This is a genomic window from Streptomyces sp. NBC_01176, assembly GCF_045039825.1.
In the GTDB taxonomy this organism is placed as follows: Bacteria; Actinomycetota; Actinomycetes; order Streptomycetales; family Streptomycetaceae; genus Streptomyces.
This window is the reverse complement of the sequence record NZ_CP108600.1, coordinates 6662834-6892648: the sequence shown is the minus strand read 5'-3', so window position 1 is coordinate 6892648 and position 229815 is coordinate 6662834. Positions and strand designations below refer to the sequence as shown.

Below are 229815 nucleotides of genomic sequence, written 5' to 3'. Positions count from 1 at the left end.
GTTGTCGACGAGGAAGGACAGGGAGACCGTGTGCAGCTGGTCCGCGACCAGCTGGTCGGCGAAACGGCCGGGGAAGGTCATGAGGTGGTCGGTGGCGATGGAGCCGGTGACTGCGATACGCACGGCGAGGACACGCTCCTGCGAAGGGAGAGGGTTGACAGTTCACGCTACCCGGTCGGCGCCTGACCTCAGAAGCGGTCAAAACTACCCGATAGTAGGTCTTTCTTCGTAACGCTCCCGGTGCATACGGTTCCGTTATGACGAACCTCAAGGTCCACGGCTCCGCTCCGCTCGACCTGGAAGGCGACCTGGCCTCGCTGCGCGACGACTGCGCCCGGACCGCCAGGCACTGGGCGGCGCCGGCCCCGGTCACCGTCCCGCCCGTGTCCCCGTCCCGTATCCACGGGGTGCGCGTGCCCCCCGCCTCGGCCCGCCTGCTGGACGCGATGTCCGACTACGGCGACTGACCCCGCGGCCCGTGCGGCGTCCGCGCGGGCGCCGTGAGCGGGCGGCCGGGCGGCGCCCGCAGGGAACCGTGCGCTCCCCCGCTGCGTCCCATCGCCGTCCCCCGTAAAGGGGAGGCGGCGTACGACCCTTCAGCGCCCGCTCCGGGAGTCCCCGGCCGGGCCGGGTCGTCGCGGACAGCAGTGGAGCCGAAGGAGCGATGCGGTGAGCACCGAGCGACCCGACCACGAAGCGACCGACCCCGCCGAGGACGGTGCCGGGACGGCGAAGCCACGCCGTCGGCATTCCCCGGTGGCCGTCGCCTCGGTCGCGGCCGCCGTTCTGCTCGTCGGGGGCGGCGGGGCGTACATGGCCACGACCGCCTTCGACGGCGGCGGACACAGCGGCGCCGAGTCCCCGGGCGGCGACGGCACTCCCCCGCCGCTCGCCCTCGACGGGACCACCGGAGGCGGTGGCACGGGTGGTGTCGCGCCGGGTGAGCCGGACCCCTACGGCACGGTCTACCGCGCGGACGGCAAGCTGCCCGACGGCCCGGACTTCGCGCCCGTCTACGCGGCGAAGGGCTCGGTGACCGCGGCCGAGGTGACCCGCCTCGCCAAGGCCCTGGGGCTCACCGGCACCCCGCGGCTCGTCGGCGACACCTGGCAGGCCGGTGGGGGCCAGGACGGCTCCGGCCCGAGTCTCCAGGTGAACCGGCGGGCCCCCGGCACCTGGACGTTCAGCCGTTACGCACCCGGCACCGACAACTGCAAGGGTGCCGTGTGCACCAGCGACCCCGGCTCGCCGAGCAGTCACGCGGTGAGCGAGGCCGCCGCGAAGAAGGCCGCCGCCCCCGTGCTGAAGGCGCTCGGCGAGGACGACGCGAAGCTCGACGCGAGCGCGCTCATGGGCGCCGTGCGGGTGGTGAACGCGGATCCCGAGGTCGGCGGCCTGCCCACCCACGGCTGGACCACCGGCGTCCAGGTCGACAAGGAAGGCCAGGTGGTGGGCGGCAACGGCCTGCTGAAGACGCCGGAGCGCGGGGACACGTACCCCGTCATCAGCGCGCGCGGGACGCTGGACCTGATGAACGGTCCGGGATCGGCCCCGGCGCCGGGCGGTGCCCGCAACGGGCCCGGCGGCTGCGCGAGCGCCGTGCCGCTCAAGGACCGGGACGAGAAGCCGTGCGCCGCGTCGACCGCGCTGCCGCGGCGCGAGTCGGTGACCGTCGAGAAGGCCACGTTCGGGCTGGCGTCGCACTTCGTGGACGGACACCAGACACTGGTGCCGTCCTGGCTGTTCGAGGTACGGCCGAAGGGGGCGACCGCCCGCGTCACCGTGACGCATCCGGCCGTCGACCCGAAGTACCTGGCCACGCCGGAGACTCCCGGGGCGCCGAGCCCTCGGCCGACCGGGGAGCCGGCGTCCCGTGACGTCACGGTGCAGGGGTACACGGCCGACGGCAAGGACCTGACGGTGAGCTTCACCGGCGGGGTGTGCGCCGACTACGCCGTCTCGGCGAGCGAGAGCGCGGACAAGGTGACGGTCGAGGTCACCGAGACCCCGTGGCAGGGCAAGGTCTGCATCCTGATCGCGAAGGTCTACGAGAAGACGGTGCGGCTGGACGAGCCGCTCGGCGGCCGGAAGGTCGTGGGGTCGGACGGCGGGGCGATCCGGGAGGGGAAGACACCGGGCGCTTCGACGATGACGCCGACGAAACCGACGGCACCCAGGGCGCCGAGGGTGCCGCACACCCCGGAGCCGCTGGCGCGGTAGGGCGAACGGCCCGCGCGGACGCGGGTACGGATGCGCGAAGGCGGCGTCCCCGTCGGAGGGGGACGCCGCCTTCGTCCGTGTCCAGCAGTCGGCCGGGGCCCGGCGAAGGGGCCGGGAGGCCTAGCTGAAGGAGTCGCCGCAGGCGCAGGAGCCGGTCGCGTTCGGGTTGTCGATCGTGAAGCCCTGCTTCTCGATGGTGTCCACGAAGTCGATGGAGGCGCCGCCCAGGTACGGGGCGCTCATGCGGTCGGTGACGACCTTGACGCCGCCGAAGTCCTTGACGACATCGCCGTCGAGGGAGCGCTCGTCGAAGAAGAGCTGGTAGCGCAGGCCGGAGCAGCCGCCGGGCTGAACGGCGACACGCAGTGCCAGATCGTCGCGGCCTTCCTGGTCGAGCAGGGCCTTGACCTTGCCCGCGGCGGCGTCGGACAGGATGATGCCGTCGCTCACGGTGGTGGTCTCGTCCGATACGGACATCTGCTTCTCTCCCGGGTTGTTCGGAGACTGCTTGCCGACGATTGCAACCGCCGGGGCCGCGGATTCATTCCGGGCCGAGAGTCTGTCTTCTGGGTTCTCTCTGTTCCCTCCTCATGCTCGCACACACGCAAGAACGCGCACAGCGGCCTGGGGAGAACCTCAGGGATTCACGTCACATGGACACGACGGGCATCGTCAACATGACGTGAAGCGGTTATGATAGATAGCGTCATTTAGACGAAAAGGCTTGTCCCGCATGTCCCGCCGGGTCGTTCGTGAACCGGCGAGCCGCAGAACAGAAAGGGTGCGTGTCGTGACCACCGCCCAGACCCAGGAGCTCGACGTACAGCCGACGCCCCTCGCCCTGCTGTTGCTCGGCCGCGAGGCCGACCCGAGGAGCGAGCGCGGCGTCGAGTGCCCCGGCGACCTGCCCTCGCCGTCCGACCCGGACCTGGTGGAACGCGCACGAGCGGCCAAGGAGAAGCTCGGGGACAAGGTCTTCGTGCTCGGCCACCACTACCAGCGCGACGAGGTCATCCAGTTCGCGGACGTCACGGGCGACTCCTTCAAGCTGGCCCGGGACGCGGCCGCGCGCCCCGAGGCCGAGTACATCGTCTTCTGCGGTGTGCACTTCATGGCGGAGTCCGCGGACATCCTCACCTCCGACGACCAGAAGGTGGTCCTGCCGGACCTCGCCGCCGGCTGCTCCATGGCCGACATGGCCACGGCCGAACAGGTCGCCGAGTGCTGGGACGTGCTGACCGAGGCCGGGGTGGCCGAACAGGTCGTACCCGTCTCGTACATGAACTCGTCCGCCGACATCAAGGCGTTCACCGGCAGGCACGGCGGCACGATCTGCACGTCGTCCAACGCCCAGCGGGCCCTGGAGTGGGCCTTCGAGCAGGGCGAGAAGGTCCTCTTCCTCCCCGACCAGCACCTCGGCCGGAACACCGCCGTCCGTGACATGGGGATGTCCCTGGAGGACTGCGTCCTCTACAACCCGCACAAGCCGAACGGCGGCCTGACCGCCCAGCAGCTGCGCGACGCGAAGATGATCCTGTGGCGCGGCCACTGCTCGGTGCACGGCCGGTTCAGCCTGGACTCGGTGAACGACGTGCGCGAGCGCATCCCCGGCGTGAACGTGCTCGTCCACCCGGAGTGCAAGCACGAGGTCGTCGAGGCGGCGGACTACGTCGGCTCCACGGAGTACATCATCAAGGCCCTGGAGGCGGCCCCGGCCGGCTCGAAGTGGGCGATCGGCACGGAGCTGAATCTCGTACGCCGGCTCGCGAACCGATTCGCCCCCGAGGGCAAGGAGATCGTCTTCCTCGACAAGACGGTCTGCTTCTGCTCGACGATGAACCGAATCGACCTGCCCCACCTGGTGTGGACCCTGGAGTCGCTGGCCGAGGGCAACCTGGTCAACCGCATCGAGGTGGACCGGGAGACGGAACGGTTCGCCAAGCTGGCGCTGGAGCGGATGCTGGCGCTGCCGTAACCGGGCCCGGCCGCCCGTACGGCCCGGTGAACGGCCAGGGCCCGCCCGGACACCATCGGTGTCGGGCGGGCCCTGGTCGTTTCCGGTCCCCGAGGACCCCCGAGGGCCCCCAGAAAACCGGGTGCCCCTTGGGACCCTTGGGACCCTTGGGACCCTTGGGACCCTCGGGACCCTCGGGACCCTTGGGACCCTCGGGCCGAGAGGCGTCAGCCCCTCGGCCCCTCAGGCCCTCAGACCTGCGCCGGTTCCGGCTCGTCGTCCGGGACGGACGGCGCCTGCGGCGGGGTACCGGCCTTCTTCAGCCGCTTCTGCGCCTTCTTCCCCGCCCGCCGTTCCTTGCGGAGTTCGAGCATCGCGTAGAGCGTCGGGACCAGCAGGAGCGTCAGCACGGTCGAGCTGATCAGGCCGCCGATGACGACCACGGCCAGCGGCTGGGCGATGAAGCCGCCCTCACCCGTGACACCGAGCGCCATCGGGAGCAGGGCGAAGATCGTCGCCAGGGCGGTCATGAGGATCGGGCGGAGACGGTGACGGCCACCCTCCACCACGGCCTCGACCACTCCGTAGCCCTGTCCGCGGTACTGGTTGATCAGGTCGATCAGCACGATCGCGTTCGTCACCACGATGCCGATGAGCATCAGCATGCCGATCATCGCCGGGACACCCATCGGGGTGCCGGTGACGACCAGCAGGCCGATCGCGCCCGTCGCCGCGAACGGGATCGAGACGAGCAGGATCAGCGGCTGCACCAGGGAGCGGAAGGTCGCGACCAGCAGCATGAAGACGATCGCGATCGCCGCCAGCATCGCCAGGCCGAGGTTCTTGAACGCGTCGTCCTGGTTCTGCGAGACCCCGCCGATCTCGGCGGTCGCCCCGGCCGGCAGCTTGAGCGCGTTCAGCTTCGTGGTGAGGGCCGAGCTGACCGCGCCCGTGTTGTCCCCGGTCGGCTTCGCCGTGATCGTGGCGGCCCGCTGACCGTCGATCCGGGTCATCGAGACCGGGCCGTCCACCAGCTTCACGTCCGCGATGTCACCGAGCTTCACCGCGCCGAGACGCAGGTCCCTGAGCCCGGCCAGCGACTCGGCCGGCTCGGCCGACCTGATGACGACGTCCCGCTCGCTGTCGTCCAGGATCGCCTTGCCGCTGGTGGTGCCGCGCACCGCCTCGGTGACGGCGGCACCGAGCGTGCTGTCGTCGAACCCGGCCGCCGCGGCCTTGGAGTTGGCCTTGACCGAGATGCGCGGCACGCTCTGCGCCAGGTCGCTGGTCACGTCCGTGACGTCGTCGAGCTTGGCGACCTCGGCGCGCACCTGCTCCGCCGCCTTGCGCAGGACGTCCGCGTCGGCCGCCTTCACGACCACGCTGAGGTCCTGGTTGCCGAAGCCGTCGCCGGCCGCGACCGTCGTGGTACCGATGCCGGAGAGCTTGCCGAGTCCGTCCTCGATGCGGTTCTGGACATCGGTGGCGGACGCCGAGTCCTCCAGCATGACCTGGTACGAGGCCTGGTTGGTGTCCGTGCCGCCACCGAACGCGGCGAGGAACCCGGACGAGCCGACCGTGACCTGGTAGTCCTTGACGCCCTTGACGCCGCCGAGCATCCGCTCGACCTTCTTCGCCTGCGCGTCGGTCGCCGCCAGGCTGGTGCCCGGCTTCAGCTCCTGCTTGAGGGTGAGGACCTTCTGCTCGCCCTGGTCGAAGAAGTTCGTCTTCAGCAGCGGCGCCATGCCGAAGGTGCCGACCAGGACGACCGCCGCGATCACCAGGCTGGTCAGCCGGCGGCGGGTGGCGAAGCGCAGGACGGGGACGTAGAAGCGCTGCAGACGGCTGCGCGCCTCCTTCTCCTCGGCCGTGCGGCGTGCCTCGTCGGCGTCGGCCGGCATGTCCTTCGGGGGGCGCAGGAACCAGTACGACAGGACCGGGACGACCGTCAGGGAGACGATCAGGGACGCCAGCAGCGCCGCCGTGACCGTCAGGCTGAAGGAGCCGAACAGCTCTCCCACCATGCCGCCGGTGAGACCGATGGGCAGGAAGACGGCGACCGTGGTGAGGGTCGAGGACGTGACCGCGCCCGCCACCTCGCGCACCGCCTTGAGGATGGCCTCCTCGCGCTCCTCGCCGTAGCCGAGGTGCCGCTTGATGTTCTCCAGGACGACGATCGAGTCGTCGACGACCCGTCCGATCGCGATGGTGAGCGCGCCGAGCGTGAGCATGTTGAGCGACAGGTCACGGGTCCAGAGCACGATCAGCGCCAGCACCACCGACAGCGGGATGGACACCGCGGTGACGAGCGTCGAACGGATGGACGCCAGGAAGACCAGGATGACCAGGACCGCGAAGAGCAGGCCCAGCCCGCCCTCGGTGGTCAGGCCCTTGATCGACTTCGACACGGCCGGACCCTGGTCGCTGACGACGGTGATCGTCGACCCGGTGCCCAGGTCCTTGCGCATGCCGGGCAGCTTGTCCTTGACGGCGTCGGAGATGGCTACCGCGCTGCCGTCGTGGTCCATGGTGACGTTCACGGCGAGGCTCGGCTTGCCGTCCGTGCGGGTGAGGGAGTCGGCCTTCGACGGCTCCTGCTCGACCTTCGCGACGGAGGAGAGCCGTACCGGCTTCCTGCCCTGGCCGCCGGTGACCATCAGGTCCTGGATCTGCCGCAGCGAGGTGAAGCCGCCGCCGACCTGGACGGTCCGGTTGTTGCCGCCCTCGTCGAAGGAGCCGGCCGGGACGGTCGCGCCGCCCGCCTGCAGGGCCTGGCCGAGAGCGGCCGGGGTGAGCCCCGCAGCCGCCATCTTTCCGTCGTCCGGCACCACGGTGACCTGGAGGTCCCGTACGCCGTCCACCGTCACCTGGCCGACGCCGCCGATGCTCTTGAGGTCCGGCACGACCGTGCGGTCGAGCTGGTCGGACAGGGCCTGCTGGTCCTTGTCGGACGTGACGGCGAGCACCACGGTCGGGATGTCGTCCGTCGAACCGGCGATGACCTGCGGGTCGACGGAGTCCGGGAGCTGGACGCGGGCACGGTTGACGGCCTGCTGGACATCGGCGACGAGCTGCTTGGTGTCGTTGCCGTAATCGAAGGACGCCCTGATCACGGCGTTGCCCTCGCTGGCGGTGGAGGTGACACCGGTGATGCCGTCGACGCCTTCGAGGGTGTCCTCGATGGGCTCGACGACCTGCTTCTCGACCACGTCGGGGGACGCACCCTGGTACGGCGCGAGCACGGACACCATGGGCAGTTCGATGGTGGGCAGCAGCTGCTGCTTGAGCTGGGGGATCGCGATCGCTCCGAACGCGAGCGCGACGATCGACATCAGCCCGATGAGGGCCCGTTGCGCGAGGCTGAATCTGGACAGCCAGGACATGGGTGGGGGATCTCTTTTCCGTGGCGTGAGCGGGTGGCGTGGTCGGCTTGGACGGCAGGGGTGACGACGGGTGTGACGACGGGTGTGACGGCAGAGCGGCGGGAGAGCGCGTACGCGCCCCTGACGGGCCGGTACGGCGGCTGCGCCGCACAGGCACAGGTGAGCGCTCTCCTGCCACCATGAGCCATCGGCCGGTGCCGAACCGTCGCCCCTGGGTCTATTTCCTTATGGGGAACCTACTGCGGGCGCAGTACGACCCGGTGAAGTTCACTCCACCCTTGGACGTACCAGTCCCGACTCGTACGCGATGACGACGAGCTGCGCCCGGTCGCGGGCGCCGAGTTTCGCCATCGCCCGGTTGACATGCGTCTTCACCGTCAGCGGGCTGACCTCCAGCCGCTCGGCGATCTCGTCGTTGGAGTGGCCCCCCGCGACCTGGACGAGCACCTCGCGCTCGCGCCCGGTGAGCGCGTTCAGCCGCTCGGCGCGGCGCGGGTCGCGCTCGTCGTCCGCGCCGTCGCCCTGCGCGAGGAACTTGGCGATCAGGCCCTTGGTGGCCGCCGGGGACAGCAGCGCCTCGCCGCCCGCCGCGATCCGGATGGCGTTCAGCAGCTCGTCCGGTTCGGCGCCCTTGCCGAGGAACCCGGAGGCCCCGGCCCGCAGCGACTGGACCACGTACTCGTCGACCTCGAAGGTCGTCAGCATGACCACCCGTACCTGCGCGAGCCCGGGATCCGCGCTGATCAGCCGGGTGGCGGCGAGCCCGTCGGTCCCCGGCATCCGGATGTCCATCAGCACCACGTCGGCGCGCGCCTCCCTGGCGAGCCGCACCGCCTCGGCGCCGTCGGACGCCTCCCCCACGACCTCCATGTCGGGCTCCGAGTCGACGAGGACGCGGAACGCGCTGCGCAGCAGCGCCTGGTCGTCGGCGAGCAGGACACGGATGGTCACGCGGGGTCCCCCAGGGCAGGTGTGCGGGTCTTGACCGGAAGGATCGCATGGACGCGGAAGCCGCCTCCGTACCGGGGACCGGCCGAGCAGGTACCGCCGAGCGCGCCGACCCGCTCACGCATCCCGAGCAGCCCGTGCCCGCCGCCCTCCTCCGGGCCGTCGCCCTGCCCGGGCCCGTTGTCGAGCACGGTCACTTCCACGTTCGGGCCGACGCGTACGACGCTGACCTCGGCCTTCGCCTCGGGGCCCGCGTGCTTCTGCACATTGGTGAGGGCTTCCTGGATGACCCGGTAGGCGGCGAGGTCGACCGCCGCGGGGAGGGTGGTGCCGTGGTCGGCGCGGGCCACCTCGACGGGGAGCCCCGCGTTGCGGAAGGTGTCGGCGAGCTCGTCGAGGCGGGCGAGGCCCGGGGCGGGTTCGGTGGGGGCCTCGGGGTCGCCGGACTGCCGCAGCAGGCCCACGGTGGCGCGCAGCTCGTTGAGGGCCGAGCGGCTGGCCTCCCGTACGTGCGCCAGCGCCTCCTTGGCCTGGTCCGGGCGCTTGTCCATCACGTGGGCGGCGACTCCGGCCTGCACGTTGACGAGGGCGATGTGGTGGGCGACGACGTCGTGCAGATCACGGGCGATGCGCAGCCGCTCCTCGGCGACGCGGCGCCTGGCCTCCTCCTCGCGGGTGCGTTCCGCGCGCTCGGCGCGTTCGCGGATGGCGTGGACGAAGGCGCGGCGGCTGCGGACGGCGTCGCCCGCGGCGGCGGCCATGCCCGTCCAGGCGAAGATGCCGAGGTTCTCCTGCGCGTACCAGGGCAGGGGGCCGGCGAGCATCGCACAGGCGGTCAGCACGGTCATCGTGAGCAGGCCGACCCGCCAGGTGGTGGGGCGGTCGGTGGTCGACGCGACGGTGTAGAGGGCGACGACGGCGGACATCACCACCGGGGTACGGGGGTCGCTCGCGACCAGTTCCACGACGGAGAGCGCGCCGGTGGCGGCGAGGACCGGGAGGGGGGCGCGCCGGCGGAACACCAGGACCGCCGCGCCGAGCACCATCAGGGTGAGGCTCAGGGCGCTGGGGGTACGGGCGCCCCAGCTCGCTCCGTGGCCGCCGTGCGGGTCCACGAAGGAGCTGGCCATCATGGTCACGAGTACGCCGGTCGCCAGGGCGGCGTCCAGGGCCATGGGGTGCGCGCGGAGTCTGCACCTCGTGCGCTCTAGGGTGCTCACTTCGATTACGGTACGGGGCCCTTGCGGGGGGCGGAACGGTTGTCACGCCGCCCTGGGTTGTCGGGGCCCGGCGCCGCCCGTGTACCTGGGGGCTGCCGCCCCCGGGCCCCCGCATCGCCCGAAGCCCGAAGGGCTCGTCCTCGAACGCCGGACGGGCTGAAATACAGACCCCGGGCGTCAGCCTTTGAGGGAAACCCATCAGCGCGGGCTCGCACTCCAGCCCGTCGCCCCCGCTCAGCCGGGGATCAGGCCGTCTCCGTCGAGCATCTCGCGGACCTCCGCGAGCGTGGCGTCCGGGGACGGAAGGATCAGTCCCGAGGGTTCCAGCGCGTCGTCGGGGAGCGGAGCGCCCAGACGGTGGACCGCGTCGAGGAGGGCGGTCAGGGTGCGCCGGAAGCCGGCCTCGTCACCGCCCTCCACCTCGGCGAGCAGCTCGTCGTCCAGCTTGTTCAGCTCGGTGAGGTGGCTGTCGTCCAGCCTCACCTGCCCCTCCCCCATGATCCGCACGATCATGTCGCCCTCCTAAGGCGTGGGACCCGGTCGGTCGCCGCTGCTGCTACTGCTTGTCGAAGCGGGGGGTGTCCTGCGGCTGGGACCGGTTCTGGCCCTGGTCCGTGGTGCCGCCCTCGATCGCCTGCTGCGAGGAACCGCCGGCCAGCTCGGCCTTCATGCGCTGCAGCTCCAGCTCCACATCCGTACCACCGGAGAGCCGGTCCAGCTCGCTCTGGATGTCGTCCTTGGCGAGCCCGGACTGGTCGTCGAGGGCGCCGGAGGCGAGCAGCTCGTCGATGGCACCCGCGCGGGCCTGCAGCTGCGCGGTCTTGTCCTCGGCGCGCTGGATGGCCATCCCGACGTCGCCCATCTCCTCGGAGATGCCGGAGAAGGCCTCGCCGATCCGGGTCTGCGCCTGGGCCGCGGTGTACGTGGCCTTGATGGTCTCCTTCTTGGTGCGGAAGGCGTCGACCTTGGCCTGCAGACGCTGCGCCGCGAGGGTGAGCTTCTCCTCCTCGCCCTGGAGGGTCTGGTGCTGGGTCTCCAGGTCCGTCACCTGCTGCTGGAGCGCGGCGCGGCGGGAGAGCGCCTCGCGGGCCAGGTCCTCCCGGCCGAGCGCGAGCGCCTTGCGGCCCTGGTCCTCCAGCTTGGTGGACTGGCTCTGGAGCTGGTTGAGCTGCAGTTCCAGACGCTTGCGGGAGGTCGCGACGTCGGCGACGCCGCGGCGCACCTTCTGGAGCAGCTCCAGCTGCTTCTGGTACGAGTAATCGAGGGTTTCGCGCGGGTCCTCGGCCCGGTCAAGGGCCTTGTTCGCCTTCGCGCGGAAGATCATCCCCATACGCTTCATGACACCGCTCATGGGCTTCGCGCGCCCCCTTCTGACGGACTCCAGCTCCAGGTACTGCAACAGAACCCACAGTACGGGCCCTGCATCCATTACCGCACTGTTCGGGGACGGATGCGCTCATCCCCAAGGACGACTGCGTACGGTGCCGCTCCGGCGTAGGGAGTAGGTGGAACCCGGGGTGACCCCCCGCGTCCCCTTCGCGTCCCCCCGCGAACAACGTCCCCTGTGTCCCCTTACAGACGCACGGCGTTGCCGGATCGTTCCCCACTCGATCGACGTCCATGCCGCCGCACCCCGTACCCTTGGGTTTTGTGTTCCGTAGCCGTGCCAAGGAAGAGAAGGTCCCCGCCGACAAGGCGCAGGTGACCGACTCCAAGCAGACCCGTCACCCGCAGGCCCCCAAGGGCCGCCCCACGCCGAAGCGCAGTGAGGCCCAGACCCAGCGTCGCAGCGTCGCCCAGACGCCGTCGACGCGCAAGGAGGCCGCCAAGCGTCAGCGTGACGATCGCCGTGTCCAGATGGAGAAGCAGCGCCAGGCGCTGGCCAGCGGGGACGAGCGCTATCTGCCCGCCCGTGACAAGGGGCAGGTGCGGAAGTTCGCGCGCGACTTCGTGGACTCGCGTTTCTGCGTCGCGGAGTTCTTCCTGCCGATGGCCGTGGTCATCCTCGTCCTGAGCATGGTGCGGGTGGGCTCGCTGCAGAACATCGCGCTGCTGCTGTGGCTGGTCGTGATCGTCATGATCGTGGTCGACTCGATCGGCATCGCGATCCGTCTGAAGAAGCAGCTCGCCACGCGCTTCCCGGACCTGCCCAAGAAGGGCGCGGTTCCCTACGCGCTGATGCGCACCCTCCAGATGCGTCGACTCCGGCTGCCGAAGCCGCAGGTCAAGCGCGGAGAGCGGCCCTGAGCGCGACATCCTTCTCCGGAGACGCGGCGAACGCCTGGCTGAGCAAGCTGGGCGGCCTGCGTGATGTCGTACGGCAGGAACTGGTGGCCCGGCAGCTCGACGAGCAGATAGCCGGGCGGTTCCCGGTCGGACAGCGGCTGCGGGTGCTCGACGTCGGGATGGGCCAGGGCACGCAGGCGCTGCGGCTGGCCCGCGCCGGGCATCAGGTGACCGGCCTGGAGCAGGATGCCCGGATGCTCTCCGTGGCCCGCCAGGCGCTGGCCGCCGAGCCCGAGGGCATCCAGGGCCGGGTCCGGCTGATCGAGGGCGACGGCCGGGACACGGGGGTCCACTTCCTGCCCGGCAGTTTCGACGTGGTGCTGTGTCACGGCGTGCTGATGTACGTCGAGGAGCCGGACCCGCTGGTCGCGGGGCTGGCGCGGATGCTGGCCCCGGGCGGGCTGCTCTCACTGCTGGTGCGCAATGCCGACGCGCTGGCCCTGCGGCCGGGACTGGCCGGGGACTGGACGTCGGCGCTGGCCGCGTTCGAATCCGACGCGTACGTCAACCGGCTCGGGCTCGCCGTCCGCGCCGACCGGCTGGCCACGCTGACGTCGACGCTGGCGGGGATCGGGGCGCCGCTGCACGCCTGGTACGGCGTGCGGGTGTTCACCGACGGCGCGCCGGACGGGGCACCCGTCCCCGAGGACGTGGAGAGTCTGCTGGCCGCGGAGGAGCGGGCCGGGCGGACCGATCCCTACCGACAGGTGGCGGCGCTGCTGCACCTGTGCGGGGTACGGGGCTGAGGGCACGGGTGGGTCGCCGGAGCCGGTTCCGGTGGCCCCGGCGACCCCTACCGGCCTACTCGGGCTCGGCGTGCAGGCTCATCGGCCCGTAGATCTGCGTGCTGTCCTCGAAGAGGAACACCTGGTCGGCGCCGCCCGCCAGGAGGTCCTTCCACACCTCGCCGATCCAGGACTCCGCGTCCCCCTGCGTGGTGAACTCCTCGGGCTCCACCGCGGGTTGGACCTCTGTCCCGTCGGACTTCTCGAACCGCCACGTCCATGCCGCCATGTACGCCTCCCAGGTATGAGCACACTGCACAGCGGGAGCCCGACAAGATCCGGCTCCCGTCCGAAGCCTAGCCGGGCGCGCAAGACCTGCGGGGACACGGAAAAATCATCCCCGTGGAACTGACTCTGCTCGGCACCGGCGCCCCTGAGGGCCTGCCCCGCCCCGACTGCCCCTGCTCCTCCTGCGCGACCGCGCTCGGCGAGGACGCGCGGGCGGCCACCGCGCTGCTCGTGGACGGCACGCTGCTGCTCGACCTGACGCCCGGCGCGGCGTTCGCGGCCGCGCGCGCCGGGCACACGCTCGGCGGCGTACGGCAGGTGCTGCTCTCGCATCCGCACGACGGGCCCGCCGTCGAGGTGCCCGCGGGACTGCCGCAGCCCGTGCGGGTTCCGGACGGCAGCGAGTTGACCCTGCTGACCGGGCACCGGGTGCGGGCGGTGCCGATGGACGCGCCGGGCACCGGGTACGCGGTGACCGGCCCGGACGGGCAGCGGCTGCTCTACCTGCCGCCGGGCGCGGCCCCCGCCGGACTCGACGACGACGGCGGCTCGTACGCCATGGTGGCGGCCGACGTGGTGGGCCGGCCGGACGCGCTGGCGAGGCTGCGGGCGGTGGGCGCCGTCGGACCCACCACGGACGTGATCGCGGTGCACCTCGACCACGAGGTGCCCCCGGGCCCCGAACTGCGGCGACGGCTCGCGGCGGCGGGCGCCCGCGCGGTGCCGGACGGGACGACGCTGGACGTGGGCGTGTACGAGGACGTACCGGACGTGCCGCGGCGCACCCTGGTGCTCGGCGGCGCGCGCTCCGGCAAGTCCGTCGAGGCCGAACGGCGGCTGGAGTCCTTCCCGAACGTGCTCTACGTCGCGACGGGCGGCACCCGGGGCGGGGACAACGAGTGGGCGTCCCGGGTGAGCGCGCACCGCGAGCGGCGCCCCGCCTCCTGGCGCACCACGGAGACCTGCGACCTGGTGCCGCTGCTGGCGGAGGAGGGCCCGCCGCTCCTCGTCGACTGTCTCTCGCTGTGGCTGACGGACGCGATGGACTCCGTGAACGCCTGGGACGACGCGGAGTGGGCCGGCGGCGGCGAACGCGCGCTGCGCGCCCGGGTCGAGGAGCTCACCGCCGCCGTCCGCGACACCCGCCGCACCCTGGTGGCCGTCTCCAACGAGGTCGGCTCCGGCATCGTCCCGGCCACCGCCTCCGGGCGCCGCTACCGCGACGAACTCGGGCGTCTGAACGCGGGGTTCGGGGCGGAGTGCGAGCACCTGCTGCTGGTGGTGGCGGGGCAGGCGCTGGTCCTGCGGGGCTGATCGCGGTTCCGGTCCCGATCCCGGCTCATGCCGCTCTGCGGGCGATGATCCGGTACGCGTTCGAGAAGCGGGTGCGCCTCAGGAGGGGGGCGAAGGCGTGGTCCAGGGCGGAGGCCGAGGCGAGCAACGGGACGGACGCCCCGGTCAGGACGGTGTGCAGACGGCGCTGCAGCGAGGTCGGCGGCGCCGGGCGCCAGGGGGCGTCGAGGTCGGGCAGGACCCGCCCGAGGGCGAGCGCGAGGGCGCCCGCGAGGTCGTACGGGATGTGCGGTTCGCGGCGGTCCGTCGTGACGATCTCGCAGCCCAGGGACTCCAGTTCGCCCAGCAGGTTGGGCAGCGGCATGAGGTGGAGATGGCGCGGCTGGCCGTAGGACACCCACCACTTGCCCAGCAGCGCGCCGAACGCGCAGTCGGGGTCGGGGACTTCGACGAGGAGGTGTCCGCCGGGCCGCAGGGCCACCAGGGCGGCGCGCAGTTCCTCGCGCGGGTCGGGGGTGTGCTCCAGATGGTGGAACATGCTGACGACGTCGTAGCGGGCGCGCAGCCGGCCGGTGATCCGCGGGTCACCGAGCCGGCCGCGATGGGCCTCCTCGACCCGTCCGGCCGCCCGCGCCTTCTCGACGCGGCGGGTGGGGTCGAGTCCGTCGAAGGAGGTGTACGGGTGCACCTCCTTGGCGGCGGCCGGGAAGTACCCGTGCCCGGTGCCGACGTCGAGCCAGCTCTCCGGTTCGGCGTACGGCAGCAGCGCGCGGGCGGCGGCCCGGTGCCTGCCGCTGTTGCCGCGGGCGCCGAGGAGCCGGTCGGTGAGGCTGTCGAGCGTCTCGTGGAAGTCCCGGTGGTAGAAGGCCAGGCCCTCCGCGGTGAGCCGGGGGTTCTGGAAGGCGTGGGCGCAGTCCCCGCACTCGTCGACGACGAACGTGCCGGGCTTGCGCTGGACGAGGTCCGGCGTGCGCAGCCGGGTGCACAGCCGGTTCGAACCGCACCAGGGGCAGTCCTCCCGGCGCGGCTCGTGGAACCGGTCGGTGCCCCGGGCGAGTTCGGCCGCGTAGGCGGCGCGGTGGTCGTCGGTCGGGGGCGGTGTGGGGGGCATGGGCGCTCCTGGGAGGGGCGGCGGGGCGACTGACCGGGCATACGACAATCCGACACAAACGGTACGTATCGGATGGCGTTCCGGGGCGCAACGACGTGGCGCGGACGTGTCCGATCGCTGCCGGTACTGTTCGGCGAATGAGCTCGCTTAATCTCGACGACTTCACCGATCTGATCGAGCGCCCCGACGGAGGGGTGCGCCGCGACGCCGAGGCGCGCCGGGAGCGCCAGATCGTGCCGCCCGGGGCCTTGGGCCGCCTCGACGACCTGGGTGAGTGGCTGGCGGCGGCGCAGGGCTCGGTGCCCGTGCGGCCGATCGAGCGTCCGCGCGTGGTGCTGTTCGCGGGCGACCACGGGATCGCCGGACTCGGTGTGTCCGCGCGGCCCGCGGGCACCGCCGACCAGTTGGTGCGGGCGGTCCTGGAGGGCGCGAGCCCGGCCGCGGTGCTGGCGCGCCGGCTCGGTGTCCCCGTCCGCGTGGTCGACATGGCGCTGGACTGCGACCCCGCGGAGCTGCCCGCCGAGGTCGTACGGCACCGGGTACGGCGTGGTTCGGGACGCATCGACGTCGAGGACGCGCTGACCGCGGAGGAGGCCGAGGCCGCGTTCCGGGCCGGGGTCGCCGTCGCGGACGAGGAGGCGGACTCGGGTACCGACCTGGTGGTGCTCGGGGATGTGAGCGTCGGCGGGACCACCGCGGCGGCCGTGCTGGTCGCGGCGCTGTGCGGGACCGACGCGTCCGTGGTCACCGGGCGGGGCGGGCGGCCCATCGACGACCTCGCGTGGATGCGCAAGTGCGCGGCCGTGCGGGACGCGTTGCGGCGGGCGCGGCCGGTGCTCGGGGATCAGCTGCAACTGCTCGCGGTGGTCGGCGGGGCGGACCTCGCCGCGATGACCGGGTTCCTGCTGCAGAGCGCGGTGCGGAAGATGCCGGTCGTGCTCGACGGGGTGGTCTCGGCGGCGTGCGCCCTCGTCGGGCAGCGGGTCGCCTTCCGGGCGCCGGACTGGTGGCTGGCCGGGCAGAAGAGCGGGGAGCCGGCCCAGGCGAAGGCGCTGGACCGGATGGCGCTCGAACCGCTGCTGGACCACGGGGTCACGGTCGGCGAGGGCGCGGGAGCGCTGCTGGCCCTCCCCCTCGTCCAGTCCGCGGCCGCGCTCGCCGCGGAGCTTCCCGTGACGCCCGAGCCCGTTCCCGTCCCGGAGGCCGGGCCCGAGCCCTCTGACGAGGAGTGACCACCGAGGGCCCGCACACCGACATGAGCGCCCCTCCAGGGGCGCGACGAACGACGCGACCGACCCCTACCGAACCCGCCCCTCCAGGGGCGCGGGGAACCGCGCGGCCGGCCCTCACCGACCTCCGACCGGACAACTCCGCCCCCCAGCACCCCTTCAGGGGCGCGGGGAACCGCACGACCAGCCCCCACCACCCGCGGCAAGGCCCCGCCCCGCACCACCCGCACCGCCCTTCCCCCGCGCGGAGCACACCGCCCCATATCATCGCGCATTATGGGAGATGCCCGAATTGCCGCCGAGCAGGAGCGGCCCCCGGCCCGTCAGGGCGAAGGGGACCGCAGGTCCACCGGGGCCTCACGCAGAGCCGCCGGTTTCACCGTCTGGTACCTGCGAGCGGTCACGTTCATCAACTTCCTGAGCGCCGCATGGCTGACGCTCGGCCAGGACGTGCGGCGCCACAACACCGAGAACCTCTTCACCCCGTACCTGCTGACGGCAGGATTCGCCTCGGGCGTGTTCACGATGTTCCTCGCCATCACCATGCGCCGGCGCAAACGGGCCGCGTGGATCCTGAACTTCGTCCTCGGCGGGCTCTTCCTGCTGCTGTTCGCCGTCGCGATGGCGTTCCCGGAGATCCGCCAGTACCCCCAGAACTGGATCTCGCTCGCGCTGACCGCGGTGTTCGTCGCGTCCCTCGTCGTGGGCCGCCGCGAGTTCTACGCGAAGGGCGACCGCTCGAACCCGAAGCTCGCCGCGGCCGTCGCCACCGGCGGCCTGCTCGTCTGCTCGCTGCTCGCCGCACTGCTGGTGACGGTCACCAACAGCGCGCACGACGCGTCCCGTTCCACGTTCTCGGAACGCTGGCGCTACGGCACCCTGCGGCTGGTCTCGGTCGCCGCCAACGACTCCCGCTTCCACGGCCTGGAGATCGCCAACTGGGTCAACGTCGCCATCAACGTGCTCAGCACCCTCCTGGTCCTCGCCGTCTTCTACGCGGCCTTCCGGTCCCGCCGCGCCGTCGACCCGCTCACCGAGGACGACGAGAAGCGGCTGCGGGTCCTGCTCGAGAAGAACGGCGACCGGGACTCGCTCGGTTACTTCGCGCTGCGCCGGGAGAAGAGCGTGGTCTGGTCGCCGACCGGCAAGGCCGCGGTGGCGTACCGGGTCGTCGGCGGCGTCTCGCTGGCCTCGGGCGACCCCCTGGGCGACCCGGAGGCGTGGCCCGGCGCCATCGATCCCTGGCTCGCCGAGGCCCGCGCGCACGGCTGGATCCCGGCGGTGATGGGCGCGAGCGAGGAGGCCGGGACCATCTACTCCCGGCACGGCCTCGACGCCCTGGAGCTGGGCGACGAAGCCATCGTGGAGACCGCCGAGTTCACGCTCGAGGGACGGGCCATGCGCACCGTCCGGCAGGCCTACAACCGGGTGAAGCGAGCCGGGTACCGGGTACGCATCCGACGCCACGACGACATCCCGGCCGACGAGATGGCGTACCTCCTGGAGCGTGCCGACGACTGGCGCGACGGGGCCACCGAACGCGGGTTCAGCATGGCCCTGGGACGGCTCGGCGACCCCGACGACGGACAGTGCGTGATGCTCGAATGCACGGACGGGGAGGGCGAGTTGAGGGCGCTGCTGTCCTTCGTGCCCTGGGGCCCGCGAGGGCTCTCGCTCGACCTCATGCGGCGTGACCGCGACTCCGAGAACGGGCTGATGGAGTTCATGGTGATCGAACTCCTGCGCCGCGCCCGGGACATCGGGATCACCCAGGTCTCGCTCAACTTCGCCATGTTCCGTTCCGTCTTCGAGCGTGGCGCGCGGCTGGGCGCGGGCCCGGTGCTGCGGCTGTGGCGCTCCCTGCTCAGTTTCTTCTCGCGCTGGTGGCAGATCGAGTCGCTCTACCGTGCCAACGCCAAGTACCGGCCGATCTGGGAGCCCCGGTTCCTGCTCTTCGAGAAGAGCGCGGACCTGCTGCGCATCGGTGTCGCGTCCGCCCGCGCGGAAGGGTTCCTGGAGGCTCCGGGACTGCCGAAGTGGCTGCACCGCAAGCACCTCGAGTCGCATAGATGAACACACTCGCGCGCCTGGCCCGCGCGGAATGGGGACTGCTGTTCGTCACCGTGCGCAGGGACCTGGAGGCAAGGCGCCTGCGAGCGATCCCCGTGACCCTCGGAGCCGTCCTCCTCACGGCTCTCCTGCAGTTCGCGCAGAACCAGTCCTGGGGCTACCGGTTCGTCCAGGACATCGGCTCCGTACGGGCCGACGAACCACTCGGGCTCGCTCTGCTGCGCACCCCGCTCTCACTCTTCGTACCGGCCCTTGACCTGCCGGTGTGGGGGGCGCTGATCCAGATCCTCGTGGTGTTCGGGATCGCCGAGATCTGCCTGGGCTGGTGGCGGATGCTCGTCATCGCGTACGCGGCCACCCTGGCCGGCACGCTCTACGCGCGTATCGCGGTCCTGCTCGGCCCGGACCACCCCCTGGGGCTGCCCGCGGCGGACGCGCGGATCGTGGACACCGGACCCTCCGCGGCCGTGGTCGGTCTCGCCGTCTTCGTGGCCTGGCGCTTTCGCGCGTACGCGACGGCGGGGGTGGTGATCGCGTCGATGGCCGTCGAGGTGACGGTCAAGGGGAACCTCGCGGGCCGGGAGCACATCGCGGCGCTCGCCGCGGCCCTCGTGCTCTGCGGGATCTCCGCGCTGCGCCGCCGGCGCCGGCGGCGTCACCGGCGCCCGGGCGGCAGCCGGGCGGGCAACGGATCCGGTTTCCCGCCGATCAGGTCCTGAAGTCTGCGCCGCGGGCCCGCCCAGCGGCGGTCGTGGTGGTAGGCGCGCAGCATCGACCTCGCCCGGGCGCGCGGCCGTCGGCGGTAGAAGCGCCTGGCCCACGGTGAGGCGGGCCGGGCCAGCCGGAGCGCTCCGATCAGGGCGAGGAACGGCACGATCACGCCGAAGATCGCCATCCGGGCCTTGCCCTTGCCGAGGGCGAGCAGGGCGAAGAGGAAGTTCACCGCGACGCTGAGGATGACACCGCCGCGGTCCTGCACCTCCTGCTGGCTCAGGTCGTTGACGCCGAACGGCAGGAACCCGCCGAGCACGAGCCCGACCAGGGCCGCCGTGATCAGCACGACCTCGACGCTCTTGCGGCCCTCGTCCGTCCAGTACACGTCGTCCAGGTGCAGGATCAGCGCGAACTCGTCCAGCACGAGCCCCGCGCCCATCCCGAACACCACGGCGAACGCGGAGGCACCGAAGCCCGGCCGGGCGCTGGCCACCGCGCCGAAGCCGCCGACCACGGTCAGGACGACACCGGGGACCACGTGATGGATGTGCAGTCCGCCCGCCTTCACGTTGCCGAACGGCCCCTTGCCCGCGCGGATGAGCCGGACGATGACACGGGTGATCACAAAGGTCAGCACGAAGGAGCCGAGCGCCAGCAACAGCGGCAGTTTTCCCGGCTCGATGATGTTCCGGTGCAACCAATGACCCATATCCGGCACTTTATCCATGTCTTTGTTCCCGGCCGCCGCACCCGCCCGCCGCCCTCCCGGGTAACCTGCGCCGGTGTCCCCGACCCCTGTCTCCCACGGCCTGCGCTTCGCCTTCGGCACCCTGACCGTGCTCCCCGTCGAGGTGACCCGCTGGGACCGCGAAACGGCGCGCGCCGGAATGCTGTGCGCCCCCGTGGCCGGACTGGTCGTCGGGGCGGGCGCCGCCCTGGTGGGCGTGGCGCTGCTCGCGATGGGCGCGGGCCCACTGCTCGCCGCCGTCGCCACCGCCGCCGTACCGGCGGCGCTCACCCGCGGCCTCCACCTCGACGGGCTCGCCGACACGGCGGACGGCCTCGGCAGCGGCAGGCCCGCGCAGGACGCCCTGCGCGTCATGAAGCAGTCCGACATCGGCCCGTTCGGCGTGATCACCCTGCTCTTCGTGCTGCTCGCCCAGGTGGCCGCGCTCTTCCAGGCCTACGCGTCCTCGTGGGACCGGGGCGTGCTCGCGGCCGTTGTCTCAGCGACCGCGGCCCGGCTCGCCCTCACCCTGGCCGCGCGCACCGGGGTGCCCCCGGCCCGCCCCGAGGGGCTGGGCGCGGCGGTCGCGGGGACGGTACCGGTGCGCGGCGCCCTGCTGGTGGCGCTCGCGGTCGTCGCCGCGGCGGCCGGCGCGGGCGCGCTGCTGGGGACGTACGACCTGGTCCGCGCCGCGGTCGCGGTGGCGGGCGCCTGCGCGGCGGCCGAACTGCTGCTGCGTCACTGCACGCGCCGCTTCGGCGGCATCACGGGCGACGTCTTCGGCGGCCTCGCCGAGACGGCGGCGACCACGGCCCTGGTCGTGTTCTGCCTCGGCTGACCGGCGGTCACGGGGCCGCTCCCGGCCCGCCTTCACCGGCCCCGAAGCCCAAGTCACGGTCCCGCCGGGGGATTTGACCGGGGTCGTCAGGTGCCGCTCACGGGGGCGGCAGGAGGGCGGGGACTCTTGCGCCGGGCGGCCCCCGGGCCGCGCGCGAGGTGCCCGTGGACGATCCCCCACCGCTGTCGGCGCCGCACGACGCGGGCGTCCGCCGTCGGCTCGCGGCACCCCTCCACCCCGACCGCGTCCGTCGACATCGGGTGGACGACCGGTGAAGTTAGTGTGGAGCCGCACGCGGGGCATGGGCCAAAAGCCTCCTCCTGCGCACCGGATCACCGGGACCGAGGAGCGGCGGGCGGCCACCGCGCCACGGAAGGGTGAACACCCCACGACGCAGGTGCGGTCTCCCCCGCGTAGGCTCTTGTCGATTGCCCTCCCGGCCCCACCGCAGGCACCTCTCCGCTGCCAGATCAAGGATCGATGCCGGGCCCGGTCGACCCACCCAGATCGGCCACTGAACTCAATGGAAGCGAGAATTCACAACCGTGACTGCTCTGACTCTCAGCACCGCCGCAGCGTCCGGCCTGCGGGCCGACGCGATCGTCGTCGGTGTAGCCAAGGGCGCCAAGGGCCCGGTCCTCGCACCGGGCGCCGAGGCCGTGGACAAGGGGTATGACGGCGCGCTCGCCGGCATCCTGGAGACCCTCGGCGCGTCCGGCGGCGAGGGCGAGGTGACGAAGCTGCCCGCGCCGTCCGGCTTCAAGGCACCCGTCGTGGTGGCCGTCGGCCTCGGAGCGGTCCCGGACAAGGACGAGGCGTTCGGCGCCGAGGCACTGCGCCGCGCCGCCGGTGTCGCCGCCCGCGCGCTCGCCGGTGCCAAGAAGGCCGTCCTCGCCCTGCCGATCACGGACGCCGCCGACGTGGGCGCCCTCGCGGAGGGCGCGGTGCTCGGCGCGTACGCCTTCGACGCGTACAAGGAGACCGGCAGGTCCGGCAGCGCCGCCAAGAACGGCAAGGCCCCGCTCGTCGAGGTCGCGCTGCTCGGCGGCAAGCCCCGTGACGCGGCGCACAAGGCGGCGCTCGCGCGCGCCACCGCCGTGACCGAGGAGCTGAACCGCGCCCGCGACCTCGTCAACACCCCGCCGAACGACCTCACCCCCGAGGCCTTCGCCGCCGTCGCCACCGCCGCCGGCAAGGAGCACGGCATCAAGGTGCAGGTGCTCGACGAGAAGGCCCTCGAAAAGGGCGGCTACGGCGGCATCCTGGGCGTCGGCGCGGGCTCGGCCGCCGCTCCCCGCCTGGTGAAGCTCTCGTACACCAGCCCCAAGGCGGCCAAGCACCTCGCCTTCGTCGGCAAGGGCATCACCTACGACTCGGGCGGCATCTCCCTCAAGCCCGCCGGGCACAACGAGACGATGAAGTGCGACATGAGCGGCGCGGCGGCGGTCTTCGCCGCCGTGGTCGCCGCCGCGCGTCTGGGCCTGCAGGTCAACGTCACCGGCTGGCTGGCGCTCGCCGAGAACATGCCGTCCGGTTCCGCCACCCGCCCCGGTGACGTGCTGCGCATGTACAGCGGCAAGACCGTGGAGGTCCTCAACACGGACGCCGAGGGCCGGCTCGTCCTCGCCGACGCGCTGTGGAAGGCGTCCGAGGAGAAGCCCGACGCGATCATCGACGTGGCGACACTGACCGGCGCGATGGTGCTGGCCCTCGGCAACCGCACCTTCGGTGTCATGGCCAACGACGACGCGTTCCGTGCCTCGGTCGTGGAGGCCGCGGAGGAGGTCGGCGAGGAGTCCTGGCCGATGCCGCTGCCGGAGCACCTGCGCAAGGGCATGGACTCCCCCACCGCGGACATCGCGAACATGGGCGAGCGGATGGGCGGCGGCCTGGTCGCCGGTCTGTTCCTGAAGGAGTTCGTCGGCGAGGGCATCACCTGGGCGCACCTGGACATCGCCGGGCCCGCGTTCAACGAGTCGGGACCGTTCGGCTACACGCCGAAGGGCGGTACGGGGTCGGCGGTGCGGACGCTGGTGCGTCTCGCCGAGCTGACCGCGGCGGGCGACCTCGGTTAGGTCCGCTCCGCGGCCACGGGTGATCCGTGGCCGCCGGCGCGGGGCCCCGCGCCCCTGCCGGGTGCTCCACGGCCCCGGGCGACGAGTCGCCCGGGGCCGTTTTGTCCGCGGGAAACAGGACAGTGGGACGTCTCACACACCGGCCCGGCGTCTCGAACGCCCCCGACAAGTGCGAAGATGGGTTCTCGGCAGGACAGGGCCCGAACCACAGGGCCGAAGAAGAGCGGCCGGACACCAGCCGCCGACCGGTCACTGGAGACCGGCGTGGCGCACATGCATGGAGGACGTGACGTGGCGAACGACGCCAGCACCGTTTTCGACCTAGTGATCCTCGGCGGTGGTAGCGGTGGTTACGCCGCGGCCCTGCGCGGAGCGCAGCTGGGCCTGGACGTCGCCCTGATCGAGAAGGACAAGGTCGGCGGTACCTGCCTGCACCGGGGGTGCATCCCCACCAAGGCTCTGCTGCACGCGGGCGAGATCGCCGACCAGGCCCGCGAGAGCGAGCAGTTCGGTGTGAAGGCCACCTTCGAGGGCATCGACGTCCCGGCCGTCCACAAGTACAAGGACGAGGTCATCACCGGCCTGTACAAGGGCCTGCAGGGACTCATCGCCTCCCGCAAGGTGACGTACATCGAGGGAGAGGGCCGCCTGTCCTCCCCCACCTCCGTCGACGTCAACGGCCGGCGTGTCCAGGGCCGTCACGTCCTGTTGGCGACCGGCTCCGTGCCGAAGTCGCTGCCGGGTCTGGAGATCGACGGCGACCGCATCATCTCGTCCGACCACGCGCTGGTCCTGGACCGTGTCCCGCAGTCCGCGATCGTGCTCGGCGGCGGCGTCATCGGCGTCGAGTTCGCCTCCGCGTGGAAGTCCTTCGGTACGGACATCACGATCATCGAGGGCCTGAAGCACCTCGCCCCTCTCGAGGACGAGAACTCCTCCAAGCTTCTTGAGCGCGCGTTCCGCAAGCGCGGCATCAAGTTCAACCTGGGCACCTTCTTCTCGAAGGCCGAGTACACCCAGAGCGGTGTCAAGGTCACCCTCGCCGACGGCAAGGAGTTCGAGGCCGAGGTCCTGCTCGTCGCCGTCGGCCGCGGCCCGGTCTCGGCCGGTCTCGGCTACGAGGAGCAGGGCGTCGCCATGGACCGCGGCTACGTCCTGGTCGACGAGTACATGCGCACGAACGTGCCCACCATCTCCGCGGTCGGCGACCTGGTCCCGACGCTCCAGCTCGCCCACGTCGGTTTCGCCGAGGGCATCCTGGTCGCGGAGCGGCTGGCGGGTCTCAAGACCGTCCCGATCGACTACGACGGTGTGCCGCGGGTGACGTACTGCCACCCCGAGGTCGCCTCCGTGGGCATCACCGAGGCCAAGGCCAAGGAGATCTACGGTGCGGACAAGGTCGTCGCCCTGAAGTACAACCTCGCGGGCAACGGCAAGAGCAAGATCCTCAAGACCGCGGGCGAGATCAAGCTCGTCCAGGTCAAGGACGGTGCCGTGGTCGGCGTCCACATGGTCGGCGACCGCATGGGCGAGCAGGTCGGCGAAGCCCAACTGATCTACAACTGGGAAGCGCTGCCCGCCGAGGTCGCCCAGCTCATCCACGCCCACCCGACGCAGAACGAGGCGCTCGGCGAGGCCCACCTGGCCCTCGCGGGCAAGCCGCTGCACTCGCACGACTGATACCGCCCCGGCTGTTTCAGTCACCGCGTCGCCCCTGGGCGCGACGACCACAGACTTCCGCACCTTCCCCGAGCTCTCGACTCCGCTCGAGCAGGGGAGATCCCATCGTAAGGAGCAACAGAAACCATGCCGGTTTCCGTAACCCTTCCGGCGCTCGGCGAGAGCGTCACCGAGGGCACTGTCACCCGCTGGCTTAAGGCCGAGGGCGAGCGCGTCGAAGCCGACGAACCGCTGCTCGAGGTGTCGACCGACAAGGTCGACACCGAGATCCCCTCCCCCGCCGCCGGTGTGCTCGCCTCCATCAAGGTCGCCGAGGACGAGACGGTCGAGGTCGGCGCCGAGCTGGCCGTCATCGACGACGGCACGGGCGCGCCCGCCGCCGCCCCCGCTCCGGCCGCCGAGCCCGAGGCCGCCCCGGCCCCGGCCGCCCCGGCCCCCGCCGCCGAGGCCCCCGCGGCTCCGGCACCCGAAGCCCCTGCCGCCCCCGCCCCCGCCGCCCCGGCCGGTGGCGCCTCCGGTACCGACGTCGTGCTGCCCGCGCTGGGCGAGTCGGTCACCGAGGGCACCGTCACCCGCTGGCTGAAGGAGGTCGGCGAGGAGGTCGCGGAGGACGAGCCGCTGCTCGAGGTCTCCACGGACAAGGTCGACACCGAGATCCCCGCGCCGGTCGCCGGCGTCCTGCTGGAGATCGTGGTCGGCGAGGACGAGACCGCCGAGGTCGGTGCCAAGCTCGCCGTCATCGGTGCCCCGGGCGCGGCTCCGGCCGCCGCTCCGGCTCCCGCGGCTCCGGCACCCGCCGCTGCCGCCCCGGCTCCGGCCGCCCCGGCTCCGGCGCCCACCCCGGCCCCCGCCGCTCCGGCCGCACCCGCTCCGGCTCCGGCTCCGGCTCCGGCCCAGGCCGCCGCTCCGGTCGCGCCCGCCGCTCCGGCCCCCGCGCCGGCCGCGCCCGCCCCCGTCACCCCGGCCCCGGCGCCCGCCGCGACCTCCGGTGACGACGGCGCGTACGTGACCCCGCTGGTGCGCAAGCTCGCCGCCGAGAACGGTGTCGACCTGGCCGCCGTCAAGGGCACCGGCGTCGGTGGCCGCATCCGCAAGCAGGACGTCGTCGCCGCCGCGGAGGCCGCGAAGGCCGCCGCCGCCGCTCCGGCACCCGCCGCTGCCGCCGCTCCCGCCGCCAAGAAGGCCCCGGTCCTCGAGGTCTCCCCGCTGCGTGGCCAGACCGTCAAGATGCCGCGCATCCGCAAGGTCATCGGCGACAACATGGTGAAGGCCCTGCACGAGCAGGCCCAGCTGTCCTCGGTCGTCGAGGTCGACATCACCCGCCTGATGAAGCTCCGCGCGCAGGCGAAGGACTCCTTCGCGGCCCGCGAGGGCGTCAAGCTCTCCCCCATGCCGTTCTTCGTGAAGGCGGCGGCCCAGGCGCTGAAGGCCCACCCGGCCGTCAACGCCCGGATCAACGTGGACGAGGGCACGATCACCTACTTCGACTCCGAGAACATCGGTATCGCGGTGGACTCCGAGAAGGGCCTGATGACCCCGGTCATCAAGCACGCGGGCGACCTCAACATCGCCGGTATCGCCAAGGCGACCGCCGACCTGGCGGGCAAGGTCCGCGCCAACAAGATCACCCCGGACGAGCTGTCCGGCGCGACCTTCACCATCTCCAACACCGGCTCGCGCGGCGCGCTCTTCGACACGATCATCGTGCCGCCGAACCAGGTCGCGATCCTCGGCATCGGTGCGACGGTCAAGCGTCCGGCCGTCATCGAGACGGAGGAGGGCACGGTCATCGGCGTCCGCGACATGACGTACCTGACGCTCTCCTACGACCACCGTCTGGTGGACGGCGCCGACGCGGCCCGTTACCTGACCGCGGTCAAGGCGATCCTGGAGGCGGGCGAGTTCGAGGTCGAGCTCGGCCTGTAGTCCCACCCCAGCGCACGCGACGCCCCCGTCCGGAACCTTCCGGGCGGGGGCGTCGCGTGTGCGCCCGCCGTGAGCGGCCGAAGACCGGCGCCTCCGCGCTGACACCGTGTAAGTCTCGTCTCACCTGCGCGAAAGCGCCCCCGTGCGCCTCTCCCCGGCGGCGGTGCGGCCTTATTGTCTAAACGTCAAACGCCCTTGGGTCCCGCTCGTCGCCCGGTCACCACCCCTCAACGAGGCCCTTCGGGCCGCACTATTGGATCCAGAGCCCCCGCCGAAGGAGCCCTCATGACCGCGCCCGTCGTCCACTCGCTGCGCGAACAGATCCGCGAGCACATCGTGGAGGGGATCGTGAGCGGGCGCTGGAAGCCGGGCGAGCGGATCGTGGAGCGGCGGATCGCGACCGAGCTGGAGGTCAGCCAGACCCCGGTCCGGGAGGCGCTGCGGGAGCTGGAGTCCCTGCGGCTGATCGAGTCGGCGCCCAACAAGGGCGTGCGGGTGCGCAACCTGACGGCCGCCGACCTGGAGGAGAGCTACCCCGTACGGGCCGGTCTGGAGGCCATCGCGGCCGAGCTGGCGGCGGAGCGGCTCGCCCAGGACTGCTCGGCGCTGGAGCCGCACGTCACCGCCTTGTACGAGGCCGACCGGCTGTCGGACGGAACCGGCCAGGTGCGCCATACCGTCGCCTTCCACCGCGAACTGGTGCGAGCCGCCGGAAACTCCGTCCTCCTGCACACCTGGGAGGGCCTGGGCATCGAGGTCTTCACGGCGCTGTCGATCCGCTGGCTGGGGACCGTCCAGCAGTCGTACGCGGAGGAGCACGAGGCCCTCGTGGCCGCTTTCCGGCGCCGGGACCCGCTGATCGCGGAGCTGGTGAAGGCGCACGTCCTCGGCTGCGCCCCGCGGCCGTGACACAGCGGAGCGCGTCCATGCTCACCTGCGGGAATTCCACGCATCCAAGGCACCCGGTGCCTGCCGCCGAGGCACCCCGTGCCGACTTTCCCCCGACGAAGTGGTTTTCGGCTCGATTTCTTTGATCGATCATCGATCAGGGAGTTACAGTCATCGGCGGGCTCACACCAGAGCCCTCGAGCCCTGTCCTGCCAAAGACCAAGGGCGACCCCGAACCCTTACCGATGAGGGAACCCCCTTCGACTCCGGAAGGCGGCGCAATGACCGACCCCACCGCAATCCAGCCGAGCGAGCTCGACCAGCTCCCGGACCGCGACCCCGAGGAGACCGCCGAATGGCAGGCCTCACTGGACGCCGTCACCAAGGCGGCCGGGCCGCACCGTGCCGCGTACCTGATGCGCCGCACGCTGGAGCGCGCCGAGGGCAACGGTCTCGCGCTGCCCAAGCTGCTTGAGACCGACTACGTCAACACCATCCCCACCTCCGCCGAGCCCACCGTGGACGGCGACGAGGAGATGGAGCGCCGGATCACCGCGTGGAACCGCTGGAACGCGGCCGCGATGGTGACCCGGGGCGCGAAGCACGGCGTGGGCGGTCACATCGCCACCTTCGCCTCCGCGGCCTGGCTCTACGAGACCGGCTTCAACCACTTCTTCCACGGCAAGGAGGCCGACGGGTCCGGCGACCAGCTCTACATCCAGGGCCACGCCTCCCCCGGCATCTACGCCCGCGCCTTCCTCGACGGCCGTCTCACCGAGGCGCACCTCGACAACTTCCGCCAGGAGGCGGGTGGCAACGGTCTGCCGTCCTACCCGCACCCGCGCCGGCTGCCCTGGCTCTGGGAGTTCCCGACCGTCTCGATGGGCCTCGGCCCGCTGTCGGCGATCTACCAGGCGCGCTTCAACCGCTACCTCACCAGCCGCGGCATCAAGGACGTCTCGCAGTCCCACGTGTGGGCGTTCCTCGGCGACGGCGAGATGGACGAGCCGGAGTCGACGGCCGCACTCGCCCTGGCCGCGCGTGAGGGCCTGGACAACCTGACCTTCGTCATCAACTGCAACCTGCAGCGCCTCGACGGCCCGGTCCGCGCCAACTTCAAGATCGTGCAGGAGCTGGAGGCCCAGTTCCGCGGCGCCGGCTGGAACGTCGTGAAGTCCCTGTGGGGCAACGCCTGGGACGAGCTGTTCCGGCTCGACACCACCGGCGCGCTCGTACGCCGGCTGCGCGAGGTACCCGACGCCCAGGTGCAGACGTACCAGACCCGCGACGCCGCCTACATCCGCCAGGACTTCTTCGGCGCCGACCCGGCGCTCGTCGAGATGGCGAAGCTGCTCAGCGACGACAAGATCACCGAGTGCTTCCACCTCTCCCGCGGTGGCCACGAGTCGCGCAAGGTGTACGCCGCCTACCGCGCCGCCCTGGCCCACAAGGGCGGACCGACCGTGATCCTGGCCCAGACGGTCAAGGGCTTCACGCTCGGCACGGGCTTCGCGTCCAAGAACGCCAACCACCAGATGAAGAAGCTGTCCACGGACGAGTTCAAGCAGATGCGTGACCTGCTCGAACTGCCCATCTCCGACAGCCAGTTCGTCGACGGTGTGGTCCCCTACGGCCACCCGGGCGCCGACGCCCCCGAGGTCCGCTACCTCCAGGAGCGCCGCGCGGCCCTCGGCGGCCCCGCCCCCGCCCGCCGCACGCACCCCCTCGCCCCGCTGCCCGCCCCCGCCGACAAGGCGTTCGCGTCCTTCGACAAGGGCTCCGGCACGCAGAACGTGGCGACGACGATGGCCTTCGTCCGGCTGGTCAAGGACCTCGTCCGCGACAAGCAGAGCGGGAAGCGCTGGGTGCCGATCGTCCCCGACGAGGCGCGCACCTTCGGCATGGAGAGCCTCTTCCCCTCCCTCGGCATCTACTCGCCCAAGGGCCAGACGTACGAGCCGGTCGACCGCGACCAGCTGATGTACTACAAGGAGGCCAAGGACGGCCAGATCCTCAACGAGGGGATCACCGAGGCCGGCTCCATGGCGGACTTCATCGCCGCGTCCACCGCGTACGCCACGCACGGCGAGGCGATGATCCCCTTCTACATCTTCTACTCGATGTTCGGCTGGCAGCGCACGGCCGACCAGATGTGGCAGCTCGGCGACCAGCTCGGCCGCGGCTTCCTGGTCGGCGCCACGGCCGGCCGTACGACGCTGACGGGCGAGGGCCTCCAGCACGCCGACGGCCACTCCCCCGTCATCGCGGCGACCAACCCCGCGGCGCTCAGCTACGACCCGGCGTTCGCGTACGAGGTGGCGGCGATCGTCAAGGACGGTCTGCGCCGCATGTACGGCGAGAGCGCGCCGGGCGAGGACCCGAACGTCTTCTACTACCTGACGGTCTACAACGAGCCGATCCCGCAGCCCGCGAAGCCGGCCGGACTCGGCATCGACGAGGGCATCGTCAAGGGCCTGTACCGCTTCAACACGGCCGAGTCGGCGGGCCTGTCCCCGGCCGCCAACGCCGCGCGCGTCCAGCTGCTGGGCTCCGGCACGGCGATCCACTGGACCCTGGAGGCGCAGAAGCTGCTCGCCGAGGAGTGGGGCGTCGCCGCGGACGTGTGGTCCGCGACGTCCTGGACCGAGCTGCGGCGGGACGCGCTGGAGGCCGACGCGGCGCTGCTGCGCGGCGAGGAGCGGGTGCCGTTCGTCCGCCAGGCGCTGCACGGCGCGGAGGGCCCGGTGCTCGCGGTCTCCGACTACATGCGCCAGGTCCCGGACCAGATCGCGCAGTGGGTCGAGCAGGACTACTCCTCGCTCGGTGCCGACGGCTTCGGCCTCTCGGACACCCGTGAGGCGGCCCGCCGTCACTTCGGCGTCGACGCGCAGTCGATCGTCGTCGCGGCGCTGGCGCAGCTCGCCCGCCGCGGTGAGGTCAAGACGTCCGCGGTGAAGGAAGCCCGGGAGCGCTACGGCCTGTAGGACCTGTGGTCCATCCCGGCGAGGGGGTACGGCGGCCGCCGTACCCCCTCGCCGTCCTTACGCCACCTGCTCGCTGTCGGTGGCGCCCGGCATGATGAACGCATGCGTGCTGCCCGCCTGATCAAGATGGTGCTGCTGCTCCAGTCGCGGGCGTCGATGACCGCCGCCGAGCTGGCGCGGGAGCTGGAGGTGTCCGAGCGGACCGTCGCGCGGGACGCGCAGGCGCTCTCGGAGGCGGGGGTCCCGGTGTACGCGGACCGGGGGCGGGCGGGGGGCTACCGGCTGATCGGCGGCTACCGCACCCGGCTCACCGGCCTGGCACGCGGCGAGGCCGAGGCGCTCTTCCTGAGCGGGGTGCCCGGGGCGCTGCGCGAGATGGGTCTGGAGGACACCGCGTCCGCGGCTCGGCTGAAGGTCTCCGCGGCCCTGCTGCCCTCGCTGCGGGACGCCTCGCGGACGGCGGCGCAGCGCTTCCATCTGGACGCGCCCGCCTGGTTCAGCGAGCCCAGGGCGCCCGAGCTGCTGCCGCCGGTCGCGGACGCGGTGTGGGACGACCGGCCCGTCGTCGCGCGTTACGGACGGGACGGGGCGGAGGTGGAGCGGACGCTGGAGCCGTACGGGCTCGTGCTGAAGGCGGGGGTCTGGTACCTGTGCGCGCGGGTGCCGGAGGCGGGGACCTTCCGGGTGTACCGGATCGACCGGTTCACCGCGGTCGGTCTCGGCGAGGAGCGGTTCCGGCGGGACGAGGATTTCGACCTGCCCGGGTTCTGGGAGGAGCGGGCCGAGCAGTTCGCCCGGTCCATCCTGCGGGCCGAGGCCGTCGTACGGCTCTCCCCGGACGGCGTACGGCGTCTGCCGCACGTCGTCGATCCCACGGCGGCGAGGGCGGCCCTGGACGCGTGCGGTGCCCCCGACGACCGGGGGTGGGTGACCGCCACGCTCCCCGTCGAGTCCGAGGAGGTCGCCCATACGCAGCTCACGGGGCTCGGGCCCGAGGTGGAGGTGGTCTCCCCCGCGGCCCTGCGCGAGCGCTTCGTCGCGGACGCGGCGCGACTGGCGGCGCTCTACGCGTGACGGGCCGCGCGAAAGCGCCCCGTTTCTGCCGGTTCTACCGTCGGCATGTGCGCACATAACAATCTGCGGCACTCCGCGTGCGTCACTCCCGTTCAGGCCCGATGCTTGACCCGTGATGGACGAGACGGAGTTCTGGGAGCTGGTGGACACGACCCGCGAGGCCGTCGAGGGCGACCCCGAGGACCACGCCGACCTGCTCGTCGAACGGCTCGTCCAGCGGGACCCGGACGTCGTGCTCGACTTCGCCCGTCACTTCGAGGCCCGCTACAACCGCGCCTACCGCTGGGATCTGTGGGGCGCGGCGTGGGTACTGCTCGACGGCGCGAGCGACGACGCCTTCGACTTCTTCCGGTGCTGGCTGATCGGCCAGGGGCGTGAGGTCTTCGAGGGGGCGATGCACGACCCGGACGCCCTCGCCGAGCTCCTGGACGACTTCGACGAGGATCTCGACGGGGACGGCGAGGAGCTGGGGTACGCGGCGGACGAGGCGTACGAGCAGCTCACCGGGGTCGTCGCGCCCGACCTCGGGATTCCTCCGCCGTCGCCTGAGCCGGAGGGCACGCCGCTCGACTTCGAGAACGAAGGGGTGCTCTCCGAGCGTTATCCGAAGTTGTGGGAGCGCTTCCGGGGCTGAGGGTTCGGTTTCTCGCCCGCGCCGTACCTGGGGGCTGCCGCCCCCAGACCCCCGCCTCGGCCTGAACGGCCTCGTCCTCAAACGCCGGACGGGCTGGAAATGCGGGCTGCGGTGGATATGGGGACTTGGGCTGGAGGTTGCGGGCTTGTGGTGGAGATGCGGGTTGCGCTGGAGATGCGGCCTTGCGCTGGCAGTAGCGGCGTGTGCCGCATGGTTCCGGCCGGGGTCATGTCTTTCAGCCCGTCCGGCGTTTGAGGACGAGCCCTTCGGGCGATGCGGGGGTCCAGGGGGCGCAGCGCCCCTGGCGGGGGTCTGGGGGCGGAGCCCCCAGGTACGGGATGGGTCGGGTAGGGGCGGCGGGGGCGAGAAAACCCGGCCGGGTCAGCGGCGCCCCTGCAGGAACGCGGCCCGGGTACGGATCGCCGGAAGGCGAGCCGTCAGCGCGGCACCGGGACACGTGGTCATGAACCCCGCGTTGTGACCGGCCAACGTCGGCAGCACCACGGCGGTCCCCACGGCATACCGACTCAGACTGTTGCTGGACACGAGCCGCACGGTCCCCCGCGGATCCACGTCCGCCAGCCCCAGCTTCCACGCGGCGAGCGCCGCGATCGCCTCGGTCATCGCCCGCGGCACCACCGCCCCCTCCGTGAACGTACCGATGGCCGCGATCCCCGCGGTCCGGTGGTTGAAGCCCTGGGTGTGGGCGCCGGTGACGGCCCGGTCGACCCCGCCCGCGCGCCCCTCGTAGATCGTCCCGCACCGGTCGACGAGGAAGTTGTAGCCGATGTCGTCCCAGTTCCGGGCGCCGGTCTGCCCGGCGTAGAGGTACCGGATGATGCGGGGGACGTCGGCGCAGTCGTACGAGTTCGGCGAGTCGGTGTGGTGGACGAAGACCGCGACGACCCGGTCGTCGTACCGGGGCGGCGGCTGGCCGTGCGCGGTCCGGGCGTCCAGCCAGCGCGACCGCGGCACGATGGTCGGCCGCACGGCCGTGTGAAGAACGGGCCGCACGGCGGCCGGAGGCGCGGCGGTACGGGAGCGCCCCACCAGGCGCTCCACTCCGCGGGCGCACAGGACGAGCGCGACCACGGCGAGCAGCCCGGAGACACACCCGAGCACGATCAGCGTGGGACGCGTCGCCCACCGGCCCTGAGCCGGTCGCCACGCCACCCACCGACCCACCACCGGCCGCCACGTGGCCCACCGACCGGACACAGGTCGCCACGCCGGCCACCGGCTCACCACCAGTCGCCACCTGTCCCACCAACCCGGCTCCGGCCGCCACGCCACCCACCGGCTCACCACAAGGCGCCCCGCGGTCCACCACCCCCGCACCGACCGCCACGCCACCCGCCGCCACCTCGCCCGCCAACCCGGCACAGGCCGCCACGCCACCCACCGACCCACCACAAGACGCCCCGCGGCCCACCACCCCCGCACCGACCGCCACGCCACCCGCCACCACCTCGCCCACCAACCCGGCACAGGCCGCCACACCACCCACCGACCCACCACAAGACGCCCCGCGGCCCACCACCCCCGCACCGACCGCCACGCCACCCGCCACCACCTCGCCCACCAACCCGGCACAGACCGCCACACCACCCACCGACCCACCACAAGACGCCCCGCGGTCCACCACCCCCGCACCGACCGCCACGCCACCCGCCACCACCTCGCCCACCAACCCGGCACAGACCGCCACACCACCCACCGACCCACCACAAGACGCCCCGCGGCCCACCACCCCCGCACCGACCGCCACGCCACCCGCCACCACCTCGCCCACCAACCCGGCACAGGCCGCCACACCACCCACCGACCCACCACAAGACGCCCCGCGGTCCACCACCCCCGCACCGACCGCCACGCCACCCGCCGCCACCTCGCCCACCAACCCGGCACAGGCCGCCACACCACCCACCGACCCACCGCAAGACGCCCCGTGGCCCACCAACCGGACACAGATCGCCACGCCGGCCACCGGCTCACCACCAGTCGCCACCTGTCCCACCAACCCGGCTCCGGCCGCCACGCCACCCACCGGCTCAGCACAAGTCGCCACGTGAGCCACCAGCCCCGCGCCGGTCGCCGCGGCAGCCACCATCGCAGCCACAGCCGCAGCCACCCCAGCGCATGGCGAAGTCGCTCCCCGCCTGGTTCCCGCGATGCCCCTCGCGTCCTCCGGAAGACACGCATGCGCTCACCCTCGCCCGGATCCTCGCGCCGCGCGATGTGCGCTGTGCCACCTGGTGGAACCATCCCCCTGGTCCGGAACGTTTTCACAGTTCCACGCACGCGTGGGCCCCCTCGTGGGACCACGCGCGCGTGCTGATCACTGAGCCCGCCCCACACGTACTAAGGGGCCCTAGAGAAAGGCGGCTCCGTGGACCTGCTCGACATCCTGCTGATGCTCGTGATCCTGGCCTACGCGGCGTCCGGCTACCGGCGCGGCCTGGTCGCCGGCTGCGTCTCGCTGGCCGGGTTCGTGGGCGGCGCGGTCATCGGCGTATGGGTGCTGCCCTGGATGATGGACCTGGTGACGGCGGGGACGTCGGCGGCGACGGTGACGGCGGTGCTGACGGTGCTGGTACCGGCCGTGGTGGGCCACGAACTGGCGGGCCGGCTGGCGCTGAAGCTGCGCCGCGAGCTGGACCGGGGGCCACTGCGGGTGGCCGACGGGATCGGCGGGGCCGCGGCGAACACGCTGGCCGTACTGCTGGTGGCCTGGGTGACGGCGAGCGTCCTGGGCGCCTCCTCGTCCGCCCTGATCACGCAGTCGATCCGCGGCTCGGCCCTGCTGGGCGCGGTGCAGAACGCGATGCCGGACACCACGCCCACCTGGTTCTCACGGGCGACCTCCGCGCTCACGGAGGCGGGCTTCCCGCAGGTCTTCAACCCGTTCGAGAACGAGCCGACGGCGGGCGTCGCCAAGCCCTCCGGGGACAGTGTGACCGAGTCCGCGACGACCGCGGCCAAGCTGAGCACGGTGAAGATCGAGGGCGCCGCGGGCAACCAGGGCCGGGAGGGCAGCGGGTTCGCGTTCGCGGCGCAGCACGTGATGACCAACGCCCATGTGGTGGCGGGCATCGACAACCCGACGGTGCGGGTGGGCGGCGTGGGGCGGGTGTACTCGGCGCGTGTGGTGCTCTTCGACCCGCAGAAGGACGTCGCGGTCCTGTACGTCCCCGCTCTCCGGGCGCCGGTCCTCCGCTTCGACACCGGCGCCGCGCGGGGCGACTCGGCGGTTGTCGCGGGCTACCCGCAGGACGGCGGTCTCGACCTCCAGGCGGCGACGGTCGCGAACCAGATCAACGCGCGGGGCCAGAACATCTACAGCACGGACACCGTCACCCGGGAGATCTACTCGATCCGCTCCACCGTCCGCCCGGGCAACTCCGGCGGGCCGCTCCTCACCACCGAGGGCAGGGTGTACGGGGTCGTCTTCGCCCGCTCGACCTCGGACAACGAGACGGGTTACGTGCTGACGGCGGGCGAGGTCAGCGGTGACGCGCAGCGGGCGGCGCGGGCGACGGTGCCGGTGGACACGGGTGACCTGGTCACCTCGTGAGGCGGGCCGACATCGGTCAGTTGCTGCGGAGCGGGGTCAGAGGCTGCGGCCCATGAACACGTCGTCGACGTACTCGCCGTCGAGCAGGAACTCCTCGGGCAGGACGCCCTCCACCACGAACCCCTCGGACTCGTACAGCTTCCGCGCCGGGGTGTTGTGCCCGAGGACCCGCAGCGAGATGCGCCGGGCGCCCTGCCGCCGGGCCTCGTCCTGCACGGCCCGCAGCAGCGCCCGCCCGACGCCGGCGCCGCGGGCCTCGCCGGAGACGGCGAGTCCCTGGATCTGCCGGACGTGGGAGTTGCAGGCGAGAGACGTCGGGTGGCCCAGCCGGACGTAGCCGACCAGGACGCCGTCGAGTTCGGCCACCAGGTGGTCGCGCGGCCCGAACCGTTCGTTGTAGAAGGGCTCGTACGGCGGCCGGGGGCGGGGCATGACCGCGTGCAGCGTGGACCAGGTGGCGCGGTCGAGACGGCCGAGGGTGTCCTCGTCGTCCGGCGTGGCGAAGCGTATGTGCGGTACCGGCATGAGGATCACTGTACGGCGGTGTCACGCGGCTCCCGCCCGTCTTTTCGCGGGCCGCGGGGCAGGATGGGCGCATGAACGACTCACCGCTTGCTCCAAGTTCCCGCGTGGTGATCGCCGGTGCGTCCGGCCTGATCGGTTCGGCGCTGACCCGCTCCCTGACCGCGGACGGCCACGAGGTGCTCCGTCTGGTGCGGCGCGCCCCCCGCACCCCCGGCGAGGTGCGGTGGGATCCCGAGGGGCGCGGGGTCGACGCGGGGGCGCTCGCCGGGTGCGCGGCGGTGGTGAACCTCGCGGGGGCCGGGATCGCCTCGCGACGGTGGACGGAGTCGTACAAGCGGACGATCCGGGAGAGCCGGGTGCGGGGGACCGAGGTGCTCGCCGAGGCGGTGGCGTCCCTCGACGAGCGGCCGGCGGTGTTCGTCAACGGGAGCGCGATCGGGTTCTACGGCGACACGGGCGAGCGCGCGGTGGACGAGTCGGCGCCGGCCGGGGAGGGGTTCCTGCCCTCCGTGTGCGTGGCGTGGGAAGGGGCCGCCGACGCGGCCCGTCAGGCGGGGGTCCGCACCGTGCTCGCCCGTACGGGGCTGGTGGTGGCCCGGGAGGGCGGGGCGTGGGGGAGGCTGTTCCCTCTCTTCAAGGCGGGGCTCGGCGGGCGTATGGGGGACGGCGATCAGTACTGGAGTTTCATCTCCGTGCACGACGAGGTGGCCGCGATCCGGCATCTCATGGACACGCCGTCGCTGTCCGGGCCGGTGAATCTGACCGCGCCTCAGCCGCTGACCAACCGTGAGATCACGGAGGCGATGGGGCGGGTGATGCGACGGCCCACGGTGCTGGCCACGCCCGCGGGGATGCTGCGGCTGGCTCTCGGTGACATGTCCGACGACATCCTGGGCAGTCAACGGGTCCTGCCCACCCGCCTCCTGGAGTCCGGCTTCACCTTCACGTACCCGTCGATCGAGGACGCGCTCCGAGCGGCTCTCCGCTGACGCTTTTTTCTCTCGTCCCCGCCGCCCCTGCCCTCCCCCGAGCTCTCGGCTCCGCTCGTGCAGGGGGACCCCCATCATCCCGAACCTGGGGGGCTCCGCCCCCAGGCCCCCGTTCGGCCTGAACGGCCTCGTCCTCAAGCGCCGGACGGGCTGAAGGCATCCCCCCGGCCGGAGCCATCAGCACCGCACCCGCCCGGAACCATCCGGCGCGGGCCCGCATTTCCAGCCCGTCCGGCGTTTGAGGACGAGCTCTTCGGGCCAGGCGGGGATCCAGGGGGCGCAGCGCCCCCTGGCGAGGACCGGGACGGAGGGCCTGGGGAGGGGGATGGGCCGGGTAGGACGGCGGGGGCGAGGAGCCCCGCCCGTGCACGGCACCGTATGCACCCCCATGCGACCGTGCACACCCGACGCGCGACTCCCCCACGCCGTCCGCACACCTACTCTCGACCCGAACTCGGGTATTCCCAGGGCATGTTGGGGGCATGACGTCCCCACCGGCCGCGCAACCTCGAGGAGGGGCATGTGCTAGAGCCCGTATGTCAAGCGGACGTGGACGTCGTCATCGTCGGGGCCGGAGCCGCGGGGCTCGCGGCCGCCCAGCACCTGACCAGAGCGGGGCTCACCACCGTGGTCCTGGAGGCCGCCCCCACCGTGGGCGGCCGCATGTCGACGGAGAAGGTGGACGGTTTCCGGCTCGACCGCATCGGCCGGCTGCTGTCCACGTCGTACCCGGAACTGCGCCGCACCCCGGGCCTGGACGGCCTGACCCTGCGCCCGTTCTCCCCGGGCGTCCTGCTGCACAGCGACGGCCGCCACCACCGCGCCGGCGTCCTCACCCCCCGGAGCGCAAGGGGCGCACTCACCGCAGCACGCGCCCTCGCAAGCGCCCCCCGACTTCCCCGGGCCGCCGCCCGGAGCGCCTCCCGTCCTTCCCGGAGCCAGGGCGGCGTCCCCCGGCCCGGCCCACTGGGCGGCCCCCTCGACCAGACCCGCCTCACCGCCGCCCTCGCCCGCCTCGCGGCCACCCCGCCGGAGCGTCTCCTGTCCCGCCCGGAACTCCCCGCCGCGCGGGCACTGGCCGCCCGGGGACTGCCGCCCCGTACGGTCGACGGCTTCCTGCGCCCCCTGCTCGCCGCGCTGTTGTGCGATCCGGACCTCACCGCCTCCAGCCGGGCGGCCGACCTGGCCCTGCACTCGTTCGCGTCGGGCCGGCTCTGTCTGCCGGAGGGCGGCGCGGACACCCTGCCGGAGCTCCTCGCGGCCTCCCTCCCGCCGGGCACCGTCCGCACCGGCGTCCAGGTCACCGCGGTCTCCACGACCACCGTGACCACCCGCGACCACGGCCGACTCACCTGTCGCGCCATCCTGCTGGCCACCGGCGCCCGCGACGCCGCCCGGCTGCTGCCCGGACTGCGCGTCCCGGCCTTCCACCCGGTGACGGTCCTGCACCACACCACGGACGAGCCGCCGCTCGCCGAGCCCGCCCTGCTCCTGGACGCCGACCGTGGCGGCCCGGTGGCGCACACGGCGGTGGTGAGCCAGGTCGACCCGAGCCGCGCCCCGGCCGGGCGCGTCCTGATCTCGTCGACGGTGCTGGGCGTCCCGCCGTCCGCCGCCCCCCTCGACGCGGCGGTCCGCGCCCAGCTGGCCCGCCTGTACGGGACGCCGACGGGCCGCTGGGAGCTCCTCGCGGTCCACCACACCCCCGACGCCGTCCCCGCGATGCCCCCGCCGCACGACCTGCGCCGCCCCGTACGCCTCCTGGCGGGCCTGTACGTCTGCGGGGACCACCGCGACACCGGCACGCTCCAGGGCGCCCTCCATTCGGGCCGCAGGGCCGCCCAGTCCCTGCTCGCGGATCTGGGCGCCCGGCCGGCCGCGGCCGAGGAACCGCTGGAGGCGGCCGCCTGACCTCCGGGTCACCCGAGCGCGGCCACCCGGTCCCGGTAGCCGCGCACGGGTGCCGCGTCCCGGTACGGTTCGAGCCGGCGCTCGAAGTCCCGTACGTACTCGACAGCCCGTACCGACCGCATCTCCGCCGCCTGCCCCGCGGCCTCCGCGCCCAGCTGGCAGGCCTGGTCGAGCTCTCCGAGCCCGAGCCGCGCGGTGGCGAGCACGACCCGGCAGAAGAGCCGGCTGCGCGCGTACCCGGGCGCCCGCAACTGCAGCGAGCGCTCGGCGTGCTGCGCCGCGGCCCGGTACTGCTGCAGATCCCGGTGGCAGTGCCCGAACTCGTCGGCAAGCTGTCCCTCGTCGAAGAACCGCGCCCAGTGCGGGGCGTCGTCCCCGGGCCGGGCGGTCTCCAGCGCCCGCTCGGCGCGCACCAGCGACGCCGTGCAGGCCCGCACCTCCCCGAGCACCCCGTGCCCGCGCGCCTCGACGGAGTGCAGCAGGGCCTGCACGACGGGCGGCGCGGACGAGCCGACGCCCTGCTGGGCGACCCGGGCGAGCTGTACCGCCTCGCGCCCGTGGCCGAGGTAGACCGCCTGCCGGCTCATGGTCACCAGCACGTAGGAGCCGTACGCCCGGTCCCCGGCCGCCTGCGACAGCCGCAGCGCCTGCACGAAGTAGCGCTGCGCGAGCCCGTGCGCGGCGATGTCGTACGAGGTCCAGCCGGCCAGGCGGGTCAGGTCGGCCGCGGCGGCGAACAGGCGCCGTCCGGTCTGCTCGCCGTAGACGCCGCGCAGCATCGGCTCGGCCTCGTGCTCCAGGTAGCGGACCAGTGCCTGCCGGGCGTGGCCGCCGCCGTAGGCGTGGTCGAGGGCGCGGAACAGCTCCCCGACCGAGCGCAGTGCGGCGATGTCGCCGCCGGTGACCCGCTGGCCGGGGCCGCGCTCGGTCTGGTTGCGCCGGCGGGCCGGCGGCTCTCCCGGTTCGAGCGGGGCCGGGAACCGGGGGGAGGCGGGGCGCGCCTGTGCCGGGATGCGCGCGCCGGTCTGGTCGCCGCGGCCGACCCGGTCGTCGGCCCGGCCGATCAGCCAGTCCCGGCTGGGGACGACGAGTCCCGCCGGGGTGAAGGCGATCTTGCGCAGCTCGGCGTGGCTGCCGGAGTCCTTGCGCCAGAGGCCGCTGACGATGTCGACGGCCTCCTCGGGGGTCGCGGCGAACTCCAGGCCCGCGTAGACGGGCGCGCAGGCGTCGAGCCCGAGGTCCTGTGCGGTGAGCCGTCGCCCGAGGCGGCGGGTGAACACCTCGGCGATGAGCGCGGGCGTCGTGCCCCTGGGCTGCTGCCCGCGCAACCACCGTGTCACCGATGTCTTGTCATATCTCAGATCGAGTCCGTGTTCGAGGCCGAGCTGGTCCACGCGGCGGGCGAGACCGGCGTTGGAGAACCCCGCTTCTGCGATGAGCGCGGCGAGCTGGCGGTTGGGAGTGCGCTGCGCGGGTCGTTCCGTCATCTGCGGTGCGGTCTCCTGCCTTTCGGGCACCACTGTGTGCCCGCCTGTGAGCAGCCCTTATGGCCTCGTGAACGGCGCGAATGTAGCTGAGCGTGAGCACCCGATCGCACCTTTCGGCATACATTCATCCGATCGTGTGAGGATTGCCCTTTGGGCTGACGCGCAGGGCCCGGACGTACAGTGGCGTGGGCGCGTCACGTACCTGACGAAAGGTTCTTTCGCGTACCGGACAACGGTTCCGCGGATGTACCGGACCCGCGGTCGTGGACTTCGAGGGAGGCGCTTGCCGTGAGTGAGCTGCGGTTCGTCCGCATGGGATTCGGTGCCGATGCCGTGGACTACCAGGAGGCGTGGGACGAGCAGCGCCGGGTGCACGCCGCCCGCTTCCTGGACGAGATCCCCGACACCTGCCTGCTCCTGGAGCACCCGCCGGTCTACACGGCGGGCCGGCGTACGGCGGACAACGAGCGCCCGCTCGACGGCACGCCCGTCGTCGACGTGGACCGCGGCGGCAAGATCACCTGGCACGGTCCGGGACAGCTCGTGGGCTACCCCATCCAGAAGCTTCCGCGCCCCGTGGACGTGGTGGCGCACCTGCGGCGCCTGGAGGAGGCCATGATCCGCGTCTGCGCGGAGTTCGGCGTCGAGACCAGCCGGGTGGAGGGCCGGGCGGGCGTCTGGGTCCTCGGCGACCCGGTCGAGCAGCGCCCCTCCGGCGGGCTCTCCCTCGACTTCGACCCGCGGCTCGCCGACGAGGAGTTCGACCCTCGGCTGAACGGCCCGCAGTACGCGCCCTCCAACGCCGGCCAGCGGCGCGAGGACCGCAAGATCTGCGCGATGGGCATCCGGGTCGCCAAGGGCGTCACCATGCACGGCTTCGCCCTGAACGTGAACCCGGACACCTCGTCCTTCGACAAGATCATCCCGTGCGGCATCCGGGACGCGGGCGTGACGTCACTGGCGTACGAACTCGGCCGCGAGCTCACCATCGACGCGGTGCTGCCCGTCGTGGAGAAGCACCTGGGGGACGTACTGGGGAACGCGGACCTCAGGCCGCGCGAGGTGGAGCGGGCGTCCGCCTGACGTCCCCCTCCGGGGAGCCCCGGGGAACGCACCGGGAAGCACGCGGGAAACCGCTCCGGGCACGGGAACCCTCCGGAGCGCGCGAAACCGCGCGACCGGTCCCGGGAATGCACCCCCGCTCCCCAAGGTTGCCCACCCCGGGGAGCAAGCACCGCACGGGCGTACCCTGGTGTACGCCGAAGAATCGAAGCTACAGGGAGCCGATGTGTCCGCAGTCGCACCCGACGGACGCAAGATGCTGCGCCTGGAGGTCCGGAACGCCCAGACCCCCATCGAGCGCAAGCCCGAGTGGATCAAGACCCGGGCGAAAATGGGCCCCGAGTACACGAAGATGCAGAGCCTCGTGAAGAGCGAGGGGCTGCACACGGTCTGCCAGGAGGCGGGCTGCCCCAACATCTACGAATGCTGGGAGGACCGGGAGGCCACGTTCCTGATCGGTGGGGACCAGTGCACCCGGCGCTGCGACTTCTGCCAGATCGACACGGGCAAGCCGGAGGCCCTCGACCGTGACGAGCCCCGTCGCGTGGGCGAGTCCGTGGTCACCATGGACCTGAACTACGCCACCATCACCGGTGTCGCCCGCGACGACCTGGAGGACGGCGGCGCCTGGCTGTACGCGGAGACGGTCCGCCAGATCCACGCCCAGACCGCCGAGCGCGCGGAGGGCCGCACCAAGGTCGAGCTGCTCGCCCCCGACTTCAACGCCGAGCCCGCCCAGCTCGCCGAGGTCTTCTCCTCGCGGCCGGAGGTCTTCGCCCACAACGTGGAGACGGTCCCCCGGATCTTCAAGCGCATCCGCCCGGGCTTCCGCTACGAGCGCTCGCTGAAGGTCATCACGGAGGCCCGGGACTACGGTCTGGTCACGAAGTCGAACCTGATCCTCGGCATGGGCGAGACCCGCGAGGAGGTCGGCGAGGCCCTGCGGCAGCTCCACGAGGCGGGCTGCGAGCTGGTGACCATCACCCAGTACCTGCGCCCGTCCGTGCGCCACCACCCCGTGGAGCGCTGGGTCAAGCCGCACGAGTTCGTGGAGCTCAAGGAGGAGGCCGAGCAGATCGGCTTCTCCGGCGTCATGTCGGGCCCCCTGGTCCGCTCCTCCTACCGCGCCGGCCGGCTGTACCGGATGGCCGTCGAGAAGCGCGGCGCGTACGTCGCCTCGCAGGCCGTCTGACCGACGCGCGACACCCCCCGGACGGAGCAGTCGGGGGAAACAGGTTCGACCCGAGCGGTGGCACTGAGTGCCACCGCTCGCGTGTGAGTCGGCGCACAAGCAACTACCGCCGGGTAGTGGCCAATTCGGCACCATCGCGTCCGTCCCCGCAGTTGGGGACCCCCGTCAGGACGGCGTCAGGCTCGAGACCTGCTGCATCAAGGCTTCATTGGTGTTTGACCGGTCGGTCACGCCCTGGTAACACCAATCAGTGACCCTGGTCTTACACGACGTACCGCCCCGTCCCAAGAGCCGTCATCCCGAGGGGGGACCTCCCATCATGCAGGCCGCGCCCGTACGCGCCACCGCGATCCCGTCGTTCACCGATGCACTCCGTGCCGTCGAGTCGCTGCTCATGAGCAGTGGCCAGCGCACCGCCCGCCGCAACGCCTGGACCTCCGTCCTGGAGGACCGCCGTCGCGCCAAGGACCGGGTCGAGGCGCAGCGTGTGCTGGAGTCCGTGGCGACGCTTCCGTAGCCGCCTGGAGTCCGTGGCGACGCTTCCGTAGCCGCCGCGCGCCTCGCCGCGCACCCCGGTCGCGGGCGCTGCCGCCGTCCGCCCGGACACTGCCGTCGTCGGGCCTTGCCGGGCCACGTAGACTTCGTGGCATGGCGAGGAAGGAACCTGCAGCGGACGCTGCGAACCCCGGGCGACTCAAGCAGATCGTCCTGACCTACAAGATGACTCGCAAGGCCGACTCCAAGATCGGTCTTGTACTCGCGGCAGTCGGAATCGTCACCCTCGGTGTCTTCCTCGCGATCGGCTTCCTGATCGGCCACCCGGTCTATCTGGGCATTCTCGGCCTCCTGCTCGCCTTCCTCGCGTCGGCGATCGTCTTCGGGCGCAGGGCCGAGCGGGCCGCCTTCGGGCAGATGGAGGGCCAGCCGGGCGCCGCCGCGGCCGTGCTGGACAACATCGGCCGGGGCTGGACCACCACTCCCGCGGTGGCGATGAACCGCAGCCAGGACGTGGTGCACCGCGCGGTCGGCAAGGCCGGCATCGTGCTGGTGGCCGAGGGCAACCCGAACCGGGTGAAGAGCCTGCTGGCGGCCGAGAAGAAGAAGATGGCGCGGATCGTCGCGGACGTACCGGTGCACGACGTACTGGTGGGCACCGGCGAGGGGCAGGTGGGGCTCAAGAAGCTCCGCACCACGATGCTGAAGTTCCCCCGCGTCCTGACCGGCGCCCAGGTCACCGCCACCAACGACCGGCTGCGGGCGATGGGCGACCTGATGAGCAACATGCCGCTGCCGAAGGGCCCGATGCCCAAGGGCATGCGGATGCCGCGCGGCGGCCCGAAGACCCGCTGACACCCCTCCTACGTACGACGAAGGGGGCGACCGGATCTCTCCGGTCGCCCCCTTCGTCGTATCGGGACGTCGTATGAGGGCATCGTGCCCGGCGTGGCACCTCTCCCGCATCAGGGCGCGGCACCTCTCCCGCATCAGGTACGTCGCACCCGGACGCCGTACCTCGCATCAGGCCGCGCCTCGGGAGGTGCCGGCGCCCCGGAGCGGAGGCTAGACGCGGACCTCGATCGTCCGTGCGAGGCGGTCGTGCAGGCCCCGGCCGTCGCGGTCCCAGATCAGGGCGGGGACGGCGACGCACAGCAGGGCGGTGCGCAGCAGGGCACGCAGCGGGTTGAGCCGCCCGCCGCCCTCCGGCACGATCCGCAGGCCGAACAGCCGCTTGCCCGGGGTGGAGCCGACGGTGCCGACCGTCAGGGCGCCGAGGGCGAAGAAGACGAGCAGCGCCCAGTTCCCGGTCGCCTGGCCGTAGCCGTCGGTGAGCAGCCCGTATGCGATCAACATGCACAGGGCCCAGTCGACGGCGAGGGCGCCGAGGCGGCGCCCCGGACGGGCGATGGAACCGGGCCCCTGCTCCGGCAGACCGAGCTGCTCGCCCCGGTATCCCAGTTCCGCGCCGGAGTCCTCCATGGCCGCCCGGGGTCCGGAGAGCCATGATCCGATTGCTTGCCTGTTGTCCACCCGTCCACGGTACTGCGCCCGTTTTGGCATACGGACACGAGGGGCCCGGGGAGCCCCGGTCGGTTAACTTGGGCGAAACAAATGGGTCACGCTGGAGAAATCCCCCGTCCCTATGGTCGGCCCCAGCGTGTGCCACCGCACTGGCCGCACGAACGAACTACCACCCCGGTCCACAGTGGGCGGGAGTAGGAGGAGCTGGATGTTCCAGAACGCCGACGAGGCCAAGAAGTTCATCGCGGACGAGGACGTCAAGTTCGTCGACGTACGGTTCTGCGACCTGCCGGGTGTGATGCAGCACTTCACGATCCCGGCCGAGGCCTTCGACCCGGCCGAGGAGCTCGCGTTCGACGGCTCCTCGATCCGCGGCTTCCAGGCCATCCACGAGTCCGACATGGCGCTCCGCGCCGACCTGTCCACCGCGCGCGTCGACCCCTTCCGCCGCGACAAGACGGTCAACATCAACTTCTTCATCCACGACCCGATCACGGGCGAGCAGTACTCCCGTGACCCGCGCAACGTGGCGAAGAAGGCCGAGGCCTACCTCACCTCGACCGGCATCGCCGACACCGCGTTCTTCGGCCCCGAGGCCGAGTTCTACGTCTTCGACAGCGTGCGCTTCGACACCAAGTCGAACGAGGCCTTCTACCACATCGACTCCGAGGCGGGCGCCTGGAACACCGGTGCGCTGGAGGACAACCGCGGTTACAAGGTCCGCTACAAGGGCGGCTACTTCCCCACCCCGCCGGTCGACCACTTCGCCGACCTGCGTGCCGAGATCTCCCTGGAGCTGGCCAAGTCCGGCCTCCAGGTCGAGCGCCAGCACCACGAGGTGGGCACCGCCGGCCAGGCCGAGATCAACTACAAGTTCAACACGCTGCTCGCCGCCGCCGACGACCTCCAGCTCTTCAAGTACATCGTGAAGAACGTCGCCTGGCGCAACGGCAAGACCGCGACCTTCATGCCGAAGCCGATCTTCGGTGACAACGGCTCGGGCATGCACGTGCACCAGTCGCTGTGGGCCAACGGCGACCCGCTGTTCTACGACGAGGCGGGCTACGCGGGCCTCTCGGACACCGCCCGCTACTACATCGGCGGCATCCTCAAGCACGCCCCCTCGCTGCTCGCCTTCACCAACCCGACGGTGAACTCGTACCACCGCCTGGTCCCCGGCTTCGAGGCCCCGGTCAACCTGGTCTACTCGCAGCGCAACCGCTCCGCGGCCATGCGTATCCCGATCACGGGCTCGAACCCGAAGGCCAAGCGCGTCGAGTTCCGCGCGCCCGACTCCTCCGGCAACCCGTACCTCGCCTTCTCGGCGCTGCTGCTCGCGGGCCTCGACGGCATCAAGAACAAGGTCGAGCCGGCGGAGCCGATCGACAAGGACCTGTACGAGCTGGCCCCCGAGGAGCACGCGGGTGTCGCGCAGGTCCCGACCTCGCTCCCGGCCGTCCTCGACCGCCTCGAGGCCGACCACGAGTTCCTGCTCGCGGGTGACGTCTTCACGTCCGACCTGATCGAGACGTGGATCGACTACAAGCGCACGAACGAGATCGCGCCGCTGCAGCTGCGTCCGCACCCGCACGAGTTCGAGCTGTACTACGACGTGTGATATCGCCCCAGGTCAGAGCGGGTTTCCGCTCCCCTGGGCCGTGTGTGGGCCGTCGGCCGTGCTCTTCCTCCGCTGGAGGGAGCACGGCCGACGGCCTTTTTGGGCCCCTGCACCGCAACCACTGTCGAGGGCCCAGGCCGCCCGCACTCAAGCCTCGTTCTTTATGGCGCTCTTGCGGTTAACGTGCCTAGGGGTGCCCCTCATCGAAGTTGGACAAGGGACCGGGGGATCGTGGACGAGACGTTTGACGTCGTGGGAGAAGCACTGTGTTGCGCCGCAGCCATTCGGCTGGGCGGGGCCGTGCAGGTGCTGACCGAGCGATCTGGCCTGCTTGATCACTACATCCCGATCAGGGCGGGAGTACAGAGCATCACGGCTTTTCTTGACGGCCAAGCACTCGACGACGCCTTGCTTGGCTCTGCGTTTGCCGAGAGCTGGTCCCTGGGCGTCAGCTACCCGATAGGGCTTGGGGGCCGTGCCTTCGTCAACTGCTGGTCGTCTCTGGTGTTCGGCACGGTGGGGCTGACCAGGTCGAAGCAGCAGGACTTCGGTCCAGCGCAGGCGCTGGACTTCGCGTCGGAGGCGGCGGCAGCTTGGCCATCCGCCGTCCGTATCGGCTCCTTCGACAGCCTGGCCCGCTTCGAGTCGGCTTGCCAACAGGAGGCGGAGAACCGGCTGCGGAAGGACGGTCTGCCTGCTCTGTGGAAACTGGCGGAAGTCCGATCGAAGCAGTATCGCCAGGTGGCGGAACAGTTCGTCTCGTAGTCGACGCCTCAGCCCGTGAACCTTCGTTAGCTCACCCGTTAAAGGCCGGCGCATCGGCTTCGCCGGGACCGGAGTGCGCACCCTGTACGCCGAACGCGGCGTCGATGGCCCTGCGGGCACGGTCCTGGCTGTTCGGCATGAGGTGCGTGTACGTGCGGAGCGTGAATCCCGGGTCCGAGTGACCGAGGTACTCGGCCAGAGCCTTGATGTTCTCTCCGGAGTCCAGCAACACCGACGCGTAGTAGTGCCGCAGGGCGTGCATGCCGTGCTCACGCGACGGCTCGAACCGCTCCCCCGGTCCCCGTTCCGGGATGACGCCGGCCGCGATCAGGGCGGGCTTCCACAGGTACATGTTGAAGTAGTTCCTGTTCAGCGCTTTCCGCTCCCGCGAGTAGAACAACAGCCTGGCCGTGACCGGCGGTCCGTCCGGGGTCTTCCACGGCAACGTGACGTCGATGGGGGGCCGGCGGGTGATGTGGGTGGCGAGCGCAGCCGACACGACATCGGGCAGAGGTACGTCGCGCAATTTGCCGCCCTTGGGCGGGGCGAACACCATCTGCGGGCCGATCAGCTTGACCTGTCGCACGACGTGCACGGCTCCCCCGACGAAGTCGACTTCATCGACAGCGAGCCCGAAGATCTCACCTTGCCGCAAGCCACACCCGGCGCCGACATCGGCAATCGGCGCGTACTGACTCGGAAGTCCGCCCCGGACCGCAACAACCCGATCACGCGTCCACGGCTTGAGCTTCCGCCGATCCAGCTTGGGGGCCCGTACGGAACCCGCGCGGCAAGGGTTGCGGATCAGAAGGCCGTCGTCCACGGCCGCGGCGAACACCGCAGAGACATTCGCGAAGACCGTCCGCTGATACGACGCTGCCATGCCGGAGTCGGCAAGGGCCCTTGCCCACGTCCGGATGTGGACGGGTTGGAACGCGCTCATGGAGCGAGAACCGATGTAGGGGAAGGCGTGCAGCCGGAACCTCAACTCCATGTTCACGATGGTGGAAGGGTCCGTGGTCTGGGACGCCAGCCACTGACTGGCAAACTCCCTGAACGTCACCTTGCCCGAGGAGGGGTCGACGTACTGACCACGGGTCATGTCAGCCGCGATCTGGCTCAGCCATATCTCCGCAAGTCGCTTCTGCTTGTCCGGGAAAGACTTGCTGCGTTCACTCCCATCCGGCGCTACGTAGCGCGCCCGGTAGCGCAAGCCCGTCCCGTATCGCTCGGTCTTTTCCCTGATCGTCTTACCGTTGGGCGCCGTCTCGGTCTTGTACCAACGGTCTTGGATGTGGCCTGCCATGCGGCAACGTCCCTCTCTACGCATGTGGAAGGGAGGGCCGCGGGTGCGGCCCTCCCTGGTGAGGCGATGCAGTGGCGGGTTGTGTCAGGCGGCTGCCCGGTCGGCGCTCTTTCGCTCGGTGACGTAGGCGTGTACGTCGGTGGGGTCGTATCGGAGGTGCTTGCCGATGCGGAAGCCGGGCGGCCCGGTGCGCTTCCTGCGCCACTTGTAGACGGTTTCGAGGGGCACCTCGAACATCTCGGCAATGTCGTCGGGAGTGAGGTACCGGTCCGGCAGGCCGCGGCGGAGGGTGCTTCGGGCGTCGGATTGAGCGGGACGAGATCGGCTCATGGGGGCCTCGGCATCGAGTCGGGGTGCTCGGGGGCTTGCTCGCGGTGTGTCCGTGTCCGAGGTTCGGATTTCTGCGTCACCGCGTCATCAGCGTCACTTGAGGCTCTGACCTGCTGTTTTGGGTGACGCGCCGGTTCGGGGCTGCGTCACCGCAGTTCGCGCAGGTCAACGGCCGTTTTTCGGGCCGGGTGACGCGGGTGACGCGGGTGACGCAGCGTCTTCCTACTTAGGACAAAGAAGGGGCTGCCTGTAGTACTCGGGTGCGCCTTACAGAGCGAAGAAGGAGCCGCTGCGCGGCGCGACCTTGGGGCGGCGTTCCACCGAACTGCAAGAGGAGCACGCCCGTCGCGGGTGCTCCTCTTGCTGTTGGCTTGGGCGTGCGGATCGCGGGTCAGAAGGCTTGCGTCTGCTCGTGCGGTGGCAGGGTCAGGGCGACGGTGCGGGTCATTTCGAGGTAGCGGCCCGCCTTGGTGCGGCCCGAGTCGATGAGGACACCCCGGGCCGCCAGCGTGGGCTGGAGGCGCTTGAGCCGGTCGGAGAGGACTTTGCCGGTGGTCGGCCACCCCTTGGGCAGAGGACGGCACTCGTCCCCGCTGTAGACGCTGCTGAGGCAGGACAGCCAGTCTGTGGACGTCATCCGTTGCGCCGTGCCCGGCTCGATGGTGTCGGCATGCCGCAGGACGGTCTGCGCGAGGAGGTCCCCCTCGATCACGTCGTCGTTCAGGTCGTCCAGACTCGCCCGGTACGCCGGCAGGGCCCCGAGGCCGGTGGCCGCGTCGAGCTGCGCGCACAGGTGGGCGAAGTCCGCCATCCGCAGATCGGTGGGGGTCTCCGCCTCCACCGCGCGGACCTTGACCGTTAGGTCCAGCAGGGAGCCGAGGACCACGGGCAGGACTTCCGCGTAGTCCGCCCACAACTCCGCCTCAGTTCGCCGGACACGGGGCCGCTCCAAGCGCAGCGGCAGGAGCCGTTCCGCGAGGTCGGGGCGGATGACTCCGACGTCGACACCGGTCAGGAGAAGGGGCCGGCGGTAGCCAACGCGGAAGACGTCCCCGTCGGTGAACAGGGCCCGCTTGACGCTCTCGGCTCCGGTGACGATGCAGCACATCGCGTCGGAGAGATCCGGCGTCATGTGGGAGAGGTTGTCGAGCGCGGTGATCCATCCCGCCGCCACGGCCGCGATCAGGTTCTCTTCATCCTTCGGCGCCCGTCGCAGGTCACCGCTCATCCCCTCGATGATCCGGGTGAGCATCCGGCCCCCGGTCGACTTCCCCGCCCCCTGCGGTCCGGTGAGAAACGGCGCGGGCACGGGCACGGACGGCCCGAGGCAGCCGATCAGCCAAGCGATGGCCAGGCACTCGGTCTCCGCGTTGGCGAAGTTGCACAGCCGCATCAGCAGGTCGATACCCTTCCCGTCGGTGTCCTTCGCCGGCAGGGGAAGTTCTCCGGTGAGCTGTGTGCGCCGCCAGCACACCTCGCGAGGGTCGGGGGTGAGGATGTCCCATCCGGTGGGGTGGATGCGGACGGACTGTCCGTCGTCGCGTCCCAGGTCCAGCCACGTCGCCCCGTCGAACCCGGGGGCGACGCGGATGTGCACGGCGTGCGTGTCCGCGTCCAGTGCGAGGGCTTCGATCAAGTCCAACGCCTCTTTCATCGCTGACCCGTTGAACACGCCGTGCCCGTCCTTGTACAGGCCGACCATGAGTTCCTGGCGGTGGCTGCCCGTGGTGCCCTGGGAGCGGATCGGGCGGGCGACGGGGTGGTCGTTCTTCTGCGCGTACACGGTCCCGTCCGCGGTGCGGAAGTACCGGAAGCGCTCCTGCGCGTAGTCCGCGATGACCTTGCGGGCCGGGTTCTTCTCGTCCTCAGACATGGCTCAGTCCCAACGTGATCAGAGCATTGGTCCACGCGTCGGTGCAGTGCCGGGGCGATTCGCCTTTGGCCTGAGCGGCGGTGAACAGCCGCGCGGCTTGGGCGTCGGTGAGGCATCCGCACCGGCCGTGCGTGGACAGCACCGCGAGGAACGTCCGGTAGACGGTGGCGTGCACCGCGCTGGAAGCCGCGGTGATGCTCTGTTCCGCCATGGCGATGCCGCGTTCAAGATAGGTCGGTGTGCGGTGCGGGCACGCCCAGCCCCCGACCGGCGCGGGCACGGTGACGGCCGCCGTGCGGGCCGGGGCCGGCTTCTTCACGATCAGGGCGCGCACGGCGTCCGGCAGAGGCGCCATGGCGCCGGTGCCAAGACCGAGCCAACGGGCGTACTGCATAAGAGACTTGATGTCCACGCCGGGGCGTACGGCGTTGGCGGACTGCATGGGCCCCATGTAGAGCCAGTGCTCGCCGCGCGTCGTCGGAACCATCCAGGTGGCGGGCAGGCTCGCGCGGGCCCACGCGATGGCTTCCACGTTGTCGAGATCCACGACGGTGAGGTCGGCGCCGCCGGGGTGGTAGGCCACCCCGGCCGCCTCCTGCCACGCCCGTGCCCAGAGGGGTGAGTCGATGACGTTGGGGTCCGTGGTGGCGGCGGCCCATCCGTGGCAGGGCGCCGGGCAGGTGCAGGGGCCGGGGGTCTTCATGTTCGGCCGGCCACCGCACGCGTTGCCGACGCAGGTGGGGCAGTTCCCGAAGGGCGTCTTCCCTGCCCTGAGCGGCAGTGCCGGTACGCCGGTCGCGGCCAGGCCGAGGGCTGTCCGTAGATGGGTGCTCATGCTGCGGTCTCCCGTTCGAGCCGTGCCGGTGTGCCGGCTCCGAGGAGCAGGCTGTAGGCGTGGTGGGCCTGTTGGGGGACGACGCCGTTGCCGAGGATCTTGAGCTGTTCCTTGCGGGGGATGCCGGGTACGTCGGTGACCCAGCCGGCCGGGAGTCCCATGAGCCATTCCACGAAGCCCGGGGAGAGGCGGCGGTTGCTGCGGGTGCCGGATTCGGTCGGGCAGGGTCCGGGGCGTCCGGTGACGGCTTCCCACCGGTGGATGGCGGGGCCGTAGTCGGTGCCGTCGCCGGCCACCCATTGCGCGTCGAGGCGGACGGCCTGGCCGGGCAGGTAGTAACGCCCGCTCGTATCCCGCTGGTTGGGTCCCCCGTGCGGGCCGTCCGAGGCTTTCGGGGTGGGCAGCAGATCACGGACCAGGTACTCGATCGAGGGCCGCGAGCTCGCACCCCCGGATGCGGACCGGTTGGTGCCGTAACGCCGGGCGGTGGGGGTGGGCAGCAGGTTCACGACCACCTCGTTCAGCGGGCGCGCGTTGCGGCCGAGCAGGTTGGAAGCGCCCGATTTCCAGTCCCGTGCCGCCGGCGTGGGCAGCAGGCTCACTCCCCTTCCGGGGGCCACAGGGGCAGCAGGAAGACCACTTCGTCCTCCAGCGTCGGCCCGTGCCCGCCCTTCTTGCGCTTGGCCGGGGGCTGCGGGCCGCCGTTGACCCCAAGCTGTGAGGTGGGGGTCTTCAGCAGCGGGATGGGCAACTGCGAACCAGCGGTCCCGCGGGTGCGGGGCGCCGACTTCGGGGTCACCAGCTCGTAGACATGTCCACCGGACGTCATACCCGTGCGCGGCCAGGTCCTGGGCGACGACGTCCAGCCCCCGCGAGCGGAGCGCCGCCACGTTTTCCAGGAACACGAGACGCGGTCAAGGACGCCCACAGCCTCAGCGACGTTTTTCCAGACCCGAGACCACTGCCCATGGATTCCGTCCCTTCGTCCAGCGTTCGAGATGTTCCGGCACGGGAACCCCGCGCCCACGACGTCCGGCCGGTACAGGTCGCGGACCTGCTGCCAGTCGACGGCGGTGATGTCCCCGAGGTTCGGCACCCCGGGGTGATGCGCGGCGAACACCGCCGCCGCGTGCGGGTCGTTCTCCGCGTAGGCGGCGACCCGGCCGCCGATGCCCGCGCGGATGGCCGTTTCGAGTCCGCCGTAGCCGGCGCACAGGGCGACGACCGTCGGGGGCCTGTCAGGGGCTCGCCGGATGTCAGTGGGTTGCGTCATGCTGAATATCTCCAGTTCCTTGGTGAGGTGCTGGTGAGCAGGGGCGGCCCGGTTTCTTTGGCGAGAGGGGGCCGCCCTTGGCGTAGCTGCCCGAGGTCGTCGCGGATGGCGCGTCTGTCTGACCGCTCGGGCGTTGGCTCTTCGGTTCGTTACTGGATCTCTGACCCTGGGTAGTGGCCGGGTACTTTCGACCTGGGGGAACGAAATGGCCTACCTTTTCGGTGTGATCACGTCTCTCGGCGTGATTGCTTCACTGCTGTTTTCGGCATGGCAGACCCGCGAACTGACGCGACAGACAGCGATCAACAACGGAATCGCGGGGGCGGCAGCGGGATACAACAGCCTCGAACGGCTACATGCCGTAGACAGCTTCATCGCTACGCACCCCTGGCTGTACAACCACTTCTATGGCGGTGCGCCGATTCCGGATGATCCAGAGCAGCGGGCACGTGTGCTGGCACTGGTGAACATGTTTGCCGACTCAATCGGCTACGGACTGATGACTACTACGCTCGCGCCCGCGATTCAGGGGTACGAGGGGTGGCGGGAGTTCGCTCTTTCGGTGCGTAGCGGCTGTCCCGCACTCGTCCAGGCGGTCGGAGCAAACCCAGGCTGGTATCCAACACTCGCCGCGCATTGGAATTCCCACCCTGAAAGCGATTCTTGATTCAGCTGCCGAAGTGATTGCGCTTGATCACAGCTTTGTGGATGTTGACCGTGGTCCCGCCCTTCGGGCGGCTCGCGCTGAAGATGTGCACAGCGATCCATCCGCCGAAGATCACGGTGGCGAGGATGACCAGTTGGGTGATGAGGGCGGTGAGTGCGGCGATGAACGTCGTCAGGAGCAGCAGCCCGCCGCACACCGCGAGGAACCCGACGCCCCCGAGCGCGACGTTCACCGCGGCGCGGGAGACGGCCGGCTTGGCCGCGGCCTGTTCGGGCTGCATGGGGTTGATGGTGTAGCCGGTGACGACGCGGCCGTCCGGCAGGACGACGCTCGCCACGGTCGGAACGGCGCCCGGCTGCACCGGAATGAGCGGTGCCGGGATCACGGCGGCGGGCGTGAGCGGAGCGGGCCGGTGGACGTCCACGGCGCTCTCGTACCGGCTGTGGGCAGGGTGTTCGGGGTGCATGCGGAATCCCTTCGGGATGCGGTGCAGGGAGGCGTGGCCACTCCCTTGCGGGGCGGCTGTGGAGGGGTGTTTCGGGGGTCTGACCTGCGGGCCTCCCTGACTCCCTGAACGATCATCTGTGCAACTCAGAGGCAGGGAGGCGGGTCAGGGAGGGGTTCAGGGAGTTCTCCCTGCCTCCCTGACCTGGGCGGGGTCGGCTCCCTGCTACTCGGCAGCGGAAGCGGAACCGTCCGTGTCGCGGTTGGTGAGCGAGCGCAGGACGCGGTCACGGCTGACGACCATGACCCCGTCGGACTTGTGCGGCTCCGCGCCGGCGTCGTCCAGGACGCGCTTGAGGTCGATGAACGACCAGCCGCCGTACGCGTCCGCGTTCAGCGCGGCGAGGCGGGCGAGCACGTCCTTGGTCCGCACCCGCGGTGCGTCCCCGAGGACGCTCGCGATGTCGGCGAGTGGGTCACGCTCCTCGCCCCGCTGGATGGTGGGGGTGGTGACTCCGTCGCGCAGTGCCTTCGCGCGGTCGGTGATGGCTTTGGCCGCGTCGTCATCGACGTAGTGCGTGCGCACGGTGATGGACGACTGTCCCTTGGGGATGTCGATGCCGGACGACGCGACGACCAGCGTTCCCTGGTCCAGTCCGGGACGGAGCAGGTTCGGCGCGGCCCCGCCGTCGACGGCCTTGTCTCCGAGCGCCATCCGGGCCTGGGACTCGGTGCCCAGGGCGAGGGAGGCGCGGGTGTGGGCGCCCTCGCGGACCAGCTTGGGAAGGTTCTGGTCGGTGGGGTCCTGGGTGCCCTGCCACATCAGGACGTTGACGGCCCGCCCCTGGTTGTGGATCTTGCGGACGACCATGAAGTACCGGGACGTGGCCTTGGAGCCGCCGTAGTAGCGGCCGTCTTCGTCCTTGAGTGGGCACATGAATGCGACCTGTGCCTCATCGACCAGCACGATCAGGGCGGGGAACTGGGTTCCGGGCGGGGCCATCAGGCGCCGGTTCATCTCGCTCACGGCGCCTTCGACCATCTCGGTCACCTCGATCACGTGCTCATCGGTTGGCCCCTGGATCAGCGTGAGGGCCAGGCCATCGAACATGGCCCAGTCCCCGACGCCCTTGAGGTCGCCCATGAGGAACTGCACCGACTTGTCGAGCGAGAGCCACAGGGCCAGGGAGCGCAGGGCCACGGTCTTGCCCTGGTTCGACAGGCCCGTGATCAACAGGTGGCGCTGGTAGAGGGAGAGTGCGGCGGCATCTCCGCGCAGGTCCTGACCCCATGGGGCGCGGCCCTTGGTGTAGTCGGCACCGAAGTGGCGCGACCTGGCGGACAGGCTCGCGGAGCAGATCAAGAGCGGTGAGTACGCACCGGGCGCCCAGTTGCCCCAGATCAGGGAGTTGGTCGACGCAGGAGAAGGCTCGAAGGCCACCGTGCACCAGGCCTATAAGGCTCTGGAGGCCGAGGGCCTGGTGACGTCTACGCGCGGCCACGGCACCGTAGTGCGTCCGCGCACTCCCCTTAAGCGGCTTGGTATCGCCCGCTACGACAAGGCGAAGTGGCGTGACGGGGACGAGGTGGCGTTCATCGCTGACCGAGTTGCTTCGGGACGGGCCTATAAGCGCGACGAGCAAACGCAGACCGTAAGCCGTGTAGAGGCGAACAGCCTCGTGGCGGAGGGGCTAGGCGTCTCAGTCGGCTCTGAGGTGTACGCGCGCGCCCGCCTCGTGAAAGAGGGAACGCAGCCGACCCACACCCTGACTAGCTACTACAGACCAGAGCACGTTGAGGGCACACGCATCGTTGACCCCACCCCTGGCCCTGCCGGCCGTGGCGGCGGGTACCGGGTTCTCTATGACGCCGGGTACGAGATCGACCACATGCGAGAAGCCTTGTTCGCCCGAGTCCCTACCGCGGACGAGGTGCAGCTCCTGCAACTCCCCGCCGGTGAGCCCGTGGTCGAGCTTCACCGGACCACGTACACCGCAGATGGCACGGCGGTCGAGTTCGCAGTGGGCGTCCATTCGGCGTCTCGCTTCGCTTGGGAGTACGACTTCAAGGTTCCGGACTCGGCGGCAAAAGACAGGAAGGGCCAGGAATGATCTCGGCGCAGACATGGGCGGATGCCCGGCTTCTGTGGGACTACCACCGCATGCACCATGACCCGCGGCCCTGTTCGGTGGCTGTCGGTCTGGGCAGCCATGACCTAGGGGTGGCTGACGTGACCGCGGAGGTGTTTCGCCAAGGCATGGCGCCGGTCATCGTGTTCACCGGCGCCACCAGCCCCACGACCCGGTCACGCATGCCGCGTGGAGAGGCAGTCCACTACCGGGAGCGGGCATTGCAGCTCGGGGTCCCTGATTCCGCCGTACTCGTGGAGCCGCGCGCGACGAACACTGGCGAGAACATTGAGTTCACGAAAACGCTCCTGTCAGAGGCCGGTATCGCGGTCTCGGCAGTCCTGCTCGTGAGTAAGCCGTATGAGGAGCGGCGCTCGTACGCCATGATGCGGAAGCTCTGGGCCGACGTAGAGGTGGTGTGCGCGTCCACGCCGATGAGTTTGGAGAAGTACGCCGACTCCATCGGGGATGCTCACATGGTGATCGACATGATCGTGGGCGCCCTGCAACGCGTGCTCATGTTCCCTGGCTGGGGGCTGGCCGTCGAACAGGATGTCCCAGACGCAATCGTGGCTGCCTATGAGCGGCTGTGTGCCGAAGGGTTCACTGGACGGCTCCTGCCGGCTGACGTTGCCGCTCGTCCTGGCGGGTGATGCCGACGCAGGCTACGGGCCGACGGCGCGGTAGATCTTTCTCTCTGTCATCAAGGCCCGCGCACGGCGCGGGCACGCGCCGTCTGTGCGGCAGCGGCCTGCTTCCTGTCTGAGCCCGGCGACTGCGAGCCTGACGGGGGCGACACCGAACGCGGCTGGGGCGGTCGGCTCTGCGGCTTCGGGCAGCCACTTTGGGGCGAGCCCCTCACGGCCCCAACGTCCTGATTTAACGGGCAATCCACGGACTGCCCGACTCGCCGGAAGCTTAAGGCGCCACGATCACTTGCCCCATCGCGGCTCCCATACAAAGCCGCTCCGCCAACCTCAGTTCCGTACACAACGACCCACTGCAACAGGTACATTGCGCCCAAGCATTGACTTCACGAGAGGGGTAATAGCTTTGCTGCGTAGGAAGACTCTCCTTGTTGCAAGTATCGCAATTCTAGGTACCATCTGGATAGCGACACTAATCTGGGGACCTTGGGTATTTGATGGTAGTCACTTGAAGTCGATTACCCCCGGCACAGGAGCGGCGGTAAATGGTTTTAGAACCGCAGTGGCGGCGATCGGCATAGGTGCTGCTGCACTAGCCGGTCTCTACTTCACGCACCAAACGCATGAGCTCAGCAGATCTGCCCAATACGCGGAAAGATTCTCCAAGGCCGTAGAGATGTTGGCCGACAAAGAAGAGGCACGTCAACTGGGAGGCGTATGCACTCGAACGTATTATGCGTGATTCTCCGTACGACCGCTCGGTCGCAATTGAGACCCTTGCCGCCTTTATCAGGCTTAAATCACCCGCATCAACCGAAGGGTCAACTGGTTACATCGAGAACAAGAAAAGCCCCGTACCGGAATCTGCACGCGCAGCTTTCCATGCCATTGCTCGACGGGCGGTAAATCCCAACGATCCGCAAATTGACTTGAGTAGATGTAACCTCCGCCTAATTTACTGCGATAACGCAAATCTAGCCGGAGTTAGCTTTGCTCGATCTAATCTTCAACAGTCATCTTTTACGCATGCCAATCTCCGCGGAGCGTATTTCATGGGCGCAGAACTAGGGTTCGTTTGGTTTTCGGAATCAGAACTCACAGAATCAAAGTTCCCAGAAGCTCACGTTGGGAACTGTATGTTCGTGGAGTCCGTGCTCGATAAGGCGAACTTCGCTGTTGCTCACGACATGACTCCCGATACATTGACCGTCATGAAATCGCACGTAGGAGCTATTTTTCCGTGGACCGATTAAGGCACATTGTCGATCCGTGTGGCGACGACCCGTTCCTCTTACTCCTCGGAACTTGAGGAGAAGTGGGAAATTACTGCATCCACTTCCGACTTTTCGACAAAGCCGCCTTCAATGAAATGGGCAAACATGGATACATTTAGGCTAATGGAATCTCCTTGAGGCGATAGAAACAGCTCCCCTTTTCCGATTCCGAAGGCTGCGAGCTCATCGTCGCCATGCGCACTGAAGGCGCACAGCGGGCAGTAGAACCACCTGCCTGGGAAGCCCTCAGCCGGGCCTGTTCCAATCAGGGGCAAGTTGACAATTAGTCGGCCCTCGCAATGACAGGCCGGACATTCCTTCGGCGAACGAAAACTGTAAAGTCCACATTGCATGTGTAGGCCAAATCCGCCGACACCCTCTTTGGTGGATGACGCATCCTTATAGATAATAGAGATGGCGTCTGCAGGAACCCCGCTGAGTCGCTGATTAATCCTGTGCCGAGCTCGCTCAATCCCGCGCGCCACCTCGCGTTCTGCCCTCTGGAGCGCCGCGCTCTCGGTGATCTCGGCGATCGCAAGCCATGTGCCCCAGTAGCTGGATTTCTCCACTCCCAGGTGGGCCAGTAGATGATTGGTGGTCTTGACGAAAACTGACAGGCCATCAAAGGAGTCATCTACGCTTGCATCGAGATGAGCAATGCCATTTCGCAACTCAATCAGTTCGTCCAGATCTGAATCGCGGTCAGGAAGGACGCCAATTGTCCGCAGTCTGGCTACGGCTTGTGAAGCTCCAACGGTTCGCACTTTAGCGGCCTGCTTCACGCCTGCCAAGTGAAGCAGGGAGTCTTCCTTCCCCTTCATTTCCAGAAGCAAGAAGGGGGAATGTTTCGAAAGAGCCGATTTGGCAAGTCTTTCAATACTTACGCCAGCGTGCAAGAGGAAAACTTCGCCATCATTCCTTGCGTGTGCGTCCATAGCTGTGTCTGCAAATTTTCGAGCACCCCACCGAAGGCTCTCGTGGGAGAGAAAATCATTCATGCCTAAAAGCTAGTGGACTCCCTCGTTTCTCGCGACGATTTTACGGAAGATGCTCTCAGGCAGACGGCGAGCCCCCGTAGGTGATCTTCGCCCCCAGTCTGGTGCTCAGGTGGCATCGATTGCACATCACGCACGAGCGCCGCCCGACCCGTCCTGGTGCCCGTGGAAGCGTGCTCGTTGGTGACCAGCGTTGACAACTACCCTTAGCTCAGCAGCAGTTCAGAGTGATGATTCAGAAGGACGGCCGCGGAGCGCTGCTCCCCCACATGTCCCCCCAAAGCTGGCTTGGGGGACAGAGCGGCTGGTCAGAGGTAGTGGAGCCAGCCCGCTGTAAATCTGCCGGCGCGCCGGGCCAGGGTGACTGGCAACGGATTCCCATGTTTACCCACGATCAGCAGGCTCACCTTGCTTTCACCTCCTGGTGCGTCAAGGACGGGGGCTTGGATAGGCGCCGAGGAGGTTGGGCACGCCGCACGCGCTGGCGAGGAGGTCGGCATACGCGGCAAGGACGCGCCGGGTGTTGTTCAACGCGGTGCGGAGCTGGGCGGTCTCGGGCCAGGCGTGCTCGTGGTCGCGGCGGGAGCGGTCCGCGGGGCGGCGGCTCTCCCAGTCCTCCAGTGCAGGGTGCCAGGTGGCCAGGAGCGGGCGTACACCGTAGTTGAGCATTGCCACCGCCAGGTACCCGAAGTTGTACTCGCCGTTCCGTTTCGGTTCGGCGATCTGCGGTCCGTGACGTCGCAGGATCTCGCGAGTAGTGCCGAACAGCGAGTACTGGCTGGTCAACGCCTCTCGCAGCAGCCCCTCGTCGTCCCGCAGCGGCACCACAGACACTCGGGTGATCAGCTCTACATACAGCTCCCAGGCGGCGCGCCGCTCCGCGTCGTTGGGCTCCCAGCTACCCGCGATCTCCAGCATCGGCAGCTTCAGCCTGACTTCCACGTTCTTTGGCGCCTGGGCCATGTCGCTCCCTCTTCCTGCAATGGGATCTCGGCGTTCCCTGCCCTGTCTCACGCTATACGCGAGATCATGGCCCGTGCTCCACGTTACGAGTGCCAGGGGATTCGGGGGTCAACGGTGACCGACATCGCGCAACGAATTTTTGTCAGCTACGCAGGCCCGGACCGGGCCTGGGCGGAGTGGGCCAGCTGGCAGCTCCAGCAGGCCGGGCACCAGGTCGAGCTGGACCGGTGGAGCTGGCGCACCGGGGACGACTTCGTCCAGAAGATGAACCTTGCTCTCGACAAGGCCGACGCGGTGGTGGCCCTGTTTTCCAGGCAGTACTTCGCCCCCAAACGATGGACCCGGGAGGAGTGGTCGGCCGTCGTGGCCCTGCGGGGACGCCTTGTTCCGGTGGCGATCGAGCTTCTGGCAGATGACGACATCCCCGCCCTCCTGGCAGGGAGGCTGCGCACAGACGTTCACGGTTTGGACGAGACCGTCGCTACTGCTGCCCTGCTCGAAGCCGTCCGTGGACCGGCTCCCCCTACCGGTCCGGTCGCCTTCCCTGGCGCCGCCTCGCCCGATACGACTACGAAACCTGATGCACAGCGTCCCCGACTACCCAGCAGCGTCGGTCTGCCCGAGGTGTGGAATGTCCGTCGCCGTAACCCCGACTTTTCCGGCCGCGAGGCTGTGTTGGGGCAGGTTCGTACCGGTCTGCTGAGCGGACACCAGGCAGTGGTCCAGGCGCTCCAAGGCATGGGCGGCATCGGAAAGACCCAGATTGCCTTGGAGTACGCTCACCGCTTCGCGAGCCAGTACGACCTCGTGTGGTGGGTCGACGCCGAACGGGCGGACCAGTTGCCTGTTCGCTACACCGAACTCGCCGACCGCCTCGGTATCGCCAAATCCGATGCCGGCTCCGAGGCCAACGCCCATGCTCTTCTCCAGCATCTGCGGACGCGGCACCGCTGGCTTCTCATTCTCGACAACGCTGAACAACCCGATCAGATCGAGCCCTGGCTCGCCGAGGGCCCAGGCCACGTTCTGATCACCTCACGCAACCCCGACTGGCACGGGATCGCTCACCAGAGTGACCTGGACGTGTTCACCCGCACCGATTCCCTGGTCTACCTCCAGAGTCGTATGCCGGGAATGACCGCCGAGCGCGCCGAGCTCCTGGCGCAGGATCTCGGCGACCTTCCCCTTGCTCTCGCCCAAGCTGCGGGAGTTTTGCGCAGCGGCATGACCTTGGACCGTTACCGTCAACTCCTGACCACCAACACTGCGCGCCTCCTGCAGGAGAGCGACGTCCGTGACTACCCCGCGCCGCTGGCCGCGACGGTCACCATCGCCGCCACCCGCCTCACGGACGACGGCCACCCCGACGCCAACGCGCTGCTCCGCCTCGGTGCCTTCTTCGGCCCTGAACCCATCCCCATTGCCTGGCTAGAGACATCTCGCCCCCGCCTGGCCACGATTCCCGGTGACCCAGACGACCCGATGTGGCCACGCAAAGCCCTCCAGCCCCTAGGCCGCTTCGGGCTGGCCCGCACCGACTTCGACACCTTCCAGATCCACCGCCTCACCCAGGCCATCCTCCGCACTCAGACCAGTCCTGACCTGATCGCAGTCATTCGCGACGATGTCACTGCTGTCCTCGCAGCAGTCAACCCGGGCGACCCGCAATCTCCGGCCGACTGGCCAGCGTGGGCCTCCCTTACCGCCCACCTCACCGCCCCCCACGTCGCCACCGTCATCGCCGACCGGGCAGAACTGCGCCCCACGCTCACAAAAGCTGCTCACTTCCTCATCCGTAGCGGTCTGCCACGCACCGCCCATGACCTCAGCACGGCGCTGCATAAGGCATGGAGTACTGATTTGGGGCCGGACCACCCCGACGCCCTCACCTGCGCGCAGTATGTGGGGCACGCGACCGTCGACCTCGGAGACCTCAACAAAGCCCACCTCATCATCGAGGACACCTTCGCCCGTCGCCGCCGCGTTTTGGGCGCGGATCATCCCGACACCCTTCACTCCGCGAACGACCTTGCCGTCACCCTGGTCTACTTGGGGGAGTATGCGGAGGCTCGCCGGATGCAGGAGGATGTTCTCGCGCGTCGCCGCCGTGTTCTGGGCGAGGATCATCCCGACACCCTCAATTCGGCCAGCAACCTCGCCGGCACCTTGGGTGACTTGGGGGAGTATGCGGAGGCTCGCCGGATGCAGGAGGATGTTCTCGCGCGTCGCCGCCGTGTTCTGGGCGAGGATCATCCCGACACCCTCGCTTCCGTGGGCAACCTCGCCAACACCTTGGGTGACTTGGGGGAGTATGCGGAGGCTCGCCGGATGAAGGAGGATGTTCTCGCGGGTCACCGCCGTGTTCTGGGCGAGGATCATCCCGACACCCTCGCTTCCGTGGGCAACCTCGCCAACACCTTGGGTGACTTGGGGGAGTATGCGGAGGCTCGCCGGATGAAGGAGGATGTTCTCGCGCGTCGCCGCCGTGTTCTGGGCAAGGATCATCCCGACACCCTCGCTTCCGTGGGCAACCTCGCCAACACCTTGGGTGACTTGGGGGAGTATGCGGAGGCTCGCCGGATGCAGGAGGATGTTCTCGCGCGTCGCCGCCGTGTTCTAGGCGAGGATCATCCCGACACCCTCACATCCGCGAATAACCTCGCCACCACCCTGCACTCCTTGGGGGAGTACACGGAGGCTTGCCGCATGAAGGAGGATGTTCTCGCGGGTCGCCGCCGTGTTCTGGGCGAGGATCATCCCGACACCCTCGCTTCTGTGGGCAACCTCGCCGCCACGCTGCACGCTCTCCGTCAGTACCCGGCGGCGGTTGCCCTCTTGAAGGAGGTGCGCGTCGGCTACCTGCGCCTCCTGGGTGTAAAGCATCCCAAAACTGCACGTGCCACCCAAGAACTCGCCGCTGTGCTGACCGCTATGGGAAGGACACATGAGGCACAGCTGCTGACTGGCGGGAAGTCGAAAAGGGGCAAAGGCCGCTTCGGCCGTAAACGGCGGAAATAAAGCATGGTCATCGTCTGCAATAGGCGTGCAGGTCACGCTCACACCGTGGTCAGCCCTAAGCCCAGACACGGCACGACATGATGCTAACGGCACTAACGGCCGTTACCTGGTGGGGCAAGCGTGGGGCAACTTCACCTCGCGGTGGCTCAAGTCCCTGGTCAGAGGCAGACATGCGCGCGGTCTGTAAATCTGCCGCATTCGCCTTGGAGTCCTCGTACCGGCGCACACGCGGGGCCGCCAGGGCATCGGGGCCGGGCCGTCTGTGGGCCGTCCCAGGGTGGCCTACGACGACCAACGACGACCGACAACGACGGCGTTCTTCCTGGTCACAGCAGCGATCAGTACAAGCACTCAAAGTAGCCGGGCCAGGACGTCACTTCTACGACGTGTGAGCCGACCCGGCTTCCGTACGGAGCCCCGTCACCGCCCTCGGGTGGTGACGGGGCTCCGTCGTTGTGCGCGACGCTCGGATCGTCGTGCGCGACGCTCGGATCGTCGCGCGCGGGGCTCGGAGGGATCGTCGTACCCGGCGCACGCCGGTGTGTGCGGCGCATAAGGAAGTGGGGGCCGGCAGGGCTGTTCTTTGCCTCCCGTGGGGCCGTTCGGCACCGGTTCTTGGGCGGGCGCGGGCGCACAATGGAAGCGGGACGAGTGCCGGAGTGCGTGAGTGCCTGAGTTCGGGGTGATGCAGAATGCAGAGCCGGTTCCGGAGCGATCGGCGGCTGACCGTGCGGATGACGGTCACGCTGTTCCTGCTCGGATTGCTGTACGTGGCCTTCGTCGCCGCGTTGATCGTGTTGCTGAAGTCCTGGGTGCTGGTCGTGGTCGTCGCCGCCGCGCTGCTGGGCGCCCAGTACTGGTTCTCCGACCGCATCGCCCTGTACGCGATGCACGGGCGGATCGTGGAACGGGAGGAGCATCCGCAGCTGCACGGGGTCGTGGACCGGCTGTGTGCCGTCGCCGACATGCCGAAGCCGCTCGTCGCCGTCTCCGACCTGGACATGCCGAACGCGTTCGCGACCGGACGGAACGCCGACCACGCGGTGCTGTGCGTGACGACCGGGCTGCTGCGCCGGCTGGAGCCCGACGAGCTGGAGGGCGTCCTCGCGCACGAGCTGTCGCACGTGGCCCACAAGGACGTCGCCGTGATCACCGTGGCCTCGTTCCTCGGGGTGATCGCCGGGCTGATCGTCCGGTTCGCCTTCTACTCGCAGCTCTTCGGCGGGCGCGGGCGCAAGGACCAGAACACCCTGGCGATCTTCATGGCCGTGATGGCCGTCTCCGCGGCCGTGTACGCGATCAGCTTCCTGCTCATCCGGGCGCTGTCCCGGTACCGCGAGCTGGCCGCGGACCGGTCCGCCGCACTGCTCACCGGCCGGCCCTCGGCACTCGCGTCCGCGCTGACGAAGGTCTCCGGGGACATCGCGCGGATCCCGATGAAGGACCTGCGGACGGCACAGGCCTTCAACGCCTTCTACTTCACGCCCGCCCTCGGCGCCGGGCCCGGTATCGCCAAGCTCTTCTCCACCCACCCGAGCCTGGAACAGCGGCTCGAACAACTGGGCCGTATCTCGGCCGAGTTGGGCGAGGCGGCGACCCCCGACAACGCCACCTGACCCGTCCCTCGAAAGGCAGCCACCTGCATGGGGTTCCTGGACATCCTGCTCGGGCGCACCAAGGCCGTCGCACCTGATCTCGACCAGCTCTTCGGGCTGCCGTCGGCCGCCGTGACCCTCCAGGCCGCCGCCGGGTTCACCCCGACCGGGACGGGCGCGGTGTGCTTCGCGTCCGTCGAGGGCGCGGCGTTCGCCGAGGCCCACCGGGAGGTGCGGGAACTGCTGGAGGCGGACACGGGCCGAGCGGAGTCCTCCCCGTCCGGGCGGCCCGGCGCGGGGCCGTCGGTGGAGGTGACGCGGGACGAGTACGGGTACTCGTGGCTGGTCTCGCGGCGCGCGCCGGACGATCTGCCCGCGCTGGTGAGTGATCTGCACGCGGTCAACAGCACGCTGGAGGGCAGTGGTTTCGGGCCGCAGCTGCTGTGCTCGGTGGTGGCCTTCGAGGAGACCGAGGACCCCGAGCAGGCCGGGCAGCGGCTCGGGCTCGTCTATCTCTACAAGCGCGGCACCTTCTACCCCTTCGCGCCGTCGCCGGGCGCCGTCGGCAGTCGCGACAACGCGCTCGAGCTGCGGATCAAGGCCGCGCTCGCCGACGACCTGCGCATCGAGCAGGACCTCGGCCGGTGGTTCCCCGTCTGGGGCGCCCCGGGCCTGTGACGCCCTCCCTGGGGCGTCCTTGATCTCGGACGCCGCGCGCCGCCGTGACGGCCTCAGACCCCGCGTGCCGCCGTGACCACTCCGGCCGCCACCGCCGAGTCCAGAGCCGCGTGGTCCCTCACGTTCTGGTCCGCGTAGCGCAGGGCGAAGTCGGCGACGGCGTGCTCGAAGGTCTCGGCGCCGCCCAGGTACGCGGCGATGGCGACCCGGTCGCCGGAGCGCGCGTGCGCGCGGGCCAGCGCGGTGCCGCACAGCCGGGCGTAGGCCACCAGCTCGTCCGGGGTCATGCCGGCGACGTTCGCGGAGCCCTTCATGTCACGCAGCTGCCGCCAGTAGGAGGCGCGGCCCTGCGGCCCGGTCATCCAGCCGAGGAAGATGTCGCTCGCCGACTGCAGCAGCCGCTGGCCGGCGACTATCCGGTGGCCGGGATGGACGTACGGCCCGCCGGGCAGATGCTCCTCCAGTACGGATCTGGTGGCTTCCTTGATCTGCAGGAACAGCGGGTCGTCCGTGTCCCGTCCGGTGAGCAGCACGAGGAAGCAGCGGGTGCCGACACTGCCGACGCCGACGACCTTGCGCGCGGCGTCCACGAAGCGGTAGCGGTCCAGCAGGAGGCGGCGTTCCTCGGCGAGGGTGGAGCGGTAGTCGCTGAAGATCTTGCGCAGGGCCGCCATGTCGGAGGCGCCGGCCGGTTCGAGGAGCGGCGGGTCGCGCACGATGCGCCGGCGCCCGTCGACGGTCTCGGTGAGTTTGCCCAGGGCGTGCAGGCTGGTGCGGCGGCGGGCGCGGGTGAGGCTCGACCCGACGCGTCGTCGGCGGCCGGCGGAGCGGACGAGCGGGAGCAGCCGGTCGGCGTCGATGCGTTCGTACCAGACGGCCAGTTCGCCCCGGTCCGCGAGCCGCCGTATGCCCTTGCGGTACTCGGCCGCGGCGGCCTCGGCCGCGCGGCGCACGCGTGTCTCGGCGTACCCGTTCTCACGGGCGGCGACCGCGACGCTGGCCGCGAGCCGTTTGACGTCCCACTCGAAGGGGCCCGGGTGGGTCTCGTCGAAGTCGTTCAGGTCGAAGTGCAGGGCGCGTTCCGGTGAGGCGAACAGGCCGAAGTTGAGGAGGTGGGCGTCGCCGCACAGCTGGACCATGAGGCCGGTGTGGGGCTGGGAGGCGAGGTCGGCGGCCATCACGGCGGCGGCTCCGCGCAGGAACGCGAACGGCGAGGCGGTCATCCGCCCGTACCGGATCGGCAGCAGTTCCTGCAGCCGGTCCCTGCCCTGCCGTTCCAGGACGGCGACGGGGTCGGGCCGGTCGACGCCGGGGATCCAGACGGCGTGCGAGGAACGGGGGGCGTGCTTGCGGGCCGCCCTGCCGCGGGCCGCGCGGGCGGCGGGGGTGGCCGTGGCGCCGGTCGGGGGCACGGCCGTCAGGTCCGCACGGCGCGGGCGACGTCGCTGCCGACGGCTCCGGAGAGGGTACGGCTGCTACGGGCCGTGGCGTCCTTGGTGCCGTCCGCCGGAACGTCGTCCACCTTGACGACGACCGTGTCGAGGAGGTTGCCGCTCTTGTCGCGGAAGTCGACCTGGACGACGTACGTCCGGGACGTGGAGGTGGGGTTGGCGGCGGTGACCTCGACGGTGGAACGGCCGTCGGAGTCGGTGCGCACCCGGTCGCCGACCGTCACCTCGCTCTTGGCGTTCAGGCCGCTCCTGAACTCGTCGAACCGCCGGCCCGCCTCGGCGGTGGCGGAGGCGAGGGAGTTGCCGGCCCCGGTGGTCGCGGAGGCCAGGGCGCTGCTCGCGGCGGAGGCGAGGGAGGCGGCCGCGGAGGCGGCCTGGGAGGCGGTACCGACGGGATTGCCGTCGCCCGAGCAGCCGGTGAGGGAGAGGGAGCCCAGCAGCACGACGCCGACCGACCCCAGCACCGCCCCGCGCGCGCCGATCCCGCGCGTTCCGAGCCCGCGCGTACCGAGCCCTCGTACGGCCGCTCGTCGTACAGCGGCTCCTCGTACAGCGGCTCCTCGTCCCCGTAGCGCCGTCGCCCCCCGCTCCCCCCGTACCCGAAGCGCTCGTATCCCGTTCCTCGCCATCTCGCCTCCCGGCGTTCTGCTGCGGATTCCCTGCCTCGCGTTCACCACAGTCAAGGCCCTGAGCAGGGCATACGCATGCCGGAGACGGCAATCGGGTGAGGTGCGAGAGGATGCGGGAACGGGGGCTACGAGGCGGAGGCGGCGTGAGCGAGCAGCGGCGGCACATCGGGGTGGGGGAGCGGCGGGCCCGGCTCGCGCTGCGGCACCGGCTCACGGAACCGGGGCGCGCGGCGAGCCCCGAGGAGGTCGCCGCGTCGATGGTCGCGCTGCACGGGACCGATCCGGCGACGGTGTACCTGGCGGTGGGCGCGCGCCTCGCGGAGGCCGGGCGGACGGTGGCGGAGCTCGACCGGGCGCTGTACGGGGACCGGACCCTGGTGCGGATGCACGGCATGCGGCACACCGTGTTCGTGTTCCCCACCGAACTGGCCGCCGTGGTGCACGCCTCGACCGGCCTGGCGATCGCGGCGAAGGCACGGGCCGGACTGATCAAGGACATGAACACCGGCAGTGGCGGGCGGCTGACCGAGGAGTGGCTCGCGGAGGTCGAGGCGTCCGCGCTCGCCGCGCTGGCCCGGCGCGGGCAGGCCACCGTGAACGAACTCACCGGTGACGAACCGCGGTTGCGGGAGCAGTTCACCTATGGCGCGGGCCGGGGGTACGAGAGCGCGCACACCGTGTCCTCACGTCTGATGCGGGTGCTCGGCGTCGAGGGACGGGTCGTGCGGGGGCGTCCGCTCGGCTCCTGGACCTCGACGCAGTTCCGCTGGGCCGTCGCCCCGCCCTACCCCGAGCTCCCGGCCGGTGAGGCCCAGCGCGAGCTGCTCCGCCGCTGGCTCACGGTGTGCGGGCCCGCCACGGAGGCGGACCTCAAGTGGTGGACGGGGTGGAAGGTGACGGAGGTGCGGCGGGCGCTGGGGGCGATCGGGGCGGAGTTCGTGTCGCTCGACGGCGGGGTGACCGGGTACGTCGTCGCGGGCGACGCCGGTCCGGGCGGCGAGCCCGGCGCGCCGTGGGCCGCGCTGTTGCCCGGGCTCGACCCTACGGCCATGGGATGGCAGGAGCGGGACTGGTATCTCGCGCCCTCGCTGCGGCCCGCGTTGTTCGACCGCAGCGGGAATGTCGGCCCGACGGTGTGGTGGGACGGGCGGGTGGTCGGGGGGTGGGCTCAGCGGGGTGACGGTGAGGTGGTGTGGCGGGTGCTGGAGCCGGAGGGAGTGGGACGGGAGGGGATCGCGGCGATCGAGGCGGAGGTCGGGCGGCTGCGGGGCTGGCTGGGGCCGGCGCGTGTCACCCCGCGCTTCCGCACCCCGCTGGAACGCGAACTGACCACTCCGTGAGGCCACCGGCCCGGGTTCTCGCCCCCGCCGCCCCTACCCTCCCCCCAAGCTCTCGGCTTCGCTCGAACAGGGGGACCCCCGTCATCCCGTACCGGGGGCTGCGCCTCCAGACCCCCGTTCGGCCTGAACGGCCTCGTCCTCAATCGCCGGACGGGCTGAGACCAATTGCCGGGCGGGCTGAAATTCTGCAGCCCGGGCCCGCATCATCAGCCCGTCCGGCGTTTGAGGACGAGTCCTTCGGGCGATCCGGGGTCCAGGGGGAGGCAGCCCCTTGGCGGGGTCCGGGGCGGAGCCCCAGGGACAGGACGGGTCGGGTCGGGTCGGGTGACAGACGTCGGTGCCGGGCGTAGGACACCCGGCACCGAAACACCATCCCCCGCTCAGCGCGCGTACCGCATCAACGCCCGCACCATGTGACACGTGGTGTCCGACGGCGGATGCACCCCGATGATCGCGGCGGTGCTGCGTATCGTCTCGTTGCGGGCCTGATTCGGCACGTACACACCGGAGTCGAGCAGAGCGATCGCAAGACGCATCGCCTTGAGCCGACGGTTGTGCGTGACGTACCACTCGCGGGGACGCCCGGGCGGCAGCGGGCGCTTCGCCACGGGCTCGTACGGCAGGTCCATCAGGACCGCCCTCTTCGACGTGGACTGGGTGGGCAGCGGCTTCAGTGCGGCAGCGGGCACAGGCATCCTCCTGTCGCGGTCGGGGCGCCGCCGGCCCTCCCGGCGACCCCCTCGAACACTGCCCCCAGTTTACCGCCCCCCACTGACATCCGGGGAGAGCGCACGCCCCACAAATGCCCAGGTGAGCACCGGAATTGAGGTCGCGTCACGCCAGATTCCCAAGGTGCGCATGTGACGACAGAAATTCGAACAAACCCCTCGATGTACCGTGTCCGGCATGGAGATCTGGATCAACCCGGCCTGTTCGAAATGCCGCGGCGCCGTCGCCCTGCTCGACGCGGAGGGCGCGGACTACACCGTCCGCCGCTACCTGGAGGACGTCCCGACGCCGGACGAGATCCGGGCCGTACTGGAACGGCTCGGCCTCGAACCGTGGGACATCACCCGGACGCAGGAGGCCGTCGCCAAGGAGCTCGGGCTGAAGTCGTGGGCGCGCGACGACGGTTCACGGGAACGGTGGATCACCGCGCTGTCCGAGCACCCGAGGCTCATCCAGCGGCCGATCATCACCGCCGACGACGGCACGGCCGTCGTGGCGCGCACCGACGAGGCGGTGCGCGAGGCCCTGTCCCGCTAGCGGCCGTCCCGCCGCGGCCCCCGGCCTCCCCGCCCCGACCGCCTTCCGGGCACCCAACTCCCCCGTGACACAGGTCACTTCAGCCACTTGCGTCGACTGTTGAGCAGCCTCGTTCGGTATCTCGTACCTAGCGGCATACGGATCGCATCCGGCCGCCCATGGCGGCGGCCGGGGACAGGAGGCGCGCATGTCGCGTAGGAGAACTCTCAGTCCCAGGAAGAAGCTCGCGCTGCTGGTCGGCGCCGCGGCCGTGGCGGGAGGCGGCGCCTTCGTCATGGCGACCACCTCCAACGCGGCCCCGGTGCAGAACGCGTCCAACTCGACGGTCTGCCAGGGACTGGCCACCGCGCTGGGCAACAACCAGACGTTCATCGACGGGCAGCGGGCCAAGCCCGACGCCCAGTCGCAGGCCCGGATCGCCAACCGCGAGGCGGTCATCGCCCAGATCAAGGTCCAGCAGGCGGCGTCGAACTGCCAGGTCGGGGAGTCGGCTCAGGGCCCCCAGGCCGCACAGCCCGCGCAGCCGGCACCGAGCGCGCCGGCGCAGCAGCAGACGACCTCGCCCGCACAGCAGACCACCGCACCCGCGCAGGGGGCGGGTGGTGGTGCGGCCACCGGCCGGCAGGTCTGTGTCGGCTCGACCGTCACCCTCTCCGGTGAGGCCGGCGCACCGGCCGCCTCCAGCAACCAGTTCCCCGCCGGGACGAAGCTCAAGGTCACGAACCTGGACAACAACAAGTCCACCACCGTGCAGGTCACGTCGGTGTCCGGCAGTTGCGCACTGCTGAACAACGCCGCGTTCGAACAGGTCCGCGAGCCGGGCAAGTTCCTGATCCGCCGGGCCCTGATCGAGAAGGTGGGGTGAGGCCCGACGCCTAACGACCGAGGAACTCCGCGAGCCGGAAGGTGAGTTCGGCCGACGCGGTGTGCGGCAGCGCGTGGTGCGAGACGTCCGGGAGGACAACCGTCCGTACGTGCGGCAGCACCGCGGCGGCCCGTGCCGCCACCCGGCGCGGGTCATGAGTCCTGCTGTTCGCGGCCACGAGCAGCAGGACCGGCACCTCCAGGCCACGCAGCGCCCCGGCGTCCGGACGCGGGCCCGTGACCGGCCTGACGGTGGGAAATCCGGCCGCGGCCTCCTGGAGACGGAGCCAGTCGGGATCCAGTGGGACGCCGCCCGTCTCCCACTCGAGAAAGGCGCGGGTGCGACGTGCCGCCGGGCGCAGCAGCATGGGGAGCGCGCGCAGGAGGTACCCGGCCCGGTAGCCCGCGAAGCAGCCCGTCGGGTCGAGGAGCGCGAGACGCCGTACCCGATGCGGTGCGTGCAGCGCGTACCGCAGGGCGATCCAGCCGCCGTACGAATGACCGGCCACGGCGGCCGCGCCGATACCGAGGCCGTCGAGCAGCGCGTCCAGCCATGCGGTCACGTCGCCCGCGGTCCGGATCGGGCGGCCGGGGTCCGGCACACTGAGACCGGGGTCGCCGATCAGGTCGAGGGCGTGGACGCGGTGGGTGCGGGCGAGGTCGGCGGCGCCGGCGTACCAGGAGGCCGAGGTCGCGCCGCCGCCCGGCAGCAGGAGCAGCGGGGACCCGTCCCCCGGGCCGCAGCTGTGGACCTGGGTGGCGCCGAACGGGGTGGGCACCTCGTACGACACCGTGTCCGCGGGCCACTTGGCCATGACCCGGTCGTACGCCGTCCGGAACTCCTTCGTCGGAACGTCCATCCCGCCACTCCCCCGCCCGGTGTCCTGGGGCCGCTATGCTCGCCGATTATCTCGATGAGCGAGATAATAGCTCAGCGAGGCAACTGGCGGAGGCGGACATGACGGACCGGGAACCGGCACGCGAACCGGATAGCGCACCGGATCGCGAACCGGCGCCGGAGCCGGGAGAAGTAACGGGGCGAGCAGCGGGGCGGGAGATGGAGATCGTCCATCTCCTGCGGGCCACGGTCGTCGAACTCGGCCTGCACAGTGCCCGCTTCGCGAACCAGAACGGCATGCACCCGACGGACGTGCGCGCGCTGATCTCCCTCATGGACGCCTCCCGCTCCGGTACGGGTCTGACGGCGGGCCGCCTGGGCGGTCTGCTCGGGCTCAACTCGGCCGGGACCACCGCCCTGGTGGACCGGCTGGAACGGCTCGGGCATGTCCGGCGGGTGCGCTCCGAGCGCGACCGGCGGCAGGTGCTCGTCGAACTGGACGAGCGCACGGTCGAGTGGGGGCAGGCCCACTTCGGTCCGCTGATCGGCCGGGCCGTGGAGCTGCTGCGGGGGTACGACGAGCGGGAACTGGCCGCGGTGCGCGGCTTCCTCGCGGGGGTACGGGACGCGGCGGCCGACGCCGGATAGCGTCCGGCGCACCGGCCGCGCGCTCGCAAACCCATCGCATACGAGCCGCCGCGGCCGCCACGGGCGGAACGCGGTGGGCGGCGCGCCGCCCTCACGGCCTTCGCGAACGGACCCCTCATAACGGTCGCGAATCGCTCTCCGCGAGTGAGGCGCAGCACAGGGTCGCCAGGTAACACGGGGTTCACGCTCGGGCAATGATCGGGAAATCGCCTGTTGACAGGCTGCCGGGCATGACGCGGCGCCCCGGTGCCGCAGCGCCGCGGCACCCGCGGCGCGCCTGCAGACCCACCCCGAAGGATGTGGCCCGTGACCTTCAAGGCTGAGTACATCTGGATCGACGGCACCGAGCCGACGGCCAAGCTCCGTTCGAAGACGAAGATTCTGGCGGACGACGCCAAGGGTGCCGAGCTGCCGATCTGGGGCTTCGACGGGTCCTCCACGAACCAGGCCGAGGGCCACGCCTCGGACCGCGTACTCAAGCCGGTCGCCAGCTACCCGGACCCGATCCGCGGCGGGGACCACGTCCTCGTCATGTGCGAGGTCCTGAACATCGACATGACGCCGCACGAGTCCAACACCCGGGCCGCGCTGGCCGAGGTCGCGGAGAGGTTCGCCGCGCAGGAACCGGTCTTCGGCATCGAGCAGGAGTACACCTTCTTCGACGGGGAGCGCCCGCTCGGCTTCCCCGCCGGCGGCTTCCCGGCCCCGCAGGGCGGCTACTACTGCGGTGTCGGCGCCGACGAGATCTTCGGCCGTGACATCGTCGAGGCGCACCTGGAGAACTGTCTGAAGGCGGGCCTCGGCATCTCCGGTATCAACGCCGAGGTCATGCCCGGCCAGTGGGAGTTCCAGGTCGGCCCGCTCGCCCCGCTGGAGGTCTCCGACCAGCTGTGGGTGGCCCGCTGGCTGCTGTACCGCACCGCCGAGGACTTCGCCGTCTCCGCCACCCTCGACCCCAAGCCGGTCAAGGGCGACTGGAACGGGGCGGGCGCGCACACCAACTTCTCCACCAGGGCGATGCGCGAAGGACCCGAGGGCTATGCCGCGATCATCACCGCGTGCGAGTCGCTGGGCGAGGGCTCGAAGCCGCTCGACCACGTCAAGAACTACGGCGCCGGCATCGACGACCGCCTGACCGGTCTGCACGAGACCGCTCCGTGGAACGAGTACTCGTACGGCGTCTCCGACCGCGGCGCCTCCGTCCGTATCCCGTGGCAGGTCGAGAAGGACGGCAAGGGGTACATCGAGGACCGCCGTCCGAACGCCAACGTCGACCCGTACGTGGTGACGCGTCTGCTCGTCGACACCTGCTGCACCGCCCTGGACAAGGCCGGCCAGGTCTGATCCACCCCGTACCGCGAAGGGGCGCCCACCGAGTCGGTGGGCGCCCCTTCGGCGCAGCGAGCCCTGTTCCGCATCAGAAGCGAGCCCTCTTCCGTATCAAGGGGGTGTCCGACCTTTGAACCAGGACTCCTGCCCGGCCCCCGCTTCTGCTTCAATGGAGGCATGGCCAGCCACCAGAAGTGCACCGCGACGGGTCGCCACGACCTGGAGCCCTTCTGGCCTTCCCGTCAGCATCACGACTTCGACCGGGTGTGTTGCCGCGCGACGAACGCGCCGGCCCTCTAAAGCCGTACACCCCCGGCCTTCGGCCAGCGCGCACGACGTACGTCCTCGACGGCCCCGACCACGAACTCGCGGTCGTCGACCCTCCCGACGAACTCCTCGCGCGAAAGAGCTGACCTCTCATGGCGAACACACGTTCCTTCACCTCCGTCGCGACCTCCCCCTCCCCGGCCTCGCCCGCGACCGGTGCCGGACGGCACCGGCTCCGAGCCGTCGACCGGGACGAGGTGGTGAACGTCGCGGACTTCCTGCCGCCGGGCGCCACCTGGCTGCCCGCTCCCCAGCACACGCTGCCGGTACTGCCGGGCCGGCCGCCGATGATCGGCTACCTGGTCCTCGTACCGGCCGACCAGCAGCCCCTGCTGCCGGTCGCCGTCGCCCCGGACCCGGCGGGTGCACCCGCCCCGGCCGGGGACGACCCGCTCGTCCGTATCGACTCCGTGCAGCGCACCGCCGAGGTCGACGGGCGGACACTCGACCTCACCTACCTGGAGTTCGAGCTGCTCGCGCATCTCGTCGCGCACCCGCACCGGGTGCACACCCGGGACCAGTTGGTCACCACCGTGTGGGGTTACGGGCACGTGGGCGACGGACGGACCGTCGACGTGCATGTCGCACGGCTGCGGCGCAAGCTCGGGGCACAGCACCGGCAGACGATCCAGACGGTACGACGGGTCGGCTACAAGTACGCGCCCCCGACCGGCCGCTGATCAGCCCGTCCCGCGTTCGCGACACCCCCCGGGCGGATCTTCTGTCAGCAGATTCCCGTTCCGTCCGGTGGGCCGTCCGTGCAGAGTCGTCCCCATGAGACTTCTGGTGCTGGGTGGTACGGAGTTCGCGGGTCGGGCCGTCGCGGAGGCGGCGGTGGGACGCGGCTGGGAGGTGACCGTCTTCCACCGGGGACGGCACGAGCCTCCCTCCGGAGTACGGTCGTTGCTCGGTGACCGCACCGCTCCCGACGGGCTCGCGGTGCTGGCCGGAGCAGCCGCCGAAGGTGACTGGGACGTCGTCGTCGACACCTGGTCGGCGGCGCCCCGGGCCGTCCTCGACGCGGCGCGGCTGCTGGCCGACCGGGCCGCGCGCCATGTCTACGTGTCGAGCTGCTCGGTCTACGCCTGGGCTCCGCCCGCCGGGTACACCGAGGACGCGCCGCTCGTGACCGGGGCGTCGAAGGACGCCGAGCAGACCGACTACGGGCAGGACAAGCTGGGCGGCGAGCTCGCCGCCGTCTCCGCGTTCGGCGCGGAGCGTTCGCTGCTCGTACGGTCCGGACTGATCCTCGGGCCGCACGAGAACATCGGCCGCCTGCCCTGGTGGCTGAACCGGATCGCGCGGGGCGGGCCCGTGCCGGCGCCCGGGCCCCGGGACCTTCCCCTCCAGTACGTCGATGTCCGTGATCTCGCCGAGTGGATCCTCGGGGCGGTGGAGCGGGGAGCGAGCGGGCCGTACAACCTGATGAGTCCGGGGGGTCACACGACGATGGGGGAGCTCCTCGACGCGTGCGTGCGGGTGACTCGGAGCGAGGCGGAACTGCGGTGGATCGAGCCGGAGGCGGTGCTGGGCGCCGGGGTCGAGCCGTGGACGCAGTTGCCGGTGTGGGTACCACCGGGGAGTGACATGCACGACGCGCTGTACGGAGCGGACGTCTCCCGGGCGGTGGAGGTCGGGCTTCGGTGCCGGGATGTCTCGGAGACGGTCGCCGACACGTGGGCGTGGCTCCGGGCGGTGGGCGGTACCGCGCCGCGGCGCCCGGACCGCCCGCCGGTCGGGCTGCCCCCGGAGGCGGAGGCGCGACTGCTCCGCCGGTGACCCGCCGTGGGGGCTCCGCCCCCAGACCCCCGTTCGGCCTGAACGGCCTCGTCCTCAAGCGCCGGACGGGCTGCAGATGCGAGCCCGCACACTGGCGGACGGGGTCATGTCTTTCAGCCCGTCCGGCGTTTGAGGACGAGCCCTTCGGGCGATGGCGGGGGTCCAGGGGGCGCAGCGCCCCTGGCGGGGTCCGGGGCGGAGCCCCGGGGACGGGTCGGGTAGGGGCGGCGGGGGCGAGGTGGGACTGGCCCCACCCCCCGGCCGGGGGCCAGGCCCAGTGACCCGGAGGGTGAGGGCCGTGAGACTGACGACATGCAGACGCCGAACACGCCCACCCGGGAACGAGGTCGCACCGCCCTCCAGGCCGGCGGACGAGCCCTGGTACTGACCGTCACAGGCCCACCCGCCGCCCTCGCCCTGACCGTACTGGCCACCGTGTCGGTCCTCCTCGTCCCCCTCGGCATCGGCATCGTCACGACCCCCTGGATCCTGACCGCCGTACGAACCTTCGCCGACCGGCGGCGCACCCTCGCGGCGCGGTGGTGCGCGGTCCCGATCCCGTCCGCGTACCGCCCGCTTCCCGCCGGCACGACCCCCTGGACCCGGTGCTTCCGGATGCTCGGCGACCCGGCCACCCGGCGCGATCTGGGCTGGCTTCCGGTCGACATGACCGCGGGACTCGTCACCGCGCTGCTGCCCGCAGCCCTGCTCCTCTACCCCCTGGAGGGCTTCGCGCTCGCGGCCGGCCTGTGGCGGGTCCTCACGGACGGTACGCGCGTCGGCTGGTGGTACGGATTCGTCCCGGTGTCGGGACAGGGCTCCGCCCTCCTCGCGGGGGCGCTGGCCGCCGCGCTCCTGGCCGCCGGCCTCCTCCTCTCCCCCGCCCTCCTGCGCGCCCACTTCCTGCTCACCCGCTCCGTGCTCGCCCCCGGCGACGGCGAACTCGCCGAACGGGTGCGTGTCCTGACCGAGACCCGGCGTGCTGCCCTGGACACCTCGGCGGCCGAACTCCGCCGTATCGAAAGGGACTTGCACGACGGCGCGCAGGCACGGCTGGTCGCGATGGGAATGGACCTGGGCACCATCGAGGCACTCGTGGACAGGGATCCGGCGCGGGCCAAGGAGCTCCTCGCCCGTACCCGCAGGTCCTCCGCCGACGCCCTCACCGAACTGCGGGATCTCGTCCGCGGCATCCATCCCCCCGTTCTCGCCGAACGCGGACTCGGCGACGCGGTGCGCGCGTTGGCGCTGCGGCTGCCACTGCGGGCCGAGGTGGAAGTGGACGTGGGGATGGCGGGCCGGGTCGACGCGCCCGTCGAGTCGGCCGCGTACTTCGCCGTCAGCGAGGTGCTGACCAACGCGGTGAAGCACTCCGGTGCCGACCGTCTCCGGATCGGCCTGCGCCACGCGGACGGCCTGCTGCGTCTCACGGTCACCGACAACGGCCGGGGCGGCGCGCGGATCGGTGCGGGCTCGGGGCTGGCCGGGGTCGAGCGTCGTCTCGGCACCTTCGACGGCGTCGTGGCCGTCAGCAGCCCCGCGGGCGGTCCCACCACGGTCACCCTGGAGATCCCTTGCGCGTCGTCCTAGCCGAAGACCTGTTCCTGCTGCGCGACGGACTGGTCCGGATGTTCGAGGCCTACGGTTTCGAGATCGCCGCGGCCGTCGAGAGCGGCCCCGAACTCAGCCGCGCGCTGGCCGAGTTGACTCCCGACGTCGCCGTAGTCGACGTACGGCTGCCGCCCTCCCACACGGACGAGGGACTGCAGTGCGCGCTCCAGGCCAGGCGGGAGCGGCCCGGACTGCCGGTGCTCGTGCTGTCGCAGCACGTGGAGCAGTTGTACGCGCGGGAGTTGCTCGCCGACGGTACGGGCGGGGTCGGCTATCTGCTCAAGGACCGGGTGTTCGACGCGGATCAGTTCGTCGACGCGGTCCGGCGGGTCGCGGCGGGCGGGACCGCCATGGACCCGCATGTCATCCAGGAGTTGCTGGCGCGGCGCGCCGGTGTGGACCGGCCGCTGGGCCGGATCACCCCCCGCGAGCGGGAGGTGCTCGAACTGATGGCGCAGGGACGCTCGAACGCGGCGATCGCCGCCCAACTCGTCGTCACGGAGCGGGCGATCGCCAAGCACACGTCCAACATCTTCGCCAAGCTGGGGCTCGCGGTCTCGGACGACGACAACCGGCGGGTGCTCGCCGTGCTGGCGTATCTGGATCACGGCGGTGGTCGCTGAAGAATCCGCCCCGGAGCGCACTGAATATTGTTCAAACCTGATTTCGGAGATCGACTTCCCGAAAATCGTGCGCTTCTGAGCCCATTGTGCCGGAAATGGCCTCACGAACTTCTAAGATTTTCAGAGGTTTCTGAACGCCTCACGCGTCACCTGCGTATGGATGGGAGCCGCTTCACTCCTGTCGGGCGCCTCGCTGCCCCGCAAGGAAGTCAGAGGAGTTCCATGGGACGCAACACACGAAAACGACGTTCACCGCTGGCTGTTCGCGCGGTGGCCGCATCAGCGGCTCTCGCGATCGGTGGGGGCGGATTGATCTGGGCGAATTTCTACGCCTCGGCGCACGAGACGAACTCGAGCCCGAACACCACGAAGGCCGCCGCCACCCAGGTGGCCACGATCACCTGTCCTGATGTCGGTCAGAAGCTGACCAACGTGCCGAACGCCGCGCGTTCCGCCGTCGCCACCGAGCTGGCGACGCTCGACAAGCAGATCACCGAGGCGTACGCCCGGCTGGCCTCGACCCGCCAGGCCCAGGCCAAGGACGCGAACTTCGTCCAGAACGCGATCCTCGGACCGCTCAAGGAGAAGCGCGGCGCCGTCATCGGCCGAATCAAGATCGACTTCAAGCGGGTGGGCGCCACCGCCCCCGGCATGCTGGACGGTCTCGCTACCTGCACCGCGACCACCGCGGACCAGGCCCAGACCACGGCCGGCGGCCAGAACAACGGCTGGGGTCAGAACAACGGTCAGGGCCAGAACAACGGTCAGGGCCAGAACAACAACGGCGGTCAGGCCACCGCGGCGCCGAGCGCCTCGGCATCGGCCTCCGCCCCCGCGGGCAACGGCGGTCAGGCCGGCAACGGCGGTCAGGCCGGCAACGGACCCGTCGCCGCCGACTTCGTCGACATCACGAAGGTCCGGCCGAACGTCGCCGCGAAGGCACGGACCCGGGCCGGTGGCTCGGCCGGCACCTTCACCACCGTCTGCGGTGTGAACGCGAACAAGAAGTTCAACACCGACAACGTCATCGTGGCACCCGGTGTCACCAACGGCGCGCACCACCTGCACGACTACGTCGGCAACCAGTCGAACGACGCGTTCGCCACGAACGACACGTTCGCCGCCGCGCAGACCAGCTGCCAGAACCAGGGCGACAAGTCGTCGTACTACTGGCCGGTCGTGCGTATCCAGAACGGTACGCAGGACTTCGACCAGAACAACGACGGCGGTGGCAAGGAAGGCAACGTCGGCCAGATCCTGCAGGCCAAGCAGGCGCAGATCAAGTTCGTCGGCAACGCGAAGAGCAAGGTCGTCGCGATGCCGCAGTTCCTGCGGATCATCACCGGTGACGCGAAGACCACGACCAACGGTCTCGCGAACGCCAACGCCCACTGGAGCTGCACCGGCTTCGAGAACAAGGTGCAGCTGACCCAGCAGTACCCGATCTGCCCCCGGGGCAGCCAGGTGGTCCGCACCTTCGCGTTCCAGAGCTGCTGGGACGGCGTGAACATCGACAGCGCGAACCACCGTACGCACGTGGCCTTCGCCGACGCCCAGGGCAACTGTGCCAATGGCTTCAAGGCGATCCCGCAGCTGACGATGCGCCTGGTGTACTCGATTCCGGCACCGACCCTCCGCAACGGGCAGATCAAGAACGCCTACGCGGTGGACGGCTTCCCGGAGCAGCTGCACAAGCCGGCGACCGACCACGACGACTTCATCAACGTGTTCAGCACGAACGCGATGAACAAGATGGTCAACTGCCTCAACACCGGCAAGAGCTGCAGGTGACCGCCTTCCCTGAGGTGAGGAGTCGGTAGCACGGCAGCAGGAAGGCCGGCGGTGGGAGTTCCCGCCGCCGGCCTTCGCCCTGCCCCGAGAACCTGCGCGGTCAGCCGCCGTGACCGGAGTGCGAGACCTCGGTTCCCCCACCACCACTGCCCCCCGAGTGGTGCGAGGTCCCCTCCTCCAAGGTCCCGCCGAGCCGGCCGCGCAGCGCCGTGACCACCTTCTGGTCGGCGACGGCGACCCACTTGGCGCCCACGAGGTAGAACCCGCCGTAGTCCTTCGCCCCGTTGATCCACTCACGCTGACCGCGGTCGGTGGCGAAGGTCGCGAGAACGAACTTGCCGTCGGTGTTCTTGCAGATGGCCTGCCGGATCTCGTCGGCGTCCGTCTGCATGCTCGGCTTGCACTTCACCTCGGCCGCCAGATCCTCCAGGCTGCCGGTCGCCGTGGCCGGCACCCTGTCCGCCGTGCCGTCCTTGGTCCCGCCGTCGCCCGACCCGCCGCAGCCGGTCAGAGCCAACAGCGCCACGGCGGCTCCCGCGGCGAGTTTTTCCCGTGTCAACCTCATACGTTCCTCCGGTACCGTCGGCGCCCGCGCCATGGAGAGCCCCGGCGAGGGCCCTGGCCTTCGATACGGCTCCGAGGCGCTCAGCACTCAATCGACCCCCCGCGGGGTGCGGGAAAGCCGATGCCGTCGCCAGCACACGTATGCGAAAGTGTGCCGCGTGAACGAAGACTGGGAAGAGCGTACGGCGGCGGCCTGGGCCACTTTCGACGACTACGAGGAAGCGGACGCGGCGGATTTCCGGGCGGTGATCGACGCACTGGTCGCCGAGCTGCCGGCGGACAGTCCGCTCGGCCCGTTCGAGCGGGCCTGCGCCTGGGACTCGACGGGCCACTCGGACCGGGCCGTGCCGCTGTACCGGGAGGCGCTGTCGCGGGGGCTCGACGGCTACCGGGGACGCCGCGCCAGGATCCAACTCGCCAGCTCGCTGCGGAACATCGGCCAGGCCGAGGAGGGCGTCAAGCTTCTCACCCCGGAACTCGTCGCCCCGTCGGACGAGTTGGACGACGCCGTACGCGCCTGCCTCGCGCTGTGCCTGGCCGACCTGGGCCGTGAACGCGAGGGTCTGGCGCTGGTGATCGGCGCCCTCGCGCCCCATCTGCCCCGCTACCAGCGGTCGATGGCCAACTACGCGCGGCTGCTCGTCGAGCCCGAGGGCTGAGTCCGCCGGGCGGAGGTGACCATCCACCGATTCGCTCGTTCTGCTGAACGTGCAGTCACAGGATGTAGCCCCGCGCCCCACAGCCTCCTCCGGACCGGTCGTCGACGTCACCCAGGCCGAGGCCGCGCTCGTCGAGCACTACCCGCGGCTCGTCCGGCTCGCCTATCTGGTGCTGCCGCCGAGCCTCGGCCGCAACCGGCGGGTGCTGACCGCGCACGCCCTCACCCAGCGAGCGCTGCCCCGGCGCCGCACGCCCTCGACCGTGATCCCGGCCCAGGCCACCGGCCGCGACGGCGACCCGGGCTACGCGTTCGTACGTCTCACGGTCGTGCGTACGGCACTGGAGGCCGGACTGCCGCTGCGGCGCACCGCGTGGCCGAAGCGGTCCCAGCTGCCGCCGCTGCTGCCCCACGTGTGGGGCCTGAGACTGTTCCCCCGCTCGGGCGGTGCCGACGAACTCGCCCTGGACCAGCGGCTGTCCGCGCTGTCCGGTGCGGCCCGCGCCGCGTATGTGCTGCGCGGGCTGGAGAAGCTGCCCGACGCCGACGTGCGCAGGTTGCTCGCGGCGGCGGGGGTCGGCGACCCACGAGCGGCGCTCGCGGAGGCCGACCGGGTCGAGGCCCGCGACCCACTGCTCCGCTCCCCCGAGTTCGACCCCTGCGCGCTGCACGCCCGGCCCACCGACCTGCTGCGGCGCAGGCAGCACATGAAGGCCGCGCTCGCCGCCGGTGCGGCGGTCGCCGTCTGCGGTGCGCTGCTCGCCCTGCCCGGCGACGGCTGGGGCCCCGAGGGCGCCGCGGCCCCCTCGTACGCGCAGAACCCCGCCGCCGTGGCCGCGCTGGATCCCGGAAAGGTGACCCGGGTCTCCCCGGCGGCCTGGCGGACGTCCGCGCGCACGGACCTGTCCGTGTGGCCCGCGCGCGGAAACCTCGCCGGAAACAGCGCGCTGCTGCGCCGCGCCCTCGCCGTCTGGGCCCGCCCGGGCGAGTCCGTGCAGGTCTCGGCGACCCCGGGCACCCCGGCGGGCGCCCCGCCGGGACCGCCCCAGCTGCTGTACGCCGGTGACGTGGACCAGGCCCACGTGGTGCTGTTCTACGACGGGCTGCGCATCGCCCGGTACGCCGAGCCGCGCGACGGCACCGGCGGGGCGGCCCTCGACTTCGCGCGGGTCGACGGCGCGCGGGGGGCCGAGGCGAGCGCGGTCGTCCTGGACCGCGCCGACGGCAACGTCCGCTATCTGACCGCTCCCTGGGTGACCGGGGCCGCCGAGCGCGACCTGATGAAACCGGCGGCAGACCCGACGGCCCTCACCCTGTCGGCCGACGGTGCCACCTCCCCGCTGGCGGGTCCCGCCCGGACGGGCACGTGCACGTCGTGGAACGCGCTGCAGCTGACCGACGCCACCGGCACCCGGTTGATGACCGACCTGGGCGAGCTGACTCCGGCCCATCTCACCTCCGGTTCGCCCTCGGCGCCGCACGAGGCCACCGGTGCGGCGGCGCTGCGGAACTGGGCGCCGTTCGCCTGCTCGCTGACCGCCATGCGCTCCGAAGGCGTGCGGTCCGTGAACGCGTGGCAGTACGCGCGCCAGCCGCTGCCGGACGCGAGCGGGGAGGCGGCGTGGGTGTGCACGCGGGCCGACACCTGGCGGGGCGACGGCACCCGCGTCCTGGCCCAGTTCCACACCCCGGGCGGTACGTACGGGGCGGTCGCGGCGAAGGCCGAGAACTCACCCGCGTGCGGCGCGCGCGACTCCCATGTGCTGGCGGGCGTGCTGTGGAAGTCGGGAGCGGGCGCCTGGTATCTGCTCGCGGCCGGCAGCAAGGACACCACGTCGGTCACCGCGACCGGTGGGGTGACCGGATCCGCGCGGGGTCCCCTGCTCGCCGTACGGACCGAGCAGGGGGCCCAGGCGGGACTGCGGGGGAACCTGACGGACGGCAGGTCGGTCACCGGGCTGCGCTAGTGGACGCGGCCCCAGGCCCGCCGAGCCAGGGCCGCGGAGCTAGTTGACGTTCGTGTCAACAAGTAGGCGCACAGGGGTTCTCCCCCGCCCTACTCGTCAGTACATTGACGCCATGTCTCACACGCACGCCCGACCGCCCCGGCCGGTCGCATCGGAGCGGACCCCGCTCAAGGCGCGGAAGGTGTCGTTCTCCTGGGAGGACACCCCCCTGCACTGGGTGCCGGGAGACCCGTTCGCCGCCCACACGATCAACGTGCTGCACCTGCTGCTGCCCGCCGGTGAACGCTGGTTCGTCCACGTCTACCGGCAGGTGCTGCCCCACATCAGGGACGAGCGGCTGCGCGAGGACGTGATCGGGTTCATCGGGCAGGAGGCGATGCACTCGCAGGCCCACGACGAGGTCCTCCCCCACCTCAGGGAACTCGGGCTCGACCCCACGCCCTACACCGCGCAGGTCGACTGGCTCTTCGAGAAGCTGCTGGGCGACCGCACCCTTCCCCCGGGCCGGGCCCGCAGATGGTGGCTGATGGAACGGGTCGCGATCATCGCCGCGATCGAGCACTACACCGCCTTCCTCGGCGACTGGGTGCTGAACGCCCAGGAGTTGGACCGGCGCGGCGCCGATCCGACCATGCTGGACCTGCTGCGCTGGCACGGCGCGGAGGAAGTCGAGCACCGCTCGGTCGCCTTCGAGCTGTTCATGCACGTCGACGGGGGCTACCGGCGGCGCGCGCGAACCTGGGCCACCGCCTTCACCGCGCTCGTCTTCCTGTGGCAGCGCGGGGCGCGCTTCTTCATGGAGAACGACCCGACCCTGACGGCGGGCCGGGCGAGCTTCAAGGACTTCTACCTGAGCGGACGGCAGGGCGTGCTGCCGTCGACCGGGGACATGCTCAGGTCCATCCCGCGCTACCTCAGCCGCTCCTACCACCCCTCCCAGGAGGGATCCACCGCGCAGGCCGTCGCCTACCTGGCCACCTCTCCCGCCGCACGAGCCGCGGCCACGGCCGAGGAGCGCGCGTGACGCCCCGGCTGCGGACCCTCGCGGCCGTCGCGGGTACGGCCCTGCTCGTCCGGCGTGCGCTGCGCCGCCGGATCGGGGCCTCGCCCCTGTGGCCGCTGCCCGCCCTGGAGGAACCGGTCTCCGGCCGCCCGCGCTCCCGGGCCCTGCGGCTGACGGTCTCCGGACACGAGCGGATCGCCGACGGTGTCGTACAACTGCGCCTGGAGGGACAGGGTCTGCCGCGCTGGGAACCCGGCGCCCACCTCGACCTGGTGCTGCCGTCCGGGCTCGTACGGCAGTACTCGCTGTGCGGCGACCCCGCGGACACCTCGTCGTACACCGTCGCGGCGCGGCTGGTCGAGGACGGGCGGGGCGGCTCGCGCGAGGTCCACGAACGGCTGCGGGAGGGCATGACGGTCGAGGTGCGCGGACCGCGCAACCGGTTCCCGCTGGCCCAGGCGCCCGGGTACGTCTTCGTCGCGGGCGGCATCGGGATCACTCCCCTCCTGCCGATGCTGCGGGCGGTCCGGGGCCGCGCGGACTGGCGGCTGTTGTACGCCGGGCGCAGCCGGGCGTCGATGCCGTTCCTGGAGGAGGTCGAGCAGCTGGACCCGGCGCGGGTCACCGTCGTGGCCGAGGACATGGACGGGCGGCCGGACCTCGACATGCTGTTGGCCGGCCTGCCCGAGGGGACGGCCGTCCACTGCTGCGGGCCGGAGGGGCTGATGGCGGCGGTCGAGGAGAGGCTGCCGGAGGGAGCCGCGCTGCACCTGGAGCGCTTCACTCCGCGCGCCGCCGCCGCGGGTGACGGCGACCGCGCCTTCGAGGCCGAACTGCGGCGCAGCGCACGGACCGTGACCGTGCCGGCCGACTCCACGCTGCTCGCCGCCGTACGGGCCGAACTGCCCGACACCCTCTACTCCTGTGAGCAGGGATTCTGCGGAACCTGCCAACAACGCGTCCTGGAGGGCGAGATCGACCACCGGGACGAACTGCTCACGGACACGGAGCGTGGCGACTCGATGCTGATCTGTGTGTCGCGGGCGCGCGGCGACCGCCTGGTGCTGGACATGTGAACGCCCCTGGTCGGTCCAGCCCGTTCCCGGCCGGATCCGATCGGTAAGGTGTTCGCATGACAACCGGGGTACGCCGCAGGATGGGTGTCGAGGAGCGGCGGCAGCAGCTGATCGGCGTCGCCCTCGAACTGTTCAGCCGACGCTCGCCCGACGAGGTCTCCATCGACGAGATAGCCTCGGCGGCGGGCATCTCCCGACCGTTGGTCTACCACTACTTCCCCGGCAAACTCAGTCTGTACGAGGCCGCGTTGCAGCGCGCCGCGGACGACCTCGCGAGTCGGTTCGTGGAGCCGCGGGAGGGACCGCTGGGCGCCCGGCTGCTGCGGGTCATGCGCCGGTTCTTCGACTTCGTGGACGATCACGGGCCCGGTTTCTCGGCGTTGATGCGCGGCGGCCCCGCGGTCGGCTCCTCGAAGACCAACGCGCTCGTCGACGCGGTGCGGCAGGCCGCGTATGTCCAGATCCTGTCGCATCTGAAGGTCGACGACCCGCCCGTCCGGCTGGAGCTGGTGATCCGCTCGTGGATCTCGCTGGTCGAGTCGACGGCACTGCTCTGGCTGGACGGCCGGCGGATTCCGCGTGGCGAGCTGGAGGTGCAGCTCGTGCACGACTTCGCGGCGCTGGCCGCGGTGAGCGCCGCCCGGGACGAGGAGCTGGGCACGGTGCTGCGCGGCGCGCTCCAGGGCGAGCCGGGCGACGGGCCGTTCACCGACCTCGCCGTCCGGCTCATCGCGCTGGCCACGCCCCCGAAGGCGTAGGCACCCCGGTCAGTCGCCGCTCCGCTCCTCGGACTTGCGGTACGACGGGTCGAGATCGCGGACCTCGGCGGAGACGTGCAGGACGAGGCCGTCGGCGGGCTCGACGTACTTGCGCAGCAACTCCAGCACCGACTCGGTGAGCCGGACCTTGGTCTCCTCGCTGCGGCCGGCGAGCAGGCCGAGCGTGACGTGCACGACGGCGTGTCCGTCCGCCTCCGCTCCCACCACGTTGTCCCCGGTCGGCCGGAAGCGCGTCTTGCACGCCTCGATCCGTGCGGCGGCGGTCTCGACCACCACCGGGTGCAGAGCGAGCGCGAATCCGCGCCGGTCGAAGGACTCGTCGAGCGCGGTGGAGTAGTCGACGGTGATCTGCGGCATGGGCACTCCTGTTCTAGGTCAACGAACTCACCTTAGGGCGCAACACGCCCTAGGGTTTGGCCTGTCCCGGCCTGAGCTGGAGTGCCAGCATCGCGACGTCGTCCTCCCGGTCCTGCCCGAAGCGGTCCAGGAGCATGTCGCACAGCGGGCGCACCCCCGGCGGGGCGTCGGCGACGGCCGCGCGCAGGTGTTCCATGGAGAGCGCGAGGTCCGTGCCGCGGGTCTCGATCAGGCCGTCGGTGACCACGAGGAGCCGGTCCGAGGGCTCCAGGAACAGTTCGGCGGGCGTCGGCCGGTTGACGGCGAGACCGAGGCCGAGCAGCGGCCCGTGGGCCTTGGCGTAGTCGGCACCGCCCGAACCGCGCACGATCAGCGGCGGGATGTGGCCCGCGTTGGCGATGCGTACCCGCCCGGTGTCCGGCTCGACCAGGACCAGACAGACGGTCGCGGTGATCTCCGGATGGTAGCGCTGGAGCATCCGGTCGAGGCGCTCGGCGAGGACGGCCGGGTCGCTGTCCTCGACGCAGTAGGCGCGCAGCGCGTGCCGGATCTCGACCATCACGGTGGCCGCGTCCAGCGAGTGACCGACGACGTCGCCGACCGCGGCGAGGACACCGTCGCCGACGCGCAGCGCCGCGTAGAAGTCGCCGCCGATCTCGGCCTGCTGGGACGCGGGTTCGTAGCGCACCGCGATGTCGACGCCGGGCAGGTCGGGCAGCTTGTCCGGCTGGGGCAGGAAGCTGCGCTGCAGGGTGAGGGCGACATGGCGCTCGACCTGGTACATCAGCAGCGGCTCGGCGGCGAGGGCGGTGGCCTGGGCGAGCCGTGCCACCCCGGCCTCGTCGGCGGGGCTCTGGGGGCGCGAGTCGCGTACCGGCGTCGCCAGGCACACCGGTGCCTTGCCGCCCTGGGCCAGCACCAGCCGGGCGTCGTCCTGGACGCCGGGCCGGAAGAACCCGGCGGGCCACAGCGGCGAGTGGACGACGGTGCGGTGCACGACGGCCCTGCCCGCTCCGAGCCTGCTGATCAGCCGGGCCACGGCGTCGTGCGCCCCGCGGTCGGGCAGCGCGAGGCCGATCCGCTTCGGGGACATGCCCCGGTACAGCTCGCCCTCCGGGCCGAGGACGAACACGACGGCCGGCAGGCCGGTGAGCCGGGCGGTGCCCTCGGCGGCCGCGTCGACGAGTTCGTCGAGGCTGCGCGCGGCCTGGACGGTGACGATCGTCTCGGACAGCAGTGTCAGCCGCCGTATCAGCGCCTGGTCGTCCGCCCGCAGCCGGGCCGCGTGCAGCACGGTCCGTACGACCGTCTGGATCTCCTCCGGCTCGGCCGGCACCGTCAGGCAGGCCTCGGCGCCCGAGTCCAGGCTGCGCCGGTGGTCGCCCGGGGCCGCGCCGGCTGCCGAGAGGTGTACGACGGGCACCGCGGCCAGTGTCTGATGCGCCTTGAGCCGGCGGCAGAGTTCGAAGCCGGTCATGTCCCGCAGCCGCACGTCGACGAGAAGCACGTCCGGCAGGGTGCCCTCGCGCAGCCGGGTGTCGAGTTCGCGCAGTGCCTCCGCGGCGGTGGCGACGGGAACGACCTCGTGACCTGCGCGGCGCAGCAGCGCGCTGACGGCGAGCCGGTCGTCCGGCACGCCGCCGACGACCAGCACGGTGGTCGTCCCGTTCCTTCTGCTGTTGCCGTCCAACTGAGAGCCTCGGGCATGCCGGTGGGGCGGACCGGGTTCCCGGTCCGCCCCACCAAGGTAATGCCCTTGTCAGGGAGTCCGGGAGAAGACGGCCACAGTCCGTGCCGGAACGGTGAAGGTTCCCGTCTCCTTCGTGTACGCGGCGGACTTGACGACGGGGTCGGCGCCCGCCCGTTGCACCGGGTGCAGCGCGTAGCGCGTCCCGGACAGCGAGCCGATCCGCTGTTCCTGGCGTTGGGGCGTCGCGTTGAGGACGACGACGAGGTCGCCGAGCCTCATCGTGATCACACCGGGTGTCTCGTCCTTGCCGGACAGCGGGAAGGAGAGCTTCGACTGCACCTGGCCGGCCGTGGCGAGTGAGAAGGCGCTCTCGGTGGTACGGATCCTCAGCAGGTCCTGGTACGCGGCCGAGCTGCCCTCGATCTGTCCGCACCCGACCTTGACGGTGCTCAACAGGGGTTTGGCGTAGGGCCACTTGGGTTGGTTGTCGGCCGCCATCGGCAGCCCGCGGCCGAATCCGTTGCCGTCCCGGCAGTCCCAGTGGACGGCGTTGAACCAGTCGCCGCTGTCGAACGAGTTGCGGTCGAGGGACTTGGAGCGCAGCAGGTCGGAGCCGGCCTGGGAGAGGGACGGGCCCTGCGAGAGGGTGGCCGTCGCCATGGCGAGCACCTGCATGCGTGCCCGGTCGTCGGCGCTCGTGGTGGCCGGCAGCTTGTAGGTGAGCGCGTCGTACAGGGACTCGTTGTCGTGCGCGTCGGCGTAGGCCAGCGCGTCGCCCGGCGCCTGGGCGTACCCGGCCGGCTGGCCGTTGTAGTCGACCCCGGAGCCCGTGACCTCCTTGCCCGCGGAGTCGGTGAAGCGGTACGCGGCCAGGTTGCCGGTCAGGCCGACCTTGATGAGGTCCTGGTAGTGCAGCAGGCGGGCCTTCTGCTCGGCCGGGGTGCCGTTGGCGGAGGAGGAGTTGGGGTCGGTGAACAGACCCGACGCGAAGCCCTGGACGCCGGGGTCCTCGTCGAAGGGGCTGCCGCCGCGGACGGCGTCGCGGGCCCGGTCGGAGAAGGTCGCGATGCCGGTCCCGGCCATGTTCTTCTGGGTGGCCTGCACGAAGCGGGCGTCGTCGGCGACCTCACCGAAGTTCCAGCCCTCCCCGTACATGACGATCTTCTTTCCGTCGACGCCGTCCTTCGCGACCGTGAGCGCGTCGAGGGCCTTCCTGACCGCCAGGATGTTGGCCTTGGGCTGGTGTCCCATGAGGTCGAAGCGGAAGCCGTCGACCTTGTACTCCTTGGCCCAGGTGACGATCGAGTCCACCACCAGCTTGCCCATCATGGCGTTCTCGGTCGCCGTGTTGGCGCAGCAGGTGGAGTTGGCGACGGACCCGTCGGCGAGCAGCCGCTGGTAGTAGCCGGGCACCACCTGGTCGAGGACGCTGGTGTCGGCCTGCCCACTGGCGGCGGTGTGGTTGTAGACCACGTCCATGACGACGCGCAGGCCGTCCTCGTTGAGCGACTTGACCATCTTGCGGAACTCGACCGTGCGGCCGGTGCCGTCCGGGTCGGTGGCGTACGAGCCTTCCGGCACCGTGTAGTGGTACGGGTCGTAGCCCCAGTTGTACGCGTCCTTCGCGGCGGCCTTCGCGACGCACTCCTGCTGCTGGTCGGAGTCGGCCGGGTAGGCGGCGAGGTCGCAGTCGGGGGTCGCCCGGTCGGCCTTCTTCTCGGGGATGGTGGCGATGTCGAACGCGGGCAGCAGGTGCACGTACGACGTGCCGGACGCGGCCAGTGCCCGCAGGTGCTTCGAGCCGTCGCTGCCCTTGTCGGCGAAGGCGAGATAGGTGCCTCTGTCCTTGGCCGGGACGGTCCTGTCCGCCACCGAGAAGTCGCGGATGTGCAGCTCCTGGATCTGGGCGTCCCGCAGCGGCACGGCCTTGGGCTTCTTCAGGGTGGACCAGCCGCCCGGGGCGAGGGACCTGTCCTTCAGGTCGACGACGAGACTGCGCTCGGAGTCGGTGGTGAGGGCGAGCGAGTAGGGGTCGGTGACCTTGTTGGTGACGACCTTGCGGGCGGTGGGCGCCCACACCTTCACGACGTACCGGTAGGGCTTGTTCCGCCAGGACTTCGTGCCGGTGACGGACCAGACGCCGGTGGTGTCGTTCCTCTTCATGGCCACCGTGGAGCGGTCGAGTTCCAGCGCCACGCTCTGCGCGGTCGGCGCCCACACGGCGAGGGTGGGACGCCCGTCGCGGAACGTCGGGCCCAACCGCGCCTTGGTCGCGTCGTACAGATCGTCGAGCACGCCGGCGATCTGGACGCCGGTCGCCGCGAGTACGGCGCCGTTCGCGGCCCGTTGGGAGGCGACGATCTGACCGCTGAGGGCCTCCTTCACCCGCCCTCGGTCGCGTGGATCGACGGACCAGGCGGTGTAGTCCTGGAGGTGCGGGAACGCGGCCTTCTGGGCGTCGGTCAGGGTGGTCTTCTCCAGCCGCAGCCAGCGCTCGTCGTCGCTGGTCAGCGTCCCGTCCTTGACGGCGATCGACCCGTCGCGGGAGGACAGGAGCTGGGTGGACGCGGCGGCGTCGGAACCGTTCCAGGCGACGGTGTCCCGGTCGATCCAGACCGCCTTGGAGGTGGTCAGGTCGAGCGCGGCCGCGCTGCCCGCGGGCTGCGGGAGCAGGTACTTCTCCTGGCCGTTCACCAGCCACACCTCGTGGCCGTTCGCGGTCAGGTCGAGGGACTGGTCAGTGGGCAGGTCCTTCTCGTCGCCCTTGTGGAGGATGTAGCTGAGGCTGGTCGCGCCCTCGGCGAGCGGCACCTCGTAGACGGCTCCGTAGGCGTCGGTGCGTACCGGCTCCAGAGGCTTCGTCCAGTCCGTGGGTGTCGCGGCCCCGGTCCAGGTGTGCAGGCCCCAGCCGGTGTAGTCGCCGTCGGCGCGGTGGTAGTGCAGGATCGCCTTGGTCTTGTCCTGCGCGGGGTGATCGGGCCGCTCGGTGAGGACCGGCTCCTTGCCCTGTTCGAGCCAGACCTCGCCGGTCCTGGTGACGTCGATCGTGCGGTCGGTGGCGACGTCCTTGTTGCCGTCCTTGTCGATGACGAGGAACCCGACGCTGGAGGCGCCCGGCTTCAACTTGACGTAGGCGAAGGCCCCGTAGGAGTCCCGGCCGATGAAGTCGTGGCCCGCGGGCCAGGTCGTCGCCTCGCCGTCGGCGAGGTCGCCCCAGGCGTAGAGCCGCCAGTCGGTGTAGTCCCCGTCGGTGCGCTTGTAGTGGACGATCGCGTAGTCGCGCGAGGAGGCGGTGGGGACCTCGGGGGCGGGCGGGGTCCCGGTGGCGGACGTCGCCGTCGCGCTGGCGGTACGCCCGGCGGAGTCGACGACCACGGCCTTGTAGCGCAGCGCGGTTCCGGCCGGCACGTCCTTGCCGATGACCTGGGTGACCTTGTACGGGGCGTGGTCGGCGGAGCCGAGGGTCCGCCACTTTCCGTCTCCGACCTGGGCGGCGAAGACGACGCGGTCGAGCTGACCGCCGGTGACGTCGGCGCCGAGCTCGACGGTGCCGGTCGCGCCCGCGTCGGGCGCCTTCAGGGTGAGCGAGGGCTTCGCGGCGGGGGCGCCGAGCGGACGGGCCGCCTTGAGGGCGACGGCGGAACCGGCGGGGACGGTGACGGTGACGTTCCTGTCGGCGTCGCTGGTCAGCCGGGACGAGGTCCCGTAGATCCCCTGGAAGGTCATGCCGACGGAGCCGGTCGCGAAGGTCGCCGTCTTCGCCTCGCCCGCGTTGTTGAGGGCGACGAGGTACTCGGTCCGGTCGCCGCCCGTACGGGAGAAGGCGTAGACGCCCGGCCCGTCGGCCGCGTACCGCTCGGTCTGCACTCCGTCCGCGAGGGCCGGGTTGTCCTTGCGGAGCTTCGAGAGAGCGGCGATCTCCTGGTAGAGCGGCGCGCTCGTGTCGTAGGCGTCACTCGCGTGCGTACGGTCGGTGCCGAGCTCGTCGTCGTCGAGGTAGTCGGCGACCCGGGAGGCGAACATCGTCTGACGGGCGTCCTTGTCGCCGCCCGCGCCGGTGAAGCCCTGTTCGTCGCCGTAGTAGACGACGGGGTTGCCGCGGCTGAGGAACATCAGCTCGTTGGCGAGCCGGTCCTTCTTCACCAGCTCCGCGTCCGTGCCCTTCGGGTCGTCCTGCTTCAGGAAGGATCCGATGCGGCCCATGTCGTGGTTGCCGAGGAAGGTGACCTGTTCGTAGGCGTTGGCCTTGTCGGTCGTGTACTTGTAGTCGTCCCCGAACACGGACGCCAGCTTCTTCGCGCTGCCGCCCTGGGAGGCGTAGGAGCGTGCCGCGTCCTGGAAGGGGAAGTCGAGGGTGGCGTCGAGCCGGCCCTGGGTGACGTACGGCGAGGTGACCGAGGTGTCGGCGGAGTAGACCTCGCCGAACATGAAGAAGTTCTTCCGGCCGCGCTCGGCCGCGTAGCGGTCCAGGGCGGTGGCCCACTGCGTCCAGAACGGCATGTCCACGTGCTTCACGGTGTCGATCCGGAAGCCGTCGACGCCGAAGTCCCCGACCCACCGCTCGTAGATCTTCTCCATGCCGCTGACGACCTCGGGACGCTCGGTCCACAGGTCGTCCAGGCCGGAGAAGTCGCCGTAGGTGGTGGACTCGCCGGTGTAGGTGGAGTCACCCCGGTTGTGGTACATCGCCGGGTCGTTGAGCCAGGACGGGACCTTGGTGTTCTTCTTCTCGGCGGGCACGGTCGGTGTGCGGGGGAAGGAGCCGGCGCCCACGGACGGGAACGTCCGTGTCCCGTCGGCGTAGTCCTCGTCGTCGAAGGGCTTCCCGTCCTTGGTCAGGTAGGGGAAGGCGCCCTTGGAGAGATAGCCGTAGGACTTCTCCGCGTAGTCGACGACGTCGGCGGTGTGGTTGGTGATGACGTCGAAGAAGACCTTCATGCCCTTGGCGTGGGCCTTGGAGATGAGGGTCTCCAGGTCCTTGTTGGTGCCGAAGTGCGGGTCGACGCGGGTGAAGTCGGTGATCCAGTAACCGTGGTAGCCGGCGGAGGCGTCCGTGCCGGTGCCCTGCACCGGCTGGTTCTTGAAGATGGGCGCCATCCAGATGGCGGTGGTGCCGAGCCCCTTGATGTAGTCGAGCCTCCGGGTCAGGCCCTTGAGGTCGCCGCCCTGGTAGAAGCCCTTGTCCGTGGGGTCGTAGCCGGTGGAGAGGCGGGAGCCGGTCAGGCCACCGCGGTCGTTGGCCGTGTCACCGTTGGCGAAACGGTCCGGCATCACGAAGTAGAACTGCTCGCGGGTGTCGTCGTGCCGGGCCGGCGCGGCGGCGAGCCGGGCGTCCGACGGCGGCGCGGGCGGGGTCTCGGCCCGCGCCGCGAGGGGTTGCGCGAACGATACGGCGAGCGCGGCGGCGAGGACGGCCGCGCGCAGCCTGGAACGGCCGGGGCGGTGCGCCGGCCCTCTCGGTATCAGGTCCACCGGTGTGAACTCCTAGCGATTACGGCGCATATGGGTCCGACCCCGCGCTGCGTGCGGCTCCGGTGCCGAACGCCCGCGTGACCGTATCGCTCACGCAAGGTTTACAGCAAGAGTCTTGCAAGGTGCGGAAAGACTTTTCAGCAGCTGGACTTGCCCGCGTAGAGGGCGAGTGCCGTGTTGGCGCCCAGCGTCGCCGTGAACTGCCCCGAACCGTTCACCGTGACCTGCGTGTTGTTCTGCACGTTGCAGTAGGTGCCTGCCGCGAGGGACGTCATGTACGTCCGACTCAGCGAGGAGGTCTCGTGGTTGATGGCGACGAAGCCCTTGCTGCCGCGGCCGAAGGCGATGGCGTCGTTGCCGTCGTCCCACCAGTTGGTCAGCACCTGTCCGCGGGTGGCGTTGCGGAAGGCCACCATCGACTTGATCTCGGGCCAGGCGTGCTGGCACTTCCAGCCGTCCTGCCAGCAGGCGTTGACGGTGCCGCCGTTGGGTGGACCGGCGTCCGCGTCGGACCACTCGTAGCCGGAGTTGATGTCCGGGGCGCCGTACGGGTAGGCCAGCATGAAGACGTTGGCGAGCGTGTAGTTCGCGCCGTCCTTGTAGTTCAGGGTCGAGCCGTTGCGCTCGGTGTCGTGGTTGTCGACGAAGACGGCCGCGACGGAGCTGCTCATGTAGCCCCAGCCCTCGCCGTAGTTCTTCAGATAGGCGAGGTTCTCGTTGTTGAAGATCCGCTTGAGGTCGTACGCGTACCGGAACTCCTGGACGTCCCCGTTGCCCGTGTACTCGGTGGGCTGGACCGCCTCGCCGGAACCGTAGATGACCTCCTGCTTCCAGTACACGGACGGATTGCTGAGCCGGGACTTGATGTTGGCGAGGTCGGCCGCCGGGATGTGCTTGGCCGCGTCGATGCGGAAGCCGTCGACGCCGTACCCGAGCAGGGTGTTCATGTACCCGGCGATGGTGGACCGGACGTACTCCTCACCGGTGTCCAGGTCGGCGAGACCGACGAGTTCGCAGTTCTGGACGTTGGCGCGGTTGGTGTAGTCGCTGATCGTCGCCGTGCAGTCGTCCATGTCGTACGAGGAGTACAGGCCCGGGTAGTTGTACTTCGTGTACGAGGACCCGCCGGTTCCGGTGCCGGAACCGGCCGACATGTGGTTGATCACCGTGTCCGTCACGACCTTCACCCCGGCCGCGTGGCAGGTGCTGACCATGTTCCGGAAGGCGGTGGCGTCACCGAGCCGCCCGGCGATCCTGTAGCTCACGGGCTGGTACGAGGTCCACCACTGCGAGCCCTGTATGTGCTCGGCGGGCGGGGACACCTGGACGTAGCCGTAGCCGGCCGGGCCCAGCGTGTTGGTGCACTCCTTGGCGACGGAGTCGAACTTCCACTCGAAGAGGACGGCGGTGACGTCCTTGGTGCCGGGCGGGGAGGCCTGGGCGGTACCGGTGGGCAGGACCACCGAGGCCGCCATGCCCGCGGCGAGCGCGAGCGCGGTGGCAAGAGTTCTCTTGGCCATGTCATCTCCTGCACGTCGTTGTGCGGTGGGGGTGTACGGGCGCGGGTGACCGGGGCTCCGGGGTGCAAGTGGGGGGGCCTGGAAGGAAGTTGCCCAGTGAATCAGTCGGGCGTGAGCCGGAACGTATCCCTTGCCGCCAAGTTTCAGCAAGATGTCGTAAGGAATTTCAGTGCGTAAAAAAGTGGTGCCCCGGTCCAGGAGGACCGGGGCACCACTCAGCCGTCGTGGCGGGAGGGTCAGGCTGCCCACCACACGGTCGTGTCGGCCGGCAGCTTCGCCTCGCCGTCCCGCGACAGGGTCACCTCGCCGCTCGCGACGAGCACCCTGCCGTACGCCGGGACGGTCACGGACTCGCTCCCGGTGTTCGCGGTGCAGACGAACGCGCCCCGGCGGAAGGCGAGGACACCGTCCGGCGCGTCCAGCCAGCTGACGGTGTCGCCCGCCCCGAGGTCGGACCGCTCCCGCCGCACGGCGAGCGCGTCGCGGTACAGCTCCAGCGTGGAGCCGGCCACGCCGGTCTGCGCCTCGATGCTCAGCTCCGCCCACTCGGCGGGCTGCGGCAGCCAGCTGCCGCCGCTGCCGAAACCGTACGAGGAACCCGTCCGGGTCCACGGGATCGGCACCCGGCAGCCGTCTCGGAAGCCGTCCTGCCCGGCGCCCCGGAAGTAGGCGGGGTCCTGGCGCACCTCGTCGGGCAGGTCGACGACGTCGGGCAGGCCGAGCTCCTCGCCCTGGTAGAGGTAGGCGGAGCCGGGCAGCGCCAGCATCAGCAGGGTCGCCGCGCGGGCCCGGCGCAGTCCGAGCTCCCGGTCGCCCGCGGTGCGGATCTGGGTGCCGAGGCCCGCCTCGTTGGCGAACCGGGTGGCGTGCCGGGTCACGTCGTGGTTGGACAGCACCCAGGTGGAGGGGGCGCCGACCGGCCGCATCGCGTCGAGGGTCCGGTCGATGACGGAACGCAGCTCGGCCGCGTCCCAGTGGGTGCCCAGGTACTGGAAGTTGAAGGCCTGGTGCAGCTCGTCGGGACGCACGTAGTTCGCGGTGCGTTCGATCGTCGGGGTCCACGCCTCCGCGACGAAGATCCGCTCGCCCGAGTACTCGTCGAGGATCGTGCGCCACTGCCGGTACACGTCGTGCACGCCGTCCTGGTCGAAGAACGGCATGACATCGTTGCCCAGCAGCTTCAACTGGTCGTGGTCGCCGAGGTCCGGCAGACCCTCCGCCTTCACCAGTCCGTGCGCGACGTCGATACGGAAGCCGTCGACGCCCATGTCGAGCCAGAACCGCAGGATCGAGCGGAACTCGTCGCCCACGGCCGGGTGTTCCCAGTTGAAGTCCGGCTGCTCGGGCGCGAAGAGGTGCAGGTACCACTCGCCGGGGGTGCCGTCCGGCTCGGTGACCCGGGTCCAGGCGGGCCCGCCGAAGATGGACTCCCAGTCGTTGGGCGGCAGTTCGCCGTCCGCGCCCTTGCCGGAGCGGAAGTGGTAGCGGTCACGCAGGTCGGAGCCGGGGCCCTCCCGCAGGGCGCGCTTGAACCACTCGTGCTGGTCGGACGAGTGGTTGGGAACGAGGTCGACGATGATCCGCAGGTTGAGGTCGTGGGCGTCACGGATGAGGCCGTCGGCGTCCAGGAGACTGCCGAACATGGGGTCGACGGCCCGGTAGTCCGCCACGTCGTATCCGGCGTCGGCCTGCGGCGAGGCGTAGAAGGGACTGAGCCACACGGCGTCCACACCGAGGTCGCGCAGGTAGGGCAGTCGGGTACGTACGCCCTCCAGGTCGCCCATGCCGTCGCCGTTGCTGTCGGCGAAGCTGCGCGGATAGACCTGGTAGATCACCGCGTCGCGCCACCAGTCGCGACGGTCGGCGACGGTGGCGAGGGCGGAGTTCGGGGCCTGGTCGGCGGAGTGCTGGCTCATGGCGTCCTTGATGCGGTGGGGGTCCCCCCGCTCGGCCGAAGCCGAGAGGGGGGAGGAGTTCGAGGTGGGATCTCCCTCTCCGCCCGGGCTGGGCCCGGGGCGCGGGGAGGGAGGTGGTCGTCGGGTGGCGGAACGAGGCGGCCGCGGTGCCGGCGGGGTCGGATGGACACCGCGGCCGCCACCCGCGCGCGACGAGCGCGCGGGAGCCTGGGGGCTTCCCGGGCGGGTCAGCCCTTCGTGCCGCCGGCGGTGAGTCCGGTGACGAGGTTCTTCTGCACGAGGTAGAAGAACGCCGAGACGGGTATCGCGATGAGCACTGCCGTGGCGGCCATCAGGTTGCGCTGCGCGTCGTGCTCGCTGACGAAGCTCTGCAGGCCGACCGCGAAGGTGTACTTCGAGTCGTCGAGCATGAACGTGGAGGCGAACGCGACCTCACCGAAGGCGGTGATGAAGTTGTAGAAGGCGGCGACCGCGAGGCCCGGCTTGGCGAGCGGCAGGATCAGCCGGAAGAAGGTGCCGAAGGGGCTCAGCCCGTCGACCCGTCCGGCCTCGTCGATCTCGAACGGGATGGTGTCGAAGTAGCCCTTGAGCAGCCAGGCGCTGTAGGGCACCGCCGTCGAGCAGTAGACGAGGATCAGGCCGAGGTAGGAGTCGATGAGCTGCAGGTCCGAGAGGATCTGGTACATCGGCACGATCAGCACGGCGATCGGGAACATCTGCGTGACCAGCAGGACCCACATGAACTTCTTGTAGCCGGGGAAGCGCATGCGCGAGACGGCGTACCCGGTGGTGGCCGCGACCATCACACCGATGACCGTGGTGCCGAGCGAGACGATGAGCGAGCTCTTCATCCACTCGAAGAAGTTCGTGTGCTGGAGCACGAAGGAGTAGTTGTCGAACGTCATCTTGTCCCAGATGCGTCCGGGGTGCAGGTAGTCGTCCTTGTCCGGGCCGAGGGACAGGAAGATCAGCCAGGCGATCGGGAAGAGCGCGATCAGGCTCGCGACGATGAGGATGCCGTGGGAGGTGAGCGAGCCGACGAGCCCGCGCTCCCCGCGTCGGCGGGCCCGGACGGACGGTTCGCCGTGCGCGGGGACCTGCTCGGCCGGAGACGTCCGAAGGGTGGTGGTACTCATGGAGACTCCCGCCTCAGATCGCGAGCTGCTGGTCATTGCGGTTCAGCCAGCGGCGGTAGAAGGAGGTGAAGACGACGAGGATGGCCAGCAGCAGCATGCCGTAGGCGGCCGACTGCGCGAAGTCACGCGGCTGCTGTCCGAAGCCGAGGTAGTACGCCCAGGTGACCAGGATCTGCGCGTCCGGCGCGGTGTTGCCGAACAGCAGGAAGATCACGGCGAACTGGTTGAACGTCCAGATGATGCCGAGCAGGACGACGGTGGAGCTGACCGACCGCAGGCCCGGCAGGGTGACGTAGCGGAACTGCTGCCAGGCGTTCGCGCCGTCCATCTCCGCGGCCTCGTACAGCGTGCCGTCGATGGACTGCAGGCCGCCGAGGAGCGAGACCATCATGAAGGGCACACCGCACCAGGTGTTGACCATGATCGCCGCGAACCGCTGCCAGAAGGTGTCCTCCAGCCACAGCGGCGACGGCAGGTGCACCGCGTCGAGCATGGAGTTGATGATGCCGCCGTCCGCGAGCATGAAGCGCCAGCCGAAGACGGTGACGAACGTCGGCACGGCCCAGGGCAGCACCAGGAGCAGCCGGTAGAAGGTGCGGCCGCGCAGCTTCTGGTTGAGCAGCAGGGCGAGGCCGAGCCCGATGCAGTAGTGGAGGGCGACACAGAGCACCGTCCACACGATGGTCCAGATGAAGTGCGACCAGAAGCGGTCGTACGACGTCGGGCCCCACAGGATGTCCTTGTAGTTGTCGAGGCCGATGAACTTGTAGGTGGCGTCGATGTGGTTGACGCCGATCGTGCGGGCGGAGTTGAGGCTGTTGGCGTCCGTGAGCGTCAGGTAGAGGCCCCGCACCAGCGGATACAGCACCAGTCCGCCGAGCACGACGACCACCGGGGCGATCATCGCGTACGCGTACCAGTACTTCTGGTACCCGCGCTTGAGACGCTGGAGCCGACCGGGGCGTGACCCGCGGTCACCGACACGCTTTCCGGTCGCTCGGTCGATGGCGACTGTCATGGTTCGACACCTTCTGGAAGATCAGGGTTGGGGCCGTGCGCACGCCGGTGGCCGTCGGATCCCCTCCCCTCCCCCGGGGTCCGGGAGGGGATCCGACGGCCACACGGACTCACTTGCTGAAGTCCGGGACCAGCTTGGCGATCGCCAGTTCGACGTTGCTCAGGCCCTTGTCCAGGGACTCCTTGCCACCCGCGATCTTCGGCAGCTCGGTGTCGAGCGGGCCCCACAGCGAGCTGTACTCGGGCAGCGCCGGCCGCGGCTGGGCGGCCGCGAGCACCGTCTGGTAGCCGGCGATGCCCGGGTCGGCCTTGACGTCGCTGGTGTAGGCGTCGTCACGGGTGGGCAGCGTGGAGTTCTTGAGCGCGATCTTGGCCTGCGAGGCGGCCGAGGTCATGAACTTCACGAACTTCAGCGACGCCGCCTGGTGGGCCTTGTCGGACCCGGCGTAGACCGAGAGGTTGTGGCCGCCGGTCGGGGCGCCCGCCTTGCCGGTGGAGCCGGCCGGGACGGTGGCGATACCGAGGTTGGTCTTGTCCGTGAAGGCCGAGCCCTTGTAGAAGTTGGTGATCTCCCAGGGTCCCTGGACGATCGAGGCGACCTTGCCGTTGACGAACGCGTCCTGGATGTGGGCGTAGGCGTCGGCGGTGGTGTCGGCCTTGTGCAGTCCCTTGCCGGAGAACAGGCCCAGCCAGGTGCCGTACGCCTTCTGCGCGGCGGCCGAGTTCACGGTGATCTTCTTGGCCGAGGCGTCGACGGTGTCGGTGCCCTCGCCGTAGAGGAACGACTGCGCGTAGTACGCCTGCGTCGAGCCCCAGTAGCCGTCGACGCCCGTCTTCTGCTTGATCGTGGCGGCGGCCTTCTTCAGGTCGTCCCAGGTCTTGGGGGCCTCGGTGATGCCGGCCTTCTTGTACAGCGCCTTGTTGTAGACGAGCGCGAGGGTGTCGGTCACCAGCGGGACACCGTACGTCTTGCCGTCGAACTTGGCCTGCTCGATCAGGCTGGGCTGGAACTTGGCCTGGTCCGCGAGGGCCTCGGTGCCGTCCAGCGGCAGGAAGAAGCCCTTCTTCGCGAACGCCGGGGTCCAGCCCACCTCCGAGCGCAGGATGTCCGGGGCGCCCTTGGAGCCGGCGGCCGTGTCGAACTTGTTCTGCGCCTGGTCGAAGGGGACGTTGACGTACTTGACCTTGATGTCCGGGTTGGCCTTCTCGAACTGCTGGGCCAGTGCCTTGTACGTCGGCGCCTCATTGGTGGCGTTGGAGGTGTCCCACCAGGTGATGGTGGTGGGGCCGTCCGACTTGTCGCTGCCGCTGTCACTGCCGCCGCAGGCCGTCGCCGCGAGGGCGAGGGACGCCACCAGCGCGGTGGCCGCTATGCCACGCCGCATGAGATCTCCTTGAGGGTGAAAGCCCGAGTGGGTGGGGAAGCGGTCCCGCCCGCTCCCCTTGCCGACTTGCCGACTGCGCCGTTGCGTCCGCCGGGCGACGTGAACGTAACAGCGTTGTAAGCGGTGCGAAAGACCTTGCAGCAAAAAAGTGCAAGGACTGCCGAGAGTTACCCGCCCGTGACCGGGCGGCGATGGTACGGAAACCCTTGTCCGAGGCCGCTCAGCGGGCAGCGGAGCCCCTGTGCAAGACTCTGCAAGCTCTTGCCATACCCGCCCCGTACGGGGATCATCGGCCCGTCAGCGCCTTGCAGGAGCCACCCCTTCCCGCGGCGCACGTCCGGGACGCCGAGCCGACCAGAACACGAGGGAGCGCGATGACGCAGCAGCCCGGAGCGGGCCGATCAACCGCCCGCACACGGCGTCTGGTTGGTGGGCAGGGCGAGAACCGGCAGGTACAGTCCCATCCCGTGACCACACGGCTTGCCGACATCGCAGCCCAGGCGGGGGTCAGTGAGGCGACTGTCAGCCGCGTCCTGAACGGGAAGCCCGGTGTCGCCGCGACCACCCGCCAGTCCGTCCTGGCCGCGCTCGACGTGCTGGGCTACGAGCGCCCGGTCCGGTTGCGGCAGCGCAGCGAGGGCCTGGTGGGCCTGATCACCCCCGAGCTGGAGAACCCGATATTCCCCGCGCTGGCGCAGGTCATCGGGCAGGCGCTGACCCGCCAGGGGTACACCCCGGTCCTCGCGACCCAGACGCCGGGCGGCTCGACCGAGGACGAACTGACGGAGATGCTGGTGGACCGGGGAGTCGCCGGCATCATCTTCGTCTCCGGGCTGCACGCGGACACCTCGGCGGACATGCAGCGCTACGAGCAGCTGCGCGCCCAGGGGGTCCCCTTCGTCCTGGTCGACGGGTTCTCGCCGAAGGTGCAGGCGCCGTTCATCTCGCCCGACGACCGCGCGGCGATGGACCTGGCGGTCACGCACCTCGTCTCGCTCGGGCACACCCACATCGGGCTCGCCCTGGGTCCGAAGCGGTTCGTGCCCGTGCAGCGCAAGATCGAGGGCTTCGTGCGCACGATGCAGGAGCAGCTGGGGCTCGCTCCCGCCGATGTCGAGGAGCGACTGGTCCAGCACTCGCTGTACACCCTGGAGGGCGGGCAGGCCGCGGCCGCCGCGCTCATCGAACGGGACTGCACCGCGATCGTCTGCGCCAGCGACATGATGGCTCTCGGGGCGATACGGGCGGCGCGCGGGCGCGGCCTGGACGTACCGAAGGACATATCCGTCGTGGGCTTCGACGACTCACCGCTGATCGCCTTCACCGACCCGCCCCTGACGACGATCCGCAAGCCGGTGCCGGCCATGGGGCAGGCGGCGGTGCGGACGCTGCTGGAGGAGATCGGGGGGACTCCGGCTCCGCACAGTGAGTTCGTGTTCATGCCGGAACTGGTGGTGCGCGGTTCGACCGCTTCGGCCCCTGGGGACCGACATCGTCCCTAGGGACGATCCCCTACGCCACTCGTAGCGGTCCGTTCGGTGTAGAACGTGCGGCCAGGACCCGACCAGGGGATGATCGGTCGCGGAACGCTTTTCTGGCAGACTTTGCGCCTATGGGTGAGACGACCGTGACGACACTGGAAGGCCAGGACCGGGCCGCTCCACGCCCCGTCGCGGAGGACCGTGCGGGAAAGACCTTCCTGCGCCGTCTGCGTACTCCGCGTCGCCCCCGCTTCTGGTTCGAGATCCTGCTCATCGCGGCGAGTTACTGGACGTACTCGCTGATCCGCAACGCCGTGCCGGAGCAGAGGGGCAAGGCCCTGCGCAACGCGGACTGGATCTGGCGCGTGGAGCATGATCTCGGGATCGCGGTCGAGCAGTCGGTCAACCATGCCGTCAACTCGGCGACATGGCTGATCATCGGGATGAACTACTACTACGCGACGCTGCACTTCGTGGTGACGCTGGCCGTCCTGGTCTGGCTCTACCACAGCCATCCGGGCCGCTACGCGGCGGCGCGTCTGGCCCTGTTCGCCACGACGGCGGTGGCCCTGGTCGGCTACTACTTCTTCCCGCTCGCCCCGCCCCGCCTGATGAACGGCGGCCACTTCGTGGACACGGTCGTCGTCCACCACACCTGGGGCTCGATGGCCTCCGGCGACCTCAAGCACATGTCGAACCAGTACGCCGCGATGCCGTCGATGCACATCGGCTGGTCGCTCTGGTGCGGCCTGACGATCTTCGCCCTGTCCTCGGCACCGTGGGCCCGCGTCCTGGGCCTCCTCTATCCGGCGGCCACCCTGCTGGTCATCGTCTCCACCGCCAACCACTTCTGGCTCGACGCGGTCGGCGGCATGCTCTGCCTTGCCTTCGGCTTCACGGTGGCCCGCCTCTGGTACGGCACCCTGCCGTACGCGCTGCCGCGCTGGGTACCCGGGACGCGGGGGAAACCCATGCTCCCCCTCAAGGCCTGACAACGCCCCTCCAGAGCCCCTCTGCCCTCCCCAGGCACCCGCACCCGGCGACGCACGCGAGGGGCCGTGCCGGTACGTCGCAGCCCGTCGCTTACGCCCGGATCGAGCAGCGGCTCCCGTACCCGGCCCACGCCTGATCCAACGGCGACGGGCTCGACGTACCGGCACGGCCCCGCCCCCACCACCGCCCGCAACCGCACCCGCACCCGCACCCGGCAACGCACGCGAGGGGCCGCAGCCGCAGCCGGCGCACGCACCCGCACCCGGCAACGCACGCGAGGGGCCGTGCCGGTACGTCGCAGCCCGTCGCTTACGCCCGGATCGAGCAGCGGCTCCCGTACCCGGCCCACGCCTGATCCAACGGCGACGGGCTCGACGTACCGGCACGGCCCCGCCCCCACCACCGCCCGCAACCGCACCCGCACCCGCACCCGCACCCGCCCCGACGCTTCACGCCCCGTAGAACAACTCGTCCACCACGGCCCGCGCCCGCCGAGTGGTCCGCCGGTAGTCGTCGAGCATGTCGCCCACATGACCGGGCCCGTACCCCAGGTATCGCCCCACGGCGGCCAGTTCCCGCCCGTCGGACGGAAACGTGTCCCCGGCCCGCCCCCGCACCAGCATGACGGCATTGCGCACCCGCGTGGCCAGCACCCACGCCTCGTCGAGGATCGCCGCGTCCTCCCCCGACACCAGCTCCGCCGCGCACGCGGCCGCCAGCGCCTCCCGCGTCCGCGTGGTCCGCAGCCCCGGTTCGTCCCACCCGTGCCGCAACTGGAACAGCTGCACCGTCCACTCCACGTCGGACAGCCCGCCCCGCCCCAGTTTGGTGTGCAGCGTCGGATCCGCCCCGCGAGGCATCCGCTCCGACTCCATCCGGGCCTTCAGCCGCCGTATCTCCCGTACGGCGTCCTCGCCCAGCCCCTCCGCCGGATACCGCAGCGGATCGACGAGCTCGATGAACCGACGCCCCAGATCCTCGTCCCCGGCCACGAACTCGGCCCGCAGCAGCGCCTGCGACTCCCACACCAGCGACCACCGCCGGTAGTACGCCTCGTACGACTTCAGCGAGCGCACGAGCGGCCCGGACTTCCCCTCGGGCCGCAGATCCGCGTCGATCAGCAGCGGCGGATCCGCGCTGGAGACCTGGAGCAGCCGCCGCATCTCGGACACCACGGCACTGGCGGCCCGGGACGCCTCGTGCTCGTCCACGCCCTCCCGGGGCTCGTGCACGAACAGCACGTCCGCGTCGGACCCGTAGCCGAGCTCGTGCCCTCCGAACCGTCCCATCGCGATCACCGCGAACCGGGTGGGCAGAGTGTCCCCCCACCCGTCCCGCACCACGGCCCGCAGGGTCCCCGCGAGCGTCGCCGCGGTCAGGTCGGACACCGCACCGCCGACCTGGTCCACGAGGGCGCCCTGGTCGGCGACGACGGGCGTCTCCTCGGTGCCGTAGGAGGCGACGATGTCGGCCGCGGCGGTACGGAAGAGCTCCCGCCGCCGCACCCCGCGCGCGGCGGTGACCGCCTGTTCACCCCCGGCGGCCCGCCGCACCGCCGCGAGCACCTCCTGCTCCAGATGCGCCCGGGCACGCGGCTCCAGCCCGCCGCCGTCCCCGTCGCCGAGCAGCGCGACCGCCTCCGGGGCGCGCATCAGCAGGTCGGGGGCGAGCCGCCCCGCGGACAGCACGCGCGCGAGGTTCTCGGCCGCGGCGCCTTCGTCCCTCAACAGCCTCAGGTACCAAGGGGTCTTCCCCAGCGCGTCCGAGACCTTGCGGAAGTTGAGCAGGCCGGCGTCGGGTTCGGCGGAGTCCGCGAACCATCCCAACAGCACGGGCAGCAGGGTCCGTTGGATGGCCGCCTTGCGCGAGACGCCGGAGGCCAGCGCCTCCAGGTGCCGCAGGGCGGCGGCCGGGTCGGCGTATCCGAGCGCGACCAGCCGCTCCCGGGCCGCGTCCGCGCTCAGCCGGGCCTCGCCGGTGGCGAGTTGGGCGACGGCGTCGAGCAGCGGCCGGTAGAAGAGCTTCTCGTGCAGCCGCCGCACCACGGCCCGGTGCCGCTTCCACTCGCGCTTCAGCTCGACGACCGGATCGACACGCAGCCCCAACGACCGTCCGATGCGCCGCAGATCGGCACTGTCCTCCGGCACCAGATGGGTCCGCCGCAGCCGGTAGAGCTGTATGCGGTGCTCCATCAGTCTCAGGAACCGGTAGGAGTCGTCGAGCTGGACGGCGTCGGCACGCCCCACGTACCCGCCCGCGGCGAGTGCCTTCAAGGCGTCGAGCGTGGTGCCGCTGCGCAGCGAGGAATCGGCCCGGCCGTGCACCAACTGCAGCAGCTGCACGGCGAATTCGACGTCCCTCAGCCCTCCCGGCCCGAGTTTCAGCTCCCGGTCGACCTCGGCCACGGGGATGTTCTCGACCACCCGGCGCCGCATCTTCTGCACGTCGGCGACGAAGTTGTCGCGCTCGGCGGCGTGCCAGACGAGCGGCGCGAGCGTGGCCACGTACTCCGCGCCGAGCTCGATGTCCCCGGCGACCGGCCGCGCCTTGAGCAGTGCCTGGAACTCCCAGGTCTTGGCCCATCGCTGGTAGTAGGCGAGATGGCTGCTGAGCGTGCGGACGAGCGGCCCGTTGCGCCCCTCGGGCCGCAGGTTGGCGTCGACGGGCCAGATGCTGCCCTCGACGGTCGTCTCGGAGCAGATCCGCATCATGTGGGCGGCGAGCCGGGTGGCGGCCTGGATCGCCTTGCCCTCGTCGGCCCCGTCGACCGCCTCCCCCACGAAGATCACGTCGACGTCGGACACGTAGTTGAGTTCGTGCCCGCCGCACTTGCCCATCGCGACGACGGCGAGCCGGCACAGCGCGGCGTCGCCGGGCGCGGCGTCGCCGGCGATGGCGAGTGCGGCGCGCAGGGTGGCGGTGGCGAGGTCGGCGAGTTCGGCGGCGGTCTGGGCGAGGTCGGTGGTGCCGCACACGTCGCGGGCGGCGATGGACAGCAGACAGCGCCGGTAGGCGACCCGCAGCGAGACGGGGTCCTTCGCCTCCGCGAGGCCGCGCTCGAACTCCGCCACTCCGGGATGCAGGTCCTGCGGCTCGTAGGTGACGAGTTCCTGCCAGTCGCCCGGATGGCGGGCGAGGTGGTCGGCGAGGGCGGCGGAGGCGCCGAGCACGCCGAGCAGCCGGTCGCGCAGCGGTTTGGCGGCGACCAGGGTGTCGAGGAGTTCACGCTCGGCCGCGTGGCTGCCCTGCGCTTCGACCAGCCGGACCAGTCCGAGCAGTGCGAGATCCGGGTCGGCGGTCTTCCCGAGTGCTTCGAGGAGCACCGGATCGGCCCTTATGGGCGCGAGCTGGTCGCTCTCCAGGAGCCGCTCGGCCGCCGAGGCATCGGTGAAGCCGTGCCGCAGCAGCCGTGTGAAGGTACTGCTTCTGCGCCCCGGCGCCGTCATCCTCGGCCTCCCTCGGATCGAAGTCGCACCACCGGTCCGGTCAGCGTCGCGCGGCCGGTCCGATCAAGGTCGTACGAGCCCGAGCCTAACCGGAGAGGCGTGCGGAAGCGCCGGGGCGTGCGGGGACTCCTCCCGGGCGGGACCATGGCGTCGCAGCAGGAGAGCCCTTGGTCGTCGCAGGAGGAGAGCCCATGACGGACACATCACCGAGGACCGATGTCGATGCCCGCTACAGCAGCCCGGGCGCGGCGGCGACCCCCTGGCCCGAGGCCGTGGAGCGGCTGGCCGCGGCCGAGCTGTACTGGCTGTCGACGGTGCGGCCGGACGGCCGCCCGCACGTGACCCCGCTGCTGGGCGTCTGGCGGGACGGGGCGCTGCACTTCGCCACGGGGGCGGGCGAGCGCAAGGCCATGAACCTGGCGGAGAACCCGTACGTCGTCCTCACCACCGGGGTGAACACCTGGGCCGAGGGCTGCGACCTCGTCGTCGAGGGCGAGGCGGTGCGCGTGACCGACGTGGCCCGGCTGCGGGAACTCGCCGGGGCGTGGGAGGGGAAGTACGGCGCCGCGTGGCGTTTCGAGGTGCGCGAGGACGGCGCGTTCCAGGACAAGTACGGTCCCGCGTTCGTCTTCGCCGTGGCGCCGCGCACCGCGTTCGGTTTCGGCAAGGGGGAGCCGTTCAGCCAGACGCGCTGGCGTTTCGCCTGACGTGCGGCGGGGCGGTGAGGGGGACGGAAACGGGTGCGCCGAAGGGACGACGAAGCGGGCAGTTCACCAGGTCTTCATCCACCGGGTCGAGTGCCGTGAGGCGGTCGAACGCTGGCGTGTACATGCTCTGTTCGCACTGTCATCCTCACTGTCACCTCATCCCCCACCCGGAGGTCTGAAGTGTCCGGCAGAACCGTGTACCGCCGCCGCCGTGCCGTCGTGGCGTCCGCCCTCGCCTTCACCGCGGCCGCGGTGGGGCTGTGGACCGGGCTCGGCGGCTCCACCACCGCACATGCCGCGGCCGGGGTCCCGACCCCGGACCACGTGGTCGTCGTGGTCTTCGAGAACCACGCGTACAGCCAGGTGATCGGCTCCTCCAGCGCCCCGTACATCAACTCGCTCAAGGCAGGGGGCGCCAACCTCTCCCAGTCCTACGCCGAGACGCACCCGAGCCAGCCCAACTACTACGCCCTGTTCTCCGGCTCCACCCAGGGCGTCACGGACGACAGCTGCGTCCGGCCCGGCTTCTCCTCCGCGCCGAACCTCGCCTCCGAGCTGATCGCCGCGGGCAGGACCTGGGCGAGCTACAACGAGACGCTGCCCAGCCAGGGCTCCACGACGTGCAGCAGCGGCAAGTACGCGCAGAAGCACAACCCGTGGTTCGGCTTCAGCAACGTGCCGACGTCGAGCGCGAAGACCTTCGCGCAGTTCCCGACCGACTACACGACGCTGCCGCAGGTCTCCTTCGTCGTCCCGAACCTGTGCAGCGACATGCACGACTGCTCGGTGTCCTCCGGCGACACCTGGCTGAAGAGCAACCTGGGCGCCTACGCCACCTGGGCCAAGACCCACAACAGCCTGCTCGTCGTCACCTTCGACGAGGACAACCGGCTCAGCGGCAACAAGATCCCCACGGTGCTCTACGGCCAGCGGGTGACGGCGGGATCCTCGTCCACCACCACCTACAACCACTACGACCTGCTGCGCACCCTGGAGGACATGCACGGCCTGCCGCACGCCGGCAACGCCGCCTCCGGCAAGGACATCACCGGCATCTGGACGTCCTGACATGTATGTGGCGGACAGCCGCGCCGGTGCGCGTACGGCGTCCGCGGAAGGCGCCGCCCGGCCTCGTGCCGGGCGGCGCCGCGCCGCGGTCGCGCCCACGGTGCTGGCGCTCGGCACGGTCAGTCTGATCACCGACGTCTCGTCGGAGATGGTCACCGCGGTGCTCCCGCTGTACCTGGTGACGGGCCTCGGCCTGTCCCCGCTGGGTTTCGGCCTGCTGGACGGCATCTACAACGGCTTCTCGGCCCTCGTCCGGCTGGTCGGGGGCCACCTGGCCGACCGTGGCGGCGGCCGCCACAAGTGGGTGGCGGGCTTCGGCTACGGGCTCTCGGCGGCCTGCAAACCCCTGCTCCTGCTGGCGCACTCGCTGACCCCGATCGGCCTCGTCCTGGCCGCCGACCGCACCGGCAAGGGCCTGCGCACCGCCCCGCGCGACGCGCTGATCTCCCTGTCGAGCACCCCCGCGACGCGTGGCCGCGCCTTCGGCGTGCACCGGGCCATGGACACGGCGGGCGCGCTGCTGGGCCCGCTGGTCGCCTTCCTGATCCTGCGGGCGACGGTGGACGGCTACGACGCCGTGTTCACGGTCAGCTTCTGCGTGGCCGTGGTGGGCGTACTGGTGCTGGTGCTGTTCGTGCCGGGAGGCACCCGCACGAAGGCCGGCGTGCGGCCCACGGGGTCCACGGAGGCGACGCGGTCCCCACGGCCGAAGGAGGCGACGCGGTCCGCGCGCTCCAGGGTGACGACGGAGTCGGAGCCACCGCCGACCGGGGCCGAGTCGCCGCCGACCGGAGAGGACCCCGCCGGGACGACCGCACCTCCCACCCTGCGCGCGGCCCTGTCCCTGCTCGCCACCCCGGCCGTACGCCGCATCACCCTGTGCGCCCTCCTGCTGGGCCTCGCGACGGTCAGCGACGCCTTCGTCTTCCTGCTCCTCCAGCGGCGCCTGGGCGTACCGGACCGCTGGTTCGCGCTGCTCCCCCTCGGAACGGCGGCCGCGTTCCTCCTCCTGGCCGTCCCGCTGGGCCGCCTCGCCGACCGGATCGGCAGCCGGCGGCTCTTCCTGGCCGGCCACGGCGCCCTGCTGCTCGTGTACGCCCTGCTGCTCTCGGCCTGGCACGGGACGGCGCTTCCGTACGTGGTCCTGCTCCTGCACGGCGGCTTCTACGCGGCCACCGACGGCGTGCTGATGGCCGCGGCCTCGGAGAGCGTGCCGGAGGAGCTGCGCTCGTCCGGGCTGGCCCTCGTCCAGACGGGCCAGGCGCTGGCCCGCTTCGTCTGCTCGCTCGGCTTCGGCGCCGCCTGGACGGCCTGGGGCGACCGTACGGCGCTCACCGGGTCGGCCGTGCTGCTCGCGCTCGGAGTCCTGGTCTCGCTCACCCTGCGCCCCACCCCTCCGGAAGGCCCCGCATGACCCTCCGTACGCGTCTCCTGGTGCTGGTCTCGGCCCTCGTCGTGCTGGCGGGCGTCGGCACGGCGTCCGTCCTGCACGCCTCGGCCCGCGCCGACCGCCGCGACCACGCCGTACCCGGTGGCCCGAAGATCACCGCCGGGCCGGTGGCGCTCACCACGCCGGGCCGCATGATCTTCCGGAACATGGCGTGGGGCCCGCACCGCGACGAACTGACGTCGGTCCCGGCGTCGGACCCGTCGGGCCCGAGGACGGCCTCGAAGGTGAAGTGCCTGCGCTTCTACGCGGCCGGGGGCACGGGGGTCTGTCTGCAGTCGTTGCACGGCCCGGTCCAGGACACCTACCGGGCCGTCGTCCTCGACTCCCGTCTGAGGGTGACGGCACGCTACGACGTCCCCGGCATCCCGTCCCGCGCCCGCGTCTCCCCCAGCGGCCGCTATGCCGCCTGGACCGCGTTCGTGGGCGGCGACTCGTACGCGGGCACGAACTTCTCGACCCGCGCGGCGGTCGTCGACACCCGCACGGGACGGCTGACTCCGTCCCTGGAGGCGTTCCGCGTCGTGAAGGACGGCAGGACGTACCACGCGGCGGACGTCAACTTCTGGGGTGTCACCTTCGCCGCCGACGACCGCACGTTCTACGCGACGCTCGCCACCGGCGGCAGGACGTACCTGGTCCGGGGCGACCTGCGCGCCCGCACCCTGACCACCGTCCACCCGAACGTCGAGTGCCCGTCGCTCTCCCCCGACGGCACCCGCGTCGCCTACAAGAAGCGGGTGAAGGGCCTCCCGAAGGACGCCCCGTGGCACCTGTACGTCCTGGACCTCCGCACCCTGCGCGAAACCCCGCTCGCCGAGTCCCGCAGCGTCGACGACCAGGCCGTCTGGCGCGACGACCACACCCTCGTCTACGCCCTCCCCGGGGACTACGGAGCCGACCTCTACACCGTCCCGTCCGACGGCACGGGAACGCCGCGGCGCATCAGTACCGCGGCGGTGTCTCCGGCGTACGTGAACCGGCCGACGCCGGAATGAGCCGCACGCAACCGTCCGCCACCCGGCGTCGGACGGTCCGCCAAGTGCCGTGACGGGCGGCCTGTCCCGCTCGCACCCACTTGGGCACGGCGCGGTACACGCGACCCTCGCATTCCTGGGGCGCGCCCCCGTCACGGCAACGAGCGTGTGAGCCACACGACTTCACCGCTGTCGTCCGTGGAAACGTGATCCCTCTCGAACCCGAGCTTCTCAAGGACACGGAGCGACGGCGTGTTCCATGCGCCGACGGTCGACCAGAGCCGTTTCCGTCCGGTCGCGACCGCGGCGTCGAGCACCGCGCCGGCCGCCTCGGTGGCGTAGCCGCGCCCGTGCGCGCGCTGGAACAACTCGTACGCGATTTCGGGCTCCTCGACGGTGGAGCGGCCGATGATCAACCCGCAGTAGCCGATGAAGTCGCCTTCGACCCGGCGCCGGATGGGCAGCAGGGCGATCCCCGTCTCCGCCGTCGCGGTGAGCAGCTTCGCGATGGACGTCCGGGTGTGCTCCACCGTGGGCGTCCCGTTGCCGCGTTCGGAGAGGAGGGCGCTGAACTCGGCGGCGTCCGACTCGGCCCACGGCCGCAGTATCAGCCGCTCGGTCTCCAGGTGGGACGACATCGTCTCGTACGTGGACATGCCCTCACTCTGCCCCACGGGTCACCACGGACCACAACTGGAGTACGGGCGAGGCCCCCTGAATCGTGATCAAGAAATCGGTGCCTTCTCCCGCCGGACCGTGGATAGTGTTCCGAACTGTCGTCACTCCGGGGGGACATGACCGTGACCAAGTACCTGAGAGCCGTTCTCACCGCCGTGCTCGCCGCCACGCTGCCGGTCTCGATCACCGCCTGCGGCGCGTCGTCCGCGCCGCACGTCGCGGCGGCCGGCACGACCGGCTCGAAGACGGCCGAGGCGCGCCGTTCCGCGGATCCCGAGCCGGTCGCCGCCGTCATGCCCGACGTGGTCGGCGGCAATGCCGGGCGTGCGCGGGAGCAGATGAGCGCCTCGATCGACATGACCTTCGAGGACGCGAGCGGACAGGGCCGGTCCGTGGACGACCCGACCGGGTGGAAGATCTGCAGCTCCCGGCCCGGACCGAACCAGCAGATCACCGATCTCCCCGTGGTCTTCGGTGTGGTGAGAGTCTCCGAGAGCTGCCGCACGGTGCCGAAGTGACGTCTGCTTCGATCACTGCGTGACACGTACTGACGAGAGGGCCGACGGCGGCGCAGGACGGAGGAGACTGGCCGTGGTGTTCGGCGGAGCTTCCGTCGTGTGCTGGTTCTGCTGCCCCTTCTGGATGATCGTGTGGCCGCTCGCCCTGCCCATCGGTCTCACCGGTGTCGTCCGGGGACTCATCGAGTGCCGGGCCGCCTCCCGGCTGGGCGTCAGCCGCACCCAGCCCCTGACCGGGTTGGTCCTCGGGACGATAGGGACGGCGGCGGCGGCCGCGTACATGATCTTCGTGTTCACGCATCCGGACCTGCCGATCCAGGACTAGGTCCTAGTAGTGCTTGGTCATGTTGGTGCGGGGTCTGGCATGTCACGGTGACAGGTGGGGCAGGCGCCGGTCCAGATCACGAGGAGTATCTGCAGCTCGCGGACGACTCGGTAGAGGGTCAGGCCGGCGCCGTCTCTTTTGGGGATCGGTTCAGTCGTTGCAGGGTGCAGAAGGCGTGGGCGACCGAGACGAGGGTGACGTGGTGGTGCCAGCCTGGCCAGGTCCGGCCTTCGAAGTGGGCCAGGCCCAGGGCCTGTTTCATCTCGCGGTAGTCGTTCTCGATGCGCCAGCGGAGCTTCGCGGTGCGCACGAGGACGGGCAACGGGGTGGTCTCGGGCAGGTTGGAGAGCCAGAACTGCACGGGCTCGTCCTGGTCGGCGGGCCATTCGGCCAGCAGCCAGCGGACCGGAAGCCCGGTGCCGGCCGTGGCCTTGCGGATCTCACGCCCGGCGGGCCGGATCCGCAGGGCCACGAAGCGCGAGTACATGCGCTTGTGCCCACTGCGGCCACTGCCCGGCCGTGATCCCTCCCTCCACTGCACCGGCCGTGCGGATGATTTACCGGCCGCGATGACCAGGCTCTTCACCCTCTGGGCAGGCTCGGGGTAGGCAGGAACCGGCGGTCTGCCCCGGCCTGTGTGGGCCGGGGTGCAGGGCTGTGCGTCCTCGGGTTGCGCGGTGGTCGTGGTCGAGATGCCCACCACGTAGTCGAGACCGCGTTCTTCCAGGCCGAGCCGGAAGGCGGCGGTGTCGCCATAGCCGCCGTCGGCGATGACCTGGGGCACCTCGATGCCCCAGGACCGCGTCTCGTCGATCATGTCGAGGGCCAGCTGCCACTTCTCGACATGGCCGATCTGGGCGGGGATGGCGCACTTGTCACGGCGGGCCACCTTGGCCGGATCGGCCTTCGGCGAGGCGGGATCCCAGCTCCCGGGCAGGAACAGACGCCAGTTCACCGCCACCGAGGCTCCGTTGGAAGCAAGGTGCAGCGAGACCCCGGCCTGGCAGTTGGTGACCTTGCCCGCGGTGCCGGTGTACTGCCGGGTCACGCACGCCGACGCATCCCCGTCCTTGAGGAACCCGGTGTCATCGATGACCAGCGCGGTGGGCTTGATGACCGGCTGCATACGCCAGGCCAACCGGGCCCGCACATGCGCCGCATCCCACGGGCTGGAGGTGACGAAGTGGGCCAGGGCCTGCCGGTTACCGTCCTCGCCCAAGCGGGCAGCCATCGGCTCCACCGACTTGCGCCCGCCGTCCAGCAGCAGCCCCCGTAGATAGACCCCGCCCCACCGTCGCTGATCCGCCCGCGCGAACGGCTCGAACATCTCCGCCGCGAAGTCCTCCAGATCACACCGGACCGCAGCCAGCTCCCCACTCAGCACACCCGATCAACGACACGACCGATCAAGAAGACACGCCGTCACGGACCGCACATGACCAAGCCCTACTAGGACCAGGTCCTGGTCGTCCTCTCAGGGGCGGGTCAGTCCGTGCGCCGCCGCGGTTCCGACTGATCGGCGCCGCTCCCGAGGAGGGCCGTGCGCGCGGCCCCCAGCAGTTCTTCGGAGAGCGGGTCGTCCCGGGTGGCGCGGGCGAGGACCAGGGCTCCGACCATGGTGCAGAGCTGGGCCATCCCGTCGTCGTCGCCGGTGGCCAGCCGCGCGGCGCGGTTGCGTACGCCGTTCCTGTAGATGTGGCGGACGTCGGCGGCCTGGTCGGGTTCACGCCCCAGGTCGGCGGCGAATCCGGAGACGGGGCAGCCGTCCCCGCTGTGATCGCGGTGCCAGACCGAGAGATAGTCCTCGATCAGTTTCCGGCGGGCCTCCTCATGCTCCCCGGCCTGCCCCTCGGCGAGCTCCCCGGCCTGCCCCTCCGAGGTCACCCCCGAGTGCGCCGCCTGCTCCTCGAAGGCGTGCGTGATCGCCTCGCCGATCAGGTCCTCCTTCGAGGCGAACTGCTTGTGGAACCCGCCGTGGGTGAGCCCGGCGGACTTCATCAGGTCGGCGATGCTGACCGCGGTGCCCTTCTCACGGAACATCCGGGACGCGGTGGCTACGACGCGCTGCCGGTTCTCCTCTGCTTGCGCCCGGGACACGCGGCCCAACGGAATCACTCTCCTCAGTAGATGTGGCTTGCCATCTATCCTACCCTCCGTTTAGATTGCTAGCGACATCTATTTACGCCGATGGGATCAACCGGCAGGTCGGCAGGACCACGCGCCGCCTCCCATCGTCCGAGGGCGGGCGCCCCGCGCACCGCGCACCGCGCCCAGCGCCGCGCCCCGCCATCGGAGAGCCACCGAAAAGCGCTGGAGACCCCCTGTGGCATCACCACCCACCCCCACCGAGTCCTCCACGCCCGCGGCGTCCGCGCCACCCGTGCCGCCCGCCCGGCGACAGGGCGTTTCCGAGGCGGTCCACCGGCGGCGCTGGGCCATCCTCACCGTGCTCTCCTTCAGCCTGCTGGTGGTGATGCTGGACAACTCGATCCTCAACGTGGCGATGAAGACCATCGCCCAGCCCGCTCCCGTCGGACTCGGCTCCACCCAGGGCCAGTTGGAGTGGGCGGTCAACTCCTACACGCTGGTCTTCGCAGGGCTGCTCTTCACGGCGGGCCTGCTCGGTGACCGGCTCGGCCGCAAGAAGGTGCTGCTCCTCGGCATGCTGGTGTTCGGCGCGGGATCCGTCCTGTCGGCGCTGTCGGACTCCTCCGGGCAACTCATCACCTTCCGCGCCGTGATGGGCTTCGGCGGCGCCTTCATCCTGCCCGCCACCCTCGCGATCATCATGAACGTCTTCGAGCGCGAGGAGCAGCCCAAGGCCATAGGCATCTGGACCGGCGTGGTCGGTTTCGCCATCGCCGCCGGCCCGATCACCGGCGGCATCCTGCTGGAGCACTTCTGGTGGGGCTCGGTCTTCCTGGTCAACGTGCCGATCGTGGTCGCCGCCATGGTCGCGATGGCCGTGATCGTCCCCGACTCCAAGGACCCCGGGCCCGGCAGGCTCGACCCGGTCGGCGTGCTGCTGTCGATCGCCGGCCTGGCACTGCTGGTCTACGGCATCATCAAGGGCGGTCAGCTGGGCGACTTCACCCGGCCCGAGGCCTGGGCGACGATCCTCGGCGGCCTCGCGGTCCTCGCCGGCTTCGTCGTGTACGAGGCCCGCAGCGACCATCCGGCCCTCGACGTCGGCTACTTCCGCGACCGGCGCTTCTCCGCGTCCGTCGCCGCCATCGGCCTGGTCTTCTTCGCCCTGATGGGCGTCACCTTCTTCAGCGTCTTCTACAACCAGAGCGTGCGCGGCTACAACGTCCTGCAGTCCGGTCTGCTCGTGGTGCCGCTGGCCGTCTCCCAGATGTTCTTCGCCCCGCGGGCCCGGCTGGTCGTGGACCGCTTCGGTGCGCGAGCCGTGTGCGCCGGCGGCCTCGTCCTGACCGCCGTGGCCTTCGCCGGCTTCCTGCTGCTCGGCCAGGACACCCCCATCTGGGTCCTGGAGGTGCTGTTCTTCCTGATGGGCGCGGGGATGGCCCATGTGATGCCGCCCGCCACCGTCATGATCATGTCGTCGCTGCCACGGGAGAAGGCCGGCTCCGGATCCGCCGTCAACAACACCTTCCGGCAGGTCGGCGGGGCGATGGGCGTCGCCGTGCTGGGGTCGCTGCTGTCCACCACGTACCGCGACGGCATCGACGGGCACCTGGGCGCACTGCCCGCCTCCGACCGGCACGCGGCGGGTGAATCCGTCCAGGCGACCCTGACCGTCGCCGAGAAGCTGGGACCGGCCGGCACGGCGCTGGTACGGCCCGCGCACGACGCCTTCATCCACGCCATGCACGTCACCGCGCTGGGGTCGGCCGCCGTCGCCCTGGCCGGCGCGGTCGTCGTACTGGTCTTCCTGCCGGGCAAGGACACCGCCGCGGCCGCCGGCGACGGCGCCCGGCGCCAGACCGCCTGAGCCCGACGGCGACATCGATTCCCTCACCGCGTCACCGCGTCACCGCGTCACCGCGTCACCGCGTCACCGATCACCGCGTCACCGATCACCGCGTCACCGATCACCGCGTCACCGCGTCACCGCGGTTCAACTCAGCCCAGATGTGCGTCACTTAGAAGGAGATCGACCGATGACTGCCGACAACCTTGTCCTCATCCCCGGTACCGGCGGCGTGGGCCGCGCGGTCTTCGAGCACCTGCGCGCCCAGAACGTGCCGGTGCGATTCATGGTCCGTCGCGACGACGAGCGTGCGGCCGAGGTGCGGGCGCTCGGCGCGGAGGTCGTCGTCGGTGACCTGACCCGGCCCGAGACGGTGGCGGCCGCGTTGCAGGGCGTGACGCGGATGTACTTCGCGATGCGCGTCTCGCCGGACCACCTGCTGGCGGCGACCGTGGTGGCCTCCGTCGCGAGGGAGTACGGAGGACTGGACGCCCTGGTCGGCCTCTCCCAGATGACGGTCTCGCAGATGACCCCCACCAGCACCGAGGAGTCGCACCAACAGCGGCTGCACTGGCTGGCGGAGCAGGTGCTGGACTGGTCCGGCCTTCCCGTGGTGCACATCCGGCCGACGGCGTTCCTGGACACTCCGCTGTTCACCATGATGGCCGCGCGGTCGATCCAAGCGAACGGCACCATCGCGCTGCCGTTCGGCACCGGACGCACCTCGCCGGTCGCGGTGGACGACGTCGCCCGGGTCGTCGCCACCGTGCTCCGCGACCCGGCTCCGCACATCGGGCAGGTCCACGAGCTGACCGGGCCGCGCTCGGTCGACATGACGGAGCTGACCGCGGAGTTCTCCCGGGCGCTGGGCCGTCCGGTGTCCTACGTGGACATGCCGCTGGACCGGTGGGAGGCCCAGCTCCCGAAACTGGGGATGCCGCCGCACCTCCAGCAGCACGTCGCCACCATGGCCCGGTTGCACCGGGACAACCGTTACGACCGCACGACCGACGGCGTCGAGCGCGTCACGGGCGTCCCCGCCCGGTCGATCGAGGAGTTCGTCGCCGCCCGCAAGGACTTCTACCTGGGCTGAACGCCCCGGCCGGGGGCGGCCCCGTCGAGGCCCCGAGTACCTACCCGCCACCGAGGAACCGCCTGCGGCACACGGGCCGGGCCCTCCGGGACAGCCACGGGGCCCTCGGTCATCGACCGGGGCCCCGCGTACTGCATGCCAAGAAAAGTCCCTGACCAGCGACTACAGCACCGGCAAGTTCTTCCGCAGCTCGAACGCCGTGACCTCCGAGCGGTACTCCTCCCACTCCGACTTCTTGTTGCGCAGGAAGAAGTCGAAGACGTGTTCGCCGAGGGTCTCGGCGACCAGTTCGCTGCGCTGCATGAGGGTCAGGGCCTCGCCGAGGTTCTGGGGCAGGGGCTCGATGCCCATCGCGCGGCGCTCCGCGTCGGAGAGGGCCCAGACGTCGTCGTCGGCGCCCGGCGGGAGCTCGTAACCCTCCTCGATGCCCTTGAGGCCGGCGGCGAGCAGGAGGGCGTAGGCCAGGTACGGGTTCGCGCCCGAGTCGATGGAGCGGACCTCCACCCGGGCGGAGCCGGTCTTGCCGGGCTTGTACATCGGGACGCGGACGAGGGCGGAGCGGTTGTTGTGGCCCCAGCAGATGTACGACGGGGCCTCGCCGCCGGCGCCCGCGGTGCGCTCCGAGCCGCCCCAGATGCGCTTGTAGGAGTTGACCCACTGGTTGGTGACGGCCGAGATCTCCGCGGCGTGCTTGAGCAGGCCCGCGATGAAGGAGCGGCCGACCTTGGAGAGCTGGTACTCCGAGCCGGACTCGTAGAAGGCGTTGCGGTCGCCCTCGAAGAGCGAGAGGTGGGTGTGCATACCGGAGCCGGGGTGCTCGGAGAAGGGCTTGGGCATGAAGGTCGCCTGCACGCCCTGCTCCAGCGCCACCTGCTTCATGACCAGGCGGAAGGTCATGATGTTGTCCGCCGTGGAGAGCGCGTCGGCGTAGCGGAGATCGATCTCCTGCTGGCCGGGGGCGCCCTCGTGGTGGGAGAACTCGACCGAGATGCCCATCGACTCCAGCATGGTGATCGCCTGGCGGCGGAAGTCCATGCCGACGTTCTGGGGGGTGTGGTCGAAGTAGCCGGAGTTGTCGGCGGGGGTGGGGCGGGAGCCGTCCAGCGGGCGGTCCTTCAGCAGGAAGAACTCGATCTCCGGGTGGGTGTAGAAGGTGAAGCCCAGGTCGGAGGTCTTCGCGAGGGCGCGCTTGAGGACGTAGCGCGGGTCGGCGAAGGACGGGGAGCCGTCCGGCATCAGGATGTCGCAGAACATGCGCGCCGTGCCGGGGGCCTCCGCGCGCCACGGCAGCACCTGGAACGTCGACGGGTCGGGCTTGGCGATCATGTCGGACTCGTAGACGCGGGCGAAGCCCTCGATCGCCGAGCCGTCGAAGCCGATGCCCTCGTCGAAGGCCTGCTCCAGCTCGGCCGGAGCGACGGCCACCGACTTGAGGAAGCCCAGCACGTCCGTGAACCACAGCCGTACGAACCGGATGTCCCGCTCCTCCAGTGTCCGGAGCACGAACTCCTGCTGCTTGTCCATCTTCCGCTTCCACCCATCCTTGCTGGTCAGGCCGCCTGCTCCTACGCCTCGAAGACGGTCGGGGCACCTGAGCATCCCACCACAACACCATTTCGTGCGCGTTGCCGACCATGATCGGCCCGCCGACCACGGAGTGAACGCCTCGCATACGGAAGGTGTCCCGCTCGCTGCCCATACTGCCTGCTCATCCGCCTCCTTGTAATGCCCGGCCTCCACACTCTCCCCCCGCCCTCTTTAATTTGCATCTCAGATGCAAGTTTAACTACCGTGCCGTACGACGAGGGAGCCGCAACCGCAACCCTCCGCTTCCGTCATGGCCTTGAGGAGTTCCGATGCTGTCCGAGCAGTCCACCGTCACCGTGCGTGCCACCCTTCCCGTGGTCCGCGCGGCCATCGGCGAGATCGCCGAGCGCTTCTACGAGGGGCTGTTCGCCGCCCACCCCGAGCTGCTGCGCGACCTCTTCAACCGCGGCAACCAGGCCTCGGGCATCCAGCGCCAGGCCCTGGCGGGATCCATCGCCGCCTTCGCCGGCCACCTCGTCGAGCGGCCGGACGAGCGCCCCGACGTCATGCTGAGCCGCATCGCCCACAAGCACGCCTCACTGGGGATCGCTCCCGAGCAGTACGCGCTCGTGCACGAACACCTCTTCGCAGCGATCGCCGAGGTCCTCGGCGACGCGGTCACCCCCGAGGTCGCGGCCGGCTGGGACGAGGTCTACTGGCTGATGGCGAACGCGCTGATCGCCCTGGAGAAGCGGCTGTACGCCCAGCACGCGGCCGGTTCCTCCGGCTGGCGGACATGGGAGGTCGTGGGCCGCGACGAGGAGACCGCCGACGTGGCCACCTTCCGGATGCGCCCGGCCGACGGCGGGCCACTGCCGGACTTCCGGGCGGGCCAGTACGTCTCGGTCCGTGTGACGCTGCCGGACGGCGCCCGCCAGATACGCCAGTACAGCCTCGCCGGCGCCCCGGGCTCACCGGACCGCCGGATCGGCGTCAAACGGGTGCGCGACGCCGGGAGCCCCGACGGCGAGGTCTCGAACCACCTGCACGCCCACGTCGGAGCCGGCTCCGCCCTGGAGGTCTCCGCCCCGTACGGCGATCTGGTGCTCGACGCCACGGACGCCCCCGTGCTGCTGGCCTCCGCCGGCATCGGCGTCACCCCGATGATCGCCATGCTGGAACAGCTCGCGCTCACCGGACACCGCGCCCCGGTCACGGTCGTGCACGCCGACCGCTCCCCCGCCGACCACGCCCTGCGCGCCGACCACAGGGCGTACGCGGAGAAGCTCGCCGACGCGGCGGTGCACTTCTGGTACGAGCGGGGCGCCGAGGAGGACGGGGCCGCCCACCACGGCCGCGCGGACCTCGCCTCGGTGCCGGTCGCCCCGGGCACACGGGCGTACCTGTGCGGCCCGCTGCCCTTCATGCGGGCGGTGCGCGCCCAGCTCCTCGACAAGGGCGTGGCCGCCGCCGACATCCACTACGAGGTGTTCGGGCCCGACCTCTGGCTGGCACAGGACTGACAGGAGCGCGGGGCGGCCCGCCATGCCGCCATCCCGCCATCCCGCCGGTCCCGTACCGGAAAGCACGGAAGGGAACGGAAGGGAACCACGGGGACCGGACCTCAGGGCCGGCTGGAGATTCCCAGCAGCAGCGGGCCGGTCGGTGCCGCGACCATGTCCCGCACCGTCAGCGGGTCCAGCGAGGCGAAGAAGGCCTCCTGGGCCCGGCGCAGCGCACCCCGCAGACGGCACGCGGAGTGCAGCGGGCAGGGCGCGGCGCCCTCGCAGTCGACGACGTCACCGTCCCCCTCGAAGGTCCGGACGACGGCGCCGACCGAGGCCGTACGGCCCGCCTCGGTGAGCGTGAGGCCGCCGCCCCGGCCACGGCGGGCCGCGAGCAGCCCGAGGTGCTGGAGCTCGGCGACGACCTTCGCGGCATGCGTGTAGGGGACGTCCATGTCCGACGCGACCTCCCGGGTCGTGGGCGTGGAGTCGCCCGCGACGGCGAGGCGCATCAGCACGCGCAGGGCCAGGTCGGTGGAGCGGAGCAGCCTCATACCGCCAGCGTAGATAATGCGCATCCGCGGTTCAAATTATCTGCGCGGGGCGTACGGAATCGTCGGCGCCGTTGTCGCGGAGCGCGCACCTTTGGACATTCTGTGCCCTGATCGCCTGCTGGGCGCCCTCGCCCCATTACGATCAGCGGACCCGACCGTCCCATCCCCATAAGGACTCGCCATGGGTTCCGCCAAGAACACCACCTCCGCGCAGCGCAAGGCGCGCATAGAAGAGATGCGCAAGGCCGACCGTTCCCGGGAGCGTCGCAACCGGATCCTCACGATCGCGGCCAGCACGGTCGTCGTGGTCGGTCTCGTGGTCGGCGGTGTCGTCCTGGTCAGGTCGCAGTCCGACAAGAGCGACACCTCGGCGAGCGACTCCAAGGGCGGTGGCTCCGGGCACTTCGTCGCGGGCAAGGACGGCGTGCGGACGTGGTCGGGGAAGCTGTCCCGCAACCACGTCACCAAGACCGTGAAGTACCCGATGGAGCCCCCGGTCGGCGGTGACCACAACCAGGTGTGGATGAACTGCAACGGCGACGTCTACGCCAAGCCGGTCAACAACATGAACGCCGTGCACTCGCTGGAGCACGGCGCGGTGTGGGTGACGTACAACGGCAAGGCCTCGGACGCCGACGTGAAGTCGCTCTCGGAGAAGGTCAAGAAGACCCCGTACACCCTGATGAGCCCGGTCGAGGACCAGAAGGACCCGATCATGCTCAGCGCCTGGGGCAAGCAGCGCACGGTGACCGGTGCGAGCGACCCGGCCGTCAACACGTTCTTCTCGGAGTTCGTGCAGGGCAAGCAGACGCCCGAGCCGGGCGCCGCCTGCACCAACGGCCTGTCGCAGTGAGCCAGATGAGGCAGGCGGGCTGGATCGCGGGCACCACGGCGGCGGTGCTGGTCGCCGCCGGGGCCATCACGTACGCGGTCGCCGAGAGCGACGACCCGGGGACCAGGGCGCCCGCCGCGGACTCCGCGGACGCGGGCTTCGCGCGGGACATGGCGGTCCACCACCAGCAGGCCGTCGAGATGTCGTACCTCGTGCGCGACCGCACGAGCGACGAGGAGGTACGGCGGCTCGCGTACGACATCGCGCAGACGCAGGCCAACCAGCGCGGCATGCTGCTCGGCTGGCTCGACCTGTGGGAGCTGCCGAAGGTGTCCGCGGACCCGCCCATGACCTGGATGGGCATGGGCGACATGGCGTCCGGCAAGGACGGCGCGCTGATGCCGGGCATGGCGACCAACACCGAGCTGAAGAAGCTGAACACCCTGAAGGGCAAGCAGGCCGAGATCCTCTACCTGCAGCTGATGACCGACCACCACAAGGGCGGCATCCACATGGCCGAGGGCTGCGTCCAGAAGTGCACGGTCGGCGTGGAGAAGAAGCTCGCGCAGGGCATGGTCGATGCGCAGCAGTCCGAAATCAAGCTGATGGCCGACCTGTTGAAGGCGCGCGGCGCGAAGGCACGCGACTAGGGCGTGTCGCGGGGGCGGGGAACCCCTTCACACGAAGTCGAGGGATATCCCTACGACCGTGGAGGGGACCCTCTCCAAACCGCCCCAAATGACCTTCAAACGCGCCCACTTGGCGTTTCCTTGGCCTTCTCATTCCCCTTGCATGAACGGTTCATCGCCAGAGTGACCCCAGCGTGATCCATTCCGTGTGCCCTCCGTTCGGCGCACGGTCTCGCACATCACGGACGACCGCACATGCGACGAACCGCATCGCAGGGGGTTTTATGAGATCCAATCGCGCTGCAGTACGCGCCGGAGTGAGCATGGCAGCGACGTTGCCGCTGCTCGCCGGCGCGCTGGCGCTCGGCATACCCGCGGCCCACGCCGCGACCGGCCCGAGCCGGCACACCCTCGCGGGCACCAAGCCCGCGTGGGCCACGGCGAAGGCGGACAAGGGGGCCACGTCCGACAGCTCCCAGGTCTCCGCGCGGGTCTACTTCGCGGGCCGGGACGCCGCCGGCCTGGCCGCGTATGCCAAGGCCGTCGCCGACCCGGCGTCTGCCTCGTACGGGAAGTACCTCTCCGCCGAGCAGACGCAGGCCCGCTTCGGCGCCACCAAGGCACAGGTCGCCGAGGTGACCTCGTGGCTGAAGTCGGCCGGCCTGAAGGTCACCGGCAGCACGCAGCACTACGTCTCCGTCACCGGTGACGTCGCCGCCGCCGAGAAGGCGTTCGGCACCCAGCTGCACAACTACACCAAGAGCGGGAAGACCTACCGGGCTCCGGCCGGGTCGGCCTCCGTCCCGTCCGCCCTGAACGGCGCCGTCCTGACCGTCACCGGCCTGGACAACGCCCCGCACAAGGCGACGCACAACGACACCCTGCCGCCTCCGGACGCGGTGTTCCGCAACGCCGGGCCGTTCTCCTCGTACTACGGCTCGAACACGGCGAGCACGCTGCCGGACGCGTACGGCAAGAAGATCCCGTACGCGGTGCAGGGATACACCGGCAAGCAGCTGCGCGCCGCCTACGGCGCGGGCAAGCACACCGGCAAGGGTGTCCGCGTCGCCATCACCGACGCGTACGCCTCGCCGACCATCGCGTTCGACGCGGCTTCGTACGCCAAGAAGCACGGTGACGCGAAGTACTCCACCAGTCAGCTGCGTCAGGTGCTGCCCGGCACCTACACGAAGACCGAGGAGTGCGGCGCGGCCGGCTGGTACGGCGAGGAGACCCTCGACGTCGAGGCCGTGCACGCGGTCGCGCCGGGGGCGAACATCACGTACGTGGGTGCCGCCTCCTGCTACGACGACGACCTGCTCGACTCGCTCAGCAAGATCGTCGACGGTCACCTGGCCGACATCGTCTCCAACTCGTGGGGCGACATCGAGGCCAACCAGACCCCGGACCTCGCCGCGGCCTACGACCAGGTCTTCCAGTTCGGCGCGGTCGAGGGCATCGGCTTCTACTTCTCCTCCGGCGACAACGGCGACGAGGTCGCCAACACCGGTACGAAGCAGGTCGACACCCCGGCCAACTCGGCGTGGGTGACGGCGGTCGGCGGCACCTCGCTGGCGGTCGGCAAGAACGACACGTACCAGTTCGAGACCGGCTGGGGAACCGACAAGGCCTCGCTGTCGGACGACGGCAAGAGCTGGACCGGCTTCCCGGGCGCGTTCACCTCGGGCGCGGGCGGCGGCACCAGCAAGACCGTGGCGCAGCCCTTCTACCAGAAGGGCGTCGTACCGAGCGCGCTCGCCAAGGCCAACGGCACCACGGCCATGCGTACCGTGCCGGACATCGCGGCGATCGCCGACCCCAACACCGGTTTCCGCGTCGGCCAGACGCAGACCTTCCCGGACGGGTCGCAGCAGTACAGCGAGTACCGGATCGGCGGCACCTCGCTCGCCGCGCCGGTGATCGCGGCCGTCCAGGCCCTGGCCCAGGAGGCGCGCGGCGGCAAGGCGATCGGTTTCGCCAACCCGTCGATCTACGCGAAGTACGGCACCAAGGCGTACCACGACGTGACGGACAACCCCAAGGGTTCCGGACTCGCCGTGGCGCGTGTGGACTTCGCCAACTCCTTCGACGCGTCCGGCGGTCTGCTGATCTCCGTGCGCAGCCTCGGCAAGGACAGCTCGCTGTCGGCCGTGAAGGGCTACGACGACGTGACCGGTGTGGGTTCCCCCGCCCCGGGCTACGTCAGCTCGTTCAGCCGTCACTGACCGGCGTGCACGGACGATGCGCCCGCCTCTCCAGTGGAGGCGGGCGCATCGTCGCGTCCGGCCCCGCACGGTGCTCTCCGCGGCCGGCGTCCGCCGTCGTGGGGTCCCGCCACACGCCCCAGGCCCCCATCGCGTCGCTCTGACGATTACACTGGGCGGGTGCCTTCTCTGAACTTCCGGTCGCTCTATCAGCACGGCTTCGCACGCGTCGCCGCCTGCACGGGCCACACCGTCATCGCGGACCCGCCCGCCAACGCCGAGGCGGTCCTGCGCCAGGCGCGCAGGTGCGCCGGGGAGGGTGTCGCCGTCGCCGTCTTCCCGGAGATGGGACTGTGCGGCTACTCGATCGAGGACCTGCTGCTCCAGGACGCGCTGCTCGACCAGGTCGAGGAGGCGCTCCGGACCGTGGTGGCGGGGTCGGCGGAACTCCTGCCGGTCCTGGTCGTGGGCGCCCCGCTGCGCCACCGCAACCGGGTCTACAACTGCGCGGTGATCGTGCACCGCGGCCGGGTCCTCGGTGTCGTACCCAAGTCGTACCCGCCCAACTACCGGGAGTTCTACGAGCGTCGGCAGATCGCCGCGGGCGACGACGAGCGCGGCGGCACGATCCGGGTCGACGGGGAGTCCGTGCCGTTCGGTGTGGACCTGCTGTTCGCCGCGGACGACGTCCCGGGCCTGGTGCTGCACACGGAGATCTGCGAGGACATGTGGGTGCCGGTGCCCCCGAGCGCCGAGGCGGCGCTGGCGGGCGCCACCGTCCTCGCCAACCTCTCCGGCAGTCCGATCACCGTCGGCCGGGCCGAGGACCGCAAGCTGATGTGCCGCTCGGCGTCGTCGCGCTGCATCGCCGCGTACGTCTACGCGGCGGCCGGCCTGGGCGAGTCGACCACCGACCTGTCCTGGGACGGACAGACCATGATCTACGAGAACGGGGCGATGCTGGCCGAGTCCGACCGCTTCCCGCTCGACGACCAGTTCGCCGTGGCGGACGTCGACCTCGACCTGCTGCGGCAGGAGCGGCTGCGGACCGGCAGCTTCGACGACAACCGGCGCACCCACACCCCCCGCACCGCCGATTTCCGCACGGTGTCGTTCCGGCTCGACCCGCCGGCCGGCGACCTGGGCCTGCGGCGTCGCGTCGAGCGCTTCCCGTTCGTGCCCGCGGACCCCGACCGGCTGGCCCTGGACTGCTACGAGGCGTACAACATCCAGGTCGCGGGGCTCCAGCAGCGGCTCGCGGCGATCGGTGGCCCGAAGGTCGTCATCGGAGTGTCCGGAGGGCTCGACTCCACGCACGCGCTGATCGTCGCGGCCCGCGCGATGGACCGGGCGGGCCGCCCGCGCAGCGACATCCTCGCCTTCACCCTGCCCGGCTTCGCCACCAGCGACCACACCAAGGGCAACGCGCACGAGCTGATGCGCTCCCTCGGCGTCACCGCGGCCGAGCTGGACATCACGCCGACCGCCCGGCTGATGCTGAAGGAGATGGAGCATCCCTTCGCGTCCGGCGAGCCCGTGTACGACGTCACCTTCGAGAACGTGCAGGCCGGACTGCGCACCGACTACCTGTTCCGGCTCGCCAACCAGCGCGGCGGCATCGTCCTCGGGACCGGCGACCTGTCGGAGCTGGCGCTCGGCTGGTCCACGTACGGCGTGGGCGACCAGATGAGTCACTACAACGTCAACTCGGGTGTGCCGAAGACCCTGATCCAGCATCTGATCCGCTGGGTCATCGGAAGCCGTCAGTTCGGCGAGGACACCGACCGGACGCTCGCCGCGATCCTCGACACGGAGATCAGCCCGGAGCTGGTCCCGGGCGAGGAGATGCAGTCGACCGAGTCGAAGATCGGCCCGTACGCGCTGCACGACTTCACGCTCTTCCACGTGCTGCGCTACGGGTTCAGGCCGTCGAAGATCGCCTTCCTCGCCTGGCACGCGTGGCACGACCCGGACGCGGGCGCCTGGCCGCCCGGCTTCCCCGAGGCCGAGCGGGTCGCGTACGACCTGCCGGAGATCCGGCGCTGGCTGGAGGTGTTCTGCCGCCGCTTCTTCGGGTTCGCGCAGTTCAAGCGCTCGGCGATGCCGAACGGGCCGAAGGTCTCGGCGGGCGGTTCGCTCTCGCCGCGCGGCGACTGGCGCGCGCCGTCCGACAGTTCGGCCCGCACCTGGCTGCGTGACCTGGCTCGCTTCGACCCGCCGGAGACGGAGAGCTGACCGTTCAGCGGCGCAGGGCCGCCGGCCGGTCGGGGACGTGAGCGGCGACCAGACGGCCGGGGGTGACCGCCTGGGCGGCCCGGTGGCGGCGGTCGACCGTGTACGCCGTCCCGGCGACGGCGAGGCCGAGCACGGCGAGGGCGGCTCCCGCGAGCGCCGGGGAGGTGGCGCCGAAGCCCGCCGCCAGCGCGAGCCCCCCGATCCACGCACCCCCCGCGTTCGCGAGGTTGAACGCGGCCTGGTTCGCGGACGAGGCCAGCGACGGGGCCGCGGAGGCCTTCTCCATGACCATCAGCTGGAGCGGTGAGCCGGTGACGAACGCGGCCGTACCGAGCAGGGTGACGGCGAGGGCGGCGCTCCACTGCGAGGCCATCAGAAGGGGGAAGAGAGCCAGCACCACGACCAGGGACGCGAGACCGCCGAAGAGCGTGCCGCGCAGGGAGTGGTCCGCGAGCCGTCCGCCCACCAGGTTGCCCACCGTCGCGCCGACGCCGAACAGGGCGAGCAGCAGCGTGACGGTGGACTCGGCGTACCCGGCGGACTCGGTGAGCATCGGGGTGACGTAGCTGTACGCGGAGAACAGCGCGCCGAAGCCGGCCACCGTCGTCCCCAGCGCCAGCCAGACGGGGAGGGACCGCAGCGCCGCCAGTTCGCCGCGCAGGCCGCCGGTGGCGGCGTGCGTGTGGTCGTGCGGGATGAGCAGCGCCAGCGAGGCGATCGCCGCCAGACCGATCACGCTGACCCCGAGGAAGGTGGCACGCCAGCCGAAGTGCTGGCCGATGAAGGTGGCCACCGGCACCCCGGCGATGTTCGCGACGGTCAGCCCGAGGAACATCAGCGAGACGGAGCGCGCCTTGCGCTCGGGCGCGACGAGGCCGGTGGCGACGACGGCGCCGACGCCGAAGAAGGCGCCGTGCGGCAGACCGCTGAGGAAGCGCGCGGCGAGCAGCCAGTGCTGGTCGGGGGCGAGGGCGGAGAGCGCGTTGCCCGCGACGAAGAGGACCATGAGGCCGATCAGGACCGTGCGGCGGGACATCCGGGCGGTGGCCGCCGCGAGCAGCGGGGCACCGATCACCACGCCGAGCGCGTACGCCGAGACCAGGTGTCCCGCGGTGGGGATGGATACGTGGAGGTCGTCCGCGACGTCGGGCAGCAGGCCCATCATCACGAACTCGGTGGTGCCGATGCCGAAGGCGCCCACGGCGAGGGCGAGCAGGGCCAGGGGCATGAAGGGGCCTTTCAAAGGAGCGGAGAGGTGGAGCGGGGTGAGGCAGGGACGAGCCGACGGGCGGGGCGGAGGGGACCGGGCCGGCCGGAGCCGGGGGCCGTCCGGCACGCACGGAGGCGCCCGTGCACACCGGTGTGCACGGGCTTCTTAAGTTCAGCTATGGAACAAACTCTCTCAGGCCCAGTATTCCAGCAGGTTAAGAACCGGTTGCCGCGACCTTCACCCGGGCGGCGATCGGGAGATGGTCACTGGTGGTCTCGGGCAGCGTCCAGGAGGTCACGGGCTCGACACCCTTGACCATGATCTGGTCGATCCGGGCCATCGGGAACGACGCCGGCCAGCTGAACCCGAAGCCGCTGCCCGCCGCGCCCTGCGTGGAGCGCATCTGCGAGGTGACGCCGTTCAGCGCGCGGTCGTTCATCGTGCCGTTGAGGTCGCCGAGCAGGACGACCCGCTTCAGCGGCTCGTCGGCGATCGCCTCGCCCAGCGCGTCGGCGCTGCGGTCGCGCTGGCGGGCGGTGAACCCGGCCTCCAGCTTCACCCGTACCGAGGGCAGGTGCGCGACGTACACAGCGACGCCGCCGTCCGGTGTCGTCACCGTCGCCCGCATCGCCCGCGTCCAGCCCAGCTTGATGTCCACGGGCCTGGTCCCGGTCAGCGGGTACTTGCTCCACAGCCCGACGGTGCCCTGCACGGAGTGGTACCTGTACGTGGCGGCCATCGCCTTCTCGTACGTCGGGACCGCCGTCGCCGTCAGCTCCTCCAGGGCCACCACGTCGGCGCCGGAGGCGGCCACGTCACGTGCGGTGCCGGACGGGTCGGGGTTCTCCGCGTTGACGTTGTGCGTGGCGACGGTGAGGTCGCCGCCGCTGCCGGTCCTGTCGACGAGCAGCCCGCCGAAGAGGTTCAGCCAGACGATCGCGGGGAGCAGCACGGCGATCAGGGCGCTCGCGGACTTCCGTACCAGCGCGAGGACCAGCAGGACCGGGACGAACAGGCCCAGCCACGGCAGGAACGTCTCGGTGAGACTGCCGAGGTTGCCGATCCGGTTCGGGATCTGCGCGTGCAGCAGCATCACCAGCGCGAGGAGCAGCGCGAGCGCCGCGAGGATCAGGCCGCGGCGCCAGATGCCTCGGTCGCCGCGCCACTTGTCCCACAGGCGTCGAAGCCGGGGTCCTCGGCGCTCGGGCCCCGAGCCGCCGCTGCCCGTCTCCGTCATATACGCCTGCGCCATACCGTCGCCTCACAACCTGCCGTGCACACCGTCAGCCCCGCGGTTACGACCCTAGGGGATGATCGGTCTCGTTCCTGCCGTCACATGACGGCCGTACGGGCACGAGGACGAACAACTCGGGGTCAGGAGTTCCGAATCGGGGGTGGAGCGCGCCCTCTGTGACGAAACGCGCACATTCGGCCCACCCGTCGGCCGGGTGAACCAATGGCGAACGAATGGACTAACGTCCGGGCGGGCGGAGCCCCGTGAGCACCGTGTCGACGATCTGCTCCGCGAGGTCCTCGGGGAGTTCGGCGTCCGGGCGCATCACGGCACGCACCAGCATGGGCCCGACGAAGAGGTCGTTGATGACCTCTATGTCCACGTCGTCACGGAGTTCGCCGTCGCGCTGTCCGCGGCGCAGGACCTCGAAGGTGGTCCGCCGCCGCGGTTCGATGACGGTCGCCTGGTAGGCAGCCCAGATCTTCGGGCTGGTCTTTATCTGGGCATAGACGTTGTGCAGCAGTGCCGACGAGCGGCTGGCCAGACCCCGCTGGCGCAGCGGTTCCAGAAGGGCGATCAGATCGTCGCGCATCGAGGTGCCCGGGAGTTCGGCGTCCGGGGGCTCGGTGGCGCGCATGACGTCGACGAAGAGTTCCTCCTTGCCGCTCCAGCGGCGGTAGATGGTCGCCTTGCCGACGCCCGCGGTGCGGGCCAGTCGTTCGATGGAGATGTCCGCGAGCGGGACACCGTCCTCCAGGAGCTTCATCGCGCCCTCGATGATGGAGCGTTCCACGGCCTCGCTGCGAGGGCGTCCCCGGGGGGAACCGTCGTGCCTGGCCCGGCTGTCCGCGAGGCTCACGTGTCGCTCCGTTCCTTCGTCCTGCCGTGGTGGTTCGTCCCGGTGTACGGCGTGTACGGCCCGCGGGGCACCCGGTGCCGATGCGTGGAGGTGCCCCCGCCGCGTCCTTCCGTCAGTGCTCCGCGGTCACCAACTCCGGCCGGTCCTCGTCCTGTTGGCGGGTGGGCGGACGGCCCGGCAGGAACAGGGCCACGATGACGGCGCCCACGATCGCGACGCCCGCGCCGCACAGGGCGGTCACGTGCATGGCGTGCAGGAAGGCGTCGTTGGCGGGGGTAACGAGGGCGTCGCCCCGGGGGCCGAGCTTGGCGGCGACACCGAGGGTGGCCTCGATGGACTCGCCCGCGGTGTGACGCAGGCCGGGCGGGAGGAGGGAGAGCTTGTCCTCGATGCCGTTGCGGTAGGCCGCGGAGAGGACCGAACCGAGGACCGCGATGCCCAGGGCGCCGCCGACCTGGCGGAAGACGTTGCTGAGGGCGGAGGCGGAGCCGGCCTTCTCGCGCGGCAGGGCCTGCATTATGACGACGCTCGTCGGGGTCATGATGTGCGCCATACCGGTGCCCATCAGGAAGAAGACGACCTCGAGCAGCCAGATCGGGGTGTCCGCCTTCAGTGTCGCGAACGCGCCGAGCATCGCGGCGAGCAGCAGCAGGCCTCCCGTGCAGGTGGCCCGGTTGCCGATGCGGTCGACGACGAGGCGGGCGCGCGGCGCGAAGATGAGCTGGGCGGCGGCGAGCGGCAGCATCAGCACACCGGTCTTCAGCGGTGAGTAGCCGCGCACGCTCTGGGTGTAGAAGACGGAGAAGAAGGTCACGCCCATCAGCGCGAAGAAGACGAGCGCGATGGCGGCGATGGCGGCCGAGAAGACCTTGTTCTTGAAGTACGTGACGTCGATGGAGGGGTGGTCGCTGCGCTTCTCGTAGACGACGAAGGCGACGAGGACGGCGACTCCGGCGCCGATGGTGGCGAGGACCGTCGCGTCGGTGAAGGAGGCCAGCTGGCCGCCCTTGATGATGCCGTAGACGAGCAGCACGAGCCCGATGACGGACAGGACGACACCGACGAGGTCGACGCGGCCGGGGTTCGGGTCGCGGGAGTCGGGGACCAGCCAGAACATCAGGCCGAGCGCGAGGACCACGATCGGCACGTTGATCAGGAAGACCGAGCCCCACCAGAAGTGGGCGAGCAGCACACCGCCGGTGATCGGGCCGATGGCGATGGCGAGGCCGACACCGCCGGCCCAGATGCCGATGGCCTTGGGCTGCTCCTCGCGCTCGAAGACGTTCATGAGGACGGCGAGGGTGGCGGGCATCACGAAGGCCGCGCCGAAGCCCATGGCGGCGCGGAAGACGATGAGCTGGACGGGCGAGCCGGACTCCGCCGCCAGTGCCGAGCCCACTCCGAAGACGGCCAGACCGGCGAGCAGGACCTTCTTGCGGCCGAGCCGGTCGCCGAGGAGGCCCGCGGTGAAGAGCAGCCCGGCGAAGACGAGCGTGTAGGCGTTGATGGCCCACTCCAGCTCGCTCTGGGTGGCGCCGAGTCCGGTGGGCGCCGGGGTGGAGATCGTCTTGATCGCGACGTTGAGGATCGAGTTGTCCAGGACCACGATCAACAGGCTGAGCATGAGCACGCCGAGAATGGCCCAGCGGCGCCGATGCACCGCTTCGGGCACACGCCGTTCGGCGGGGGCAGCGGGAGTTGTCATGGGCGGGAGCGTAACGAGATTCGATACGGAACCGTCTCGTATCGAAAATCCTTTACGGAGACCTTACGAAGCGGCAGGTACCAACCGGACGGACGGGTCGAAGCGGCTCGACCGACGGGTGAACCGGCGGACGGTCTGCGGCCGGACGGCGGACGGTCGACGGGTGGTCGGCGGGGCGCACGGCACGCGGGCCGAACCCGGAGAGCCGAACCCCCGGAACCGGCCCCGAACCTCCAGGAACCGGCCCCGGAGCACCGGGCCGCGGGGGACGAATCCACGGAAAGGCGGATCCCGGGGGCGGAGGATGAGACGCGTGTCGCTCGACCCGGTCTGGCCCCCGGTGGCACGAGGTGCCACCATGGAGGGGATCCGGGGACGCCGTCAGGGCGCCTCGAGATGACCGAAGGAGCCGTTGCGATGACGCAGCTCTCTACTGCCCCGAAGCAGCCCGTGGACGGTGCGCGGGCCACCACCGACAGCAGCAAGGCGCTGTACGGAGGCAAGAGCACCCGCCGCATCACGGTCCGCGACATCACCGCGGCCAAGGAGCGCGGCGAGAAGTGGCCCATGCTCACCGCCTACGACGCGATGACCGCGTCCGTCTTCGACGAGGCCGGCATCCCGGTGATGCTCGTCGGCGACTCGGCCGGCAACTGCCACCTCGGGTACGAGACGACCGTGCCCGTCACCCTCGACGAGATGACGATGCTGTCCGCCGCGGTCGTCCGCGGCACCAGCCGCGCCCTGATCGTCGGCGACCTGCCCTTCGGCTCGTACCAGGAGGGTCCGGTGCAGGCCCTGCGCTCCGCCACCCGGCTGGTCAAGGAGGCCGGGGTCGGCGCGGTGAAGCTGGAGGGCGGCGAGCGTTCGCACCGCCAGATCGAACTGCTCGTGGAGTCCGGCATCCCCGTCATGGCGCACATCGGCCTGACCCCGCAGTCCGTGAACTCCATGGGCTACCGCGTCCAGGGCCGCGGCGAGGAAGCCGCCCAGCAGCTGCTGCGCGACGCCAAGGCGGTCCAGGACGCGGGCGCGTTCGCCGTCGTCCTGGAGCTGGTCCCGGCGGAGCTCGCCGCCGAGGTGACCCGCACCCTGCACATCCCGACCGTCGGCATCGGCGCGGGCCCGGAGACCGACGCGCAGGTCCTGGTGTGGACCGACATGCTCGGCCTCACCGGTGGCAAGGTGCCGAAGTTCGTGAAGCAGTACGCCGATCTGCGCGCGGTCATGGGCAACGCGGCCCGCGCGTTCGCCGACGACGTCGTCGGCGGGACGTTCCCCCTCGAGGAGCACTCCGTCCACTAGCCTCACCAGGCCCCACCGAGCCATTGCGGCACGAAGACAGCCCGCCGAACTTCCCCCGTCGGCGGGCTGTCGCCGTTCCCGGACGGCGGGGTGCGTACCCCTGTCGGCGGCCGCTGTCGGCGGCCTGTCGATGACCGCGGAGCGCTGTAGGCACCCTGTAGGCGGTTTGTCGGTGGGCACTGACATCTTGTGGCCATGACGCGAATCGACAAGAACCCCGGCGGCGGCGCCCGCAGCGCCGTCACCGTGCGGGGACTGGTCAAGCACTACGGCGAGACCAAGGCACTGGACGGCGTGGACCTGGACGTCCACGAAGGCACCGTCCTCGGCGTGCTCGGTCCCAACGGCGCCGGCAAGACCACCCTCGTCCGCATCCTGTCCACCCTGGTCACCCCCGACGCCGGGCGGGCGACGGTGGCCGGATACGACGTGCTCACCCAGCCCCGCCAGCTGCGCCGGGTGATAGGCCTCACCGGCCAGTACGCCTCGGTCGACGAGAAGCTCCCCGGCTGGGAGAACCTGTACATGATCGGGCGGCTGCTCGACCTGCCCCGCAAGGAGGCCCGCCGGCGCGCCGACGAGCTCCTGGAGCGCTTCTCCCTCACCGACGCCGCCAAGCGCCCCACCTCGACGTACTCCGGCGGTATGCGCCGCCGTCTCGACCTGGCCGCCTCCATGATCGGCAACCCGTCCGTCCTCTATCTGGACGAGCCGACCACCGGGCTGGACCCGCGCACCCGCAACGAGGTGTGGAAGGAGGTCAAGCGGATGGTGGCGGACGGCGCGACCGTGCTGCTCACCACCCAGTACATGGAGGAGGCCGAACAGCTGGCCTCCGAACTGACGGTCATCGACCGCGGCAAGGTCATCGCGAACGGCCGCATCGACGACCTCAAGGCACGGGTGGGCGGCCGCACGCTGCGCATCCGCCCGCTGGACCCGCTGGAGCTGCGTCCGCTGGCCGCCCTCTTCGACGAGCTGGGCCTCACCGGTCTCGCGGCCTCGGCCGTGGACATCGAGACCGGCACCGTGGTGGTGCCGATCCTCAGCGACGAACAGCTCACCGCCGTGGTCGGCGCGGTCAGCGCGCGCGGCATCACGATCGCCTCCATCTCCACCGAACTGCCCAGTCTGGACGAGGTGTTCCTGTCCCTCACCGGCCACAGGGCCAGTGCCCCGCAGGACCCGTCCCCCGCCCTCGCCTACGAGGAGGTCTCCGCATGAGCACCGCCGTCGCCGATGCCCCCCTCGCCGCCCAGGGCGACCCCCGCATCTCACCCCGGGCGCACGCGCGCCACATCGGCGCCCTCGTCCGCCGCAACCTGCTGTGGATCCGTCAGGACCCGGAGTCGATGTTCGACGCCGTCCTGATGCCGATCGTCTTCACCCTGCTGTTCGTGTACGTCTTCGGCGGCTCCATCGGGCAGTCGCTCGGCGGCGGGCAGGACCGGTACGTGCAGTACGTGGTGCCCGGTCTGATGGCGATGACGGCCATGAACATCGCGACGGCCGTCGGCACCGGCTTCAACCAGGACTTCCAGACCGGTGTGATGGACCGCTTCCGCACCCTGCCGATCGGCCAGGGCTCGGTGCTCTTCGCCAAGATCGTGGTGGAGCTGATGCGGATGCTGGTCGCGACGGCGATCCTCATGATCGTCGGCGTGCTGGTCGGCTTCCACATCACCAACTGGCCGGGCCTGTTCGCCTCCGTGGGGCTCTCCGTCCTCTTCGGCTCGGCCCTGATGTGGATCTTCCTGGTCCTCGGTGTGACGATGAAGAACGCCCAGTCGGTGCAGGCGATGGGCTTCCTCGTCCTGATGCCCCTGCAGTTCGGTTCGTCGATCTTCTCGCCGCCCCGGACCATGCCCGGCTGGCTGCGCTCCTTCACCGACTACAACCCGCTGTCCACGCTCGCGGACACCACGCGCGGCCTGATGGTGGGCGGCCCGGTCGCGCACAGCCTGTGGGTGACCCTCGCCTGGACTGCGGGACTCACCGTGGTCATGGCGCCGATCGCGATCCACAAGTTCCGTACCAAGAGCTGACGTCCGCCCGGGTCATGACCGGGACCCCGGCTCGCGTCACACGAGGGCGGCGGCCTCCTCCACGGAGAGCGCGCCGCCCTCGGCGTACGCGGCCTCGTACGCCCCGTCGTCCAGCAGGGCCCGCACGCCGGCCTCGGCCCGGACCCGCACCTCGTCCTCCATCGGACCCACGAAGTGGCCCGGCGGCAGCAGCCGGTCGGCCGCGCCGAGCAGCACGGCCGCGTCACGCACCCGACGGCCGCCGTCCAGCCCGGTGAGGGCGACGGCGGCGGTGGTCAGATGCGCGGAGGTCAGATGCGGCGCGATGACCTGCGACAGCGGATCGGCCGCCCGCGCCAGCGCCTTGCGCACCTTCACCAGGGCGGCCTCGTGCAGGCCCTCCAGCGCGTCCAGCCAGGCCTCGATGCCCAGCACGAATCCGTCGAAGACCACGAAGGTGACGGCCTCGAAGTCCGCGCGCAGCAGCCGCATCTGCTCGCGCGCCTCGGAGACCCGGCCGCTGCGGGCCAGCCACATCGACAGGAAGAGCCGGGAGGCGGGCATGGCCTCGTTCAGTGTGCCCTCGCCCCGGGCCAGTACGTCCCGCAGCATCCGCTCACCGCGCTCGGACTCGCCGGACTCGATGAGGACGCCGCCGAGCCGGGTGCTGAGCACCGCCGTCTGCGCGTGCGCGCCGAGCCCTTCGGCGTACGTCATCGCCTGGGAGTAGTCGTCGGCCGCGAGCCGGTAGGCGCCCCGGCGTTCATGGGCCTCGCCGCGCGCCGAGAGCGCCTCGGCGGCCCCCCAGGCGTCTCCGATCCGGGTGAAGATCTCCAGCGCCTCGTCCGCGTCCCGGACCGCGTCGCCCGCCCAGGTGGCCCGGTTGGCGAGGACGTTGGCGCGCATCTGGAGGGCGACGCCGAGCTCCCACGCGTAGCCGAGCTCGCGGCAGGTGCGGACGGTCTCGTCGATGACGGCGCGCATCCGGTCCATGTCACCGGTCATGATCACGGCGTAGAACCAGAGGTTGCCGGGGCTGCGGCAGGTCTGCGGCAGTCCCGGGCTGTAGGTCCGGCTGATGGCGCGCAGTTTCTCCTGGGCCTCGGGGGTCTCCCACGCGCCCATGTCCATGTCCATGCAGGCGAGGTGGACGAGATGCAGGCCGCGGCGGGCCTCGTCGAGGATCTCGGGGCGCATCGGCGGCGGGGCGTCCGTGCAGCTCTCGGCCAGCGGGGGGACCGGCCGCAGGGGCTCGGCGAAGGGGTCGGGGCCGAGGGCCATGACCTCACCGGACCAGTGGCGGGCCATCAGCCTCAGGTCGCGCATCTGCCAGTACCAGGCCAGCGAGAGGACGAGGCAGAGCGCCTCCTGTTCGTCACGGGTGGCGACGGCGCGCTGCAGGGCGGCCCTGAGGTTCTCCGACTCCCGTTCCATCCGCTCGATCGCGGCGCGCTGGCCGGTGCTGCGCAGTTGGGGGTCGGTGGTGCGGGCGAGTTCCCGGTAGTACGTGAGGTGGTCGCGCTCGGCGGCGGAGCGCTGCCCGGACTCGTCGAGCCGTTCACCGGAGTACTCGGCGACGGTCTCCAGGAGCCGGTAGCGCATCGCTCCGTCGCCGGAGGGGGCCGCGACGACGAGGGACTTGTCGACGAGCGAGCCGAGCGCCTCCAGGGCCACCGGGCCGCAGACCGCTTCGGCGGCGGCGAGGTCGCAGCCGCCCGCGAACACCGACAGCCGCCGCAGGACGTCCCGTTCGTCCCCGTCGAGCAGGTCCCAGGACCAGTCGACGACGGCCCGCAGGGTCTGCTGGCGCGGCAGCACCGTACGGCTGCCCGAGGTCAGCAGCCGGAACCGGTCGTCGAGCCGGTCGGCGATCTGCCGCGGGGTGAGCATCCGCAGCCGGGCGGCGGCGAGTTCGATGGCGAGCGGCAGGCCGTCGAGGCGGCGGCAGATCTCCGCCGCGGCCTCGGCGGTCCCGGCGTCGGCGTCGATCCGGAAGCCCGGCCGGGCGGCGGCCCCGCGGTCGGCGAACAGCCGCAGCGCGAACGGCTCCGGCAGCGGTTCCACGGGCCGCAGCAACTCCCCCGGAACGCCGAGGGGTTCACGGCTGGTGGCCAGCACGGTCAGCCCCGGGCACCGCTCCAGGAGCTCCTCGGCCAGGTGCGCCGCGGCCTCCACGACGTGCTCGCAGTTGTCGAGGATGAGCAGCATGTCGCGCTTGGAGCAGTACTCGGCGAGCCGGTGGAGGGGGTCGTCGTGCCGGTCGGAGGCGGCCCGCATCTCCTCGGCGCCGGCGCCGCGCAGCACCGTCTCACGGGCTCCGACGGCGGTGAGTACGGCGTCGGGCACGGCCTTCGGGTCGTCGATCGGCGCGAGTTCGGCCAGCCACACTCCGTCCCTGGCCCCGGACGCGACGGCCTCCGCCGCCTCCTGCGACAGCCGGGTCTTCCCGGCGCCGCCGGGGCCGAGCAGGGTCACCAGCCGTGCCGAGGCGAGGTCGCCCCGGATGGTGTCGATGTCGGCCTGACGCCCGACGAACTAGGTGAGCCGGGCGCGGAGGTTGCCGGGGGGCGCGGACGCGACGGGGGCAGCGGGACCTCCCCCGGCCGCGGGGACGTGCGACGCGGGTGCGGGGGTGCCCTCGGTCGGCGCCGGGGTGTGTCGCGCGGGCCCACGGACGTCGGTGCCGCCCGCGTGCGCCGGGGGCCGTGGGGGCGGTGTCGGATCGGCCGGGCGGAGCAGCTCTCCGTGCAGCGCGCGGAGCTCCGGGCCGGGGTCGGAGCCCAGCCGGTCGGCCAGCAGCGCGCGCAGCGACTCGTAGGCGGCCAGGGCCTCGGCGGGGCGGCCCGCGTCGCGCAGGGCGCGCAGTCGCAGGGCGTGCAGGGGCTCGTCCAGGGGGTGGAGGTCGCACAGGGCGGTGAGCTCGGGCAGGGACTGTTCGGCGTGGCCGAGTTCCAGGGCGGCGCCGAGGCGGGCGCGGCGCACGTCGAGGCGGCGGGTCTCCCAGCGGGCCGACTCGGCGGTGCGGTCCGGGAGGTCGGCCAGGGCCGGCCCGTGCCACAGCGCGAGGGCGTCGTCGAGGATCACGGCCGCCTTCGCGGGGTCGCCGTCGGCGAGCGCGCGTGCGCCCTCCCCCGCGAGCCGCTCGAAACGGTTCAGGTCGATGTCGTCGGGGGTCGCGACGAGCCGGTAGCCCCCGTCGACCGAGTCCACCACGCCCGCGCCGAGCGCCCGGCGGAGCCTTCCGACCAGCGCCTGCAGCGCTGCGGGCGCGTCGGCGGGCGGGTCGTCGTCCCACACCTCGTCGACCAGGACGGCGGCGGGCACGGCCCGGCCCGGCCGCAGCGCGAGCACGGTCAGCAGAGCACGCAGTCGCGCCCCGCCGACCGGGACGGCCGTGCCGTCGGTGCGGAGTGCCTGGGTGGTTCCGAGGATGCGGTAGCGCACGGGGTCCATTGTCTCCGGTGACTTCAAGTGCGGGCTTCGGGTACGGCGAGCCGGGCCGGGGCCCCCGCCCGGTCCGGGAGTCGGGCGCCCCCGTCCCCGTCCCCGTCCCCGTACGACCGTGGGCCCACCCTCTCCGGAACCAACGACCGATCGCGAGACGTTTTCCGTCCGAGCCCGGTACGGTCGGGCAGGCCCAGCACACGCGTACCAGTCCAGGGAGTCCCATGACCACCGCCGCGTCCCGTCGCAGCGACCGGAGGATCAGCCCCGTCTTCGTCGGGATCGTGGCCGTGATGGCGGTGACGGGGTGGGCGACGTGGACCGGGTTCGCCGAGCAGCCCGGTGTGGCGGTGTTCCTGTTCGTGACGGCCGCGTGGATCGTCTCGCTCTGCCTGCACGAGTACGCGCACGCGCGCACCGCCCTGCACAGCGGCGACATCTCGATCGGCGCCAAGGGCTACCTGACGCTCAACCCGCTGAAGTACACGCACGCGCTGCTGAGCATCGTGCTGCCGGTGATCTTCGTGATCATGGGCGGGATCGGTCTGCCGGGCGGCGCGGTCTTCATCGAGCGGGGCCGCATCCAGGGCCGCTGGAAGCACAGCCTGATCTCGGCGGCGGGCCCGCTGACGAACGTGCTGTTCGCGGTGGTGTGCACGGCGCCGTTCTGGCTGCACGCGCTGGACGGCGTGCCGCCCGCCTTCCAGTACGCGCTGGCGTTCCTCGCGCTGCTCCAGGTCACGGCCGCGATCCTGAACTTCCTGCCGGTCCCGGGCCTGGACGGCTACGGCGTGATCGAGCCCTGGCTGTCGTACGGCGTCCGCCGCCAGGTGGAGCCCTTCGCACCGTTCGGCCTGCTCGCCGTGTTCGCGGTGCTGTGGATCCCGTCGGTGAACACGACGTTCTTCGACGCGATCTACTCCATCCTGGGCGGCCTCGGCATCGACGACCTGCAGCGCTACTGCGGCCAGAACCTCTACCGCTTCTGGGAAAGCGCCGACCAGTTCTGCACCGTCAGCCGGTGACGGACCCGGACCTGCCGCGCGTCCGGCCGCGCCGCGCGTAGTACCAGGTCATGTTGGACGACAGACCGGCCAGCAGCACCCACACGATCCCCAGCCAGCTGCCCTGGACGAAGGAGACCACGGCCGCGGCGACGGAGAGGACACAGACCGCGAGGGCGTAGTAGGCGAGTCGCCGGGTCGGGTCGGACGAGGGCGAGGCGGACATGGGGAACGGCTCCTGACAGACGGACGGATCGCTGGTGCTGCGGCGTCCAGTGTCCCCCATGTCCGTCTCCCCCACGCCCCGTCCCCCCGCCCGCCCGGGCCCGTGCGACCGCTATACGTCCGTCACCCGCAGGCCCGCGTGGGCCTTGTAGCGCCGGTTCACCGAGATCAGGTTCGCGACCAGCGACTCGACCTGGTGGGCGTTGCGCAGCCGGCCCGCGAAGACTCCGCGCATGCCGGGGATGCGCCCGGCGAGCGCCTGTACGAGCTCGACGTCCGCGCGCTCCTCGCCGAGGACCATCACATCGGTGTCGATCTCCTCGATCTCCGGGTCCTGGAGGAGCACCGCGGAGAGGTGGTGGAAGGCGGCCGTGACCCGCGAGTCCGGCAGCAGGGCCGCGGCCTGCTCGGCGGCGCTGCCCTCCTCCGGCTTCAGGGCGTAGGCGCCCTTCTTGTCGAAGCCGAGCGGGTTGACGCAGTCGACGACGAGCTTGCCCGCCAGTTCCTCGCGCAGGGCTTCCAGGGTCTTGCCGTGGCCGTCCCACGGCACGGCGACGATCACGAGGTCGCTGCGCCGGGCGCACTCGGCGTTGTCGGCGCCCTCGACACCGTGTCCCAGTTCCCCGGCGGCGGCCTGCGCCCGCTCCGCGGCACGCGAACCGATGATCACCTTCTGGCCGGCCCTGGCGAGCCGGTAGGCCAGGCCCTTGCCCTGGGGACCGGTGCCGCCGAGCACGCCCACGACGAGCCCGGACACGTCCGGCAGGTCCCAGGGGTCCTTGGCGGGGGCCTTCTGTGCACTGTCAGTAGAGGTCATGGGCCGACCTTACGTGCGCGGATCCCGCCTCGGGGGCTGTGGGTGCTCAGGTGAGGGCGGTCACCGGGACACGCCGGAAGGTGATCGTCTCGTACGGGCCGAAGTCGCCGGTCTCGTAGAGGAGTCCGACGGTCTCCGGGTCGACGCGGACCAGATCGCAGTACGCGGCGGGCAGTCCGTCGACCGTGTGCACGGGCCGCCAGGTGGTGCCGCCGTCGGCGGAGGCACGGAGCGTCATCAGGGCGCGGGCGGCGGGGTCGGCGGGGCCCGCGTACAGGAGCAGGTCGGGATCGCGGATCTGGAGGACGCTGCCCTGGACCACCGGGGTGACGAGCCCCGCCTGCGGGCGGAAGGGTTTCAGCAGGGTCCGCCCGCCGTCCGCCGAGTGGGCGTCGGCTCGGCAGCCCGGCGACGGGGAGTCGTTGCGGGTGTTGAAGTAGACGCGCCCGTCGGGGAGTTCGGCGGCCGTCGTCTCGTTCGCGTTGACGTATCCGTCGGTGTTCTCGTCGAGGTAGCCGAGGTACCAGTTCGCGCCGCGGTCGTCGCTGAGGAGGCAGTGGCCGCTGTTGTACCGGCCCTCCGTGCCGTTGTCGGTGCCGGTGGGCGGCAGGGTGTGGTTGCCGGGCACGACCACGCGGCCGGTGGTGAGCTGGATCGCGTGCCCCGGCGTGGTCGCGTACCACCGCCATCCCGTTGTCTTCACCTGCGGGGTGATCTCCCGTGGCGCGGACCAGGTGAGGCCGTCGTCGTCGCTGTACTGCACCCACACGCGACGGCCGTCGGCGGCGCTCACCCTGCCGCGCAGGATGGCGTCCTCGGTGGCGGTGGCCGCGGCACGGACGTGCACGAGCAGGATGCGGCCGGTGTCGAGGACGACGGGGGCCGGATTGCCCGCGAGGTCGTTCCCGTTCACGGCCACGGCCTGCAGCGCGCCCCAGGTGCGGCCGCCGTCCGTCGACCGTTTCAGGACGACGGCGACGCGGCCGTGGTCCTGGGCGGAGTCGACCCTGCCCTCGCAGAAGGCGAGCAGGGTGCCCGCGCGGGTGACGACGAGGGCGGGGATCCGGAAACTCGCCCGTCCCTCGGTCCCCGCGCGGAAGGGGACGCTGGTCGCTGTGTTCGGTTCGGTCATGGGCGGGCTCTGCCCCACTTGGGCGAATTCATGGTGAACTCCGCCTGACGAGTCGTCGGTTGCGGCAGGATGCGTACGCATGGATGCCGTACGCGTCGTGTTGCTGCGCGAGGTCCTGGCCGGGACGGAGTGGCCGGGGGCCACCCGGCGGTTCGCGGGGGCCCTGCGGGGGTCCGTGGTGTCGTACGGGGGTGGGTTGCTGCTCGTGGGCACGGCGGAGTACGAGCCGTGGCACCTGGCCGCGCACCTGGTGGACGAGGCCGCCTGGTCGGGCACGCCGGAGCTGTCACCGACGCTGGTGCGGCACGGCGCGCGGGCCTCGGACCCGGCCCACCTCGCCGTGGGCCTCGGCCGCATCGAGGCCGCGCGCCGTGGGGAGACCCTGCTCGTGGTGGCGCCGTCCGCTCCCGGGGCGTCGCTCCTGGAGCGGGTGCACGACGCCCGGCGGGCCGGGGCGACCGTGCTCGCGCTCGACGTCGGCGACCGGGAGCTGGGGGCGATGGCGCACGAGGCCCTGACCGTGCCGCCGGAGCACGAGCTCGACCTCGACACCGTCCAGCACCTCGTCAGCGCGGCGGCCGGGGAGAACACCCTTCCCTCGCAGCGGGGGCGCCGCCGGCTGCGCGACCGGCTCTCCCGGCTCGCGGACCAGCTGACGGCCCCGCCCGCGGCACGGTGGTAGACGGCTCCCGCGCGCCCTCGCGCCGACCCGCCGGGCCCTGTTCGCGTACGGGCCTTCGTCCGCGCGGAAAAGCGGTTGCCGCTCGGGGAGGCGGCCGTTCACCATGAGCCCACGTGACCGAAGAAGCCCCCGCACCCCCCGCTCCGCCGACCCGGGTCGGACCGCCCCCGGACGACTCCTCCCCCGACGCGCGCGACCCGCGGGACGCGCACGCCTCACCTGACGCACGGGCCTCGCGTGCACGGTCGCTGCTCCCCGATCTCGCGCCCTGGTGGGCCTCCGCGGACTTCCGGCGGCTGTGGCTGTCCGGGCTGATCACCCACTTCGGCAGCTCGCTGACCCTGGTCGCGCTGCCGGTGCAGATGAAGGTGCTGACCGGCTCCGTGGTCGCCGTGGGCGCGGCGCCGTGGAACTCGTCCCGCTGATCGTGTTCGGACTGTACGGCGGGGCGCTGGCCGACGCCCTGGACAAGCGGAAGCTGATCGTGCGCACGGAGGCCGGACAGGGGCTGCTGTGCGCGGGGCTGCTGGTCAACGCGCTGATGCCGACTCCCGCGGTGTGGCCGCTGTACGCGGTCGCCGCGCTCTCCTCCGCTCTCGGGGCGGTGCAGCGGCCCGCGCTGGACTCGCTCGTGCCGCGGATCGTCGCGCACGAGCACCTGCCGGCCGCGGCCTCCCTGAACTCGCTGCGCTGGTCGGTCGGCGGGGTCGCGGGGCCCGCGCTCGCGGGGGTCGTGGTGGCGTACGCCGGACTCGGCTGGGCGTACGCCGTCGATCTGGCGACCTTCGTGGTCTCGGTGGCCCTGGTCCTCGGGCTCGGGGCGTCACCGGCCGCGCACGAGGCCGCGAAGCCGTCGCTGAAGTCGATCGCGGAGGGCGCGCGGTACGCGTGGAGCCGCAAGGAACTCCTCGGCACCTACGCGATCGACCTGGCGGCGATGTTCTTCGCGATGCCGCTCGCCGTGCTGCCGTTCCTCGCGGACGAGCTCGACGCCGAGTGGTCGCTGGGGTTGATGTACGCGGCGCTGCCCGCCGGGGCGCTGCTGGTGACGCTCACCAGCGGGTGGACCTCCCGTGTCCACCGGCACGGACGGATGGTGGCCCTCGCGGCGGCCTGCTGGGGGCTGGCCATGGTGGGGGCGGGCGCGGTCCACGACGTGGGGACGGTGCTGCTGTTCCTCGCCCTCGCCGGGAGCTTCGACATGGTCAGCGGGATCTTCCGGGGCGCGATGTGGGACCAGACGATCCCGGACGAGCTGCGCGGTCGGCTGGCCGGGATCGAGCTGCTGTCGTACTCCGTCGGACCACAGCTGGGCCAGGTGAGAGCCGGTGGGACGGCCGCGTGGACGAGTGTGCGGACATCGATCTGGGCGGGGGGTGTGATCTGTGTGGCAGCGGTGGGGCTGCTGGGGCTGTGCCTGCCGGGGCTGATGAAGTACGACGTGCGGACGAACGAGCACGCCGTACGGATGCGCTCCGCGCGAGGCCGCGCGCTGTCCTCCCACCCGCATCCGTGACGGTCGTCCGCTCCGGTACGGCCTGTCGCAGGGGCCGCCTCCGGTGGCCGGCCCCTGCGACCGCCGATGCCGTGGCAGGGGTCCGGGACGGCCCCCTGCCTGACCCGCTCGACGATGGCCGGGGCGCGGGGGTCGACCCGGGGACGCCGGACCGGGACCGTGACGCCGGACCGGGACCGTGACGCCGGACCGGGACCGTGACGCCGGACCGGGACGGTGACGCCGGACCGGGGCCGTGACGCCGGACCGGGAGGATGGCGCCGGTCCGGGGGCGACCGGACTGCCGCGTCCCCGTCCGGGCGGTCGCCGGCCCGGCGCGCGCGGGCGACGTCCTGAACGGTCGCCCCGCCGGTGGGGCCGCGCCCGGCGACGAGGCCGGACCAGGGGTCAGTCGTCGTCCGGCTTCTGGGCCTGGGCGTCGTGCCACTTGGGGTCCGTCTCCCACTCCAGGTTGCGTTCCTGGGCGGTCTCCATGGCGTGTTCGGCCTCCGCACGGGTGGTGTACGGGCCGAAACGGTCCTTGGCAGGGCAGTCCGGCCCCTCCTCGACCTTCTGGTGGACGAGGCAGTAGTACCACTCGCCGGGTTTCCCGACGGTCCGCTTCTTGAAGAGGGCCATGACCTGCTCCTTTCGCCACGGACATAGTGCCCCCATGCCCGCTGGTTAGACTCGCTGGCATGTCTGGCCAGTCGCTGCTCGTACCAGGAGAGCTCTCTCCCACCCGTCCCGTCCCGGGAAACATCAGGCGTCCCGAGTATGTGGGCAAGCCCGCCCCGACGCCGTACACCGGTCCGGAGGTGCAGAACGCCGAGACGATCGAGGCGATGCGGATCGCCGGCCGGATCGCCGCGCAGGCGATGGCGGAGGCCGCCAAGCTGATCGCGCCCGGTGTCACCACGGACGAGCTGGACCGCGTCGCGCACGCGTACATGTGCGATCACGGCGCCTACCCCTCCACCCTCGGCTACCGCGGTTTCCCCAAGTCGCTGTGCACCTCCCTCAACGAGGTCATCTGCCACGGCATCCCCGACTCCACGGTCCTGCGGGACGGCGACATCATCAACCTCGACGTGACCGCGTACATCGGCGGGGTGCACGGCGACAACAACGCGACGTACCTGGTCGGCGACGTGGACGAGGAGTCGAGGCTGCTGGTCGAGCGGACCCGGGAGTCCCTCGACCGCGCGATCAGGGCCGTCAAGCCCGGCCGCCAGATCAACATCATCGGGCGGGTCATCGAGTCGTACGCCAAGCGCTTCGGATACGGGGTCGTGCGGGACTTCACGGGGCACGGGATCAACTCCTCGTTCCACTCCGGACTGATCGTCCCGCACTACGACAGCCCGCACGCCACGACCGTCATCCAGCCCGGAATGACCTTCACGATCGAGCCGATGCTCACGCTCGGCACGCACGAGTACGACCTGTGGGACGACGGCTGGACGGTCGTGACGAAGGACCGCCGGCGGACGGCCCAGTTCGAGCACACCCTGGTCGTGACGGAGACCGGCGCGGAGATCCTGACGCTGCCGTAGCCCGCCCGCCCGTACGTCCTCCGCCGAAGCCCGCCCCGTCCTGCCGGACGGGGCGGGCTTTCGCGTGCGCGCCCCCACGGGCCTCACCTGTGGCCTCGACCCGGATCCGGGGTACGGTTTTACCGACAGCGTGTCGGAAACTTTACCGACAGGGAGTCAACAACCCGTTGACTTAGGTAAGGCTAACCATACAAAATCTGAATGGCTCTCGTTCCCTCGGCCCCGGAGATCCCATGGACCCTTTCTCGGCGCTCATCCGCACCGCCTCGCACGAGCAGCACGTGGAGGCGGAGACCTCGACGTTCATGAGTGACCTGCTCGGCGGAAGGCTCGGCGTCGACGCGTACGCGCGCTACACCGAGCAGCTGTGGTTCGTGTACGAGGCCCTGGAGGCGGACGCCGGGACACTGGCCGCCGATCCGGTCGCCGGGCCCTTCATCCAGCCCGCGCTGCTGCGCCGCGCGGCCCTGGAGCGGGACCTCACGCATCTGCGGGGCGCCGGCTGGCGCTCGACGCTCACCGCGCTCCCGGCCACCGAGGCCTACGCGGCGCGTGTCGCGGAATGCGCCCGCGCGTGGCCGGGCGGGTACGTCGCCCACCACTACACCCGTTACCTCGGCGACCTCTCCGGCGGCCAGATCATCCGCGACAGGGCCGAACGCACCTGGGGCTTCGCCCGGAAGGGCGACGGAGTCCGCTTCTACGTCTTCGAGGACATCGCCAACCCGGCCGCGTTCAAGCGCGGTTACCGCGAACTCCTGGACGCGCTCCCGGCGGACGACCTGGAGCGGCAGCGGATCATCGCGGAGTGCAGGCGGGCGTTCGCGCTGAACACGGCGGTGTTCGGGGCGCTGGACGAGGAGTTCCGGCTGAGCGCCTGACCCTCGCGCGCGGGTCCGCCCGCCGGGTCGTCTCAGCGTTCCAGGAACACCCGGCCGCCGATCTCCACCCATCCCTCCGGCTGCGGCGCCGTGAGGATCTGGGAGCCCCTGCCCTGGACGATGTTGAGCGCGCGGCCGAGCCGGGCCGTCAGCAGGAGGGCCGCCGCCCCGGTCGCCTCGTCCTCCTCGATGCCGTCGTCGCGGCCGGGGAAGGCGCGGGCGCGCACCCGTCCCGCGGATTCGTCCTCCCAGGCCCAGGCGTAGATCCACTCGCCCTTCGGCGGAACGGGAAGGGCGTCCACCTCGGCCGCCGACGCGTACTGGCGCAGGGTGCGGGGCGGCGCCCACTCGGGCCGCGCCTCGATCCAGCTGAACTCGCCGTCCAGCCGGACTCCCGCCACTCCGGCGGGTGTGACCAGTTCGGGCACGTCGAGCAGCCATCCCACCCCGACGCACGGATGCCCGGCGAAGGGCAGCCGCAGGGTCGGGGTGTAGATGTCGACGACCCCGCGCTCGGGGTCGTCGACGAAGACGGTCTCGCTGAAACCCAGTTTGGCCGCGAGGGCCTGACGGTCGTCGGGGTCCGGCAGCACCGAGCCCTCACGCACGACACCGAGTTCGTTGCCGTATCCGCCGTCGGGTCCGCAGAACACCCGCAGCACGTCGTAATCAGTCACGCGGGCATTGAAACATCACAGGAACCACGATCGCCTCCGGCCCGGACCCGCCGGACGGTCACGACCGCCGCGCGGCCGACGTCAATCCCGACATCGGCCGCGCGCTCCCGCCCGGACCCCGGCCCGGATCCCGGCGGCGAGCGTCAGCCCAGCGCGCGCCGCCTGCGCACCGCGACGACGACTCCCGCGCCCGCGGCGGCCGTCACCGCGGCCGCCGCGCCGAGCGCGCCGACCGGTACGTCGGAGCCGGTGGAGGCCAGCGCCCCGCCGACGCCGCCGGTCGTGGACCCCGTCGTGCCCGCGCCGCCGGTGGTGCCCGTGGTGCCCGAACCGCCCGCGGAACCCGAGCCGTCCGAGCCGCCCGTGCCCGATCCGCCGTCCCCGTGCGGGAGTTGGGCGTCCTCGTGCACGGCGACCGACAGGTCCACCGGGTCCAGCTCGGTGCCGGCCGGGTAGAACCCGCCGAACGCCTTCGCCCCCGCCTCGGTCAGGGTGGCCGTGACGTCGTCGAGCGTGATCACGTCGTCCTTCACGGCCAGGGCGCCGGACGCGGCCCCGAGGTCGGCGAGGACCACGTCGTCGGACTTCTCCCCGAGGCTGTCGACGTCGGCGGTCAGTTCGCCGGAGCCGCCGTCCAGCTTCGCCCTGAGGTCGCTGAGGGTGAGGTCCAGACCGTAGGCGCCGCCGCTCTCGTGGCCCTTGAAGTTCACCGCGCCCTCGAAGGCGGCGGAGAGGGTCCCGGCGTCGGTGTCGTAGGTGCCGGTGGCGTCCGGGAAGGTGAAGGCGCCGTTGCCGCCGGCCTGAACCGCGCCGCCGGACGCGGTGATCCTGCCCTGGGCGGCGCCGCCCACGACGTAGGCGCGGAAGGACTGCTTCACTCCCCAGCCGAGCGTGCCGTCGGCGATCTCGCCCTTCGTGGCGGCGCTCTGCGAGGGCGAGGCGGACGCCTCCTGCGAGGCGGATGCCGACGCGGATGCCGACGCGGATGCCGACGCGGATGCCGACGCGGATGCCGAAGCCGGGGCGGACGGAGAGGCGGAGCCGGAGGCGGAGACGGTCGGCGACGGGGACGGGGGTGAACTCGGCGACGCCGAGGCGGACGGGGTCGGCGACGGCGTGGTCTTCTGCACCACGCTCAGCGGATCGCCCTCCGCGCCGGCGTAGCTCGCGCTGCCGAGGACGGTCGCCGCCTCCTGCGTCAGCCTGGTCGTCATGGACGCCAGGTCACGGGTCACGGTGACGTCGGCGAGCGGTACGTCGTTGCGCGTCGTGCCGCCGCTGGTCACATCCGTCCCGCTCTCCGGCAGCCTCAGCGAGATCGTCTTCACGCTGGGCCTCGGCGACCGGGTCGCCGCCCGCGACATCACCGCCACCTTCGCGCAGGCGAAGCGGCTTCCGGTGGTCACCCGGGGCCACGACGTCTCCGCCGAGAGCGTGCTCTCCCTCGAACCGGACCTCGTGCTGGCCGAGACCACGACCGGGCCCGCCGAGGCCGTGGAACAGATCCGCGACGCGGGCGTCCCCGTCCTCGTCGTCGACCCGGCCAAGGGCCTCGGCGACGTGGGCCCGCGGATCGGGGCGGTGGCCACCGCGCTCGGCGTACCGGCCGCGGGCGAGCGGCTCACCGCGCGCTCGGAGCAGCGGATCGAGGCCGTGCGCACGGCGGTTCCCGCGCACGCGGACAGGCCCCGGGTCGCGTTCCTCTACCTGCGCGGCTCCGCCTCCGTCTATCTCATCGGCGGCGAGGACTCCGGCGCCGGCTCGCTGCTCCAGGCCGCGGGGGCGGTCGACGCCGGGGCCGACTCGGGGCTGCGGAAGGACTTCACCGCCATCACCACCGAGGCACTGGCGAAGGCCGCACCCGACGCGATCCTGGTCATGACGAAGGGACTGGAGTCGGTGGGCGGCGTCGACGGGCTCGTGAGGATCCCCGGCGTCGCGCAGACCCCCGCCGGGATGGCGCGCCGGGTCGTGTCGGTCGAGGACGGGGTGCTGCTCAACTACGGGCCGCGGACCGACCAGGTGCTGAAGTCCCTGGTGACGCAGTTGTACGGGGACGCCAAGTGACCGCCGTGGAGCGGGCGGAGGCGGTCGGTAGGCCCGTACGGACGAAGCCCCGCGCTGCCGCCACGCTCCTGACCGCCGGGCTCCTGCTCACCCTACTCGTCCTGGTGCCCGTCGCCGCCGGGCTCGGCGCCTACCCGATCCCCACCGGCGACGTCCTGTCCTCCGTCGCCCACCGGACGGGCCTCGGCGGCACCGCGCTCGACCGGGTACCCGAGTCGGTCCTGTGGAACGTCCGCTTCCCGCGGATCGTGCTCGCGCTGCTCATCGGCGCCTCGCTGGGCTGCGCGGGCGCCCTGATGCAGGGCGTGTTCGGCAATCCGCTGGCCGAGCCCGGGATCATCGGCGTCTCCTCGGGCGCGGCCGTCGGCGCGGTCGCCTCGATCGCGCTCGGCCTGTCCTTCCTCGGCACCTGGACGGTCCCGGTCGTCGCCTTCGTCACGGGTCTGGCCACCGCGCTCCTCGTCTACGGGATGTCGCGCTCGGGCGGCCGGACGGAGGTCGTCACGCTGATCCTCACCGGCATCGCCGTGAACGCGTTCACGGGGGCGCTGATCGGGCTCTTCCTCTTCTTCGCGGACTCCGCGGCCGTCAGCCAGATCACCCTCTGGCAGCTCGGCTCGCTCGCCCAGGCCACCTGGCCGAAGGTGCTGGCCGTCCTGCCGTGCGCGGTGGCCGGACTGGCCGCGGCACCGCTGTACGCGCGCCGGCTGGACCTGCTGGCGCTGGGTGAACGCCCGGCCCGGCACCTGGGGGTGGACGTGGAACGGCTGCGGATCGTCCTGGTGCTGGTCGTCGCACTGCTCACCGCCGCGGCCGTGAGCGTGTCCGGGATCGTCGCCTTCGTCGGGCTCGTCGTACCGCACCTGCTGCGGATGGCGGCGGGACCGGGGCACCGGTTCCTGATCCCGGGCAGCGCCCTGGGCGGCGCGGTGGTACTGCTGGGCGCCGACCTCGCGGCCCGGACGATCGCCCGGCCCGCCGAACTTCCGCTCGGGGTGCTCACCGCCCTGCTCGGCAGCCCGTTCTTCTTCTGGCTGTTGCGCAGGACCCGCCGCGGACAAGGGGGTTGGGCATGAGGTTCCCGCATACGGCGCGCCTCGCGCCGCCCGCCCCGGCCGCCGCCGGGGACGTGCTCGCCGAGGCCGAGAGGCTCCATGTCCGCCTCGGCGCCCGGGAGGTGCTGCGCGGTGTGGACGTCACCGCCCGCGCGGGCGAGGTCCTCGCGCTGGTCGGCCCCAACGGGGCGGGGAAGTCGACGCTGCTCGCCGCCCTCGCCGCCGACCTGCGCGCCGGCGCGGGGGTCGTACGGGTCCACGGGCGCCCGGCGGCGGACTGGACGGCACCCGAACTCGCCCTGCGCCGGGCCGTGCTCCCCCAGTCCACGGCGCTCTCCTTCCCCTTCACGGTCGAGGAGGTCGTACGGATGGGTCGCGCGCCCTGGGCGGGCGCCGCCGGGACGGACGACGAGGCGGCCGTCGCCGGGGCCATGGCGGCCACCGAGGTCGCGGAGTTCGCCGCCCGGCCCTTCTCCGCGCTCAGCGGCGGTGAGCGGGCCCGGGTGGCGTTCGCCCGGGTGCTCGCCCAGCACGCTCCTCTGCTGCTGCTCGACGAGCCGACCGCCGCCCTCGACCTCCGGCACCAGGAGTTGGTGCTGCGGGTCTGCCGGGAAAGAGCACGCGCCGGGGACGCGGTGGTCGTGGTCCTGCACGATCTCGGACTCGCCGCCGCGTACGCGCACCGGGTCGCGGTGCTGAGCGCCGGCCGTGTCGCGGCCGACGGTCCGCCGGCCGAGGTGTTCACCGGCGAGTTGCTGAGTGACGTCTACCGCCAGCCGGTCGAAGTGCTCGCACACCCGCGGACCGGCGCCGTCCTGGTGGCCCCCCGCCGCGACCCTTGACCATTCCTTGACCTCGCGGTGGCGTCTGCTTTGAGCCACCGTGATCAAGCCGTGCCCGTGTGCCGACCGTGAGAGCTGAATCACTGGACGGGCGGGTAGCACTCAGGTATGCCTCAGGTAAGTTAGGCCAGCCTCACCATACGAGCGCGGTTCCTTCCGTGCCGTTCGTCCCCTCGTTCTCCTGGAGCCTGAATGCGAGCCGTCCGACTCTCAGTTGTCACCGCCGCCGCCACCGCGGCTGCTCTGGCCGCCGTCACGGGCTGCACCGAGAAGAGTGAAGCCGGGGACGGCGACGCGATCCAGGTGACCGCCGCCGACTCGAAGTGCACCACGTCGGCGAAGTCGGTCCCGGCGGGCCAGGTCACGCTGAAGATAGAGAACAAGGGCTCGCAGGCCACCGAGGTCGAGATCCTCTTCCCGGACGACCGGATCGTCTCCGAGAAGGAGAACATCGGTCCGGGCACCAAGTACACGCTGACCGCCGAGGTCAAGGCCGGCACCTACGAGATCGCCTGCCGCCCCGGCATGAAGGGCCTCGGCGTCCGCCAGAAGCTCGCGGTCACCGGCGGCAAGGTCGCCCAGCGCGACCCGCGCCTGGACAAGGCCGTCGCCGCCTACCGCGAGTACGCGCAGGAGCAGGCCGACGCGACGATCCCGAAGGTGCAGACGTTCGCCGACGCCGTCAAGGCCGGGAACATCGAGGCCGCCAAGGAGGCCTTCGCCCCCTCGCGGGTGGGCTGGGAGAGCACCGAGCCGATCGCCGAGTCCTTCGGCGACATCGACCCCAAGACCGACACGCGCGCCGACGGCCTGGAGAAGGGCCAGAAGTGGACGGGCTGGCACGCGCTGGAGAAGTCCCTCTGGGCGGACAAGAAGATCGGCGCCGAGCAGAAGACCCTCGCCGACCAGCTGGTCACCGACCTGAAGGACTGGCAGAAGCGGGTCGGCAAGGCCGAGATCACCCCGACCTCCATGGCCAACGGCGCCAAGGAGCTGCTCGACGAGGTCGCCACCGGCAAGGTCACCGGCGAGGAGGACCGCTACTCGCACACCGACCTCAGTGACTTCAAGGGCAACGTCGACGGCGCGCAGAAGTCGTACGAGCTGCTCAAGCCGGTCGCGCAGGAGAACGACAAGGCGCTGACCACCGAGCTCGACAAGCAGTTCGCGGCGCTGAACACGGTGCTCGACAAGTACCGCTCGAACGATCCGCAGGCGAAGGCGCAGAACGGCTTCGTGTCGTACGACAAGGTCACCAAGGACCAGCGCAAGGAGCTCTCGGACGCGGTCAACGCGCTCGCCGAGCCGCTCTCCAAGCTCGCCGCGGCCGTGGTCAAGTAGGCGAGGCGATCATGACGACGGACAGCACGGAATCCACCGACGGGCCCACACCGTCGCGGCGTTCGCTGATCGGCTGGGGCGGTGCCGGGCTCGCGCTCGGTGCCGCCGCGGCGGGCGGCGCGGTGGCGATGACCCGTATCGGCAACGACGTGGACCCGGCGGGCGCCGAGACCGGCGCCTCCGTCGCCTTCCACGGAACCCATCAGGCGGGCATCGGCACGCCGGTCCAGGACCGGCTGCACTTCGCCGCGTTCGACGTGAAGACCGACGACCGTGCCGAGTTCGTCCAGATGCTGAAGGACTGGACGGCGGCCGCCCGCCGCATGACCGGCGGCCACACGGTCGGCGAGGGCGCCTACGGCGGCCTGGCCGAGGCGCCGCCGGACGACACCGGTGAGGCGCTGGGCCTCAAGCCGTCCCGGCTCACCCTCACCATCGGCTTCGGGCCGTCGCTCTTCGAGAAGTTCGGCCTGGCGCGGCAGCGCCCGGAGGCACTCGTCGACCTGCCGACGTTCCCGGGCGACAACCTGGAAGGGGCGCGCAGCAACGGCGACCTGTGCATCCAGGCGTGCGCTGACGACCCGCAGGTCGCGGTGCACGCGATCCGCAACCTGGCCCGGATCGGTTTCGGCAAGGTCGCCATCCGCTGGTCGCAGCTCGGCTTCGGCAAGACCTCGTCGACGACGCCGGACGCGCAGACCCCCCGCAACCTGATGGGCTTCAAGGACGGCACCCGCAACATCGCGGGCACCGAGCCGGAGCGGCTGAAGAAGTTCGTGTGGGTCGGCGAGGGCGACGGCGCGGCCTGGATGACCGGTGGCTCGTACCTCGTGGCGCGCCGTATCCGGATGAACATCGAGACCTGGGACCGTACCTCGCTGCAGGAGCAGGAGGACGTGTTCGGCCGGGACAAGGGCGAGGGCGCGCCGGCCGGCAAGGCCAAGGAGCGCGACGAGCCGTTCCTGAAGGCGATGAAGCCGGATGCGCACGTCCGGCTCGCGCATCCCGAGTCCAACGACGGGATCACCCTGCTGCGCCGCGGCTACTCCTTCACGGACGGCACCGACGGTCTGGGCCGGCTGGAGGCGGGGCTGTTCTTCCTCGCGTACCAGCGGGACGTGCGCAAGGGGTTCATCCCCGTGCAGCGTCGGCTCTCGCACTCCGACGCGCTCAACGAGTACATCCAGCACGTGAGTTCGGCGGTCTTCGCCGTCCCGCCCGGCGTCCGCGACAAGGACGACTGGTGGGGGCGCACGCTGTTCGCCAAGGAGGCGTAGCCCGTGTTCGGGAACTATCTGATCGGCCTGCGCGAGGGACTGGAAGCCAGCCTCGTCGTCTGCATACTCATCGCCTACCTGGTGAAGACGGGCCGCAGGGACGCCCTGCGGCCCATCTGGGCCGGCATCGCCGTCGCGGTCCTGCTGGCGCTCGGCTTCGGCTGCGCGCTCGAATTCGGCTCCCAGGAGATGACGTTCGAGGCGCAGGAGGCGCTCGGCGGTTCGCTGTCGATCATCGCGGTGGGCCTGGTGACCTGGATGGTCTTCTGGATGCGGCGCACCGCCCGGCATCTGAAGTCCGAGCTGCACGGCAAGCTGGACGCCGCGCTGGCGATGGGGACCGGCGCGCTGGTCGCGACCGCGTTCCTGGCCGTGGGCCGGGAGGGCCTGGAGACCGCGCTGTTCGTGTGGGCGTCGGTGCACGCGGCGAGCGACGGCACGCCACGCCCGCTGATCGGTGTCGCCCTGGGCCTGGCGACCGCGGTGCTCCTCGGCTGGCTCTTCTACCGGGGCGCCCTGCGGATCAACCTGGCCAAGTTCTTCACCTGGACCGGCGGCATGCTGGTCGTGGTCGCCGCGGGCGTGATCGCGTACGGCGTGCACGACCTGCAGGAAGCCGACTGGATCCCCGGCCTGCGGAACCTGGCCTTCGACATCAGCGGCACGATCCCGCCGGACAGTTGGTACGGCACCCTCCTCAAGGGCGTCTTCAACTTCCAGCCCGATCCGACCGTCCTTCAGATCACGGTGTGGGCGCTCTACTTGGTCCCGACCCTCGCGATCTTCCTCGCCCCGGTAGGGTTCGCCTCCGGGAAGGGGAAGGTGAAGGTACCTGATGAGCAGGGATCGCGCGGGTCACAGCCCTCGAAGACTTCTTAGCCTCGCACGGGCGGCGCTTCGCCGTCCCGGACCGGGCGGTCACCACCGTTTCGCCCTGGCGACGGGCGCGGTGGCCGTCCTGTCCGTGACGGCGAGCGGCTGCGTGGTGGTGCACGGGGAGCGGGAGGTCGTCCCGGCGGCCACGCGGGGCGAGGCCGCCCGCGCCCTCGACGACTTCACCACCGCGTACAACAAGGCGGACAAGGCCAACGACCGTTCACTGGACGCGGACCGCGTCACGGGCGCCCTCGGGGCGATCGACGGCGCGAAGCTGAAGGCCGGCCGGCAGAACAACCCGGGCGGCAACCCGGGGTACTCGCCGCTGGAGCTGAGCGACGCGAAGTTCGCCATACCAGCGAAGGCGGGGTGGCCGCGCTGGTTCGTGGCGGACACCGCGGCCAACAAGGGCCTGGCCGGCAGCCGTTGGCTCCTCGTCTTCACGCGCGGCAGCGCGAACGACGTGTGGCAGGCCTCGTACCTGACCGTGCTGGCGGGCGCCGACGTGCCGAAGTTCCAGCAGGACAAGGACGGTTGGGCGCAGCCGGTCACGCCTGACGACGCGGCCCTCGCCGTGGGTCCGGGGAAGCTGAGCCAGTCCTACGCGACGTATCTGAGGAGTGGCGGCGAGACCTTCGCCCCGGGCGTCCACACCTCGCAGTGGCGGGCCCTGCGCGGCAGGAACGCCAGCAGGCCCGGTCTCGCCCGGCAGTACATCGACGAGCCGCTGACTTCGGGCGACTACGCCCCGGTCGGGCTGCGCACCGCGGACGGCGGGGCCCTGGTCTTCTTCGCCACGCAGCGCTACGAGAAGCAGACCGCCGCCCAGGGCACCGAACTTCCCGCGCAGAGCGCGGACGTCAAGGCTCTGACGACCGGTGACGTCAAGCAGTCCCTCACCCTGGGGTTCGTCTCCAACCAGGCGGCCCTGGACCCCGCGAAGGGTGCTCAGGACCAGCGGGTGACGGTGCTGGGCCGGGTCGAGGGTCTGACGGCGGCGAAGGGCGGCTGACGGAGCGGCCCGTGACACCCGCCGGGGGCACCCCGGCGGGTGTGGCGCCGGTACCCAGCCGCTGTCTAGCCGCGGTGGGGCCACGCGGCCAGCTGGTCGGACTCGTTCTCCCCCGCGTAGCGGGCGCAGGCGTCCGTCAGAGCCTCGAGCAGCGTCAGCGGGTCGGGAAGCGGATGCTCGGGGCCGCGCAGCCAGTCGACGCCGAGATCACCGGGGAGCTGGGCCGGCGGGACGAGGACGTAGGAACCGCGGCAGTGCCAGCGCAGGCCGGGGTGTTCGTCCGTCGTCTCGGGGTGCGAGTCCAGCTCGCAGGGCCACCACTCGTCCTCGTCCTCGGGCGTACCGCGGGTGAGCGTGAAGAAGAACATGCGTCCGTCACCGCTCTCGGCGACGGGCCCGACCTCGACGCCGGAGGAGAGCAGCCGCTCCAGGGCCTCGCGGCCCGCGTCGACCGGCACGTCGAGCACGTCGTGCACCATGCCGGTGGCGGTGATGAAGTTGGCCTGCGGCTGGTGCCGTACCCATCGCTCGATCTGGGCACGGTCGGTCGTGGACTGGGTCTGCCAGGCGAAGGACACGGGGTGGCGCGCGGGGGTGGGACAGCCGACGCGATCACAGGAACATCGGTAGCCGGAGGGGTACGCGGCCTGCGCGAGCGGCAGCCCAGCGGCGGCAGCGGCGAGCAGCAGGGCTTCACGCCCGCCGTCGTCGGCGATCTCCTTGGGACGGCGACCACGCAGCCACTGGGAGATCCTGCCCTGCGCGCCGGAGCGGCGGCCGAACTCTGCGCTCATCAATCTCCTCGCCTAGCAGTGGTGCCGACAGCGGTCGTGTCGATGCGGTCGTACCGGCGGACGCCTCAGCGACCGGCATCCGACAAGCCCTATGGTCCCACCATCCTGCGCCCCGGGTGGACAGAGCTCGCATCCGGGGTGGGTGGGACCAGGGCTCCACCGGCCGGAATCGGGCAGGACGGGCCACTTTGGTGTGTTTTATCCCCGGGGAGCGAGCCCGTACAGGGCGTAGTCCACCAGGGTGTCCGTGTACGCGTACGAAATCGGGCCGGTGCGCTGGAGCCAGCGCTGGGCGAGCGGGGAGACGAAGAGCTCCAGGGCGATCCGGAGGTCGAGGTCGGGCCGCAGCGCGCCTTCGCCCTGGGCGGACCTGAGCCGCTTCACGTACAGCTGGAGCTGGGGTTCGAGGAGCTTGCCGACGAACTCGGCGCCGAGCGCCTCGTTCACCAGGCCCTCGGCGGCCAGGGCGCGCGAGGGGACCTCGAACGCGGGGTTCAGCAGTTCGTCGACGGTGGCGCGCAGGACCCGTTTGAGGTCGGCGGCGAGGTCGCCGGTGTCCGGGATCTCGTACGACTCCTGTCCCGCCTCCCGGGCGGCCCGCTCCGCGAGGTCCATGAAGGCGTCCAGGAGCACCGCGGCCTTCGAGGGCCACCACCGGTAGATCGTCTGCTTGCCGACTCCGGCGCGGGCGGCTACGCCCTCGATCGTGGTCCGGGGATAGCCGACCTCGCCGACGAGGGCGAGGGCCGCGTCGAAGATCGCGCGACGGGACTTCTCGCTGCGCCGGGAGGAGTCGGGGGCGGACCGGCCGGCGGGCGGGGCGGACTGGGGAGACGTCGGGTCCATGGGGCGAACCTAACAGGTCGGCAAGACGGGGCGTCTCGCCGCCGTTCGGCCTGACGGGTGGGGTGCGGAGGGGGCCCGGGGGCGGCCGCGGGCGGACCACCCGTTCGCCACCGAGCCGGACCGTGTCTTCCGGCGCACCATGGGCATCATCTGCCCCGCGGTACGTGAGGAGCCCTCCTTGCACCCTCTGCGCAGCGCCACACCCCGGCGCTATCTGATGTGCCCGCCCGAGCACTTCGCCGTCACCTACACCATCAACCCCTGGATGGACCCGGCCAAGCCGGTCGACGTGGCGCTCGCCGTCGCCCAGTGGGAGGACCTGCGGGACCGCTACCGCTCCCTGGGTCACACGGTCGAGGAGCTCGTCCCGCGCCACGGCCTGCCGGACATGGTCTTCGCCGCGAACGGGGCGACGGTCGTGGACGGCCGGGTGCTGGGCGCGCGGTTCGCGCACCGGGAGCGGGAGGCGGAGGCGGCGGTGCACCTGGAGTGGTTCCGCGCCCACGGCTTCCCGTCGGTGCGCGAGCCGGTGCACATCAACGAGGGCGAGGGCGACTTCGCGGTCACCGCCTCGTACCTGCTCGCCGGGCGCGGCTTCCGGGCGAGCCCGCTCTCGCACGGCGAGGCCCAGGAGTACTTCGGCCGCCCGGTGCTCGGGCTCGACCTGGTCGATCCCCGTTACTACCACCTGGACACGGCCCTCACCGTCCTCGACGACACGACGGACGAGATCATGTACTACCCGCCCGCCTTCTCCCCCGGCAGCCGCGAGGTGCTGCGCCGGCTGTTCCCCGGCGCGTTGACCGCCACCGACGAGGACGCCGCGGCGTTCGGCCTGAACGGGGTCTCGGACGGCCTGCACGTGCTGCTTCCGCAGGCCGCGACCGGGCTCCTCGAGCCGCTCCGCGACCGGGGGTTCGAGCCCATCGGCATCGATCTGAGCGAACTCCTCAAGGGCGGCGGCAGCGTGAAGTGCTGTACGCAGGAACTGAGGTGAGGCGGTGAGGCGGGAGGCAGGAGACCGCACGGCCGTGGACGTACCGGCGGGTTGTCAGTCCTCGTCGGCCGGGGGCGGCCAGGCGTCGCCCCAGTCCGCGTCACGGGCCGCGCGGTAGAGCGGTCCGTGGCGCTTGGTCACCGTCTCGCGGTGCAGGGACTCGTCCGGGCCGCACAGGTCGAGCAGCACCTGCCCCTTGCGGATCTGCGGCTTGCGCACCACGCGGGAGGGGGCCGGGTCCGCCGGGAGGCGGGTGGCGGCGACGTAGCTGAACTTCTCGTCCTCGTACGCCAGGGAGCCGCCCTTGACCTGCCGGTGCAGGGAGGAACGGCTGACCCTGGCGGAGAAGTGGCACCAGTCCTCGCCGGGCACGATGGGGCAGGCCGCACTGTGCGGACAGGGCGCGGCGACGCGGAACCCGGCGTCGATCAGGCGCTCGCGGGCCTCGATCACCCGGGCGTATCCGTCGGGCGTGCCCGGCTCGATGATCACGACGGAGGCGGCCGCGGCGGCCGCGGCCGTCACGACGGAGGCGCGGTCGGCGGCGGTGAGCTCACCGAGGACGTAGGACACCGTCACGAGATCGGTGCTCTCGATGGTGAGCGCCGCTCCGATGCGGGTGCGGTGCCACTCCGCGGGCTCCAGCTCCGGGTTCGTGGCGGCGATCTCGCGGCCCAGCGCGAGGGCGGGCTCGGCCCAGTCGAGCACGGTCACGGGGCGGGCGCCCGGCCAGGTCGCGTTCACCGCCCAGGTCGCGGCGCCGGTGCCGCCGCCGATGTCCACGTGGCTCGTCGGTGCCCACGCCGGCACCGTGTCCGCGAACGCCTCCAGCGCGGCGCGCACCGCCTCGAACGTCGCCGGCATCCGGTAGGCGGCGTACGCGACCACGTCCGAGCGGTCGCGGAGGATCGGTGCGTGGGTCGGGGTGGTCCCCCGGTAGTTCGCGATCAGCCGCTCGACGGCCTGGGCGGCGGCCTTCGGCGGCAGCCCGTCGAGCAGACCCGCGAGGGCGGTGCGCAGGGTGTCGGCGGGGGGTGCGGGGGCGTTCACGCGGTGATTCTACGGGGGTGGAGCGACCCGCCCGTCTCCTCGCCCCCGCCGCCCCTACCCGACCCATCCCGTACCTGGGGGCTCCGCCCCAGACCCCGCCAAGGGGCTGCCGCCCCCTGGACCCCCGCTTCGCCCGAAGGGCTCGTCCTCAAACGCCGGACGGGCTGAAAATCCGCAGCCCAGGCCCGCACCATCAGCCCGTCCGGCGTTTGAGGACAAGGCCGTTCAGGCCGATAGGGGGTCTGGGGGCGGAGCCCCCAGGTACAGGATGGGTCGGGTAGGGGCGGCGGGGGCGAGGAAACCCGGGGTCAAGCGTCCCGTACCGCCCGAGCCATCCGCGTCGCCGCCTCCACCCGCGGCGCATTCCGCACAGGCCGCCGCCGAGGATGCACCGTGTTCGCCAGCAGCACGAGAAACGTCCCCGTCGCCGGATCCAGCACCAGCGACGTCCCCGTGAAACCCGTGTGTCCCGCCGCGCCGCCCTCCGCCAGGGCACCCATGAACCAGGGCCGGCCGATGGCGAAGCCGAGGCCGGGCGGGGTGAGCATCAGCTCGACGAAGTCGGGACCGAGGATGCGCGCGGGACCGTAGGAACCGCCCGCGAGCAGCGTGCGACAGAAGACGGCGAGGTCACGGCCGGTGGAGAAGAGGCCCGCGTGCCCCGCCACCCCGCCGAGCGCCCAGGCGTTCTCGTCGTGCACCACCCCCCGCAGCATCCCGCGGTCCGCCTTGGCCCACGGCCGTCGCTGGTCCTCGGTCGCCGCCGCGTCCGGGCACGGCCCGAAGCGGGTGGCCGTCATCCCCAGCGGCCGGGTGATCCCGTCCCTGATGAGGACGTCGAGGGCCCGGCCGGTGATGCGTTCCAGGACGTGCTGGAGGAGGAGCAGGTTCAGATCCGAGTAGAGGTACTCCCCCGGCTCGGACGAGGGTCCTTCCGCCCGCAGCATCGCCAGGCGTGCCCGCTCGTCCGGGCAGTCGTACAGCGGGAGTTCGGGCCGCAGCCCGGAGGTGTGCGTGAGCAGCTGCCGCACGGTGACGTCGTTCGCCGAGGCCGCGCGGAACTCCGGCAGATACGCCCCCACCCGCGCGTCGATTCCCAGCGTGCCGCGCTCCAGCTGCTGGACCGCGGCGACCGCCGTGAACAGCTTGGTGAGGGAGGCCAGGTCGAAGGGGGTGCGCACGCTCATCGGAAGCCGCTCCGTGGGCGGCAGTTCGACCCCGGTGTCGGTCTTCTCGTCGTACGACGCGTAGCGCACCGCCCAGCCCGCCGCCTCCTCGACGGCGATGACCGGGCCGCGTCCGGCGACCACGACGACGCCGGCCGCCCAGGGGTCCGGTCCCCGGGTGAGGGCGCGGACGTCGCGTACGAGGTGGCGCAGTTCGGCCGGATCGAGCCCGGCCCGCTCCGGTGTGTCGACGCGCAGTTTCGGTGCGCTCAGCTGTCCGCCGCCTTTCCGTCCATGGTGTGTCCCGTCCGCCAGGGACGGCACAGTCCCATGAAGCAGGCGACGGCCACCAGTACCGCCGCCAGTTGGACGACGGCCATCGGGACGGCGGTGCGCTCCCCGGCGATGCCGACCAGCGGCGAGGCGACCGCTCCGATGAGGAAGGAGGAGGTGCCGAGCAGCGCGGAGGCGGAGCCGGCGGCGTGCCGGACGCGCATCAGGGCGAGCGCCTGGGTGTTGGGCAGCGCGAGGCCCATCGCGGACATCAGGACGAACAGCGCGGCGGCCACCGGCGCCAGCCCGACCTCGCCGAAGACGCCGGAGGACATCAGGAGCAGCGCGGTCGCGCCGAGGGCGATGAGGGTGAGGCCCACGGCGAGGACCTTGTCGAGGCCGACCCGGCCGACCAGGAGCTTGCCGTTGATCTGGCCGACGACCACCAGGCCGACCGAGTTCACGCCGAAGAGCAGGCTGAAGGTCTGCGGGGACGCCCCGTAGATCTCCTGGATCACGAAGGGCGAGGCCGAGATGTACGCGAAGAGCGCGGCGAAGGCGAACCCGCCCGCCAACATGTAGCCGGTGAAGACCCGGTCGGCCAGCAGGGCGCGCATCGAGTGGAGGGCTTCGCCGACTCCGCCGCCGTGCCGGTCGCCGGGCGCGAGGGTCTCGGGGAGCTTCGTCCAGACGAGCGCGGTGAGTCCGATGCCGACGGCGGTGAGGACGACGAAGACGCCTCGCCAGTCGGTGGCGCGCAGGATCTGCCCGCCGATGAGGGGGGCGACGACCGGGGCGACGCCGGAGATCAGCATGAGGGTGGAGAAGAAGCGGGCCATCGCCATGCCGTCGTACAGGTCGCGGACGACGGCCCGCGCGATCACGATGCCTGCCGCTCCCGCGAGACCCTGCGCCAGCCGGAAGGCGACGAGGAGTTCGACGTCGGGCGCGACGGCGCACAGGGCGGTGGCGAGGACGTAGACGACCAGCCCCACGAGCAGCGGTCTGCGCCGCCCCCACTTGTCGCTCATCGGCCCGACGACGAACTGGCCGAAGGCCATTCCGGCGAGGCACGCGGTCAGGGTGAGCTGGACGGTCGCGGCCGGGGCGTGCAGGGAGCGGGTGACCTCCGGCAGCGACGGGAGGTACATGTCCATGGCCAGCGGGGGTGTCGCGGTGAGCCCGCCGAGGATCAGGGTGACGAGGAGTCCGGTACGGCGGAGCGCTCCGGGGTCGCGCGGTCCGGCCTCCCCCGGGCGGGCGTCCCGGGGGACGGAGTCCTCCGCCGCGGGCGTCGCCCTGGGGTGCACGACGGCGGGTGCCGGGTCGGCGAAGGCCGCCGCGGTGTCGGCGACGGCGGTGTTCGGTATGTGCCCCTGCGGGCCTTCCTGGCCCCTCGTGGTGCGCCCGCGCTCGGGCATGTGCCCCTCCCTCTCCGGGTGATCCGCCACCTATGCTCTCAGTTCGAACGGAGTGTTCGGGGTCACAGAGCATCAGGGTGACAGAGCGAAGGGCCGGGAATGACGGGCGAGCACGAGCGGGTGCGGTGGGGGATTCTGGCGACCGGTGGGATCGCCGCGGCGTTCACGGCGGATCTGGTGGACATGCCGGACGCCGAGGTGGTGGCCGTGGCCTCACGGACCGACGCCTCGGCCAAGGCGTTCGCCGAGCGGTTCGGGATTCCCCGGGCGTACGGGGACTGGGCGTCGCTCGCCGCCGACGAGGACGTCGACGTCGTGTACGTGGCCACTCCGCACTCGGCGCACCGGCAGGCGGCCGGGATGTGTCTGGAGGCCGGGCGTCATGTGCTGTGCGAGAAGGCGCTGACGCTGAACGCGCGGGAGGCGGAGGAGCTGGTCGCGCTCGCCCGCCGCCACGACCGCTTCCTGATGGAGGCCATGTGGATGTACTGCAACCCGCTGGTCCGCAGGCTCAAGGGGCTCGTGGACGACGGTGTGATCGGTGAGGTCCGCACCGTGCAGGCCGACTTCGGGATCAACGGCCCGTTCCCGCCCTCGCACCGGCTGCGCGACCCGGCACAGGGCGGCGGGGCGCTGCTCGATCTCGGTGTCTACCCGGTGTCGTTCGCGCATCTGCTGCTCGGGGAGCCGTCGGGCATCACGGCGAGAGCGGTGCTCTCCGACGAGGGCGTCGATCTCCAGACGGGAGCGGTGCTCACCTGGGAGAGCGGTGCTCTCGCTTCGGTGCACTGCTCCATCAACGGCAGCACCCCCGTCACTGCCTCCGTCACCGGCTCGCAGGGCCGCATCGACATCCCCGGCGGCTTCTTCTTCCCGGAACGGCTCGTACTGCACCGCGACGGGCGCGATGCGGAGGAGTTCACGGCCGACCCGGCGCACGGCCCGCGCACCAGCCTCAAGCACGAGGCCGCCGAGGTGATGCGCGCACTGCGGGCCGGCGAGAAGGAGTCCCCGCTCGTCCCCCTCGACGGCAGCCTCGCCGTGATGCGGACGCTGGACGCGGTACGCGAGCAGATCGGCGTCCGCTACCCCGGCGAGACCGTCTGACCGGCCGACGGCCCGACGACCCGACGACCGAACGGACTGGCGGTTGACGGCTGTTGACCGTCGGCCGTCGGCCGTCGGTTGACGGTTGACGGCTGACGGTTGACGGCTGACGGTTGACGGTTGACGGTTGACGGCTGACGGCTGACGGTTGACGGCTGACGGCTGACGGCTCCGGAAAGGGGCCGCGGGCCGCGAGGTGCCCCGCGGCCCCGTCATGCCGTCGATACGCTGCGGCCCCATGAATGCCAAGCAGACGAAGATCGCGGTGGTGACCGGGGCGGGCTCCGGCATCGGCCGCGCGGTGGCCGTCGAACTGCTGCGCGCCGGCTGGTCGGTGGCGCTGGCCGGACGCCGGACCGAGCCCCTGGAGGAGACCGCGGCCCTCGTCCCCGAGGCCCCCTCGGCGGCCGTACGGGCCGACGTCGCCCGCCCCGAGGAGGTGGCCGCCCTCTTCGCCTCCGTGCGCGAGCGCTTCGGACGGCTCGACCTGCTCTTCAACAACGCCGGAACGTTCGGCCCGGGCGGCGTCCCGGTCGAGGAACTGCCGTACGAGGCCTGGCGGCACGTCGTGGACACCAATCTCAACGGCGCCTTCCTGTGCGCGCAGGCCGCGTTCCGGCAGATGAAGGAGCAGGACCCGCAGGGCGGCCGGATCATCAACAACGGCTCGATCTCGGCGCACGCGCCACGTCCGCGGTCGATCGCCTACACGGCGACCAAGCACGCGGTGACGGGCCTGACCAAGTCGCTGTCCCTGGACGGGCGCGCGTACCGGATCGCGTGCGGTCAGATCGACATCGGCAACGCGGCGACCGACATGACCTCCGGCATGCGCACGGGAACTCCACAGGCGAACGGGGAGCTGGCGGTCGAGCCGGTGATGGACGCGGCGGACGTGGCCCGCACCGTGCGGCACATGGCGGAGCTGCCGCTGGAGGCGAACGTGCAGTTCGCGACGGTGATGGCCACCGCGATGCCCTATGTGGGACGCGGCTAGGGGACGTCCGCACCCTTCGTCAACGTCTCAACTTGCACAAACGGAAGCTGAACCTCCGCACTATAAGACCCGGTCGCGGGCTTATGCTCGTGTCGCCTCCACGAGAGCTTCACACTCGGAGTGGAGGACTTCGGTACGACCACGGTCCACACCGAGGGGGGAGGTGGCAGCCGTTCCGCGGCCCGGCTGGGGGGCGGACCTCGCGCGGGACCGCGAGGTGGGCCATGGGACGGCTGCCTCCGCACTTGCGACGGCTGACGGGGCTCGTCACCGCCGGTGACGAGCCCCGGAATGTCCCGGATCCGAAGCCCCCGCATCGGAAGTCCTCGGGTCCGAAGCTCCCTGGTCCGAAGCTCGCGTATCGGAAGCCCTCAGGCCCCCTGGTCCGAAGCTCGCGTATCGGAAGCCCTCAGGCCCCCTGGTCGGAAGCTCCCGCGTCGGAAGCCCTCGGGCCGGAAGCCCCCTGGTCCGAGGCCGGGGCCCCGCCCGCCGCCACCGCGCGCCGCCGCCTGTGCCACGCGACCGCGCCGCCCGCGAGCAGCGCGACCGCTCCCCCGGCCCCGCCGACCAGCCCCCACGACGTACTGCTCGTCTCCGCCCGGGCGGGCGCGCCGGCAGCGGCCTTCGGGGCCTTCCTGGTGGGCGTCGCCCCGGCGCCGCCCTCGCTGAGCGGGGCGACCAGCGTGCCCACCGGACGCGCGTTCGCGCCCTGCCGGAACCCCCAGTCGAGCAGCGCCGCCGTCTCCTCGTAGACGCCGCTGCCACCGCTCTTCGGGTGCATCACCGTGACCAGGAGGGTCCGGCCGCCGCGGGTCGCGGCGCCGGTGAAGGTGTTGCCGGCGTTGCTGGTGTAGCCGTTCTTGACGCCGATGAGACCGTCGTACGTCGGCACGCCCCACGCGCCGGTCAGCAGACGGTCCGTGTTCTGTATCTGGAAGGTCTTCTTGCCGCCCGCCGGGAAGTCCGCGGTCCTCGTCGAGCAGTAGGCGCGGAAGTCGGCGTCGGCGAGGCCGTGCCGGGCGAAGAGCGTCAGGTCGTACGCGGAGGACACCTGGCCCTTGTGGTCGAATCCGTCGGGGCTGACCACGTGCGTGTCCAGGGCCTGCAGGTCCTCGGCCCTGGCCTGCATCTGCGCGACCGTGGTGTCCACGCCGCCGTTCATGTGGCTGAGCACGTGCACCGCGTCGTTTCCGGAGCGCAGGAAGACGCCGAGCCACAACTGCTCGACGGTGTAGGTGATTCCGGGCTTGACGCCGACGAGGCTGGAGCCGGCGGGAATCCCGGCGAGGTCGGCGTCGGTGACCCGGTGGCGCTCGGTGCGTGCGAACTTCTGCAGCACGGTGTCCGCGAAGAGCATCTTCAGCGTGGAGGCGGGCGCCAGCAGCCGGTGCGCGTTGTACGAGGCGAGCACCTCGCCGCTGACGTGGTCGGCGACGAGCCAGGAGCGGGCGGTGAGCCGCCTGGGCAGTCCCGAGGCCCCGCGCACCTGGACGCCGCCGCGGCCCAGCAGTTCACCGCCGATCGTGGCGGCGCGGGCGGCGGACGGCGTGACAGCGGGCGTGGCGGAGGGGGTGGCGGCCGCCGGGGACGCGGCGGCCAGCGGGACGGCCGCTGCGAGGCCGAGCGCGGCACGGCGGGACAGCACGGCGGCACGCGGGCGGAGCGGAGAGGAATCGCGCATCTCGGGACCGTACAAAGCCGGTCCGCGGCGCCGTACGGCGGGGTCGCACAAGAAAGGCACAGCGTGCCCACAGGCATGGCGGAGCCGTGACCCGCGCGCCGCATCCGGCTGTCGTGTGCCGCCGACACCCCACCCGACAGGGGCTTCCTGGCAATGACCTCTCCGGAGCCTGGGAATCAGCTGTCTTACGCGATATTGATTCCGCATCCGGCTTTCTCAGCTCTCGCACACCTCTTACCCAGCCCCGCTCAAAGGTTTCTCCATAGCTTGTGGCCGCGCCCACAGCGGGCGCCGAGAACCTTTGGGGAACGGGATGTTTGGCATCTATCTCAAGCGTGAACTGAGCCGGCGCAAGAAGGCGGCCCTGGTGATCGCCATGGGTCTGGCGCTCGGAATCGCGCTGGTCATCACCGTCGACTCGGTGTCCGCCGGCATGCAGCAGGCCCAGGGCAAGGTCCTGAAGTCGCTGTACGGGCTCGGTACCGACATGACCGTCACGAAGGCCCGCCCGGCGGCCACGGGCAGCTCCTCCGGGCGGCCGAAGTTCGATTTCGACGCCAAGTCCGACAGCAGCACGACACAGAGCTCGGACCGGGTGATGACGCAGGGCGGGCAGTCCCTGAAGTCCTCGCTCGTCACCCAGGTCGCCGCGCAGAAGGGCGTGTCGAGCGCGGTGGGCGCGCTCAGCCTGAACGTCACCAAGGTCGACGGCTCGTTCACCCGGGGCACGGCGAAGTCCTCCACCTCCTCGGGGTCCGCGGGCTCCTCCGGTTCGCGGCAGGGCGGTCCCGGCGGCGGCCAGGGCGGCGGCTCGGGCCAGCCGCAGGTGCAGGGCGGCGGCGCGTCCTTCGACGTGAACTCGTACTCGGTCGCGGGCGTCGACGTCACCCACCAGGACCTCGGCCCGCTCGCCACCTCGAGGATCACCACAGGTCGGACCTTCGCCGCGTCCCAGACCGACGCGAAGGTCGCGGTGCTCAGCGCGTCGTACGCCAAGGAGAACAAGAAGACGGTCGGAGGAACCCTCACGATCTCCGGCACCAAGTACACGGTCATCGGGATCGCGACGCCGGACAGCAGCGAGTCGACGACCGATGTCTACCTCCCGCTGAAGCAGGCGCAGACTCTGGGCGACTCGAAGGACAAGGTCACCACGATCTACGTCAAGGCGACCGACTCGAAGCAGATCGACACCGTCAAGGCGGCCATCCAGAAGAACATCTCGGGGACGACGGTCACCACCTCCGCGGACCTCGCGTCCACCGTCTCCGGCTCCCTGTCGACCGCCTCGAACCTGGCGACCAGCGTCGGCAAGTGGCTGTCCGTCGCGGTGCTCGTGGCCGCGTTCCTGGTGGCGGCGCTGCTGACCTCCTCGGCCGTGTCCCGCCGGGTGCGCGAGTTCGGCACGCTCAAGGCGCTCGGCTGGCCGTCCCGCAGGGTCACCCGCCAGGTCGTCGGTGAGTCCGTCGTGAACGGTCTGTTCGGCGGCGCGCTCGGCATCGCCCTCGGCCTCGGCGCGGCGTACGCGGTGACGGCGATCAGCCCGAAGCTGACCGCGGAGCTCGGCTCCACCGGCGGGGGCGGTGGCGGTATGGGCGGTGGCCCCGGTGGCGGCGGGCCCGGCCGGCAGGCGGTCAAGAACACCATGGAGATCGCGCTCTCCGCACCGGTCTCGGTGACCACCATCGCGCTCGCGGCGGGACTGGCCATCGCGGGTGGCCTCGTCGCCGGCGCGATGGGCGGCTGGCGTGCCTCCCGGATGCGCCCCGCGGACGCGCTGCGCAGCGTCGCGTAACCCCCTCCCCCTGGGCGAGGAACACCCCGAGCCGGGGCGCCGCCTCCGCTTCGCCCCCGACCGCGGCGCCCCACCCCTTCATCTTCGGAGAACCTCATGTACAAGCTCACCGGCGTCACCAAGCGCTACACGCGGGGCAAGGAGACGGTGGAGGCGCTGCGCGGCGTCGACCTCGCCATCGAGGACGGCGACCAGCTCGTCATCCAGGGCCCCACCGGCGGCGGCAAGTCGACCCTGCTCCAGATGATCGGCGGCCTGGACCGCCCGTCCTCCGGCAGCGTCGAGCTGGACGGCGTCGACCTCGCCTCCGTCAGCGAGGCCGGACTGACCCGGCTGCGCGCCGAGAAGATCGGCATCATCTTCCAGTCGTTCAACCTCATTCCGACGCTGACCGCGCAGGAGAACGTCGAGACCGCGCTCGTACCGCTCGGGGTGAAGCCCGCGGAGCGACGCGAGCGTGCCGCCGAGGCGCTGCGCTCGGTCGGTCTGGGCGAGCGTCTGACGCACGCGCCGTCCGAACTCTCCGGCGGCCAGCAGCAGCGTGTCGCCATCGCGCGTGCCCTGGTCAAGAAGCCGAAGGTGCTCCTCGCGGACGAGCCGACCGGCAACCTGGACGAGGGCACCCGTGACGACATCATGGGGCTGCTGGAGGGGTTGTGGCACGAGTACGGGCTGACCTTCGTCCTGGTCACCCACGACTCGTCGATCGCCCGCCGGGCGCCGCGTCTCGCCACCATCAGGGCGGGGCGGATCACGCTGACCGAGCGGGGCGGCAGCGGCAGGCGGCGCGCCGAGCCCCGGCACTCCGTCGGCTGAGGGGGCGGCGGGAGCGGCCGGGAGCGGCGTTCGGCACGCGAGCCGGGGGAAGGGGCCGGGGGTCCGGCCCCTTCCCCCGTTCTCCGTACGGGAGTTACGGGCGTTACATGTGTTTCATGCGCTACGTGCGCTACGTGCGCTACGTGCGCTCCTTTCCTACGCCTGCCCCGTCTCGAAACGGGTGATCCTGCCGCCGTCGACGGTGAAGCTCCACCGCGTCTTCATCTCGCCCCAGGTGTCGTTGCTGTAGCGGACGACGAGGGCATGACCGCCCCGGGACTCGTTGTCGACGTCCATGTGGCCGTGGGAGGAGAAGATCTCCTGCTCGGTCCAGTCGGCGAGGTCCCGGTCGGAGCCGTCGTCGGACATGGTCGCACCGGGCGCGAGGACCGCCTCGAACGCCTCTCGGTCGTGGGCGTTCACAGCGGTGACGAAGGCCCGCACGGCCGGATCGCTGAGTCTGGCTACCTGAATCGTCATGGCAGTCAGCGTCACACCGCTCCCGCCGGCCCGCCACCCGTCCCACGCCGCGGCCGGCCCCGGCCGACCACACGAACAGCCCCAGGACCGCCACCCGAACAGCCGCGCGCGCCGGGTGCGGGACAGCGGCACGGGCGACGGTGGACGAAGGCCGGCGGAGGAAGGCCGGCGGAGGAAACACGCCGTCATCGCGCGAGCCCGGTTGGGAGCCACCGTGACCTGTTTCGACCGTAGAGACCTCGGACTGCTGCTGCTCCGTCTGGGCACGGGCGGCGTGCTGGCCGCGCACGGGGCGCAGAAGCTGTTCGGCTGGTTCGGCGGGGGCGGGCTCTCCGGGACGGGAATGGCCATGGCGGCGATGGGCTATGTGCCCGGGAAGCGGAGCGCGCTCGCGGCGGGCCTCGCCGAGGCGGCCGGCGGCACACTGCTGGCGCTGGGCCTCGCGACACCCGCGGCCGGTGCCTCCGCGGCCGGTGCGATGACGGGCGCGACCGCGGTGCACCTGCCGCACGGGTTCTTCGCCCAGGAGGGCGGCTACGAGTACGCGGCCTCGCTGGGCCTGACGGCGGCCGGGCTCGCCGTGACGGGCCCCGGCCGGATCTCGCTGGACCATCTGCTCGGCCACACCGTGAACCGGGGCTGGATGGTCCCCGCCGCACTGGGGGTGACGGCCGCCGCCACGCTGGCCGTGGTGGGCGCGCGCAACAACCGGGTGCGGCGGGCCGCCGAGGGTGAACAGCCCACGCTGTTCGACGAGTAGGAACGGTTCCACGGCTCTCCCGGGCCACAGGTCCCGAACAGGCGTCGGGCGCACCGCCCCTGGGGAGGCTGGTCCCATGGCTGATGAAGACGTCTGGGACTCGATCGACCGCCTGCACGACTGGCTCGACGCCGACCGGTCGCGAGAGGGCCCCGCGCACGACGACCGGGCGCACGACGACCAGGCGCACGACAACCAGGACGAGCTGCTCCTGCGCATCCTGAAGCTGTCGGAGGAGGTCGGCGAGGTCGCCCGGGCGGTGATCGGCGCGACCGGTCAGAACCCGCGCAAGGGCACCACGCACACCTGGGACGACGTACGGGCCGAGCTCTGCGACGTCGTGATCACGGGCCTGGTCGCTCTGCGCACCCTGGCGCCGGACGCGCGCGAGGTGTTCACGGCCCACCTGGCGGGTGTCACGGACCGGTCGCTGGGGCCTGACCCCGGCTCCGGGTGAACTGCCGCCGGTGCCAGGGGAGTTCCTCGGCGACCGGGTTCACGGTCGGAAGCCGGGACGTACCGCGCGGGGGGCTCCGTACCGTCGTACCGCCGTCTGAGAGGGTGACCGTATGCGCCTCATTCTCGTCCGCCACGGACAGACACCGTCCAATGTGGAGTTCCTGCTGGACACCGCCACGCCGGGACCGGGGCTCACGGCCCTCGGGGAGAAGCAGGCCGCCGCGCTGCCCCAGGCACTGGCGGACGAGGAGATCGGCGCGCTGTACGCCTCCACGCTGACCCGCGCCCAGCTGACCGCCGCCCCGCTGGCGGCCGCGCGCGGGCTGGAGGTGCGCGTCCGGGAGGGCATCCGCGAGCTGTCCGCCGGGGACCTGGAGATGCTGCGCGGGGACACCGAGGAGGCGCGGGCGTACCTCACGACGGCGTTCGCCTGGGCATCCGGGGAGACCGCGCTGCGGATGCCGGGCGGGGAGAGCGGCGCGGAGGCGCTGGGCCGGTTCGACGCGGTGGTCGCGGAGGCGGCGGCGAGCGGGGCGGGCGCCGTCGCGATGGTCAGTCACGGCGCCGCGATCCGGGTGTGGACGGCGGCACGCGCGCGCAACGTCGAGGTGTCCTTCGCCACCGGTCACCGGCTGGACAACACGGACGTGGTGATCCTGGAGGGTTCCCCGGCGGACGGCTGGACGGCCGTGTCCTGGGCGGGCACACCGCTGGACGAAGCGGCTTCCGGCCGGGAGAGCGGGCCCACGGGACAGCCGCTGGGTCCCGCCGGGGAGTCGGCGGTCCCGAACGAGTAGGCCGCCGGCGCTCACGGACTGCCGCCCGGCGGAGGATGACGGCCTCCTGCCGACGCGCCGCCTCCCCGTCCGGCGGAGGCCAGCTGCCGCCGGGACGGCATGTCACGCTCCCCCCGTCACCGGGCCCCAGCGAGGACCTCACCCCGGCGGCATGTTGTACGGCGTGACCACCTGGATCGCCGACGGGAGGAGCGGGCCCTCGTCCGGGAGTGCCTGGTGGGCCCGCATGATGGTCTGGCAGGCGCGGCGCATGTCCTGGCGCAGGTCGTGATGGAGCACCGCGGACAGCCGCCGCTCCCCCAGGAGCCGGGTGTTGTCGTGGTCCAGGTCGTGCGCGACGAAGGCCAGCAGGCCCCGCCCGAGCGTGTCGAAGGCGTCGATGGTCGCGGTGTTCCCGCCGCCGATGGAGTAGACGGCGTTGATCTCCGGGTCCCGCTCCAGGGTCTCGCGGACGAGCTCCCGCTGGGTGGAGTCGAGCCCGTCGCTGTCGGTGACCTCGACCAGCCGGCGTTCCGGCCGCGCGGCGCGCATCTCGCTGCGGAAGCCCATCTCGCGCTCCTCCTCGTTGCGGAAGGAGCCCCGGCTGATGGTGACGAGCACATGGCCGGGACCGTCGCCGAGCCACTGCCGGATCAGGTAGGCGGCGGTCGCTCCGGCGGCCCGGTTGTCGATGCCGACGTACGCCCTGCGCGGGCTGCTGGGCAGGTCCGTCACGAGCGTGACCACGGGAATGCCGGCCGCCACCAGCCGTCCGACCGCGGTGGTGACCTCGGGCACGTCGGGCGCCTTGAGGATCACTCCCTGCGAGCCGCGCGCGGCGATCCTGTCCAGGTCCTTCACCAGCTCCGCGGCGGGGTCCGTCTCACGGAAGTGGAAGCGTGAGCGCACGATCGCCGGGTGCAGGGACGGCAGTTCGGCCTCCAGCGCGTCGCGCACCGCGGAGGAGAACCGCTCGGGTGTCTGCATCACGATGTCGATCATGAAGGTGCGCCCGCCGATGCGGACCTGGGTGCGCTGGCGGTCCAGGTCCTCGATGGCCTGCCGGACCTCCCGGGCCGTGCTCTCGCGGACGCCGCCCCGGTGGTTGAGGACCCGGTCGACCGTCGCCTCGCTCAGCCCGGCCTGACGGGCGATCTCACGGATCGTATAGGGGTGTCCCATGGCGCTGTTCCCGAAGTCGTTGATGGGTTTTTGATGGGTTTCTGCTCATTGAATGATGGGCTCGGGTTCATAAGACTGACGGAAACGGCCGCGCGGCGAAAGGACCCTGCATGGCTTCCCAGGATGCCGGACCACGGGTGTGGCTGAGCGGGGACACGGACTGCGACCTCGACGCCTTCCGCGCACTGGTCGCCGAGCGCACCGATCCGCGTGACCACCCCTACGCCGCCGAGGTCGCGCGGAACGTTCCGCTCTACGACAGCGACCGTGTCCGGGCGGCCGACCCGACGGCGGTGCGGACCGAGTGGGTGCGCGCGCTGCTGGACGGCCCCGGCATCGTGGTGCTCCGGGGCGCGTTCGCGGACCTGGACGTGGTGGACCGGGCCTCGGACGTCTTCCGCGCGCTGATCGAGCGGGAGCGGGCGAGCGGCACGGCCCGCGGTGACCACTTCGCGAAGCCCGGCGCCAACGACCGGGTGTGGAGCGCCCTCGACAAGACGGCCCTGCACGCTCCCGAGGTCTTCGCCGACTACTACGCCAACGACATGCTGGCCCTGGTCTGCGAGGCCTGGCTCGGCCCCGGCTACCAGGTCACCTCCCAGATCAACGTGGTCAACCCGGGCGGCGCGGCGCAGAGCGTGCACCGGGACTACCACCTCGGTTTCCTCTCCGACGAACGGGCGGCCCGCTATCCGGCGCACGTCCACCGGCTCTCCCCCGTGCTCACCCTGCAGGGCGCGGTGGCGCACTGCGACATGCCCGTGGAGTCCGGCCCGACGCTGTACCTGCCGCACTCGCAGAAGTACGGGCCCGGCTATCTGGCCTGGCGGCGCCCGGAGTTCATCGCGTACTTCGAGGAGCACCACGTGCAGCTCCCGCTGGCCAAGGGGGACGCGGTCTTCTTCAACCCCGCGCTCTTCCACGCGGCGGGCCACAACCGCACGACGGACGTCAGACGGATGGCGAACCTGCTGCAGATCTCCTCCGCCTTCGGCCGGGCGATGGAGACGGTGGACCGGGAGGCGATGGTGAACGCGCTGTTCCCGGTGCTGCTGCGGCGCCGGGGCGAGGGCGTCGGGGAGGCGTGGCTGCGCCGGGTGGTGGCGGCCTGCGCGGAGGGCTACCCGTTCCCCACGGACCTCGATCTGGACCCGCCGCTGGAGGGGCTCGCCCCGCCGTCCCAGGCCGACACGGTGTGGCGGGCCGTGGTGGAGGAGTGGGACCCCGCGCGGCTGCGCCGGGAACTGCGGGCCGGCGCCGAGCGCCGCCGCACCTGAGTACTCACGTCAGGGGAGAACCGACCATGACTACGACTGTAGGGAGCAACCACTCGTGCGTATAGGCATCTTGGGACTGGGCCGGATCGGCGCCTTCCACACCGCGACGCTCGCCGGGCTCGACGCGGTGGACTCGCTGGTGGTCACCGACCCGGTGCCCGCGGCGGCCGCGGCGGCGGTCGAGCGTTTCGGGGCGACGGCGGTGGACTCCCCCGAGGCGGTGCTCGCCGCCGGGATCGACGGCATCGTGGTGGCGGCCGCCACCGACGCGCACCCCGCGCTCATCCTGGCCGCGGTCGAGGCGGGCATCCCCGTCTTCTGCGAGAAGCCGGTGGCACGGACGGTCGAGGAGAGCGTCGCCGTGCTGCGCGCGGTCCAGGACAGCGGCGTCGAGGTGCACATCGGCTACAACCGGCGGTTCGACGCGGGCTGCGCGGCCGCGCGCAAGGCCGTGGTGAGCGGCGAACTCGGCAAGCTGCACACCGTACGCTCCACGACCCTGGACCCGGCGCCGCCACCGGCCGCGTACGTGGCGGTCTCCGGCGGCATCTTCCGTGACTGCGCCGTGCACGACTTCGACATCGTGCGCTGGGTCACCGGCCGCGAGGTGGTCGAGGTGTACGCGGCCGGCGGCAACCGGGGGGCCGAGTACATCGCCGAGGCGGGCGACGTCGACACCGCGTCCGCGATCCTCACCCTCGACGACGGCACTCTCGCGCTGGTCTCCAACTCCCGCCACAACGCGCGCGGTTACGACGTCCGCCTGGAACTGCACGGCATGCGCGACAGCATCGCCGTCGGCCTGGAGGACAAACTCCCCCTGCGCTCCGTGGAACCCGGGGCCACCTTCCCCGCGGGCACCCCGCACGACTTCTTCATGGACCGTTTCGCCCCCGCCTACCGCGCCGAACTGACCGCCTTCACCGAGGTCGTCGCGGGCCGCGCCACCTCGCCGTGCACGGTCGCCGACGCGATCGAGGCGAGCTGGATCGCGGAGGCGTGCGCGCTGTCGTTGGCGGAGCACCGGGTGGTACGGGTGGAGGAGGTACGACGGGGCTGAGCCGGCAGGCGGGTGCGGTCGCATGCCGGGTCAGCGGGGCGTGCGGCCGCCCTTGACCGCGGAGACGAACGAGGCCCAGCCGCCGGCGGGGAACACGAGCACCGGCCCGTGCGGGACCTTGCTGTCCCGCACGGGGACGACGGTGGCGAAGTCGTCGCAGACCTCGAGGCAGGCGCCGCCGTCCGAGTTGCTGTAAGAGCTCTTACGCCACGTCACGACGCTCAGGTCGATGGATTGCACGGCACTTCCTCCAACATGCGCAGGACGAACTTCCGCGACTCGGCCGGAGACAGCGCCAGGTCACGCACTGCATCGTAGGCACCTTGCAGCTTCTCGACCGCCGCGCTGTCCTCGATCAGGTCGCCGCGGTGCGCGTTCTCCGTGTATGCCACCGTACGTCCCTGTGGCAGACGTAGAAACCACACGTCGGTGCTGTCAAGGCCGTAAGGGCCGGCGCTGAACGGCAGCATCTGAACGGCGATGTTCCGACGCTGCGCCATCTCAGCCAGGTGCTCCAACTGCCCTCGCCACTCCGGAGTGTGCACCAACGCCGTCCGCAAGACGGCCTCGGAAAGGATGGTCCGGAAGCGGGGCGCATCCTCCCCCTCCAACAACTCCCGCCGCCCCATCCGAGCCTCGACCTGCTGCTCGAGTTCCTTCCCCTTGAGGCCGCCCGCAGCCAGCACCTCCCGCGCGTACCCCGGCGTCTGCAACAACCCCGGCAGCACGCTCACCGCGAAGTGCCACAGGCTCACGGCCTCGGCCTCCAGCGCCATGTACCGCCGGTACCGCTCACGGAACTGCGTATGGTCCCCGGCGGCCAGCTCCCACAGCGCGAGCAGCAGCCCCGGGGTCCCGTAGTGCTGGTCGAGGGCCTGGACGACCTCCGGGCTGCCGAGCGTCTCGCCCTTCTCCATCTTGCCGAACAACGACCAGTCCCAGCCGAGCCGTTCACCGAGCGCCCGCAGACTCGTCCCGCTCCCGGCCCGCAGGGTCCGCAGTTCCTCCGCGAACCGCTGACGGGGTTCCTGACTCCGGCCGGTGATGACGCGGCGCTGCGGCATACCGCTCCCTTCGGGACGTTCGCGCGAGCGATGTGGAACGTGTGGAACCACTTCCGTACGACGGGGAAGCACAGCCCCGTCCACAGCGTGGTCGGCCACGTCCGGGCGCATTCTCGTAACACCCGGACTACGCAGCGTAATTCGCCCAGCACAGCCGGGTCATGGAATTGGTCATGCCCTTCGCAGCCCCGGACCGACAAGGACGCCGATGCCCCGCACGCCCAAGATCCAGGAAGCCCTGGACGCCCGTGACGCCCTCGCCTCCGCCCTCAGCCGGGCCGGCGTCCAGCTCCCCGCGATGGACGTCCGCACCCCCTGGGCGGACGACGACGAGGTCCGCTACGCGCTCGTGCACCTCGGCGTGTGCTCCGCGCCCGTGGCTCTGATGCTCGCGGACGCGATCCTCAGGGGGATCGCCGCGTGACGGAGAACGCGGTACCCGGCGTCGGAGTGGCCGTCCACGACACCGCCCGGGACCGCGTCGGACGCGTCATGGGCCACGAGGGCCCGTATCTCCAGGTCCGCCCGCTCGGCGGCGGCGTCGAATGGGACGCGGAACCGGGCCACCTCAGGCCCCTGAGCCAGGACGAACTGCTGAGCGCCCTGGTCGCCGAGGCGAACGCCCGCAGCCGACGGTCCGGCTGACGTTCCGTCGATCGACAGGGACACCCGAATCAGGGGTCGAGGACAGGGAGCAAAGGAAGATCCTCGTCACCGCACTGGCCGTCGTATTCCTGTGTACAGCCTGCGCATGGCCGGTGATTCCGCTGCTCATCCACCCGATGAACCGGCATCGCGGCTTCTGGGCGGCCGGTGACGGCGAGGAACAGGTGCTGGATCTCGTTGCAGGTTTCGCCGCCCGGCACAGCAAGCCCCTGAAAGCTCGGAAAGGGACCTCCGACGCAGGTCGGAGGCCCCCTTCCGAGCAAAGCCGCGAGTGGCGGCAGACGAGTCGGGCTGTACGCCGGGTTCTGTCGCCCGGTCGCCTCGCGGCGGCCGGGGAGACGGCCATCCATCTAGGGCCGGTGTTGCCACCGGCCTCGTGCGGTCTACCCGCGGACTCGGGCGGGCAGCCCTCGAACGTCCGCGCAGAGCACGTTTTACGGCGCTCCTTTTGACCTTGCTCCGGGTGGGGTTTACCTAGCCGCCTGAGTCACCTCAGGCGCTGGTGGTCTCTTACACCACCGTTTCACCCTTACCGGGGACCGAGGTCCCCGGCGGTCTGTTTTCTGTGGCACTGTCCCGCGGGTCACCCCGGGTGGCCGTTAGCCACCACCCTGCCCTGTGGAGCCCGGACGTTCCTCGGGAAGGTCCGCAAGGACCTCCACGCGGCCGTCCGCCCGGCTCGTCTGCCGTGTGGACCATGCTACCGGGCGCGCGGCCCGCTTCGGTCCGGCCGTCGCCGTCGCCAGGACCGAGCCGGCCAGGATGAGGGCGAAGGCCGCGAGGGTGCCGGGGGTCAGGCGTTCGTCCAGGAAGAGGGCTCCGGCGGCGACGGCGATCGCCGGGTTGACGTACGTGATCACCGTGGCCCGCGTCGGCCCGGCCTCCTTGATGAGTTCCAGGAAGGCCACGAAGGCGACCGCCGTGCAGATGACGCCGAGGCCCGCGAGGGCGGTCAGGACCTGGGCCGAGGGGACCGAGGCAGGCCAGGTGGCGGCTGCCGCGGGGGCGTAGACCAGGGCCGCGAGGGTCAGGCAGGGGGCCGTGAGGTGGAGCGAGGGGACGTCCTTGAGGTGGCGGGCGGCTATCACCGGCGCCGTCGCGTAGCCGACGACCGTCAGCAGCACCTCGGCGAGCGAGCGGGAGTCGCCGCCGGTCAGGTGCGGGATCGTGAGGACGGCGACGCCGGACAGGCCGAGTGCCAGACCCGACATGCGGCGGGCGCCCAGGCGTTCGGTGTCGCCGAACAGGCGGGCGGCGGCCACGCCGACGATCGGGACGCCCGCGATCAGCAGGCCCGCCGTGGAACTGGACAGATGACGCTCGGCGTCGGTGAGGGTCCACCAGGGGACGATGATCTCGATGCACGCGAAGGCCAGCATGGGGCGCCAGTGGGTCCGTACGCTCCGCGAGAGGCCGCTGAAACCCCCCTGGCGGAGCGCGAAGGGCAGCAGCAGCGCGGCGCCCACCGCACAGCGCGTGAACACCACCACGGACGGGGACACTCCGTCCACCGCCACTTTGATCATCAGGTAGGGGATGCCCCAGACCACTCCCATCAGGGAGAACAGGAACCAGCCGCGTGCAGTCATGCGGGCAGTGTGGGCCGGGTGAGGGGCCTTCGTCTTGAACGTCGTTGCGCTGCGATCGGCCCGAACGCCCCGATGCCGTACGGACCCGGACGAGCTACGACCACACGCTCGCGCGGTACGCCGCCGGGGTCACCCCCAGCACCCTGCGGAACCAGCGCGTCAGATGCGCCTGGTCCGCGAAGCCCACGAGGGAGGCGACCTCGGCCGGGCGCAGACCGCGCTCCAGCAGGCCGCGGGCCCGGTTCACCCGGTGCTGCGCCAGCCAGGCGTACGGGGGCATGCCCATCGTCGTACGGAAGGCGCGCAGCAGTTGGTAGCGGGACAGGCCCAGGTCGGCGGCGAGGTCCGTGAGGGAGGGCGGGGTGAGGAGTTCGTCGGCGAGGCGGTCGCGGACCGTGCGGGCGACGGTGCCCGCGCCCGGGATCGTGTCGCGGGCCGGGCGGGCCGTGGAGTGGCGGCAGGCCAGGGCCGTGAGCAGCCAGGGGATACGGGACTCGGCCTCCAGCGGGTCGGGGCAGGCGCTCAGGTCGGTGTGCGCGGCGCGCAGGGCGGCGGCCAGTTCGGGGTCGTCGATGATGGGGTCGCGGAAGTGGGGGACGGTACGGGTGCCTTCGGCGAGGAGGGCGGACTGCGGGTACAGGGCGCGGTAGGCGTAGCCGTCGGGGATCGCGGGGCCGCCGGTGTGGGCCTCACCGGGGGCCAGGACGACGATCGAGCCCGGGCCGGTGTGGATACGGCTGCCTCGGTAGTCGATGAACTCGGCGCCGCCCACGCAGACGCCGATCGTGTACTCCTCGTGGGCGTGGGGGGCGTAGCGGTGGTTCTCGAAGCGGGCGGTGAGGAGGTCGAGGGGGTGGCCGTCCCGGCCGAGGGTGGCTCGGGTCCAGCGGGTCTCTTCACGTCCTGTGCGCATGTTTCTTCCCCCGGTTTCGTCAGGGCATGGAACACCCGTGGGGGCTGTTCCATGCCCTGGCCTCCGGCTCGGGGCCGCCGTTCTTCGCCCCCGCCGCCCCTACCCGTCCCCTCCTCGACCTGGGGCTCCGCCCCAGACCCCACCGGAGGCTCCGCCCCCGCACCCCCCACGGGGCTCCGCCCCCGCACCCCGCCAAGGGGCTGCGCCCCCTGGACCCCCGCTTCGCCCGAAGGGCTCGTCCTCAAGCGCCGGACGGGCTGGATATGCGGGCCGGAACCAATTCGCTGATGCCCGGACGGACCGAGAGGGCGACGTCCGGAACAGGCGCGACGCGGCTCGCAGCGCTGAAGCCCGGACAAACCGAAAAAGCGACACCCGGAACAGACACGGCGCGCCTCGCCTCGCTGAAGCCCGGACAAACCGAAAAAGCCACACCCGGAACACGCGCGACGCGGCTCGCGTCGGTGTGGGCCTAGCCGCAACTCGGGCCCCCGCGTACCGAACCGTCGCTCACGCCGGGGCGAACCGTACCTTCGTCGTGCCCGGGTCCGCCGCCGTGAGGCGTACGCGCAGGTGTTCGCCGAGGGGCAGTCTCGAACGGCCGCCGGTGATGCGGGCGAGGACGGCCGGGGACTCCAACTGCACGGTTCCGACGGTGGGGTCGTTGTCCTGTACGTCGACCACGAAGGCCTCGAAGAGGTCGCCAACCCGGTCCTTGAGCAGTGCGGCCTCGATGATGTCGACGCACTCGCGCTCGACGGTGGCCGCGCGCCGGCTGCCCTCGGCCATCTCCTTGGGCAGGGCGTCGAGGGCGGTGAGGACCCACTCGGGGGTTTCTCGGCCCTCGGCGGCGGCGAGGCAGATCTCCGCGGCGTAGCGGTCGCCGAGGCGGCGCAGTGGGGCTGTGCAGTGGGCGTAGGGCGCGGCGACGGCCGCGTGCGAGGTGACGTCGGGGAGCAGGCCGTCGCGGAAGGCCGTGTAGCCCGCGCCGCGCAGCAGCGTCGTGCACTCCTGGAGGAAGGCCGCGTGGTGCGGCCGGTGCGGGTCGAGGGAGCGGATGAGCTGCGCGTACGAGACGTGGTGCGGCCAGTCGATGCGCAGGGCCTTGGCGGTGCGGCGCAGCCGGCCGACCGCGCCGTCGGGGGCGGCCGGGAGCGTGCGCAGGACGCCTGTGCCGTGGGCGAGCATCAGGTCGGCCGCGGCCATCCCGGTGAGCAGGGAGATCTGGGCGTTCCAGCCCTCGGCGGGGAGCGGGGCGCGGTAGGCGAGTGAGCAGGTCCCGTCCCTCTCGACGATCTCCTGTTCGGGGACGTTGAGCGAGATGCCCCCGCGTTCCACCTCCAGGCGCTCGCGCAGCACGCCGATGTCCTTGAGGAGGGCGAGGGGTTCCTCGGCCGTCCCCGCGTCGATGCGTCGCTGGACGTGCGCGTAGTCGAGCTTGGCCCGGCTCCGTACGAGGGCGCGGCGTACGTCGGTCGACTCGGCGCGGCCCTCCGCGTCGAGGTCCAGCGTCCACAGCACGGCCGGGCAGGTCTGGTCGGGGAGGAGGCTGGCGGTGCCCTCGGAGAGCTGGGGCGGGTGGAGGGGGACCTTCTCGTCGGGGAAGTAGAGCGTGGTCACGCGGCGGTGCGCCTCGGCGTCGAGCGGGCCGCCGGGTGTCACGAAGGCGGCGACGTCGGCGATCGCGTACCGCACGCGGTAGCCGCCCCGCTCGCGGCGCGTGAGGTGCATCGCCTGGTCGAGGTCGGTGGACGCCGGCGGGTCGACGGTGAAGAAGGGGATGTCCGTGGCGTCGTGGGAGGGCAGCCGGGGTGGCCGGCCCGCCTCCTCCAGGGCGTCGGGCGGGAAGTTCTCGGGTACGCCGAGCTCGGTGCGCAGGGCGCACAGGGCGGCCCCCAGGGGAGCCTCCGGTGCGCAGACGGCGCGCATGTGGCGGCGGGGCATGGGTCGAGCGTAGGTCGCCCGCGCGCGGCGGGCACCCCGGGCCGCACCCCTTAGGCTGGCGCGCGGGCCATTCCCACCGTGAGGAGAACACCACCGTGCTCGTGCTGCTGCCGCCCTCCGAGGGGAAGGCCCCCTCGGGCCGGGGAACCGCTCTGAAACTGGAGTCGCTGTCCCTGCCCGGTCTCACCGAGGCACGTCGGGCGGTCCTCGACGAGCTGGCCGAGCTGTGCGCCGGTGACGAGGAGAAGGCCCGCGAGGTGCTCGGACTGAGCGAGGGGCTGCGCGGCGAGATCGCCAAGAACACGGAGCTGCGCACCACCGGCGCGCGGCCCGCCGGGGAGATCTACACGGGGGTCCTGTACGACTCGCTGGACCTCGCCTCGCTGGACACGGCCGCCAAGCGGCGCGCGAGCCGTTCGCTGCTGGTGTTCTCGGGGCTGTGGGGCGCGGTCCGGGTGACGGACCGGATCCCTTCCTACCGCTGCTCGATGGGTGTGAAGCTGCCCGGCCTCGGGGCGCTCGGCGCGCACTGGCGGGCTCCGATGGCCACGGCGCTGCCGGAGGCGGCCGGGGACGGGCTGGTGCTCGACCTGCGGTCCTCGGCGTACACGGCCGCGTGGAAGCCGAAGGGCGAGGTCGCCGGGCGCACGGCGACGGTGCGGGTGCTGCACTCGCAGTGGGTGGACGGGGTCGAGAAGCGGTCGGTCGTCAGCCACTTCAACAAGGCGACGAAGGGCCGGATCGTGCGGAGTCTGCTGAGCGCCGGTGCGGCGCCCAAGGGCCCGGCCCAGCTGCTGGAGGCGTTGCGGGATCTCGGGTACGTGGTGGAGGCGAAGCCGCCGGCCGGCGCGGGCCGGCCGTGGGCGCTCGACGTGGTGGTGACCGAGATCCACTAGTTCCCCCGGGGGGCGTCCGGGTTCGTCGCCCGGGGCGCGCAGCCGTTCCGGCAGGGGATCGCCGACCTCACACCCCCTCCCTCCCGTTGCAGCATGCGCAACAGTCTTTGCGCATGCTGCACACCCCGGGCAGGATGACGAGCATGACCTCGTCACCGCCCTCGCCCTCGCCTGCCCCCGCAGCCGGTCCCGTGTCCGCCTCCGTGCTGGATCTCGCGCCCGTCATGCCCGTCGTCGTGGTGACGGACGCCGCCGACGCGGTGCCGCTGGCGCGGGCGCTGGTCGCGGGCGGACTGCCCGCGATCGAGGTGACGCTGCGGACCCCGGCCGCGCTCGACGCCATCCGTGCGATCGCCGCCGAGGTGCCGGACGCGGTGGTCGGCGCCGGCACCGTCATCACGCCCGCCCAGGTGGCGGACACGGTGGCCGCCGGAGCGCGTTTCCTGGTCAGTCCCGGCTGGACGGACGGGCTGCTCGACGCCATGAAGGCGTCCGGGGTGCCGTTCCTGCCGGGGGTGTCCACGGCCTCGGAGGTCGTGGCGCTGCTGGAGAGGGGGGTGCGGGAGATGAAGTTCTTCCCCGCCCAGGCGGCGGGCGGGACGGCGTATCTCAGGTCACTGGCCGGTCCGCTGCCGCAGGCGCGGTTCTGCCCGACGGGCGGCATCACGCCGGACTGCGCCGCGGAGTACCTCGCGCTGCCCAACGTCGGGTGCGTGGGCGGCACCTGGATGCTTCCCGGCGACGCGATCGCCGCGAAGGACTGGGGCCGGATCGAGGCGCTGGCCAGGAACGCGGCGACGCTGTACGCCCGTTGAGGCGCGGCACGGGGATCAGTTCACCCTGATGACGACCTTGCCGAAGGCCGCGCCGCTCTCGTAGTACGAGAACGCCTCGCGCACGTCGTCGGTGCCGAAGCCGAGGACCCGGTCGACGACGGGACGCGTGCCGTGCAGCGCGAGCGCCCTGTTCATGGACTCGAAGTGGGCCCGGCTGCCGACGAACACCCGGCGGATGGTGGCCAGGCTCGACGCGTACGCCGCGTGCGAGATCTCGATGCCGGGACGGCGCGGGTTCCCGGTGATCAGCAGCACGATCTGGCCGTACAGCGCGGCGGCACGCATCGACTGCTCGATGGTGTCGGGGCCGTTGGTCTCGACGACGAGGTCGGCGCCGCGGCCGCCCGTCAACTCCCGTACCACGGAACCCCATGCGGGGTGTCGTACGTAGTCGACGACATGGTCCGCGCCGAGGGCCTTGAGCCGGTCGGCCCTGGCGGCGCTCGACGTCGTCGCGACGACCTGGGCGCCCAGCATCTTGGCGAACTGCACGGCGAAGAGGGACAGGGCGCCGGTGCCGAGGGTGAGCACGGTCTGGCCGGGGGCGAGCGGCTCGCCCCCGTTGAGGGAGTGCCACGCGGTGACGCCGGCGCAGGGCAGACTGGCGGCCTCCTCCCAGGTCAGATGGTCCGGGACGCGTACCGCCGCCTCCTGGTCCAGACGGGCGTACTCGCTGAGCATGCCGTCGAGGGTGACCCCCGGCTGGTCGAGGAGGGCCGGGGTGATCCGTCCGTCGAGCCAGTTCGGGAAGTACGTCCCCGCCACCCGGTCACCGACCACGAACCGGGTCACCTCCCCGCCCACCGCGACGACCTCTCCGGCACCGTCGCTCACCGGGATCACGTCCGGCACCGCCTTGAGCGGATAGGTCCCCTTCATGATCAGCAGATCGCGCTTGTTGAGGGAGACGGCCCGCACGCGGACGAGGATCTCCCGGGGGCCGGGCTCGGGGCGGGCCGTCTCGCGCGGGACGACGCCTTCGATGGTGCCGAGCGTCTCCAGGTGGTACGTACGCATGTCGCCCCCTGTGGTGTGTGCGCCTACGTGGACGCGTCCATGCTGTTCGGACGGGGGCCGCGCCTCAATTCCCGGCGGGGTATGACGGATCGCCCCGGGAAGCGTCCGGAACCGCTGCCGCCCCCTGACGTACAGATGACGTACAACTGGTCCATGACCACCCGTATCGTGAGCGAACCTCCCCCCTTCGCCCGGGAGTTGCTGCGCTGGCGTACCGCCCGCCGGGTCAGTCAGCTGGAGCTCGCCTCGCGGGCGGGGACGACACAGCGGTACGTCAGCTTCATCGAGCGTGGGCGTTCGGTGCCCGGCAGGGAGATCGTGATCCGGCTCGCCGAGTCGCTGGACCTGACCCTGCGGGAGCGCAACTCGCTGCTGCTGGCCGCCGGTTACGCGCCGGCGTTCGCGGAGTCGCCGCTCGACGCGGTCGCGCTGCGGCCCGTGCGGGAGGCGTTGCACAGCATCCTGGAGGGGCACCTGCCGTATCCGGCGCTGGTGGCGGGGCCCCGGGGTGAACTCGTCGCGGCGAACGCGGCGTTCGAGGTACTCACGGAGGGAGCCGCCGCCGAACTGCTCGTCCCGCCGGTGAACGTGCTGCGGCTGGCCCTGCATCCGCGGGGCATGGGGCCTCGGGTGGTGAACCTGGACGCGTGGGGCCAGCACATCGTGGAGAGCCTGCGGGCCCGGGCCGTGCGCAGCCCCGACCCGGCACTCGACGCGCTGGCCGAGGAGCTGGCGCGGTACGTGCCGGCGGGCGAGCCGGGCGCGGCGTACCTCGGCTTCGCCGTCCCCCTGCGACTGCGCTGCCCGGAGGGCGAGTTGAGGCTGCTCACCACCCTGACGTCGTTCGCGACCGCCGTCGACGTGACGCTCGCCGAACTCCACCTGGAGGCGTTCTTGCGGGCGGACCCGGAGTCCGCGGAGATCCTCCGGACACGGGACGCCCGGCGAGCTGCGACCAGCGGTCCGCTCAGCGCAGGTGGGAGGTGTCGTTGAAGAGGCGCAGGCTGGCGTTGCCGTCCGCGTAGTACGCCACCGCCGACAGGGAGGCCGCGGACAGCTCCATGCGGAACAGCGACTCCGACGGGGCGCCGATCGCGAGCCGTACGAACGTCTTGATCGGGGTGACGTGGGTGACGAGCAGGACCGTGCGGCCCGCGTAGGAGGCGACCAGCTTGTCACGGGTGGCGGCGACGCGGCGGGCGGTGGCCTCGAAGCTCTCGCCGCCGCCGGTGGGTTCGGCCTCCGGCGAGGCGAGCCAGGCGTTCAGGTCGTCGGGGTGGCGCTCGCGGACCTCGGCGAACGTCAGCCCCTCCCAGGCGCCGAAGTCCGTCTCGCGCAGGCCGTCCTCGATGCTCACGTCGAGCCCGAGACGGGCCGCGACGGCCTCCGCGGTCTGCCGGGTCCGGGTGAGCGGGGAGGACACGATCGCCTGGATCGTGCCGCGCGCGGCGAGCGCCGCGGCGGCCCGCTCCGCCTGCTCCCGGCCGACGTCCGACAGTGCGGGGTCGGTGCCACCGCTGCCGGAGAACCGCTTCTGCGGGGTCAGCGGGGTCTCGCCGTGCCGCAGCAGGACGAAGGTGGCGGGCGCGCCCATGTCGGGGGCGGCGCCCCATCCGACGGTCGGGGCGGCTGTGGCCACGTTCCGTGCGGCCCGTTCGTCGTTCTCGGACTTCGTGGCTTCGCCGACGTCCGGTGCCGGGGGTGCGACGGGAGTCGTCGGGCCGCGGGACGGTGGGGGCTGGTCGCGCGGTTCCCCGCGCCCCTTTCGGGGCGTTTCCGAACCCGGTGCTCTCAAGGCCGCGCGGGCCTTCGCCGCGCCCGCTGCCGCGTCCCCCGGCGGGCCCGACGGCTCAGGTGTCGCGGGTCTCGTCGCCCTCGCGTCCAGCTCCGCCGTCGACCGCGACGGCGACCACTGCTCGCCGCGCTTCCCCGCGTCCATGGCCTCGTTGGCCAGGCGGTCGGCGTGCTTGTTCCGTTCGCGCGGGATCCACTCGTAGGTGACCTGCGCGGGCGGCAGGATCCGGGCCGCCTCGGCGGCCAGCGGCTTCATGTCCGGGTGCTTGATCTTCCAGCGGCCGGACATCTGCTCGACGACGAGCTTGGAGTCCATCCGGACCCGGACCGTGGCGGTCGGGTCCAGCTCGCGGGCGGCCTTCAGTCCGGCGACCAGGCCCCGGTACTCGGCGACGTTGTTGGTGGCGATGCCGATGTACTCGGCGGCCTCCGTCAGCGTCTCCCCCGTGGCCGCGTCGATGACCACGGACCCGTACCCCGCGGGACCCGGGTTGCCCCGGGAACCGCCGTCCGCCTCGACGATGAACTCCCGCACGCCCATGGCCCCTACAGGCCGGACTCGGACGTGCGCACCAGGATCCGGCGGCAGTTCTCGCAGCGCAGCACGGTGTCCGGGGAGGCCGCCTTGACGTCGTTGACCTCGGTGATGTTGAGCTCGAGGCGGCAGCCCTCGCAGCGGCGCTGGTAGAGCCGGGCCGCGCCGACGCCGCCCTGCTGCTCGCGCAGCTTGTCGTAGAGCTTGAGGAGGTCGGCCGGGACCGAACCGGCGACGACGCCGCGCTCCTTCGTCACCGTGGCCGTCTCGGCGTCGAGGGACTCGAAGGCCGCGTCCCGTCGCCCGGTGGCGTCGTCGATCTTCGACTGGACGGAGGAGACCCGCTCGGTCAGTTCGGCGACCCGCTCCTGCGCGGACTCGCGGCGCTCCATGACCTCCAGGACGACGTCCTCCAGGTCGCCCTGCCGCTTGGCGAGGGAGGTGATCTCGTGCTGCAGGTTCTCCAGGTCCTTGGGGGAGGTCACGGCACCCGAGTCCAGGCGCTGCTGGTCGCGGGTGGCGCGCTGGCGCACCTGGTCGACGTCCTGCTCCGCCTTGGTCTGCTCGCGGGCGCAGTCGCTCTCCTCGGTCTGCGCGGCGACGAGCAGGTCGCGCAGCTGCGTGAGGTCCTTGTTCAGCGACTCGATCTCGGCGTGCTCGGGCAGCGACCTCCGCTTGTGCGCGAGCTGCTGCAGGCGTGCGTCGAGGGTCTGGACGTCGAGGAGTCGGATCTGGTCGGCGGGCGCGGCGTTCAGTTGGGGGCTCCAGATGTGTCGGTGTTCGAGGCCGCGTGGGCGGTCCAGGGGTCGGTGACCGTCTTCGAGACGTGGACCCGCAGGTCCCATCCGTGGCGGTCGGAGATCTCGTCGAGCTGGGTGGCTGCCAGCTCGCACCAGGGCCACTCGGTGGCCCAGTGCGCCGCGTCGAGCAGCGCGAGAGGACTGGGGGCGCGGACCGCCGTGAACTCCGACGCCGGGTGGTGGCGGAGGTCCGCGGTGAGGAAGGCGTCGACGCCCGCGGCACGCACGTCGTCGAAGAGGCTGTCGCCGGAGCCGCCGCTGACCGCGACGGTCCGTACGAGCGCGTCGGGGTCGCCCGCGACCCGGATGCCCTGCGCGGTGGCCGGCAGCCGTCCGGCGGCGCGCGCGGCGAACTCGCGGACGGTCACCGGGTGGTCCAGTTCACAGACGCGGCCCAGGCCACGGCGCCCTTCGGGGTCGGTCGGGTCCGGCACGAGGGGGCGTACGACACGGAGGTCGAGCGCGCCGGCCAGGGCGTCCGAGACACCGGGGTCGGCCCGGTCGGCGTTGGTGTGCGCGACGTGCAGCGCGATGTCGTTCTTGATGAGGGTGTGCACGACCCGGCCCTTGAAGGTGCCGGCCTCGACCGTCGTCGTCCCGCGCAGATAGAGCGGGTGGTGGGTGACCAGCAGGTCGGCGCCCAGCTCCACCGCCTCGTCGACGATGTCCTGGACCGGGTCGACCGCGAACAGGACCCGCGTGACCTCCTGGTCGGGGTCGCCGCAGACGGTGCCGACCGCGTCCCATCCCTCGGCCCTCTCGGGCGGCCAGAGGGCGTCGAGCGCGGCGATGACTTCAGACAGGTGGGGCACGGGGAAAGGCTACCTGCCTCACGTCCGTGTCCCACCGGTCGCGGGTGCGCTCGACCGGGCGGGCGGGGCGCCCCCGGGCACGGGGGCCGCCGTCGTCCCGGCCCCGTGCGCTCCGCCGCGCCCCGCTCAGCACACCCGCCCCCGTTCCCTCAGGCGAATCGCGGCACGGCCACCCTTATGTGTGAAGCGGCCGGGCGTCGGTCCCGCGTCTGTGCGTACGAAAACTAGCTTCGTCGCCGGAGGTGACCGAACGATGACGGCCTGTGCGACCGAGCCCGCGGCGGACCACGCGAACCAGAACACGGTGAACACGAAGAACGCAGCACACGAGAACGGGCGGGCCAGCCGCCCCGGATGCGTGATCACCGCCGACGGAACCTACGCGGCGCGCCTCGCGCTCGACGGCGAGTGCTGGTTCCCGGAGCGCTGGACGCTGGACGGCCACGAGCCGTACGCCGTGCCGCTGCCGTCCCACCAGCCGGAGGAGCCCGGCACCGAGGTGCTGCCGATGACCGACGGGCGGGTGCTGATCCACCGGGTGACGGCCGGACGGCACGCGTTCTCGCTGCTGTATCCGACCGGGCCCGGCACCGGGGAGCTGCCGCTCGGCGCGGTGGAGTGCGCGGAGGAGGGCTCCCGGCTGTGGCTGCTGCCGCCCGCGCCCGACGGGGAACACGCGTACGCCCTGGCCGTGGGACGGGCGTCCACGGCGGTCTGGCTGGTGGCGGGGGGCGCCTTCGGTCCCGAGCACCTCGCCGAGATCCCGGGCCGTTGTTCGGGCGGGGTGTGGCTGGACGGCACGGGACGCATGCTGGCGCTGGACCGTTTCCAGGACGGCCGGACCAAGACCGTGGTCGTCGACCTGGAGCGCGGCGGCGAGGTGTCACCGCTGCTGCAGATCGCCGAGGACAGCAACGACCGGCTGCTGCTCGCGGACGCCGACAGCGGGCTGCTGCTCATCCGTTCGGACGCGCCCTCGCCGGGGCACGCCCGGCTGGGCTGGGGGGTGCTGGGGAGCACGCTGCCGGTCCGCTTCCCGGAGTGCCTGCGCGCCTCGGACTGCTCGGTGACGCCGTTCGCGATCCAGCCGGGGCAGGTGCTCACGCCGGAGCGCTGCGCGGTGGCCCTGCGGATCGACGGGCCGGGCGGCACCTGGGTGGGGATGTGGCGGCCCGTCGAGCGTCAGGTCCACCATCTACCGGCGCCCGAGGGGTGGTTGGCGGGGGCGGGCCTGTTGACCGGGGAGGGCGAACTCCGGCTGCCGTACGCCACGAGGGCGGTGCCGTGCGGGGTGGCGCGGCTGGCGGCGCCGGCCGTTCCGGTGGACGCGGAATGCGCACGCCCGCCGGAACGGGTGGCCGCGCGCCCGGTCCCGCTGCAACAGGCGCCCTTGACCGGCCGGGCGGCTCCGTCGTCCCGGCCGGTGGGACAGGACGGCACCGGTCCCGTCGCTCCGGGCGTTCCCGGCCTCCCGTTCGTCTCCGCCGTTCCGATCGTTCCGATCGCTCCCGCCTTTCCGGTCGCCCGGGCCGGGCGGAGGGCCGGGGACAGGACGCCCGGTGGATGGGAACGGGTGGAACTGGCCGGGGCGCATCCCGGTCACCCGCCGACGACCCGGCCATGACCGCCGGTTAGAATCCCCCGGCTGCAAAGAAGGATCTTGTTGACGGGGTGAACACCAGATGAGCGACATCAGCACCATGGAACCGCCGGTCACCGACGCCCAGGACGCCGCGGCGCAGGCCGCGGGCCACGGCAGGCACCGGGGGCCGGTCTCCGGCCAGGACGACGAGGCGATGCCGCACGGCCGGCACCGCAAGCCGTCCGGTCAGCCGGACAGGTCGGCCTGACGGCACGTCGGACCTACGACACGGCCCCGCTCACCCGAGGTGAGCGGGGCCGTGTCGTTGCTGTCGTCGTGTCGTTGCTGTCGTCGTGTCGTTGCTGTCGTCGTGTCGTTGCTGTCGTCGTCCGGTCCCGCCTCCGGCCCGCGTTCCCGGAGCGGCCCGTTCGCGCTCCCGGGGCCTCCCGGTCACGGCCGGCCCGCCCGGTCCCGCCGGCCGGGCGCTACCCGCGCTTGAGTCCCAGGACCTCGGCCGCCGCGAACGTCTCGCCCCGCGGGCGCCCGGCGTAGTGCGGGCTGAGCAGGGCGTCGAGTTCGTCGTAGGTGAAGGCGGGCTGCTTGGTGTCGAACTTGGCGGCCACCCGCGGCCGTTCGACGACCGCCACCATGCCGCCGTGCACGACGAGCAGTTGCCCGTTGACGTGCGCGGCGGCGGGCGAGGCCAAGTAGCCGACGAGCGGGGCGACATGCTCGGGGGCGAGCGGGTCCAGCCCCTCCCCCGGCTCCGCACCGGCCTCGGGAGCCGGGAAGCCCGCGAACACGTCCTCGGTCATACGGGTCCGGGCCCGCGGGCAGATGACGTTCGCCGTCACCCCGTACCTGGTCAGCGCCAGCGCGGTCGACGTGGTCAGGCCGACGATGCCGCCCTTGGCCGCCGCGTAGTTGGGCTGACCCGCCGAACCCGCGAGGAACGCCTCCGACGAGGTGTTGACGATCCGCCCGTACACCGGGCCGCCCGCGGCCTTGGACCGCGCCCGCCAGTGCGCCGACGCGAAGTGCGTCATGTTGAAGTGGCCCTTGAGATGGACCCGGATGACCGAGTCCCACTCCTCCTCGGACATCGAGAAGACCATCCGGTCGCGCAGGATGCCCGCGTTGTTGACCAGGATGTCCAGTCCGCCGAATCCGGCGACCGCCGACTCGACCAGCCCGCGGGCCTGTTCGTGGTCGGCGACGTCGCCGGTGTGGGCGAGGGCGCGGCCGCCCGCGGCACGGATCTCGGCGGCGACCTCCTCGGCGGGCGCGGCCGAGGCCGCGCCCGAACCGTCCCGCCCGGGACGTCCGTAGTCGTTGACGACGACGGACGCGCCCAGGCCGGCGAGCTCCAGCGCCTCGGCCCGGCCGAGGCCGCGCCCCGCGCCGGTGACGATCGCGGTCAGCCCCTCGAGTGGCAGTGACATCAGGGTCCTCAGCGGTGGTCGGGGTCGGATTCGGTGTCAGATCTCGATGCAGGTGCGCAGGGCGGTGCCCGTCCGCATCTGGTCCAGTGCCTCGTTGATCCCGGACAGCGGCACCCGGTGGGTGATCAGGCCCTCCAGGTCGATGCGACCCGCACGCCACAGGGCGATGGTCCGCTCGTAGGAGCGCAGGACGTCGCCACCGCCGTACATGGACGGCAGGATGCGCTTCTCGTCGAAGAACAGCTCGAACATGTTGAGCTGGAGGAAGTCGTCCATGGCGCCCGCGCCGACGACGACGAGGGTGCCGCCGCGCCGGGTGTTCTCGTAGGCGGTGCGGGCGGTGGCCGACCTGCCGACGACCTCGAAGACGTAGTCGAAGCCCTCGCCCGCGGTCACCGACTGCTTGGCGTCGGCGAGTCCGTCCGGGGCGACCGCCCTCGTCGCGCCGAACCTCAGCGCGGCCTCGCGACGGGAGGCGACCGGGTCGACGGCGACGATCTCGGCGGCGCCCTTGAGGCGCGCGCCCTGGATGGCGGAGATGCCGACGCCGCCGCAGCCGATCACCGCGACCGACGAACCGGCCTCCACGTCTGCGGTGTTGAGGGCGGCGCCGAGCCCGGTCGTGACACCGCAGCCGATGAGGGCGGCGATGTCGAAGGGCACGTCGTCGGGGATGGGCACGGCGCAGCCCGCGGCCACCACGACCTCCTCCGCGAAGGTGCCGGTCCCGGCGAAGCCGAAGACATCCTGGCCGGAGCGCCTGAAGTTGGGGGTGCCCGCGTTCATGAACCCGGCCAGGCACAGCTCGGTCTGGCCGCGCTTGCAGGCGGGACAGGCACCGCAGGCCGGCAGCCAGCAGACGACGACCCGGTCGCCGGGCTTGAGACCGGTGACCCCCTCGCCCACCTCGGTGACCTCTCCGGCGCCCTCGTGACCGGGCACGAACGGTGCGGGCTGCGGCAGTACGCCGGTCATCGCGGACAGGTCCGAGTGGCACAGTCCGGTGGCCCGCACCCGGATCCTGACCCGGCCGGGCCCGAAGCCCACGGCCTCGACGTCGTCGAGGACGTCGAGTTTGTCCTGGCCTGTCTCGTGCTGTACGGCTGCGCGCATGGTGCGGCTCCTCTCAACGGTGGGCTGGGCTCACGCGTGCTCGACGACGGTGTCGGCCAGCACCGGCGCGTCGTCCCGGTCGGCCGCGGTCACCGACACCCGGATCCCGCCGTCCCGGGCCGGCCCGCGCCACATGCGGACGCGCAGGGTCTCGCCGGGGAACACGACACCGGCGAAGCGGGTGGTGTACGAGCGGACGCGGGACACGTCCCCGTCGAGCAGCGTGTCGACGACCGCCTTGAGCGTCACGCCGTACGTGCACAGTCCGTGCAGGATCGGCCGGTCGAAGCCGGCCAGCTTGGCGAACTCCGGGTCGGCGTGCAGCGGGTTCCAGTCACCGGAGAGCCGGTAGAGCAGCGCCTGGTCCTCGCGGACCGGGCGTTCGACGGTCCGGTCCGGCGGCCCGTCCGGTGCGTCGAGGCGGGTGGAGGGGCCGCGGTCGCCGCCCCAGCCGCCCTCTCCTCGTACGAAGATCTGGGCGTCGTTCGTCCACAACGGCCCCTCGGCGTCCGCGACCTCGGTGCGCATGACCAGGATCGCGGCCTTGCCCTTGTCGTACACGGCGGCGATCCGCCCGGTGGCCGTCGCCCTGCCCTCGGCCGGTATCGGGCGGTGCAGGGCGACGCGCTGCCCGCCGTGCAGGACGCGGGTGAGGTCGACGTCGACCCCGGGCATGGACAGACCGCCGATCACACCGGGGGAGCCGGCGCCCGCGACGGTGGCGAAGCTCGGCAGGACGTGCAGCCTGGACTCGAGGGTGTAGCGCAGCTCGTCGGCGTCCGTGGCGGGGGTCCGCTTGTCCGGGTTCGCGCCCGCGCCGAGGCCGAGGTGGTAGAGCTGGACGTCCTTCCGGTCCCAGGTGATCTCACCGATACGGGGTTCGGCGGCGAGGGCCTTTGCGGCGTCGATGGGCATGGGGCTCCTGAATCACTAGCGCGAAAGACCTCGATGCGGCCGTCCGCACCGTCGGCCGCACCGAGGTCGACACGGGGCCTCGGAACCCGCCTGTTCTAGAACGCGTTCCAGTACGGCGACCCCCTGTATAGCCCAGCGCCCCCGAGTTGTGAAGGCTGCTGACGTCATGTCAGATCCGGGCTCGCGGCACCGGCCGGGACACGAGCCGTGAGGCGAGACACGGCACCGGACGCGACACCGGCCGGCCGCGGCCGTGACATTTGTCCCGGCCGACTGCCCACAAGTGCCTCTGCCGGGCCCGCCGTCCCGGCTCGTAACGTCGTTTTCATGACATGGACGACGGGGACGACCGGAACGACGGGGACGGAAGCGGCGGTGTCCTTCACGGGAGCCGTCAAGGCGTTCGGCGCGGTGCGCGCCGTGGACGGGGTGGATCTGGAGATCGCCCGCGGCGAGACCGTGGCGCTGCTGGGCCGCAACGGGGCGGGCAAGTCGACCACGATCTCCCTCCTGCTCGGGCTGAACGAGCCCGACGAGGGATCGGTAGCGCTCTTCGGCGGGCCCCCGGAGCAGGCGGTGCGCGCCGGGCGGGTCGGGGCCATGCTCCAGGAGGCACGGCCGGTGCCCCGCGTGACCGTCCGCGAGCTGGTCTCCTTCGTGGCGGGCCGCTATCCGGCGCCGCTGCCGGTGGACGAGGCGCTGCGGCTGGCGGGGATCGCGGAACTGGCGGGGCGACGCGCCGACCGGCTCTCCGGCGGCCAGGCGCAGCGGGTGCGGTTCGCGGTGGCGCTCGCCGGGAACCCCGCGCTGATCGTGCTCGACGAGCCGACCGCCGCGCTGGACGTGGAGGCGCGGCAGGCGTTCTGGGCGTCGATGCGGGCGTACGCGCGGCGCGGGCACACCGTCCTGTTCTCCACGCACTATCTGGACGAGGCCGACGCGCACGCGGACCGGATCCTCGTCATCGACCGGGGGCGGATCGTCGCGGACGGCACCGGTGAGCACCTCAAGCGGTCGGTGGGCGGCAACCTGGTCTCCTTCGACCTGGCCGGGGAGAGCACGCGGGGGCTGACCCTGCTGCCCGGTGTGGTGTCGGTGGAGGTGCGCGGGGACCGGGCGCGCCTGCGGACGGACGACTCGGACGCGACGGTGGTCGCGCTGGCCCAACGGGGCTCGATCCGTGGCCTGGAGGTCACCGCGGCGTCCTTGGACGACGCGTTCCTGGCCCTCACCTCATCTGCTCTGGAGGCGGTGTGATGCTGGACTACCTGCGGCTGGAGGTGCGCCGCACGCTGCGCGACACCGGCTTCGTGATCGGTGGCGTCGCGATGCCCGTGATGATGTACCTGCTCTTCACCAACCTCGGTGGCGGAGGCGACGACGGCGGCTGGAAGACCGGTTCCATGATCGGGATGGCCGCGTACGGGGCGGTGGGCTCGGCCCTGAACACCGGCGGCGGGGTCGCCGAGGACCGGGTGACCGGCTGGCTGCGGCAGCTGCGGGTGACGCCGATGACGCCGCGCGAGGTGGTGCTGGGGCGGGCGCTGACCGGCTCGGTGACCGTGCTGCCGGCGATCGCCGCGGTGCTGGCCGCGGGCGGTCTGGTCAACGGCGTGCGTCTGGCGGCCTGGCAGTGGGCGGCGGTCGCGGTGCTGCTCTGGCTCGGGTCCGTGCCGTTCACGCTGCTCGGCCTCGGCAACGGTTACCGGCTGACCGCGCAGACCACCGGTGTCGCCAACATGGCGTGCAACCTGGGGCTCTCGGTGGTGGGCGGCCTGTGGTTCCCGGTCACGCTGTTCCCCGACTGGCTGCGGTCGGTGTCCGTGTACACGCCGGCCAACCGCTTCGCGGAGCTCGGCCTGTCCGTCACCGACGGCCGCGCTCCGGCGCTGGGCGCGGTCGCGGTGCTCGTGGCCTGGCTGCTGGCCTTCGGTTCGTACGCTGTGGTGTCGTACCGCACAGCGGCGCGGACCGCCTGAGGAGCGGCGGGCCGCCCGTACCGCGGCGGTCCGCCCGTACCGCGGCGGTCCACCCGGACGGTGGCGCGGCGGCGGGAAAAGGTCCCAACTGGAGCGGGGAACGGGGGCACGACATGTCGTGGACGCACAGCTCGTGGATGCGCGGAGTCGTCTGCCGGATCAAGGCGTGGCAGGAGTCGCGGCGGCGGTGGAAGGCGGACATGGTGAGGTTCAAGGCGGCGCGGCGCACCGCGCGCGAGAACGGGCAGGCGCTGCCCGAGAACCCGGGGCCGCCGCCGACCGGGTTCGCCCTGCTGCCCTGGCTGCTGCTGGGCATGGGGGCCTTCTCCAACCTGTTCCAGGGCAGGACCGCGAACCCCTGGATAGGCGCCGTCGGCCTGTTCATCTTCAACTCCCTGTACATCAACGTCGCGTTCCGTGCCTTCGTGAAGGAGAAGCGCGAGGCCCTCTCCACGCGCCTGGCGCTCGCCGCGATGGGCGTGCTGACCTGCGGTCTCGCCATCGGCTACGGCGGCAACTGGCTGCTGTTCTTCCCGCTGCTCGGTCTCGCGACGGGGGCGACCCTGCGCGGCCCCTGGCTCGGCAGGACGGGTATCGGTCTGGCCGCGCTGGCGGGCGCTGTCTCCGGCGTCCGGGAGGGCTGGGACGCGATCAACATCGCGTACGGCACCTTCCTGTCCACGATGGTCACGGCGGCGATCCTGTCCCTCGCCGAGGCGGTACGTGAGCTGCGGGCCGCCCGTGAGGAACTGGCCCGGCGCGCCGTCGAGAAGGAGCGCCTGCGCTTCTCCCGCGACCTGCACGACCTGCTCGGCCACACGCTCTCCGTGATCGTGGTGAAGTCGGAGGCGGCCCGCCGGCTGGCGCCCCGCGATCTGGAGGCGGCCCTGGTGCAGGTCACGGACATCGAGTCGGTCGGCCGCCAGGCCCTCACGGAGATCCGCGAGGCGGTCACCGGCTACCGCGAGGGCAGCCTCGCCACCGAGCTGGACCGGGCCCGCTCCGCGCTGTCCGCGGTGGGCGTCGACCCGGTCGTACGGCAGTCGGGGCCGCCCCTCGTGCCGCGGTCCGAGGCCCTGCTGGGCTGGGTGCTGCGCGAGGCGGTCACCAACGTCGTCCGGCACAGCGGCGCGACCCGCTGCGAGATCAGCGTCGCCGGTACGCGGGACCGGGTCCGTCTGGAGGTCGCGGACGACGGGGACGGCACGCTCTCCCCGTCGCCCGTGCCGGGCATCGGCGGAACCGGTCTGAAGGGCCTGACCGAACGCCTGGCGGTGGCCGGCGGGTCGCTGCGGGCCGGACCGTCCCCGCGCGGCGGCTTCACGGTCACCGCCGAACTGCCCGTGGAGGGCGAGCTCCCCGCGGACGGCGAACTCCCCGCGGATCCCGAGGAGTTGCCGCTGTCCAAGATGCCCAGGGCGCGGTGACCACGCATCTCGCCCCGTCCGTCCAGGACATGGCGCTGCCGCAGGCCTACGCTGGGCCCGTGGATGAGATGCCCCGGGATCACCGTCCGGTGAAGTGTGTGAGGGTCCTGCTCGCCGAGGACCAGGGAATGATGCGCGGGGCGCTCGCTCTGCTGCTCGGCATGGAGGAGGACCTGGAGGTCGTCGCGCAGGTCGCGGCGGGCGACGCGATCGTGGACGCCGCGCTGCTGCACCGCCCGGACGTGGCCCTGCTGGACATCGAACTGCCGGGCATGAGCGGTCTGGACGCCGCCGCCGAGCTGCGCCGACAGGCCCCGGACTGCCGGGTGTTGATCCTCACGACCTTCGGCCGGCCCGGCTACCTGCGCCGCGCCATGGAGGCGGGCGCCGCGGGGTTCCTGGTCAAGGACGGGCCCGTGGAGGAGCTGGCCGAGGCGATCCGCCGGGTGCTGACCGGCGAGCGGGTCATCGACCCGGCCCTGGCCGCGGCCGCGCTGAGCGCCGGGCCCAGTCCCCTCACCGCCCGCGAGTGCGACGTGCTGAAGGCCTCGGTGGACGGCGCCACCGTCGCCGACATCGCGGGCAGACTCCACCTCTCCGAGTCGACGGTCCGCAACTACCTGTCCTCCGCGATCGGCAAGACCGGCACCCGCAACCGTATGGAGGCGATGCGGGAGGCCCGTCAGCAGGGTTGGCTCTGACCGGCGGCCGCCCGCGTCGCCGCGCGGCTCCTACCTCGTCACCGCCACCGCCTTGAAGGTCCTGCCCTCCGGTCCCAGGCACACGAACCAGTCGGACGGGGAACCGTCCGCCGGGCGGATCAGGTCCTCGAAGTCCCCGCCGATGCCCGTGCCCGGGGCGGGCCGGTACGCCTTGGTCGTCGTGGCGTCGTCCCAGGTGCAGGTGACCTCCTGGGCGGTCGTGGAGACCCGGCCGATCACGAGCCGCTCGCCGGACCCCCTCGGCGTGGTCCTCCTGGTCTCCAGCGGCAGTGCGGCGGACCACACGTCCCGGCCCGACATCGTGCCGCGCTTGTCGAACACCCCCAGCATCTTGGTCGACGTCGTGCCGTCCACGGTCAGGCGCACGAAGTACGCGCTCCTGCCGACGAGTCCGGCGGGGGTCGGCGGCTCCACCCCCGGATTCCCGAACCCGGACCGGGCCATGGCGTCCATCTGGCGCTGCGCCTCCGTCCGGTCACGGGGCGCCCCCCACACGTAGACGACCACCTTCCACTTCCTGCCGTGGTCGGTCCCCCTGGCCAGGTCGCTGCTCCGCGGCTCGTACAGATGCCGTTCGTCGCTCACCGGCAGGCGGGTCGCGGCCGGCGCGACCCGCCGCGCGCCGTCGTCCCTCGCCCCGGCCAGCGCCAGCGTCCCCGTCGAGCCGGCGACCACCAGGGCGGCGGTCGCGCCGATCGCCCAGCGGCGGGCCCTGCGACGCCGGCCGCCGCGGACCAGCGCCTGGCAGGGGGCCGGGCCGATCCTCACCTCGTCGGCGGCCGAGGCCAGCAGCACGGCGATGTCCCCGTGCGTCATGTCGTGGTCGGTCTCCCGGTCCGCGTGCATCACTTCCACCCTCCGTACGTCACCATGTCGGCCAGTCCCGGTACGGCGCGGAGCTTCGCGATCCCCTTCGCCGCGTTGCTCTTCACCGCGCCCACCGAGCAGCCCATCGCCTCCGCCACCCGTGCCTCGCTCAGGTCCTCCCAGTACCGCAGGACGACCGCCTCGCGCTGGCGTGGCGGCAGTTGGGCGAGGGCCTTCAGCAGGGCGCTGCGGTCGTCGGCCTGGGCCATCCGGTCGCCGCCCTCGGGAACCTCGTGGGTGAGGCCCGAGTCGTCCTTCGGCGCCAGGTACTCCTTGAGGCGCCGGCGGTGTCTGCGGGCGTGCGCGTTGATCATCACGCGCCGGACGTAGGCGTCCGGGTCGTCGGCCGTGTCGACCCTGCGCCAGGCCACGTAGACCTGTTCCAGCGTCGACTGGACCAGGTCCTCGGCCGCGTGCTGCTCCCCGGTGAGGAGGAACGCCGTACGCAGCAGCCGCGGCCAGCGGCCGACGACAAAGCCCTGGAACTCCTCGTCCCGGGCCTGTTTCCGATCCCCCATGGGCACCTCCTAGATGTTCAAAGGAGTCCACGAGGACCGGTTTTCGTTGCCTCGGTGGCCGGAGATCCTCCGCGGCGGTTGCGGCGACCCCGGCGACCCGGCGGTCCCTGCGGGATCGGTCCCGCGCCGCCGGACCTCACGGGTCCACACGGTACGAGGGGCCGGCGCGCCGCCCCCGGCGGGGCCACCGGGGTCCGGGCCGTCCTCGCCTCCGGGGTCCGGGCGGCCGTCCGCCCGGCCAGGGACCGGTCACCGGGGTTCGGCCACCACGGTCACCGTGGTCACCGTGGTCACCAGGGACGCCGGCCCCGCACGCCCGTGCCGCGGACGGCACGGGGCGCCGGCCGCGGACGCGGCATCGGGCGCCGGCCCGGGGGCGTACGGCGCGGGCCGGTCCCGGTTCAGCCGCCTGCCGCCCGCAGCAGTGTGACCACGGCCGCCCCGCCGAGCCCGATGTTGTGGGCGAGGCCGACCCGCGCGTCCGCCACCTGCCGCCCGCCCGCCTCGCCCCGCAACTGCCAGACCAGCTCGGCCACCTGGGCGATCCCGGTCGCCCCCAGCGGGTGCCCCTTCGAGATCAGACCGCCGGACGGGTTCACCACCCACCGTCCGCCGTAGGTGGTGGCCCCCGATTCGACGAGCTTGCCGGACTCCCCCTCGCCGCACATGCCGAGCGCCTCGTACGTCAGCAGTTCGTTGATCGAGAAGCAGTCGTGCAGTTCCACGACGTCCACGTCCTCGATGCCGAGCCCCGCACGCTCGTAGACCTGGCGTGCGGCCTCCCGGGACATGGGCTGCCCCACGACGTCGATGCACGACCCGGAGGCGAAGGACTCCTCGGTGTCCGTGGTCATCGCCTGCGCGACGATCTCCACCGCCCTGCCGCCCAGCCCGCGCTCCTCGGCGAACCGCTCGGACACGACGACGGCCGCCGCGGCGCCGTCGGAGGTGGGCGAGCACTGGAGCTTCGTCAGCGGCCGGTGCACGACCCGGGCGGCGAGGACCTCGTCGACCCCGTACACGTCCTGGAACTGGGCGTACGGGTTGTGGGCCGAGTGCCGGTGGTTCTTGGCGCCGACCGCGGCGAGCTGCGCCTCGGTGGTCCCGTACCGCTCCATGTGCTCGCGTGCCGCGTCGCCGAAGATCTGCGCGGTGGGCGGGGACATCTCGAAGCCGTGCCGCGCGGCCATGATCCCGTAGTGCCGGGCCACCGGGGAGGTCGCGAAGTCCCCGCCGTCGGCGCCGCCGCCCAGCGCTCCGCGCTTCATCTTCTCGAACCCCAGGGCCAGCACGCAGTCCGAGATCCCGCCCTCGACGAACTGGCGCGCCAGCATCAGCGCGCTCGCCCCGGTGGCGCAGTTGTTGTTGACGTTGTAGACGGGCACGCCGGTCAGGCCCAGCTCGTAGGCGGCCCGCTGCCCCGCGGTGGACGCCTGGAAGCAGTGGCCGACGGGTACCTGCCGGACGTCGGAGTACGCGATCCCCGCGTCCCGCAGGGCGAGGGTGCCCGCCTCCTTCGCCATGTCCCAGTACTGCCAGTCCCGGGTCTCCGGCTTCTCGAAACGGGTCATCCCGACCCCGACGACGTACGCCTTCACGGCACCCCCAGCCTCGTGGTGCGCGCCAGAGTAGAACACGTTCTACTCATCCACCAGGCCTGACGGTCGTTCAGATCCTCACGAGAAGGTCAAGTTTTTGTTAGTACGCCGAAGCATCGGAATAGTTGCCCGGGCGCACCGGGTTCACCTTGCACGTATCCCGCACCGACTCCCGCACGGATTCCCGCACGGATCGTTCTCGCCTGCTCTCTTCTCCCGGCCTGGAGGCCTCACTCAATGACGCACACGACGACCCCACAGCCCGCCCGGAGGACCAGCGCTGCGGTCGTACCGGTGCTGGCCTTCGCGGGCATCGTTGTCGCGGTGATGCAGACCCTGCTCGTCCCGGTCATCAAGGACCTGCCGGAGCTGCTGGGCACCGCCCCCAGCAACGCCACCTGGGTCATGACCTCGACGCTGCTCGCGGGAGCCGTCGCCACCCCGATCATGGGCCGCCTCGGTGACCTGTTCGGCAAGCGGCGGATGCTGCTCATGAGCCTGTCCGTGATGGTCGTCGGCTCACTGATCGCCGGGTTCACCAGCGACCTGCTCGTGATGATCGCCGGCCGGGCCCTGCAGGGCTTCGCCATGGGCGCGATCCCGCTCGGCATCGGCCTGATGCGCGACATGCTGCCCCGCGAGAAGCTCGGCTCGGCGATGGCCCTGATGAGCTCCTCGATCGGTGTCGGCGGCGGTCTCGCACTACCGCTCTCGGCCCTGGTCGCGCAGCACGCCGACTGGCACTCCCTGTTCTTCCTCGCCGCCGGACTCGGCGTCGTCTCCATCGTGCTGACCCTCGTCGCCGTACCGGAGTCCCCGATGCGCGCCGAGGGCACCTTCGACGTGCTGGGGGCGATAGGCCTGTCCGCGGGACTCGTCCTCTTCCTGCTGCCGATCACCAAGGGCAGCGACTGGGGCTGGAGCTCGGGCACCACGCTCGGCCTGTTCGCCGCCTCGGCCGTCGTGCTCGTGCTGTGGGGCGTGATGGAGCTGCGCGTCAAGGCACCGCTGGTCGACCTGCGCACCACCGTCCGCCGCTCGGTGCTCTTCACCAACCTCGCCTCGATCATGGTCGGTGTCTCCTTCTACGTCGTCTCCCTCGTCCTGCCGCAGCTCCTCCAGCTGCCGAAGGCCACCGGTTACGGCCTCGGCCAGTCGATGGTGGTCGCCGGTCTGTGCGTGGCGCCGCTCGGCCTGACGATGATGTTCACCGCGCCGGTCTACGCCCGGATCTCCGCCAAGTACGGCCCCAAGGTCACGCTGATCATCGGCATGGTGATCATCGGGATCGGCTACGGCGCGGGGCTCGGCCTGATGAGCGCCGCCTGGCAGACGATCGTGATCGCGGTGGTCCTGGGCGCGGGCATCGGCCTCGCCTACTCCTCGTTGCCCGCGCTGATCGTCGGCTCCGTCCCGGCCTCGGAGACGGGCGCGGCCAACGGTCTCAACACCCTGATGCGCTCGATCGGCACGTCGGTGTCCAGCGCCGTCATCGGCATGGTGCTCGCGAACACGGCGAACGACGTCGGCGGTGTCGCGGTCCCGACCATGCACGGCTTCCGGGTCTCCTTCATGATCGCGACGGGCGCGGTGGCCGTCGGTCTCGTCATGGCCCTCTTCCTGCCCCGCCAGCGGCAGGCGACCAAGCCGCAGCTGCTCGCCAGCAGTGCCGAGGACGCCGCGCTGGAGCGGGCCCACGAGGTGCTCGGCGGCTTCCGCGGCCGGGTCCTGAACACCGCCGGCGATCCCGTCGCCCGTGCCAAGGTCACCCTGATCGACCGGCGCGGCCGCCAGGCGGGCGCCACGCTCTCCGGGGAGGACGGCAGCTACGCGCTGGCCGTGCCCGCCGAGGGCGCGTACGTCCTCGCCGCCCGGGCCGCGGGCCACGGCCCGCTCGCCTCCTCGGCGACGCACTCCGGCGACGACCGCCCGGTCGACCTGGATCTCGCCCTGCCGGGCGAGACCGTCCCCGCGTAGGTCCGGGCGCAGCAGCCCACCCGGACCGGCACCATCCGGGACCGGCCCCACCGGGCCGGAACCACCCGGACCGCACCAGGCCCACCGGACCGGTCCCGGCGGTCCCGCCGACAGGCCCCCGTGGGGTCCGGTCCGCGCACATCCCACCCCCGTCGCCCTTCGCGGCGGGGGTGTGGTGCAGCATGGGGCGCTGACGGGCCCGTGCACGAGGGACCGGTACCAGCTGGAGGACCCCATGCCCGCGGCACCCAAGCCGGAGATCCTCGCCGCCTTCGAGGCCGCCAAGGGCTTCATGCCGCTCGACGAGGGCCTCGCGCTGTACGACGCCGCCGTCGAGGCCGGCCGGCTCGGACTGCCCCTCCTCGAGGTCGGCACCTACTGCGGGCGCTCCACGATCCTGCTCGCCGACGCGGCGCGCGCGGCCGGGGTGACGGCGATCACGGTCGACCATCACCGGGGCAGCGAGGAGCAGCAGCCCGGGTGGGAGTACCACGACCCGTCCACGGTCGACCCCGAGATCGGCCGGATGGACACGCTGCCCACCTTCCGCCGCACCCTCCACCGGGCGGGGCTCGAGGAGCAGGTGGTCGCGATCGTCGGCCGCTCTCCGCAGATCGCCGCGTTCTGGGGGACGCCGCTCGGTCTCGTCTTCATCGACGGCGGCCACACGGACGAACACGCGTCCGCCGACTACGAGGGCTGGGCCCCTCATGTGGCCGAGGGCGGCCTGCTCCTGATCCACGACGTGTTCCCGGACCCGGCCGACGAGTTCACCGGTCAGGCGCCGTACCGCGTCTACCTCCGGGCCCTGGAGTCGGGCGCGTTCACGGAGATCTCGGTGACCGACTCGCTGCGCGTCCTGCGGCGAACGGGAGCAGGGATCCGAGGTCGCGGTTAGAGTCGCAGACGTGTCGTACGTAGGCCCTGACTTCGATCCTCCCCAGCCGCGCCGTCCCGGGCGCGGGCCGATGGCCGTGACGCTCGCCGCGCTGGTGACGGGCTCACTGGTGGGATGGCTGGTGTGGCAGGCGGTGGATGACCCGGGCGGTTCCTCCGGAGCCGCCGCGTCCTCGTCCCTCTCACCGACGTCCCCGTCCTCCGGGGGCGCCGCGTCCTCCGGGGCCCGGACACCGTCGGCGTCCGGGACGGGTGACGCTCAGCACCGGAGCCCGTCGCCCTCCGGCTCCGCCACCCGTTCCGGCCCCTCCACCGCGGGTGGCCCCGGCGCCTCCGGCCCGCTCAAGGGCAAGGTCGTGGTCGTCGACCCGGGACACAACCCGGGCAACTTCCAGCACTCGGCCGAGATCAACCGCAAGGTGAACATCGGCACGAACTCCAAGGAGTGCGACACCACCGGCACGTCGACCAACGCGGGTTACATCGAAGGCCGGTTCACCCTCGACGTCGCCCGGCGGCTGCGCACGCTCCTCCAACAGGAGGGCGCCACGGTGAAGTTCACCCAGGACGGCGACCGCCCCTGGGGTCCGTGCGTCGACGAGCGGGCCCGGATCGGCAACGACGCGCACGCCGACGCGGTCGTCTCCATCCACGCGGACGGTTCCGCGGCCGGCAACCGCGGCTTCCACGTCATCCTCCCCGCGTCCGTCCACTCGGGCTCCGCCGACACCCGGCCCATCGTCACCCGGTCGCGCGATCTGGGTGAGCGCATCGCGGGCAACTTCGTCCGCGCCACCGGCAGCGCGCCCTCCAACTACATCGGCGGCGGCACCGGGCTGGACGTCCGCAGCGATCTCGGCGGTCTCAATCTGTCAACGGTTCCCAAGGTGTTCATCGAGTGCGGCAACATGCGCGATAGCAATGACGCGGCGTTGCTGACCAGCGGCGCGTGGCGGGAGAAGGCGGCGCGTGGAATCTCTGAGGGAATCGTGGGTTTCCTGCGCGGGTAGTGACCGGCGGGCCGCACCCTCCGGACACCCCGATCGTATGGGCGATAGTGTCGCCTTTACGATGTGGGGCCGCTCCCGCGCTTCACACCGGGGCCTGACGGCGACATGGTGTCAGCGACGCCTCCCATTGACGACGAGACGACTGACGAAGGACTGAAGTGAATATCCGCTCCCTCACTCGAGGCGACGGCGTGGTGATCGGAGCAGCGGTCCTGCTGTTCATCGCGTCGTTCCTCGCCATCTTTTCGATCGACGACGTCCCGACCGTCGGCGGGCAAACGGTCAGCGTCGACAGCCCCAGCACCTGGGCGAGCGGCCCCTTCGTACTGAGCGTGATCCTGGCCGGCATCCTCGGAGCCGGCCTGGTCGTCGCCTCCCGCGCCCTGCCGCGGGTGCCCAAGGTCGCCGGACTCGACCTCGGCCCGTTCGGTGTCGCCCTCACCGTCTTCGCCGCGTGGAGCGCGCTCGGGAACGTCTTCGACCCGGCCGGCGCTGCCAACAACATCGGCAGCGGCGGGGACGGCGGTGTGGGCCCCGGCATCGGCCTCATCCTGTCCCTCGTCGCGACGCTGATCATGGCGGCCGCCGCGATCGCCACCCCGCTCGTCCCCGCGCTCCAGGTCGGCCTCGTGCCCGCCCCGAAGCCCGCCGCCCCCCAGCCCTACGGCGGTCAGCCGCAGGGTGGGTACGGGTACCCGGGTGCCCAGCAGCCGGGTCAGCCCTACGGCGGTCAGCCGCAGCAGGGGCAGGCGTTCGGCGCCCAGCCCGGCCAGCCGCAGCAGGCGCCGGCCCCGCAGGCGCAGCAGCCCGCCGGGGACTTCTCGCCGTTCTGGTTCGCCGTGCCGGTGCCGCGTCCGCTGTTCTCGGAGGACGGTTCGCCGGCGCCGATCGCCGAGCTGGCGCCGGGCACCTGGTACCTGGCCGTGGAGCAGCGCGGCCAGCACCTGGTGGCGCAGACGCAGGACGGCCGCCGCGGTGTGCTGCAGGACATCTCGGGGATCCAGCGCGGCTGACGCGCACCGGTTCTCCCCGCGGCCCCTCGCCCTTTCGGGCGGGGGGCCGTTGCCGTACAGTCGCCTGACGGTTGCGCAGAGCTGACGATGCGTCAGAACATGGCGCCTGGAGGGGACATGCGGCTCGGCCTCGCACTCGGTTACTGGGGGCGCGGCCCCTCCGCGGACCATCTGCCGCTGGCGCTGGAGGCGGAACGGCTCGGCTACCACTCCGTGTGGACCGCCGAGTCCTGGGGTTCGGACGCCTTCACCCCGCTGACCTGGATCGCCGCGCAGACCACCCGTATCCGCCTCGGTACGGCGGTCGCGCAGATGGCCGCCCGCTCCCCCACCACGACCGCGATGCACGCGCTCACCCTGGACCACCTCTCGGGCGGCCGGATGATGCTCGGCCTCGGCCTGTCGGGACCGCAGGTGGTGGAGGGCTGGTACGGGCGCCCCTTCCCCAAGTCCCCGCTGACCGCGACCCGGGAGTACGTGGACGTCGTACGCCAGGTCCTCAGACGCGAGGGGCCCGTGCAACTCGACGGGCGTTTCCATTCCCATCCCTACCGGGGGGCCGACGGCACGGGGCTCGGCAAGGCGCTGCGGCCCATCACCCATCCCCTCCGTGCCGACCTGCCCGTCCTGCTCGGCGCCGAGGGGCCGAAGAACATCGCGCAGACGACCCGGATCGCGGACGGATGGCTGCCGCTGTACTGGGCGCCCACCCGTCCGCAGGCGTACGAGGCCGCGCTGGCGGAGCTGGGTGACGCCCGCACCGGAGCGGGCGCGGCCCCGTTCCTCGTCGCGCCCATGGCCCATGTCCGCGTCTGCGACGACGTCGCCGAGGGGCTGCTGCCCGTCAAGGCGATGCTCGGCTTCTACATCGGCGGCATGGGGCACTCGGCGCGCAACTTCCACGCCGATCTGATGGCCCGCATGGGCTACGAGGAGGAGGCGCGGCTCATCCAGGAGCTGTTCCTCGCCGGCCGCCGTCAGGAGGCGGTGCTCGCCGTGCCGGACGCCTTCGCCGACGAGATCTCACTGGTCGGGCCGCGCGAGCGCATCGCCGAACGGCTCGAACTGTGGCGCAAGGGACCGGTGACAGACCTGCTGGCGCTGTCGCCGGACCCTCACTCGCTGCGTGTCCTGGCGGACCTCAACTCCTAGTGCCCGACAGGGCGGAAGGGCTTCAGCCGTGGGTCAGCTGGGAGCCCGTCGGCACCTTGTCGGTGACGTTGGCGCCCGCGCTCTTACCGGCGTCCTTCACCTGGTTGATGATGTCGTCGAAGGAACCCGCGGTGGAGTCCGTCGACTTGCCCTTGCGAAGCTTGGCGGGCAGGGTCTTCAGTGCCTCGATACCCGCGGTCAGCGGGCCGATCGCCTTGGACAGGGTCGGGTCGCCCTTGGCGTTCCTGCTCGCCGCCTTGAGCCTGTTGTACGCGAAGGCGCCCGCGACGCCCGCCTTGATGAGGGCGAACTTGCGTCCCTTCGCGCCCTTCTTGAACTTTCCGGCCTTCCAGGGCTTCACGATCCACTGGTAGGTGGCTCCGGCCGCGAGGCTCGCGTTGGCCACGAAGCGGGTCTTCGAGAGCCTCTGCTTCTCGGCGGTGGTGCTCGGGGACGGGGTCGCCGCCGCCGCGGCGACGGCCGCGGTGTCCTTGGTGGCACTGCTGCCGCTGCTGGAGCAGGCGGTGGCACCGGCGACCAGAGCACAGGAAAGAGTGAGCGCCACGATGAGGCGCCGTATCGATACAGGCACGGGGTCCTCCGGGGTGGGGGAACGGGTTCTCCCCGGATGCGGGAAGAACACGGCTCTTACAGCAGCCTCACCCGGCTCCGTGCATTACGCCACTTGGGCGAAAACCGTACGGGTTTCAACCCTGAATACGCGGCAACCCGGACGGCATGTCCCCTCGATATCGCAACGGCTCCAACCAGGCGGGCACGGTCATAGCGATCGTCGCCGACGTGATGGCCCTCATCCTGGGCCTGTGGATCCTCATGTATCTGCTGGACGCAAATCGGGCCAACGACCTGGTCCAGTTCGTCCACAACCTGGCGAGCTGGCTCGCGGGCTGGTCCCGTGACCTGTTCACCTTCGACGAGGCCTGGGCGCGCGTCGTCGCGGGCTACGGTCTCGCCGCCGTCGTCTACCTCTTCATCGGCCACGCCATCGCCAACCGCATGCACCGCCACTGAGCCGGTCCGCCGGCACCACGGCTCGCCGGCCGTGTCCGCCCCGCTCGGCCGGGCCTTTTCCACGGATCCGGCCGGCCGGGGCGGACACGGTCTAACAGCACTCCGCGTCTAGTCCCCGCGGCAGGCGTTCGCCGCCGAAGACGGCGCAGGTCGGCTCGTCGCCGCCCAGCGCGGCGACGGCGAGGAGGAGGGAACCCGCCGTCCAGGTGGTCAGCTCCTCGGGCCAGATCGCCCGGGCGTCGAAGACGTAGCCCGTCCAGTACAGGCCGGTCTTCGGATCGCGCAGATGCTGGATGGACTGGAGAATCTCCAGAGCACGGTCGGACTCGCCCACGGCCCACAGCGCCAGGGCGAGTTCGGCCGACTCACCGCCGGTCACCCACGGGTTCGGCACGACACAGCGCACGCCGAGCCCGGGCACGACGAAACGCTCCCAGCCCTCCGCTATCCGGGACCTGGCCTCGACGCCGGTCAAGGCGCCGCCGAGCACCGGGTAGTACCAGTCCATCGAGTAGCGGTCCTTGTCGAGGAACCGCTCGGGGTGCCGGCGGATCGCGTGCCGCAGCAGACCGAGCGCCAACTCCCAGTCGGGCTGCGGCTCCTCACGCTGGTCGGCGATGGCCAGCGCACAGCGCAGCGCGTGGTGGATCGACGAACTCCCGGTCAGCAGTGCCTCGTCGGTGGCCGTCCCGTCGTCCTCGCGCTTCCAGCCGATCTGTCCGCCGGGCTGCTGGAGCCGCAGCACGAACTCCACGGCCGCGTAGACCGAGGGCCACATCCGGTCCAGGAAGGTGTCGTCGCCGGTGGCCAGGTAGTGGTGCCAGACGCCCACCGCGATGTACGCGCAGAAGTTGGTCTCCCGGCCGCGGTCGGTGACGTCCTCGAAGTCCCCGTCGGCGTACGCCGCGTACCAGGACCCGTCCGGGTTCTGGTGCCGGGCCAGCCACGCGTAGGCCCGCTCGGCCGCCTCGTGCTCGCCCGCCGCGTCCAGCGCCATGGCCGCCTCGGTGTGGTCCCACGGATCGAGGTGGTGACCGCGGAACCACGGTATGGCGCCGTCCGGACGCTGCGCCCCGAGGATCGCGCGCACCGTGACGGCGGCCTCCTCGGCGGTGAGCACCCCGGGCAGGACGAGGTGCTCCGTGCGGGGTGTGGTCACGAAGCGTCCACCGCGGCGACGTCGGCGGGCAGGTGCGGCTTGGTCGCGTACGCCACGAAGCTCTTGCCGATCAGCGGGTTCAGCGCGTTCTCCGCGACCCGGGTGGCCAGGGGTTTCTTCATGATGTCCCAGACCAGCAGCTTGTGGTACGCCCGCACCGGCAGCGCCTTGTCGTTGTCGACGCCGAACGCGCACTTCAGCCACCAGTACGGGCTGTGCAGGGCGTGGGCGTGGTGGGTGCCGTACGGCTTGAGCCCGGCCTCCTTCATCCTGCCCAGCAGTTCGTCCGCCTTGTAGATGCGGATGTGGCCGCCCTCGACCTCGTGGTACGCGTCGGACAGCGCCCAGCAGACCTTCTCGGGCCCGTAGCGCGGGACGGTGATCGCGATCCGGCCGCCGGGCTTGAGCACCCGAACCATCTCGGCGAGGACGCCCTTGTCGTCGGGGATGTGCTCCATCACCTCGGAGATGATCACGACGTCGAACGACTCGTCGGGAAAGGGGAGTTGGAGCGCGTCGCCCTCCATCGCGGTGGCGGTGGCGCCCTCCGGTGCCTCGCCCGCCTCCTTCATCGCGGCGAACCACTTGGCGACCTCGCGGATCTCCTCGCCGTTCTGGTCCAGCGCGACGACCCGGGCGCCGCGCCGGTAGCACTCGAACGCGTGCCGGCCGGCACCGCAGCCGAGGTCCAGAACGCGGTCGCCCGGGGCGAGCGGGAACCGGGAGAAGTCGACGGTCAGCACGTGGCCCTGCTTTCGCGGTTGGGTACGACAACTTCGGCTGCTTCTTCGGCGACGCCTGCGGGGGCGGCACCGGGGGTCACGGACGCGTCGAGGCCGGGCGTCGCGGTCGCGGCGAGGCCGGAGGCCGCCGAGGGACCGACGACAGTGGACGCGTGGCCGGAGGACGCGAACGCGGCGGGGGCGGCGGCAACAGACGCCGCGTCGGCGGGAACCGCGGACGTGGAAGTCGCGGGGCCCGGCACGGAGCGGCGGGGGGCGGGAGCCGCGGCGCGGGCGATGGCCTCGCGGTAGTGGGCGACCGTGCCCTGGGCGGCACGCGCCCAGGTGAAGCGTTCCAGGACCCGCGCACGTCCGGCGGAGCCGAGCCTCGCGCGCAGTTCCGGGTCGCCCAGGAGCCGGCTCAGGCCCGCGGCCAGTGCGCCCGCGTCGCCGGGCGGCACCGCCAGACAGGTCTCGCCGTCGGGGCCCGCGACCTCCGGGATCGCCCCGCCGGTGGTGGCCACCAGCGGCGTACCCGTGGCCATGGCCTCGGCGGCGGGCAGCGAGAAGCCCTCGTACAGGGAGGGCACGCAGGCGACTTCGGCGGACCGTACGAGGTCGACGAGTTCCGCGTCCGAGATGCCCTTGACGAACTCGACGGCGCGCTCCAGGCCGTACCGCTCGATGGCCTGGGCCACCGGCCCGTCCTCGGCGCGCTTGCCGACGACGACGAGGTGTGCGCCGGGGTGCTCGGTGCGCACCTTGGCGAGCGCCTCGACGAGGTGGACGAGTCCCTTGAGCGGCACGTCCGCGCTGGAGGTGGTGACGATCCGGCCCGGCACCTGCGGCACGGCGGGGTCGGGCGAGAAGAGGTCGGTGTCGGCGCCGATGTGCACGACGTGGATGCGGTCCCGGGTGACGCCCAGATGGTCGACGATCTCCTGGCGCGAGGTGCCGGAGACGGTGAGCACGGACGGCAGACGGCGCGCGACGCGCTTCTGCATCCGCGTGAAGGCGTACCAGCGGCGCACGGACGCGCGGCGGCGGCGCCCCTCGGCGGCGTCCAGCTCCAGTTGGCGGTCGACGGTGATGGGGTGGTGGATCGTGGTGACCAGCGGCGCGCCCACGTCTCCCAACAGGCCGTAGCCGAGCGTCTGGTTGTCGTGCACGACGTCGAACGCGCCCTGCCGGGCCCGCAGATGGCGGCGGGCGCGCAGCGAGAAGGTCAGCGGCTCGGGGAAGCCCCCGGTCCACATGGTCCCGACCTCGACGGCGTCGATCCAGTCGCGGAACTCCTCGCGCGCCGGCGTCCGGAAGGGGTCCGGCTGGCGGTACAGGTCGAGGCTGGGAAGTTCGGTGAGGCTCAGGCCGGGAAGGCCTTCGTCCAGGACGGGGTAGGGCTGGGAGCCGATGACCTCGACCCGGTGGCCCAGGCGGGCGAGTTCGCGCGAGAGGTGTCGTACGTACACGCCCTGACCGCCGCAGAACGGGTTTCCCTTGTACGTCAGGAGCGCGATGCGCAACGGTCCGTCGCCGTCGATGGCCGCGCCCGCCCCGGGGCCCGCCTCCATGGCCTCAGCGGTCACTTACGGCCCCCTTCTCCCTGCACATTCCCGCGAGATTACGCCGGGACGCTAATCTAGAACAAGTTTCAGACTTGATCGTTCGAGGAGCACTGAATCTACCGGCAGGTAGGGCCTCTGGGAGAAGTGGATCAGGTGATCCGCGCCACGACGGAGGCGTTCCGGCCCGCGGATGTGTTCTGCCATGCTGTCTGGTCGCTCCTCCAGCTGAACCCACGGAACGGGACCCATGCCTGCGGAAGTCAAGGTGGAAGCCAAGTCCGCGCAGTTCGCCTCTCCCCCGCTCACCGAGCGGCAGGAAGCACGCCGGCGGCGGATCCTGCACGCGAGCGCGCAGCTGGCCGGCCGGGGCGGCTTCGACGCGGTGCAGATGCGCGAGGTCGCGGAGTCGTCGCAGGTCGCCCTGGGCACGCTCTACCGCTACTTCCCCTCCAAGATCCATCTGCTGGTGGCCACGATGCAGGACCAGCTGGACCATATGCACGGCACCCTGCGCAAGAAGCCGCCGGCCGGCGACTCGGCGGCGGAGCGGGTCGCCGAGACGCTGATGCGGGCCTTCCGCGCCCTGCAGCGGGAGCCGCACCTCGCCGACGCCATGGTCCGGGCGCTGACCTTCGCGGACCGCAGTGTGAGCCCCGAGGTCGACCAGGTGTCCCGGCAGACCACGGCGATCATCCTGGACGCCATGGGCCTGGACGACCCGAGCCCCGCCCAGCTCTCCGCGGTCCGCGTCATCGAGCACACCTGGCACTCGGCGCTGATCACCTGGCTCTCCGGCCGCGCCTCCATCGCCCAGGTCAAGATCGACATCGAGACGGTGTGCCGTCTCATCGATCTGACGGACCCGAGCGAACGGAGCTAGGGCGCGCTCGCGCACGGACGAAACCTACGAGACGGGTTCCCTTCGCCGGCATGGTCCGGATCAGGTGCTGGGGGTCGCCTTCGGGTCCGCCTGCTACCGTCCGGCCTCTCAGCTCGACCGTCGACGTCGGCCCCGGCGGAGGTTGCTGCCTCCCGCCAAAGTCGGCTACTCCGGTTGAACTCCCTCACTCGTCTCGTAGGCCAATAACAGGATAGAACCTCCATCACCGGATGAACCCTCCCAAAGCGAGACTTTTTTCGAAATCTCCCGGCGGAGGGCCCATCTGCCGACGGAGGGCCCCGGCCTCACTCCTCGGGTGGGAACACGGGCTCCCCGCTGCCCAGCAGCGTGATCATGATGGCCTCCACCGGACAGCCCTCCGCCGCCGCGAGGAGCTTCTCGTTGGCGTCGGTCTCCGGTTCGGCGGGGTGGGACTGCATGCCGGAGTCGAGGCGGAAGGCCTCCGGGACGAGGTGGACGCACTGGGCGGAGCCGATGCAGAGGGAGCGGTCCACCTCGATGTTCCAGCGGTCGCCCATCCCTCACGCCTCCCAGCCCGCGGGGAGGTGGATCATCTTGTGCTCCAGGAACTCGCCGTAGCCCTCGGGCCCGAACTCCCGCCCCAGCCCGGAGTTCTTGTAGCCGCCGAAGGGGCCGAGCATGTCGAGGCTGAAGGTGTTGACGGAGTAGGTGCCGGTACGGACCTGGCGGGCGACCTCGACGCCGTGCGCGACGTCCGCCGTCCAGACGCTGCCGCTCAGCCCGTAGTCGGAGTCGTTGGCGATCTTCACGGCATCGGTCTCGTCGCCGTAGGGGAGCAGGCAGATCACCGGTCCGAAGATCTCCTCGCGGGCGATCCGCATGGAGTTGTCCACGTCGCCGAAGAGGGTGGGTTCGACGTACCAGCCGCGGTCGATGCCGTGCGGACGGCCGCCGCCGGTGAGGATCTTGGCGCCCTCCTCCTGGCCGATGCGGATGTAGTCGAGGTTGCGCCGCTGCTGCCGCTCGGCGACCAGCGGGCCCACCTGGGTCGCCGGGTCCAGCGGGTCGCCGACCACCAGGGCGCTCGCCGCGGCGGCGAAGGCGTCCGCGAACTCGTCGTAGCGTGAGCGCGGTACGAGGATGCGGGTCTGGGCGACGCAGGCCTGGCCGTTGTTCATCCAGGCGGCCTGGACGATCCCGGGGACGGCCGTGGCGAGGTCCGCGTCCGGCAGCACGATCGCCGCCGACTTGCCGCCCAGTTCGAGCGTCACGCGGGTGAGGTTGCGCGAGGCGACCTCCATCACGCGCCTGCCGGCCGCCACCGACCCGGTGAAGGAGACCTTGTCGACACCGGGATGCCCGACCAGGTACTCGCTCACCTCGCGGTCGGCCGGGAGGATCGACAGGACACCCTCGGGCAGTCCGGCCTCCCGGGCGATCTCGCCCAACAGATAGGCGTCCAGCGGCGATTCGGGGGACGGCTTCAGCACGACCGAGCAGCCGGTCAACAGCGCGGGCGCCAGTTTGGCGGCCGCCACGAACTGCGGCACGTTCCACGGCACCACGGCCGCGACGACCCCCACCGGCTCCCGCCGGACGAGGATCCTGCCGAGGACTCCGTCGCGCGTCTCCTCGTACGTGAAGCCGCGCGCCACCGTGAGGGCCGCGTCCCAGACCATCATCGCGCCGAGGGCCTGCGCGAGGACGCTCCAGGAGTACGGGGAGCCGTTCTCGGAGGAGATGACGCGGGCGATCTCCTCGTGCCGGGCGCCGATCGCGTCCTTGATCCGGGTGACGACCGCGATCCGTTCGTCGGGGCTCATCCGCGGCCAGGGGCCCTCGTCGAAGGCGCGCCGCGCGACGGCGACGGCCCGGTCGACGTCCTCGGCCGAGGCGTGCGGGACGCGCCCGATGACCTCCTCCGTGTGCGGCGAGATCACCTCGATGACGCCGGTGCCCAGGGGGTCCGTCAACTCCCCGCCGATGAACAGCTGTCCGTGTTCCACGAGCTCGGTCATGACCGACCGCCTCCCCGGGGGGCGTTCTCCGACACTGCCGACTTCTGACGCTTCATCAGATACGAGAACTGATACCAGCTCCCGCCCGAGGAGTCCACGGGCCGGAGGCAACGGCACAACGGTTGGTTCGGGCACCCATTGGAATGCGTTCTAGTTATAGTGACGGCACGACGGCGATTGGTGGGAGCCCATGACACAGGTGACCGATCACGGCGGGGGCGTACGGTCGCTCAGGGTCCCCATCCCCGACAACCCCCTCGGCACCACGCTGGTCCACGTCGTCGACACCGACCGGGGCCCCGTACTGATCGACACCGGCTGGGACGACCCGGCTTCCTGGGACGTCCTCACCGCCGGGCTCGCCGCCTGCGGCATCCCGGTCGCCGAGGTGCACGGAGTGGTCATCACCCACCACCACCCCGACCACCACGGCCTGTCGGGCAAGGTGCGGGACGCGTCCGGGGCGTGGATCGCGATGCACGCGCTGGACACCGAGATCGTACGGCGGACCCGGGAGCACAAGGCCGAGCGCTGGTTCGCCTACATGGCGGACAAACTCGAGGCCTGCGGCGCACCCGAGGAGCACGTGGCGCTGCTGCGCGCGGCGCGCACGGCCCGGCGCTCGGGCGGCCTGCCCCAGTTCGCCCCCGCGCTCCCCGACCGCGAGATCGTCCCCGGCGAACTGCTCGACCTGGCCGGCCGCCGGCTGCGCGCGATCTGGACCCCGGGCCACACACCCGGCCACGTCTGCCTGCACCTGGAGGAGGCGCATCCCGCCGGACTGCCGGGCCACGGCCGCCTGTTCTCCGGCGATCACCTGCTGCCGCGCATCACCCCGCACATCGGCCTGTACGAGGATCCGGACGACGTCACCGTCGCCGACCCGCTCGGGGACTACCTCGACTCCCTGGAGCGCGTGGGCCGCCTCGACCCCGCCGAGGTGCTGCCGGCCCATCAGCACGCCTTCACCGATGCCCCGGGCCGGGTCAGGGAGTTGCTCACCCACCACGAGGAGCGCCTCACCGGTCTGCTCACCCTCCTCGCGACCCCCCTCACCGCCTGGCAGCTCGCCGAACGCATGGAGTGGAACCGGCCCTGGGCGCAGATCCCCTTCGCCTCCCGGAACATCGCCGTCTCGGAGGCCGAGGCCCACGTCCGCCGTCTGGTGAAACTCGGCCGCGCGGAGGCCGTCCCGGGAAGCGGTCCGGTGACGTACGTGGCGGTGTGAGCCGCCCGGCGCGGTCCGCGTCCGCCGTGCGTCAGCACTCCCCCGCCGCGTGGTCCAGCCCCTCCTCGTACGGCATGGCGCGGCCCTCTTCGTACGCCCTCTTGTACGCGGTGTCGCCGATCTCGGCGCGGATGCGGCGTTCGTGGGAGCGGCGGTTGGCGAGCAGGTCGGGTGAGTTCATCTGCGCGCGGCCGGCGAGTTCCCAGACCCGCTCGCCGATACCGAGGAGCCGGGCCGCCCTGGGTCCGTCGCCGGCCGCGACGACGGCGGCGGCCAGGACGTCCAGCGCCATGGCCGTGCCCACGGTGTTGTGCAGCAGGGCGTGCCCGGCCAGCGCGGTACGGGCGTTGCCGACCGCCGCGCGGACCTCGCCGCGGGCCAGGTCGGTCTGCGCCAGGACCGTGTCGGCGAAGGCGCCCGCCCAGGACTCCCCGCACGCCGCCCCGGCCTCGCGCGTCTCCTCGGCCACGACGCGGGCCCGCTCGTACTCGCCCCGCAGCAGGTGCGTGAACGAGAGTGCCACCCTGACCTGGAGCTGGGCGGCTCCGAACGCGTCCGGTCTGATCGGCAGCCGGGGTGTGGCGGACAGCACGTCGACCGCCTCGGCCAGCCGGCCGCTCAGGGCCAGCTGACCGCCCGTGAGGTACGCGGCGGCCACCACGGCCACCGGGTCGGTCTGCTCGTCCGCCGCGTCCGTGCAGCGTTCCGCCCAGTGGGCCGCGACCGCGAGATCTCCCTGGAGCAGGGCCACCGCGCCCCGCGCCCACAGTGCGCGGGTGCGGTCGGGTCCGGGCTCCGGGTCGGTGGCGAGCACGAGGTCCAGGCAGTGCTGGGCGTCGCGCGGATAACCGCAGTGCCGCCACAGGAACCCGACGTCCGCCGCCATGCCCAGGGCGATCCTGCTGTCGGGGTCGGTGAGCGCACAGTCCATCGCGGCGCGGAGGTTGGCGTGTTCGGTGAGGGTGCGTTCGCACCAGGCGATCTGCCGTCCGGTGTTCCACTCGGCGCAGCCCTGGCGGGCCAGCCGCCGGAAGTGGTCGCGGTGGCGCAGGCGCAGGGCGTGCTCCTCGCCGAGGGCGCGCAGCCAGTCGGCGCCGAACTCGCGTACGGTGTCGAGGAGTCGGTAGCGGTCGGGGTCGGTGCGGTGGCGTTGCACGATGGACTGCTCGACGAGCCGGTCCAGCAGTCCGGGGATCCGTCCGGCGGGCAACGGGCCGCCAGCGCAGACCGCCTCGGCGGTGCCCGCGCAGAAGCCGTCCGCGAACACCGAGAGCCGGGCCCACAGCAGCCGCTCCAGCGGCGCGCAGAGTTCGTGACTCCAGCCGATCGCCGTGCGCAGGGTCCGGTGGCGCGGCTCTCCGCCGCCGCCGGGCGGCGCGCTGAGCAGGTCGAGCCGGGAGGGCAGCCGTTCGCCGAGGTGGCCGTGGAGCTGGGCGAGGGAGAGTTCGCGGAGCCGGGCGGCGGCCAGTTCGAGGGCGAGCGGGATCCCGTCGAGGCGGCGGCAGACGGACTCCGCCATGGGCCGGTTGGTGTCGTCGAGGACGAAGTCGCCTGCCGCTGCGGCCGCGCGCTCGGCGAAGAGGGTCACGGCGTCGTCGGCGACCGGCAACGGGTCCAGCGGCAGGACGAGTTCACCGGGCAGTGCGAGCGGCTCCCGGCTGGTGACGAGGATCCGCAGTCCGGGGAGGGCGGGCAGCAGGGTCTCGACGAGGGCGGCGCAGTCGGCGAGGACGTGCTCGCAGGAGTCGAGCACCAGCAGCAGCCGTTTGCCCCGGGCCCAGTCGGCCACCACGTCGGCGACCGGGCCGGTCGACTGGTCGGCGAGGCGCAGCGCCTCCACGACGGCGAGGCCGACCAGGCCGGCGGTGCGGAGCGGGGAGAGCTCCACCAGCCAGACGCCGTCGGGGTACGCGTCCTGGACACGGGCCGCCGCCAGCAGCGCGAGCCGGCTCTTGCCCACCCCGCCGACCCCGACGACGCTCAGGAGCCGGTGGACACCCGCCGCGGGGTCCAACTCCTGCTCCAGCCGGGCGAGTTCCTCGCGCCGTCCGACGAAGTCGCGCGTCTCGGCGGGCAGGTTGCCGGACCGGCCGCCGGTCGTCCCGTCCTCCGCGCCACCCTGCGAACCGCCGTCCGTCCCGTGGGCCCCGTCACCCCCGGCACGACCCGCAGCACCGCCCGTCACCCCGCCAGCCGCCTTGTCGGACACACCGACCAGTCTGACCGGATCATGGCCGCGCCCGACCCCTGTCCCCGGACTCGGACGAGAATCCGTCCACATCGGCTCGTTTCCGGGCACTTTCCGACGCCGCACGGTCAACTCCGCGCGAACGGGACGGTTCCTAGCAGGCCAGCGTGCGGACCAGGTCCTCGGCGTCACCGAGGAGCCGCACCTCACGTGCGCTCATCGTCGGATTGGCGGACCGCCGCCGCACGGCCTCCGTGAGACCGTCCCGCGTCACACAGTCGGTGTTCGCGTCGAGCATCGCGGCCAGCGTCTCCCCGGCCACCCCGGCCTGCGCCTCGCCGCCGACGGCGACCTGCGCGAGGATCACCGCGGACATGCCCCAGTCGAGACCGGGCGGGCCCTCCTCGGCGTTGGCCCAGTCGATGACCTTCGGACCGTCCGGGGTGAGCATCACGTTGTCGGGGTGCAGGTCCAGGTGCAGCACCCGGACGGCGGGGTCGGCGGAGAGCCGCGCGGGCACGGCGTGCAGCTTGCGCAGCAGCCGGGCGAGGGTGAGCCCGGCCTCCTCGGCGGAGAAGAGCCCCGCTCCGAACGCCTCCAGCATGGTCGGCCCCGTCAGCCGTTCCATCACGAGGTCGCCGCGGGTCGCCGCCCGTATCACCGGCACCGGATAGCCGTGCCGGCGTACGTGTTCCATCACCGTGGCCTCGGCCGTCGCGTCGCTCCAGCCCTCCCGGACCCGCCGCAGCACCCACATCTCGTCGATCTCGTAGACATCCGCCGAACGCCCCGAGCCGAGCAGTCTCCCCGTCCGCATGAGCCGAACCTAGCCGGTCGTGGGCCCCGCCCCACAGGCGGCGCCGGGGCGATTCCTACGGGCCGGTAGAGTGAGCGCGTCGTCATCACGCCCGTACGGGAGGAAGCCGGTTCAAATCCGGCGCCGGCCCTGTCCCCGAGCTCTCGGCTCCGTCCGAGCGGGGAGACCCCGCTCCGTGAACCGCCCGGCCGGCGGTGAGCCGGATCACCACGCCCGGGGACGTGAACGACTCGTGCCATCGGCAGCCCGCCGGTGGCCGGCACCGTCGAGGCACACGGAGCCGGAGCCGCTCGGGGCAGCCTGCGCCCGGTGCTGCCCGGTCCCGCAGGGAGAGTCATGATCGTTCGCCGCACCGCCGCGGTACTGGCAGCCACCGTCGTGATCGGTACGGCCCTCGTCCCGGCCGCTGTCGCCGACGGCTCCTCCCCGTCCCCCACCGCGTCCCGGGCGATACCCTCCGGCCTCTTCGGCAGCGCCGACCCCACCTACGACGGCGTGTGGCGGCAGTCCCTCGCCCTGCTCGCCCAGCACACGGTGGGCGAGCGGCCCGCGCCCAAGGCCGTCGACTGGCTGGCCGGACAGCAGTGCGCGAACGGCGCGTTCGCCGCGTACCGCGCCGACGCCGCCGCCCCGTGCGACGCCAGGACCATGGTCGACACGAACAGCACCGCGGCGGCCGTGCAGGCCCTCGCCGCGCTCGGCGGGCACGACGGCGGGACCCGCAAGGCGGTCGGCTGGCTGAAGTCCGTACAGAACAAGGACGGCGGCTGGGGCTACACGGCGGGCGGGGCGAGCGACGCGAACTCCACGTCCGTGGTGGTCGGGGCGCTGGCCGCGGCCGGCGGAACGCCCGGGGACGTGAAGTCCGAGGCGGGCAGTTCGCCGTACGACGCGCTGGTGAAGCTGTCGGTCGCGTGCGACGGCAAGAGCGCCGACGCGGGCGGCTTCGCCTACCAGCCGGACAAGCGGGGCGCGCTGGCCGCCAACGCGGACGCCACGGCCGCGGCGGTGCTGGGATCCCTCGGCAAGGGGCTCGTGACGACGGCGGGGAAGGCCCTCCCGCACGGCACCACCTGCGAGAAGACGGACACCCCGACCCCCGCGCAGGCCGCGGGCAACGGCGCCTTCCACCTCGCCCACCTGCTGCACGACACCCCGTACCTGAAGTCGGCGATGCCCGGCGCCAAGGACCGGCCCGACTACGGCAACACCGCGGACGCGGTCGTCGCGCTGGCCGCCCAGGGCGGGATCGCGGAGACGAAGAAGCCCCTCGCCTGGCTGGAGAAGAACTCCGGTCCCTGGGCGACGGCATCCGGTCCGGCCGCGTACGCGCAGCTGATCCTCGCCGCCCACGCCACCGGCACGGACCCGCGCGCGTTCGGCGGCACCGACCTCGTGGAGCGGCTCGGCGCGACGGGTCCGGCCGCCCAGGCGTCCGGCTCGACGGCCTCCGCCGACGCGAACGACAAGAACCAGAAGGACCAGAAGGACCAGAAGAAGGACGACGGCAAGGGCGTCAACGTCTGGTGGATCATCGGTGTCGGTCTCGTCGGCGGTATCGGCATCGGCTTCCTGATCAGCGGACGCTCGAAGAAGCAGCAGCCGTGAGCCGGCGCCGCGCGACGGCCCCTGCCCTGCTCCTCGTCCCCCTGCTCCTCGCCCCGCTGCTGCTCGTCCTCACCGCGGCCGGTCAGGCGCAGGCCGTCGGCTACCGCTACTGGTCCTTCTGGGACCGGACCGGCGGCACCTGGACGTACGCGACGCAGGGCCCGTCGACCGCGCGGCCGTCCGACGGGGACGTCGAGGGGTTCCGCTTCGCGGTGAGCGAGGACTCGCAGGACGCCTCGAAGCCGCGCGGGAACGCGGACTTCGCGTCCGTCTGCGCCGGCACCGGGGCACGGACGGGCACCAAACGGGTGGCCCTGGTCCTCGACTTCGGCACGGCGGCCGACGCTCCCTCCGGAGAGACACCGCCGGCGCCGCGTACCGCCTGCGCCCGGGTCCCCTCCGACGCGACGGCGGCGGACGCCCTGGCCTCGGTGGCCAAGCCCCTCCGCTACGACACCAACGCCCTGTTGTGCGCCATCGCGGGCTACCCGCGAACCGGATGCGGCGAGCAGGTCTCGGCCCCGCACGAGCCGACGGCCTCCGCCCGACCCCGGTCCGGGGCACCCCACCACGGCCCGTCGGCGGGCCTGCTCGCGGGCCTCGGCGCGGTGGTCCTCCTCGGCGCGGCCGCGATCTGGCAGGCCCGCCGCCGCCGGGGCTGAGCCGGGGTGACCAGGATGACGACAGGCAACAACGGGGAGCGGCGCGCCGCGGCGGCGGCCGACCGGTGCGGGACCCGCCGGGGGCCCGCGGCACCGGCCACGCCCTTCGTGCCGCCGGCGCCCACCGGCCCCGCCGCGCCGTCAGCACCGTCAGCGCCGTCAGCGCCGTCAGCGCCGGTCGATCCCACCGTGCCCGCCTCCCGGCCCGCACCGCCCGTGTCCGACGCTCCGGAGACACCCGGTGAACCGGGCACACCCGCCGCCGCGACCGGCGCCCGGCCGACCCGGCTCCCCCGGGCGGGGTCCGGCTCCCCCGGGTCCGCCATGCGCGCCGCGCCCGCCGTGCCGGACGACGGCCGTGGCGGGCGTCGGCGGCCACCTCGTACCCACGCGCCGCGGGCGCACCGCGGCAACGCCCTGCACCCCGGAGCCTGGTGGATCTGGGCGCTGGGCCTGGGCACCGCCGCCTCCCGTACCACCAACCCGCTGCTGCTCGCCCTCCTCGTCGGCACGGCCGGATACGTGGTGGCGGCACGCCGCACCTCGGCCCCCTGGTCCCGCTCGTACGGCGCGTTCGTCAGACTCGGTATGGCCGTGCTCGGCATCCGTCTCGCCTTCGCGGTCCTCCTCGGCTCCCCCGTCCCCGGCTCGCACGTCCTCGTGACACTCCCCGAGGTCCCCCTCCCGCAATGGGCGCAAGGCATCCGTATCGGTGGCCGGGTCACCGCGGAGGGCCTGGTCTTCGCGCTCTACGACGGCCTGAAACTGGCCACGCTCCTCATCTGCGTCGGCGCGGCGAACGCCCTCGCGAACCCGGCACGGCTCCTGAAGTCCCTGCCGGGCGCGCTGTACGAGGCGGGTGTCGCGGTCGTCGTCGCGCTGACCTTCGCACCGCACCTGATCGCGGACGCGCAACGGCTGCGCGCCGCCCGTCGACTGCGCGGCCGCCCCGACCGGGGCCTGCGCGGACTGCTGCAGGTCGCCCTCCCCGTCCTGGAGGGCGCGCTGGAGCGTTCGGTCGCGCTCGCCGCGGCGATGGACGCGCGCGGCTACGGCCGGACCGCCGAGGTGGCGCCCGCCGTCCGCCGCACCACCGCCGTCCTGACGCTGGGCGGCCTGGTCGGCGTCTGCGCGGGCACGTACGGGCTGCTGACCGCCGAGGGCGACGGTTACGGACTGCCCGTGCTGCTCGCCGGGCTGGCCGCGGCGCTGGGCGGCCTGTGGCTGGGCGGCCGGCGCTCCCCGCGTACGCGCTATCGCCCGGACGTATGGGACGCGCGGGCGTGGCTGGTGGCCGGGTCCGGTGTCGCGGTCGCCGCCGGGCTGATCGTCTGCACCGCGTACGACCCCGTGGCGCTGCGCACCGGTGTCGTCCCCCTGGTGGCCCCGGCCCTGCCCCTGTGGCCCGCGGCCGCCGTGCTGCTCGGTCTGCTGCCCGCCTTCGTCGCCCCCGTTCCCGGACAGCCCCGCTCGCCCGGAAAACGCCCGGCCGCCCAGGAATCCGCCGCCCCCGAGGAGCCCTCATGATCCGCTTCGAGGATGTCTCCGTGACGTACGACGGAGCGGCCGGACCCACCGTCCAGGGCGTGGACTTCGAGGTGCCCGAGGGAGAACTGGTGCTGCTCGCCGGGCCCTCCGGAGTCGGCAAGTCCACCGTTCTCGGCGCGGTCGGCGGTCTCGTCCCGCACTTCACGGGCGGCACCCTGCGCGGCCGTGTCACGGTGGCCGGCCGGGACACCCGTACCCACAAGCCGCGCGAACTCGCCGATGTGGTCGGCACGGTGGGCCAGGACCCGCTGTCCCATTTCGTGACGGACACGGTCGAGGACGAACTCGCCTACGGCATGGAGTCGCTGGGCCTCGCACCCGCGGTGATGCGCCGCCGCGTCGAGGAGACCCTCGATCTGCTGGGTCTCGCCGACCTGCGTGACCGGCCGATCGCCACCCTCTCCGGCGGCCAGCAGCAGCGGGTCGCCATCGGCTCGGTCCTCACCCCGCATCCACGGGTCCTGGTCCTCGACGAGCCCACGTCCGCCCTGGACCCGGCCGCCGCCGAGGAGGTCCTCGCCGTCCTCCAGCGCCTCGTCCACGACCTCGGGACGACCGTGCTGCTGGCCGAGCACCGCCTCGAACGCGTCATCCAGTACGCCGACCGCGTCGCCCTCCTCCCCTCCCCCGGCACCCCGCCGCTCCTCGGCACCCCGGCCGAGATCATGGCCGTCTCCCCGGTGTACCCGCCGGTGGTGGACCTGGGCCGGCTGGCCGGCTGGTCCCCGCTCCCGCTCACCGTGCGCGACGCGCGGCGCAGGGCGGGAGCGCTGCGCGAGCGGCTCGCGGAGCTCGCGCCGCCGGCACCCGGGCTTCTCCCCCCGCCGGGCGTCCCCGCCGACGGGCCACCGCGGCATCCCCGGCCCTTGCCGCCCGTCCGCCGGCGTCCGCGTCTCCTCCGCGGGCGCACCCCCGCCTCCCCGGCCGCGCCCGCACCGGCCGCCGTCGTCGAGGGTCTCGCCGTCCGCCGCGGTCAGGTCGAGGCGCTCCGGCGCGTGGATCTGACCGCCGCCGCCGGCGGGATCATCGCGCTGATGGGACGCAACGGAGCAGGCAAGTCCACCCTGCTCGGCACGCTGGTGGGGCTGGTCGAACCGGCCGCCGGTTCGGTCCGGGTCGGGGGCGCGGTCCCGCACCGGACGGCACCCCAGGACCTGATCCGGCGCGTGGGACTCGTACCGCAGGAGCCACGGGATCTGCTGTACGCCGACACGGTCGCCGCCGAGTGCGCCGCGGCCGACGCCGACGCGGGCGCCGAGGCCGGTACCTGCCGGGCGCTGGTCTCCGCGCTGCTGCCCGCGATCACCGACGACACCCATCCCCGGGACCTGTCGGAGGGGCAGCGGCTGGCGCTGGCGCTGGCCGTCGTGCTGACGGCCCGCCCCCCGCTGCTGCTCCTCGACGAACCGACCCGGGGCCTCGACTACGCGGCGAAGGCCCGGCTGGTCACCATCCTGCGCGAGCTGGCCGCCGAAGGGCACGCCATCGTGCTGGCGACCCACGACGTGGAGCTCGCCGCCGAACTCGCGCACCGCGTGGTCGTCCTCGCGGACGGCGAGGTCGTCGCCGACGGCCCGACCGCCGAGGTGGTCGTCGCGTCCCCGTCCTTCGCCCCGCAGGTCACGAAGGTGCTGGCCCCGCAGCCGTGGCTCACGGTCGCCCAGATCAGGGACGCGCTCGCAAGGGACGCGCTCGCATGACCGCGTCCGGCGCCCCACGGCGACCCGCCCCGCACCAGCCCCAGGTCCGTGCCGTCCGTCTGGGCCCCCGCTCGCTCGCCGCCCTCTGCCTGGTGAGCGTCATCGGCGTCGCCGGATTCGGCTGGCCGCTCTTCGCGGACCCCGCCTCCCAGGTCGGCACCCACGCGCAGGACGCGCCCTGGCTGTTCGCGGGGCTGCTCGTCCTGCTCGTCGCGGTCGTGGCCGCGACAATCTCCGAGTCCGGCCTGGGCCCGAAGGCGGTGGCCATGCTCGGGGTGCTGGCCGCGACCGGCGCCGCCCTGCGGCCGATCGGGGCCGGGACCGCCGGGATCGAGCCGATGTTCTTCCTGATGGTGCTGAGCGGACGGGTGCTCGGGCCGGGGTTCGGGTTCGTGCTCGGTTCCGTGACCATGTTCTCGTCCGCGCTGCTCACCGGCGGGGTGGGGCCGTGGATGCCGTTCCAGATGCTCGCCATGGGCTGGTTCACGATGGGCGCCGGGCTGCTGCCCGGACCGGACCGGCTGCGCGGGCGCGCCGAGCTGTCGCTGCTCGCCGTGTACGGGTTCCTGGCCGCCTTCGCGTACGGCACCGTCATGAACCTGGAGGGCTGGCCGTTCATGAACGCGCTGGCCTCGAACGTCGCCTTCGACCCGCACGCCGGCGTCCCCGCGAACCTGGCCCGTTTTCTCGCGTACTGCGTGGCCACCTCGCTCGGCTGGGACCTGGGCCGCGCCGTGGTGACGGTCGTTCTCACGCTCACGCTGGGCGCGCCGCTCCTCAGGGCGCTGCGCCGGGCCACCCGGCGGGCCGCCTTCGAGACGCCCGTCACGTTCGACCCCCGCTGATCTGCGGCGCCCGTCACACCGGACGGACGCGCTCCGCACATCCGTGTGCGCGCTGCGCGAGGTGGAGAGTGAAGCAGCCCACAGGACGTTGGTCACATCCGAGGCGCGATAGTAGTGATTTCGAGTGTCATGCACGCGTCCTTATGCCCTCTGACCTGGGGTTTGAGAGCCAGATCACATAAGGCACTTTCTCCTCGGATGCGACCACCACTAGTAAAAGGGGGTCATTGCGGGCGGGCCTCGAGCCTGTTTCTCTGAAGCCGTCGCGAGGCGCCGACGAACCCACCGGGGTCGCGGCACCGACGTACGCAGCCACCACGCACCCCGTGGTTCCGGCCTACCGCGACGGTCGTGTCCCCGAAGAAAAAGGTTCTCCGTGTCCGTCTCCTTCATCCGCCGCATCGCCTCTCCGAAGAAGGCCCTCACCACCGCCGCCGTGGCCGCCGCCACCGTCGGCATGGCTCTGGCCGCGGCTCCCGCCCAGGCCGCCACCACCTCGGCCTCCTCCGCCCAGTCGATCGCGCACGAGATGATTCCGGACGCCGCGCAGTTCACCGCCTTCAGCAAGATCGTCGAGCGCGAGAGCGGCTGGGACCCCAGCGCGACGAACTCCGCCTCCGGCGCCTACGGTCTGGTCCAGGCCCTGCCCGCGTCGAAGATGTCGTCCGCCGGCTCCGACTGGAAGACCAACCCCGCCACCCAGATCAAGTGGGGTCTGGACTACATGAACTCCCGCTACGGCAGCCCGGTCGGCGCCTGGAGCTTCTGGCAGGCCCACAACTGGTACTGAGCAACCCCCACCGCACGTGAAGGCGGCGGCCCCCGATCCCCGGGGCCGCCGCCTTCGCCTGTCATGGGCCAGGGGCGGGGGTCCGGGAGGTCAGCCGGTACGCCCGCACGTCTTCTGAACGTTCCTGTCCACGACGCCATGGGGTCGTTCCACCCGGGCATCCGAGCGTGCGCGGCGGTCGTCTTCCGTGGACGGGAGCCCTCCTTGGGCTCACCCGGCTTCCGACGCCCGCGGGGCTCCGGGCAGACTTCGTCGGAGCAGTCCCATGACCAGGAGGATCACGCATGATCACGCTCACGAAGGAAGACGGCCCCGCGGACCTCGACGGGGTGACCCATCTGTCCATCGGGGTGTCCTGGGACCCCACCGCCGGATCGAGCGGCGGACTGATGGGGAAGCTCCGCCGGCAGGCAGGGACCGACCTCGACCTGATAGCCATCGCGATGCAGGGTCCGGACCCGGTGCGGCTGGCGGGCCTCGACTCCCTGGACCCGCTGGGCAACGGCTCGTTGGTGCACAGCGGTGACAACCAGACCGGCCGCGGTGACGGCGACGACGAGACGGTGACCGTCGAGTTCGCCCGGGTGCCGGCCAACGTCACGTCGATCGTGTTCGTCGCCGCCGCGTTCAAGAAGAGCAGTTCCTTCCAGAAGGCGCGCAACATCAGCATCAAGGTGTACGACGCGACCGGGGGCACCACCCAGCAGGTCGCCGACATCTGGCCGAGCCTGCTCAGCAACGACAACGGCTGCGCCGTGGCCAAGGCGATAAGGGTCGGCGGGGTCTGGAAGCTGGAGGTGATCAACCAGACGGGCCGGATCAAGCAGGGTGACGAGCGGGACCTGATGCGCTTCGCGGTGAACAAGTAGGGGCACGAGCAGGGACACGCTCCGGGCATGGGGGCTGACCTGTACGTCAGCCCCCACCCGGCACGCCGCCGGGCGCCCCGGCTACAGCCGCTGAATGATCGTCCCGGTCGCCAGTGCCCCGCCCGCGCACATGGTGATGAGGGCGAACTCCTTGTCCCTGCGCTCCAGTTCGTGCAGAGCCGTCGTGATCAGGCGCGCCCCCGTGGCCCCCACCGGATGCCCCAGGGCGATCGCGCCCCCGTTCACGTTGACCTTCTCCAGATCCTGCTCGAAGACCTGGGCCCAGCTCAACACCACCGAGGCGAAGGCCTCGTTGATCTCGACCAGGTCGATGTCCCCGAGCGACATGCCGGCCTTGCCGAGTACGGCCCGTGTCGCGTCGACGGGTCCGTCCAGGTGGAAGTGCGGGTCGGCGCCGACCAGCGCCTGGGCCACGATCCGGGCCCGCGGCCGCAGTTTCAGCGCCCGCGCCATCCGCTTCGAGGCCCACATGATCGCGGCGGCTCCGTCCGAGATCTGCGACGAGTTGCCCGCCGTGTGGACGGCCGTGGGCATCACCGGCTTGAGGCGCGACAGTGCCTCCGCCGACGTGTCGCGAAGTCCCTCGTCGCGGTCGACGAGTCGCCACATGCCCTGCCCGGCGCGCTGTTCGTCCTCCGTCGTGGGGACCTGCACGGCGAACGTCTCCCGCTTGAAGCGCTCCTCCGACCAGGCCACGGCCGCCCGCTCCTGCGAGACGAGACCGAGCGAGTCGACGTTCTCGCGCGTCAGCCCGCGGCGACGGGCGATCCGCTCCGCCGCCTCGAACTGGTTGGGCAGGTCCACGTTCCACTCGTCGGGGAACGGCTTCCCCGGGCCGTGCTTGGATCCCGAGCCCAGCGGCACCCGCGACATCGCCTCGACGCCGCAGGAGATGCCCACGTCGATCACCCCCGCCGCGATCATGTTGGCGGTCAGGTGCGAGGCCTGCTGCGAGGAGCCGCACTGGCAGTCGACGGTCGTCGCGGCGGTCTCGTAGGGCAGGCCCATGGTGAGCCACGCGGTCCGCGCGGGGTTCATCGACTGCTCCCCGGCGTGCGTCACCGTGCCGCCGACGATCTGCTCGACGCAGTCGGCGTGGATGCCGGTGCGGCCGAGGAGTTCACGGTAGGTCTCGCCCAGGAGGTAGGCGGGGTGGAGATTGGCGAGCGCGCCGCCGCGCTTGCCGATGGGGGTGCGTACGGCTTCGACGATCACGGGTTCCGCGGCCATGGGGCTAGGTCCTCTCCTCGCTGACCCGCGCAGCGCGGGGCGTCCCGGCCCACCCACCGCGCCGAACTAGAACGTGTACTAGTTCTCCGTGCAGTCTGCTGAGCGGAGCCCCCGTGCCGCAAGGGGCGTGCAGGCCCCGAAGTCGCCATCCGGGCCGCCTCCGCGCGCAATTGAGGGTGCCGCACCCCTTGCGACTTGTAGAACCCGTTATTACCTTCACGGCAATTCCCTCCTCCTGATGGGTCGTCAGACCATCGGGGACCCGGTCGTCTGAGCACGGCCGCGAGAACACCGTCGTCACAACGGAACGCGTGAGACCTGGAGTTGCCGATGCCCTGTCCAGCGCTGCCCGACGGGTTCGACTTCACCGACCCCGACCTGCTGCACCACCGTGTGCCCCTGCCGGAGTTCGCCGAGCTGCGCCGGGCCGAACCGGTCCGCTGGATACCCCAGCCGCCCAACCTGGCCGGCTTCCAGGACGAGGGCTACTGGGCGGTGACCCGGCACGCGGACGTCAGGTACGTCTCCACGCACCCCGAGCTCTTCTCCTCGTCCCTCAACACCGCGATCATCCGCTTCAACGACCACATCGAGCGCGACGCGATCGACGCCCAACGGCTGATCCTGCTCAACATGGACCCGCCCGAGCACACCCGCGTCCGCCAGATCGTGCAGCGCGGTTTCACCCCCCGGGCCATCCGGGCGCTGGAGCAGCGGCTGCGCGACCGCGCCCACACGATCGTCGAGGGCGCGCGCGCCCACTCCGGCCCCTTCGACTTCGTCACCGAGGTCGCCTGCGAACTGCCCCTCCAGGCGATCGCCGAGCTGATCGGCGTCCCGCAGGACGACCGGGTCAAGATCTTCGAGTGGTCCAACCGGATGATCGCGTACGACGACCCGGAGTACGCCATCACCGAGGAGGTCGGCGCCGAGTCGGCCACCGAACTCATCTCGTACGCCATGAACATGGCCGCGGACCGCAAGCAGTGCCCGGCGAAGGACATCGTCAGCACGCTGGTGGCGGCCGAGGACGAGGGCAACCTCGGATCCGACGAGTTCGGCTTCTTCGTGCTGATGCTGTCGGTCGCCGGCAACGAGACCACCCGCAACGCCATCACGCACGGCATGCACGCGTTCCTCACCCACCCCGAGCAGTGGGAGCTCTACAAGCGCACCCGTCCGGCGACCACCGCCGAGGAGATCGTCCGCTGGGCGACCCCGGTGGTCTCCTTCCAGCGCACGGCGACCCAGGACACCGAGGTCGGCGGCAAGCTCATCAGGAAGGGCGACCGGGTCGGCCTCTTCTACGCCTCCGCCAACCACGACCCCGAAGTGTTCGCGAACCCCGACGAGTTCGACATCACGCGTGATCCCAACCCGCACCTCGGCTTCGGCGGCGGAGGCCCCCACTACTGCCTCGGCAAGTCCCTGGCCGTCCTGGAGATCGACCTCATCTTCCACGCGATCGCCGACGCGATGCCGGACCTCTCCCTGGTGGGCGACCCGCGCCGGCTGCGCTCGGCGTGGATCAACGGCGTCAAGGAGCTCCAGGTCGACGCCGGCTGACCCCGGCACCGTCTCGGGCCGACGGCCTCCCGGCGTCCGTCGGCCCGTCCCGCGGGAGGCAGGGGCAGCCCCCTACGCTCCGCCCCTGCCTCCCCCGAGGGCCGGACCCGGGACCGCGACCCGCGTGCCGGTGATCGGCGCGGGACCAGCGCCGGACCGGCGCCGAATCAGCCCGCCGTACGCCCCGCCGGGCTGTCTGCGGGGCTGTCCGCCGGGCTGTCGTCCGTGCGACTGCCTTCCCGGCTGCCCGCGGCACGCTCTGCGGGACCGCCTGCCGGGCTGTCCGCGGGACCGGCACCCGGACTGCCCGTCGCCTGGGCCGGCACCTTCGCGCCGCCCTCCACGGCCCGCACCAGCGGTCGCGGCCTCGGACCCTGGAGGAGGTGGGTCAGGCCGAAGCCCGCGGCGACGACCGCCGCGCCGCCCACCGCGTCCAGCACCCAGTGGTTGCCGGTCGCCACGATCGCCGAGACGGTGAACAGCGGGTGCAGCAGACCGAGCGCCTTCATCCACCACTTGGGCGCCAGGATCGCGATCACCAGTCCGCACCACAGGGACCAGCCGAAGTGCAGCGAGGGCATCGCCGCGTACTGGTTGGTGAGCGCGGTCAGCGTGCCGTAGTCCGGCTTGGAGAAGTCCTGCACGCCGTGCACGGTGTCGATGACGCCCAGCCCCGGCATCAGGCGCGGCGGCGCCAGCGGATAGAGCCAGAAGCCGACGAGCGCGAGCAGCGTGGCGAAGCCGAGCGCCGAGCGTGCCCAGCGGTAGTCGCCGGGACGGCGGGTGTAGAGCAGGGCGAGGACGGTGAGCGGGACGACGAAGTGGAACGACTCGTAGTAGAAGTCGAAGAAGTCCCGCAGCCACTCGACCTTGAACACCGCGTGGTTGGCCCAGTGCTCGATGTCGAGGTGCAGGAACCGCTCGATCGAGAGTATCTGGTCGCCGTGGTGCTCGGCGGTGGCCCGGCCGCCCGCGTTGGTGCCGCCCGTCGCGGCCAGCCTGACCTGCTGGTAGGCGGAGTAGCCGACGCGGATCAGAAGCAGTTCGAGCAGCAGGTTCGGGCGGGTGCGGACGCGGCGGAGGAAGGGCAGCAGCGGCACCCGCTTCCATCGGGTGGGGACGGGCTCCGCGTAGTCCGTGGGAATCGGCGCCCGGTAGTACTCCGAGGTGCGGGAGAGGAACGGCACGACCGTGGCGGCGGCGAGCGCGGCGAGCAGCACCACGTTGTCGCGCAGCGGGTAGACCGCCGCCATGTTCGGCAGCATCATCTTCGCGGGCAGGGTCATGACGAGGATGACGGCGACGGGCCACATGGCGCGGTCCGAGGCCTTCCTGCCGACCCGGCCGACCAGCGCGAGCAGGACCCACAGCAACTGGTGCTGCCAGGTGGTGGGCGAGACGGCGACGGCGACGCAGCCGGTGATCGCCACGGCCAGGAGCAACTGCCCGTCCTTGGCGTAGCGCACGGCACGGCGCAGGCCCAGGACCGCGACTGCCGCGCCGAGCAGCAGGAACAGGCCGATCTCCAGCGGGCCGTTGAGGCCGAGGCGCAGCAGCGCGCCGTGCAGCGACTGGTTGGTGAGGTCGTCGGCGTCCCGGCCGAGCCCGACGCCCGCGAGGTGGTGCACCCAGTACGTGCGGGAGTCGTGGGGCATCGCGGCCCAGGCGAGGGCGGTGCAGGCGGCGAAGGTGAGCGCGCCGGACACGGCGGCGCGGCGGCGCCCGGTGAACCAGAGCAGCGGGGCGAAGAGCAGCACGGTGGGCTGCAGTGCCGCCGCGAGGCCGATCAGGACGCCGCTCGCCCGTTCCCCGCGGACCGTGAAGCAGGCCAGCAGGACGAGCAGGACCGGGATGATGCTGGTCTGGCCGAGGTAGAGGGCGTTGCGCACCGGCAGTGACAGCATCAGCAGGCTGATGGCCACGGGTGCGGCGAGCAGTGAGGTGCGCCGGCTCACGGGCTGCGGCAGGGCGCGCGCCGCGACCACGCCGAGCGCGACGACCAGCGACAGGCTGCCGAAGGTCCAT

197 protein-coding genes, 1 other RNA gene and 6 pseudogenes (2 of these 204 only partly in view) are annotated in these 229815 nt (G+C 71.6%); 115 read left to right on the top strand and 89 right to left on the bottom strand.

Features of this window, described 5'->3' with window-relative positions; translation table 11 throughout:
* Window positions 1-123, bottom strand: partial view of a carbohydrate kinase family protein gene (locus OG199_RS29795; RefSeq protein ID WP_148013632.1) — the 5' end (the start) only. Its footprint begins 852 nt before the window's first position; only the first 123 of its 975 coding nucleotides appear in the window; the start codon lies at window positions 121-123; the stop codon falls past the left edge of the window.
* A gap of 134 nt (window positions 124-257) precedes the next feature.
* On the opposite strand from OG199_RS29795, the gene OG199_RS29790 reads away from it, so the two are divergent.
* Both OG199_RS29790 and OG199_RS29785 read left to right on the top strand, forming a co-directional pair.
* Window positions 258-467: a hypothetical protein gene (locus tag OG199_RS29790; protein WP_266698645.1), complete on the top strand. Its 210-nt coding sequence runs from the start codon at window positions 258-260 to the stop codon at window positions 465-467.
* Between the two features lie 202 nt (window positions 468-669).
* Window positions 670-2220 (top strand): hypothetical protein, encoded by a 1551-nt coding sequence (locus tag OG199_RS29785; protein WP_405832062.1) that lies wholly within the window; start codon window positions 670-672, stop codon window positions 2218-2220.
* A 120-nt stretch (window positions 2221-2340) separates the two neighbouring features.
* Here the strand turns inward: OG199_RS29785 and OG199_RS29780 are convergent, their stop codons facing one another.
* Complete coding sequence (locus OG199_RS29780) at window positions 2341-2697, bottom strand: iron-sulfur cluster assembly accessory protein (RefSeq protein WP_101405588.1); 357 nt, start codon at window positions 2695-2697, stop codon at window positions 2341-2343.
* A 313-nt stretch (window positions 2698-3010) separates the two neighbouring features.
* Here OG199_RS29780 and nadA point away from each other — a divergent pair, with 313 nt between their 5' ends.
* On the top strand, window positions 3011-4195 hold the full coding sequence (nadA, locus tag OG199_RS29775; protein ID WP_351725271.1) for a quinolinate synthase NadA: 1185 nt from the start codon (window positions 3011-3013) through the stop codon (window positions 4193-4195).
* 230 nt (window positions 4196-4425) lie between these two features.
* Here the strand turns inward: nadA and OG199_RS29770 are convergent, their stop codons facing one another.
* The 5 genes from OG199_RS29770 to OG199_RS29750 all read right to left on the bottom strand — a co-directional run bounded on the left by OG199_RS29770 (window position 4426) and on the right by OG199_RS29750 (window position 11076).
* Complete coding sequence (locus OG199_RS29770; RefSeq protein ID WP_405832060.1) at window positions 4426-7557, bottom strand: efflux RND transporter permease subunit; 3132 nt, start codon at window positions 7555-7557, stop codon at window positions 4426-4428.
* A gap of 267 nt (window positions 7558-7824) precedes the next feature.
* A complete protein-coding gene (locus OG199_RS29765; RefSeq protein WP_356803905.1) occupies window positions 7825-8508 on the bottom strand; it encodes a response regulator transcription factor in 684 nt (227 codons plus the stop codon).
* Window positions 8505-9725, bottom strand: coding sequence for a sensor histidine kinase (locus OG199_RS29760; RefSeq protein ID WP_405832058.1), 1221 nt, complete (start codon window positions 9723-9725; stop codon window positions 8505-8507). Before OG199_RS29760 ends, OG199_RS29765 begins: the two co-directional genes overlap by 4 nt.
* A 234-nt stretch (window positions 9726-9959) precedes the next feature.
* Window positions 9960-10238 carry a PspA-associated protein PspAA gene (locus OG199_RS29755; RefSeq protein WP_266698651.1) on the bottom strand — a complete coding sequence of 93 codons (279 nt, stop codon included), beginning with the start codon at window positions 10236-10238 and terminating at the stop codon, window positions 9960-9962.
* A 43-nt stretch (window positions 10239-10281) separates the two neighbouring features.
* Entirely contained in the window at window positions 10282-11076 is a 795-nt protein-coding gene (locus tag OG199_RS29750; protein WP_356803925.1) for a PspA/IM30 family protein, read from the bottom strand.
* A 269-nt stretch (window positions 11077-11345) separates the two neighbouring features.
* Here OG199_RS29750 and OG199_RS29745 point away from each other — a divergent pair, with 269 nt between their 5' ends.
* A complete protein-coding gene (locus tag OG199_RS29745; protein ID WP_356803909.1) occupies window positions 11346-11972 on the top strand; it encodes a DUF3043 domain-containing protein in 627 nt (208 codons plus the stop codon).
* A gap of 83 nt (window positions 11973-12055) precedes the next feature.
* Window positions 12056-12757, top strand: coding sequence for a class I SAM-dependent methyltransferase (locus OG199_RS29740; RefSeq protein WP_405832055.1), 702 nt, complete (start codon window positions 12056-12058; stop codon window positions 12755-12757).
* A gap of 55 nt (window positions 12758-12812) precedes the next feature.
* On the opposite strand, the gene OG199_RS29735 is transcribed toward OG199_RS29740, so the two are convergent.
* A complete protein-coding gene (locus OG199_RS29735) occupies window positions 12813-13025 on the bottom strand; it encodes a hypothetical protein (protein ID WP_148013643.1) in 213 nt (70 codons plus the stop codon).
* 113 nt (window positions 13026-13138) lie between these two features.
* On the opposite strand from OG199_RS29735, the gene OG199_RS29730 reads away from it, so the two are divergent.
* Window positions 13139-14338: a bifunctional adenosylcobinamide kinase/adenosylcobinamide-phosphate guanylyltransferase gene (locus OG199_RS29730; RefSeq protein WP_401798737.1), complete on the top strand. Its 1200-nt coding sequence runs from the start codon at window positions 13139-13141 to the stop codon at window positions 14336-14338.
* A gap of 25 nt (window positions 14339-14363) precedes the next feature.
* Here OG199_RS29730 and OG199_RS29725 read toward each other — a convergent pair whose 3' ends face one another.
* The gene (locus tag OG199_RS29725; protein ID WP_405832053.1) at window positions 14364-15428 is read right to left on the bottom strand and encodes a class I SAM-dependent methyltransferase; all 1065 of its coding nucleotides are present in this window, start codon (window positions 15426-15428) and stop codon (window positions 14364-14366) included.
* 137 nt (window positions 15429-15565) lie between these two features.
* Between OG199_RS29725 and cobT the strand changes: the two genes are divergently transcribed.
* The 3 genes from cobT to OG199_RS29710 all read left to right on the top strand — a co-directional run bounded on the left by cobT (window position 15566) and on the right by OG199_RS29710 (window position 19446).
* A complete protein-coding gene (gene cobT / locus OG199_RS29720) occupies window positions 15566-16660 on the top strand; it encodes a nicotinate-nucleotide--dimethylbenzimidazole phosphoribosyltransferase (protein ID WP_405832051.1) in 1095 nt (364 codons plus the stop codon).
* Between the two features lie 273 nt (window positions 16661-16933).
* Window positions 16934-18730: a phosphatidylglycerol lysyltransferase domain-containing protein gene (locus OG199_RS29715; RefSeq protein WP_356803919.1), complete on the top strand. Its 1797-nt coding sequence runs from the start codon at window positions 16934-16936 to the stop codon at window positions 18728-18730.
* Window positions 18727-19446 carry a hypothetical protein gene (locus OG199_RS29710; protein WP_356803921.1) on the top strand — a complete coding sequence of 240 codons (720 nt, stop codon included), beginning with the start codon at window positions 18727-18729 and terminating at the stop codon, window positions 19444-19446. Before OG199_RS29715 ends, OG199_RS29710 begins: the two co-directional genes overlap by 4 nt.
* Here OG199_RS29710 and OG199_RS29705 read toward each other — a convergent pair.
* Complete coding sequence (locus OG199_RS29705; protein ID WP_356803923.1) at window positions 19383-20150, bottom strand: hypothetical protein; 768 nt, start codon at window positions 20148-20150, stop codon at window positions 19383-19385. The genes OG199_RS29710 and OG199_RS29705 overlap by 64 nt on opposite strands.
* A 73-nt stretch (window positions 20151-20223) precedes the next feature.
* On the opposite strand from OG199_RS29705, the gene OG199_RS29700 reads away from it, so the two are divergent.
* From OG199_RS29700 to OG199_RS29665, 8 genes are all read left to right on the top strand, one after another.
* The gene (locus OG199_RS29700) at window positions 20224-21006 is read left to right on the top strand and encodes an adenosylcobinamide-GDP ribazoletransferase (protein ID WP_401798742.1); all 783 of its coding nucleotides are present in this window, start codon (window positions 20224-20226) and stop codon (window positions 21004-21006) included.
* A gap of 545 nt (window positions 21007-21551) precedes the next feature.
* Window positions 21552-23081 carry a leucyl aminopeptidase gene (locus OG199_RS29695; RefSeq protein ID WP_356808409.1) on the top strand — a complete coding sequence of 510 codons (1530 nt, stop codon included), beginning with the start codon at window positions 21552-21554 and terminating at the stop codon, window positions 23079-23081.
* Window positions 23082-23372: 291 nt separating this feature from the next.
* Window positions 23373-24761: a dihydrolipoyl dehydrogenase gene (gene lpdA / locus OG199_RS29690; RefSeq protein ID WP_405832049.1), complete on the top strand. Its 1389-nt coding sequence runs from the start codon at window positions 23373-23375 to the stop codon at window positions 24759-24761.
* Between the two features lie 126 nt (window positions 24762-24887).
* Window positions 24888-26687, top strand: a complete 1800-nt coding sequence (sucB, locus tag OG199_RS29685; RefSeq protein WP_405832047.1) for a 2-oxoglutarate dehydrogenase, E2 component, dihydrolipoamide succinyltransferase — start codon at window positions 24888-24890, stop codon at window positions 26685-26687.
* 285 nt (window positions 26688-26972) lie between these two features.
* Window positions 26973-27596 carry a GntR family transcriptional regulator gene (locus tag OG199_RS29680; RefSeq protein ID WP_148013651.1) on the top strand — a complete coding sequence of 208 codons (624 nt, stop codon included), beginning with the start codon at window positions 26973-26975 and terminating at the stop codon, window positions 27594-27596.
* Window positions 27597-27856: 260 nt separating this feature from the next.
* Complete coding sequence (aceE, locus tag OG199_RS29675; protein WP_356808404.1) at window positions 27857-30559, top strand: pyruvate dehydrogenase (acetyl-transferring), homodimeric type; 2703 nt, start codon at window positions 27857-27859, stop codon at window positions 30557-30559.
* Between the two features lie 102 nt (window positions 30560-30661).
* On the top strand, window positions 30662-31633 hold the full coding sequence (locus tag OG199_RS29670) for a WYL domain-containing protein (protein WP_356809806.1): 972 nt from the start codon (window positions 30662-30664) through the stop codon (window positions 31631-31633).
* Window positions 31634-31748: 115 nt separating this feature from the next.
* A complete protein-coding gene (locus tag OG199_RS29665) occupies window positions 31749-32267 on the top strand; it encodes a DUF4240 domain-containing protein (RefSeq protein WP_356809808.1) in 519 nt (172 codons plus the stop codon).
* Window positions 32268-32648: 381 nt separating this feature from the next.
* Here the strand turns inward: OG199_RS29665 and OG199_RS29660 are convergent, their stop codons facing one another.
* The gene (locus tag OG199_RS29660; RefSeq protein ID WP_401798747.1) at window positions 32649-33440 is read right to left on the bottom strand and encodes a peptidoglycan recognition protein; all 792 of its coding nucleotides are present in this window, start codon (window positions 33438-33440) and stop codon (window positions 32649-32651) included.
* A gap of 1216 nt (window positions 33441-34656) precedes the next feature.
* Here OG199_RS29660 and OG199_RS29655 point away from each other — a divergent pair.
* Window positions 34657-35841: a MarP family serine protease gene (locus tag OG199_RS29655; protein ID WP_356802072.1), complete on the top strand. Its 1185-nt coding sequence runs from the start codon at window positions 34657-34659 to the stop codon at window positions 35839-35841.
* Window positions 35842-35877: 36 nt separating this feature from the next.
* Here OG199_RS29655 and OG199_RS29650 read toward each other — a convergent pair whose 3' ends face one another.
* On the bottom strand, window positions 35878-36366 hold the full coding sequence (locus tag OG199_RS29650; protein ID WP_356802073.1) for a GNAT family N-acetyltransferase: 489 nt from the start codon (window positions 36364-36366) through the stop codon (window positions 35878-35880).
* A 71-nt stretch (window positions 36367-36437) separates the two neighbouring features.
* Between OG199_RS29650 and OG199_RS29645 the strand changes: the two genes are divergently transcribed.
* Both OG199_RS29645 and OG199_RS29640 read left to right on the top strand, forming a co-directional pair.
* A complete protein-coding gene (locus tag OG199_RS29645) occupies window positions 36438-37355 on the top strand; it encodes a TIGR01777 family oxidoreductase (RefSeq protein WP_401798751.1) in 918 nt (305 codons plus the stop codon).
* Between the two features lie 522 nt (window positions 37356-37877).
* A complete protein-coding gene (locus tag OG199_RS29640) occupies window positions 37878-39266 on the top strand; it encodes an NAD(P)/FAD-dependent oxidoreductase (RefSeq protein ID WP_405832046.1) in 1389 nt (462 codons plus the stop codon).
* A gap of 8 nt (window positions 39267-39274) precedes the next feature.
* Here the strand turns inward: OG199_RS29640 and OG199_RS29635 are convergent, their stop codons facing one another.
* Entirely contained in the window at window positions 39275-40753 is a 1479-nt protein-coding gene (locus tag OG199_RS29635) for a regulator (RefSeq protein WP_356802076.1), read from the bottom strand.
* A gap of 288 nt (window positions 40754-41041) precedes the next feature.
* Between OG199_RS29635 and lipB the strand changes: the two genes are divergently transcribed.
* The 4 genes from lipB to OG199_RS29615 all read left to right on the top strand — a co-directional run bounded on the left by lipB (window position 41042) and on the right by OG199_RS29615 (window position 44357).
* Window positions 41042-41836, top strand: coding sequence for a lipoyl(octanoyl) transferase LipB (gene lipB, locus OG199_RS29630; protein ID WP_356802077.1), 795 nt, complete (start codon window positions 41042-41044; stop codon window positions 41834-41836).
* Window positions 41837-42041: 205 nt separating this feature from the next.
* On the top strand, window positions 42042-43007 hold the full coding sequence (lipA, locus tag OG199_RS29625; RefSeq protein WP_168527781.1) for a lipoyl synthase: 966 nt from the start codon (window positions 42042-42044) through the stop codon (window positions 43005-43007).
* A gap of 319 nt (window positions 43008-43326) precedes the next feature.
* Window positions 43327-43524, top strand: a complete 198-nt coding sequence (locus tag OG199_RS29620) for a hypothetical protein (protein ID WP_356802081.1) — start codon at window positions 43327-43329, stop codon at window positions 43522-43524.
* A gap of 131 nt (window positions 43525-43655) precedes the next feature.
* On the top strand, window positions 43656-44357 hold the full coding sequence (locus OG199_RS29615) for a DUF4191 domain-containing protein (RefSeq protein ID WP_266698674.1): 702 nt from the start codon (window positions 43656-43658) through the stop codon (window positions 44355-44357).
* A 210-nt stretch (window positions 44358-44567) separates the two neighbouring features.
* Here the strand turns inward: OG199_RS29615 and OG199_RS29610 are convergent, their stop codons facing one another.
* On the bottom strand, window positions 44568-45035 hold the full coding sequence (locus OG199_RS29610; protein ID WP_405832044.1) for an RDD family protein: 468 nt from the start codon (window positions 45033-45035) through the stop codon (window positions 44568-44570).
* Window positions 45036-45234: 199 nt separating this feature from the next.
* Between OG199_RS29610 and glnA (OG199_RS29605) the strand changes: the two genes are divergently transcribed.
* Both glnA (OG199_RS29605) and OG199_RS29600 read left to right on the top strand, forming a co-directional pair.
* Window positions 45235-46644, top strand: coding sequence for a type I glutamate--ammonia ligase (gene glnA / locus OG199_RS29605; protein WP_266698676.1), 1410 nt, complete (start codon window positions 45235-45237; stop codon window positions 46642-46644).
* Window positions 46645-46875: 231 nt separating this feature from the next.
* Window positions 46876-47409, top strand: a complete 534-nt coding sequence (locus OG199_RS29600; protein ID WP_405832042.1) for a hypothetical protein — start codon at window positions 46876-46878, stop codon at window positions 47407-47409.
* Window positions 47410-47440: 31 nt separating this feature from the next.
* Here OG199_RS29600 and OG199_RS29595 read toward each other — a convergent pair whose 3' ends face one another.
* The 7 genes and pseudogenes from OG199_RS29595 to OG199_RS29565 form a co-directional block, all read right to left on the bottom strand.
* Window positions 47441-48715, bottom strand: a complete 1275-nt coding sequence (locus OG199_RS29595; RefSeq protein WP_356802086.1) for a site-specific integrase — start codon at window positions 48713-48715, stop codon at window positions 47441-47443.
* An 84-nt stretch (window positions 48716-48799) separates the two neighbouring features.
* Window positions 48800-49045: a helix-turn-helix domain-containing protein gene (locus OG199_RS29590; protein ID WP_356802088.1), complete on the bottom strand. Its 246-nt coding sequence runs from the start codon at window positions 49043-49045 to the stop codon at window positions 48800-48802.
* A 391-nt stretch (window positions 49046-49436) separates the two neighbouring features.
* On the bottom strand, window positions 49437-50918 hold the full coding sequence (locus tag OG199_RS29585; RefSeq protein ID WP_356802089.1) for an ATP-binding protein: 1482 nt from the start codon (window positions 50916-50918) through the stop codon (window positions 49437-49439).
* Window positions 50911-51753 (bottom strand): bifunctional DNA primase/polymerase, encoded by an 843-nt coding sequence (locus OG199_RS29580; RefSeq protein WP_356802090.1) that lies wholly within the window; start codon window positions 51751-51753, stop codon window positions 50911-50913. The genes OG199_RS29585 and OG199_RS29580 overlap by 8 nt, the downstream gene beginning before the upstream one ends.
* The gene (locus tag OG199_RS29575) at window positions 51750-52355 is read right to left on the bottom strand and encodes a hypothetical protein (RefSeq protein WP_405834860.1); all 606 of its coding nucleotides are present in this window, start codon (window positions 52353-52355) and stop codon (window positions 51750-51752) included. The genes OG199_RS29580 and OG199_RS29575 overlap by 4 nt, the downstream gene beginning before the upstream one ends.
* Before the next feature lie 180 nt (window positions 52356-52535).
* A pseudogene (locus OG199_RS29570) lies at window positions 52536-52643 on the bottom strand (DNA cytosine methyltransferase); the annotation flags it as partial.
* 98 nt (window positions 52644-52741) lie between these two features.
* Window positions 52742-53026, bottom strand: a pseudogene (locus OG199_RS29565) (DNA cytosine methyltransferase); the annotation flags it as partial.
* A gap of 223 nt (window positions 53027-53249) precedes the next feature.
* On the opposite strand from OG199_RS29565, the gene OG199_RS29560 reads away from it, so the two are divergent.
* Window positions 53250-53693 (top strand): hypothetical protein, encoded by a 444-nt coding sequence (locus OG199_RS29560; protein ID WP_405832040.1) that lies wholly within the window; start codon window positions 53250-53252, stop codon window positions 53691-53693.
* 1 nt (window position 53694) lies between these two features.
* Here the strand turns inward: OG199_RS29560 and OG199_RS29555 are convergent, their stop codons facing one another.
* A complete protein-coding gene (locus tag OG199_RS29555; RefSeq protein ID WP_356802093.1) occupies window positions 53695-54159 on the bottom strand; it encodes a hypothetical protein in 465 nt (154 codons plus the stop codon).
* A gap of 204 nt (window positions 54160-54363) precedes the next feature.
* Window positions 54364-55455: pseudogene (locus tag OG199_RS29550) on the bottom strand (FtsK/SpoIIIE domain-containing protein); the annotation flags it as partial.
* Between the two features lie 16 nt (window positions 55456-55471).
* Here OG199_RS29550 and OG199_RS29545 point away from each other — a divergent pair.
* The 3 genes from OG199_RS29545 (at window position 55472) to OG199_RS29535 (ending at window position 58166) form a co-directional block, all read left to right on the top strand.
* On the top strand, window positions 55472-56248 hold the full coding sequence (locus OG199_RS29545; RefSeq protein ID WP_405834717.1) for a GntR family transcriptional regulator: 777 nt from the start codon (window positions 55472-55474) through the stop codon (window positions 56246-56248).
* Window positions 56245-56919: a YdcF family protein gene (locus OG199_RS29540; RefSeq protein WP_356809263.1), complete on the top strand. Its 675-nt coding sequence runs from the start codon at window positions 56245-56247 to the stop codon at window positions 56917-56919. Before OG199_RS29545 ends, OG199_RS29540 begins: the two co-directional genes overlap by 4 nt.
* A 728-nt stretch (window positions 56920-57647) precedes the next feature.
* On the top strand, window positions 57648-58166 hold the full coding sequence (locus OG199_RS29535; RefSeq protein WP_405832038.1) for a pentapeptide repeat-containing protein: 519 nt from the start codon (window positions 57648-57650) through the stop codon (window positions 58164-58166).
* 38 nt (window positions 58167-58204) lie between these two features.
* Here the strand turns inward: OG199_RS29535 and OG199_RS29530 are convergent, their stop codons facing one another.
* Both OG199_RS29530 and OG199_RS29525 read right to left on the bottom strand, forming a co-directional pair.
* Complete coding sequence (locus OG199_RS29530) at window positions 58205-59185, bottom strand: hypothetical protein (RefSeq protein ID WP_405832036.1); 981 nt, start codon at window positions 59183-59185, stop codon at window positions 58205-58207.
* Between the two features lie 426 nt (window positions 59186-59611).
* Window positions 59612-60145: a hypothetical protein gene (locus OG199_RS29525; protein WP_356809264.1), complete on the bottom strand. Its 534-nt coding sequence runs from the start codon at window positions 60143-60145 to the stop codon at window positions 59612-59614.
* A 114-nt stretch (window positions 60146-60259) separates the two neighbouring features.
* On the opposite strand from OG199_RS29525, the gene fxsT reads away from it, so the two are divergent.
* The 3 genes from fxsT to OG199_RS29510 all read left to right on the top strand — a co-directional run bounded on the left by fxsT (window position 60260) and on the right by OG199_RS29510 (window position 65436).
* Window positions 60260-63163: an FxSxx-COOH system tetratricopeptide repeat protein gene (gene fxsT / locus OG199_RS29520; RefSeq protein ID WP_405832034.1), complete on the top strand. Its 2904-nt coding sequence runs from the start codon at window positions 60260-60262 to the stop codon at window positions 63161-63163.
* 692 nt (window positions 63164-63855) lie between these two features.
* Window positions 63856-64779 carry a zinc metalloprotease HtpX gene (htpX, locus tag OG199_RS29515; protein ID WP_351725040.1) on the top strand — a complete coding sequence of 308 codons (924 nt, stop codon included), beginning with the start codon at window positions 63856-63858 and terminating at the stop codon, window positions 64777-64779.
* A gap of 27 nt (window positions 64780-64806) precedes the next feature.
* A complete protein-coding gene (locus tag OG199_RS29510; protein WP_405832032.1) occupies window positions 64807-65436 on the top strand; it encodes a hypothetical protein in 630 nt (209 codons plus the stop codon).
* Window positions 65437-65489: 53 nt separating this feature from the next.
* On the opposite strand, the gene OG199_RS29505 is transcribed toward OG199_RS29510, so the two are convergent.
* Window positions 65490-66848 carry a DUF2252 domain-containing protein gene (locus OG199_RS29505; protein ID WP_405832030.1) on the bottom strand — a complete coding sequence of 453 codons (1359 nt, stop codon included), beginning with the start codon at window positions 66846-66848 and terminating at the stop codon, window positions 65490-65492.
* A 5-nt stretch (window positions 66849-66853) separates the two neighbouring features.
* Window positions 66854-67351 carry a hypothetical protein gene (locus OG199_RS29500; protein ID WP_405832029.1) on the bottom strand — a complete coding sequence of 166 codons (498 nt, stop codon included), beginning with the start codon at window positions 67349-67351 and terminating at the stop codon, window positions 66854-66856.
* Between the two features lie 275 nt (window positions 67352-67626).
* Between OG199_RS29500 and OG199_RS29495 the strand changes: the two genes are divergently transcribed.
* Entirely contained in the window at window positions 67627-68856 is a 1230-nt protein-coding gene (locus tag OG199_RS29495; protein WP_405832027.1) for a winged helix DNA-binding domain-containing protein, read from the top strand.
* 380 nt (window positions 68857-69236) lie between these two features.
* On the opposite strand, the gene OG199_RS29490 is transcribed toward OG199_RS29495, so the two are convergent.
* Window positions 69237-69545 carry a hypothetical protein gene (locus OG199_RS29490; protein WP_356809012.1) on the bottom strand — a complete coding sequence of 103 codons (309 nt, stop codon included), beginning with the start codon at window positions 69543-69545 and terminating at the stop codon, window positions 69237-69239.
* Between the two features lie 217 nt (window positions 69546-69762).
* On the opposite strand from OG199_RS29490, the gene OG199_RS29485 reads away from it, so the two are divergent.
* A complete protein-coding gene (locus tag OG199_RS29485; RefSeq protein ID WP_356809013.1) occupies window positions 69763-70122 on the top strand; it encodes an arsenate reductase family protein in 360 nt (119 codons plus the stop codon).
* A gap of 187 nt (window positions 70123-70309) precedes the next feature.
* Complete coding sequence (locus OG199_RS29480) at window positions 70310-70987, top strand: hypothetical protein (RefSeq protein WP_356809014.1); 678 nt, start codon at window positions 70310-70312, stop codon at window positions 70985-70987.
* A 10-nt stretch (window positions 70988-70997) separates the two neighbouring features.
* On the opposite strand, the gene OG199_RS29475 is transcribed toward OG199_RS29480, so the two are convergent.
* Window positions 70998-71846, bottom strand: coding sequence for an alpha/beta fold hydrolase (locus OG199_RS29475; RefSeq protein WP_401798771.1), 849 nt, complete (start codon window positions 71844-71846; stop codon window positions 70998-71000).
* Between the two features lie 197 nt (window positions 71847-72043).
* Here OG199_RS29475 and OG199_RS29470 point away from each other — a divergent pair, with 197 nt between their 5' ends.
* The 7 genes from OG199_RS29470 to OG199_RS29440 all read left to right on the top strand — a co-directional run bounded on the left by OG199_RS29470 (window position 72044) and on the right by OG199_RS29440 (window position 79932).
* Complete coding sequence (locus OG199_RS29470) at window positions 72044-72472, top strand: MarR family transcriptional regulator (RefSeq protein WP_356809018.1); 429 nt, start codon at window positions 72044-72046, stop codon at window positions 72470-72472.
* Between the two features lie 306 nt (window positions 72473-72778).
* Window positions 72779-73816 carry a glutamine synthetase gene (gene glnII / locus OG199_RS29465; RefSeq protein WP_266698722.1) on the top strand — a complete coding sequence of 346 codons (1038 nt, stop codon included), beginning with the start codon at window positions 72779-72781 and terminating at the stop codon, window positions 73814-73816.
* A 404-nt stretch (window positions 73817-74220) separates the two neighbouring features.
* A complete protein-coding gene (locus OG199_RS29460; RefSeq protein ID WP_356809016.1) occupies window positions 74221-74808 on the top strand; it encodes a winged helix-turn-helix domain-containing protein in 588 nt (195 codons plus the stop codon).
* Between the two features lie 94 nt (window positions 74809-74902).
* Window positions 74903-75907, top strand: a complete 1005-nt coding sequence (locus OG199_RS29455; protein ID WP_405832024.1) for an NAD-dependent epimerase/dehydratase family protein — start codon at window positions 74903-74905, stop codon at window positions 75905-75907.
* A gap of 312 nt (window positions 75908-76219) precedes the next feature.
* The gene (locus OG199_RS29450; protein ID WP_405832023.1) at window positions 76220-77497 is read left to right on the top strand and encodes a sensor histidine kinase; all 1278 of its coding nucleotides are present in this window, start codon (window positions 76220-76222) and stop codon (window positions 77495-77497) included.
* Window positions 77482-78141, top strand: a complete 660-nt coding sequence (locus OG199_RS29445; RefSeq protein ID WP_405832021.1) for a LuxR C-terminal-related transcriptional regulator — start codon at window positions 77482-77484, stop codon at window positions 78139-78141. The genes OG199_RS29450 and OG199_RS29445 overlap by 16 nt, the downstream gene beginning before the upstream one ends.
* A 222-nt stretch (window positions 78142-78363) precedes the next feature.
* The gene (locus tag OG199_RS29440; RefSeq protein WP_405832019.1) at window positions 78364-79932 is read left to right on the top strand and encodes a DUF1996 domain-containing protein; all 1569 of its coding nucleotides are present in this window, start codon (window positions 78364-78366) and stop codon (window positions 79930-79932) included.
* Window positions 79933-80032: 100 nt separating this feature from the next.
* On the opposite strand, the gene OG199_RS29435 is transcribed toward OG199_RS29440, so the two are convergent.
* Entirely contained in the window at window positions 80033-80497 is a 465-nt protein-coding gene (locus OG199_RS29435) for a hypothetical protein (protein WP_401798780.1), read from the bottom strand.
* A 157-nt stretch (window positions 80498-80654) separates the two neighbouring features.
* Here OG199_RS29435 and OG199_RS29430 point away from each other — a divergent pair, with 157 nt between their 5' ends.
* The 5 genes from OG199_RS29430 (at window position 80655) to OG199_RS29410 (ending at window position 85958) form a co-directional block, all read left to right on the top strand.
* The gene (locus tag OG199_RS29430) at window positions 80655-81155 is read left to right on the top strand and encodes a tetratricopeptide repeat protein (protein WP_401798782.1); all 501 of its coding nucleotides are present in this window, start codon (window positions 80655-80657) and stop codon (window positions 81153-81155) included.
* 49 nt (window positions 81156-81204) lie between these two features.
* Window positions 81205-83121 (top strand): hypothetical protein, encoded by a 1917-nt coding sequence (locus OG199_RS29425; RefSeq protein WP_405832018.1) that lies wholly within the window; start codon window positions 81205-81207, stop codon window positions 83119-83121.
* A gap of 112 nt (window positions 83122-83233) precedes the next feature.
* Entirely contained in the window at window positions 83234-84145 is a 912-nt protein-coding gene (locus tag OG199_RS29420; protein WP_401798786.1) for a metal-dependent hydrolase, read from the top strand.
* Window positions 84142-85200: a PDR/VanB family oxidoreductase gene (locus OG199_RS29415; protein ID WP_405832016.1), complete on the top strand. Its 1059-nt coding sequence runs from the start codon at window positions 84142-84144 to the stop codon at window positions 85198-85200. The genes OG199_RS29420 and OG199_RS29415 overlap by 4 nt, the downstream gene beginning before the upstream one ends.
* 56 nt (window positions 85201-85256) lie before the next feature.
* Entirely contained in the window at window positions 85257-85958 is a 702-nt protein-coding gene (locus OG199_RS29410; protein WP_356807541.1) for a TetR/AcrR family transcriptional regulator, read from the top strand.
* Window positions 85959-85967: 9 nt separating this feature from the next.
* On the opposite strand, the gene OG199_RS29405 is transcribed toward OG199_RS29410, so the two are convergent.
* The 8 genes from OG199_RS29405 to OG199_RS29370 form a co-directional block, all read right to left on the bottom strand.
* Window positions 85968-86336 (bottom strand): 5-carboxymethyl-2-hydroxymuconate Delta-isomerase, encoded by a 369-nt coding sequence (locus OG199_RS29405; RefSeq protein ID WP_356807543.1) that lies wholly within the window; start codon window positions 86334-86336, stop codon window positions 85968-85970.
* A gap of 49 nt (window positions 86337-86385) precedes the next feature.
* Window positions 86386-88026 carry a SpoIIE family protein phosphatase gene (locus tag OG199_RS29400; RefSeq protein WP_405832015.1) on the bottom strand — a complete coding sequence of 547 codons (1641 nt, stop codon included), beginning with the start codon at window positions 88024-88026 and terminating at the stop codon, window positions 86386-86388.
* 69 nt (window positions 88027-88095) lie between these two features.
* On the bottom strand, window positions 88096-93492 hold the full coding sequence (gene pulA / locus OG199_RS29395) for a pullulanase-type alpha-1,6-glucosidase (RefSeq protein ID WP_405834715.1): 5397 nt from the start codon (window positions 93490-93492) through the stop codon (window positions 88096-88098).
* Between the two features lie 143 nt (window positions 93493-93635).
* Window positions 93636-95018 carry an alpha-amylase family protein gene (locus tag OG199_RS29390; protein ID WP_405832013.1) on the bottom strand — a complete coding sequence of 461 codons (1383 nt, stop codon included), beginning with the start codon at window positions 95016-95018 and terminating at the stop codon, window positions 93636-93638.
* A 236-nt stretch (window positions 95019-95254) separates the two neighbouring features.
* Complete coding sequence (locus OG199_RS29385) at window positions 95255-96934, bottom strand: glycoside hydrolase family 13 protein (protein ID WP_405832012.1); 1680 nt, start codon at window positions 96932-96934, stop codon at window positions 95255-95257.
* 227 nt (window positions 96935-97161) lie between these two features.
* The gene (locus OG199_RS29380; protein WP_356806564.1) at window positions 97162-98070 is read right to left on the bottom strand and encodes an ABC transporter permease subunit; all 909 of its coding nucleotides are present in this window, start codon (window positions 98068-98070) and stop codon (window positions 97162-97164) included.
* Window positions 98071-98083: 13 nt separating this feature from the next.
* Window positions 98084-99088 carry a carbohydrate ABC transporter permease gene (locus OG199_RS29375; RefSeq protein ID WP_266698742.1) on the bottom strand — a complete coding sequence of 335 codons (1005 nt, stop codon included), beginning with the start codon at window positions 99086-99088 and terminating at the stop codon, window positions 98084-98086.
* 109 nt (window positions 99089-99197) lie between these two features.
* The gene (locus OG199_RS29370; protein ID WP_356806562.1) at window positions 99198-100472 is read right to left on the bottom strand and encodes an extracellular solute-binding protein; all 1275 of its coding nucleotides are present in this window, start codon (window positions 100470-100472) and stop codon (window positions 99198-99200) included.
* 467 nt (window positions 100473-100939) lie between these two features.
* Between OG199_RS29370 and OG199_RS29365 the strand changes: the two genes are divergently transcribed.
* Window positions 100940-101974 carry a LacI family DNA-binding transcriptional regulator gene (locus OG199_RS29365; RefSeq protein ID WP_356806560.1) on the top strand — a complete coding sequence of 345 codons (1035 nt, stop codon included), beginning with the start codon at window positions 100940-100942 and terminating at the stop codon, window positions 101972-101974.
* A gap of 110 nt (window positions 101975-102084) precedes the next feature.
* Complete coding sequence (locus OG199_RS29360) at window positions 102085-102945, top strand: phosphatase PAP2 family protein (RefSeq protein ID WP_405832009.1); 861 nt, start codon at window positions 102085-102087, stop codon at window positions 102943-102945.
* 450 nt (window positions 102946-103395) lie between these two features.
* On the opposite strand, the gene OG199_RS29355 is transcribed toward OG199_RS29360, so the two are convergent.
* Complete coding sequence (locus OG199_RS29355) at window positions 103396-106392, bottom strand: bifunctional [glutamine synthetase] adenylyltransferase/[glutamine synthetase]-adenylyl-L-tyrosine phosphorylase (RefSeq protein WP_401798798.1); 2997 nt, start codon at window positions 106390-106392, stop codon at window positions 103396-103398.
* Window positions 106393-106583: 191 nt separating this feature from the next.
* Between OG199_RS29355 and OG199_RS29350 the strand changes: the two genes are divergently transcribed.
* From OG199_RS29350 to OG199_RS29335, 4 genes are all read left to right on the top strand, one after another.
* On the top strand, window positions 106584-107099 hold the full coding sequence (locus OG199_RS29350; RefSeq protein WP_356800872.1) for a pyridoxamine 5'-phosphate oxidase family protein: 516 nt from the start codon (window positions 106584-106586) through the stop codon (window positions 107097-107099).
* A gap of 180 nt (window positions 107100-107279) precedes the next feature.
* Entirely contained in the window at window positions 107280-108167 is an 888-nt protein-coding gene (locus tag OG199_RS29345) for an alkaline phosphatase family protein (RefSeq protein ID WP_356800871.1), read from the top strand.
* Between the two features lies 1 nt (window position 108168).
* Entirely contained in the window at window positions 108169-109581 is a 1413-nt protein-coding gene (locus OG199_RS29340; protein ID WP_405832008.1) for an MFS transporter, read from the top strand.
* The gene (locus OG199_RS29335) at window positions 109578-110612 is read left to right on the top strand and encodes a TolB family protein (RefSeq protein ID WP_405832007.1); all 1035 of its coding nucleotides are present in this window, start codon (window positions 109578-109580) and stop codon (window positions 110610-110612) included. The genes OG199_RS29340 and OG199_RS29335 overlap by 4 nt, the downstream gene beginning before the upstream one ends.
* Window positions 110613-110743: 131 nt before the next feature.
* Here the strand turns inward: OG199_RS29335 and OG199_RS29330 are convergent, their stop codons facing one another.
* Window positions 110744-111247: a GNAT family N-acetyltransferase gene (locus tag OG199_RS29330; RefSeq protein WP_405832005.1), complete on the bottom strand. Its 504-nt coding sequence runs from the start codon at window positions 111245-111247 to the stop codon at window positions 110744-110746.
* Window positions 111248-111391: 144 nt separating this feature from the next.
* Here OG199_RS29330 and OG199_RS29325 point away from each other — a divergent pair, with 144 nt between their 5' ends.
* Window positions 111392-111787, top strand: coding sequence for a hypothetical protein (locus tag OG199_RS29325; RefSeq protein WP_356800867.1), 396 nt, complete (start codon window positions 111392-111394; stop codon window positions 111785-111787).
* A gap of 19 nt (window positions 111788-111806) precedes the next feature.
* Entirely contained in the window at window positions 111807-112112 is a 306-nt protein-coding gene (locus OG199_RS29320; RefSeq protein WP_401798804.1) for a hypothetical protein, read from the top strand.
* Between the two features lie 118 nt (window positions 112113-112230).
* Here the strand turns inward: OG199_RS29320 and OG199_RS29315 are convergent, their stop codons facing one another.
* Window positions 112231-113439 carry an IS701 family transposase gene (locus OG199_RS29315; RefSeq protein WP_405827786.1) on the bottom strand — a complete coding sequence of 403 codons (1209 nt, stop codon included), beginning with the start codon at window positions 113437-113439 and terminating at the stop codon, window positions 112231-112233.
* A 158-nt stretch (window positions 113440-113597) separates the two neighbouring features.
* Window positions 113598-114218 (bottom strand): TetR family transcriptional regulator, encoded by a 621-nt coding sequence (locus OG199_RS29310; protein WP_356800865.1) that lies wholly within the window; start codon window positions 114216-114218, stop codon window positions 113598-113600.
* Between the two features lie 274 nt (window positions 114219-114492).
* Between OG199_RS29310 and OG199_RS29305 the strand changes: the two genes are divergently transcribed.
* Together OG199_RS29305 and OG199_RS29300 are read left to right on the top strand one after the other, a co-directional pair.
* On the top strand, window positions 114493-116067 hold the full coding sequence (locus OG199_RS29305) for an MFS transporter (protein ID WP_405834713.1): 1575 nt from the start codon (window positions 114493-114495) through the stop codon (window positions 116065-116067).
* A gap of 169 nt (window positions 116068-116236) precedes the next feature.
* Window positions 116237-117139 (top strand): NAD(P)H-binding protein, encoded by a 903-nt coding sequence (locus OG199_RS29300; RefSeq protein ID WP_405832003.1) that lies wholly within the window; start codon window positions 116237-116239, stop codon window positions 117137-117139.
* Between the two features lie 162 nt (window positions 117140-117301).
* Here OG199_RS29300 and glnA (OG199_RS29295) read toward each other — a convergent pair whose 3' ends face one another.
* Window positions 117302-118663: a type I glutamate--ammonia ligase gene (glnA, locus tag OG199_RS29295; RefSeq protein WP_054230834.1), complete on the bottom strand. Its 1362-nt coding sequence runs from the start codon at window positions 118661-118663 to the stop codon at window positions 117302-117304.
* Window positions 118664-118995: 332 nt separating this feature from the next.
* On the opposite strand from glnA (OG199_RS29295), the gene OG199_RS29290 reads away from it, so the two are divergent.
* A complete protein-coding gene (locus tag OG199_RS29290) occupies window positions 118996-120189 on the top strand; it encodes a globin domain-containing protein (protein ID WP_401798810.1) in 1194 nt (397 codons plus the stop codon).
* A 101-nt stretch (window positions 120190-120290) separates the two neighbouring features.
* On the opposite strand, the gene OG199_RS29285 is transcribed toward OG199_RS29290, so the two are convergent.
* Window positions 120291-120725, bottom strand: a complete 435-nt coding sequence (locus OG199_RS29285; protein ID WP_356800862.1) for an Rrf2 family transcriptional regulator — start codon at window positions 120723-120725, stop codon at window positions 120291-120293.
* A 181-nt stretch (window positions 120726-120906) separates the two neighbouring features.
* On the opposite strand from OG199_RS29285, the gene OG199_RS29280 reads away from it, so the two are divergent.
* The 4 genes from OG199_RS29280 to OG199_RS29265 all read left to right on the top strand — a co-directional run bounded on the left by OG199_RS29280 (window position 120907) and on the right by OG199_RS29265 (window position 126625).
* Window positions 120907-121578, top strand: coding sequence for a DUF3105 domain-containing protein (locus OG199_RS29280; protein ID WP_401798813.1), 672 nt, complete (start codon window positions 120907-120909; stop codon window positions 121576-121578).
* 5 nt (window positions 121579-121583) lie between these two features.
* Entirely contained in the window at window positions 121584-122207 is a 624-nt protein-coding gene (locus OG199_RS29275; protein ID WP_266705886.1) for a DUF305 domain-containing protein, read from the top strand.
* A gap of 263 nt (window positions 122208-122470) precedes the next feature.
* Window positions 122471-124411 (top strand): S53 family peptidase, encoded by a 1941-nt coding sequence (locus tag OG199_RS29270; protein WP_356800860.1) that lies wholly within the window; start codon window positions 122471-122473, stop codon window positions 124409-124411.
* Window positions 124412-124579: 168 nt separating this feature from the next.
* A complete protein-coding gene (locus OG199_RS29265; protein WP_405834712.1) occupies window positions 124580-126625 on the top strand; it encodes an NAD(+) synthase in 2046 nt (681 codons plus the stop codon).
* 4 nt (window positions 126626-126629) lie between these two features.
* Here the strand turns inward: OG199_RS29265 and OG199_RS29260 are convergent, their stop codons facing one another.
* The 4 genes from OG199_RS29260 to OG199_RS29245 form a co-directional block, all read right to left on the bottom strand.
* Complete coding sequence (locus OG199_RS29260) at window positions 126630-127853, bottom strand: MFS transporter (RefSeq protein WP_405832000.1); 1224 nt, start codon at window positions 127851-127853, stop codon at window positions 126630-126632.
* A gap of 196 nt (window positions 127854-128049) precedes the next feature.
* Window positions 128050-129087 (bottom strand): endonuclease/exonuclease/phosphatase family protein, encoded by a 1038-nt coding sequence (locus tag OG199_RS29255; protein ID WP_401798817.1) that lies wholly within the window; start codon window positions 129085-129087, stop codon window positions 128050-128052.
* A gap of 220 nt (window positions 129088-129307) precedes the next feature.
* The gene (locus tag OG199_RS29250; protein ID WP_356800856.1) at window positions 129308-129928 is read right to left on the bottom strand and encodes a TetR/AcrR family transcriptional regulator; all 621 of its coding nucleotides are present in this window, start codon (window positions 129926-129928) and stop codon (window positions 129308-129310) included.
* Window positions 129929-130040: 112 nt separating this feature from the next.
* On the bottom strand, window positions 130041-131633 hold the full coding sequence (locus OG199_RS29245; protein WP_405831997.1) for an MFS transporter: 1593 nt from the start codon (window positions 131631-131633) through the stop codon (window positions 130041-130043).
* A gap of 417 nt (window positions 131634-132050) precedes the next feature.
* Between OG199_RS29245 and panB the strand changes: the two genes are divergently transcribed.
* The 3 genes from panB to OG199_RS29230 all read left to right on the top strand — a co-directional run bounded on the left by panB (window position 132051) and on the right by OG199_RS29230 (window position 134983).
* Complete coding sequence (gene panB / locus OG199_RS29240; protein ID WP_356800854.1) at window positions 132051-132938, top strand: 3-methyl-2-oxobutanoate hydroxymethyltransferase; 888 nt, start codon at window positions 132051-132053, stop codon at window positions 132936-132938.
* A gap of 195 nt (window positions 132939-133133) precedes the next feature.
* Window positions 133134-134162: an ATP-binding cassette domain-containing protein gene (locus OG199_RS29235; RefSeq protein WP_356800853.1), complete on the top strand. Its 1029-nt coding sequence runs from the start codon at window positions 133134-133136 to the stop codon at window positions 134160-134162.
* Complete coding sequence (locus tag OG199_RS29230; RefSeq protein WP_356800852.1) at window positions 134159-134983, top strand: ABC transporter permease; 825 nt, start codon at window positions 134159-134161, stop codon at window positions 134981-134983. The genes OG199_RS29235 and OG199_RS29230 overlap by 4 nt, the downstream gene beginning before the upstream one ends.
* A gap of 36 nt (window positions 134984-135019) precedes the next feature.
* Here the strand turns inward: OG199_RS29230 and OG199_RS29225 are convergent.
* A pseudogene (locus OG199_RS29225) lies at window positions 135020-138415 on the bottom strand (AfsR/SARP family transcriptional regulator).
* A gap of 215 nt (window positions 138416-138630) precedes the next feature.
* Between OG199_RS29225 and OG199_RS29220 the strand changes: the two are divergent.
* On the top strand, window positions 138631-139431 hold the full coding sequence (locus tag OG199_RS29220) for a site-2 protease family protein (RefSeq protein WP_356800850.1): 801 nt from the start codon (window positions 138631-138633) through the stop codon (window positions 139429-139431).
* Here OG199_RS29220 and OG199_RS29215 read toward each other — a convergent pair.
* The 3 genes from OG199_RS29215 to OG199_RS29205 form a co-directional block, all read right to left on the bottom strand.
* Window positions 139421-139636: a hypothetical protein gene (locus tag OG199_RS29215; RefSeq protein WP_402172236.1), complete on the bottom strand. Its 216-nt coding sequence runs from the start codon at window positions 139634-139636 to the stop codon at window positions 139421-139423. The genes OG199_RS29220 and OG199_RS29215 overlap by 11 nt on opposite strands.
* Before the next feature lie 111 nt (window positions 139637-139747).
* Window positions 139748-140452, bottom strand: coding sequence for an NADPH-dependent F420 reductase (gene npdG, locus OG199_RS29210; protein ID WP_401798824.1), 705 nt, complete (start codon window positions 140450-140452; stop codon window positions 139748-139750).
* Between the two features lie 46 nt (window positions 140453-140498).
* Window positions 140499-141584: an exo-alpha-sialidase gene (locus tag OG199_RS29205; RefSeq protein ID WP_405831994.1), complete on the bottom strand. Its 1086-nt coding sequence runs from the start codon at window positions 141582-141584 to the stop codon at window positions 140499-140501.
* A gap of 79 nt (window positions 141585-141663) precedes the next feature.
* Here OG199_RS29205 and OG199_RS29200 point away from each other — a divergent pair, with 79 nt between their 5' ends.
* A complete protein-coding gene (locus OG199_RS29200) occupies window positions 141664-142266 on the top strand; it encodes a hypothetical protein (RefSeq protein WP_405831992.1) in 603 nt (200 codons plus the stop codon).
* Between the two features lie 113 nt (window positions 142267-142379).
* Window positions 142380-143782 (top strand): annotated as a pseudogene (locus OG199_RS29195) (MFS transporter).
* Between the two features lie 387 nt (window positions 143783-144169).
* On the opposite strand, the gene OG199_RS29190 reads toward OG199_RS29195, so the two are convergent.
* Window positions 144170-144400 (bottom strand): hypothetical protein, encoded by a 231-nt coding sequence (locus OG199_RS29190; RefSeq protein WP_356800846.1) that lies wholly within the window; start codon window positions 144398-144400, stop codon window positions 144170-144172.
* Window positions 144401-144459: 59 nt separating this feature from the next.
* Between OG199_RS29190 and map the strand changes: the two genes are divergently transcribed.
* Window positions 144460-145317: a type I methionyl aminopeptidase gene (gene map / locus OG199_RS29185; protein ID WP_266698800.1), complete on the top strand. Its 858-nt coding sequence runs from the start codon at window positions 144460-144462 to the stop codon at window positions 145315-145317.
* Window positions 145318-145550: 233 nt separating this feature from the next.
* Entirely contained in the window at window positions 145551-146198 is a 648-nt protein-coding gene (locus OG199_RS29180) for a heme oxygenase (biliverdin-producing) (protein WP_405831989.1), read from the top strand.
* A 32-nt stretch (window positions 146199-146230) separates the two neighbouring features.
* Here the strand turns inward: OG199_RS29180 and OG199_RS29175 are convergent, their stop codons facing one another.
* Both OG199_RS29175 and OG199_RS29170 read right to left on the bottom strand, forming a co-directional pair.
* Window positions 146231-146875 (bottom strand): PhzF family phenazine biosynthesis protein, encoded by a 645-nt coding sequence (locus OG199_RS29175; protein ID WP_402171083.1) that lies wholly within the window; start codon window positions 146873-146875, stop codon window positions 146231-146233.
* 143 nt (window positions 146876-147018) lie between these two features.
* Window positions 147019-148089 carry an HtaA domain-containing protein gene (locus OG199_RS29170; RefSeq protein WP_405831986.1) on the bottom strand — a complete coding sequence of 357 codons (1071 nt, stop codon included), beginning with the start codon at window positions 148087-148089 and terminating at the stop codon, window positions 147019-147021.
* On the opposite strand from OG199_RS29170, the gene OG199_RS29165 reads away from it, so the two are divergent.
* The 7 genes from OG199_RS29165 to OG199_RS29135 all read left to right on the top strand — a co-directional run bounded on the left by OG199_RS29165 (window position 148088) and on the right by OG199_RS29135 (window position 155345).
* Window positions 148088-148942 carry a hemin ABC transporter substrate-binding protein gene (locus OG199_RS29165; RefSeq protein ID WP_405831984.1) on the top strand — a complete coding sequence of 285 codons (855 nt, stop codon included), beginning with the start codon at window positions 148088-148090 and terminating at the stop codon, window positions 148940-148942. The genes OG199_RS29170 and OG199_RS29165 overlap by 2 nt on opposite strands.
* 68 nt (window positions 148943-149010) lie before the next feature.
* Window positions 149011-150018, top strand: a complete 1008-nt coding sequence (locus OG199_RS29160; RefSeq protein ID WP_405834710.1) for a FecCD family ABC transporter permease — start codon at window positions 149011-149013, stop codon at window positions 150016-150018.
* Window positions 150015-150839 carry a heme ABC transporter ATP-binding protein gene (locus OG199_RS29155; RefSeq protein ID WP_405831983.1) on the top strand — a complete coding sequence of 275 codons (825 nt, stop codon included), beginning with the start codon at window positions 150015-150017 and terminating at the stop codon, window positions 150837-150839. The genes OG199_RS29160 and OG199_RS29155 overlap by 4 nt, the downstream gene beginning before the upstream one ends.
* A 192-nt stretch (window positions 150840-151031) precedes the next feature.
* Window positions 151032-152180: an iron uptake system protein EfeO gene (gene efeO / locus OG199_RS29150; RefSeq protein ID WP_356806875.1), complete on the top strand. Its 1149-nt coding sequence runs from the start codon at window positions 151032-151034 to the stop codon at window positions 152178-152180.
* Window positions 152181-152191: 11 nt separating this feature from the next.
* Window positions 152192-153457 carry an iron uptake transporter deferrochelatase/peroxidase subunit gene (gene efeB, locus OG199_RS29145; protein WP_405831981.1) on the top strand — a complete coding sequence of 422 codons (1266 nt, stop codon included), beginning with the start codon at window positions 152192-152194 and terminating at the stop codon, window positions 153455-153457.
* Between the two features lie 3 nt (window positions 153458-153460).
* Window positions 153461-154336 (top strand): iron uptake transporter permease EfeU, encoded by an 876-nt coding sequence (gene efeU / locus OG199_RS29140; RefSeq protein WP_356806879.1) that lies wholly within the window; start codon window positions 153461-153463, stop codon window positions 154334-154336.
* The gene (locus tag OG199_RS29135) at window positions 154293-155345 is read left to right on the top strand and encodes a hypothetical protein (RefSeq protein ID WP_401798845.1); all 1053 of its coding nucleotides are present in this window, start codon (window positions 154293-154295) and stop codon (window positions 155343-155345) included. Before efeU ends, OG199_RS29135 begins: the two co-directional genes overlap by 44 nt.
* A gap of 65 nt (window positions 155346-155410) precedes the next feature.
* Here the strand turns inward: OG199_RS29135 and OG199_RS29130 are convergent, their stop codons facing one another.
* Entirely contained in the window at window positions 155411-156139 is a 729-nt protein-coding gene (locus tag OG199_RS29130; RefSeq protein ID WP_356806882.1) for a bifunctional DNA primase/polymerase, read from the bottom strand.
* Window positions 156140-156337: 198 nt separating this feature from the next.
* Complete coding sequence (locus OG199_RS29125; protein ID WP_356806884.1) at window positions 156338-156985, bottom strand: TetR/AcrR family transcriptional regulator; 648 nt, start codon at window positions 156983-156985, stop codon at window positions 156338-156340.
* A gap of 139 nt (window positions 156986-157124) precedes the next feature.
* Between OG199_RS29125 and ddaH the strand changes: the two genes are divergently transcribed.
* On the top strand, window positions 157125-157982 hold the full coding sequence (gene ddaH / locus OG199_RS29120; RefSeq protein ID WP_401798848.1) for a dimethylargininase: 858 nt from the start codon (window positions 157125-157127) through the stop codon (window positions 157980-157982).
* 54 nt (window positions 157983-158036) lie between these two features.
* Here ddaH and OG199_RS29115 read toward each other — a convergent pair whose 3' ends face one another.
* From OG199_RS29115 to OG199_RS29105, 3 genes are all read right to left on the bottom strand, one after another.
* Window positions 158037-159032 carry a small ribosomal subunit Rsm22 family protein gene (locus OG199_RS29115; RefSeq protein WP_401798850.1) on the bottom strand — a complete coding sequence of 332 codons (996 nt, stop codon included), beginning with the start codon at window positions 159030-159032 and terminating at the stop codon, window positions 158037-158039.
* A gap of 308 nt (window positions 159033-159340) precedes the next feature.
* Window positions 159341-160513: a serine hydrolase domain-containing protein gene (locus tag OG199_RS29110; protein ID WP_405834708.1), complete on the bottom strand. Its 1173-nt coding sequence runs from the start codon at window positions 160511-160513 to the stop codon at window positions 159341-159343.
* On the bottom strand, window positions 160468-161892 hold the full coding sequence (locus OG199_RS29105; RefSeq protein ID WP_405831978.1) for a multidrug effflux MFS transporter: 1425 nt from the start codon (window positions 161890-161892) through the stop codon (window positions 160468-160470). Before OG199_RS29105 ends, OG199_RS29110 begins: the two co-directional genes overlap by 46 nt.
* A gap of 99 nt (window positions 161893-161991) precedes the next feature.
* On the opposite strand from OG199_RS29105, the gene OG199_RS29100 reads away from it, so the two are divergent.
* Together OG199_RS29100 and OG199_RS29095 are read left to right on the top strand one after the other, a co-directional pair.
* Window positions 161992-162999, top strand: coding sequence for a Gfo/Idh/MocA family oxidoreductase (locus tag OG199_RS29100; RefSeq protein WP_356807441.1), 1008 nt, complete (start codon window positions 161992-161994; stop codon window positions 162997-162999).
* A gap of 238 nt (window positions 163000-163237) precedes the next feature.
* On the top strand, window positions 163238-163996 hold the full coding sequence (locus tag OG199_RS29095; protein WP_402171109.1) for an SDR family oxidoreductase: 759 nt from the start codon (window positions 163238-163240) through the stop codon (window positions 163994-163996).
* Window positions 163997-164405: 409 nt separating this feature from the next.
* On the opposite strand, the gene OG199_RS29090 is transcribed toward OG199_RS29095, so the two are convergent.
* Window positions 164406-165677: a D-alanyl-D-alanine carboxypeptidase family protein gene (locus OG199_RS29090; protein WP_405831976.1), complete on the bottom strand. Its 1272-nt coding sequence runs from the start codon at window positions 165675-165677 to the stop codon at window positions 164406-164408.
* A 313-nt stretch (window positions 165678-165990) separates the two neighbouring features.
* On the opposite strand from OG199_RS29090, the gene OG199_RS29085 reads away from it, so the two are divergent.
* Together OG199_RS29085 and OG199_RS29080 are read left to right on the top strand one after the other, a co-directional pair.
* Complete coding sequence (locus OG199_RS29085; RefSeq protein ID WP_405831974.1) at window positions 165991-167472, top strand: ABC transporter permease; 1482 nt, start codon at window positions 165991-165993, stop codon at window positions 167470-167472.
* 96 nt (window positions 167473-167568) lie between these two features.
* Window positions 167569-168288, top strand: a complete 720-nt coding sequence (locus OG199_RS29080) for an ABC transporter ATP-binding protein (RefSeq protein WP_405831972.1) — start codon at window positions 167569-167571, stop codon at window positions 168286-168288.
* 156 nt (window positions 168289-168444) lie between these two features.
* Here OG199_RS29080 and OG199_RS29075 read toward each other — a convergent pair whose 3' ends face one another.
* Complete coding sequence (locus OG199_RS29075; RefSeq protein ID WP_266698827.1) at window positions 168445-168768, bottom strand: nuclear transport factor 2 family protein; 324 nt, start codon at window positions 168766-168768, stop codon at window positions 168445-168447.
* Between the two features lie 214 nt (window positions 168769-168982).
* Between OG199_RS29075 and OG199_RS29070 the strand changes: the two genes are divergently transcribed.
* The 3 genes from OG199_RS29070 to OG199_RS29060 all read left to right on the top strand — a co-directional run bounded on the left by OG199_RS29070 (window position 168983) and on the right by OG199_RS29060 (window position 170784).
* Window positions 168983-169528, top strand: a complete 546-nt coding sequence (locus tag OG199_RS29070) for a DoxX family membrane protein (RefSeq protein ID WP_356807450.1) — start codon at window positions 168983-168985, stop codon at window positions 169526-169528.
* Window positions 169529-169604: 76 nt separating this feature from the next.
* Entirely contained in the window at window positions 169605-169985 is a 381-nt protein-coding gene (locus OG199_RS29065; RefSeq protein ID WP_405831969.1) for a MazG-like family protein, read from the top strand.
* Window positions 169986-170097: 112 nt separating this feature from the next.
* Window positions 170098-170784 carry a histidine phosphatase family protein gene (locus OG199_RS29060; RefSeq protein ID WP_401798866.1) on the top strand — a complete coding sequence of 229 codons (687 nt, stop codon included), beginning with the start codon at window positions 170098-170100 and terminating at the stop codon, window positions 170782-170784.
* Between the two features lie 138 nt (window positions 170785-170922).
* On the opposite strand, the gene OG199_RS29055 is transcribed toward OG199_RS29060, so the two are convergent.
* Entirely contained in the window at window positions 170923-171945 is a 1023-nt protein-coding gene (locus tag OG199_RS29055; protein ID WP_405831968.1) for a LacI family DNA-binding transcriptional regulator, read from the bottom strand.
* A 110-nt stretch (window positions 171946-172055) separates the two neighbouring features.
* Here OG199_RS29055 and OG199_RS29050 point away from each other — a divergent pair, with 110 nt between their 5' ends.
* Complete coding sequence (locus OG199_RS29050; RefSeq protein WP_405831966.1) at window positions 172056-173222, top strand: phytanoyl-CoA dioxygenase family protein; 1167 nt, start codon at window positions 172056-172058, stop codon at window positions 173220-173222.
* 55 nt (window positions 173223-173277) lie between these two features.
* Window positions 173278-174282 (top strand): Gfo/Idh/MocA family oxidoreductase, encoded by a 1005-nt coding sequence (locus OG199_RS29045; protein ID WP_356800624.1) that lies wholly within the window; start codon window positions 173278-173280, stop codon window positions 174280-174282.
* Window positions 174283-174312: 30 nt separating this feature from the next.
* Here OG199_RS29045 and OG199_RS29040 read toward each other — a convergent pair whose 3' ends face one another.
* A complete protein-coding gene (locus tag OG199_RS29040) occupies window positions 174313-174522 on the bottom strand; it encodes a DUF397 domain-containing protein (RefSeq protein ID WP_405831964.1) in 210 nt (69 codons plus the stop codon).
* Entirely contained in the window at window positions 174504-175346 is an 843-nt protein-coding gene (locus tag OG199_RS29035) for a helix-turn-helix domain-containing protein (protein WP_405831962.1), read from the bottom strand. Before OG199_RS29035 ends, OG199_RS29040 begins: the two co-directional genes overlap by 19 nt.
* Window positions 175347-175554: 208 nt before the next feature.
* Here OG199_RS29035 and OG199_RS29030 point away from each other — a divergent pair, with 208 nt between their 5' ends.
* Complete coding sequence (locus tag OG199_RS29030) at window positions 175555-175770, top strand: hypothetical protein (RefSeq protein WP_405831961.1); 216 nt, start codon at window positions 175555-175557, stop codon at window positions 175768-175770.
* The gene (locus tag OG199_RS29025) at window positions 175767-175991 is read left to right on the top strand and encodes a hypothetical protein (RefSeq protein WP_405831959.1); all 225 of its coding nucleotides are present in this window, start codon (window positions 175767-175769) and stop codon (window positions 175989-175991) included. The genes OG199_RS29030 and OG199_RS29025 overlap by 4 nt, the downstream gene beginning before the upstream one ends.
* Before the next feature lie 299 nt (window positions 175992-176290).
* Here the strand turns inward: OG199_RS29025 and rnpB are convergent.
* The 4 genes and pseudogenes from rnpB to OG199_RS29005 all read right to left on the bottom strand — a co-directional run bounded on the left by rnpB (window position 176291) and on the right by OG199_RS29005 (window position 180458).
* Window positions 176291-176694: RNase P RNA component class A (gene rnpB / locus OG199_RS29020), an RNA gene on the bottom strand.
* A 70-nt stretch (window positions 176695-176764) separates the two neighbouring features.
* Window positions 176765-177538, bottom strand: a pseudogene (locus OG199_RS29015) (DMT family transporter); the annotation flags it as partial.
* A gap of 157 nt (window positions 177539-177695) precedes the next feature.
* Complete coding sequence (locus tag OG199_RS29010; RefSeq protein WP_356800619.1) at window positions 177696-178514, bottom strand: AraC family transcriptional regulator; 819 nt, start codon at window positions 178512-178514, stop codon at window positions 177696-177698.
* 510 nt (window positions 178515-179024) lie between these two features.
* A complete protein-coding gene (locus OG199_RS29005) occupies window positions 179025-180458 on the bottom strand; it encodes an RNB domain-containing ribonuclease (protein WP_405831958.1) in 1434 nt (477 codons plus the stop codon).
* Window positions 180459-180553: 95 nt separating this feature from the next.
* Between OG199_RS29005 and yaaA the strand changes: the two genes are divergently transcribed.
* Window positions 180554-181354, top strand: coding sequence for a peroxide stress protein YaaA (yaaA, locus tag OG199_RS29000; RefSeq protein ID WP_356800617.1), 801 nt, complete (start codon window positions 180554-180556; stop codon window positions 181352-181354).
* 143 nt (window positions 181355-181497) lie between these two features.
* A complete protein-coding gene (gene eda / locus OG199_RS28995; RefSeq protein WP_401798916.1) occupies window positions 181498-182169 on the top strand; it encodes a bifunctional 4-hydroxy-2-oxoglutarate aldolase/2-dehydro-3-deoxy-phosphogluconate aldolase in 672 nt (223 codons plus the stop codon).
* Window positions 182170-182184: 15 nt separating this feature from the next.
* On the opposite strand, the gene OG199_RS28990 is transcribed toward eda, so the two are convergent.
* Window positions 182185-183207, bottom strand: a complete 1023-nt coding sequence (locus OG199_RS28990) for an NAD(P)-dependent alcohol dehydrogenase (protein WP_405831955.1) — start codon at window positions 183205-183207, stop codon at window positions 182185-182187.
* Window positions 183208-183360: 153 nt separating this feature from the next.
* Here OG199_RS28990 and OG199_RS28985 point away from each other — a divergent pair, with 153 nt between their 5' ends.
* Window positions 183361-184200, top strand: coding sequence for a helix-turn-helix domain-containing protein (locus OG199_RS28985; RefSeq protein WP_405831953.1), 840 nt, complete (start codon window positions 183361-183363; stop codon window positions 184198-184200).
* Here OG199_RS28985 and OG199_RS28980 read toward each other — a convergent pair.
* The 3 genes from OG199_RS28980 to OG199_RS28970 are packed head-to-tail and all read right to left on the bottom strand — an operon-like array spanning window position 184175 to window position 187148.
* Window positions 184175-185536 (bottom strand): bifunctional RNase H/acid phosphatase, encoded by a 1362-nt coding sequence (locus OG199_RS28980; RefSeq protein ID WP_405831952.1) that lies wholly within the window; start codon window positions 185534-185536, stop codon window positions 184175-184177. The genes OG199_RS28985 and OG199_RS28980 overlap by 26 nt on opposite strands.
* 11 nt (window positions 185537-185547) lie before the next feature.
* Window positions 185548-186291: a zinc ribbon domain-containing protein gene (locus tag OG199_RS28975; protein WP_405834707.1), complete on the bottom strand. Its 744-nt coding sequence runs from the start codon at window positions 186289-186291 to the stop codon at window positions 185548-185550.
* On the bottom strand, window positions 186288-187148 hold the full coding sequence (locus OG199_RS28970; protein ID WP_405831950.1) for a Nif3-like dinuclear metal center hexameric protein: 861 nt from the start codon (window positions 187146-187148) through the stop codon (window positions 186288-186290). The genes OG199_RS28975 and OG199_RS28970 overlap by 4 nt, the downstream gene beginning before the upstream one ends.
* 253 nt (window positions 187149-187401) lie before the next feature.
* Between OG199_RS28970 and OG199_RS28965 the strand changes: the two genes are divergently transcribed.
* Both OG199_RS28965 and OG199_RS28960 read left to right on the top strand, forming a co-directional pair.
* A complete protein-coding gene (locus OG199_RS28965) occupies window positions 187402-188772 on the top strand; it encodes a hypothetical protein (RefSeq protein ID WP_405831949.1) in 1371 nt (456 codons plus the stop codon).
* Window positions 188773-188830: 58 nt separating this feature from the next.
* The gene (locus tag OG199_RS28960; RefSeq protein ID WP_266698861.1) at window positions 188831-188998 is read left to right on the top strand and encodes a hypothetical protein; all 168 of its coding nucleotides are present in this window, start codon (window positions 188831-188833) and stop codon (window positions 188996-188998) included.
* A gap of 217 nt (window positions 188999-189215) precedes the next feature.
* Here OG199_RS28960 and OG199_RS28955 read toward each other — a convergent pair whose 3' ends face one another.
* The 3 genes from OG199_RS28955 to OG199_RS28945 are packed head-to-tail and all read right to left on the bottom strand — an operon-like array spanning window position 189216 to window position 192200.
* Window positions 189216-190172, bottom strand: coding sequence for a 3-oxoacyl-ACP reductase (locus tag OG199_RS28955; RefSeq protein ID WP_405831948.1), 957 nt, complete (start codon window positions 190170-190172; stop codon window positions 189216-189218).
* A 36-nt stretch (window positions 190173-190208) separates the two neighbouring features.
* The gene (locus OG199_RS28950) at window positions 190209-191285 is read right to left on the bottom strand and encodes a Zn-dependent alcohol dehydrogenase (protein WP_405831946.1); all 1077 of its coding nucleotides are present in this window, start codon (window positions 191283-191285) and stop codon (window positions 190209-190211) included.
* A 30-nt stretch (window positions 191286-191315) separates the two neighbouring features.
* On the bottom strand, window positions 191316-192200 hold the full coding sequence (locus OG199_RS28945; RefSeq protein WP_401798930.1) for a MaoC/PaaZ C-terminal domain-containing protein: 885 nt from the start codon (window positions 192198-192200) through the stop codon (window positions 191316-191318).
* A 327-nt stretch (window positions 192201-192527) separates the two neighbouring features.
* On the opposite strand from OG199_RS28945, the gene OG199_RS28940 reads away from it, so the two are divergent.
* The 4 genes from OG199_RS28940 (at window position 192528) to OG199_RS28925 (ending at window position 196307) form a co-directional block, all read left to right on the top strand.
* Entirely contained in the window at window positions 192528-193457 is a 930-nt protein-coding gene (locus OG199_RS28940; protein ID WP_356800607.1) for an ABC transporter ATP-binding protein, read from the top strand.
* A complete protein-coding gene (locus OG199_RS28935; protein ID WP_401799211.1) occupies window positions 193457-194179 on the top strand; it encodes an ABC transporter permease in 723 nt (240 codons plus the stop codon). The genes OG199_RS28940 and OG199_RS28935 overlap by 1 nt, the downstream gene beginning before the upstream one ends.
* 113 nt (window positions 194180-194292) lie before the next feature.
* Entirely contained in the window at window positions 194293-195606 is a 1314-nt protein-coding gene (locus OG199_RS28930; protein WP_405831944.1) for a sensor histidine kinase, read from the top strand.
* A gap of 68 nt (window positions 195607-195674) precedes the next feature.
* Window positions 195675-196307 (top strand): response regulator transcription factor, encoded by a 633-nt coding sequence (locus OG199_RS28925; protein ID WP_153293147.1) that lies wholly within the window; start codon window positions 195675-195677, stop codon window positions 196305-196307.
* 30 nt (window positions 196308-196337) lie between these two features.
* On the opposite strand, the gene OG199_RS28920 is transcribed toward OG199_RS28925, so the two are convergent.
* From OG199_RS28920 to OG199_RS28910, 3 genes are all read right to left on the bottom strand, one after another.
* Window positions 196338-197174: a hypothetical protein gene (locus OG199_RS28920; RefSeq protein ID WP_405834704.1), complete on the bottom strand. Its 837-nt coding sequence runs from the start codon at window positions 197172-197174 to the stop codon at window positions 196338-196340.
* A complete protein-coding gene (locus tag OG199_RS28915; RefSeq protein ID WP_356800604.1) occupies window positions 197174-197713 on the bottom strand; it encodes a SigE family RNA polymerase sigma factor in 540 nt (179 codons plus the stop codon). The genes OG199_RS28920 and OG199_RS28915 overlap by 1 nt, the downstream gene beginning before the upstream one ends.
* Before the next feature lie 401 nt (window positions 197714-198114).
* Window positions 198115-199311 carry a lipid-transfer protein gene (locus OG199_RS28910; protein WP_356800628.1) on the bottom strand — a complete coding sequence of 399 codons (1197 nt, stop codon included), beginning with the start codon at window positions 199309-199311 and terminating at the stop codon, window positions 198115-198117.
* 237 nt (window positions 199312-199548) lie between these two features.
* Here OG199_RS28910 and OG199_RS28905 point away from each other — a divergent pair, with 237 nt between their 5' ends.
* The 5 genes from OG199_RS28905 to OG199_RS28885 all read left to right on the top strand — a co-directional run bounded on the left by OG199_RS28905 (window position 199549) and on the right by OG199_RS28885 (window position 205360).
* On the top strand, window positions 199549-201288 hold the full coding sequence (locus OG199_RS28905; RefSeq protein WP_356800603.1) for an MFS transporter: 1740 nt from the start codon (window positions 199549-199551) through the stop codon (window positions 201286-201288).
* A gap of 235 nt (window positions 201289-201523) precedes the next feature.
* On the top strand, window positions 201524-202186 hold the full coding sequence (locus tag OG199_RS28900) for a class I SAM-dependent methyltransferase (RefSeq protein ID WP_401798936.1): 663 nt from the start codon (window positions 201524-201526) through the stop codon (window positions 202184-202186).
* Window positions 202187-202196: 10 nt separating this feature from the next.
* Window positions 202197-203195, top strand: a complete 999-nt coding sequence (locus tag OG199_RS28895) for an N-acetylmuramoyl-L-alanine amidase (protein WP_405831942.1) — start codon at window positions 202197-202199, stop codon at window positions 203193-203195.
* A 158-nt stretch (window positions 203196-203353) separates the two neighbouring features.
* Complete coding sequence (locus tag OG199_RS28890) at window positions 203354-204208, top strand: DUF5336 domain-containing protein (RefSeq protein WP_405831940.1); 855 nt, start codon at window positions 203354-203356, stop codon at window positions 204206-204208.
* 117 nt (window positions 204209-204325) lie between these two features.
* A complete protein-coding gene (locus OG199_RS28885) occupies window positions 204326-205360 on the top strand; it encodes an LLM class F420-dependent oxidoreductase (protein ID WP_356800627.1) in 1035 nt (344 codons plus the stop codon).
* Between the two features lie 22 nt (window positions 205361-205382).
* Here OG199_RS28885 and OG199_RS28880 read toward each other — a convergent pair whose 3' ends face one another.
* Entirely contained in the window at window positions 205383-205952 is a 570-nt protein-coding gene (locus OG199_RS28880) for a hypothetical protein (RefSeq protein ID WP_405831938.1), read from the bottom strand.
* Window positions 205953-206098: 146 nt separating this feature from the next.
* On the opposite strand from OG199_RS28880, the gene OG199_RS28875 reads away from it, so the two are divergent.
* Window positions 206099-206392, top strand: coding sequence for a hypothetical protein (locus OG199_RS28875; RefSeq protein ID WP_153290868.1), 294 nt, complete (start codon window positions 206099-206101; stop codon window positions 206390-206392).
* A gap of 91 nt (window positions 206393-206483) precedes the next feature.
* On the opposite strand, the gene OG199_RS28870 is transcribed toward OG199_RS28875, so the two are convergent.
* Genes OG199_RS28870 through OG199_RS28860 form a run of 3 tightly spaced genes read right to left on the bottom strand, consistent with a single transcriptional unit; the run spans window position 206484 to window position 209859 of the window.
* A complete protein-coding gene (locus tag OG199_RS28870; protein ID WP_356800598.1) occupies window positions 206484-207551 on the bottom strand; it encodes a prenyltransferase/squalene oxidase repeat-containing protein in 1068 nt (355 codons plus the stop codon).
* A complete protein-coding gene (locus tag OG199_RS28865; RefSeq protein WP_356800597.1) occupies window positions 207548-208294 on the bottom strand; it encodes a class I SAM-dependent methyltransferase in 747 nt (248 codons plus the stop codon). Before OG199_RS28865 ends, OG199_RS28870 begins: the two co-directional genes overlap by 4 nt.
* Window positions 208288-209859: a glycosyltransferase family 4 protein gene (locus tag OG199_RS28860; protein WP_405831936.1), complete on the bottom strand. Its 1572-nt coding sequence runs from the start codon at window positions 209857-209859 to the stop codon at window positions 208288-208290. The genes OG199_RS28865 and OG199_RS28860 overlap by 7 nt, the downstream gene beginning before the upstream one ends.
* A gap of 226 nt (window positions 209860-210085) precedes the next feature.
* On the opposite strand from OG199_RS28860, the gene OG199_RS28855 reads away from it, so the two are divergent.
* A complete protein-coding gene (locus tag OG199_RS28855) occupies window positions 210086-210718 on the top strand; it encodes a TetR family transcriptional regulator (protein ID WP_405831935.1) in 633 nt (210 codons plus the stop codon).
* A gap of 305 nt (window positions 210719-211023) precedes the next feature.
* Here OG199_RS28855 and OG199_RS28850 read toward each other — a convergent pair whose 3' ends face one another.
* Both OG199_RS28850 and OG199_RS28845 read right to left on the bottom strand, forming a co-directional pair.
* On the bottom strand, window positions 211024-211257 hold the full coding sequence (locus tag OG199_RS28850) for a ferredoxin (protein ID WP_356800595.1): 234 nt from the start codon (window positions 211255-211257) through the stop codon (window positions 211024-211026).
* Window positions 211258-211260: 3 nt separating this feature from the next.
* Window positions 211261-212718, bottom strand: coding sequence for an aldehyde dehydrogenase (locus OG199_RS28845; protein ID WP_405831933.1), 1458 nt, complete (start codon window positions 212716-212718; stop codon window positions 211261-211263).
* A 190-nt stretch (window positions 212719-212908) separates the two neighbouring features.
* On the opposite strand from OG199_RS28845, the gene OG199_RS28840 reads away from it, so the two are divergent.
* Complete coding sequence (locus OG199_RS28840; RefSeq protein WP_356800593.1) at window positions 212909-213946, top strand: MBL fold metallo-hydrolase; 1038 nt, start codon at window positions 212909-212911, stop codon at window positions 213944-213946.
* 31 nt (window positions 213947-213977) lie between these two features.
* On the opposite strand, the gene OG199_RS28835 is transcribed toward OG199_RS28840, so the two are convergent.
* Window positions 213978-216155, bottom strand: a complete 2178-nt coding sequence (locus OG199_RS28835) for an ATP-binding protein (RefSeq protein ID WP_405831930.1) — start codon at window positions 216153-216155, stop codon at window positions 213978-213980.
* A gap of 133 nt (window positions 216156-216288) precedes the next feature.
* Window positions 216289-216951, bottom strand: a complete 663-nt coding sequence (locus tag OG199_RS28830) for a phosphotransferase (RefSeq protein WP_356800591.1) — start codon at window positions 216949-216951, stop codon at window positions 216289-216291.
* Window positions 216952-217287: 336 nt separating this feature from the next.
* Between OG199_RS28830 and OG199_RS28825 the strand changes: the two genes are divergently transcribed.
* The 7 genes from OG199_RS28825 (at window position 217288) to OG199_RS28795 (ending at window position 224973) form a co-directional block, all read left to right on the top strand.
* A complete protein-coding gene (locus tag OG199_RS28825; protein ID WP_405831928.1) occupies window positions 217288-218559 on the top strand; it encodes a prenyltransferase/squalene oxidase repeat-containing protein in 1272 nt (423 codons plus the stop codon).
* Window positions 218556-219221, top strand: a complete 666-nt coding sequence (locus OG199_RS28820; protein WP_356800589.1) for an SCO2322 family protein — start codon at window positions 218556-218558, stop codon at window positions 219219-219221. The genes OG199_RS28825 and OG199_RS28820 overlap by 4 nt, the downstream gene beginning before the upstream one ends.
* A 324-nt stretch (window positions 219222-219545) precedes the next feature.
* On the top strand, window positions 219546-220748 hold the full coding sequence (locus tag OG199_RS28815) for an energy-coupling factor transporter transmembrane component T (RefSeq protein WP_405834702.1): 1203 nt from the start codon (window positions 219546-219548) through the stop codon (window positions 220746-220748).
* Window positions 220745-222469: an ABC transporter ATP-binding protein gene (locus OG199_RS28810; RefSeq protein ID WP_405831926.1), complete on the top strand. Its 1725-nt coding sequence runs from the start codon at window positions 220745-220747 to the stop codon at window positions 222467-222469. The genes OG199_RS28815 and OG199_RS28810 overlap by 4 nt, the downstream gene beginning before the upstream one ends.
* Window positions 222466-223314, top strand: a complete 849-nt coding sequence (locus tag OG199_RS28805) for an ECF transporter S component (RefSeq protein WP_401798952.1) — start codon at window positions 222466-222468, stop codon at window positions 223312-223314. Before OG199_RS28810 ends, OG199_RS28805 begins: the two co-directional genes overlap by 4 nt.
* Before the next feature lie 376 nt (window positions 223315-223690).
* Window positions 223691-224104, top strand: a complete 414-nt coding sequence (locus OG199_RS28800; RefSeq protein ID WP_356802586.1) for a transglycosylase SLT domain-containing protein — start codon at window positions 223691-223693, stop codon at window positions 224102-224104.
* Between the two features lie 284 nt (window positions 224105-224388).
* On the top strand, window positions 224389-224973 hold the full coding sequence (locus OG199_RS28795; protein ID WP_356802584.1) for a TerD family protein: 585 nt from the start codon (window positions 224389-224391) through the stop codon (window positions 224971-224973).
* An 81-nt stretch (window positions 224974-225054) separates the two neighbouring features.
* On the opposite strand, the gene OG199_RS28790 is transcribed toward OG199_RS28795, so the two are convergent.
* Window positions 225055-226224, bottom strand: coding sequence for a steroid 3-ketoacyl-CoA thiolase (locus tag OG199_RS28790; protein ID WP_266698897.1), 1170 nt, complete (start codon window positions 226222-226224; stop codon window positions 225055-225057).
* Window positions 226225-226554: 330 nt separating this feature from the next.
* Here OG199_RS28790 and OG199_RS28785 point away from each other — a divergent pair, with 330 nt between their 5' ends.
* Entirely contained in the window at window positions 226555-227790 is a 1236-nt protein-coding gene (locus OG199_RS28785; protein ID WP_405831923.1) for a cytochrome P450, read from the top strand.
* Window positions 227791-227957: 167 nt separating this feature from the next.
* On the opposite strand, the gene OG199_RS28780 is transcribed toward OG199_RS28785, so the two are convergent.
* Window positions 227958-229815 carry the 3' portion of a bifunctional glycosyltransferase 87/phosphatase PAP2 family protein gene (locus tag OG199_RS28780; protein ID WP_405831921.1) on the bottom strand. The gene runs 317 nt beyond the window's last position, so only the last 1858 of its 2175 coding nucleotides appear in the window; the start codon falls outside the window, past its right edge; the stop codon is at window positions 227958-227960.

Bases quoted from the DNA above. Each gene is read 5' to 3' on its own strand.
- OG199_RS28790 (WP_266698897.1), bottom strand. From the start codon at position 226,224: ATGGCCGCGGAACCCGTGATCGTCGAAGCCGTACGCACCCCCATCGGC.
- OG199_RS29340 (WP_405832008.1), top strand. From the start codon at position 108,169: ATGTATGTGGCGGACAGCCGCGCCGGTGCGCGTACGGCGTCCGCGGAA.
- OG199_RS29705 (WP_356803923.1), bottom strand. From the start codon at position 20,150: ATGGGTCATTGGTTGCACCGGAACATCATCGAGCCGGGAAAACTGCCG.
- OG199_RS29480 (WP_356809014.1), top strand. From the start codon at position 70,310: ATGTCGCGTAGGAGAACTCTCAGTCCCAGGAAGAAGCTCGCGCTGCTG.
- OG199_RS29030 (WP_405831961.1), top strand. From the start codon at position 175,555: ATGCCCCGCACGCCCAAGATCCAGGAAGCCCTGGACGCCCGTGACGCC.
- OG199_RS29010 (WP_356800619.1), bottom strand. From the start codon at position 178,514: ATGCGCACAGGACGTGAAGAGACCCGCTGGACCCGAGCCACCCTCGGC.
- eda (WP_401798916.1), top strand. From the start codon at position 181,498: ATGACCTCGTCACCGCCCTCGCCCTCGCCTGCCCCCGCAGCCGGTCCC.
- OG199_RS29645 (WP_401798751.1), top strand. From the start codon at position 36,438: ATGAACGACTCACCGCTTGCTCCAAGTTCCCGCGTGGTGATCGCCGGT.
- map (WP_266698800.1), top strand. From the start codon at position 144,460: ATGTCTGGCCAGTCGCTGCTCGTACCAGGAGAGCTCTCTCCCACCCGT.
- OG199_RS28940 (WP_356800607.1), top strand. From the start codon at position 192,528: ATGACATGGACGACGGGGACGACCGGAACGACGGGGACGGAAGCGGCG.
- OG199_RS29715 (WP_356803919.1), top strand. From the start codon at position 16,934: ATGGGAGATGCCCGAATTGCCGCCGAGCAGGAGCGGCCCCCGGCCCGT.
- OG199_RS29165 (WP_405831984.1), top strand. From the start codon at position 148,088: ATGGACGCCAGGTCACGGGTCACGGTGACGTCGGCGAGCGGTACGTCG.
- OG199_RS29065 (WP_405831969.1), top strand. From the start codon at position 169,605: ATGGCTGATGAAGACGTCTGGGACTCGATCGACCGCCTGCACGACTGG.
- OG199_RS29510 (WP_405832032.1), top strand. From the start codon at position 64,807: ATGGGGTTCCTGGACATCCTGCTCGGGCGCACCAAGGCCGTCGCACCT.
- OG199_RS28875 (WP_153290868.1), top strand. From the start codon at position 206,099: ATGTCCCCTCGATATCGCAACGGCTCCAACCAGGCGGGCACGGTCATA.
- OG199_RS28990 (WP_405831955.1), bottom strand. From the start codon at position 183,207: ATGCGTACGTACCACCTGGAGACGCTCGGCACCATCGAAGGCGTCGTC.
- OG199_RS28850 (WP_356800595.1), bottom strand. From the start codon at position 211,257: ATGGGCGACCGCTGGAACATCGAGGTGGACCGCTCCCTCTGCATCGGC.
- OG199_RS29385 (WP_405832012.1), bottom strand. From the start codon at position 96,934: ATGAGCCAGCACTCCGCCGACCAGGCCCCGAACTCCGCCCTCGCCACC.
- OG199_RS29375 (WP_266698742.1), bottom strand. From the start codon at position 99,088: ATGACAGTCGCCATCGACCGAGCGACCGGAAAGCGTGTCGGTGACCGC.
- OG199_RS29725 (WP_405832053.1), bottom strand. From the start codon at position 15,428: ATGCCCCCCACACCGCCCCCGACCGACGACCACCGCGCCGCCTACGCG.
- OG199_RS29380 (WP_356806564.1), bottom strand. From the start codon at position 98,070: ATGAGTACCACCACCCTTCGGACGTCTCCGGCCGAGCAGGTCCCCGCG.
- OG199_RS29200 (WP_405831992.1), top strand. From the start codon at position 141,664: ATGGATGCCGTACGCGTCGTGTTGCTGCGCGAGGTCCTGGCCGGGACG.
- OG199_RS29350 (WP_356800872.1), top strand. From the start codon at position 106,584: ATGACGGACACATCACCGAGGACCGATGTCGATGCCCGCTACAGCAGC.
- OG199_RS29205 (WP_405831994.1), bottom strand. From the start codon at position 141,584: ATGACCGAACCGAACACAGCGACCAGCGTCCCCTTCCGCGCGGGGACC.
- OG199_RS28985 (WP_405831953.1), top strand. From the start codon at position 183,361: ATGACCACCCGTATCGTGAGCGAACCTCCCCCCTTCGCCCGGGAGTTG.
- glnA (WP_054230834.1), bottom strand. From the start codon at position 118,663: ATGGACAAGCAGCAGGAGTTCGTGCTCCGGACACTGGAGGAGCGGGAC.
- OG199_RS28930 (WP_405831944.1), top strand. From the start codon at position 194,293: ATGTCGTGGACGCACAGCTCGTGGATGCGCGGAGTCGTCTGCCGGATC.
- OG199_RS29620 (WP_356802081.1), top strand. From the start codon at position 43,327: ATGCAGGCCGCGCCCGTACGCGCCACCGCGATCCCGTCGTTCACCGAT.
- OG199_RS29635 (WP_356802076.1), bottom strand. From the start codon at position 40,753: ATGACGGAACGACCCGCGCAGCGCACTCCCAACCGCCAGCTCGCCGCG.
- OG199_RS29230 (WP_356800852.1), top strand. From the start codon at position 134,159: ATGAGCACCGCCGTCGCCGATGCCCCCCTCGCCGCCCAGGGCGACCCC.
- OG199_RS29315 (WP_405827786.1), bottom strand. From the start codon at position 113,439: ATGTTCGAGCCGTTCGCGCGGGCGGATCAGCGACGGTGGGGCGGGGTC.
- OG199_RS29135 (WP_401798845.1), top strand. From the start codon at position 154,293: ATGAGCAGGGATCGCGCGGGTCACAGCCCTCGAAGACTTCTTAGCCTC.
- OG199_RS29050 (WP_405831966.1), top strand. From the start codon at position 172,056: ATGGCTTCCCAGGATGCCGGACCACGGGTGTGGCTGAGCGGGGACACG.
- OG199_RS28920 (WP_405834704.1), bottom strand. From the start codon at position 197,174: ATGCACGCGGACCGGGAGACCGACCACGACATGACGCACGGGGACATC.
- OG199_RS28855 (WP_405831935.1), top strand. From the start codon at position 210,086: ATGCCTGCGGAAGTCAAGGTGGAAGCCAAGTCCGCGCAGTTCGCCTCT.
- OG199_RS29485 (WP_356809013.1), top strand. From the start codon at position 69,763: ATGGAGATCTGGATCAACCCGGCCTGTTCGAAATGCCGCGGCGCCGTC.
- OG199_RS28925 (WP_153293147.1), top strand. From the start codon at position 195,675: ATGCCCCGGGATCACCGTCCGGTGAAGTGTGTGAGGGTCCTGCTCGCC.
- OG199_RS29300 (WP_405832003.1), top strand. From the start codon at position 116,237: ATGACTGCCGACAACCTTGTCCTCATCCCCGGTACCGGCGGCGTGGGC.
- OG199_RS29420 (WP_401798786.1), top strand. From the start codon at position 83,234: ATGTCTCACACGCACGCCCGACCGCCCCGGCCGGTCGCATCGGAGCGG.
- OG199_RS29750 (WP_356803925.1), bottom strand. From the start codon at position 11,076: ATGAGCGGTGTCATGAAGCGTATGGGGATGATCTTCCGCGCGAAGGCG.
- efeO (WP_356806875.1), top strand. From the start codon at position 151,032: ATGCGAGCCGTCCGACTCTCAGTTGTCACCGCCGCCGCCACCGCGGCT.
- OG199_RS29440 (WP_405832019.1), top strand. From the start codon at position 78,364: ATGGGACGCAACACACGAAAACGACGTTCACCGCTGGCTGTTCGCGCG.
- htpX (WP_351725040.1), top strand. From the start codon at position 63,856: ATGCAGAGCCGGTTCCGGAGCGATCGGCGGCTGACCGTGCGGATGACG.
- OG199_RS29735 (WP_148013643.1), bottom strand. From the start codon at position 13,025: ATGGCGGCATGGACGTGGCGGTTCGAGAAGTCCGACGGGACAGAGGTC.
- OG199_RS29335 (WP_405832007.1), top strand. From the start codon at position 109,578: ATGACCCTCCGTACGCGTCTCCTGGTGCTGGTCTCGGCCCTCGTCGTG.
- OG199_RS29330 (WP_405832005.1), bottom strand. From the start codon at position 111,247: ATGTCCACGTACGAGACGATGTCGTCCCACCTGGAGACCGAGCGGCTG.
- OG199_RS29105 (WP_405831978.1), bottom strand. From the start codon at position 161,892: ATGCCCGAGCGCGGGCGCACCACGAGGGGCCAGGAAGGCCCGCAGGGG.
- OG199_RS29650 (WP_356802073.1), bottom strand. From the start codon at position 36,366: ATGCCGGTACCGCACATACGCTTCGCCACGCCGGACGACGAGGACACC.
- OG199_RS29275 (WP_266705886.1), top strand. From the start codon at position 121,584: ATGAGGCAGGCGGGCTGGATCGCGGGCACCACGGCGGCGGTGCTGGTC.
- OG199_RS29470 (WP_356809018.1), top strand. From the start codon at position 72,044: ATGGAGATCGTCCATCTCCTGCGGGCCACGGTCGTCGAACTCGGCCTG.
- OG199_RS29290 (WP_401798810.1), top strand. From the start codon at position 118,996: ATGCTGTCCGAGCAGTCCACCGTCACCGTGCGTGCCACCCTTCCCGTG.
- sucB (WP_405832047.1), top strand. From the start codon at position 24,888: ATGCCGGTTTCCGTAACCCTTCCGGCGCTCGGCGAGAGCGTCACCGAG.
- OG199_RS28900 (WP_401798936.1), top strand. From the start codon at position 201,524: ATGCCCGCGGCACCCAAGCCGGAGATCCTCGCCGCCTTCGAGGCCGCC.
- OG199_RS28965 (WP_405831949.1), top strand. From the start codon at position 187,402: ATGACGGCCTGTGCGACCGAGCCCGCGGCGGACCACGCGAACCAGAAC.
- OG199_RS29710 (WP_356803921.1), top strand. From the start codon at position 18,727: ATGAACACACTCGCGCGCCTGGCCCGCGCGGAATGGGGACTGCTGTTC.
- OG199_RS29460 (WP_356809016.1), top strand. From the start codon at position 74,221: ATGGCGAACACACGTTCCTTCACCTCCGTCGCGACCTCCCCCTCCCCG.
- OG199_RS29590 (WP_356802088.1), bottom strand. From the start codon at position 49,045: ATGAGCCGATCTCGTCCCGCTCAATCCGACGCCCGAAGCACCCTCCGC.
- OG199_RS28960 (WP_266698861.1), top strand. From the start codon at position 188,831: ATGAGCGACATCAGCACCATGGAACCGCCGGTCACCGACGCCCAGGAC.
- OG199_RS29055 (WP_405831968.1), bottom strand. From the start codon at position 171,945: ATGGGACACCCCTATACGATCCGTGAGATCGCCCGTCAGGCCGGGCTG.
- glnA (WP_266698676.1), top strand. From the start codon at position 45,235: ATGTTCCAGAACGCCGACGAGGCCAAGAAGTTCATCGCGGACGAGGAC.
- OG199_RS29245 (WP_405831997.1), bottom strand. From the start codon at position 131,633: ATGACAACTCCCGCTGCCCCCGCCGAACGGCGTGTGCCCGAAGCGGTG.
- OG199_RS29355 (WP_401798798.1), bottom strand. From the start codon at position 106,392: ATGACGGCGCCGGGGCGCAGAAGCAGTACCTTCACACGGCTGCTGCGG.
- OG199_RS29090 (WP_405831976.1), bottom strand. From the start codon at position 165,677: ATGCGCGATTCCTCTCCGCTCCGCCCGCGTGCCGCCGTGCTGTCCCGC.
- npdG (WP_401798824.1), bottom strand. From the start codon at position 140,452: ATGACCTCTACTGACAGTGCACAGAAGGCCCCCGCCAAGGACCCCTGG.
- OG199_RS29585 (WP_356802089.1), bottom strand. From the start codon at position 50,918: ATGTCTGAGGACGAGAAGAACCCGGCCCGCAAGGTCATCGCGGACTAC.
- OG199_RS28905 (WP_356800603.1), top strand. From the start codon at position 199,549: ATGACGCACACGACGACCCCACAGCCCGCCCGGAGGACCAGCGCTGCG.
- OG199_RS29455 (WP_405832024.1), top strand. From the start codon at position 74,903: ATGAGACTTCTGGTGCTGGGTGGTACGGAGTTCGCGGGTCGGGCCGTC.
- OG199_RS29220 (WP_356800850.1), top strand. From the start codon at position 138,631: ATGACCACCGCCGCGTCCCGTCGCAGCGACCGGAGGATCAGCCCCGTC.
- OG199_RS28950 (WP_405831946.1), bottom strand. From the start codon at position 191,285: ATGCGCGCAGCCGTACAGCACGAGACAGGCCAGGACAAACTCGACGTC.
- OG199_RS29270 (WP_356800860.1), top strand. From the start codon at position 122,471: ATGAGATCCAATCGCGCTGCAGTACGCGCCGGAGTGAGCATGGCAGCG.
- OG199_RS29595 (WP_356802086.1), bottom strand. From the start codon at position 48,715: ATGGCAGGCCACATCCAAGACCGTTGGTACAAGACCGAGACGGCGCCC.
- OG199_RS29170 (WP_405831986.1), bottom strand. From the start codon at position 148,089: ATGACGACCAGGCTGACGCAGGAGGCGGCGACCGTCCTCGGCAGCGCG.
- OG199_RS29360 (WP_405832009.1), top strand. From the start codon at position 102,085: ATGGGTGAGACGACCGTGACGACACTGGAAGGCCAGGACCGGGCCGCT.
- OG199_RS28830 (WP_356800591.1), bottom strand. From the start codon at position 216,951: ATGCGGACGGGGAGACTGCTCGGCTCGGGGCGTTCGGCGGATGTCTAC.
- OG199_RS29745 (WP_356803909.1), top strand. From the start codon at position 11,346: ATGCCGCCGCACCCCGTACCCTTGGGTTTTGTGTTCCGTAGCCGTGCC.
- OG199_RS29095 (WP_402171109.1), top strand. From the start codon at position 163,238: ATGAATGCCAAGCAGACGAAGATCGCGGTGGTGACCGGGGCGGGCTCC.
- OG199_RS29530 (WP_405832036.1), bottom strand. From the start codon at position 59,185: ATGAATGATTTTCTCTCCCACGAGAGCCTTCGGTGGGGTGCTCGAAAA.
- OG199_RS29770 (WP_405832060.1), bottom strand. From the start codon at position 7,557: ATGTCCTGGCTGTCCAGATTCAGCCTCGCGCAACGGGCCCTCATCGGG.
- OG199_RS28955 (WP_405831948.1), bottom strand. From the start codon at position 190,172: ATGTCACTGCCACTCGAGGGGCTGACCGCGATCGTCACCGGCGCGGGG.
- OG199_RS29155 (WP_405831983.1), top strand. From the start codon at position 150,015: ATGAGGTTCCCGCATACGGCGCGCCTCGCGCCGCCCGCCCCGGCCGCC.
- OG199_RS29215 (WP_402172236.1), bottom strand. From the start codon at position 139,636: ATGTCCGCCTCGCCCTCGTCCGACCCGACCCGGCGACTCGCCTACTAC.
- OG199_RS29665 (WP_356809808.1), top strand. From the start codon at position 31,749: ATGGACGAGACGGAGTTCTGGGAGCTGGTGGACACGACCCGCGAGGCC.
- OG199_RS29100 (WP_356807441.1), top strand. From the start codon at position 161,992: ATGACGGGCGAGCACGAGCGGGTGCGGTGGGGGATTCTGGCGACCGGT.
- OG199_RS29085 (WP_405831974.1), top strand. From the start codon at position 165,991: ATGTTTGGCATCTATCTCAAGCGTGAACTGAGCCGGCGCAAGAAGGCG.
- efeB (WP_405831981.1), top strand. From the start codon at position 152,192: ATGACGACGGACAGCACGGAATCCACCGACGGGCCCACACCGTCGCGG.
- OG199_RS29390 (WP_405832013.1), bottom strand. From the start codon at position 95,018: ATGGCCAAGAGAACTCTTGCCACCGCGCTCGCGCTCGCCGCGGGCATG.
- OG199_RS29005 (WP_405831958.1), bottom strand. From the start codon at position 180,458: ATGCCCCGCCGCCACATGCGCGCCGTCTGCGCACCGGAGGCTCCCCTG.
- OG199_RS29555 (WP_356802093.1), bottom strand. From the start codon at position 54,159: ATGCACCCCGAACACCCTGCCCACAGCCGGTACGAGAGCGCCGTGGAC.
- OG199_RS29075 (WP_266698827.1), bottom strand. From the start codon at position 168,768: ATGACGATTCAGGTAGCCAGACTCAGCGATCCGGCCGTGCGGGCCTTC.
- OG199_RS28805 (WP_401798952.1), top strand. From the start codon at position 222,466: ATGACCGCGTCCGGCGCCCCACGGCGACCCGCCCCGCACCAGCCCCAG.
- OG199_RS29670 (WP_356809806.1), top strand. From the start codon at position 30,662: ATGCGTGCTGCCCGCCTGATCAAGATGGTGCTGCTGCTCCAGTCGCGG.
- cobT (WP_405832051.1), top strand. From the start codon at position 15,566: ATGAGCTCGCTTAATCTCGACGACTTCACCGATCTGATCGAGCGCCCC.
- OG199_RS28825 (WP_405831928.1), top strand. From the start codon at position 217,288: ATGATCGTTCGCCGCACCGCCGCGGTACTGGCAGCCACCGTCGTGATC.
- OG199_RS29410 (WP_356807541.1), top strand. From the start codon at position 85,257: ATGACAACCGGGGTACGCCGCAGGATGGGTGTCGAGGAGCGGCGGCAG.
- OG199_RS28815 (WP_405834702.1), top strand. From the start codon at position 219,546: ATGCGCGCCGCGCCCGCCGTGCCGGACGACGGCCGTGGCGGGCGTCGG.
- OG199_RS29780 (WP_101405588.1), bottom strand. From the start codon at position 2,697: ATGTCCGTATCGGACGAGACCACCACCGTGAGCGACGGCATCATCCTG.
- OG199_RS29035 (WP_405831962.1), bottom strand. From the start codon at position 175,346: ATGCCGCAGCGCCGCGTCATCACCGGCCGGAGTCAGGAACCCCGTCAG.
- OG199_RS29080 (WP_405831972.1), top strand. From the start codon at position 167,569: ATGTACAAGCTCACCGGCGTCACCAAGCGCTACACGCGGGGCAAGGAG.
- OG199_RS28845 (WP_405831933.1), bottom strand. From the start codon at position 212,718: ATGACCGAGCTCGTGGAACACGGACAGCTGTTCATCGGCGGGGAGTTG.
- OG199_RS29475 (WP_401798771.1), bottom strand. From the start codon at position 71,846: ATGGACGTTCCGACGAAGGAGTTCCGGACGGCGTACGACCGGGTCATG.
- OG199_RS29285 (WP_356800862.1), bottom strand. From the start codon at position 120,725: ATGAGGCTGCTCCGCTCCACCGACCTGGCCCTGCGCGTGCTGATGCGC.
- OG199_RS29130 (WP_356806882.1), bottom strand. From the start codon at position 156,139: ATGAGCGCAGAGTTCGGCCGCCGCTCCGGCGCGCAGGGCAGGATCTCC.
- OG199_RS28915 (WP_356800604.1), bottom strand. From the start codon at position 197,713: ATGGGGGATCGGAAACAGGCCCGGGACGAGGAGTTCCAGGGCTTTGTC.
- OG199_RS29260 (WP_405832000.1), bottom strand. From the start codon at position 127,853: ATGCCCCTGGCCCTGCTCGCCCTCGCCGTGGGCGCCTTCGGCATCGGC.
- OG199_RS29405 (WP_356807543.1), bottom strand. From the start codon at position 86,336: ATGCCGCAGATCACCGTCGACTACTCCACCGCGCTCGACGAGTCCTTC.
- panB (WP_356800854.1), top strand. From the start codon at position 132,051: ATGACGCAGCTCTCTACTGCCCCGAAGCAGCCCGTGGACGGTGCGCGG.
- OG199_RS29370 (WP_356806562.1), bottom strand. From the start codon at position 100,472: ATGCGGCGTGGCATAGCGGCCACCGCGCTGGTGGCGTCCCTCGCCCTC.
- OG199_RS29540 (WP_356809263.1), top strand. From the start codon at position 56,245: ATGATCTCGGCGCAGACATGGGCGGATGCCCGGCTTCTGTGGGACTAC.
- OG199_RS29755 (WP_266698651.1), bottom strand. From the start codon at position 10,238: ATGATCGTGCGGATCATGGGGGAGGGGCAGGTGAGGCTGGACGACAGC.
- OG199_RS29180 (WP_405831989.1), top strand. From the start codon at position 145,551: ATGGACCCTTTCTCGGCGCTCATCCGCACCGCCTCGCACGAGCAGCAC.
- OG199_RS28810 (WP_405831926.1), top strand. From the start codon at position 220,745: ATGATCCGCTTCGAGGATGTCTCCGTGACGTACGACGGAGCGGCCGGA.
- OG199_RS29495 (WP_405832027.1), top strand. From the start codon at position 67,627: ATGCGGGAACGGGGGCTACGAGGCGGAGGCGGCGTGAGCGAGCAGCGG.
- OG199_RS29615 (WP_266698674.1), top strand. From the start codon at position 43,656: ATGGCGAGGAAGGAACCTGCAGCGGACGCTGCGAACCCCGGGCGACTC.
- aceE (WP_356808404.1), top strand. From the start codon at position 27,857: ATGACCGACCCCACCGCAATCCAGCCGAGCGAGCTCGACCAGCTCCCG.
- OG199_RS28945 (WP_401798930.1), bottom strand. From the start codon at position 192,200: ATGCCCATCGACGCCGCAAAGGCCCTCGCCGCCGAACCCCGTATCGGT.
- OG199_RS29580 (WP_356802090.1), bottom strand. From the start codon at position 51,753: ATGAGCACCCATCTACGGACAGCCCTCGGCCTGGCCGCGACCGGCGTA.
- OG199_RS28885 (WP_356800627.1), top strand. From the start codon at position 204,326: ATGCGGCTCGGCCTCGCACTCGGTTACTGGGGGCGCGGCCCCTCCGCG.
- OG199_RS29680 (WP_148013651.1), top strand. From the start codon at position 26,973: ATGACCGCGCCCGTCGTCCACTCGCTGCGCGAACAGATCCGCGAGCAC.
- OG199_RS28795 (WP_356802584.1), top strand. From the start codon at position 224,389: ATGATCACGCTCACGAAGGAAGACGGCCCCGCGGACCTCGACGGGGTG.
- OG199_RS29190 (WP_356800846.1), bottom strand. From the start codon at position 144,400: ATGGCCCTCTTCAAGAAGCGGACCGTCGGGAAACCCGGCGAGTGGTAC.
- OG199_RS29125 (WP_356806884.1), bottom strand. From the start codon at position 156,985: ATGGACCCGACGTCTCCCCAGTCCGCCCCGCCCGCCGGCCGGTCCGCC.
- OG199_RS29255 (WP_401798817.1), bottom strand. From the start codon at position 129,087: ATGGCGCAGGCGTATATGACGGAGACGGGCAGCGGCGGCTCGGGGCCC.
- ddaH (WP_401798848.1), top strand. From the start codon at position 157,125: ATGGGCATCATCTGCCCCGCGGTACGTGAGGAGCCCTCCTTGCACCCT.
- OG199_RS29060 (WP_401798866.1), top strand. From the start codon at position 170,098: ATGCGCCTCATTCTCGTCCGCCACGGACAGACACCGTCCAATGTGGAG.
- OG199_RS29790 (WP_266698645.1), top strand. From the start codon at position 258: ATGACGAACCTCAAGGTCCACGGCTCCGCTCCGCTCGACCTGGAAGGC.
- OG199_RS29525 (WP_356809264.1), bottom strand. From the start codon at position 60,145: ATGGCCCAGGCGCCAAAGAACGTGGAAGTCAGGCTGAAGCTGCCGATG.
- OG199_RS29450 (WP_405832023.1), top strand. From the start codon at position 76,220: ATGCAGACGCCGAACACGCCCACCCGGGAACGAGGTCGCACCGCCCTC.
- OG199_RS28935 (WP_401799211.1), top strand. From the start codon at position 193,457: ATGCTGGACTACCTGCGGCTGGAGGTGCGCCGCACGCTGCGCGACACC.
- OG199_RS29235 (WP_356800853.1), top strand. From the start codon at position 133,134: ATGACGCGAATCGACAAGAACCCCGGCGGCGGCGCCCGCAGCGCCGTC.
- OG199_RS29280 (WP_401798813.1), top strand. From the start codon at position 120,907: ATGGGTTCCGCCAAGAACACCACCTCCGCGCAGCGCAAGGCGCGCATA.
- OG199_RS29435 (WP_401798780.1), bottom strand. From the start codon at position 80,497: ATGAGGTTGACACGGGAAAAACTCGCCGCGGGAGCCGCCGTGGCGCTG.
- OG199_RS28785 (WP_405831923.1), top strand. From the start codon at position 226,555: ATGCCCTGTCCAGCGCTGCCCGACGGGTTCGACTTCACCGACCCCGAC.
- OG199_RS29535 (WP_405832038.1), top strand. From the start codon at position 57,648: ATGCGTGATTCTCCGTACGACCGCTCGGTCGCAATTGAGACCCTTGCC.
- OG199_RS28840 (WP_356800593.1), top strand. From the start codon at position 212,909: ATGACACAGGTGACCGATCACGGCGGGGGCGTACGGTCGCTCAGGGTC.